Genomic DNA, 181,378 nt, shown 5'->3' with positions numbered 1-181,378 from the left:
CCGTCCGCCACTTCACGCGCGCTTGTTCACATCCATCAACATCTCCTGCGCCGGTCTGGCCGGTCGGAATAAGTGACCCGGTCTCAGGGGCTTGCGCCGGCCTGTCGGCAGCTTATCAAGAGGCTTGTCCGCGCAATCCCGTTTCCGCGCCGGCCGGCCGGCAAACTTGTTCTGGCGGGCAGCGGTGTGAAGAAAATTGGCCGTTGTCCCGTCCCTGGTGTCGCGCATCTCTTTCCGAGAGGTTAAGCTCCACAGAAATCCACAAACTGCCCCGCCAAAATCCAAAGAGTTTTTGTGCCGACCTCGAACAACTATTTCCATCTGCACCTGGTCTCCGACTCCACCGGTGAAACACTCATCACCGTGGCGCGCGCGGTCGCGGCTCAATACGCCAACGTGACGCCGGTCGAGCACGTCTATCCACTGGTGCGCAGCCAGAAGCAGCTCGATCGCGTGCTCGACGAGATCGAGGAGGCGCCGGGAATCGTGCTGTTCACGCTGCTGGAGAAGGATCTGGTCTTCAGGCTCGAGAACAAGTGCAAGGAGATCAACGTTCCGAGCCTGTCGATCATCGGCCCGGTGATGCAGCTGTTTGAAGCGTATCTCGGCGCTGCGACCACCGGCCGCGTCGGCGCCCAGCACGTGCTCAATGCGGAATATTTCAAGCGCATCGATGCGCTGAACTACACCATGATCCACGACGACGGTCAGCATGTCGAAGGCCTCGACGAGGCCGACGTGGTGCTGGTGGGTGTGTCCCGCACCTCGAAGACGCCGACGTCGATCTATCTCGCCAATCGCGGCATCCGCACCGCCAACGTGCCGCTGGTTCCGGGCATTCCGGTGCCCTCGCAATTGGAGACGCTGACGCGTCCGCTGGTCGTCAGCCTGCATGCGACGCCGGAACGGCTGATCCAGATCCGTCAGAATCGCCTGCTCTCTATGGGAGCCGAGTCTGGCAGCGACACCTACACCGACAAGCAATCGGTCACCGAGGAGGTCGCGTTCGCGCGCAAGCTCAGCGCCAAGCATGATTGGCCACTGCTCGATGTCACCAGACGCTCGATCGAGGAAACCGCCGCGGCGATCATGAAGCTCTACACCGATCGCCAGCGCAACCGGCCCTCAGAATAGTTTCGCAATGGGTCTGTGGCGCGGCACATCTCCGTTGATCCTGGCTTCGCAGAGCAGCGCGCGGAAAATGCTGCTGGCCAATGCTGGCTTCGAATTCGAGAGCGTGACGGCTGACATCGACGAGCGCGGCCTTCAGGCTGCGTCGAAACTTTCGAACCCGCGCGCGATCGCTCTGTTGCTGGCCTGCGAAAAGGCGAAGGCCGTCTCGGCTCTTCATCCCGGAAGTTATGTGATCGGCGCCGACCAGACCCTGGCTCTCGGCGAGCGCCTCTTCAACAAGCCCGCCGGTCGTCCCCAGGCGATGGCGCAATTGCGCGACCTCGCCGGCAACAGCCACGAGCTGAATTCAGCGGTGGCGGTGGCGCATGGCGGAAAGATTGTTTTCGAGGATGTTTCGGTCGCCCGCATGACCATGCGGCATATGACCGAAGCCCAGCTTTCAGCCTATCTCGATGCCGCCGGTGACGCCGTCACGACCAGTGTCGGCGCTTATCAGCTCGAAGGGCTGGGTATCCATCTGTTCGAGCGCATCGAGGGCGACCATTTCACCATTCTCGGCCTGCCGCTGCTGCCGCTGCTTGCGTTCCTGCGCCGCGAGCGGCTAGTTGCGGTGTGAACGACAGACATGGCTGGGCCTTGATGCGGATCCTCGGACTGACCGGCTCGATCGGTATGGGCAAATCCACCACCGCGAAATTGTTCGCGGAGGCTGGTGTTCCCGTCTACGACGCCGATGCCGCAGTTCATCACTTGTATGAAGGCGAAGCGGCTCCCGCGATCGAGGCTGCCTTCCCCGGCACCACCATCAACGGCAAGGTCGACCGGTCCAAACTGTCCGCGCGGGTCGTGCACGATCCCGCCGCGATCAAGCAGCTCGAGCAGATCGTCCATCCAATGCTGGGCGAGTCCCGCAAAAAATTCTTCGCCGAGGCCGAAGCGGCCAAGGTCCCCGTCGTGGTGCTGGACATTCCCCTCCTGTTCGAGACCGGCGGCGAGAAACGGGTCGACGCCGTGGTCGTGGTCTCGACCTCGCCGGAACTTCAGCGCGAGCGGGTGCTGGCGCGCGGCACGATGGACGAGGCAAAGCTCGACGCCATCATCGCCAAGCAGATGCCCGACGCCGAAAAGCGCAAGCGCGCCGATTTCGTGGTGGATACCTCAAACGGGCTGGACCCGGTGCGTGCTCAAATCAAGCACATCCTGGCCGAGGTCGTTAAGATGCCGCAGCGGCGAGCCTGATTCGCCGATTTTTGCACGGCCATCCCAATCATGCGCGAAATCGTTCTCGATACCGAAACCACCGGCCTCGATCCGCTCCGCGGCGATCGCCTGGTCGAAATCGGCTGTGTCGAGATCTTCAACCGCATGCCGACCGGACAGACCTTCCACCGCTACATGAACCCCGAAAGGGACATGCCGGCGGAGGCCTTCGCAGTGCACGGGCTGTCGGCCGAATTCCTGTCGACCAAGCCGCTGTTCCACGAGGTCGTCGACGAGTTTCTGGAATTCATCGGCGATGCGCCGCTGGTGATCCACAACGCCTCGTTCGACATCAGCTTCATCAATGCCGAGCTCGATAGGATCAAGCGCGCGGCGATCCCGCGCGAGCGGCTGGTCGATACGCTGCTGCTGGCGCGGCGCAAGCATCCCGGCGTGTCGAACCGGCTCGACGATCTCTGCTCGCGCTACGCGATCGACAATTCACACCGCACCAAGCACGGTGCGCTGCTCGACGCCGAGCTCCTGGCTGAGGTCTATGTCGATCTGGTTGGGGCGCGGCAGTCGCAGCTGCTGCTAGCCTCGGACACCGAGGAGATTCGCGTCAGTGCGACCGGCGAAGCGCCGCGGCGACAGCGCCTGGTGCCGCTTGCGCCGCGGGTTTCCGATGCCGAACGAGAGGCCCACCGGGCCTTCATCGCAACGTTTGGCGACAAGGCGATCTGGAACGAGTACCTGCCCGCTCCAGCTGCCGTGGCGGCCGGTTAGGCCTGACCGGCTTGGCCCTGAGCGGCCATTTGCCGCTCCATGTTCTGACGATAGAGACCGACGAAGTCGACCGGATCCAGCATCAGCGGCGGGAACCCGCCGTCGCGGACGGCGGTCGCGATGATCTCGCGCGCGAACGGGAACAGCAGGCGCGGGCACTCGATCATGACCAGCGGATGCAAATTCTCCTTCGGCACATTGGCGATCCGGAACACGCCGGCATAGGCGAGCTCGAACGAGAACATCACCTTGCTCGCCGCCTCGGCCTTGCCCTCGACCGACAATGTCACCTCGAACTCCTGTTCGCTGAGGTTGTTGGCGCTGACGTTGATCTGGATGTTGATCTGGGGCGGCTGGCTCTGCTGCTGGAGCGAGCTCGGCGCGTTCGGATTTTCGAACGAGAGGTCCTTGGTATATTGCGCCAGCACGTTGAGCTGGGGAGCCTGGGCCGCCTCGGGAGGGGTGCCGTTACCGTTGGTCATGAAAGTCTCTCCTTACCCGATTTGGGCTGAATTTCGCGGCGGTTGGCTAACATAGGCCCGCCTCATTCTACAAGGACGAACGACCCCGGGTGAGATATCGGAGCCGCGCCCGCAACTGTGCGGTTCACCCGGTCTTTTGCGCGAAATTGCGCCCTAAACGATTGAAGAAGCGCGATTTCCGGGCAGGATCGGGTTTCCCCTTAAGCATAAAACGCGCTACACTCAGCGCTGTGCCAAAAGGCGCCATTGGCCGGGCAAGATTTCGTGCCTACATCCCAGGGACCAGACGCGCGGACCTAAATGGTGATGTAGACTTGCCGTTTCCGTATGGAACGGTCTACTGGCCGGATTGATTTTCCCGGCGACGACCTCAAATCGAAGACCAAAAGCAAAGACCAGAAAGCGAATACGACGTGGACATCTACACTATCATTTTCCTGGCGCTGGCGGTCTTTATCTTTCTGCGGCTGCGCAGCGTGCTGGGACAGCGCACCGGCAACGAACGGCCGCCGTTCGACCGCAATGCGCTCCAGGGTGCCCAGGACAAGAACGTCGTGACCATGCCGGGCAAGGTGATCGACCAAGCCCCGCTGGCGCCGACGGCCGAGCCGACCCCGCCCGCCGATCGCTGGAAGGGCCTGGCCGAGCCGGGCACCCCACTCGCGCAGGGTCTCGACGCCATCGTCGACAAGGATTCCACTTTCGACCCGCGCCATTTCATCTCGGGTGCTCGTGGCGCCTATGAGATGATCGTGCTCGCCTTTGCCAATGGCGACCGCCGCGCGCTGCGCGACCTGCTGTCGTCGGAGGTCTATGAGAGCTTCGATGCCGCGATCAAGGAGCGCGAGAAGAACGAGCAGAAGACCGAGACGCGTTTTGTCTCGATCGACAAGGCTGAGCTCGTCGGCGCCGAGCTGCGCGACCGCACCGCTCAGCTCACCGTACGCTTCGTCTCGCAGATGATCTCGGCCACCCGCGACAAGGCCGGCAACATCGTCGACGGCAGCGCCGACACGGTCGCCGACATCACCGACATCTGGACTTTCGCCCGCGACACCTCCTCTCGCGATCCGAACTGGAAGCTGGTTGGCACCGGAAGCGCGAATTAAGATATTTCTGAAGAACAGCGCGACGGCGCTTTGCGCAGGTGTCGTCGTGCTGTCGTCGTTTTCGCTCGGCGCAGAGGCGGCGCGGCGCCACTACCGCAGCCACCACCATCATCCTCCGACATTGCCTGCCGCCCCGCCGCGGGCCTTGCCCTATCCGCAGCTTCCCCTGCCGTTCGAGATTTCCGGCGCGCAATATCTGCCGCTGGCCTGGGCGGACGTGAAGGGCTGGAGCGAGGACAATCATCTCGCCGCCTACAAGACCTTCCGTGCGAGCTGCCGGTCGATCAACGCGCAGACCGGCGCATCTGAGCCGAAAGCCGAATCCAAAGCACTTGGCGCCTCGCTGAGCAAGCCCTGCCGGGCCGCCAGATCGCTCGAGCTCACCGACGACGCCAAAGCGAAGACCTTCTTCGAGGAGAATTTTTCGCCGTTGCGCATCTCGCGCCTCGGCGAGCCCGACGGCTTCGTCACCGGCTATTACGAGCCCGTGCTGGAGGGATCGCGGACGCAGACCGACGTCTACAACGTTCCGGTCTATCGCCGCCCCTCCAACCTGTTCGTGCGCGGCTACAAGCAGGACTCGGTCAGCCTGCCCAACAAGGGTCCGGTCTATCGCAAGATCGGCCGCCGCAAGCTGGTGCCCTACTATGACCGCGGCGAGATCGAGGACGGCAAGATCGCCGGCCGCGGGCTGGAGATCGCCTGGCTCAAGGACCCCACTGATCTCTTGTTCGCGCAGATCCAGGGCTCGGCACGGATCAAGTTCGACGACGGCGGCACGGTCCGGCTCAATTACGACGCCTATAACGGCTATCCCTACACGGCGGTCGGCCGCATCCTGATCGAGCGCGGCATCATTCCGAAGGAAGAGATGTCGATGCAGAAGATCAGGGAATGGATGACGCAGAATCCTGAGGGCGCCAAGGAGCTGCGCCGCCAGAACCGCGCCTACATCTTCTTCCGCGAGGTCAATCTCTCCGACAAGGAGGAGGCGGTCGGCGCGCAGGGCATTCCGCTGACGGCCGGCCGCTCGATCGCAGTCGACAAGTCGCTGCACGTCTACGGCACGCCATTCTTCATCGAGGGCGAGCTGCCGATCGATTCCGAACGCGCCAAGACGTCGTTCCACCGGCTGATGATCGCGCAGGACACCGGCTCGGCCATCATTGGACCTGCGCGCGCCGATCTTTATTTCGGCGCGGGCCCGGATGCCGGCCGCGTCTCCGGGCGGCTGCGCCATCCCATGCATTTCGTGATGCTGGTGCCCAAGAGCCTCGATCCCAGCATACGCGGCGCGCGATTGCCGGTGCCGGACCCGCGTCCCTCGGAGAAGATCGCAAAGCTGTTCCCGCAGACTGACCCGGCCAAGGATCCGAAGAACGCGGCGGCTGCGGCGAAAGCTGCTGAGTCAGGCAAAGCTGGCGCGCCCTCGCCTGCCGTGCCACAAGCCAAGGACGCCACCGTTGCGGTAGCGAGCCCGGTGCCGCTGCCGGAGCCGCGTCCCAACATCAAGCCCGACCGCGAACAGCGCAAGCGCGTGTATCGTCGTTCCCACCCGCAGCAATGAAGCGATCGTCCCGTCCGCCCGTGCTGGAGCCGCGTCCCTCACCGCGCCGCCGTGCGCTGAGCGAGGAGGAACGCGCGCTGTGGGACAATGTTGCGAAACAGGTCAAGCCGCTGAGGAAGTCTCGCGTGGCGAAGGCGCCGGCCGCGCCGCGCGGTGAGCCATCACCGACGCTCCCGTCCGCAAGACCCGCGCCGCCCGCAAGGCCGGTCGCCGCTGCGCCGGTGCCGCGCGTCGCAAAACCGTCCGTCCCGCCATTGGCGCCGATCGGCAAGCGCGAGCGCGCAAAGCTATCGCGTGGGCGCAGCGAGATCGAAGCGCGGCTCGACCTGCATGGCATGACCCAGACGCGCGCCCATCGTGCGTTGACCGGCTTTCTGCACCGCGCCCAGCACGACGGCCTGACCTTCGTCCTGGTCATCACCGGCAAGGGCCGCAGCGGCGGCGAAAGCGGCGTGCTGCGCCGCCAGGTGCCGGAATGGCTCAGCCTGCCGGAATTCCGCGCTTTCGTCGTCGGCTTCGAGGAGGCCCATATCGGGCACGGCGGCGAAGGTGCGCTGTACGTGCGAATTCGCCGGGCGAGGGTCTAGAGCGGCCGGACAATTGCGAGCGCGGACTTCTCTTGCCTCTCCCGCTTGCGGGAGAGGCCGACGCGCCCCGGGCGATGCGAAGCATCGTCCCGATGCGCGGCGGGTGAGGGCTCTCTCATCTTGGGCAATCTCTTTGTGGAGACACCCTCACCCCAGCCCTCTCCCGCAAGCGGGAGAGGGAGCGCACCGTCTCCGGAGTTGGACTGAGTCGTCTCAGAACGGCCGGATGATTCCGACGCGCGGGATCAGCGTGAGGATCAGGCCGAAGGCGTTCGTCTTCCGATCCTCGGCCGGAATCGGCGGCGTCTCGCGCGCGGCGGGAAGCATCTTCACCGCGTGCAGAATCAGGAACATGCAGGCCGCCCAGTTCGAGATCCAGCGCGAATAGTCGAACACCATCGCGAACATCACGAGATAGGCGAGGCTGACGCCGATCACCGCCGCGAGGACGAGCCGCCGGTGCATATCCTTCGCGAGCGCGTCGATCAGGCTCGCAAGATAACGCCACAACGGCGAGTGCAGCCAGATCAGTAGCGCAAACACGGGCACGCCGAGAATGTTGTGTGGCAGCCGGCCCCAGGTGTCGGCAACCTCCTTCGCCAGCGGCTGATACCAGATGTAGCTGAACTGCAGCAGATCGGTGCGGGATGGATCGGCCATCCGGCTCCTGAGATACGCGACGAAATCCGCTTCCGGGATCGGCATCGTTCCCAGAAACTGCGCCGCGAAGAACAGCGCGGAGACGATGGCAAAAGCCGCGACACCGAACGTAATGTTGGTGCGATTGCAGCCACAAGCCAGGTAATGCCTGATCACGACGATGGTGATGATCGTCGGCACATACATCAAGAGATGGATGTGATGGATCAACACGAGCACGATCGAGAACGACGCAGCCGTCGCCACGAAGAGCAGCGAGCCCGCCGGCATCAGCAAGAGGACGATCGCCAGCGCGCAGCCATAGATGTCGAAATGGCCGAGCGTATGCATGAAGTTCTTGAGGAAGAACGGCGAGCCCGCGGTGAAGACGAACAGCGGCAGCGTCTTCGCGGTGAAGCCGAACGTCTTCTGGAACAGCCTTGCGTACAGCCCCAGCGTCGCCAGCCACGTCACCCCGCCGAGCGCGAACACCAGCCACACCGGCACCTTCGCCGTGAACAGCGCGACGATCGCCCCGATCAGCGCGCGCTTGATGAAGCCGAAATGGTAGTCGACGAGGAGGTGGATATAGGGGACGTAAGGCGGCAGCTGGATCTTGTGAAGGAAGACGCCGACCAGGACGGCGGCGTTGATCGCGAGCAGCAGCCGCCACGGGTTTTGCCAGAGGCTAGCGGGCACGCCGCACCTGCGCATTGGCGGCCAACTCAGCCGTCGTCCCGGACAAGCGAGCATAGCGAGCGCTGATCCGGGACCCATAACCACAGAAGGTCGTTTGAGCCGAGATCGGAGTCGCCATCTGTTTCAACAAGGACCGCCGCGGGTAATGGGTCCTGGCTTTCGCCAGGACGACGGCGGAATAGATACAGCGCCGGGGCAAAATTACAAAATAAACCGGCTCAGATCGGCATTCTTGGCCAAATCTCCGACGTGCTTCTGCACGTAGTCAGCATCGACCCGGACCGTCTCACCATTGCGGTCGGGGGCGGTGAAGGAGATCTCGTCCAGCACCCGCTCCATCACGGTCTGGAGCCGCCGCGCGCCGATGTTCTCGACGGCGGAATTGACGGCCACGGCGACGTCGGCCAGCGCATCGACCGCGCCATCGGTGATGTCGAGCGTCACGCCCTCAGTCTGCATCAAGGCGACATATTGCTTGATCAGCGAGGCTTCGGGCTCGGTGAGGATGCGGCGCATGTCGTCGCGGGTCAGCGCCTGCAATTCGACGCGGATCGGCAGGCGGCCCTGCAATTCCGGCAGCAGGTCCGAGGGCTTTGCGACATGGAAGGCGCCGGAGGCGATGAACAGGATGTGGTCGGTCTTGACCGCGCCGTGCTTGGTCGAGACCGAGGTGCCCTCGATCAGCGGCAACAGATCGCGCTGCACGCCCTCGCGCGAGACGTCGCCGCCGACGCGGCCGTCGCGGGCACAGATCTTGTCGATCTCGTCCAGGAACACGATGCCGTTGTTCTCGACCGCGCTGATCGCTTCCAGCGTCAGCTGCTCGGTGTCCAAGAGCTTGTCGGATTCCTCGTTGACGAGAATCTCGTGCGAGCCCTCAACGGTCAGCCGCCGCGTCTTGCTGCGGCCGCCCAGCTTGCCGAAGATGTCGCCGATCGAGATTGCGCCCATCTGCGCGCCCGGCATGCCCGGGATCTCGAACATCGGCATGCCGCCGCCGGACGACTGCGTCTCGATCTCGATTTCCTTGTCGTTGAGCTCGCCGGCGCGCAGCTTCTTGCGGAAGGATTCGCGGGTCGCGGAAGAGGCATTGGCGCCGACCAGCGCATCGAGCACACGCTCCTCGGCCGCGAGCTGCGCCCGAGCCTGCACGTCCTTGCGCTTGCGTTCACGCACCTGGACGATCGCGACCTCGACGAGATCGCGCACGATCTGCTCGACATCGCGGCCGACATAGCCGACCTCGGTGAACTTGGTCGCTTCCACCTTCAGGAACGGCGCATTTGCGAGCTTGGCGAGCCGCCGCGCGATCTCGGTCTTGCCGACGCCGGTGGGGCCAATCATCAGGATGTTTTTCGGCAGCACCTCCTCGCGCAAGGAGCCTTCGAGCTGCTGCCGCCGCCAGCGGTTGCGCAGGGCGATCGAGACGGCGCGCTTGGCATCGGCCTGGCCGACGATGAAACGGTCGAGTTCGGAAACGATTTCGCGGGGGGAGAAGTCTGTCATGGCACCTTAGCTAGGGTCAGATGCGGGCTGGGACAAGCCGCTTTTTTCGGCCATCAGATGATCGGCGGACCGGATTGCCATTGCTTCACGGCGTCCACCGGATGGATCAGCATCAGGATATTGAGTGTCAGATTGTCGCGAATGTGGAGCGCCAGCATGATTTCGAAGGCGAGCCCGATCAGAATGGTCACTGACACCGGCAGCACACGGGCAACGAGGAACCCCAGTACCATGAAGACCGCGTCCGAGACCGAGTTGACGATGCTGTCGCCGTAATAGTCCAGCGAGATCGTACCGGCGCGGTAGCGTTCGATGATGAACGGCGAGTTCTCGACGATTTCCCAGGTGCCTTCGATCAGCATGGCGATGATCAATCGTGCCGGCCATGACAAAGGCAGCGAGGGCAGTCGCGCGAACAGCAGCCAAGTCAAACCGTAGAACAGGAAGCCGTGCAGGACGTGGGAGAAACTGTACCAGTCGGCGATGTGTTGCGAATTCTCCGAGCTGTTCACCACGCCATGCCACAGCTTCACATAGCCGCAGGTGCAGATCGGCACGCGTCCCACCGCGAACAGGATCGAGGCTTGCAGCATGAGCAGCAATAACGCGATGCCCACCCAGGCTTGCGGGGGTACCGACACCTTGCTCTGCTGCGTGCTCGTCAGCGTCACGATTCACGCACCATCAACAGCGCCGGTCCGTCCGGCGTCTCGACCATGCGGTCGCGGACAAAGCCAGCCTTCTCATAGGCGCGTATGGCACGCGCGTTGAGCGGATCAGGATCGGTGACGATCCGCGGCAGGCCGTTCCGCAGCTGCGCGTTGACGAATTGGCGAATGAACGCCGCGCCATGGCCGCACGCGATCATGTCGCTTTCGCCGATGAACTGGTCGATCCCACGCGTGCCCTCCGGTTGCGGCCCGAAGCCCGTATTCCAGGCGGTCAGGCGGTAGCATTGAAGATAGCCGAAGGGCCTGTTGCCGGCCAACACGATGAACTGGTTCATGGCCGGCTCGTCGAGATCGCCGCTGACGAGCGAAAACTGCTCGTCCGGATCGCCCCACCATTCCCGCACATGGGGCTCGCCCAGCCACCGCCGGATCAGCGGCAGATCGGCCGCGGTCATCGGGCGGAAGATGTAGGTTATGGCCATCAGCTAGCCGCGGCGATGCTGCGCCCCCTCTCCCGCTTGCGGGAGAGGGTCGGGAGAGGGTGTCTCCGCAATGGGACAATCCCCCAGAGGAGAAAGCCCTCACCCGCGCGTTCGGCGCGACCTCTCCCGCAAGCGGGAGAGGTTACAGCCAGTCCGGTGCCCCGCCGTTGAGTCACAGGTGGGCCCTACCCTGTCGCCAGGCTCTCGATGGTCACATTCCGGTTGGTGTAGACGCAGATGTCGGCGGCGATGTCGAGGGAGCGGCGGACGATGGTCTCCGCGTCCTTATCGGTATCGAGCAGGGCGCGTGCCGCGGCGAGCGCATAATTGCCGCCGGAGCCGATCGCCATCACGCCGGCCTCGGGCTCGAGCACGTCCCCGGTGCCGGTCAGCACCAGCGAGACGTCCTTGTCGGCCACGATCATCATGGCCTCCAGCCGCCGCAGATAGCGGTCGGTGCGCCAGTCCTTGGCCAGTTCGACCGCAGCGCGGGTCAGCTGCCCCGGATATTGCTCGAGCTTGCTCTCCAGCCGCTCAAAGAGCGTGAAGGCGTCGGCGGTCGCGCCGGCAAAGCCGCCGATGACGTCGCCCTTGCCGAGCTTGCGGACCTTCTTGGCGTTGGACTTGATCACGGTCTGGCCGATCGAGACCTGGCCGTCGCCGCCGACCACCACCTTGCCGCCCTTGCGGACCGTCAAAATCGTGGTGCCGTGCCAGCCCGGCGAGCTGTTCTGGGAAACCTGCATGAATGATCCTCGTTGTCGGGCCTGATTTAGGCGGTCGGGGCCAATGGGACAACAGGCGGACAACCGGCAGACAACGGGCCGCTCCGGGCCTAATTCGCTCACCATAGGCAGAAGTAGAGGCCCGGCTACCCCGTTCCCGCAGTAGCGAAGGCGTCATTTGGCTGTTAAAAGACCGGCGTTTTCGGCCCCGAACGAGGATGAAAGCTAGTTTTGATGCGCACCGCGACGATCAAGCGCAAGACCAAGGAGACCGACATCGAGGTCACTGTGAACCTCGATGGCACCGGCGTGGCCAATATCGCGACCGGCATCGGCTTTTTCGACCATATGCTCGATCTCCTCGCCCGCCATTCCCGCATCGACCTCACGGTCAAGGCGGTGGGCGACCTGCACATTGATCATCACCATACCACCGAAGACACCGGCATCGCGCTCGGCCAGGCGGTCAAGCAGGCGCTCGGCAACATGGCGGGCATCACCCGCTATGCCGGCGTGCACATGCCCATGGACGAGACGCTGTCGCGCGTCGTCATCGACATCTCGGGCCGCCCGTTCCTGGTGTTCAAGGCCGACTTTCCCCGCGACAAGATCGGCGAGTTCGACACCGAGCTGGTGCGCGAGTGGTTCCAGGCCTTCGCCATCAACGCCGGCGTGACTCTTCACGTTGAGACCCTATATGGCGATAACAGCCACCATATCGCCGAGTCCTGCTTCAAGGGTCTGGCGCGGGCGCTGCGCACTGCGGTCGCGATCGATCCGAAGGCTGTGGGCGAAATCCCGTCCACCAAGGGCTCGCTCGGCGGCTGACGTCTCGGTCCGGCGGCGGGCGCCGCCTCCGGTATCACTGAATTCAGAGAACGGGGCATCACCATGCCTGTCTATACGGTTCATGCTCCCTCTCCTGCCGGAGCCGATCTGCGTGCCACCGACAAGTTCGTCTTCGTGCGCGACGGCTTCCACTTCTGGGCGATGATCTTCGGCCCGGTCTGGCTGCTGTGGAATCGGCTGTGGCTGGCGCTGATCGGCTGGCTGATCTTTGTGGCCGCGTTCAATGCGGGGCTGTCCAGCCTCGGTCTCGGGCGCTCGTCGATCTTCTATGCGGATCTCATTATCGCCCTGCTGATGGGCTTTGAGGCCTCGAGCCTTCGCCGTTGGACCTTGTCGCGCGGCAAGTGGCGGCAGCTCGACGTCGTGATTGCCGACAACGAGGATACCGCCGAGCACCGCTTCTTCGAGCGCTGGAGCCAGAAGCAGCACGGCATCGTCAACGATCAATGGGCCGTTGATCGCGGCGGCCCGCCGCCGACCCGCGGCGTGCCGGGTCAGCAATTCTCGAACCCGCCGCCATTGCCGGCGGGCGGCATCATTGGGTTGTTTCCAGAACCGGGAGGGTCAAGATGAGCGTCGCCATCATCGATTACGGTTCCGGCAATCTGCATTCCGCCGCGAAAGCCTTCGAGCGCGCCGCACGCAGCCTGGACAACCCGCAAAAGGTGTTCGTTACCAGCGATCCGGACCAGGCCTACAGCGCCGACCGTCTGGTGCTGCCGGGCGTCGGCGCTTTCGCCGATTGCCGGCGCGGACTTGATGCCGTCAACGGCATGGTCGAGGCGATCACGGAAGCGGTGCGCGTCAAGGCGCGGCCCTTCTTCGGCATCTGCGTCGGCATGCAGTTGATGGCAAGCCGCGGCAAGGAGCATGTCACGACGGACGGCCTGAATTGGATCGGCGGCGATGTCGAGAAGATCACGCCGCGCGACGAGAACCTGAAGATCCCGCACATGGGCTGGAATACGCTGGAGGTTTTGCGCGAGCATCCGGTGCTGAACAAGCTGTCGCTTGGCCCTAAGGGCCAGCACGCCTATTTCGTGCACTCCTATCACCTCAACCCCGCCAACGAGGCGGATGTGCTGGCGCGCGCCGATTACGGCGGGCCTGTCACCGCGATCGTCGCGAAGGACACCGCGATCGGCACGCAATTTCACCCCGAGAAAAGCCAGCGTTTCGGCCTGGCCCTGATCTCGAACTTTTTGCGATGGAAACCGTGATCCTCTTCCCCGCGATCGACCTCAAGAACGGCCAATGCGTGCGCCTCGAGCAAGGCGACATGGCGCGGGCGACCGTGTTCAACCTCGATCCCGCGGCGCAAGCGCAGAGCTTTGCCGCGCAGGGTTTTGAGTATCTCCACGTCGTCGACCTCGACGGTGCCTTTGCCGGCAAGCCGGTGAATGCCGAGGCCGTCGAGGCGATGCTGAAGACGATCAAAATTCCGGTGCAGCTCGGCGGCGGCATTCGCGATCTCGCCACCGTCGAAGCCTGGCTCGACAAGGGCATCACCCGCGTCATCATCGGCACCGCCGCGGTGCGCGATCCCCAGTTGGTGAAGGCTGCGGCGACGAAATTCCCCGGCCGCGTCGCGGTCGGTCTCGATGCCCGCGACGGCAAGGTCGCGGTCGAAGGCTGGGCCGAGACCTCGCAGGTCACGGTGCTGGAGATCGCAAAGCGTTTCGAGGATGCCGGCGTTGCCGCCATCATCTTCACCGACATCGCGCGCGACGGCCTGCTCAAGGGCCTGAACCTAGACGCGACCATTGCGCTGGCGGACGCGATCTCCATTCCCGTGATCGCCTCAGGCGGCCTCGCCTCGATCGAGGACGTCAAGGCGATGCTGACGCCGCGCGCCAAGAAGCTCGCTGGCGCGATCGCCGGCCGCGCGCTCTACGACGGCCGGCTCGATCCCGCCGCCGCCCTCACCCTGATCCGCAACGCGTACTAGGAGACATCCAATGTTCAAGGTGCGCGTGATCCCCTGCCTCGACGTCAAGGACGGAAGGGTCGTCAAGGGCGTCAACTTCGTCGATCTGCGCGATGCCGGCGACCCTGTCGAAGCCGCGATCGCCTATGATGCCGCCGGGGCCGACGAGCTCACCTTCCTCGACATCACCGCGACCCATGAGAACCGCGGCATCATGCTGGACGTGGTCCGGCGCACGGCGGAAGCCTGCTTCATGCCCGTCACCGTCGGCGGCGGCGTGCGTGAGGTCAACGACATCAAGACGCTGCTGCGCGCCGGCGCAGACAAGGTCTCGATCAACAGCGCGGCGGTGTCGCGACGCGAGTTCGTCAAGGAAGCCGCCGAGAAGTTCGGCGAGCAGTGCGTGGTGGTGGCGATCGACGCCAAGCGCGTCAAGCGTCCGGGCGGCGACCGCTGGGAGATCTTCACCCATGGCGGGCGCAATTCGACCGGCATCGACGCCATCGAATATGCCCAGGAAGTGGTCTCGCTCGGCGCCGGTGAAATCCTGCTCACTTCGATGGACCGCGACGGCACCCGGCAGGGTTTTGACATTCCGCTGACCCGGGCGATCGCCGACAGCGTCTCCGTCCCGGTGATCGCCTCCGGCGGCGTCGGCAATCTCGACCACCTCGTCGACGGTATCCGCAACGGGCACGCCACCGCCGTGCTGGCCGCCTCGATCTTCCACTTCGGGGAATTCACCATCCGCGAAGCCAAGGAGCACATGGCCCGCTGCGGACTGCCCATGCGCCTCGATGCCTGACGACTCCCGTTCACAAAAGTGCTACACGAGCCGGTAGACCGGCTCGTTCGGCCGGATCGCGCTTTCCGAGTAGTCTGTATGCCGCGTTTCACGATCCACGATCTGGCCGAGACCATCGATGCCCGCGCGGCATCCGGTGGCGAAGCCTCCTATACCCGCAAGCTTCTGGACAAGGGCGCCGAGCATTGCGCCAAGAAGTTCGGTGAGGAAGCAGTCGAAACCGTAATCGCAGCAGTCGAAAACGATCGCGCGCATCTGATCGCCGAAAGCGCCGACCTGCTCTACCATTTCCTTGTGCTGCTCAAGGCACGCGGCGTAAAGCTGGAGGAGGTCGAGGCCGCGCTGGACAAGCGGACGTCGATGTCAGGGTTGGAAGAAAAGGCGTCGCGCAAGAGCGGCAACTAGCCGAGGTGGAAAGATCGCGTCATGGATATCCGCGCACCCGAGCAGCAGTATAATCCGTACCGCGTCTATACGCGCGAGCAGTGGTCCAGGCTGCGCGACGACACGCCGATGACGCTGGAGCCGGGCGAGTTCGACCGGCTGCGCTCGCTGCACGATCGCCTGGACTTGCAGGAGGTCGAGGACATCTACCTGCCGCTGTCGCGCCTGTTGTCGATCTATGTCGACGCTATGCAGCGCCTGTATTACGCCGAACGCCAGTTCCTCAATATCCGCGACCGAAAAGTGCCCTACATCATCGGCGTCGCCGGCTCGGTCGCCGTCGGAAAATCCACCACGGCCCGCGTGCTTCAGGCGCTGTTGGCGCGCTGGTCGCCGCGGCCGAAGGTCGAACTGATCACGACCGACGGATTTCTGTATCCCAACGCGGTGCTCGAGCGGCAGGGCATCATGCAGAAGAAGGGTTTTCCGGACAGCTATGACCTGCCGCTGCTGCTCAGCTTCCTCTCCGATATCAAGTCCGGCCGCCGGCACGTCCGCGCGCCGGTCTATTCGCATCTGACCTACGACATCGTGCCAAACGAGTGGGCGGAGATCGATCGGCCCGACATTCTGATCGTCGAAGGCGTCAACGTGCTGCAGACCGGAAAGCTGCCGCGTGACGGCAAGGCGGTGCCTGTGGTCTCCGACTTCTTCGACTTCTCGGTCTATATCGACGCCGACGAGGCGGCGCTGCGGCAATGGTACATCAAGCGCTTCCTGGCGCTGCGCGACACCGCCTTCACCAATCCAAAATCCTACTTCAACCGCTACGCCCTGTTGTCGGATGAGGAAGCGACCGCCACCGCGATCGCAATCTGGGAACGCACCAACCTTGCCAATCTCGAGGACAACATTCTGCCGACCCGGCCCCGCGCGACGCTGATCCTGAAAAAGGGCGCCGACCACACGGTGGAGAGCGTGGCGCTCAGGCGGCTGTAATCGCGCCGGTGAACATGGGTCCCTGGCTGGTCCGGGCTGAGTGTCTTTTGTTGCTGACCGACAATCGGTATTCCGCTATGCCTTCAAAAACGGCTGGGAGGCAGCATGGTTGATCGTCTCAGAAGCGCCGCGGAGCAGCTTGAAGCGCCGATCTGCCCGGACTGCCATATCGAGATGAAGTGGTTCCGCTCCGAACTGCTCGCGGACGAGCCGACCCCGATCATCGCGCATCTCTTCGTGTGCCCACATTGCAAGCGCGCGGCAAAGACGGACACCATATTCAAAGGCCCCCAAACGCCGCCTGATAAGCTCGCTGCGCCACGTTTTACTGCTCATGAAGGAACGATCGTCCCGCCGGACGACACGGGGCCTGCTCGGCTCCCGGCCTGCCCCGCACCATAGCTGGCGCCGGCCGGGCTCAGGTTCCCATGAGATTCGCGCTCAGACTGCCAGGTGCCGGGACGCGGCCAGCCCGGCCAGCGCCTCGTCCAGCTTCTCGCGGTCGAGCGGCTTGATCAGGAATCCGTTCATGCCTGCCTCGAAGCAGGCGTAGCGGTCCTCGACCAGCGTATTGGCGGTGAGCGCCAGGATCGGCGTGTGCTGGCGACCCGCGGCGGCCTCATGGGCGCGGATGCGTTTTGTCGTCTCGATGCCGTCGAGCTGCGGCATCTGGATGTCCATCAGCACGAGGTCATAGGGCGTGCCGGCCGATGAAGCGGCGAGCCAGGATTCCAGCGCCGCCTCGCCATGGACGGCGATGACGACGCGATGGCCGAGTTTGGTGAGCAGCGACCGCATCAACAATGCGTTGATCTCGTTGTCCTCAGCAACGAGAATCGAGAAGCCCCTCGCCCGCGCTGCGCTGGTGGATTCTGCCACCGGCTCCGGCGCGAGATCGGGCGAGGCGACCTCCGGCGTCAGCGCGAGGCGTGTGGCGAGCGAGGCCGCGCGCAGCGGCTTCACCAGGAATCCGGAGAAGGCCGGGGAGAATTTCTCGTGGCGCGAGCTCGACGTCAGCAGCACGAGCCGCTGCATCGCATGCGCTCTCGCCGCTTCGCCGAGATGGTCGGCAGTGGCAGGACCGATCGCGCGATCGACCAGTACGGCGTGCCATGAACGCTCCGGCAGTAGCGCCTCGGCGACCGCCGCATCCGCAACCATGCAGGTCTGGCCGCCCCAGCGTTCCAGGCGCCGCGCGATCAGCGAGGCTTCGATGCCCTCGGCGACGAGGAGTAACGATTTGCCGGCGAGGTCGGGGCTGGGGAATGCCGTCTGTCCGGCGCCTGCTTGGGACGGGGGTAGCGGCACCGCGACCTCGAAGGTCGAGCCCTTGCCCGGCTCGCTCGTGAGCGTGATCCGGCCGCCCATGCGCTTGACGATGCGCTCGCTGATGGAAAGGCCGAGCCCGGTGCCGCCATAGGTGCGCGCGACGCGCTCGTCCGCCTGCTCGAACTCCCGAAAGATGCGCGACTGCGCTTCCGGCGCGATGCCAATGCCGGTGTCGCGGACCAGGAAGCTGATCTCGTGCGGCCAGATGCCGGGCTCGACGATCAGCGCGACGCCTCCGCTCGCGGTGAACTTGATGGCGTTGCCCGCAAGATTGAGCAGCACCTGACGCAGCCGCGCGGCGTCGCCTACCACCTCGAGCGGCAGGCGCTCGTCGATATAGGATGCGATCTCGAGAGTTTTTGTCTGCGCACGCGGTGCCAGAAGCTCGGTGATCTCCTCGATCAGCGCGGACAAGGCGAAGGGACGTTGCTCGAGATCGAGCTTGCCGGCTTCGATCTTGGAATAATCGAGCAGCTCCTCGATCAGCGTCATCAAGGCTTCGCCGGAGGTTTTCACCGCCTTGGCATAGGTCGCCTGCTCCGGCGTCAGCGTGGTATCGAGCAGAAGGCCGCCCATGCCGATGATGCCGTTCAGGGGCGTGCGGATTTCGTGCGAGGCCATCGCGAGAAAACGCGATTTCGCGCGGTTGGCGGCATCGGCCTGATCGCGGGAGTCGGACAAAGCGCGTTCGGTCTCGGTGCGGTCGGTGACGTCACGTCCGACGCTCTGCAGTTCGGCGGGCTGCCCGGCATCGAGGCGGACATAGCCCTCGCGCCAGGCGATCCAGCGCGCGCCGAGCGGGGTTGCGATCTTCTGGTCGTGAACGCGTGTGCCGCTGCTCTCGCGCGCGCTGTCGCCCTGCTCCAGCACGTCGAAATCGAAGCGGGTGCCGACCAGCGCGCTCCGCGCCTGTCCGGCCAGCGCGCAATAGGCGTCATTGGCAAAGGTGATGCGGCCGTTTGTGTCGCGCAGCACGATCAGATCGCCCTGCTGCTCGAACAGGCTGCGGGCACGCTCTTCGGCTTCCTTCAGCTCCCAATTGCGATCGATCAGCGTCTCATTGTGGGCGGCGAGCGTACGCAGCCGCTTGTTGACGAAACGCAGCCGCATGCTCAGCGTCGCAAGGCCGAGACAGGCGAGGGCGAACAGGAAGCTCGCGCCGATCGCAAACGCATTCGGATCGTAGCCGGAGTTCTCGGACCGGCTGCCGGAGACGAAACCATAGGCGGCGCCGAACGTCGCCGAGAAGATCATGAAGGAGCGGAGCGCGAAAGCGATACGGGGATGCTGTCGCCTGAAGCGGCGCATATGCACCTTGATCCGGAACGTCCGACCCATCGCCACCGACCCCGACTCTTGTCCGAAACCCCGCGCTCGCCGTGTGCGACGATGTCGCCTCGACCTTGCGAACAGTTTGAGGCTTCGGCGCCGCCTCCAAACAGGGTTGACGAGGTGTTAATGCTTCAGAGCGAGGCGGCCTGAAGCTGGCGGTGGCCGCCGCGGGCGCCGACGATCAGTGCCGCCGCCTCGCGCTGCGAGAACGTTTTCGAGCGCACATAGATGCGGTAATCAGCCGGCCCTTCGGTGGAGAGATAGATCACCTGAGCGCCATCGACGGGCTGCGCCGCGATCGAGACCAGGCGCGTCGCCGGAGCGGCCTGGCAGGATTCCGATTCCGAACCGAGGCCGTCGTCCACCACCGCGAAATCCGCAGCGTCCGCATCGTCGGTGACCTGAACCCGCACCGTGGCCTGCGCGGGATCCTCGGTGAAGGCGACGTGCACGCCGGCGGTCCAGAACAGAGTTGTGAGCTCGACCGAGGTCTCGCCGAGGGCGATGCAGGGATGCGAGACCGATCCGATCTCGGCGCGGGCGAACACCGCCGCTGCCAACAGGGGGACAACCGAGGCCAGGATCTTGAAACGCAACATGACACTCTACTCGCCCGGGCCCCTCGGGAACTCGTGTTGGAAACACATGGGGCTTATGGTTTGCAGAGCGTAAAGGAAACTCGTTACCGCCGGGTTGATGCGCGGAATGATCAGGCCAACTGCCGCACATCCTCCGCGAGTGCGCGGTAGGACAGGGCCTCGGCGAGGTGCAAGCGGCCGATCTTGTCGGCGTTGTCGAGATCAGCCAGCGTGCGCGCGACCCGCAGCACGCGATGATAGCCGCGCGCCGACAGCCGCATGGTCTCGGCGGCGTCGCGCAGCAGTTTGGCGCCCTGCGCATCCGGCTTGGCAATCTCTTCCAGGACCGAGGCCGGCGCCTCGGCATTGGTGCGGACGTTGGGCAGGCCGGCATCGGCATAACGCGCAAGCTGGATGTCGCGTGCGGCCGCGACGCGCGCGGCGACCTCGGCGGAGCCTTCCGCCGGCGGCGGCAGGATCAAATCGGCCGCGGTCACTGCCGGCACCTCGATGCGCAGATCAATGCGATCCATCAGGGGACCGGAGATGCGCGCCTGGTAGTCGCCGGTGCAGCGGTCGATGCGGCCGCGCTTGCAGGCATAGCCGGGCTCGAACGCATTGCCGCAGCGGCAGGGATTCATTGCGGCCACCAGCATGAAGCGGGCAGGGTAGGTGACGCGGTGATTGGCGCGCGACACCGCGACCTCGCCGTTCTCCAAGGGCTGGCGCAGCGAATCCAGGACGCGCGGATCGAACTCGGGCAGCTCGTCGAGGAACAGCACGCCCTGATGCGCCAGCGAGATCTCGCCGGGCTTGGCGCGCATGCCGCCGCCGGTGAGCGCGGCCATGCTGGCGGAGTGATGCGGCGAGCGGAACGGCCGCCGCGCGGTCAGCGCGCCGCCCTCGATCTCGCCGGCGACGGACGCGATCATGGAGACTTCGAGCAATTCGCTCGGCGACAGCGGCGGCAGGATCGAGGGCAGGCGCGCCGCCAGCATCGACTTGCCCGCGCCGGGCGCACCGATCATCAGCAGGTGATGCCCGCCGGCAGCTGCGATCTCCAGCGCCCGCTTGGCGCTTTCCTGGCCCTTGATATCGCGCAGGTCGAGGGACGAGGCGGCGGCTTCATGCACCTTCGGTGAGGGCCGCGACAGCACCTGCGTGCCCTTGAAATGGTTGGCGATCTGAATGAGCGATTGTGCGGCGATGATCTGGATGTCCGGGCTCGCCCAGGCCGCCTCCGAGCCGCAGGCGGCGGGGCAGATCAGGCCCTCCTCGCGTCCATTGGCGCCGATCGCGGCGGGCAGGACACCTGCGACCGGCGCGATCGACCCGTCGAGGCCGAGCTCGCCCAGAACCGTGAAACCCGTCAGCGCATCCGGCGGGATCGCGCCGATCGCCGCCATCAGCCCGAGCGCGATCGGCAGGTCGTAATGGCTGCCCTCCTTGGGCAGGTCGGCCGGCGCCAGATTGACGATGATCCGCCGCGCCGGCAGCGCCAGCCCCGAGGCGATCAGGGCCGAACGGACCCGCTCGCGCGCCTCCGACACCGCCTTGTCCGGCAGGCCGACGATGGCGAAGGCCGGCAGGCCCGGGGCGACCTGCACCTGCACGTCGACCGCACGGGCCTCGATCCCCTCAAAGGCGACGGTAGAAACCCGCTGAACCATTGCTCGAACCAGCCTGCCCTCTCGCGCAATTAGGGGTAGCAGAGCCTGGGGCCCTTCGCAAGAACAATACAGGAACATTTCCAAAGGCCAAGCCAGCCCTAACCAGTCGTAAACGTGAAGCGGACACTACGCCTCGAATGCGAGCGGCTCTCCTCAGCACATTCCAACGAATGTCCGCTACTCCTCAGGCTGCGGGATGGGCCGTGATCTAACGGGTGAAGAATTCAAATGCTTGCAAATCGCCGGAGAAGCGAACGCCGGGTGTGCAGCCGGCTGGCCAAGATCCATTTTGGCGCGGGCTCGCTGCCGCGCGACTGCACGATCACGGATATTTCGGATGGCGGCGTGAAAGTGGTGGCGGAATTCCTGGAAGTGCCGCCGCAATTCACCATCATCTTCGCGCCCGATTATTCCCGCCAATGCCGCCTGCGCTGGCGCATCGGCTGCGAGTTCGGCGCGGAGTTCGTCGATTAGGCCTTAATGGTTGCGCCTCCTTAACCGGGCTTTAGCGTTAATGGGTAAGCATCTCTGATCAGTCGCCGAGTGATCAGAGTATGCCCAAGCGTCCGTCCGCCGCCTTTCCTTCGGCGAAATTCCTGCTTCCCGTGTTCATGGTGCTCGTGCTCGGCGGCTGCCAGACCAATGGCATCGAGGATGTGACCGGCGCGCTCGGCGTCAGATCTGAAACGACCGTCACGGCCGACGCCAAGCCGGACATGGACGCCCTGCGTGAGCGCTACCGCGCCAAGCCCGGCGATCCCAGCGTTGCGCTCGCCTACGGCAAGGCGCTGCGCGAGAGCGGCCAGCGGGCGCAGGCCGTCGCGGTGATGGAGCAGGCCGTGCTCGCCCATCCCAGCAACAAGGCATTGCTCGCCGGCTATGGCCGCGCGCTCGCCGACAACGGCAATTTTCAGCAGGCCTTCGATGTTCTCGGCCGTGCGCATACGCCCGAGGATCCGGATTGGCGCATCCTGTCGGCGCAGGGCGCGGCGCTCGATCAGCTCGGCCGCAACGAGGAGGCGCAGCAATATTACGCGACCGCCCTAAAGATCGTGCCCGACGAGCCGCAGGTGTTGTCCAATCTCGGCCTGTCCTACATGCTCCAGAACAATCTGTCGCGGGCAGAGGAAACGATGCGCCGCGCGCATGAGCGCAATCCCGGAGATCCCCGCGTGCGCGCCAATCTCGCGCTCGTGCTGGGGCTGGAAGGAAAGCAGGCGGAGGCCGAGACCATCGTGAAGGCCGATCTGCCGCCGGATCAAGCGGCGGCAAAGGTCACGGCGCTGCGGCAATTGCTGGCGAAGAAGCAGCAGCGAGCGGACAGATAGCCCACGCTGTTCGTAGATTCTCGTTTTGACGCGTTGTCTTCACGCGAGCCGGTAGCCAGTTCGCTCGAAGACGCTTCCAGCCTTACGACGCCTTGCGATGCGGGGCGGATCCGCGGCCCGACCTGCCCTTCAGCTTTTTCAGCAGCGGCCCGAGCAGCGAACGCTTCGGCTTCTTCACCTCGCCGCGGCCGGCGAGGCGGTTCGCCATGCTCTGGAACAGAAGGGTGGTGCGGTGACTCTTGGAGACCTCCGCGATCATCTGGCCATTGTTGGCAGCGGTCGAGAACAGCTTCGAATCGAACGGGATCACCGCGAGCGGCTGGCTCTCCATGGTCTTGGCGAAGGCTTTGACCTCGATCTCCGCCCGCTTGTGCATGCCGACCTGGTTGAGGCAGTACAGCGGCGGCCGGTCGTTCGGCCGCGCCGCCTTGAGCACGCTCAGCATGTTCTTGGTGTTGCGCAAATTGGCGAGATCGGGCTCGGCGACGATCACGATGTCGTCGGCGTTGACCAACGCGCGCCGGGTCCAGCCCGACCATTGGTGGGGAACATCGAGCACGATGCAAGGCGTGGTCATGCGCAGCGTGTCGAACACCGCGTCGAAGGCTTCGGCGCCGAAATCATAGACGCGGTCGAGCGTCGCGGGCGCGGCCAGCAGGCTGAGCCGCTCGGTGCATTTGGCGAGCAGGCGCTCCATCAGCGCCGTGTCCGGCCGGTCCTGCGACAGCACCGCGTTGGCGATGCCCTGCACCGGATCCTGATTGTAGTCGAGGCTCGCGGTGCCGAAGGCGAGGTCGAGATCGATCACGACGGAATCGAGCGCGAGATCGCGGGCGATGGTCCAGGCCACGTTGTGCGCGACGGTGGACGCGCCGACGCCGCCCTTGGCGCCGACCACCGCGATGACACGGCCGGTGATGATGGCTTCCGACGCCGAGAACAGGCTGCAGATCGAGCGGACCACGTCGAGGGTTTCGACCGGTCCGACCACGTAATCGTTGACGCCGCGGCGGACCAGCTCGCGATAGGGCGCGGTGTCGTTGGGATTGCCGATCACCACGACGCGGGTACCGGGATCGCAGACGCCGGCGAGGTCGTCGAGCCCCTCCAGGATGTCGCGCGTGCCGTCGGACTCGATCACGATCACGTTCGGCGTCGGCATCGATTCATAGACTTCGATCGCCGCAGCGAGGCCACCGTCCCTGGCAGTGAGATGCGCCTTGGCGAGCCGGCGATCCTCCCCCGCCGCGGTCACCGCGGCGAGCGTCTGCTCGGTCTCGCAAAAGGCCTGCACCGAGATGCGGGGAACCGGCGCAATGTGTTCGTCGGGGTGCCGCGGATCGTCCGCGTCTTCGTCGTGGATGCCTGTCATTTGCCGGTGTCGCTGAGTTTGGCCTTGTCGGCCTCGGGATAGGCAGTCGCAGTGGGCGAGCCCTTGCGATAGCGGTCGAAGGCGATGTCGCGCCGAGCGGTGTAGGCGGGCGTCTCGGCGCGCGGCTGCTCGAGGTCGGCGGGGTTGTCGATCATGGCCGCGAGGTTGCGCTGGCTGGCGCAGCCCAGATTGAAATACGGCCGGTTCTCGTTGTAGCCGGGGTCGAGGATGTTCGGACCAACGTCTTCCGGCCACAGTCCGCAGGGTCCGGCCACCGCGCTGATCTTGGAATAGCTCAGCCGGATCGTCGGCAGGAGGCCGGGATCCTCGGGACGATAGGGATGCTGGACGATGGCGCGCGAGGGCACGCCGCCGGATGCGAGCACGGAGCGGATTTCCTGATAGGTTGCCGCCGCCGCGCGCGAATTCGCGGTGTCGGTGGGCACGTCGACGACGACGGAGCCGGTGCCTTCGCGCACCCAGTCCCGGGCAATGCCGACGACATCCGCGTGTTGCGCAGCCGAGAGGCCGCCGCGCGCCTTGCCGACGAAGATCACGATCGAGCGCTTGCCCTCCTGCACCGCGATCGGGTGGCGCTGGCGATAGTCGGTCGGCACCGTCTGAGTGACGATTTCACCGGTGGTGTTGCACGCACCCAGCATGACGGACAGTCCCGTCAGCGCCATCGCTACGCTGAAGTGGCGGCGTCGGTCGGCTATCGTCCTCGTCATCGCTTGATCCCCTCTTGCCCGTTTCCTGTCCCGTTCCCCCGGGCCGTCCGCTTGTCGTCAGTCGATGATGAAACCGAAATCGCCAGGCGTGCCGTTGATCGGATCGACGCGGCGCGCGATGCCATAAAGGCGGTTCATGCGGCCGAGCAGCGCCGTCTGCGCGTCGGAGGCCGGCGCGAAACCGTCGTCGGGCCGCGACAATTCCTTCTGGGCGACGGCGCGCACCACATAGGGCGTCACGATCACCATCAGCTCGGTCTCGTTGTTGACGAAGTCCTGGCTGCGAAACAGCGCGCCGATGATCGGCACCTGGTCGACGCCGGGCAGGCCGTTGATCGCCTGCTTGGTGTGCTGCTGAATCAGGCCGGCCATCGCCATCGAGCCGCCGGAGGGAATTTCCAGCGTCGTTTCGGCGCGGCGGGTCTGAACCGAGGGGATCGTGATGGAGTTGCTCGAGGTCGAGGACACCGCCTGCGTCAGCGTGATCGCGTTCGTATTCGACAGCTCCGAGACCTCGGTCATGACGCGCAGGCTGATGCGGCCTTCGCTGAGCACGACCGGGGTGAAATTCAGGGAGATGCCGAACTTCTTGTAGGTGACCTGGGTGGTACAGACGTGGGTGACCGGATCGCAGGAATAGCCGGCCGGAATCGGGAATTCGCCGCCGGCGATGAAGGTTGCGGATTCGCCCGAGATCGCGGTCAGGCTCGGCTCGGCCAGGGTGCGCATGACGCCGGCGCTTTCCATTGCGCGCATCGTGGCGCTGACGGTGGCGACGCCCTTGGCGAGGCCGGCGACGCCGAGCCCGTTGTTGGCGACGATCGGCCCACCAGAGACCGAGAACGGGTTGGAGTTGTTGAAGTTCACCACCGCGGTGCCGGCGTTCAGGCTGGCGCTGAGATCGACACCCAGCTGCTTGACGATATCGCGGCGGACTTCGCCGACGACGACCTTGAGCATCACCTGGTCGCGGCCGCGCACGACGATGTTGTTGACGACCTTGTCGCTGCCGCCGACGAGCTTTGCGGCGACGTCGCCGGCCTGCTGGGCCTCGACCGGGCTCGATACCGAGCCCGTCAGCATCACGCTGTCGCCGACGCCTTCGATTTGCACGCCCGGCAGCGACTGGCGCAGCGCGGCGCGCATGCCGTTGAGGTCGCGCTTCACCGCGATGTCGTAGGAGGCGACCTGCTGGCCGTCGGCGGTGAAGAACACCACGTTGGTCTGGCCGACCTGGCCGCCGATGATATAGGCGCGCTGCGCCGAGCGAATCACCGCGTTGGCGATCTTGGGATCGGCCACCAGCACGTCCTTGACCTCGCGCGGCAGGTCGATGACGACGGACTTGCCGACGCCGAGCGACAGGAAGCGCGTCCGTGCCGGCGCGATCGTCGCGACCGGCGACACACCGAGATCAGGCGCTTGCATCGGTGTCTGGTCGCCGACCGGTGCGTCCGCGGCACTGAGCCGGTCGGGGGCTGCGAGCAGCCCCAGCATCAGCATCGCCCCCGCCAAGAACGAGCGCGCGCGCTTCCCCCGAATGCGCACGCCCGTCCGATCATCCCCGTAGTTCATGCTATCCCCATCATCACTTCTGTGACGTCAGTTGCCGCGCCTGCACGCCGTAACGAATTACATTCACGCCGGCGGGACGCTTGACCGCCTGGTCCTCGGGCGTGCCATCGACTGCGTTGGCATCGACGATGCTCCGCAGCGCGAGCTGGAGCGTGCCGCCCTGGCGCGCAGCCGACAGCGTGGCGACCTGGTCAGGCTTGAGCTCGAGCGTGACGGTCTTGCCGATCACGGCGGTCTGGCCGTCCTTCTCCTTCGGCGCCTGGTCGATCGCGAGCACGCGGATGTTGGTCAGGATGACCTCGGACACGATCAGGTCATTGCCGCCGGTCGGTCCGTTGGTGTCGGGATTTTTCAGGCGGCGGGTCAGCACGATGTCGACGCGGTCGTTCGGCAGGATGAAGCCGCCGGCGCCGGTCTCGGCTGAAATTTCGGTGGAGACGGCCCGCATGCCGGAAGGCAGGATCGCAGCCATGAAGCCGGAGCCTTCGGCCCTGACCAGCTTCTGCTCGCGGATCGGCTCGCCCTGCATCAACGGCACGCGCGCGATCGAGCCGGCGATCTGGGTCTGCGCCTCGGGCCTGCTGTCGCGGCGGATGAAGGCGTTGCTCGCGGTCGCCGCCGGCCAGGCCTGCCATAGCAGATCCTCGGGCTTCACGGCCTGGCCGAGCCCTATGTCGTTTTTCGCAACGAGGACCTCGACTGTCGGAAGCTTCTCGGCGACGGGCAGAACGGGCGCGGGCGCACTCTGATAGCTGCTCGCCAGATACGCAGCGACGCCGCCGGCGCCCAGTGCGATGACGAGAACGACAATGCGTGCGGTATTCATACTCTTCTACTCTTACGCGGGGCACTCGAACCGCACGTGGCGGGTTCCCCCCGTCGATGAGTAGGGAGTAAAAGTATAAGGGGTGTTGCGAGGTCGAATGTGATGGCCGATCACGCTGCGGGTTTTCGGCAGATGGTGAACGCGGCGTTATTCGGTCGGCCAGCGGCCCCGTAGATTCACGTAGCGCGTGAGACGCGTGCGGATGCAGCGCGGGGGCGTCATGGTGAATGGGTGGTTAGTGATGGGAGAGGCTCGAAGTCGCGCGTCATCGCAGTGTGTGCTGCGACGCGTCGGCGATCCGTCATCCTGAGGTGCGAGGCTGTCGATGCAACGCATCGCAAGGCGAGCCTCGAAGGATGAGCGGCCGGGATGCAGCCGGGCCGTCGTCCTTCGAGGCTCGTCCTGCTATGCAGGACAAGCGCCTCAGGATGACGGTGATAAATTGACGCCTGCGTAGCCCGACGCTACTTCGCCCGCTTCTGCTCGATCGCGTCCCAGATCTTCGCCGCCACATCTGGGCCGCCGAGCCGCGCAATGGCGCGGATGCCGGTCGGCGAGGTGACGTTGATCTCGGTGAGGTTGCCGTTGATGACGTCGAGGCCGACGAACAGGAGGCCGCGCTCGCGCAGCGCCGGTCCGACGGTGGCGCAGATCTCGCGCTCGCGCACCGTGAGCTCGGTCTCCTGCGCCGCGCCGCCGCGCACCATGTTGGAGCGGAGGTCGTCCGCGGCCGGGACGCGGTTCACCGCGCCGGCGAACTCGCCGTTGACGAGGATGATGCGCTTGTCGCCGTGCTTCACCTCGGGGATGAATTGCTGGATCACCCAGGGCTCTTTGAACGTCACCGAGAACATGTCGAACAGCGAGCCGAAATTCATGTCCTGCGGCATCACGCGGAAAACCGCGGCGCCGCCATGGCCGTGCAGCGGCTTCATGACAACGGCTCCATGCTTGTCGCGAAAGGCGTTGATCTCGTCGAGGTCGCGCGAGATCAGGGTCGGCGGCATCAGCTGCGGAAAGTTCATGACGAACAGCTTTTCCGGCGCGTTCCGCACCGAGGCGGGATCGTTGACGACCAGCGTCTTCGGATGGATGCGCTCCAGGAAATGCGTCGAGGTGATGTAGGCGAGGTCGAACGGCGGGTCCTGGCGGAGCAGCACCACGTCAAAGCCGTTGAGCGCCTCGCGCCTGGGCTCCCCGAGGGTGAAATGGTCGCCGGGCTCGTCGCGCACCGTGAGGAGCTGAACCGGAGCGACCAGCTCGTCGCCGACCATCGAGAGCTTGTCCGGCGTGTAATAGGACAGGCCGTGGCCGCGCTTCTGCGCCTCCAGGAGCAGTGCAAAGGTGGAATCGCCCTTGATGTTGATGCGGGCGATGGGGTCCATCTGGACGGCGACGTTCAGTTTCATGGTCTGCCTTTCAGGTCGAGGCGTCGAATGCCGCCAACACATGGCGCGGAAGTGATCGCGGCGCAATCAGCATGGCGTCGAATCGCAATTCGAATTCGGCATGCTCGGGATGCGCCACGAGCCAGCCTTGTGCGGCATCGATGATGCGCTGCTGCTGGCGCGGCGTCACCGCGAAGGCGGCGTCATCCAGCGTCGCCCGCGCCTTGACCTCGACGAAGGCGATCAGATTGCGGCGGCGCGCCACGATGTCGATCTCGCCATGCGGGGTGCGATAACGCTTGGCGAGGATGCGGTAGCCCTTGGCCATGAGAAAGGCGGCGGCGCGGCTCTCGGCGGAGATGCCGGTGCGGAACGCGGCGACGCGCTCGGGCGAGGCGACTTTCGGTTCCGCCGGGACCTCAGTCTTCGCCATCGCCGCCCCGCAAGTCCTTGTGCACGTCTTTTGCGAGCTCGAGCGCGCGGGCGTAGACCTCGCGTCGTGGCCGGCCCGAAAGTGCGACCGCATGCGCCACGGCATCCTTGACGCTGTGCGCGGCCAGCTGCTCGCGCAAGAGACCGTCGAGCGCATCCGATGCCAGCACGTCGGCGTTTGCTGCAGGCGGACCGATCACCAGAACGAATTCACCGCGCGTCTCCGGCGCGTCGGCTTGCCGCGCGAACTCGGCGAGGGGCGCACGCCTGACCTCCTCGTGCAACTTCGTCAGCTCGCGGCAAACCGCGGCCTCTCGTTCACCCATGATCTCGGCGAGATCGGTCAATGTGGCCTGCATGCGATTGCCCGATTCGAACATCACCAGCGTCGCGTCGATGCGCGCAAGCTCGGCCAGGCGTGCGCGGCGCGCGGCCGATTTCGCCGGCAAAAAGCCTTCGAAGAAGAAGCGGTCGGTCGGCAGCGCTGCGACGGACAGCGCCGCCAGCACCGACGACGGGCCGGGCAGCGCATAGACCGCATGGCCGGCAGCGCAGACCTCGCGCACCAGCTTGAAGCCGGGATCGGAGATCAGCGGCGTGCCGGCGTCAGAGACCAGCGCGACCGAGCCGCCTGCCGCAAGCGCCTCCAGGATCTTTGGGCGCGCGGCTTCCGCGTTGTGCTCGTGATAGGGCTTGAGTTGTGCAGCGATGGCGTAGCGCTCGGTCAGGCGCCGGGTGATGCGGGTGTCCTCGCAGGCGATGACGTCGACGCCGGCGAGCGTCTGAAGCGCCCGCAGGGTGATGTCGCCGAGATTGCCGATGGGCGTCGCCACCAGATGAAGGCCGGGCGCCGCCTTCGGCGCCGTAAGCCGATGGGCGTCGATGGAGAAGCCGCGCGAGGCGGCATCTTGAGCTTCAGGCGTATTTATCGGGGCCGGCTTTGCGCGCATAATGAAGTCAACTTAGGCACGATCCGTAGGGCTGGGAACCGGCTCTTCGAAAAAGATCGTGCCGAGGTGAGGGCGGACGGGAATGTGATCGATCCGGGATCGCGTTGCGAGGGAGTAAGGGTCCTCGCGCCATATTCGCGACCGAAACGCCGCCTTGATGCTGCGTGAGTAACGGCGAACAGCTGGCCAGGAGGGGACGGCAGCCGCGTTAAGTGGCTATTATCCTTTTGTTTTGGTTAACTATTCGTCGACAATATGCCTGAATCCCCGGCTTGTGTCGTGGACAGAGTGACCGGCTGCCGACGGCCGGTCGGAAGAGAAGTTGCCATGGTGGGCCCGCGTCATCCCAGATCTTCCTCTTCGGAGGAGTCTTCCGCTCCCGGGCCCCGATCGTCGTCGGCGACCCGGCGGAGTGCGCTCGGCCTCCTGCTCGGCGCGCCCTTGCTGTCGGCCTGCGCCGGCGTGCAGCAGAGTCTCAGTCAGTTCTCCAGCTCGGCGCCCCCGGCTCAGCCGGCTGGCCCGCCGCAACAGGCCGCGACCGCGGGCACCGGCGGGGTGAAGGTCGCCGTTATCCTGCCGCTCTCGGCCGCCGGCAATGCGGGCCTCGCGGCGCAATCCATGCGCAACGCCGCCGAGATGGCGCTGGCCGAGTTCCAGAACCCGAACATCCAGCTCCTGATCAAGGACGACAATGGCAGCCCGCAAGGCGCGCAAGCAGGTGCGCAGCAGGCGGTCGATGAGGGCGCCGAGATCATCCTGGGACCGCTGTTCGCGCAGTCGGTGCCCGCGGTGGCGCAGGTCGCGCGCACGCGTGGCATTTCGGTGATCGCGTTCTCGACCGATTCCAGTATCGCCGGACGCGGCGTCTATCTGCTGAGCTTCCTGCCGGAGTCCGACGTCAACCGCATCGTCGAATATTCCGCCAGCATCGGAAAACGCTCCGTCGCGGTGCTCGTGCCCGACAATGCCTATGGCAATGTCGTCGAAGCCGCCGTGAAGGCGGCGGTGCCGCGGCGTGGCGGGCGCATCGTCGCCTTCGAGAAATACGGCGCCGATCGCGCCACGCCGGCGCGGACCGTGGCGCAGCAGCTCGGCGGCGCGGACGCGCTGTTCATTGCTGATGACGGCGATGCCGTCGTCTCGGTGGCGGATGCGATGACTGCGGCGGGCGCCAATTTGCGCAACATCCAGCTGCTCGGCACCGGCCTGTGGGACAATCCGCGCGTCTATGCCAGCGCTGCGCTGCAAGGCGGTCTCTATGCCGCGCCGGACCCGGCCGGTTTTCGCGCGTTCTCCGGCCGTTATCGCACCAAATACGGCGCCGACCCGATACGCACCGCGACGCTCGCCTATGATGCGGTCGCCCTCGTAGCCGCGCTCGCGCGCACGCAAGGCACGACGCGCTTCTCGCCTGATGTGCTTACCAACCCCTCGGGCTTTGCCGGCATCGACGGCCTGTTCCGCTTCCGCGCGGATGGCACCAACGAGCGCGGCCTTGCGGTCATGAAGGTGACGCAGGGGGGCGGCGTTGCGGTCGCGGGCTCGCCGAAGAGCTTTGGGGCTTGATGGTTCACCTCTCCCGCTTGCGGGAGAGGTCGGCGCGTAGCGCCGGGTGAGGGTTCTTTCCTCTTGGGGATTCTCCCGTTGCGGAAACACCCTCTCCCCAACCCTCTCCCGCAAGCGGGCGAGGGAGCGCACCAATGACTTGGCTGAGGCTTACGCAGCCAAATCCGCGACCACCGCATCCAGCACCGGAAAACCGCTGCTCGTCACGCGCAGCCGGCCCGTCGCGTCGACCGTGATCGCGCCTTCCTCACGGAGCAGCGCAATGCGGCCGGGGTCGAGCGGGCGGCCGGAGAGGGCTCTGTAACGCTCGGGGTCGATGCCTTCGGCGAGACGCAATCCCATCAGCAAGAACTCGTCGGCGCGTTCCTCGCTGTTGAGGAGCTCATCGGTGACGACGCCGTCGCCGTTGGTCTCGACCCGCATCAGCCAGGCTTCGGGGCGCTTCTCGGTGGCGGTGGCATGGCGCACGCCGTCGATGTCGAGGCGGCCGTGGGCGCCGGGGCCGATGCCGGCATATTCCTCGCCGCGCCAATAGACCAGATTGTGCCGGCACTCGGCGCCGCGCCGCGCGTGGTTGGAGATCTCGTAGGCGGGCAGGCCGAGCTTGTCGCAGGTTTCCTGCGTGACGTCGTAAAGCGCACGCGCGACGGCTTCGTCCGGTGTCTTAAGCTTGCCCGCCTGGTGCAGGCCGAAGAACGGCGTGCCTTCCTCGATCGTCAATTGGTAGAGCGACAGATGCTCGGCCGCTTCATCGATCGCGAGACGCAGCTCCTCGGCCCACATCGCTGGCGTCTGGTCAGGACGGGCGTAGATCAGGTCGAACGAATAACGGTCGAACGAGCGGCGCGCGATGGCGACGGCATCGAGGGCCTCGCGCGCACTGTGCATGCGGCCGAGCGCCTTCAACGAGGCATCGTCGAGCGCCTGCACGCCGAGCGAGACGCGGTTGACGCCGGCGGCGCGATAGCCGGCGAAGCGTGTGGCCTCGACGCTGGTCGGGTTTGCCTCCAGCGTCACCTCGACATCGTCAGCAACATGCCAGTGCTTGCCGATCGCATCGAGCACTGCGCCGACGGTTGCGGGCTGCATCAATGACGGCGTGCCGCCGCCGAGGAAGATCGAGGTGACCTCCCGGCCGGGCGCGCGCTCGGCGGTCGCTGCGATCTCGCGGGCGAAGGCCGAGGCGAAGCGCGCTTCGTCGATTGGTGCGTGGCGGACATGGCTGTTGAAGTCGCAATAGGGGCATTTCGACAGGCAGAACGGCCAGTGCACGTAGACGCCGAAGGCTGCAGATTCTCGTTTTGACGCGTTTTCCTGGCGCGAACCGGTATCCACTTCGCTCGAAAACGCTCTAGCGCGGCTCAAGGCAGATCTCCGCCAGTTTCACGAAGGCGCGGGCGCGGTGCGACAGGCCGAGGCCGAGCGGCGGCAGGCCGTGCTTCTCGATACTATCCATCTCACCGAAGGTGCGGCTGTGGCCGTCGGGCAAAAACATCGGGTCGTAGCCGAAGCCGGCGGTACCGCGCGGCGGCCAGACCAGCGTGCCGTCGACGCGCGCCTCGACCTGTTCGAGATGATCGTCGGGCCAGGCGACGCAGAGCGCGGAGACGAAATGCGCGGTGCGCTTCGCCGGAATCGTCGCGCCGCGCTCCTGGAGCAGGCGCTCGATCTGCGCCATCGCCACTGCGAAGTCTTTGTTTGGCCCGGCCCAGCGCGCGGAGAAAATGCCGGGCGCGCCGTCGAGCGCGTCGACCACGATGCCGGAATCATCGGCGAAGGACGGGAGCTTGCTTGCCCGCGCCGCCGCGATCGCCTTGATCGCGGCATTGCTGCGGAAATCATTGCCGGTCTCTTCGGGCTCGCTCAGGCCGAGATCTCCGGCCGACACCGCCTCGATGCCGTACGGGGCAAGCAGCTCCCGCATCTCGGCGAGCTTGCCGGGATTGTGGGTAGCGATGACGAGCTTGTCCGTGATTCGGCGGTGCATGGCCTATTGACTACGCTACCGCCAGTTTCTGCAAGTCTACCAGACGCGCGACGCCCTTGCGCGCCAGCGCCATCAACGCCAGGAACTCGGTTTCGGTGAACGGCTCGCGTTCCGCGGTGCCCTGCACCTCGATGAGGCGGCTGTCGCCGGTCATGACGAAATTGGCGTCGGTCTCGGCTTCCGAATCCTCGGCGTAGTCGAGATCGAGCACCGGCGTGCCGTTGTAGATGCCGCAGGAGATCGCGGCGACGTTGTCGCGCAGCACGTTGGTCTTGATCATGTTGCGCGCCTTCATCCAGTTGATGCAATCGGCAAGCGCGACCCAGGCGCCGGTGATCGAGGCCGTGCGGGTGCCGCCGTCGGCCTGGAGCACGTCGCAATCGACCGTGATCTGGCGCTCGCCGAGCGCTTCCAGATCGACGATGGTGCGAAGCGAGCGGCCGATCAGACGCTGGATCTCGACGGTGCGGCCGCTCTGCTTGCCGGCGGAGGCCTCGCGGCGGGTGCGTTCGGAGGTTGCGCGCGGCAGCATGCCGTATTCGGCGGTGACCCAGCCGCGGCCCTGGCCCTTCAGCCACGGCGGCAGGCGGTCTTCCAGCGTGGCGGTGACCAGCACATGGGTGTCGCCGAATTTCACCAGGCACGAGCCTTCCGCATATTTGACCACGCCGCGCTCCAGCGTCACGGGGCGCAATTCGTCGGGCGCACGGCGGCTTGGCCGCATGGGAAATCCTCCAAAACTCACGGGAAAGGCTGTTCGCGGTGCTTGTAGGAGGGGCGAGGGTAGGCGGCAAGGTTTTTTCACCCCCTGATGTCGAGCCTGTAAACGCCACGCTTGTCAGAAGCGCCCGGGATGGACAAATTATGAGTATCTGAGAGGAGTTACCGTCTGTGGCCCATCACGATCCGATCCATCTGATCGCGCCGCGCGCAGGCCTCGCCCAGCTCAACGAGCGTTCCCGCGACATCTTTCGTCAAATTGTCGAAAGCTATCTCGCGACCGGCGAGCCGATGGGCTCGCGCAATATCTCGCGCCTGATCGCGATGCCGCTGTCGCCGGCCTCCGTGCGGAATGTCATGGCCGATCTGGAACAGCTCGGCCTGATCTATGCGCCCCATACCTCCGCCGGCCGGCTGCCGACGGAACTCGGTCTGCGCTTCTTCGTCGATGCCTTAATGCAGGTCGGCGACCTCAACGAGGCCGAACGGCAATCCATTCAGAGCCAGCTCTCTTCCGTCGGCGAGGCGCAATCGGTCGAGGCGGCGCTGGACCAGGCCCTGATGCGGCTGTCGGGCCTGACCCGTGCCGCCGCGGTCGTGCTGACGCCGAAATCCAATGCGCGGCTCAAGCACATCGAATTCGTCCGCCTGGAACCGGAGAAGGCGCTGGTGATCCTGGTTGGCGAGGATGGCCAGGTCGAAAACCGCGTCCTGACGTTGCCGCCCGGAGTTCCCTCCTCGGCGCTGACCGAGGCCGGCAATTTCCTCAATGCGCGGATTCGCGGCCGCACGCTGGCCGAGGCGCGGCTCGAGCTCGAGACCGCGCTCGGGGAGGCCCGCGCCGAGCTCGATCAGCTGACGCAAAAGGTGATCTCGGCTGGCATCGCAAGCTGGTCCGGCGGGGAGAACGAGGACCGCCAGCTCATCGTCCGCGGTCACGCCAATCTGCTGGAGGATCTGCACGCGCTGGAGGATCTGGAGCGGGTGCGCCTGTTGTTCGACGATCTCGAGACCAAGCGCGGCGTCATCGACTTGCTCGGCCGGGCCGAGACCGCCGAAGGCGTGCGAATTTTCATCGGGAGCGAGAACAAGCTGTTCTCGCTGTCGGGTTCCTCCACCATCATCTCGCCCTATCGGGATGCCGCCGGCCATATCGTCGGCGTTCTCGGCGTGATCGGCCCGACGCGGCTGAATTATGCCCGCGTGATCCCGACGGTGGACTACGCCGCCCGTATCGTCAGTCGCCTTTTGGGGGGCTGACCGGCGTTTCCTCCGATCACAGGCGCTTGATTTTCGTAAGCTTAGGCACGATATCCGGGCCAACAATCCCCTGAGACGAGTTCGAGAATAGAGCCGATGACCGATCAAGACCGGCAACCCGAAGACACGACCGCGCCGACCGGCGAGCCCGTGGTGTCGAAGCCCTACATCATGCCCGACGATCCCGAGCCCGGTTCGGTCGAGACGCTGCAGAAGGAAGCCGCCGAGGCGCGCGACCGCATGCTGCGGACGCTGGCCGAGATGGAGAACTTGCGCAAGCGCACCACCAAGGAAGTCGCCGACGCCCGCCTCTACGGCATCACCGGCTTTGCCCGCGACGTGCTCGACATCGCCGACAACCTCCAGCGCGCGCTCGATGCCGTTCCGGCCGAGGCGCGTGCCGCGGCCGATCCCGGCCTGATCTCGCTGATCGAGGGCGTCGAGCTCACCGAGCGCTCGCTGCTCAACGCGCTGGAAAAGCACGGTGTGAAGAAGTTCGATCCGCAGGGCCAGAAGTTCGACCCGAATTTCCAGCAGGCGATGTTCGAGGTGCCCGATGCGTCGGTGCCGTCGGGCACCGTGGTGCAGGTCGTGCAGGCCGGCTACACCATCGGCGAACGCGTGCTGCGTCCCGCCCTGGTCGGTGTCGCCAAGGGCGGCGCGAAGGCTGCGGCCGCGGCCAACAACAATGAGTCGAGCGGCGCGACGAATTGAGTCTCACGGCTTCGCCGTCATTCCGGGTTCGACGCTTCGCATCGCCCCGGAATGACGGTGCGAAACTCTTACGCGCTCACCGCGATATCGGCAGACTGAATCCGCTTCACGCCGGCCTTGGCCATATCGGCCCAGGCCTTTGCCAGCGAGCCCTGCGTGTCGATGCCGCGGCAGGCGTCCTCCACCACATGGACGTCGAAGCCCGCCTTGCGCGCATCGAGCGCGGTCCAGGCGACGCAGAAATCTGTCGCGAGGCCAGCGACGAAGACGCGCTTGATCTTGCGGCCCTTCAGGTATCCGGCAAGGCCCGTCGAGGTCTTGCCGTCGGCTTCGAGGAAGGCCGAGTAGCTGTCGACGTCCCTGTGAAAACCCTTGCGGATGATGAGTTCGGCGTGCGGGATCGCAAGGTCCTTCGACAGCGCGGCACCGTCGGTGCCCTGCACGCAATGGTCCGGCCACAGCACCTGCTTGCCGTAGGGAAGATCGACGGTCTCGAACGGCTTCTTGCCGGAATGCACCGACGCGAACGAGATGTGGCCGGGCGTGTGCCAGTCCTGCGTCATCACCACGTTCGCAAACGCTTTCGCGATCTTGTTGATGACCGGCACCACCTGCTCGCCTTCCTTCACCGCAAGGCTGCCGCCGGGTAGGAAGCAGTTCTGCACGTCGATCACGAGCAGGGCGGAGGCCTCGTCCGGCTTGATTGACGCGGCCGCAAACGGCGCGGTTGGAGCGAGGCCCGCGAGCGCGGTAGTCGCAAGCGCCGCCAACATGTGTCGCCGATCCAGCATCGTTCGTCTCCCCTCCAGGATGATCCACGGGAAGAAAGCCTAGTTCCGTTCGCATACGAACAGAAGCCCGAAAATGCAGCCGATATTGGTGAGTGGTTGGGCTTGGTCGGCGGGTTCGCTTAACCTCTCCCGCTTGCGGGAGAGGTCGCTGCGCTCGCAGAGCGCGGCGGGTGAGGGCTCTGTCCACGTCGGGAGTGTCCCCTTGCGGAGACACCCTCTCCCCAACCCTCCCCCGCGAGCGGGGGAGGGAGCGCATCCAGTTTGTGGATGCGACTACCCTTTCGGCTGGATGCCGTCGCGCACGGCGCGGAAGCGGGTGAAGGCGGCTTGCCACTGGTCGCGCGGGGCGCTGGCGATGATGCGCAGCGAGGCGCCGCCGGTCGAGAAGCGGATCCACTGCACCACGGTCACCGGCGTCTTGTCCTTGCCGCTGACGCCGTCGATCCGGGTCTCGAAACCCTGCTGGCCGTTGATGCGGATCGGCTCGGACATGGTGACGCGCGACTCGCGCACGCCGGGAATCTGCAGCGCCGCCTCCTGCGCAAAGCGGGCGCGGTCGTCGGCCTGCTGCGGGGTGGCACCGATCAGGCCGAGGATCATGAACGGCTTCGACTCATAGCCTGCGCTCTCGTTGCCGTCGGCCAGGATGATGCTCGCGCCCGGCGCCAGCGTGCGGATGTCCTTGAAGTCGGCGAGATCGGTGATCTTGAACGGCATCAGCGCGATCTGCTCTTCGGCCGAGACCCGCTTGCGGGTCACAGTGCTCGCAAACATCTGCCGCACCGCTTCATCGGTGTAGATCTTGGTCGCATTCTCCGGGATCTGCACCGCGACATAGCCGGAGAAGCCGGCGCCCGGCACGATCATCGAATAGCGCCTCACCGGAGTGTCGCCGGACTTGCCGCTTTCGGTGGTGAAATAGGCAAGGCCCGCGGGGGTCTCGATCTTGTCCTGCTTGACGCCGTTCGCACCGGCCGAATTGGAATTGAAGGCGCTCACGACCTCGCCATAGGCCGCAGGCGGCAGCTCGGTGATCAGCACCTTGACGCTGCCGTCCTCGCTCTCGAAGCCCGGAAAGGTTTTTGCCGTGTTGAGGCCGACCAGCGGCACCATTCCGAGGCGCAGGCCGGGCGGGTAAACGGCGTCGGCAGCAAGGGCCGGAAGCGCCGAGGCGACGAGGAGGGCGAACGCGGCGAGGAGGCGGATCAGCTTCATGGGCACTCTGATTGGTTCACATTGAGGCCGTTCGATGGTCGGCCATTGGGCCGCTTTGTCGCGCGGAGCAGCTCTGCTGCGGCTGCCGGCCGGACCGCCTTTTAGCGGGTTTGGCCTTGCCGCAACAGGGTGGGGCGGACTGCCATAGCGGGGGCTCGCCGAGGCCTGAACCTGTTAATATTTCCTCACCCGCAAGGGTGGTTGAGCCCGGATATGATCTTCCAAAACCCGATGTTTTCGCGGCCGAAACTTGCGTTCGGTCCTTGCGGGCCCCTCCCCCCCTCCTATATGAGCCTCAATCATCGCAATATCGCGGATGTTTGATCTTAGGGGGTTTCGGTTCGGGTGCCTTCTGGGCCCAGCCAACCTGCCGCAAAAAGAAGGATATCAGGACCATGGGAAAGGTCATTGGGATCGACCTCGGCACCACGAACTCGTGCGTCGCCGTAATGGATGGCAAGAACGCCAAAGTCATCGAGAATTCCGAAGGCATGCGCACGACGCCTTCGATCGTTGCCGTCACGGATGACGGCGAGCGCCTCGTCGGCCAGCCGGCCAAGCGCCAGGCCGTCACCAATCCCGAGCGCACCTTCTTCGCAGTGAAGCGCCTCATTGGCCGCCGCTACGACGACCCGATGGTCGAGAAGGACAAGAAGCTCGTTCCGTACAAGATCGTGAAGGCTTCCAACGGCGACGCCTGGGTCGAGGCCGACGGCCAGACCTACTCGCCCTCGCAGGTCTCGGCGTTCATCTTGCAGAAGATGAAGGAGACCGCGGAAGCTCATCTGGGCCAGAAGGTCGACCAGGCCGTCATCACCGTTCCCGCCTACTTCAACGACGCCCAGCGCCAGGCGACCAAGGACGCCGGCAAGATCGCGGGCCTCGAAGTGCTGCGCATCATCAACGAGCCGACCGCGGCCGCGCTCGCCTATGGCCTCGACAAGACCAAGGCCGGCACCATCGCAGTGTACGACCTCGGCGGCGGCACCTTCGATATCTCCATTCTCGAGATCGGTGACGGCGTGTTCGAGGTGAAGTCGACCAACGGCGACACCTTCCTCGGCGGCGAAGACTTCGACATGCGCCTGGTCGGCTATCTCGCCGACGAGTTCCAGAAGGAGCAGGGCATCAACCTGCGCAACGACAAGCTCGCTTTGCAGCGCCTGAAGGAAGCCGCTGAAAAGGCCAAGATCGAGCTGTCCTCGACGACGCAGACCGAGATCAACCTGCCCTTCATCACCGCGGATCAGACCGGTCCGAAGCATCTGACGATGAAGCTCACCCGCGCCAAGTTCGAGGCGCTGGTCGACGACCTCGTGCAGAAAACCATCGAGCCCTGCCGCAAGGCGCTGAAGGACGCCGGCGTCACCGCCGGTGAAATCGGCGAGGTGGTGCTGGTCGGCGGCATGACCCGCATGCCGAAGGTCCAGGAAGTTGTGAAGCAGCTGTTCGGCAAGGAGCCGCACAAGGGCGTCAATCCGGACGAAGTCGTGGCGATTGGTGCCGCGATCCAGGCCGGCGTGCTCCAGGGCGACGTCAAGGACGTGCTGCTGCTCGACGTGACCCCGCTGTCGCTGGGCATCGAGACGCTGGGCGGCGTGTTCACCCGCATCATCGACCGCAACACCACGATCCCGACCAAGAAGAGCCAGGTGTTCTCGACGGCTGAAGACAATCAGAATGCCGTCACCATCCGCGTCTTCCAGGGCGAGCGTGAAATGGCGGCCGACAACAAGATGCTCGGCCAGTTCGATCTGATGGGCATTCCGCCGGCTCCGCGCGGCATGCCGCAGATCGAGGTGACCTTCGACATCGACGCCAACGGCATTGTCAACGTCTCGGCCAAGGACAAGGCGACCGGCAAGGAGCAGCAGATCCGGATCCAGGCCTCGGGCGGCCTGTCGGAAGCCGACATCGAGAAGATGGTCAAGGACGCCGAGGCCAATGCGGCGGCCGACAAGAAGCGCCGCGAGGCGGTCGATGCCAAGAACCATGCGGACGCGCTGGTGCATTCCACCGAGAAGGCCCTCGCCGAGCACGGTTCGAAGGTCTCCGAGACCGAGCGCCGCGCCATCGAGGATGCCGTCAGCGACCTCAAGGAGGCGCTGAAGGGCGACGATGCCGAGGCGATCAAGGCCAAGACCAACACCCTGGCCCAGGCTTCGATGAAGCTCGGCGAAGCCATGTACAAGCAGCAGGCCGAGGCCGACGCCAAGAAGGACGCGGCCAAGGACGACGTCGTCGACGCGGAATTCACCGAGGTCGACGACGACAAGAACAACAAGAAGTCCGCTTAAACCCCAAGAGGGTGACGATGCGGACGGCTTGGACCCCAGACGCGCTAAAGGCCTCCTCCCTCGCGGGGGAGGCCAACGTGTCGGGACGGGCGGGCAAGACGCCTGTTACGATCAATCAATTCCCAGCCGTTATGCTCAATGTTGCTACGCTGCCCTCTGCCGCGACGCGTAAGGCCGCCTATATCAAGGCTGCCTATGTCGTCGCGCAGCGGCATCGTTTCGCCCCGACTTGATTCGCGATTGGATAGACCGAGTCCGACATGTCCACGTCCACCAAGCGCTGCTACTACGAGACCCTCGAAGTCGAACGCGACGCCGACGAATCCAAGCTGAAATCGTCGTTCCGCAAGCTGGCAATGAAATTCCATCCCGACCGCAATCCCGGGGATGAAACCAGCGAGGTCAAGTTCAAGGAAATCAACGAGGCCTATGAGATTCTCAAGGACAAGGACAAGCGCGCCGCCTACGACCGTTACGGCCACGCCGCGTTCGAGCAGGGCGGCGGCTTCGGCGGCGGCGGTGCCGGTTTCGGCGCGGGCTTCGCCTCCTCCTTCTCCGACATTTTCGAAGACCTGTTCGGCATGGCCGGACAGCGCAGCCGCGGCGGCCGCGAGCGTGGCGCCGACCTACGCTACAACATGGAGATCACGCTCGAGGAAGCCTTTGGCGGCAAGACCGCGCAGATCGAGATTCCGGTCTCGGTCACCTGCGAGGCCTGCTCGGGTATCGGCGCCAAGGCCGGCACCAAGCCGAAGACCTGCTCGACCTGCGGCGGCGCGGGCCGCATGCGGCAGTCGCAGGGCTTCTTCACGCTCGAGCGCACCTGTCCCGGCTGCCAGGGCCGCGGCCAGACGATCGAGGATGCCTGCCCATCCTGCTCGGGACAGGGCCGGGTCACCCGCGAGCGCACGTTGTCAGTCAATATTCCGCAAGGGGTCGAGGACGGCACGAGGATCAGGCTCGCCGGCGAGGGCGAGGCCGGGGTCCGCGGCGGCCCGCCCGGCGACCTCTACATTTTCCTGTCGCTGGCCCAGCACCAGTTCTTCCAGCGCGACGGCGCCGATCTGCATTGCCGCGTGCCGATCTCGATGGTGACGGCCGCCCTTGGCGGCGAATTCGAGGTGCCGACGATCGAGAAGAGCAAGGCCAAGGTGAAGGTACCCGCCGGAACCCAGTCGGGCCGCCGTTTCCGCATTGCATCAAAGGGCATGCCGGTGCTGCGCTCGCGTCAGATGGGCGACATGTACGTCCAGGTCGTGGTCGAGACCCCGCAGAACCTCACCAAGAAGCAGCAGGAATTGCTGGCCGAGTTCGAAAAGCTCTCCTCCGGCAACACCCAGCCGGAATCCGAGGGATTCTTCGCCAAGGTCAAGGATTTCTTCGGCAACCGGGCGAGTTGACGCGTCTTGACCGTGTCGTCTTCGGCCTATACGTCTTTATGACCATTTTCTGACACGCCGCGTCCCGCGGTCCCGTCCGGTCCTGACATGCCATTGCCATCGTCCGCGCGTGCGTTGAAGAAGCCTCGTCTTGATGACGAGGTGCGCTTTCTCAGATCTTGGATCGAAAAGCCGCTGCACATGGGCGCGGTGATGCCGTCGGGCAAGCTGCTGGCCCGGACCATGGCCCATTACGTCGATATCGATTCCGACGCGCCGGTGGTTGAGCTCGGGCCCGGCACCGGCGCCATCACCTCGGCGCTGATCGAGCGCGGCATCGACCAGAAGCGCCTCGTCCTTGTCGAATACAATCCCGGCTTCTGCGCCCTGCTGCGCGACCGCTACCCGCAAGCCAAGGTAGTGCAGGGTGATGCCTATCGCCTGCGCGACACGCTCTGGAACGTCTTGAGCGCGCCGGCCTCCGCGGTCGTCTCCGGCCTGCCGCTCGTCACAAAACCGATGCTGACGCGGCTGCGCCTCATCCGCGATGCCTTCACGGCGCTGGCGCCCGGTGCGCCGTTCATCCAGTTCACCTATGCGGTGGTGCCGCCGATCCCGAAATCGCTGCCCGGCGTGTCCACAGAGGCCTCGGAACGGATCTGGATGAACCTTCCTCCGGCCCGCGTCTGGGTGTATCGCAAGGACTAACCTGTCGCCACAAACGCGGTGCGCTCCCTCTCCCGCTTGCGGGGGAGGGCTGGGGTGGGGGTGTCTCCACGGTGGGAGACCCCCAGTCGAGAAAGCCCCCCGCCGCGCTTCGCGCGTCGACCTCCCCCGCAAGCGGGAGAGGTGAACGGAGTTCGCCGCCCGGATGTCAGCTCCCAAGATCCTGGTCATTCCCGGCTCGCTGCGCACCGGCTCGCATAATGCGAAGCTGGCGGCGCTCGCAGCCTATGAATTCGACCAGGCCGGCGTCGACGTCACCCGCATCTCGCTCGCTGATTTTCCGCTGCCGATCTATGACGGCGATCTCCAGGCCAAATCCGGCGTGCCCAAGCACGCCATCAATCTCAAGCGCATGATCGGCGCGCATCACGGCGTGCTGATCGTCACGCCCGAATACAATGCTTCGGTGCCGCCGCTGCTGAAGAACGCGATCGACTGGGTCAGCCGCGTGCACGATCTGCACGAGGCGCGCGGCGACGTGTTCCGCAACCGCGTCTTCGCGCTCGCCGGCGCGTCGCAGAGCCGGCTGGGCGCGGCCCGTGCGCTGCAGGCGTTGCGGCTGATCCTGACCTCCTGCCACGCCCATGTGATTGCCAGCCAGCTCACGCTTGCCTTTGCCGATCAGGCCTATGACGATATGGACAGGCTGAAGAACGAGGGCGATATCGCCGCGTTGAAGGAGCTGGTGCGGCAGTTGATCGACATTTCCCAACGCATGATGTGAGGTGACATGACGCCAGCCGAGATCGCCCCCAAGGACCGCCTGATCGTTCCGCTCGACCTGTCGAGCCCGGAGGCTGCCGAGGCGATGGTCGCAAAGCTTGGCGACAGCGTCACCTTCTACAAGATCGGCTACCAACTCGCCTATGCCGGCGGCCTGCCGCTGATCGGCAAGCTTGCCGACACGGGCAAGAAGGTGTTTGCCGATCTCAAGATGCACGACATCGGCAACACCGTGATGCGCGGTGTCGAGAGTGTCGCCAAGCTGGGGGCGACTTTCCTCACCGTCCACGCTTATCCGCAGACCATGAAGGCGGCCGTCGAGGGACGTGGCGGCTCGGGCTTGAAGATTCTCGCGGTCACCGTGCTGACCTCCTACGACGACGACGATCTGCACGCGGCCGGATATCGGCTCGGCGTCTCCGAGCTGGTCGAGGCCCGCGCCCAACAGGCGCAGGTGCTCGGTGTCGATGGCCTCGTGTCCTCGCCCGAGGAAGTGGGCGCCCTGCGAAAGATCGTCGGTCACCAGATGAGCCTCGTCACGCCAGGCATCCGCCCCGCGGGCGCGCCGAGTGGCGACCAGAAGCGGATCATGACGCCGGGTCGTGCGATCGCCGCAGGTGCCGATTATCTCGTCGTCGGACGTCCGATCCTCGAAGCCGCCGACCCCAGGGCGGCGGCCGACGCCATCCAGGCGGAGATCGCGCAAGCGCTCGGCTGAGCAACAACCAGGGAGAGAAGAACAATGGCAAAAGGCTACTGGATCGGGCGCGTCGATGTGAGCAATGACGAGGGCTACAAGCCCTATGCACTCGCCAACGGTCCGATCTTCAAGAAATGGGGTGGTCGCTTCGTCGTTCGCGCCGGCAAGTTCACCACCGTCGAAGGCGCCAGCCGCAACCGCAACGTCGTGATCGAATTCCCGGACTACGAGACCGCGCTCGCCTGCTACAACTCGCCGGAATACCAAGCCAATATCAAGGTGCGCCAGCCGCACTCCATCGCCGAGCTCATCATCATCGAGGGCTATGACGGCCCGCAGCCGTCGGACGGCTGAGGCACGATCTTTCTTACCCTCCCCTGGAGGGGGAGGGTCGATCGCACGCAGCGCGAGCGGGGTGGGGTGATCTCTCCGCTCGGGCACGGTTGGTTGCTGAGAGACCGTCACCCCACCCCGTCACGCAATCTCGCTTTGCTCGATCGCGTGCCCGACCCTGCCCCTCCAGGGGAGGGTGGAAGCACGCCTCTGACCCCCCTCGGTTGCCGGAACTGCCTCCCCCCGCTACAACGGCCCCAGAGAGGATCACATCATGTCCGACATGCGCTTGATTGTTGCTGGGGCTGGCGGCCGGATGGGCCGCGCGCTGACGCGGGCGATTGCCGAGAGCAAAGGCGCGGTGCTGGCCGGCGCGTTGGAGGCGCCGGGCTCGGACTTGCTCGGCAAGGATGCCGGCGTGCTCGCAGGCCTGCCGGCCAACGGCATCACGCTCTCCGCCGACCTCTGGGCGATGTCCAAGGATGCCGATGGCATCCTCGATTTCACCGTGCCGGCGGCGACCATCGCCAATGTCGCGATCGCCGCCCAGCGCGGCCTTGTCCATGTCATCGGCACCACCGGGCTGTCGGCCTCCGATAACGCCGTGATCAAGAGCGTGACCAACCGCGCCGTCGTGGTGCAATCCGGCAATATGAGTCTGGGCGTCAACCTGCTTGCCGCCGTGGTCAAGCGCGTCGCCAAGGCGCTGGACCAGAGTTTTGATATCGAGATCGTCGAGACCCATCATCGCATGAAGGTCGACGCGCCCTCGGGCACCGCGCTGATGCTGGGCCAGGCGGCAGCTAGCGGGCGCGGCATCCCGCTCGACGAACACTCCGCGCGCGGCCGCGACGGCATCACCGGCGCACGCCGGCGCGGCGACATCGGCTTTGCCTCCTTGCGCGGCGGCACCGTGGCCGGCGATCACAGTGTCAGCTTCCTCGGCCAGTTCGAACGCCTGACCCTGTCGCATCACGCCGAGGACCGCATGCTGTTCGCCCATGGCGCGCTCAAGGCGGCGCTGTGGGCGCACGGCAAAGCGCCGGGGCATTACTCCATGGCCGACGTGCTCGGCCTGTCCGACATCTGAACCAGAGCATGATCCGGAAAAGTGCGAAGCGGTTTTCCGACAAGGTCATGCTCAGAACAATAAACTAGATGGAAAGCAGTTGATGAGCGAACGTCTTCTCGTGCTCGTGCGGCATGGCCAGAGCGAATGGAATCTGAAGAACCTGTTCACGGGGTGGAAGGATCCTGACCTCACCGAGCTCGGTGTCAGCGAAGCCAAGGAAGCCGGCCGCAAGCTAAAGGCACAGGGTCTCGTGTTCGACGTCGCCTACACCTCGGTCTTGACGCGCGCGCAGCACACGCTGGACCTCATCCTCGGCGAGCTCGGGCAAGAAGGCCTGCCGACCGCGAAGAACCTCGCGCTGAACGAGCGCGACTATGGCGATCTCTCCGGCCTCAACAAGGACGACGCCCGCAAGAAGTGGGGCGAGGACCAGGTGCTGATCTGGCGCCGCTCCTACGACGTGCCACCGCCCGGCGGCGAGAGCCTGAAGGACACGCTGGCGCGGGCGCTGCCCTACTACGTGCAGGAGATCCTGCCCGCCGTCCTCAACGGCAAGCGCACGCTGGTCGCCGCCCACGGCAACTCCTTGCGCGCCTTGATCATGGTGCTGGAGAAGCTCTCGCCGGAGGGCATCTTGAAGCGCGAGCTGGCGACGGGTGTGCCGATCATCTATCGCCTCAATGCGGATTCGACGGTGGCGTCGAAGCTGGATCTGGCGGGTTGAGCCAGATTTTGCGTGAGGTGCGGTGAGGCCGCGCCTCATACTCGGTGTCGTCCTGGCGAAAGCCAGGACCCATAACCACCGGCCGTCGTTGTTGCAAAGATTGGTGGTGAGCACTTCACGCCACCACGCCTTCCTGGGGTAATGGGTCCTGGCTTTCGCCAGGACGACCATGTGAAGGCAGTTCGCGTATTGCCTACTGCATCCCCACCCGCCCGGCCTCCCAGCCCAGCATCGCCTGCTTGCGGGTGATGCCCCAGTGATAGCCGGTGAGCGTGCCGCTCTTGCCGAGGGCGCGATGGCAGGGGACGACGAACGAGACCGGATTCTTGCCGACCGCAGCGCCGACGGCGCGTGAGGCCTTCGGGCTGTTGATGTTGCAGGCGATGTCGGAGTAGGACACCGCGCGGCCCATCGGAATCTTCAGCAGCGTCTCCCACACCCGCACCTCGAAATCGGTGCCGATCAGGACCACGCGCAGCGGCTGATCCGGCCGCCACAGCTTGGGGTCGAAGATGCGCGCTGCGAGCGGCGCGGTGCCGTCGTGATCTTCCACATAAGTGGCGTTCGGCCAGCGCCGCGTCATGTCGGCGAGCGCGACCTTCTCCTCACCGTGATCGGCGAAGGCGAGGCCCGACAGGCCGCGGTCGGTCGCGATCACGATCGCGGTGCCGAACGGCGAGGGATGGAAGCCGTAGCGCAGCGTCAATCCGGCGCCGCCGTTCTTCCATTCGCCGGGCGACATCGCTTCGTGGGTGACGAAGAGATCGTGCAGCCGGCCGGGGCCCGACAGACCGGAGTCGAGCGCCGCATCGAGGATGCTCGCGGAGTCTCTGAGCAGCCCCTTGGCATGGTCGAGGGTGAGCGCCTGCATGAAAGCCTTCGGCGTGATCGAGGCCCAGCGGCGGAACAGATGGTGCAGCTCATCGGGCGTGACGCCGGCCGCATCCGCCATCGCCTCAATGGTCGGCTGCGCGCGCCAGTTTTCCGAGATGAACGCGATCGCCCGGCGCACGGAATCATAGTCGCGCAGCGCGGCGTTCTGGGGGCCCGGCTTGGCCAGGCGCTGATCATGTATGGCGAGTGTCATCATGACCGGAATGTAGGAGCGGGAAGGGTATGAAACCACCCGATTTCTGATCTGGAATCAGGTGATCGGATTGTAGGTCGGGCCCCGCTTGGCGGCGTTCAGCGCCTCAACCAAGCTTTTGTAAAAGCTCGCTTTTTCGTTCGGTCCCAGGAAGCGGGCGATCTGGATCTGGTGACCGCGCGAGATCAGGTAGAGATGCTCGATGCCAAAATCCTCGTCGATCTCCATGTCGAGCCGGACCCAGAGCGGATTGAACGTCCAGTCGACGACCTGGCCGCGATCACTGATGCGGCGCACGCGCAATTCGGAAGGGGTGACCACGATCTCCTCGCTGGCCCGTGCGGCGCGGAAATTGGCTTTGAAGGCCCACCAGATCACGAGAACGTCGAGCCCGAAGAAGCCCAATACCGGCCAGGCCCCCATCATCAGGAAGGCAAGGCCCGTGACGAAGCTGACAACGCTCAGGAACAGCATCACGGCGAGGAAGCCGGTGCGGTTCAGCGAGCGGTGTGGCGTTAGCAGCGCGGAGAAGATCTGCACTTCGCGCTGATCTTCGGAGCCCTTGCGCTCAATTTCGTTGCCTGTGCTCATCGTCCCTCAGTATATCCCGATCATGGCGAAAATCACCCGCAAGCCGGCTCCGCGTAAAGCGGCCGTGCCGAAGAAGAAGGCAAAACCGGCCGCGGCCAAGCCGAAACCGCCCGCGAAAATGTCGCGCAAAGCCGCAAAACCCTGGACGCCCGCCGAAATTCACGAGGCCTTCAGCCGTTTCCGCAAGGCCAATCCGGAGCCGAAGGGCGAGCTTGAGCACATCAATCCGTTCACGCTGCTGGTCGCCGTGGTGCTGTCGGCGCAGGCGACCGACGCCGGCGTCAACAAGGCGACGCGCGCGTTGTTCGAGGTGGCCGACACCCCGCAGAAGATGCTCGATCTCGGCGAGGAGCGCCTGCGCGAGTACATCAAGAGCATCGGCCTCTATCGCACCAAGGCCAAGAACGTCATTGCGCTATCGGCAAAAGTGCTCAGCGAGTTCGGCGGCGAGGTGCCGCGCACGCGCGCCGGGATCGAATCGCTGCCCGGCGCCGGACGCAAGACTGCGAACGTCGTGCTCAACATGGCCTTTGGCGAGCACACCATGGCGGTCGACACGCATGTCTTCCGCGTCGGCAACCGCACCGGGCTTGCGCCGGGCAAGACACCGCTCGAGGTCGAGCTCGGTCTCGAAAAGGTGATCCCGGCCGAGTTCATGCGGCACGCCCATCACTGGCTGATCCTGCACGGCCGCTACACCTGCCTCGCGCGCAAGCCGCGCTGCGAGGTCTGCCTGATCAACGATCTCTGCCGGTGGCCGGAGAAGACGGTGTGAGACAGTGCCGCGTCGGGCGCGTCACCGCATCTGTCGCGCCGGCTCGATCAGCTCGGGTCGCGAGCCGGACAGCCGCTTGTGCATATGGACCATGAAGGCCATGCCGAAGATCGGCGTCGCCAGATTCACGATCGGAATCGAGACGAAGGCGGCGATGAACAGGCCGGCGGTGAAGATGGTCGCGGCATTGTCGCGCCGCATCGCCTTGGCTTCCGCAGGCGGGCGGAAGCGCATGGCCGCGAGCTCGAAATATTCCCGGCCGAGCAGCCAGGCGGCGGCGATGAAGAAGATCAGGAAGCCGGCGCCGGCGAATAGCACCAGCGGCAGCGTGGCGAGATAGACCAGGATCGTCAGCAATGCGGTCTTGACGCCCTCGAGGATTGCCTGGCTGAACGGCAGCGCGACACCGGGCCGCTCGGCGGGATAATGCTCACGCTCGACGATGTCGGCGACGTCGTCGACGAACAGGCTCGCCACCAGCGAGGTGATCGCGGGCATCAGGAAGATGCCGCCGAACACGACGCCGAGGCCGGCGGCAATCGAGACGATCCACGAGAGGACCTCGAGCGATGAGTGCCAGCCCGGCCCAAGCAGACCCTCGAGCCAGACCTCACCAGAGGTCGCAAACCAGCCGAGGAGCCGCTGCAGGCCGATCGCCAGCACGGTGATCAGCACCAGCGCCAGCCCGATCGATCGCCACAGGATCGAGCGCATCGGCGGCGAGATCATTTGCGACAACGCCTTCACGGCGGCATCCAGCATGGGGCACCCTCTCCCGAAACCACCCGCGAGAGGTAGACATGCAAGGCAGCTTCGGCAAGGGCGGGCGGCTCCGCCTCCGTCGGCTGCGAACGCGGCGCGAATTCTTGCTTACCCTCCCCTGGAGGGGGAGGGTCTGAACCTCCTCCGAATGAGTGGACACCTGTAGTAGGCTCATTGAGCCCGGAGGTGTCGAATGGAACGTCAACGTCGGTCATTTACCGAAGAGTACAAGCGCCAGGCCGTTGAGCTGGTGGTGTCGAGCGGTCGCTCGATCACGTCGGTAGGCAAGGAACTCGGGCTGCGCGACTCGGTGCTGCGGCGTTGGGTGGATAAGGCCGGGCAGCAGCCGGCATCGGCGGCGTGGCGCCCCACCACGCAGGCGACGCCGATGTCGGCGGACCAGGCTTCGGAGATCGCCCGGTTGCGCCAGGAGAACGAACGGCTGCGCATGGAGCGCGACATTTTAAAAAAGTCGATCGCGATCTTTGCCGGAACCCGGACATGAGCTTCCGCTTCATCGAGGACCATCGCGACGCCTATCCGGTACGATTGATGTGCGCCGTGCTCGAGGTCTCGCCGGCCGGCTATTACGCCTGGCGCGATCGCCCGGCGAGTCAGCGGACCAAATCCAATGCCACGCTGCTGGCTGCGATCCGGCAGGCCCATCACGACAGCAGCGGACGCTACGGCAGTCCCCGCGTCCATGCCGTGCTGCGGACGCAGGGCCGTGGCGCCAGCCGCGGCCGGATCGAGCGGATGATGCGCCGGCACGGTATCCGCGCCATCACGGCGCCGCCGCGCCGGGTGCGCACCACCGACAGCCGTCACGACCTGCCGATCGCCCCGAACCTGATCGCGCGCGACTTCACAGCGGAAGCCCCGAACCGCGTTTGGCTCGCCGATATCACCTACATCCCGACCGCGGAGGGCTGGCTGTATCTGGCGGCCGTCATGGATCTCTTCAGTCGAAAGATCGTCGGCTGGGCCATGCGGGATCACATGCAAGTCGAACTCGCATCCGCGGCGTTGACGATGGCCATCCAGCAGCAACGGCCGCAGGCCGGATTGATCCACCACTCCGATCGCGGCGTGCAGTATGCCTCACACGCCTATCGCGACGCTCTCACGGGCGCCGGCATCGTTGCATCGATGAGCCGCAAGGCCGATTGCTACGACAATGCCCCGATGGAGAGCTTCTTCCATACCCTGAAGACCGAGCTCGTTCACCATCGCGACTACCAGACCCGCGCCGAGGCCCAGCGCGATATCTTCGCCTTCATCGAGGGCTTCTACAACCGCACCCGGCTCCATTCCGCGATCGGATATATCGCCCCGATCGAGATGGAGCTAAAAGCCGCTTAAACCCGTCCACTTTTTCGGGGGAAGATCAGGTCGGCACGTGATCGAGCGAAGCGAGATTGCGTGACGGGGTGGGGTGATCTCTCCACTCGGGCATTGTTCGTTGCGGAGAGACCGTCACCCCACCCCGCTCGCGCTGCGCGCGATCGACCCTCCCCCTCCAGGGGAGGGTAAGAGCCGCTAAGCTCTCCTAGAGTAGCCTACTCATGCCGATGACCGTGACCGTGCTTTCGCGCCTTCACGTGCTTGCCCTCGCCGGTCGGAATCATCACCACGCGGCCGTAGCGCACGCCGCGTTCGGCGATGATGTGATCGGCGAAATGCTTGACCTCGGAAGCCGCGCCGCGCAGCGCCGTCATCTCCATGCAATTGTTGTCGTCGAGATGGACGTGCAGGGTCGCCAGCGCGAGGTCGTGATGGCCGTGGAATTCCTGCACCAGGCGCTTTGAGAGATCGCGGGCGCTATGGTCGTAGACATAGACGAGGCCGGCGACGCAGGGGCCGGTCTGCGCGGTGTCCTCGGTGCTCTGTTGCAGGCCGGCGCGGGCGAGATCGCGGATGATCTCGCTGCGGTTCTGGTAGCCGCGTGCTTCCGCCGCCGCGTCGATCTCCGCCAGCAGATCATCCTCGATCGTGATCGTAATTCGCTGCATCAGATGCTCCCTCGCGCGGCGCCTTCTTACCTCGCCCCGCCTGCGGGGAGAGGTCGTAATTCAAGCGTAGCTTGAATTACGGGTGAGGGGGAGCTTCCGCGAATGCAGCTGTTACCGCCTGTGTGGAGATGCCCCTCACCCCAACCCTCTCCCCGTAAGAACGGGGAGAGAGAGTACACCATCACAGTCGCGTCGCACGCAGCCGCAGCGCGTTGCCGACCACGCTCACCGAGGACAGCGCCATCGCCGCCGCGGCGATGATCGGCGACAGCAGCACGCCGAAGGCCGGATAGAGGATGCCGGCCGCGATCGGGATGCCGGCGGCGTTGTAGATGAAGGCGAAGAACAGGTTTTGGCGGATGTTGCTCATGGTCGCCTGCGAGAGCTTTCGCGCCCGCACGATGCCGACGAGATCGCCCTTGAGCAGGGTCACGCCGGCGCTCTCCATCGCCACATCGGTGCCAGTGCCCATGGCGATGCCGACTTCGGCCGCCGCCAGCGCCGGCGCGTCGTTGACACCGTCGCCGGCCATCGCGACGCTGCGGCCGGCCTTTTGCAGCTTGGTCACCACCGCGCTCTTCTGGTCCGGCAACACCTCGGCTTCGACGTCGGCGATGCCGAGCCGGCGCGCCACCGCTTGCGCCGTCGTGCGGTTGTCGCCGGTCAGCATGATGACCTTGATGCCTTCGGCCGCGAGGGCCTTCAGCGCCTCCGGGGTCGAGGCCTTGACCGGATCGGCGATCGCGAAAAGGCCGGCAAGCCGGCCGTCGACGGCCATGTTGATCACGGTCGCGCCGTCGCCGCGCAGCCGTTCGGCTTCGGCGTCAAGCAGCTTGGTGTCGATGCCGATCGACGTCAGATATCTGGCATTGCCGAGCGCGATGGTCTTGCCGTCGACCTTGCCGGTCGCGCCCTTGCCGGTCGGCGAGTCAAAATGCTCGACTTGGCCAAGAGTGAGCTGCTTCTCTTTTGCCGCGCGCACGATCGCGTCGGCCAGAGGATGCTCGCTGGCACGCTCGACGCTGGCGGCGAGGCGAAGGACGTCATCCTCGGCAAAGCCGGCAGCCGGCACGATCGCCACCACCTTGGGCTTGCCCTCGGTCAGCGTGCCGGTCTTGTCGACCACCAGCGTGTTGATCTTCTCCATCCGCTCCAGCGCTTCGGCGTTCTTGATCAGCACGCCGGCTTGCGCGCCGCGACCGACGCCGACCATGATCGACATCGGGGTCGCAAGTCCGAGCGCACAGGGGCAGGCGATGATCAGCACGCTGACCGCGGCGACCAAGCCGAAAGCGAGCCGCGGCTCCGGTCCAAACCACGACCAGGCCGCAAAGGCGGCGATGGCGACGACAATCACCATCGGCACGAACCAGCCGGCGACCTGATCGGCCAGCCGCTGGATCGGCGCGCGCGAGCGCTGCGCGTCGGCGACCATCTGCACGATCTGCGACAGCAGCGTCTCGCGTCCCACCTTGTCGGCGCGCATGATGAAGCTGCCGGACTGGTTGAGCGTGCCGGCGATCACCTTGGCTCCGCTCTCCTTGGTGACCGGCATCGATTCGCCCGTGACCAGCGATTCATCGAGCGAGGAGCGGCCCTCGAGGATCACGCCGTCGACCGGCACCTTCTCGCCGGGACGAACGCGCAAGCGGTCGCCGGCATGCAGCGTATCGATCTCGACTTCATGCTCGCTGCCATCGGCATCGATGCGGCGCGCGGTCTTCGGCGCGAGCTGGAGCAGCGCCTTGATCGCGCCCGAGGTCGCATCGCGGGCGCGCAGCTCCAGCACCTGACCGAGCAGAACCAGCACGGTGATCACGGCAGCCGCCTCGAAATAGACGGCGACTGCCCCCTCATGGCCACGGAAGGTGTCAGGGAATATCTGCGGCGCGACGGTGCCGATGATGCTGTAGACATAGGCGACGCCGGTGCCCATCGCGATCAGCGTGAACATGTTGAGGTTGCGCGTTGCCAGCGACTGCCAACCGCGGACGAAGAACGGCCAGCCGGCCCACAGCACCACGGGCGTGGCGAAGACGAGCTGGATCCAGTTCGACAATGTCTGGTCGATCCAGTTGTGCGGGCCCGCGAGGTGGCCGCCCATCTCCAGCACCACGGCCGGCAGCGCCAGCGCGCCGCCGATCCAGAACCGCCGCGTCATGTCGGCAAGCTCCGGATTGGGCCCGGTCTCGAGGCTCGCGACTTCCGGCTCCAGCGCCATGCCGCAGATCGGGCAGGTGCCGGGGCCGACCTGGCGGATCTCGGGGTGCATTGGGCAGGTGTAGATCGTGCCCGCGGGCATCTCGGGCTCGGGCGCCCCGTCCTTCGCGAGGTACTTGGCGGGGTCGGCGGCGAATTTGGTGCGGCAGCCGGCCGAGCAGAAATGGAAGGTCTCGCCGTGATGTGTGAGGTGGTGCTTCGACGTCGCGGGATCGACCGTCATGCCGCAGACGGGATCGAGAACCTTGGTCGCATCGCCATGGTCATGGGCGTGATGATGGACGTGGCCGGAATGATCGCCGTGTCCGCCGCAGCAGGAGGACGCCGGCTCGGGCGCTGCGGGCTCGGCCTTGGCGGAACAACCGCATCCCGAATGTCCGTCTGCGGCGTCGTGATGAGGCTTGTGTTCGCTGCTGTTCATTTCCATGCTCCGGCCTTGCAACCTATACCCGGTAGGGGTATATAGGCCGCATGCGCAAGGACATCAAGGCATCTGTCGGAAAACGTCTCGGCCGGATCGAGGGCCAGGTTCGTGGCCTCTCGAAAATGGTGGAGGAAGACCGCTACTGCATCGACATCGTCACGCAGATCTCGGCGGTGCGCGCCGCGCTGCGCCGGGTCGAGGAGGAGATCCTGAAGGATCACGTCGCCCATTGCGTCGAGCACGCCATCGCCAGCGGCGACAAGGCTGACCAGCGCGAGAAGATCGCGGAACTGATGGCAGTGATCGGACGGGCGGAGCGGTAATTCTCGTCATTGCGAGCGCAGCGAAGCAATCCAGACTGTCTCTGCTTAGGGATTCTGGATTGCTTCGCTGCGCTCGCAATGACTGTGGAGAGGGACGCGAGATAACTCCTCTTGCGTCGTCCTGGCGAAAGCCAGGACCCATACCGCGGAATCTATCGATTGCGTTCGGTAGGCGTACCGAACGAGGAGTCTTCGCCAAACTGCTCCCTGGGGTAATGGAGCCTTCGCCGGGACGACAGTGGAGCTACGCCGCCCTCTCTCTTGCCCGGCCTCGCCGCCTTGGGCGATACATCGCCAGCCTCTTCAGCAGCGGGACATGGCCGGCCATCTCGGCAGGTTGCTTGCTCACTTCCTCAGCCGAAATCTCAGCCGGCGTCTCTTCGTCAATCGCTTCAGGAACGAGCGGCGGCGCACGGAGCGTTTCTGGAAACACACTGAATGTGCCCGCCACCTCCTCGAGCGGCTTCTGCTTGTCGGCCCAGTGCAAGGCCGTGTAGTCGAAGCCGTGCACGATGGTGGGTTTGACGACTTCGAAATAGGGCGAGATGTCGAAGTCGCGGGGCATGTAGAGCGAGGAATCGCGGATGTGCAGGATCTCGCGGCGAGCGGCGCGGCTGCCGGCCTTGGTGATCTTCGGCAGGATCGGGTAGCGCACCGCGTCGAACGCTTGCGCGATCAGCGCCGAGCAGATGATCTTGGTCGGATCGCCCGATCCCAGCGCGATCATGCGCCGCCGCCAGCGCTGTGGCACCGGCAGCGGGAACAGGAAGCGCATGAGGTCGACGATGTTCTTGGTGTCGTAGCCGAATCCGATGCGATTGATCGCATAGCGGCAGACGGTGGTGCGGTCCTCATAGGACAGCCCGACCGGGCGGCAGACTCGGGTGTGATAGGGGAAATATTTCGACAAAGGCGCCGAGGTGACGCCCTCGCCGATATTGGCCTCGATCAGCACATGCGGCTCGCCGTCCGCCTCTTCCGCGCCCTCGATCGGACCGACATAGAGCGCAGCATGCGACCAGGTCGACTGCGTCAGGTATTTGATGATGCCGGAGATGCGGTTGTTGCCCTCGACCAGCAGCACGTCGCCGGGCTCGATGACGCCGCGCAGGTGCTCCGGGTCGCTCGGCGTGAACGGCTCGTAGCCCGGCACCTCCTTCGAGAGGTACGCGGCAATCAGCTTGCCGACTGAGTCCAGGACCGTCCCCATTTCGAACTCCCCCCACGGCCTTTTCCGGCCGTCTTTTTCCCTTCTCTATCATGGTCGAAACGTGTTGCAATTCGGTTCATCACTCTGTGAGATCAAGCACGGTTGATTCACCATGGTGGTTGCTGCGCAACATCAGATACGGCAAGGTTCGCGGGCTGTTCCCGTTCGCCGCAAGTCCCCGGAAACCATGACATGACAATCACGCGCCGCGGTTTCCTTTCGGCGTCGGCGGCTCTTGCTGCGATGCCGGTCCTGCGTGCAACCGCCGCGACCCCGCCGCGGGAGGCTGACATCGTCGTGATCGGCGCGGGGGCTGCGGGAATTGCCGCAGCGCGGCGCATCATGGCTGCCAACCGCAAGGTTGTGGTGGTGGAAGCAGCGGCCCAGATCGGCGGCCGTTGCATCACGGACAGCACGACTTTCGGCACGCCATTCGACCGCGGCGCGCGCTGGATGCACAATCCCGAGACCAATCCGATGATCCGGCTGGCGCGCAGCGCCGGGCTCGACGTGCTGCCGGCGCCATCAGGTCAGAAGATGCGCATCGGCCGCCGCAACGCACGCGCCGGCGAAACCGAGGAGTTCCTGGCCGCGCTGGTGCGCGCCAACCGCGCCATCGACGACGCCGCGCGCGGCAAGCTGGATACTTCCTGCGCCTCCGTGCTGCCGAAGGATCTCGGCGACTGGGCCGGCGCGGCCGAATTCATGCTGGGCGCGGGCTTTGCGGGCAAGGATCTGAAGGAGCTTTCGGCGATCGACAAGACCCGCGCGCAGGACCGCAATGGCGCGATCGCCTGCCGCCAGGGTCTGGGGACGCTGATCGCGAAACTCGGCGAGCAGGCGCCGGTGGCGCTGTCGACGCCGGCGAGCCGGATTGTCTGGAGCAATCGCGACGTCGGCGTGGAGACCCCGAGCGGCAAGATCGCCGCCCGCGCCGCCATCATCACGGTCTCGACCAACGTGCTGACCTCAGGCGCGATCAAGTTCGCGCCCGACATTCCGAAACGCACGTTAGACGCGGCATCGAAGCTCACCCTCGGCAGCTACGATCACATCGTGCTGCAAATGCCGGGCAATCCGCTCGGCCTGTCGCGCGACGACATCCTCATCGAGCAGAGCAACTCGACGCGCACGGCCCGCATGTTCGCCAATATCGGCGGCTCCTCGCTGTGCTGGGTCGACGTCGGCGGCTCGTTTGGTCGCGATCTCGCCGAGCAGGGCGAGAAGGCGATGACGGCTTTCGCGAAGGAGTGGATCACCAAGCTGTTCGGCAGTGAGGCTGCGGCCGCCGTGCAGAAGACCAGCGCGACGCGCTGGAATGCCTCGCCCTATGTCATGGGCGCGATGTCGGCGGCCTCGCCCGGCGGCCAACTCTCGCGAAAGGTTTTGGCAGAGCCGATCGGCAACATGTTCCTCGCCGGCGAAGCCACGCATGAGACGCTGTGGGGCACGGTCGACGGCGCCTGGGAAAGCGGCGAACGCGCCGCGGAGGCCGCCTTGCGCAAGATCGGCGCGCTCAAGGACGAGCCGGCGGACGTGCCGACGCAGTCGACGAAGAAGCGTAGGGCCAAGCCGCCGCGGAATTGATTCAGTCGTCGTCCTGGACAAGCGCAGCTCTTGGCAACGCGTAGCGTTGTCCAGGGCGGAGCGCAGATCCAGGACCCATTACCCCAGGGAGGGATTTGGCGACGGCCAGTGGTCACCAACCTGGGCTAAAAATGCTGACCGGGGTAATGGGTCCTGGCTTTCGCCAGGACGACGCGAGGATGGTTCAACGCAACATCCCATCCAGCACCGGCAATCCCGCAATCACCGCCATCGCGATCAGCGCGTAGCAGATGCCGCGAAACACTTTTTCGCTGGCGCGGCCGAACAGCGAGGCGCCGAACGCGACGCCGAGCGCGTAGACCGGGCCGACGATCAGCGAAAGCACGAGCGACTCGCGCGAGATCAGGCCCGTGGTCGCGTAACTGACCATCGAGAAGAAATCCGACGCGCCGAAGAACAGCACGATGTTGGCGCGCGCGACGAACGGCGCGATCGGGCGCCCGAGCCAGTAGCCGACGATCGGCGGGCCGCCGGTCTGAGCCAGCCCGCTACAGAATCCCGAGAGGCTGCCGATGCCGACCGAGAGCCAGGCGTGGTCCTTGCCGCGATAGCGCCAGCCCGACAGCAGCAGGAGCAGCAGCGCAGCGACGAAGCAGGAGATGATCCAGCGTGTGGTGACGGGCTCGAGCACGCTGAGGAAATAGGTGCCAAGGGGCACGCCGGTCAGCGCGCCCAGCACGATCACGGCAGTGGCCTTGCGGTCCGCCTTGCGCCATGCGTCGGGCAGGAGCGGCGCGGCCGCGACGAAATCGATCACGAGCAGCAGTGCAGCCACGAGCCGCGGCGCCGCGATGCTGCTCGCCAGCGGCATGAAGATCAGCGCCGAGCCGAAGCCGGAGAAGCCGCGGGCGGTGCCCGAAACGAAAGCGACGGCGCAGAGCGCCATCGCAATGGTGAGGCTGACGTCCATGGGAAGAAAGTCAGTGAGACTCATCCCCGCAAGGTGCCACCGGTCTTCTTCGTCACCTCGGCAACGACCTTCGCGGCCACAGCCTCAATCTCCTGGTCGGTCAGCGTCTTCTCGCGCGGCTGGATCGTCACCGCGATCGCGATCGACTTCTTGCCGTCGTCGATGCCCTTGCCCTCGTAGACGTCGAAGACATTGACGCCGGTGATCAGCTTCTTGTCGACGCCTTGCGCGGCGCGCACGATGTCGCCGGCCTTGATGGTACGATCGACGATGAAGGCGAAGTCGCGCGAGACCGGCTGGAACGCCGACAGCTCGATCACAGGCTTGGCACGGGTCGGCTTCTTCTTCGCCTCGGGGATGCGGTCGAGAATCACCTCGAACACTATCAACGGGCCGTCGGCGCCGAGCGCCTCGAGCGCGCGCGGGTGCATCTCGCCGAAATAGCCGAGCACGTTCTGCGGACCGATCTGGATCGTGCCCGAGCGTCCCGGATGCAGCCAGCCGGGACCACCGGCGACGATCTGAAGCGCCTGCATCGGCGCGCCGGCAGCGGCGAGCACCGCCAGCGCGTCCGCCTTGGCATCGAACACGTCGGCCTGCGCCGAACCGGACCAGTGTCGTCCCAGACCTTCCGAAGAAGCAACACCGCGGCGCACGCCGCTCGCCGCCATGAACTGATCCTGCGGGCGGTCACCCCTGAACAGCTGCCCGACCTCGAACAGTGCGACATCGCCAAAGCCACGATCGGCATTGGCCTGCGCCGCGGCGATCAGGCCCGCCAAAAGGGTCGGGCGCATGTCGGACAGGTCCGACGCGATCGGGTTGGCGACTTCGAGCTCGCGCTGACCGCCGCCGAACAATTTTGCCGCAGGTTTTGCGATGAACGACCAGGTCACCGACTCGACCATGCCGCGGCTTGCCAGCGCGCGCCGCGCGCGGCGGGTGCGGAGCTGAAGCGGAGTCAGTACCGGCTTGCGCGCGTCCTCGCCGCGCTCGAACGGTGTTTCCGGCACCTTGTCGACGCCGAGGATGCGCACGACCTCTTCGACGATGTCGGCCTTCCCGTGCACGTCGGTGCGCCAGGAGGGGATTGCGACCTTCACCACCGGGCCCGGGCCCGCCATCATGAAACCGAGATGGGTCAGAATGCGCTTCATCTCTGCTTGCGGCACTTCGATGCCGGAGAGACGCTTGACCTCGGTGACCGGGAAATCGATCACGCGATCGTCGCCGAAGGCCTTGCCGACCACGGCGGTCTCCGACGGCGTGCCGCCGCACATCTCCATCACCAGCTTGGTCGCGAGCTCGAGCCCCGGCACCATGAAGGCGGGATCGACGCCGCGCTCGAAGCGGTAGCGCGCATCGGAATTGATGCCGAGCTTGCGGCCGGTCTGGGCGATGTTGATCTCGTTCCACAGCGCCGATTCGATCAGCACGTCGGTGGTGTTCTCGTCGCAGCCGGAAGCTTCGCCACCCATGATGCCGGCGAGCGATTCGACGCCGTGCTCATCCGTGATCACGCAGATCGCGGGATCGAGATTGTAGGTGCGGCCGTCGAGCGCGAGCAGCGTCTCGCCCTCGCGGGCGCGGCGCACGACGAGGTTGCCCTTCACCTTCTTGGCGTCGAACACATGCAGTGGCCGCGCGCGATCGAAGGTCATGAAATTGGTGATGTCGACCAGCGCGTTGATCGGGCGCAGCCCGATCGCGGTCAGTCGTTTCTGCAGCCATTCCGGCGACGGCCCGTTCTTGACGCCGCGCACGAGGCGCAGCGCGAAGCCCGGGCACAGCGTGGCGTCTTCGACCGTCACTTTCACGGGGCAGGGGAATTCACCCTTGATCGGCTTGATCGTGGGGTCCTTGAACTTGCCCATGTCGGCGGCGGCAAGATCGCGCGCAATGCCGTGCACGCCTGTGCAGTCCTGCCGGTTCGGCGTCAGATTGATCTCGACCACGGGATCGCCGAGCCCGGCCCATTCGGCGTAACCGGCGCCGATCGGGGCGTCCGCGGGCAATTCCATGATGCCGTCATGGTCGTTGGAGATCTGCAGCTCGGCCGCCGAGCACAGCATGCCGCGGCTCTCGACGCCGCGGATGGTGCCGACACCGAGCGTGATGTCCTTGCCGGGAATGTAGGTGCCGGGCGGCGAGAATACGCTGACGAGTCCGGCCCGCGCATTCGGCGCGCCGCACACGACCTGCACCGGCGCACCGCCGTCGCCGGTGTCGACCATGCAGACCCGCAGGCGATCCGCATTCGGATGCTGCTCGGCCGAGATCACCTTCGCAATGGTGAAGGGCTTGAGCGCCTTCGCCTTGTCCTCGATGTTCTCGACCTCGAGCCCGATCATGGTGAGCTTGTCGGCGAGCTTGTCGAGTGACTCGTCGGTCTCGAGATGATCCTTCAGCCAGGAGAGAGTGAATTTCACGAGCTCAGCCCTCCGGCAAGCGTTGGCACTTCGAGCGGCTTGAAGCCGTAATGGGATAGCCAGCGGACGTCGCTCTCGAACAGCTGGCGCAGATCGGCGATGCCGTATTTCAGCATGGCGATGCGGTCGATGCCCATGCCCCAGGCAAAGCCCTGGTACTCGTCGGGATCGATGCCGCAGGCGCGCAGCACGTTGGGATGCACCATGCCGCAGCCGAGAATCTCGAGCCAGTCCTCGCCCTCGCCGAAGCGGATCTCGCCCTTGTCGCGGCGGCACTGGATGTCGACTTCCAGCGACGGCTCGGTGAACGGGAAGAACGACGGGCGGAAGCGCATGTTGATATGGTCGACCTCGAAGAACGCCTTGCAGAACTCATGCAGGATCCATTTGAGGTGGCCGAGATGCGAGGTCTTGTCGATGACGAGGCCTTCGACCTGGTGGAATTGCGGCGTGTGGGTCGCGTCCGAATCGATGCGGTAGGTCCGGCCCGGGCAGATCACGCGGATCGGCGGCTTCTGGCTCAGCATGGTGCGCACCTGCACCGGCGAGGTGTGGGTCCGCAGCAGCATGCGCGAGCCGTCTTCTTTCGGATGAAAGAAGAAGGTGTCGTGCATCTCGCGCGCGGGATGGCCTTCCGGGAAGTTCAGCTTGGTGAAGTTGTAGTCGTCGGTCTCGATGTCGGGACCTTCGGCGACCGAGAAGCCCATGTCGGCGAAGATCGTGGTCAGCTCGTCCCAGACCTGGCTCAGTGGATGGATCCGGCCGGCTTCAGCCGCCGCATCGCGCAGGGGCAGGGTGACGTCGATGGTCTCGGCGGCAAGCCGCGCATCGAGCGCTGCCGACTTCAAGACGTCGCGCTTTGCTGCGAGCGCTTGGCTAACCTCGTCCTTGGCCTGGTTGATCGCGGCGCCCTGCGTCTTGCGCTCGTCTGGCGACATCTTGCCGAGCGTTGCGAGCAGCGCTGAGATCGAGCCCTTCTTGCCGAGGGCCGCGACGCGCACGGCCTCTAACGCTGCCTCATCGGTGGCGGCGGCGATGTCGGCGGTGATCTGGGCTTGGAGCTGAGCAAGATCGGTCATGGCAATCCCTTTTGGCCAGGATGCTGAGCCGATGATCCTAGCCCGTCACACCCGGCACTCTGCCGGGCATCCACGTCGGAGAAGTGTGTTTGCGCAAGAGATGACGGCTGGGGCAGTCGAAGCGCCAAGACAAACGCCAAGACGCGCCGCTGCCCGGGCCATCACAAGCTGAACGCTGCGCAGAGCACAGTGGAAGACGGCTTACGCCGCCAGCGCGGCTTTGGCCTTCTCGGCGATCGCCTGGAACGCGGCGGGTTCGCGGATCGCGAGATCCGACAGCACCTTGCGGTCCACGGTGATGCCCGACTTGGCAAGGCCGTCGATAAATCGGCTATAGGTCAGGCCGAACGGACGCACCGCGGCGTTGAGACGCTGGATCCAGAGCGCGCGGAAGGTGCGCTTGCGACGCTTGCGGTCGCGGAAGGCGTACTGCGCGGCCTTCTCGACGGCCGGCTTGGCGGCGCGGATGGTGTTCTTGCGGCGGCCGTAGAAACCCTTGGCGGCCTTGTAGACTTTCTTGTGCTTGGCGTGGGCGGTCACACCGCGTTTGACGCGAGACATGACGGAAATCCTTCAGAGATGACTTGGTTTTCGGATCGCCGCGCGTAAGCGCGGCGAGGTGGCAGTGATCGTGGACGCGATCAGGCGTTCGGCAAGAAGTACTTCTTGACGTTGTCGCCGTCGGTCTTGAACAGCACGCGGGTGCCGCGGAGCTGACGGATCTGCTTTTTCGTCCGCTTGATCATGCCGTGACGCTTGCCGCGCTGGGCGTGCATCACTTTGCCGGTGGCAGTCACCTTGAAGCGCTTTTTAGCGCCCGATTTGGTCTTCAGCTTGGGCATTTGGCTCTCCTATGGCCGCAACAGAAATCCGCCCGTGAAGGCGGCTGGCCGTCTAAAATGCTCGTTAGAGCGTTGATTGTGCTCAGGTTTTACGAACAAACGAGAAACCCGCACGGTACATCGCCACGGCAGCCCTTAATCAGCCGGGCGATGAAGGCTGGGCTTATGACAGAGCGGGAGCCAAATGGCAACGATGAACCGCCGGAACCTGCACGCCGACTATTTGGAGTTGCCACCCCCAATATCCACGCCTTCATGTCCGGAGCAGGACCAAAATGGCCGATTTCCCGCAATCGATTTCCACCTTTGCCCGCCCGCGCCGCCTGGCGCTGCTCGCCGTACTTGCCGCCGCCATGATGCCTTCGACTGCCGATGCCCGCGCCGGCGGCTATGACGGCATCTGGAACGTCACCTTCGCCACCACGAGGGGCAATTGCAGCTCCGGCTACAGCGTTCCCTTCACCGTCACCGGCAGCCGGGTGTCGTCTGCCGGCGGCGGGCGGGTGTCGGGCAAGGTCAATCGCGGGGGCACTGTGGCGGTCCAGGTCTCGGTCGGCGCCTCCTACGCCAGCGGCGGCGGCCGGCTCGCCGGCATCAACGGCGCCGGCTCGTGGAGAGGCATCATCTCCGGCGACCAGTGCAGCGGCACCTGGCAGGCGACAAGGACGTAGGCGCCAAGCGTTCGATGTGCTCCCTCCCCCGCTTGCGGGAGAGGTTGCAGCAGCGCTCGCGGCTTGCACCTCGACCAAAACAAAACGGCCCGCCGGAGATCCGGACGGGCCGTTGAACTCTCGATCCTAACAAGCCAGCGTTAGCGCGGCGCCAGCACCATGACGACCTGGCGGCCCTCGAACCTTGCGTCCTGCTCGACCTTGGCGAGCTCGGCGACGTCGGTCTTGATCTTGTCCAGAAGCTTGGTGCCGATCTCCTGGTGCGCCATTTCGCGACCACGATAGCGCAGCGTGATCTTGACCTTGTCGCCCTCTTCGAAGAACCGCTGCATCGCGCGCATCTTCACGTCGTAATCGTGATCGTCGATCATCGGGCGGAGCTTGATCTCCTTGATCTCGACGGTCTTCTGTCGCTTGCGGGCTTCGGCGGCTTTCTTCTGAGCGGAATACTTGTACTTCCCGTAGTCCATGATCTTGCAGACGGGAGGGCTGGTATTCGGCGAAATCTCGACCAGATCCATGCCCACGTCCTGGGCCATCCGGATGGCGACGACGGTCTCGACCGTGCCTTTGTTCTCACCGGTCTGATCGATCAGCTGGATCTGCGCATTGCGGATATCATCATTGATGCGGGGCCCGTCTTTGCTGGCAGCGGGCGGAGCTTTATTAGGACGGCGAATGGGTGGTTCTCCAAAGTTGTGAAGGAAGCGGCCATTTTGAAGGAAGATGCGTTTGCCGGCAAGCAAGTCGCTCGTGCGAGACGCGAAAAACCCTCAAATGCGAGGCATTTTGGTCACGCCCGCTGGCACGCAGACGACATAGACACCTTGCTTCTGTTCCGCAAGCGTCCCAAAGGGCCAATGCCGACACCGAATTGAGCTGCGGGGCGCGACCAAACAGCTCAAACCGCACAGCCAGAGTAAACGTTCCATGACCAATGCAATTCCCGATACCGTGCTCGACTTCATTGATGTCGGCGAGGGCCCGTCCGCGCGCAGGATCGCGGTGCGCCGCCGTGGCGGAACGGGCCCCGGGCTGGTCTGGCTCGGTGGATTCAAATCGGACATGCAGGGCGGCAAAGCACTGGCGCTGGACGCCTGGGCCAGAGAGCACGGCCGCGCCGTGGTCCGGTTCGACTATTCCGGTCACGGCGAATCCGGCGGCGAATTCGCCGATGGAACCATCGGGCGCTGGCTGGAGGAGAGTGTCGCGGTGTTCGAGCGCTTCTGCGACGGTCCGCAAATCCTGATCGGCTCCTCCATGGGCGGCTGGATGGCGCTGCTGCTCGCGCGCGAGATCAAGAAGCGCCAAGAGCAACAGCAAGCCAAGGCCTCGCTGGCCGGTCTCGTCCTGATCGCGCCGGCGCCCGACTTCACCGAGGCGCTGATGTGGAAGAATTTCTCGCCCGCGGTGAAGAAGGAGATCGAGACCAAAGGCGTCTGGATGCGGCCGTCGGACTATGGCGACGGCTCGCCCTATCCGATCACGCGAAACCTGATCGAGGAGGGGCGCAATCACCTCGTGCTCGGCAGCGCCATCGATCTCGGCTGCCCCGTCCGCATCCTGCAAGGGGCGAAAGATCCCGATGTGCCGTGGCAGCACGCCTTCGCGCTGACGCATCGCCTGCCGGCCGACGACGTCGTGCTGACCATGATCCAGGACGGCGATCACCGCCTCTCCCGCCCGCAGGACATCGCGCGCATTCTTGCCGCGGTGGCGGAGATCGAGTGAAGTGTCTCTCTTCCTTCTCCCCTTGCGGGAGAAGGTGGCGCGAAGCGCCGGATGAGGGGTGGTTTCCGCGAACTCGAATAGACGTGTTCGCCGAGACAGACCCCTCACCCAAGCGAATGCGTATCAACGAGCGGAGCTGCCCTCTCCCGCAAGGGGAGAGGGCACAATAAGAAGCACCGGGAGGCAACACAATGACCACCACCACCGCCATGCTGCGCACCTTCTGCGATGCGGTCGAGCAGCGCAACGGCCGTGCCTTTGCTGAGCTGTTCACCGAGGACGGCGTCTATCACGACGTGTTCTACGGCGCCTTCGCCGGCCGCGCGAAGATCGCCGCGATGATCGACGATTGGTTCTATCGCACGGCAACCGATTTCCGTTGGGACATGCACAATCCCGTATCGGACGGCACCACGCTCTATGCGCGCTACACGTTCAGCTACAAATCGACCCTGCCGGAGGCGAACGGCGCGCGGGCGATGTTCGAGGGCGTGGCGATCATGACGCTGACGGGCGGCAAGATCGCCAGCTATCACGAAGTTGCCAACACTGCGCCGGCGTTCGTCGACCTGAAATTTGCGCCGGAACGGATTGCGAAGATCGTCGCCAAGCGGGGCGCCGAGCTGAAGGCGCGGCCGGAGATGCAGCGGCATCTTAGTTGAGCGCCGCGCTCTCCATTTCGTCATTCCGGGGCGCGCCCATTGGCGCGAGCCCGGAATCCATTTCACCTCTTGGCCCGCGGCCCGATGGATTCCGGGTCTGCGCCTGACGGCGCATCCCGGAATGACGACAAACTACCGCTTCGACGGATTCACCATCGGCTTGCGCTGCGCCAGCGCGGCGACCGTGGCGGTGCCGATCGGGCCCTCTTCGTCATAGAGCCAGCATTCGCCGATCGCCACGCCGTCGGTGGCGTGGTGATTCACCACCTCGAAGCCGATCCACTTCGTGACCGGCAGGCGATGCAGATAGATCGTGACGTCGCTGTTGATGTAGCCGAGCCCCTTGTCGCCGGCGTTGGCAAACGGGCTGGCGAAATCGGCACCAACAGCGACATGGACGAACGGCGTCATCGGCACGCCCGCAACGAGCTCGCGCACCTCGCTCATCCAGAGCCGGCGCGGTCCGAGCGAGCCCATATGGCCGATGATCGGCCGCGTCGTCCATTTGCCGTTCATGCCGAGCCTGGGATCGGTCGGCTTTGGAATGTCGGCCGGCTTCGGCACGTCCCAATTCGGCGGCGACCAGACGTTACCTTCCGGATTCTGCGTCCGCCGCAACAGCTGGCACGAGGCGCGCGCCATGCTGACGCCGCCGGAGACAAACTCCGCCTCCACCACGCGGATGCGCAAGCCGTCGCGCACCAGCCGCGTCGTCACTTCGACCGGCTTGTCGATGGTCGGCAGCCGAAACATGTCGACGGTGAGTCGGGCCGGCACGAATTCGGGGCCGGAATGGCGCTCCTCGATGGCGAAGCCGAGCAGGCCGATGATGACGCGCCCGTGCAGCGATTTCGGGTCCCATGGACCGTTGGCGACTTCCGTCGGATGGAATGTGTCGACGTCGCGGGTGAAGAAAGGCATGTTTGTCATGACGCGCGAGATTGAAGAAACGCGCTTGGAAATCAAGATCGTACAGGGTGCCGAACGGCGCTCGCGCTCGCGTCATTGCGAGGAGCTCTTGCGACGAAGCAATCCAGACTGCCTCTGCGGAAAGATTCTGGATTGCTTCGCTGCGCTCGCAATGACGGAGGATGTGGCACTGACGCTGGTTCAGATGTGAGTCGCGGATGAGGAAAATTTCAGGAGGCGGCGCGCCACTCCTCACGCACGCTCTCGTCAGACTCTCCATCCATCGCAGCGCTCTTCATCGCCGCAAGCTCCTCCTCCGACATTAACTGCCCCAACGCCCACACCGCGGCCCCGCGCACCAGCGGGCTCGCATCATCCAGCAATCGCCACGCCTCCGCAGCCAGGGCCTCCTCCCCTGAATTGCCGATCGCGATCAGCACGTTCCGCACAAAACGATCGCGGCCGATGCGCTTGATTGGCGACTTCGTGAACAGCGCGCGAAACGCCGCGTCGTCGAGCCGTGCCAGCTCAGCGAGATCAGGCGCGCGCAATTCATCGCGCGCGGCGAGCTTGGTCTCGCGCCCCTCCTGCGCGAACTTGTTCCAGGGGCAGGCGGCAAGGCAATCATCGCAGCCATAGATGCGATTGCCGATGGCTTTGCGAAATTCGTGCGGGATCGGCCCCTTGTTCTCGATGGTGAGATACGAGATGCAGCGCCGCGCATCGAGCTTGTAGGGCGCGGGAAACGCGGCAGTCGGGCAGATGTCGAGACAGGCGCGGCACGAGCCGCAATGGTCGATCTCCGCATCGTCGCGCGGCAGCTCCAGCGTGGTGTAGATCGCGCCGAGGAACAGCCAGGAGCCGAACGCGCGCGAGACGAGATTGGTATGCTTGCCCTGCCAGCCCAGATGCGCGGCTTGCGCCAAGGGTTTCTCCATCACCGCCGCGGTGTCGACGAACACCTTCACGTCGGACGGCGCGGTCGCGACCAGCCAGCGCGCCAGCGCCTTCAGCCGCTTCTTGATGAGGTCGTGATAGTCATCGCCCTGCGCATAGACCGAGATCGCCGCACGCGTGCGCCGCTTCAGGATCGCCAGTGGATCCTGATCGGGGCCGTAATTGACGCCGAGCATGATCACCGAGCGTACGTCCTGCCACAGCCCGCGCGGATCGACGCGACGCTCAGGGCTTGCGGCCAGCCAGTCCATGTCGCCATGGCCGCCGGATGCGATGAATTCGAGAAAATATTTTCCGGCGCTCTCGATCGTGCCCGGTGCGGTGATGCCGATGCAGTCGAAGCCGAGCGCGCGGGCTTCGCGCGCAAGCGCCGTCTTCAGTTCAGCCGGATCGGAGCTCAGAAATCCAGGTCCACGTAAGTCCGCGACGCCGGCACGCCGGCCAGCCATTCGCTGAGCAGCGGACGGAACGACGGGCGGGACTTCACCCGCGCGTACCACGCCTTTGCTGCGTCGTCCTCGCTCCATGGCACGTCGCCTAGATAGTCGATCGCCGAGAGATGCGCCGCGGCGGCGAGATCCGCGTAGGTGAGCCGGTCACCCGCGAGGAAGTTACGCGTCTGCGCCAGCCAGCCGATATAGGCCAGATGATAGCGCACGTTGGCCTTGGCGGCGCGCATCACGTCGGCCGAAGGCGGGCCGCCGCCGTCCTCCTCGCTCATGAACCGCTTGTAGATGCGCTCGGTGACGAGAGGGTGCGAGACCTCCTCGAAGAATTTTTCGTTGAACCAGGCCATCAGCCGGCGCACCTCGACCCGCTCGCCGATCGTTTGCGGCATCAGGCGCTTGGGTCCCATCTCGGCGCCATGGGCCTCGTCGACATATTCGGCGATGATCGCCGCGCCCGGTATGGGCGGCTGCTCGTCGTCCACCAGAACCGGCGTCGTTCCCGCCGCATTGAGCAGCAGAAACGCCTCGCGCCGCTCCCAGCTGCGCTCTTCGACCAGCTTCAGGTCGAGCCCGTATTCGCCCGCGATCAGGCGGATGAAGCGTGAATGCGGGCAGAACGGATGATGAAACAGCGTAAACATGAAGCCTTTGACTATTTGATGGTGCTTAAGAATCCATCAATGTTTGTGCGGCGCCACACTAGTTCCTCAAAACCGCGAAGCAAGGGCGTGATGTCGCATTTTGCGATTGCGGCATGGGAGCGAATAGGCGAGAAGAGCCCCGCTTTTCCAGCCGAAATGGACCGTAAATATGTCAGATGCAATACGGGCAGTGATCCTCGGCATCATCGAGGGTGTGACCGAGTTCCTTCCCGTGTCCTCGACCGGCCACCTCTTGCTTGCCGAGCGCTTCTTCCACCTCGGCGAAGGAGCCTTCTGGGATTCGTTTACGGTTCTGATCCAGCTGGGTGCGATCCTCGCGATCGTCGGGCTCTACTTCAGGAAGCTCTGGGACGTCGCGATTGGCCTGTTCACGGGCGATGCCTATGCGCGCCGCTTCGTGATCGGCGTGCTGGTGGCGTTCCTGCCGGCCGTGATCGTCGGCCTCGTCGCCGGCAAGTACATCAAGCTCATGCTGTTCAATCCGTGGGTCGTGTGCTTCACGCTGATCGTCGGCGGCGCCATCCTGCTCTGGGTCGACAGGCTCGAGCTCAAGCCGCGCGAGTTTGATGCCACCAAGTTTCCGCTGTTGATGTATCTCTATATCGGCATCGCGCAGTGCGTGGCGATGATCCCGGGCGTGTCGCGCTCTGGCGCCAGCATCGTGGCCGCCATGCTGCTCGGCGCGGACAAGCGCGCGGCGGCGGAGTTCTCGTTCTTCCTCGCCATCCCCACCATGATCGGCGCGTTCGCCTACGATTTCTACAAGAACCGCTCTGAGATGACGATGGATCACATGAACATCGTCACGATCGGCTTCGTGGTGTCGTTCATCACCGCGATCATCGTGGTCAAGACGTTTTTGACCTACGTCACTCGGCACGGTTTCATGCTGTTCGCCTGGTGGCGCGTCATCGTCGGCACGCTCGGCCTGGTCGCGCTGGCGCTGGGGCACTAAAGCGCCTGGCTGTAGCCCGGATGGAGCGCTAGCGTAATCCGGAGCCGGCGTCGCTTGTTGCACGATCCCGGATTGCGTCATCGGTCGGCGCTTTGCGCCGATCCGCTAGCTCCATCCGGGCTACGCCGCCAGGCTGGAAGAGCGTTTTCAACGCAAAATAAGCTTTTGATCGGTAGTCAGTTTCCGACGCCGGGCGGAGCCCGGCACAGGAGCTGAACCATGACCCTCGTCAGCGGCTGGGGGCGTTTCCCGGTCGTCGATAGCGATGTGCTGCGGCCGCGCTCGTTCGCGGCGGTTGGCGAGGCTATCTCGGCCGGCACTGTCGCGCGCGGCAATGGCCGCGCCTATGGCGATGCCGCGATCGGCGCCGCCAGGACCGTCGCGATGACGGGGTTCGACCGGATCAGGTGGTTCGATCCGGCGACCGGACGCATCCGCCTCGAGGCCGGCGTGCAGCTGTCGGACCTGATCGAGACCTTCGGCCCGCGCGGCTTCCTGCCCTTCGTCGTTCCCGGCACGCGCTTCGTGTCGATTGGCGGCGCCATTGCTGCCGACGTGCACGGCAAGAACCATCATTGCGAGGGCGGCTTCGGCCGCTATGTCGAGAGTATTTTGCTGCGAACCGGACAGGGCGAGGTGATCGAAGCCTCGCGCGAACAGAACTCCGATGCGTTCTTTGCGACTATCGGCGGCATGGGCCTGACCGGAATCATCCTGGAAGCGACGATGCGGTTGCGTCCGGCCGAAACGGGATGGATCCGCGAGCGGGTGATCTCCGCATCCGACCTCGACGCAGCGATGCGCGCGCTCGATGCGAGCGATTCCGCGACCTATTCGGTGGCCTGGATCGATTGTGTTGCGCGCGGCAAGGATCTCGGCCGCGCGCTGATTTATCTCGGCGAGCACGCCGGCAAAGACGAGCTCGCCGCTGGCGCCGCTGTATTTCCCGTCGGCAAAGATCCCGGCCTCCGCATGCCCGTCGACCTGCCCTCGATGACGCTGAACCGCATCAGCATCCGCGCCTTCAACGAGCTGTATTACCGCATGGGCGCGCGGCGCGCCGGCGGCAGCCAGGTGGTCTCGCTCTATCCGTATTTCTTTCCGCTCGACAGCCTCAAAGACTGGAATCGTATCTATGGCAAGCGCGGCTTCCTCCAGCATCAATGCGTGATCCCGGAGCAGGGGGCGCGCGCGGTGCTCGGCGACATCCTCGAGCGCGTCGCGCGTCGCGGCGATGCCTCCTTCCTCGCCGTGCTCAAGAAGCTCGGCCAGGGCGACGGCATCCTGTCGTTTCCGCTGCCCGGCTACACGCTGGCGCTGGATTTCCCGCTGAGGGGCGACATCCTGAATTTCCTCGACGAGATCGATCGCCTGGTCGTCGCTGCCGGCGGCCGGCTGTATCTCGCCAAGGATGCGCGTCAGTCGCGCGCGACGTTCGCCGCCGGCTATCCGGCCTTGCAGCGCTTCAATGCGATCCGCAAATCGCTCGATCCCGCCGGGACCATCCGCTCGAAACTATCACAACGCCTGTTTGATGAGGTCTAGGCCGTGACGTCACGCAAGTCAGTATTGGTGCTGGGTGGCTCCTCCGATATCGGCCGCGCCGCCGCGCGCGCCTTTGCCAAAGCGGGATACGATGTCGGCCTCGCCGGCCGCGACGTCGCCGTGCTAGAGCCTGATGCCGCCGATCTGCGCGCGCGCTACACCATCGAGGTCGGACTCCATAAATTCGATGTGCTCGACACTGCGTCGTTCGAGAGCTTTGTCGGCGGCCTGCCGGCGTTGCCTGACGTCGTTGTCTCGATCGTCGGCCTGCTCGGTGTGCAGGAGACCGCCGAGAGCGATCTTGCCCACGCCACCACGATCATGCGTTCCAACTACGAAGGCCCGTCGCTGATCCTCGGCCTGTTCGCCGAAAAGTTTTTAGGCCGCGGCAATGGCACGATCGTCGGCGTGTCGTCCGTTGCCGGCGATCGCGGCCGCGCCTCGAACTATGTCTATGGTTCGGCCAAGGCCGGCTTCTCCGCGTTCCTGTCGGGCCTGCGTGCCCGCGCCAGCCGCGGTGGCGTGCACGTCGTCACCGTCAAGCCCGGCTTCGTCCGTACCAAGATGACGGAAGGCATGAAGCTGATCGGCCCGCTCACGGTCGAAGCGCCGGTGGTCGGCGATGCGATCCTTCAGGCCGTCGAGAGCAAAACCGACGTCGTCTATGTCAGCGGCAAGTGGCGCCTGGTGATGCTGATCATCAAGACGCTGCCCGAAGCGGTGTTCAAGAAGCTGAAGTTTTGAGGTGTATCCGCACCGGCGGTGCGCTCCCTCCCCCGCTTGCGGGGGAGGGTCGGGGAAAGGGTGTCTCCACAGAGAGAGACCCGATGACGAGAAAGCCCTCACCCGCCGCTTCGCGGCGACCTCTCCCGCAAGCGGGAGAGGTATCAACCTCACGCGCTCTTGCGCTGGAACTGGCCCGCCGCGCGGAAGCGCCAGAGATATTGCGGGGCAATGGTGTCGAGCGAATCGGGGGTGATGCCGAGCCCTTCCAGCGTCAGGCCCGCCGCCTTCGCCGCATCCGACACGACATTGTCGAGCTCGAGCATCGTGACCTGGTCCGGCGTCAGCTTCAGCGCGCCCGGCGCGAATTGCAGGAAGTTAGCCTTGAAGCGGGCGAGCCCGAACGGCAGCGGGATCAGCATCCGCTCGCGATTGGTGATTGCGAGGATGGCCTCGATGATCGCGCGCATGGTCAGCACGTCCGGCCCGCCGAGCTCGTAGGTCGCGCCCGCCTTGGCCTTGCCGTCGACGGCGTCGGCGATCGCAGTGGCGACGTCGGCGACATAGACCGGCTGTACCTTGGTCTCGCCGCCGATCAGCGGCAGCACCGGCGAAATCCGGGCCAGCGCGGCAAAGCGGTTGGTGAACTGGTCCTCGGGCCCGAACATCAGTGAGGGACGGAAGATCGTCGCCGACGGCACGGCTGCCCTTACCGCCTCCTCCCCGGCCGCCTTGGCCTTGGCGTAGCGCGAGGGCGATTTGGCGTCGGCGCCGATGGCGGAGACATGCACCAAGCTGGCGCCGGCGGCCGCCGCCGCCTTGGCGACGGTTTCGGCACCCTTGGCCTGGACGGCGTCAAAGGTCTGCTGGCCGCCCTCGGTGAGGACGCCCACGAGGTTGATCACGACATGCGAATCACGCAGCGCCGCCTCGACCGAGGCCGGATAGCGCAGGTTTGCCTGCACGGTGTGGACCTGCCCAACCTTGCCGGAGGGCTGGAGGTATCCGGCCAGTTCCGGCCGCCGCACCGCGACCCGGATCCGGTAATCGCGCTTGCACAGGGCGCGGACGACATTCCGGCCCAAAAACCCCGATCCGCCGAAAATCGTGACGAGCGTGTCCAGATTCGATGCCATGGGGGTCGGTTCCTGCAGGTGGGTAACGTGTTGTCAGGCTTGTATCGGGCCGGTTTGCGATGCGCAATCGGCATCCCGAAACAGGCTTCACGCATGAATTGACAACGGCGTCACCGAACCGTAGTAACCGCCTCCGTGCCCCAAACGGCATGCCCAGGTGGTGGAATTGGTAGACGCGCTGGCTTCAGGTGCCAGTGGCTTAACGGCCGTGAAGGTTCGAGTCCTTTCCTGGGCACCATCCCCAACCCAAGTGGTTGAAATCGCTCATTTGCAGGGAAATTGAGCCGCTGACCGGTACACAAAACCGGGACACAGCGCGTATGAACTATCGAATGGCCTACCTCTCGAAAGATACTGACTCGTCGTTCTACAGCTTCAGGACGCGGACGCCTCTCGACGTCCTCAAAACCCTCGACAACGAGAGGGCACTTCTGACGTTCGAGGAGTGCATGGGAAGCCCCGCATTCGCCGTAACGGCGAAAATTGGAAACGAGATCAAGTTCTCCCTACGGACTCGCGACCATTCGATCGCCGACATTCGCAAGAACTAAGCCCGGGACATACTTGCCAGACTTTGGGCGGCGCGACGATCAGAGCCGCGGCAGCTGGGTCCTCATCCCACGAGAGTCCACGCCGGGCGCACGACGCGGACCGCCCGTCCCGCTTTTCCCCAAGCGGATAGCTGAAAGTTCAGGCGCGCGTTAGCGTCTAACGACTGCTTTTTCCTGCGCCCAATTTCCGGGACAGTTGATTCGGAAATGCCCATCCACTCTGTACGTGAAGATTTTCCGCTTCGCGTCGGGGGCCGCTCGCCAACTCAGGATGGTGCCGCCATGCCAAGCGCGATCTCTCTGGTGTTCATGAAGGTAGAGCCGGCCGCCCATCGCTTCCGTGGCGAGATCATCGGTCGCGACCCATTCGCCGGACTCGTGCACTTGATCACCAATGTGGCGATGATTGAGGCCGTGCTTGCAAACGTAGTGCAGATCAATCGGCATAGCGCTCGTCCTTTCTAAGGATTACCAACGGATTGAGATCTCGATAGCCGCAGGGCTAACGCCGTACGTCTTTGCCAAGCCCTGCTTTGCCTCATCGATCGTCAGCGCCCGAACGTCCTTCGACTTGGCGGCCTCCGATCCGACTTCTACGGAGCTTCCAGGCTTACTGGTGGACGCTGGAGGAGAAGGAGCGAGAGGTTCGGCCCAAAGTGCTCGATCTGCGAACCCATCGCCTACACCGCGTGGACCCCGTCCGTTTTCGTGGAACGGTGCGACCCAGTTCGGAAGGTCGCCCATTCCTGCCTTGTCCTGCGCAGATTGGTTCTCGTCGAAAATCTCCCGCATCGTCTGCTGGTCGAACATACTGACCATGTGATCGGCTCGATCGGGGGCGGTCGGTGCTACCACGACGACGAAATCGCTCTCATCGAGACCACTCCATTTCCCGTCGCGCTTCCCGAAAGATATGCGCCCGCCAGTGCTCGTTTTGATAACGCAACGAGCCTCCGTGCCATCGATCAGAAATTGGACGCGCTCTCCTCTGATGACACCCTGGCCAGATAGGAGCTTCAGCTGACCATACCTGCGCTCGAGGATCTTCCAGACGTCGGGCAAAACTTCCTGCTTAAGAACCTTTTTCATGTTTCCTTCCTGTGATTGGTCGCAATAACCTTTGGGTCGATGTGAGAAGTGATAGCAAAAAAATAAACAATAAACAAGGATACAAAAATAAACTTTGCAGAACCGTCCCTTCTCGGGGACGACCTCGCTGCCACGGAAGATCCGTTCAAGGTCGCAATGCGGCAGATCGCTGGTGTGTTCGCTCAACTCGAAAAGGCACGGCTGGTCGCCAAGTTGAAGGCCGCTCGTGACCGCAAGCGCGCCTCAGGCGTGAAGGTCGAAGGCCGCAAGAGCTACGCAGAGCTGGATCAGCGCGAGCACGGCGGTCAGATGATTGCCTTGGCGCGGAAGCTGCGGCGGCGATCCCCTAAAGCAGGACGACGGTCGTTGCGAGATATTTCCGCTGCACTTGCCGATGCCGGGTTCGTCAGCGAATCCGGGAAGCCCTACGCAGCCACCGCGGTCGCCAGGATGCTGGGTGAGCTGTGATCTTAGGGTCCGCAACATCCCCCGGTGTGGCGACAGGGCGCGAGCCTCTACATTTAGGTGTAGATTTCTCGGTAGACGCTATATGCTGGGACTCTCAGGCGCGATTCCCTGCCGGAGTCATTCTCAATGGCAGGGACAGGCGAAAGGACAGACCTAAGGGTTCTCGACGATGAATGTAGCGGCAAAGATCTCGGACCTCGAAGAAGACTCGGTCTTCCGGCGCGATATTCCGGACCACCGAGACGTCATCAAGGGCGAGCTGGCTCAGCGCGGAGAGTGGATCGTCGCCAACATCGCGACCACAAGTCCTTGGCCGATCGTCGCCCAGAAGGTGCAGTGGCGCGGGGTCGACATCTGGATCATGCCGGTGATGAAGGACTTCTTCCCGGCGGTCGCCATGATGGTCCCGCCCGGCAAAGCCCGGCACGAATGCGAGGAGCTGGTGATGCGCTTCATCTCCATGCTCAGCTGGGTCGAGGAGCGGGGTTACGCGGTCGAGGGCGGTGGTCTTGGCGGCGGAAGTCTCCCGAGTCCCATGGGACGCGACAAGCAGCGCGGCTTCATGATTTGCGACGAGTTCGACCTGTCCTACTTCCTCGAGGTCACCGCAGAGAAGGCGATGCTCGCCTTGGCGCTGATGCGGGAGGGGCGCAGCCTCAACCACGTCGGCTACGCATTCTTGTCGTTCTACAAGGTGCTCGAAACCGCCTTCCCGCGCGACGAGAAGCGCATTGCCTGGATCGCGGGCGCGATAGCCGACCTTGACGGCTTCGGGGTCAAGGAGGCAATCGACGGTATCAAGGCGCAGGGCTTCTCGACCGCCGAGGAGGTCAGTACGCACCTGTTCAAATCTGGCCGATGTGCCATGGCGCATGGCGCACGGAAGCCGATCGTTGACCCTGACATCCCGGGCGATCTCCGTCGGCTCGGGTCTGAGCTTCCGATCGTGCGGGCTCTCGCGATCAGGGCAATTGAGCAGGTTTTTGGCGTCGAAACTCGGGGTACGAACTTCAGGAAGCACCTCTACGAGCTGGCGGGCTTCAAGAAAATCTTGGGGCCTGAGATCGTGAAGTTCATGCAGGAAGGTAAGCCGCCCTCCGGTGATCCCGTCGTGGACGTGCCGGACATCAGCGTGCGCATTCGCCGAAAGGGGGCCTACGGCCCGCTCGAAGGTCTGCGGTGCAAACGCCTGGGCCATTCGGGCAGCGTCGTTCAGATGCACTTCGAGTCGCTTCAAGGGGACGTCACGTTCAGGTTTTTGCTCGACTTCGAGCAGGAGCGTATCGTCTTCGACGTGTTCAAGGATATCGGGGTGCGGGACACCGGCAGCGCTGACTCAGCGGAGCGGGTTCATGAAGTCAGGCGGTTCGAGCAGGATTATTTTGGCAATGGCCAGCTCCATATCGTCGAGGCCGACACTGGTGAGCTGATCGGACGCAAGGACGCCTTCATTCCGATGAACATGTATCTCGACGGCGCTGGTGCCAAAGCGGAGCTGGCGCGCTGGAAGGCCCTGGCGGGCCAGCGGCGGCGTCGTGATGAGGAATTTGCACGGCAGATGGAGCGCGACGCCATGGGTTACCAGGTGGAGGTGACCGTCGGCAGTTCGAACTGAGCTGCTTGTTTCCGGTACACAACACCGGTACACAGCACCTAGCCGGTAGGCTCCAATCCCCTAGAAAATAGGGCTATTTCAGTGGTGGCGACCCAGTCCTTTCCTGGGCACCACCCCCAACCCAAGTGGTTGAAATCGCTCATTTGCAGGGAAATTGAGCCGCTGACCGGTACACAAGGCCGGGACACAGCGTTCATGGACTCTAGGAGTCCCGGATCTCCAATTTCATCATCATTGCCTTTCGGAAATCGGGAGTCCGGCAATTCCGGACATGAGCGGGGCGGATCGATCGAGAGCGAGGTTGCGGGCGGTCCTCAGACCTTTGCCTTGGCGTCGAAGCGCCCGCCTGGGCCGGCGCGGAAGCGGCCCTTCATCTTGAAGCCATCCCGCATATTGAGACCGAGAAGAACGATGTTGGTGGCGCCGGCAAGCAGCTCGAGCGCCTGCACCGCGTAGAATGTCGAGTCGAACTCGGCGGCCTTCGCCTTGGAAGCTAGAAACAGGGCGGCAGGAATCAGAACCAGGACGCCGTTGCCGGCGATGAACGGCATCCGTTTGATCTTCGCACCGATCAGGCCAGCACGCCGCTCCTTGGCGAGGAAGAGCCCCGAGCCGCCCGTTACTGCCAGCGCCGGTACCAACAGCAGGAAGCCCCATGGGATGGCCGTTTTGACCATGGTCACGCTCGCGTGTGACGCGAGCATCTCCGCGAAAGCCGTGGAAAGCCAGAAGGTCGCAACAGTCGTCAGTGCGACCGCGCCCGCTATCGGGTGGATGATCTTGGTCATCGGATCCTGCCGTTTTCGAAGCGAGCTACGCGACGCAGATGCCGGGCACGGCGACCTTCTGGAACAGGTGCGGAGAGGCGACGGCGGACGAGGGATAGGCCGAGATCTTCGATCTGAACTCAGGGTGCGTGAACGCAGCCCGGAAGTGGGCGGTCGATTCCCAGACGGCATAGTTCAGATAGGTCGGGCTTTCGCCGATCGCGCGGTGAAGCTGGGTGGAGATGAAGCCCGGCTGCCGCTTCATGAAGGCAGCATCGTCCTGCCAGACCTGGAGGAAGCTCTGCTCGTCGGCCCTGTCGAGCGTGAAGACATTCACCAGCACGACGGGGCTGGTATCGATGCCGAGCTGACGATCGATCGGAAAGGCGGGGTCCAGTGGGCGTAGGTGCGACATGAAGCCTCCGTGAGGTTGGTTGCATGATGTCATTATGGTACGATGCTATATACCAACTTGACATTATAATGTCAATATAGATTTATGGTGACATATGCTGAAATCCGAACGCACGCCAACCGGCGATGCCCTGACCAACCTCATGCTTGACCTGTTCCGGCTGAACAGCCTGCTCTTGACCGCAGGCGACCGCTTGGTGGCCCGCCTCGGGCTCACCAGCGCCCGCTGGCAAATCCTCGGCGCCATCGTGCACGCAGAGCGCCCCCAGCCAGTCGCATGGATTGCCCGCGATCTGGGTGCCAATCGGCAGAACGTGCAGCGGATCGTCAACGACCTTCTCGCGGAAGGGCTTGTGGCGCTCGAGGCCAACCCGCATCACCGGCGAGCGCAACTTGTCGTCCTGACCGATAAGGGACGGCGCACTTTCGACGCTGCCATGGCTTTGCAGGCGCCGTGGGCCAACGGCCTTTCGGAAGGGCTCGCAGTCAAGGACCTGCAAGCCGTTCACCGTGTCGTCACGACGCTACGGAAGAAACTGGAGAGCAACGATGAGCCTGAAGAGCGAGGCTAGTCCAGCGGTTCGGACGATGACTTATTGGGATCGCCGAAGTATCGCCGCCACAACGGTGCCTCTGTAGTACAAATCAGCCCGCCGCCCTCACACCACCCGCTTCCCCGCCCGCTCCGCCACCGCCTTCTGCACAAAATACATCGCGACCAGCGAGACGATCGAGGTCGCGACGACGATGTAGCCTAGGCGGTCGAAATGGATCAGCGAGCCGTCCGCCTGCTGCGCGATGATGCCTGCGGCGAGCACCGAGCCGAGCCCGCCGGAGAGCTGCTGCAGCGAGGCGCTGACCGCGCTGAACGAGCCGCGCTGGCTCGGATCGGGGATCGCCGACATCAAGGCCTGCGACGGGATCATGCGCGAGAAGATGCCGACGAACATCAAGACGTTGACGAGGATCGCGGTCGCCAGCGAGACGTGGCCGAGATGGGTGTAGATCAGCACCATGATCACCGACACCACGCTGCCGAACACGAAGGTCGGGTATTTGCCGAACGCGTCGCTCGCCCTGCCAACCAGCGGCCCGGTGACGATGCTGAACAGGCCGGAGACGAGATAGATCGTCGGCAGATGCGTAATGTCGATGCCGAGATTGTGCACGGTGAAGGCGCTGGAGAACGGCATCAGCATGTAGCCGCCGGTCGCCAGCAGCGTCGTGACGGCGAAGGCCAGCGTATAGCGCGTCTGTCCGATCGTCGCGATCAGATGGCGGAACGGGCTTCTGTCCTGCTTCAATTTCAGGTGCGCATCGACCGGCTCCATGACCAGGGCGATGATCGCGATCGCGGCGATCGACACCACGACGATCGCGGCGAAGCAGACATGCCAGTTCCAGTGATTGGCGAGAAACAGCCCGGCGGGAATGCCGAGCACCTGGCTCGCGGCAAACGCGGTCTGGATGAAGCCCATCACGCGGCCGCGCAGTTGCAGCGGAAACAGGTCGGTGACGATGGCGAGCACGACCGAGCCGATCACGCCGCCGAACAATCCGGTCACGATCCTGCCGAGCAGCAGCACATGGTAGGTCTGCGCGGCGGCGCAGAGCATCGTTCCGAGCGTGAAGCCGACATAGAAGAACAAGAGCAAGCGCTTGCGATCGAAGCGATCGGCAAAGCCGGCGGCCAGGATGCCCGAGATCCCCGCGCTGAACGCGTAGGCTGACACCGCGACGCCGAACTGCCCGGCCGTGATGTTGAGCGAGGGCATCAGGATGGCGCCGAGCGGCGACATGATGATGAAATCGAGGATGATCGTGAACTGCGTGAACGCGAGCAGCGCGATGAGGAGCGCCTGATAGCGCGAAAAGCCGCGTTGGCGTTCCCTTGGGTCGTCGACGGGCGCGGCGAGCGTCTGTTCGGTCATAGTACCTGATTCAGGGTGAGGGCGACGGGGACGCGAGAAACTGGCAGATAGGGTGGGCTGGGACGATGTCCACAGGGCGCAAGGCAAAAGCTCTGCCGGAACAGGACGCGCGCGCGGGTTGTGGGATTTGGGCAACAGGGCCTTCGGCGGGAGACCGTCCGCCCCTCTTACGGCGAGTTAAGCCGCCCTTAGCGAATGCCGCTTAGGCTCGCGGCCATCCATTTCCCCTGCTCCCCGGCCTTTGGGCCGGTCATTTGGCGGCAAGTAAGAGCATTTTCGGATGGAGCAGCCTGCCCGGCAGTACGATTCTAGCGACCCGGCACCGTCGGCGATTGCGGCGGCTGGGCGGACGCTTGTCGTCGATCTGGAAGGCGCGCTGCTGCGTTCCGAACTGCTGATGGAAGCGCTGTTCAGCGCGCCTGGACGCATGCTGGCCCGCTTCGGCGCAGGCGGACGGGCGGGCATGGCGGCGCTCACGGAAATCCTGGCGCGGGCCGAGATCGACTATGCCCATCTGCCCTATGATTCCGATGTGCTGAACCGAGCGCTGGCGGCGCGGGCGCGGGGCGCGAAGATCTATCTCGTCGCCGGACGTTTCGTCGATCATGCGACGGGCATTGCCGCGCATCTTGGTTTTGACGGCGTCGTGACGCCGGCCGATCTTGCTGCGGGCAACACGTTGACGTTCGATCGCGGCGCGGTCGAGCGCATCGACAACCGAGGCGGAAGTCGCGTCAGCCTAAAAACCTGGGCCAAGGCGCTGCGCATCTATCAATATGCCAAGAACACGCTGGTGTTCGTGCCGGCGCTCACCGCGCATCAGCTGAACCTTTCGACGCTCGGCTATGCGCTGCTGGCGTTCATGGCGTTCTCGGCCTGCGCGTCGGGCGCCTATCTGATGAACGATCTCCTGGATCTCGCGGCCGATCGGCAGCATCCGACCAAGCGCCATCGCGCGCTCGCGGCCGGCGATTTGCCGATCTCCTCGGCGCTATCAGCGATTCCTGCGCTGTGGCTGTTCGCGCTCGTCGCCGGCCTCTGCATCTCGCCCCTCTTCCTCGGCGTGCTCGGCGCCTACCTCGTCACCACGATCGGCTATTCGCTCGCGCTCAAGCGCAAGATGCTGGTCGACGTGGTGACGCTGGCGGGCCTCTACAGCTTGCGCATCATCGCCGGCGCCGTCGGCGTCGGCGTGGTGCTGTCGGAATGGCTGTTGATCTTCTCGCTGTTCGTGTTCACCTCGCTGGCGCTGATCAAGCGCTTCAGCGAGCTCAGCATGCGCGAGAGCGCCGGCCTCGCCGATCCCTCCAACCGCGACTACAGGATCACCGATCTGCATGTCATCGCCGCGATGGCGGCGGCGAGCGCGATGAACGCGGTGACCGTGTTCTCGCTCTACGTCTCCTCCTCCGCAGTGACGCCGCTCTACAGCCGCCCCTGGATGCTATGGCTGCTCAACCCGCTGCTGCTCTACTGGTTCGGCCGCGCCCTGATGATGGCGCATCGCCGCGAGATGCCTGACGATCCGATTCTCTACGCTTTCCGCGACGGCCCCAGCCGCATCACGGTGGCGGCGATGATCTGCATCATGCTGGCGGCGATCTGACCGGCCCGTAAGGTCACGGCCGGCGCTTGCGCGGCGTGCTGCGAGTGGATACATCGCGGGTAATCCCGATTAGCCTATTCTGCCGACCGACCGATTCGAGGTTTTGAAACGCCATGACCGTACGCCTGCATCGCGGCGACCTGCCCGACTTGTCCCGCTACACCGGAGCGGTGGCGATCGACACCGAGACCATGGGGCTGAACCCGCACCGCGACCGGCTCTGCGTGGTGCAGCTCTCGCCCGGCGACGGCAGTGCCGACGTGGTGCAGATCCCCAAGGGCCACACCGACGCGCCGAATCTGAAGGCGCTGCTGGCCAATCCCGCTATCACCAAGATCTTCCACTTCGGGCGGTTCGACATCGCGGTGCTGTACCAGACCTTCGGGGTCATGACCGGGCCGATCTACTGCACCAAGATCGCCTCCCGCCTGACCCGCACCTATACCGACCGCCATGGCCTGAAAGACCTCGTGCGCGAGGTGCTCAACATCGACCTCTCCAAGCAGCAGCAGTCCAGCGACTGGGGCTCCGACAGCCTGACCGAGCCGCAGCTCGCCTATGCCGCCTCCGACGTGCTGCATCTGCACGGCTTGCGCGAGCGGCTCGATGCCATGCTGGTGCGGGAAGGCCGCACCCAGCTGGCTCAGGCCTGTTTCGACTTCCTGCCGACCCGCGCCCTGCTCGACCTGCAGGGTTGGGCGGAAGAGGACATTTTCGCGCATTCCTGACGCCTCCTGTGGTCGCCAGGTTCAGGGCTGCCGCCCCGTTTCGGACACTTTCGTAACGGCCTGTCGCCGGCTGCATATTTCGGCGGCGTCGGGTACAATGGGGCGCCTTCGACTGGACAAGGTTAGCGACACGCTGGAGCAGCGGTGAACTCGGCCCAGAATCCCACCTACGACGCCGCGCTTGCGGCGAAGTTTGCCAGCGCGGCGCGCCACAGCCGCCTGGTGCGGATTCTGCGTGTCGCGGTGCCGGGCGCGGTGCTGCTGTCCATGGCCGCCATCGTCGGCGTGTCGGTCTTCAATCCGTTCCGCATGCTGATGCCGAAGCTGCCGCTCGATTCCGGAAACATGGTGGTGTCGGGCACCAAGATCACGATGGAATCGCCGCATCTCGCCGGCTTCACCCCGGACCAGCGGCCCTACGAGCTCTGGGCCAAGACCGCGACGCAGGACATCACCGATCCCGATCACGTCGATCTCGCCGACCTGCGCGCGAAGGTCCTGATGGAGGATCAATCCACCCTGTTCCTCGACGCTCGCACCGGCCGTTTCGACAACAAGCAGCAGCAGCTCGATCTGCACAAGGACATCTTGCTGCGTACCTCCACCGGCTACGAGGCGCGGCTGAACTCCGCCTTCGTCGACATGAACAAGGGCACGGTCACTTCCGACGAGCGCGTCGACGTCAAGCTGACCAACGGCACGCTGACTGCGGACCGGCTGCGGATCACTGAGGGCGGCGATCTCATCCGCTTCGAGGGCAACGTGGTGATGCACCTCGACAAGCTGGACGACACCGCCGCCGCGCAGCCTGCGCCACCCGATCCAGCGCCACCTGCGAAGACGCGCACGCCTCAGAACAAGTCTGCCAATTCAAAGTGATTTTCATGATCAGTTTTTTTTCGCGCAACGACAACAAGCGGAGCGCCATCATCAACGCGGCCGCGCTTGCCGCCACCGTCGTGCTGATGGCAACAGGTGGCGCGGTCGCACAGAGCACGATGCAAGGCGTGCCCAACGCGATGCAGGGCTTTTCGCAAAACCGCGATCAGCCGATCCAGATCGAGGCCGCCTCGCTCGAGATGCGCGACAAGAAGAAGGAGGCGACCTTCGCCGGCAATGTGAAGGTCGTGCAGGGCGACACCACCATGACCTCGAAAACGCTTGTGGTGTTTTACGAGTCGAGCGGCGGCGACAAGCCGGCCACGCCGCAGCCCGCGGCGAAGGGCGCGAAGGCGGCGCCGATGCAGTCGGCAACGCCCGGTCCGGGCGGCAGCTCCGCGATCAAGCGGCTGGAGGCGCGCGGCAATGTCGTGGTCACCCAGAAGGACCAGGTGGTAACGGGCGAGACCGCCGTGTTCGATACCAAGACCAACCTCATCACCATGATCGGCGGCGTGGTCTTGACGCAGTGCAAGAACGTGCTGCGCGGCGACCGTCTGATGGTCGACATGACGACCGGCGTCTCACGTGTGGAATCCGACAGCGGCCGCGTTCAGGCCCTGCTGCCGCAGGGCGGCAGCAGTGATTGCGGCCAGGGCGCCAAACCCGGCACGGCGCCGCCTTTGCAGTTACCGGGCGCAAGTAAACAAAAGTAAATTCAAGCACTTGTGTCGGATGCTCCCGATCCGAGGTTGAAGCTTGCCCGGCAAGACTGTATCTAGCGCGAAGGGCTTTCGAAGCGGGGTTCGCCGCTTTTCGGGCGTGTTTCACTGGGCATGAGACATCCCTTCACCCACGCTGCACCGGCGGATCACAAGGCCGGGGTGGCAGATCGCGGGATCACGCGCGGATCATCGTGCAGGATTGTCGTGCAGGATCGTCGTGAAAGGCTAGAAGGCGGGGATGGTCGATCTCTTCAGCATGTTCCGTCGGCGCCCCGCCAAACGCGGCCGGCCAGGGTTTGCGCGTCAGGACATCACCGCGCTCGGTGACAACGTTGGCGGTCTCGTGACCAGCCCGGTGCGGGACGCGCCGCCGCTCGCCCGTGACCAGGCGATGCGGGCGCCCGACCAATTCCAGGGCGACTATCAAGCCGAGCCGCCGCGTCCGCAGGCGGTTCACCCCGTCAGGGCCGCCGGCAGGTCCAATGGAACGGGCGGACCGCAGCTGCTGCGGCGGCCCGGCTTCCTGGCTGTGCATAGCGTGGAAAAGGCCTTCGGCAGCCGCCAGGTGGTGCGCGGCGTCAGCATCTATGTGCGCCGTGGCGAAGCCGTCGGCCTGCTCGGCCCGAACGGCGCCGGCAAGACCACCGTGTTCTACATGATCACCGGCCTGATCAAGGCCGATCGCGGCGCCATCGAGCTCGACGGCCACGACGTCACGAAACTCCCGATGTATCAGCGCGCGCGGCTCGGCATCGGCTATCTGCCGCAGGAGGCCTCGATCTTCCGCGGCCTCACCGTCGAGCAGAACATCCGCGCCGTGCTCGAAGTGGTCGAGCCCTCGCGCAAGAAGCGGGAGCAGCAGCTCGATTCGCTGCTCGACGAGTTCAACATCACGCGCCTGCGGAAATCGCCGTCGATCGCGCTATCAGGCGGTGAGCGCCGCCGCGTCGAGATCGCGCGCGCGCTGGCGACGCGGCCGAACTACATGCTGCTCGACGAGCCCTTCGCCGGCATCGATCCGATCGCGGTCGGCGACATCCAGGACCTCGTCCGCCATCTCACCAATCGCGGCATCGGAGTCTTGATCACCGACCACAATGTGCGCGAGACGCTCGGCCTCACCGATCGTGCCTACATCGTCTATGCCGGTGAAATCCTGACCGAGGGTACCCCGGATGAGATCGTCGCCGATCCAGACGTGCGCCGGCTTTACCTTGGCGAGGAATTCCGCCTCTAGCCCGTTTTTGCGTTTCGTCAAGACGTGTACATCGGGCCCGGACTAGGGTAAGCAAAAATCGGACCAATTTTTGGGAACGGTTCTTGCTTCATGGCGCTCACGCAGAGATTAGAGTTCCGGCAATCGCAGTCGCTGGTCATGACGCCGCAGCTGATGCAGGCGATCAAGCTGCTGCAATTGTCCAATCTCGATCTCACGACCTTCGTGGAGGAGGAACTCGAGCGTAACCCGCTGCTGGAGCGGGCCAATGACGAAGCCGGCGGCGAAGCTTCCGCCGACGCCGGCCAGTACGGCGAGGAGGCCCGCGGCCAAGACGATGGTAACGGCGACAGTTTTGGCGACGACGGCTTTGGTGGCAGCGCGGAGGCCTTCGAGCCCGGCCAGGAAGAATGGATGAGCAAGGATCTCGGCACCCGCGCCGAGATCGAGCAGACCCTGGACACCGGCCTCGACAACGTCTTCTCCGAGGAGCCGGCCGAGGCGGCTGCGCGCAACGCCCAGGACGCCGCGCCGACCACCTATACCGAATGGGGTGGCGGCGCCTCGGGTGACGAAGACTACAATCTCGAAGCTTTTGTCGCGGCCGAGACGACGTTGTCGGATCATCTCGCCGAGCAACTCTCGGTCGCCTTCACCGCGCCGGCGCAGCGCATGATCGGCCAGTACCTGATCGACCTCGTCGATGAGGCCGGCTACCTGCCGCCGGATCTCGGCCAGGCCGCCGAGCGTCTCGGCGCATCGCAACAGGATGTCGAGGACGTCCTTGCCGTGCTGCAAAAATTCGATCCGCCCGGCGTCTGTGCGCGCAATTTGAGCGAATGCCTGGCGATCCAGCTGCGCGAGCTCGACCGCTACGATCCGGCCATGCAGGCGCTGGTCGAGCATCTCGATCTCCTCGCCAAGCGCGACATCGCGTCCTTGCGCAAGCTTTGCGGCGTCGACGACGAGGACATCGCCGACATGATCGGCGAGATCCGCCGCCTCAATCCCAAGCCCGGTATGAAGTTCGGCTCGGCGCGGCTCCAGACCATGGTGCCCGACGTCTATGTCCGCCCGGGTCCCGACGGCGGCTGGCACGTCGAGCTCAACAGCGACACCCTGCCGCGCGTGCTGGTCAACCAGACCTACTATTCCGAGCTGTCGAAGAAGATCGGCAAGGACGGCGACAAGTCCTACTTCACCGATGCGCTTCAGAACGCGACCTGGCTGGTGCGCGCGCTCGACCAGCGCGCCCGCACCATCCTGAAAGTTGCAACCGAGATCGTGCGCCAGCAGGACGGCTTCTTCACCCATGGCGTGGCACACTTGCGGCCGCTCAATCTCAAGGCCGTCGCCGATGCCATCCAGATGCATGAATCCACAGTGTCGCGCGTCACCGCCAACAAATACATGGCGACCAATCGCGGCACGTTCGAGCTGAAATATTTCTTCACGGCCTCGATCGCCTCGGCCGACGGCGGCGAGGCGCATTCCGCCGAAGCCGTTCGCCACCACATCAAGCAGCTGATCGATGCGGAAGAGCCCACGGCGATCCTGTCGGATGACACCATCGTGGAACGCTTGCGCGCCTCGGGCATTGATATTGCCCGCCGCACGGTCGCGAAGTACCGCGAAGCCATGCGTATACCCTCCTCGGTGCAACGCCGCCGCGACAAGCAGAGTGCCCTTGGTAACGTCCTCTCCACCGCAATGTCCGATCGTTCCCGCAACACCGAGCCGGCCTGATTGCGCCGGGGCGAAATCGCGCTACTCTCACCTCCCCATTGAGACCGATCCAAGCATGCGCATGATCCGGAAAAGGTTTTCCCTCCCGACAAATGCGGAACGCGTTTGCGGGGAGATCATGCGCAGGGAACAACTTCAGCTGCGGTGATCCGTCATCGCAGCTGAGGCGCAAACCAAGCGAGGCATCACATGACTCTCCGGATTTCGGGCAAGAGCATCAACGTCGGCGAGGCCCTGCGCGGCCGCGTTGCCGACCGCACCGACGAGGTGCTGCGCAAATATTTCGACGGCAACTATTCCGGCCACATCACGCTGAGCAAGGACGGCTTCGGCTTCCGCACCGATTGCGCGCTGCACCTCGATTCGGGAATCACCCTGGAAGCCGATTCGAACGCGCCGGATGCCTATGCCAGCGCCGACCAGGCGCTGCTGATGATCGAGAAGCGGCTGCGCCGCTACAAGAACCGCCTCAAGGACCGTTCCGCCCGCAAGGCCCATGCCGCCACCGAGGCGATGGCTGCGCTCAATGCCACGAGCTATGTGCTCGAGGCGCCCGAGGGCGAGGACGAGGTCTCCGGCTACAGCCCCGTGATCATCGCGGAGCAAACCACCTCGCTCAAGTCGCTGTCGGTCAGCGAGGCCGTCATGGAACTCGACCTCAGCGGGGCGCCTTGCCTGGTGTTCCAGCACGGCTCCTCGGGCCGGGTGAACATCATTTACCGCCGCGCCGACGGCAATGTGGGCTGGATCGACCCTCCGGGCGGCAAAACAGACCGCAAGGTGGACGGTTAATGGTTCCGTATCCTCCGCAAGCCTTAACAATGACCGTGGGCAAAGCCGCACGCGGGAGTTGGCACCGGGATTGCGTTGGAGTAGAAGCGCCCCACATCAGGACCGGGGCTAAGTCCCCCTCCTGCTTCATGTTATTGACACCGGCTCAGCTTGGTCTTCCAAGATGGCCAAATCGGAACCTGACGGTTTAATTCACCTCGGAAAGCTTCCATGCCGATTACCGATCTGGTCGCACCCGAGGCGATTCTCCCGGCATTGAAAGTCAACAGCAAGAAGCAAGCCTTGCAGGAACTCGCGGCCAAGGCCGCCGAGCTGACCGGGCAGAACGAGCGCTCCGTCTTCGAGGTGCTGCTTCAGCGCGAGAAGCTCGGCACCACCGCAGTCGGCTATGGCGTTGCCATTCCCCACGGCAAGCTGCCCAAGCTCGACAAGATCTTCGGCCTGTTCGCGCGCCTCGATCGCCCGATCGATTTCGAATCGATGGACGGCCAGCCGGTCGATCTCGTCTTCCTGCTGCTCGCTCCCGAAGGCGCCGGCGCCGACCATCTCAAAGCCCTCGCCCGCATCGCCCGCCTGCTGCGCGACCAGGACATCGCCAAAAAACTCCGCGCCTCGCGTGACGCCCAGGCGATCTATTCGGTGCTGGCGCTGCCGCCGGCGACGGCGGCCTGAGCGTCACTGCGAGCGCAGCTCTCTCAACACCGTCATTGCCGACTGTAAGGGAGCGTGCCCCGGACGCAGCGCAGCGCTTCCCTCGCGATGCGAAGCATCGTCGAGTGCGGTGCGCCGCAGAGCTGGGGCCCACGTCTCCACATTGTGCGTGTTGCTTTCTGGGTCCCGGCTCTGCGCCGCAACGTTTCCTGCTGCACCGCGTCCGGGACACGAGAGTTGAGCACCCTGTAGCTTCACACTCCGTCATTGCGAGCGAAGCGAAGCAATCCAGAATCTTTCCGCGGAGGGATTCTGGATTGCTTCGTCGCTTCGCTCCTCGCAATGACGATGCCGAGACGATATCGCTCGAAATGAAAACGGGCACGCCTTCGCGTGAAGGCATGCCCGCTTGAAACTCTACTCGTGCGAACGCGCGTGCGCTCAGTGCACGCTCACCGCTTGCAGCTCGTTGCTCCAGGCGTTGGCGATCGCGGCTTCCCGGCTGTCGGTCAGCATGATCGGCGTGCCGTCGGCGGCGTGGAGCGCGAAGAGCTTGAGGCCCGGCGCAATCTTGGGCGCCTCGGGGAACAGGTCCGGCACGTCCTCGGAGCGGATCTGCTTCACATAGGCGATATGACCTTCGCCGAGTGTTGCCAGCGTCTCCGGAGAGACATTCTTGGCTTCATATTCGAACGCAACGTGACCTTCACTCATGGTCTCGACTCCTCTGGAACACTAAGCGGTCGAGTCCGCTACTCGTTCCATTATTCGTGCTCATTGATAGCGATTGTCTTAACGATCCTCTCCGGTTCAGGCCGGGCCAGATCGATCGACAACAGCCCGTTCTTCAGATCCGCGCCCAGCACCTGCATCCCCTCCGCCAGCACGAAGGTGCGCTGGAAGTGGCGCGCGGCGATGCCGCGATGGATGTATTGCCGGGTCTTGTCGTCCTGCTGCCGCCCGCGGATCACGAGCTGGTTTTCCTCAATGGTTACATCGAGTTGGTCGCGGGTGAATCCGGCGACCGCCAGCGTGATGCGCAAACGCTCGGGCTGGCCATCCGCGCGGTCGCACCTCTCGATATTGTAGGGAGGATAACCGTCGGCGCCTTTGACGACCCGATCGAGCACGCGCTCGATCTCGTCGAAGCCCAGCAGAAAGGGACTGGAGAGCGTTGGAACACGAGACATAGTTTACAAAGTCCTCGCAGAAGCGACTTTGGTGTTTCAGGGCCCGGAAGCGGCACCCCTTGGTCAGCAATATGGGCATATCCCCGAGGCGGTTCAAGCAGGTAGCCGGGGAGGCTGTGGATGGGCCTTTCCGGGCGTCATGGCCGGGCTTGTCCCGGCCATCCACGATCTTACCCGCGGCGCCAAGAACGTGGATGCCCGGGACAAGCCCGGGCATGACGAGTCTCGATTTATCGTAACGAAAACAAGCCCCTTCTACTGTGCATGGGGTTGTTTTCGCACTTTTTGGTTGGCCGGCTCCTGGAACCGGTCAGGCCTCGATCCGCTTGCGCCCGTCGCCGCTGAACAGGTGCAGCTTCGACCGCACCGCCGCGACGCGGATGTTCTGGCCGATCGCCGGCGCTTCGGTTCCGGGAATGCGGACGATGACCTCGCCCGGCGGCAGCTCGCCGGGGGTCGCGGCGACGCGCTGCTCCTCCTGCTGGCGCGAGCCGTAGACGAAGGTTTCGGCACCGACTCGCTCGATCGCTTCAACTGTCAGCGGCAACGCGACGCCGCCGGCGGGCGTCTGGTCGGTGATGACGAAGTCCTCCGGGCGGATGCCTAGGATGCCGGCCTCGCCTACACCATTGAGCTGCGATCTGATCTCGTCAGGGCGCGTCGACATCAGATTCATCGGCGGTGCTCCGATGAAAGAGGCGACGAAGGTGGTCGCCGGCTTCTCGTAGATCGCGAGGGGGTTGCCGACCTGCTCGACCTGGCCGCCGTTCATCACCACCAGGATGTCGGCGAGCGTCATCGCCTCGAGCTGGTCATGGGTGACATAGATCGACGTGGTGTTGAGGCGGCGCTGCAATTTGCGGATCTCGACCCGCATCGCGATGCGCAGCTTGGCGTCGAGATTGGAGAGCGGCTCGTCGAACAGAAACACTTTTGGCTGACGCACGATGGCGCGGCCCATGGCGACGCGCTGGCGCTGGCCGCCGGAGAGCTGGCGCGGCTTGCGCTCCAGCATGGCGGAGAGCTCGAGCACGCGCGCGGCTTCCTCGACGCGGGTCTTGATCTCGGCTTCCGCCATGCCGCGGTTGCGCAGGCCGTAGGCCATGTTGTTGTAGACGCTCATATGCGGATAGAGCGCGTAGTTCTGGAACACCATCGCGATGTCGCGATCGGCCGGCTCGATCTGGTTGACGACGCGGCCGCCGATGTCGATCTCGCCGCCGGTGACGGTCTCCAGCCCCGCGACCATGCGCAGCAATGTGGACTTGCCGCAGCCCGAGGGGCCGACCAGTACGCAGAACTGGCCGTCGCCGACATCGACGTCGACGCCCTTGATGGCTTCGAAGCCGCCGGGATAGGTCTTGCGGACGCTGCGCAGGGTGACGTTAGCCATGAAAACTCATTTCCAAGAACCTACTTTTCCGTCTCGACCAGTCCGCGCACGAACAGCTTCTGCATGGCGACGACGACGAACACCGGCGGCAGCATGGCCAGCACGGCGGTTGCCATCACGATCGGCCATTCGGTGAGTGCGTCGCTGGTGGTGATCATCTTGCGGATGCCGATCTGGATCGTCTGCATGTCGTCGCGGGTGGTGATCAGCAGTGGCCAGAGATATTGATTCCAGCCGAGGATGAACAGGATCACGAACAGCGCGGCCATGTTGGTGCGCGACAGCGGCAGCAGCGTATCCCAGAAGAAGCGCAAGGGGCCGGCGCCGTCGATGCGCGAGGCTTCCAAAAGTTCGTCCGGCACCGTCATGAAGAACTGGCGGAACAGCAGCGTTGCGGTGGCCGACGCGATCAGCGGCAGTGACAGGCCGGCATAGCTGTCGAGCATGTGCAGATCGGCGACGATCTTGTAGGTCGGATAGATGCGCACCTCGACCGGCAGCATCAGGGTGATGAAGATGAGCCAGAAGATCGGCATCCGGAACGGAAAGCGGAAATAGACGATCGCATAGGCTGAGATGATCGAGATCGCGATCTTGCCGACCGCGATCAAGAGCGCCATCACCAGCGAGTTCAGCATCATGTTGCCGACCGGCTCGCGGGTCGAGCCGCTCGTGCCGACGAAGATGGTCTGGTAGTAAGTCTGGAAGAAATGGCCGCCGGGCAGCAGCGACATCTGTCCGTTCGCGATCAGGGCGTTGTCCTGGGTCGAGGCGACGATCGCGATGTAGACGGGGAACGCGACGATCGCGATCCCGATCCAGAGGATGATATGAGCGACGTAGCGCCTGATGCCCTCTTGCTCGACCATCAGTAGGTCACCTTGCGTTCGACGAAGCGGAACTGGATTCCCGTCAGCACGATCACCATGATCATCAGGATCACCGATTGCGCCGCGGAGCTGCCGAGATTGCCGCCGAGCAGGCCGTCGGAATAGACCTTGTAGACCAGCGTCTCCGTCGACTTGCCGGGACCGCCGCGGGTCATGGTGTCGATGATGCCGAAGGTGTCGAAGAAGGCGTAGACGATGTTGACGACCAGCAGGAAGAAGATGGTCGGCGACAGCAGCGGGAACGTCACGGTCCAGAATCGGCGCATCGGGCGCGCGCCGTCGATCGCGGCCGCCTCAAGCACGCTTCTCGGGATGCTCTGAAGGCCGGCGAGGAAGAACAGGAAGTTGTAGGAGATCTGCTTCCAGGCGGCGGCGAGGATGATCAGCGTTGCGGCCTGGTCGCCGTCGAGCAGCGGATTCCAGTCGACGCCCAAGGCGCGCACATAGCGCGAGAGCACACCCAGCGAGGGGTGCAGCATGAAGATCCAGAGCACGCCGACGACCGGCGGCGCCACCGCATAGGGCCAGATCAAGAGCGTGCGGTAGAGCATCGAGCCGCGCAGCGGCTTGTCCGCCATCACCGCGAGCAGCAGCGCAAACGACAGCGACGAGACTGCGATGGCGAACGAGAAGAAGAAGGTCCGCACGATCGCCTCGAAATAGGCGCGGTCCTTCAGAAGTTCGAGATAATTGTCGAACCAGACGAAGCTGGTCGAAAGACCGAAGGCGTCCTGGAGCAGGTAGGACTGGATCACCGCCTGCAAGGCCGGCCAATAGAAGAAAATCAGCACGATCGCGAGCTGCGGCGCAACCAGCGCGTAGGGCAATAGCTTCGATTGGAAAATGGCTTGCTTTTGCATGATGCCCGCAGGAGCGGCAGGCCGGGTTACCGGCCTGCCGCTGATCGCCTCACTTGACGGCGGTCTTTTCGAACTGGCGCAGCATCGTGTTGCCGCGCTCGACGGCGGCATCCAGCGCCTGCTTGGCGGTCTTCTTGCCGGCGAGCGCCTGCTCGATCTCTTCCGACCAGACGTCACGGAGCTGGACCATGTTGCCGAGGCGCAGGCCGCGGGAGTTCTCGGTCGGCTCCTTGTTGGTCAGCTCGAGCAGCGGGGTCTCGAGATAGGGCTGATCCTTGTAGAAGCCTTCCGCCTTGGCCTTCTCATAGGCCGCCTTGGTGATCGGCAGATAGCCCGAGGCCTTGTGGATGTAGACTTGGCGATCGGTATCGGAGAGGAAGCTCAGGAATTTCGCGACACCCTTATAATCGTCGGCCGACTTGCCACCCATGACCCAGAGCGAGGCACCGCCGATGATCGAGTTCTGCGGCGCGCCCTTCACGTCGGGATAATAGGGCATCGGGACGGCGGTGAAGTTGAACTTGGCCTGCGCCTTGACGTTGCCGAAGAATGCCGAAGAGGTCAGATAGAGCGGGCATTCACCTGACGTGAAGCGGCCTTCACCGGTGTTGGTGCGGCCGGCATAGTCGTAGGTCTTGTCCTTCTGGAGTTCGACCAGCTTCTCGAGGTGCTTGACCTGGACCGGGCTGTTGAACTCGAGCACGGTGTCGAAACCGTCGAGGCCGTTGGCCTTGGTCGACAGCGGCACGTTGTGCCAGGCGGAGAGCTGCTCGAGATTGACCCAGGTGACCCAGGAGTTGGAGAAGCCGCAGGTCGGATGGCCGTTGTCGTGCAGCTTCTTGGCGGCGTCGAACACCTGCGGCCAGGTCTTCGGGATCTCGACATTGGCCTTCTTCAGCTCGTCGAGATTGACCCACATCACCGTCGACGACGAGTTGAAGGGGAAGGACAGCATCTCGCCCTTCGAGGTCGAGTAGTAACCGGTGATCGCGGGCAGATAGGCCTTCGGATCGAATTTCTCGCCGGTCTCGGCCATCAGCTTGTACACCGGCTTCACCGCGCCGGTCGCGGCCATCATGGTCGCGGTGCCGACCTCGAACACTTGCATGATGTGCGGGGCGTTGCCGGCGCGGAAGGCGGCGATGCCGGCGTTCATCGTGTCGGCGTAATTGCCTTTGTAGGTCGGGATCACCTTGTAATCGCTCTGCGATGCGTTGAAGTCGTTCGCGAGCTTGACGATGACGTCGTTGTTGGCGCCGGTCATCGCGTGCCACCACTGGATTTCAGTCACGGCCAGGGCCGGCGAGGCCGACAAGCCAACCGTGATTGCAACAGCCGCAGCCGCACCAAAATGTCGAAGAGCCATCAAGAAAACCTCCCTTGCCCGTCAATAAAGAAGCGCTTGCGCTAGCAGCGCCATATGACGTTCACATGACTGTGTAAGCGGCCGAAACGAAAGCGGCAAGCGCTGGAAAAGGGAAGCCGGAAAATAGGCGAAGACGAAGGGGCAGCCTGCTACGCTCGCGGTGCAGCATCACGACAAGTGCGGTGTTGCCGCGAAAGGAGAGTGGCATGGGGGCTCGATGCGGCCGCAGATTAACCTCTCCCGCTTGCGGGAGAGGTCGCGCCGAAGGCGCGGGTGAGGGCTCTCTCCGCTTGGGGATTGTCCCGTTTTGGAGACACCCTCTCCCCAGCCTCCCCCGCAAGCGGGGGAGGGAGCGGACCGGCGCCGCCGCTCAATCTCTCTTATCTCAGCGCTTGCGCTCGGGGCCGCAGACCACGCCCTTTTCGACCATCGCCTCGATCTCCGCCCTGGAGTAGCGGAACTCGCCCAGCACCTCCGCCGAGTGCTGGCTGAATTTCGGCGGCAGGCGGCGCAGGCTGGGCTTGCTGCGATCGAGCCGGATCGGCGAGGCCACGCCCTTGTACCAGTCCTTCTCGATGATATCGCCGCGCGCGATCGTGTGCGGGTTGGTCAGCGCCTGGTCGATTTTCTGCACCGGGCCTGCCGGCAGGCCGGCCGCGAGCAGGCGATTGCACAGCGGCTCGGCCTCATGCTGGCTGAACACGACGGCAAGCTCGGCGCGTAGCGCCTCGCGATTGGCGATGCGGTCCTTGTTGCGGGCAAAGCGCGGATCGGTGCCGAGCTCGGGCTTGCCGATCTCCTTACAGAGCTTGCGGAAGGTGCCGTCATTGCCGACCCCGATGAAGATGTTGTCGGTTTTCGTCGGGAAGATCGCGTAGGGCACGAGGTTGGGATGCTCGTTGCCGGTGAGCGAGGGCGGCTTGCCATGCATGAAATAATTCGCGGTGTGCGGATGCATGATGGCAAGGCCGGTCTCGTACAGCGTCGTTTCCAGGAACTGGCCAAGCCCCGAGCGCTGCCGCTCCGACAGCGCCATCAGGATGCCGATCGCCGCATAAAGGCCGGTGGTGATGTCGACCAGCGGCACGCCGATCCGCATTGGGCCGCTCTCCGGCGAGCCGGTCGCGGCGATCATGCCGGTCATGGCCTGGATGATGGCGTCATAGCCGGGATTGCCGCCACGCGGGCCGTCGGCGCCGAAGCCGCAGATCCGGCAATGCACGAGGCGCGGGAATTTTGCGCGCAGCACTTCGTTGCCGATGCCCCATTTCTCAAGGGTGCCCGGCTTGAAATTCTCGATCAGGACGTCGGCCGTCTCCAGCATCTTCAGCAGCACGGCACGGCCGCCCTCGGAGGCGAGGTCGAGGCCGATCGAGCGCTTGTTGCGGTTGATGCCGACGAAGTAGGCCGCGTCCTCCTCGTGGAAGGGAGGGCCCCATTCGCGCACCTCGTCGCCCGCGGGCGGCTCGACCTTGATGACGTCGGCGCCGTGGTCGGCGAGGATCTGGGTGCAATAGGGACCGCCGAGCACGCGCGTGAGATCGATGACGCGCAATCCGCTCATGGCACCTGTGGCGGCTTCAGAACTCATGCCTTCGCTTCCCGTGTGTCGACGTTTGATCACAGGCCTAGCGAGGTTCGTGCACGCCAGCAATGGCCCCGCGCGTAGGGCCGTATGCGCCCCAGCGTCTCAATCCCGCGAAGTGGGAAATCCACGGAAGCGGCCGGCCCGAGGGGGATCTCGGGCCAGCCAATCCGCACTTCCGGTCAGACGACCGTCAGGCGAACGTCGACATTGCCGCGCGTGGCGTTGGAGTATGGGCACACCTGGTGCGCCTTCTCGACCAGCGCCTCGGCCTCGGCGCGGGCCAGGCCGGGCAGCGAGACGGCCAGATCGATGTCGAGACCGAAGCCGCCCTCGGAGCGCGGGCCGATGCCGACGGTCGAGGTGACGGAGGCGTCGGCGGGAACCTTGGGGCCGCCCTGCGAAGCCACGAACTTCATTGCGCCGATGAAGCAGGCGGCATAGCCGGCCGCGAACAGCTGCTCGGGATTGTTGCCGGCGCCGCCGCCGCCGCCGAGCTCCTTCGGCGTGGTCAGCTTGACGTCGAGCGCGCCGTCGAGGGTTGCGGCATGGCCGTCGCGGCCGCCGGTCGCCTTGGCACTGGTCTTGTAGAGGACGTTCACGGACATTTTCATCTCCCTGGGGGTTCGGGTGGTGCGATCTGTATTGCAGACAATTCGATTGTGCACAATCTAAATTGTGGTGCCTCACATTTAATTGTTCGCAATTGAATATGCGGCCGCCCGGCCCCACAATGCGGGGCAAATCCCGTGAGATTCGCCATGGCCCGGAAACCATCGGCAGCGGACGCGCCGCTGCGGCTCGACAACCAGATCTGCTTCGCGGTCTATTCGGCCGCGCATGCCTTCAACCGCGTCTACAAGCCGCTGCTCGAGCGGCTCGGCCTGACCTATCCGCAATATCTGGTGATGCTGGTGCTGTGGGAGCGCGACGACGTGCCGGTGAAGGACATCGGCGAGAAGCTGTTCCTGGATTCGGGCACGTTGACACCGCTGCTCAAGCGGCTCGAGGCCGCCCATCTCGTCAAACGCACCCGCTCGAGCGAGGACGAGCGTCAGGTGCTGATCGCCCTGACGCCGCAGGGCTACGCGCTGAAAGACAAGGCGCGCAGCGTGCCGGAATCGATTCTGGCGGCGTCGGACTGCTCGGTGCCGGAACTGGTCGCGATGAAGGACGAGATCGTCGCGCTGCGGGATAGGCTTAATGCGGTGATCGGGGAGTAGGGGCAGTTAGAGCGACTAGAAGTGCTTCTTCGCGAACGCGCGCCCCGAGCCAGATTTCAAGTATCGTTCGAATGCGACAGCGCGTGCGGCGTCATCGAACGCGAAATAAGTTCGTATTCGCCAGGCCCGTATTTCGACGTGTGAGGCACCTCGTCGGCGTTATGCTTTGCCAGACGCGCCCGTAGATCGTCGGTGATGCCGACGTAGAAGTGCTCGGAATCGAGACTTTCGAGAATATAGACGTACTTCATCGCGCTTCCTCCCTGGAGGGTAGGATAGCAGCTTCAAGACATGCCTAGGATGTTGCCGTGGTGGTGATCGCGGATAGAGTCCGCCGCCGCCCTTCGGGCTATGGCGGGGCAGCCTTCGCTCACTTCGCTACGAGGGACTTCCCTAGGCTTGCCCAGCCGAAGCTCGCGAAGCGAGCGAAGGCTGGTGGAGCCAGGCGGGATCGAACCGCCGACCTCTTGCATGCCATGCAAGCGCTCTCCCAGCTGAGCTATGGCCCCTTAACCTCAGACAGGGTGAATCTGGTGGATCACCCCAACCGGCGAGCCCTAGGCGACTCGCGCGGTGCACCCTTTTTCACAGATCAGGACTGATCTCAAGTCTCTTCATCACCTCCGACATCACCAATGATGTCGGTCACGTCCTCATCGCCCTCTTCCTCGTCGGCAATGAAGGTCGAATCATCGTCATCGTCGTCGTCGAGGGTCTCGTCGACCTCGATATCGTCCTCCGATTCGGGCACGACGGCCTTGACCTTGCCGGTGTTCTCCTCGGCATCGGCCTCCTCGAGCGACACCAACTCCTCGGCCTCTGCCGGCTCCGGCGCGGTGTCCTGGGCCATGCTGCGGGCTTCAGTGCCGCGGGACGCACGTGCGGGAGCGATGGGGGCGATCGGCACCACCTCGCCGGTATAAGGCGAGATCACCGGATTCTTGTTGAGGTCATAGAATTTCTTGCCCGTGGTCGGGCAAATACGTTTGGTTCCGAGTTCGGACTTGGCCACGGCAGGAATCCTGGGAATGTCTGAAAAGCGGTGCTTCACTTGGCTAGTTGGCGGCCCGCTGTCAATAGCGCATTACGGAAGAACGACATGCCCGTGACGGGGCGCGGACCATGTGGTACCTGCGGCCCAGCCTTCAAGGCATCCAAGGACACAATCTTGACCCATTCCGACCAACCGAGGCCGCTCCAGTCTCGCGCCAGCGGCCCCCTGACCGGGAAAGTACGGGTGCCCGGCGATAAGTCGATCTCCCACCGTGCCCTGATCCTGGGTGCGCTCGCGGTCGGCGAGACCAAGATTTCGGGCCTGCTCGAGGGCGAAGACGTCCTCAACACCGCCAAATCGATGCAGGCGCTGGGCGCCAGGGTCGCGCGCACCGGCGATTTCGCGTGGACGGTGAACGGCGTCGGTGTCGGCGGCTTCGCCCAGCCCAAGGGGGCGCTGGATTTCGGCAACTCCGGCACCGGCTGCCGCCTGGTCATGGGCGCCGTTGCGGGGTGCCCGATCTCGGCGGTGTTCGACGGCGACGCCTCGCTGCGCAGCCGCCCGATGCGCCGGATCCTCGACCCGCTCGAACAGATGGGCGCCAGGGTCGTATCAGGCGGCGAGGGCGGCCGTCTGCCGCTGACCCTCCAGGGCGCGCGCGATCCGCTCCCGATCACCTACAAGACCCCGGTCGCCTCGGCCCAGATCAAATCGGCCGTGCTGCTGGCGGGCCTGGCTGCGCCGGGCACCACCACGGTGATTGAGAGCGAGGCGAGTCGCGACCACACCGAGCTGATGCTGAAGCATTTCGGTGCCGACATCACATCGGTGCAGGAAGGCCAGCACGGCCGCCGCATCACGCTGGTCGGCCAGCCTGAGCTGCACGGTGCCACCGTCGTCGTGCCCGCCGACCCCTCCTCGGCGGCTTTCCCGGTCGTTGCGGCGCTGATCGCCGAGGGCTCCGATGTCGTGCTGTCGGATGTCATGACCAATCCGCTGCGCACCGGCCTGTTCACCACGCTCCGCGAAATGGGCGCTTCGATCGAGGAAAACGACGTCCGTCGCGATGCCGGCGAGCCGATGGCGCAATTGCGCGTGCGCGCCTCGAAACTGCGCGGTGTCGAGGTGCCGCCGGAGCGCGCGCCGTCGATGATCGACGAATATCTGGTGCTGGCGGTCGCAGCCGCCTTCGCCGAAGGCACGACGATCATGCGCGGCCTGCAAGAGCTGCGCGTCAAGGAATCCGATCGGCTGGAAGCCACGGCTGCCATGCTCCGCGTCAACGGCGTGAAGGTCGAGGTCTCCGGTAACGATCTGATCGTCGAAGGCCGCGGTCACCTGCCCGGCGGCGGCGTTGTTGCCACCCATATGGACCATCGCATCGCGATGTCCGCGCTGGTGATGGGTTGCGCGTCCGACCAGCCGGTGAGCGTCGACGACACCGCCTTCATCGCCACCAGTTTCCCGGATTTCATTCCGATGATGCGTTCGCTAGGGGCCGAGTTTTCATGATCATCGCCATCGACGGGCCCGCGGCCTCCGGCAAGGGGACGCTCGGCAAGCGCCTCGCCCACCATTACGGTTATCGTCATCTCGATACCGGCGTAATCTATCGTGCGGTGGCTTACGAGCTGATGCAGTCCGGTCACGATCTCCGCGATGAAGCCGCGGCGGTCGCGGCGGCGCTGGAGCTCGACCCCGAAAAGTTCGGCAATCCCGCCCTGAAGACCCAGAAGGTCGGCGAGGGGGCCTCCATCGTCTCGGCGATCCCTGGGGTCCGCGAGGCCCTGGTCAATTTCCAGCGGCAATTCGCCGCTGATCCGCCCGGGGCCGTGCTCGATGGCCGGGACATTGGAACCGTGATCTGCCCCCATGCCGACGTGAAGATTTTCGTCGTCGCCGATCCCAAGGTCCGCGCCCATCGCCGGACCATGGAGGCGAGGGCGCGGGGGGAGGAGGCGGACGAGGCGGCCGTGCTCGCCGACATCGTCCAGCGCGACGAGCGCGACAAGAACCGGCTGATTGCGCCTTTAAAACCGGCCCCGGATGCTCACTTGCTTGATAACTCCCAACTGGATATAGAAGGCGGCGTCCGGGCCGCCATCGACATTATCGAGGCCGTCCGAGCGGGCCGGTCGCGGGGTTAAGCCGCAGCCGTCATTGGAGGAAGCGCCCGCTCCCGCTCTTTGAGGTCGATAACCTTCGGTCCCTGATGGGACCGGCGCGATCCAGGCCCCGGACAACGATTCCACGTATCGAACGCGCGGGCCTCAGCCGGCCCGCTTCCGCAGTTCCGGCGCCGAGCCGGAGCAGCGAGCGGTCGCTCGAAGGTCTTGCGGACCTTCCGACACTGCGTGTGCGATGCGCCCATGAACCCAACGGCCGGCAAGACATCCGCAACTGGAGAACAAATGGCTTCGACTTCTGCTGATACCTATAGCCCCTCGCGCGACGATTTCGCCGCGATGCTCGATGAGTCCTTCGCAGGTGGCAACCTGCAGGAAAGCTCCGTCGTCAAGGGCAAGGTGGTTGCAATTGAAAAGGACATGGCCGTCATCGACGTCGGCCTGAAGACCGAGGGCCGCGTGGCCCTGCGCGAATTTTCCGGCCCCGGCCGTGACAGCGACCTCAAGGTCGGCGACGAGGTGGAAGTGTTCCTCGATCGCATCGAGAACGCCCTCGGCGAAGCCGTGTTGTCGCGCGACAAGGCGCGCCGCGAAGAGAGCTGGGGCAAGCTCGAGAAGGCGTTCCAGAACAACGAGAAGGTCAACGGCGTCATCTTCAACCAGGTCAAGGGCGGCTTCACCGTCGACCTCGACGGTGCCGTGGCCTTCCTGCCGCGCTCGCAGGTCGACATCCGTCCGATCCGCGACGTCGCGCCGCTGATGAACAACTCGCAGCCGTTCCAGATCCTCAAGATGGACCGCCGCCGCGGCAACATCGTCGTGTCGCGCCGCACGGTGCTGGAAGAGACCCGCGCCGAGCAGCGCCAGGAGTTGGTGCAGAACCTCGAAGAGGGTCAGGTCATCGACGGCGTGGTCAAGAACATCACCGATTACGGTGCGTTCGTTGATCTCGGCGGTATCGACGGCCTCCTGCACGTCACCGACATCGCCTGGCGCCGCGTCAACCACCCGACCGAGGTGCTCTCGATCGGCCAGACCGTGAAGGTCAAGATCATCAAGATCAACCACGAGACGCATCGCATCTCGCTGGGCATGAAGCAGCTCTTGGACGATCCGTGGCAGGGCATCGAAGCCAAGTACCCGCTGGGTGCCCGCTTCACCGGCCGCGTCACCAACATCACCGACTACGGCGCGTTCGTCGAGCTCGAGCCGGGCATCGAAGGTCTGATCCACGTCTCCGAGATGTCGTGGACCAAGAAGAACATGCACCCCGGCAAGATCGTCTCGACCTCGCAGGAAGTCGATGTGCAGGTGCTGGAAGTCGATTCCGTCAAGCGCCGCATCTCGCTCGGCCTCAAGCAGACCATGCGCAACCCCTGGGAGGTCTTCGTCGAAGGTCACCCGACCGGTTCGGTGGTCGAGGGCGAGGTCAAGAACAAGACCGAGTTCGGTCTGTTCCTGGGCCTCGAAGGCGACGTCGACGGCATGGTCCACCTCTCCGATCTCGACTGGAAGCTTCCGGGCGAGCAGGTGATCGACAACTACAAGAAGGGCGACATGGTGAAGGCCGTGGTGCTCGATGTGGACGTCGAGAAGGAGCGCATCTCGCTCGGCATCAAGCAGCTCGAAGGCGACCCCTTCGCCGAGCCGGGCGATGTCAAGAAGGGCGCGGTCGTGACCTGCGAAGTGCTCGAAGTGAAGGAGAGCGGCATCGAGGTGAAGATCGCCGGTACCGACTTCTCGACCTTCATCAAGCGCTCCGAACTCGCCCGTGACCGCAACGACCAGCGTGCCGAACGCTTTGCCGTCGGCGAGAAGGTCGACGCCCGCGTGATCCAGTTCGACAAGAAGGCCCGCAAGGTCCAGGTGTCGATCAAGGCGCTCGAAGTCGCCGAAGAGAAGGAGGCCATCGCGCAGTACGGCTCCTCCGATTCGGGTGCGACGCTCGGCGACATCTTGGGCACCGCGCTCAAGAACCGCGACAACAAGTAAGCGAAACGCAGGTTTCGCTGACATCAAAGCCCCGGCGCGAGCCGGGGCTTTTTTGTTACGCTTGTAGCCCGGATGGAGCGCAAGCGTAATCCGGGGTCGTTGCCTCACGGACGGACTGTCCCGGATTTCGCTGCGCTCCATCCGGGCTACGCACCTGCCGCGGTCACAGCCTTGTTTTCTTCAAATTGCGCCGCAATTGATGTATCCAGATAAGCCGATAGTCACGCTGTGACGGCACAACGCGTCTAGCCATTCATTTGGAGATATTCCGATGTCGCTCGATTCGGACATCATCGTCGATCGCCGAAGGATCCGCCGCAAGCTGACATTCTGGCGCGTGATGGCCGCGTTGATCGCGATCGCGGCGATCGCGAGCTTCGCGCTGATCGCGACGCCAGGTGCGCGCGGCACGTTCGCATCTGCCGGGTCGATCGCGCGCGTCCACATCGATGGCCTGATCCGCAGCGATTCCGATCGCACCCAGGCGCTGGAGCGGCTGGAGAATTCGCAGGCCGCGGCCGTCATCGTTCACATCAACTCGCCGGGCGGCACCACCGCCGGCTCCGAGCAGCTCTACGATTCGCTCACCCGGCTGAAGGCGAAGAAGCCGCTCGTCGTCGTGGTCGAGGGCCTTGCCGCCTCCGGCGGTTACATCACCGCGATTGCGAGCGACCACATCATCGCCCAGCAGAGCTCGCTGGTCGGCTCGATCGGCGTGCTGTTCCAGTATCCGAACGTCACCGAGCTTTTGAAGACCATCGGCGTCAAGGTCGAGGAGGTGAAGTCGTCGCCGCTGAAGGCCGCGCCCAACGGTTTCGAGCCCACCAGCCCCGAGGCCCGCGCCGCGCTCGATGCGCTGGTGAAGGACTCCTACGCCTGGTTCAGGGGATTGGTGAAGGAGCGGCGTGGCATGGATGACACGCAGCTCGAGAAAGTTGCCGATGGCCGCGTCTTCACCGGCCGCCAGGCGATCGATCTCAAGCTGATCGATCAGATCGGCGACGAGAAGACGGCCGTGACCTGGCTGGTCGAGCAGAAGGGCGTCAAGAAGGGGCTCAGCGTGCGCGATTACAAGCTCCAGCCGCGCTTCGGCGATCTGCCGTTCCTCAAGACGGCCGCCGCCGTAACGCTGGAAGCGCTGGGTTTAGGCTCGATTGCGCATCAAATCGGGCAAGCCGGCGTCGCACAGGCGGTCGATCGGTTCGGAATGGATGGAATGCTGGCCTTGTGGCAGCCGGCCGCGTCAAACTGACGGGAACTGGGCGAGTCCCAGATGTTTTTCCCGCGGGGCGAGTGCCGGGTCAGCCTGCTTTTTCGGCATTTGTCACGCATTTTCACGACGCTCAACCTTGATTTAGCGTCTTGACAGATCACGGTATTTTCACGGAAATGGTCATCCGCACGCTTCCGGGTCCTATCTCTCGATGATCAAATCCGAACTTGTTCAGCGTATCGCCGAGCACAACCCGCATCTGTACCAGCGGGATGTCGAGAACATTGTGAATGCGATTCTCGAAGAGATCGTAGCGGCCCTCGCACGCGGTGACCGCGTCGAGCTGCGCGGCTTCGGTGCCTTCTCGGTCAAGCACCGCCCGGCACGCGCCGGGCGCAATCCGCGCACCGGCGCCCATGTGCCGGTCGACCAGAAGAGCGTTCCGTTCTTCAAGACCGGCAAGGAAATGCGCGAGCGGTTGAACCGCGACCATCCGGATCCCGGCGCGGCAGACTGAGGCCGGCGTCAGGATTTCCTGCGGTCGCGCACGATGCGGCCGCAAGCTTGATTCAAGGCGAGCGAAGCGAGATGCGAAAGTTCCTGACCGCGCTGATCGTGATTCCGCTGGGCCTGCTCCTGGTGGTCTTCGCCGTAACCAACCGACATTTCGTCACCGTCTCCTTCGATCCCTTCCTGTCGTCCGACCCGTCGCTGTCGGTCACCTTGCCGCTGTTCCTGCTTTTGATCCTGGTCGCCGCCTTGGGCGTGCTGGCAGGTGGCTGCGCCGTCTGGCTCGGCCAGCGGCACTGGCGGCGCGCGGCGCGCCGGAATGATGCGGATGCGCGGGCTGCCAGGGGCGAATTGGCCGATCTACGGGCCCAAATGGCCGCAGCAAAGCCCGAGTCCCAGCGCCTCCCCGTCGCCTCGGGGGTCGGCCTTTACGGGCCCATCGGGCGAGACAAGCAGCGCGCGACGTTGTAGAAGCGGCCGCAACCGAAAGCCCTGTTTTCCGGCCGCAGGCCCGCGGCCTCCATTCGCTTTGAGACCATGTCCCTGCTCGTCAAGATCTGCGGCCTGTCTACGCCCGAGACGCTCGAGGTGGCGCTCGAGGCGGGTGCCGACATGGTGGGGTTCGTGTTCTTTCCGCCGTCGCCGCGGCACCTGTCGTTGGACGCGGGCCGCGAGCTCGGCCGCCAGGTGAAGCGGCGTGCGCTCAAGGTCGCGCTGACCGTCGATGCCGACGACGCCACGCTCGACAATATCATGGACGCGCTGTCACCGGACATTCTCCAGCTCCATGGCAAGGAGAGCGTGGCGCGGCTGCGCGACATCAAGCAGCGGTTCGGCCGCCCCGTGATGAAGGCGGTGCCGGTCGCCACATCTGCCGATCTCGCCGTGCTGCCCGGCTACGCCGCAGTCGCCGACCGTATCCTGTTCGATGCGCGCGCACCGAAAGATGCAACCCGCCCCGGCGGTCTCGGCGCGCCGTTCGACTGGCACCTGCTCGAAAATCTCGATCTGATCCTGCCCTACATGGTCTCGGGCGGGCTTCACGCCGACAACGTCGCCGAAGCCCTCCGCGTCACCGGCGCCAGCGGCGTCGACGTCTCCTCCGGCATCGAGAGCGCCCCCGGCGTCAAGGACCCCGAGATGATCAAGGCCTTCATTCGCGCAGCGCGCGCCAGCCAAGATACAAGCCAAGAGTTGAGTGTCCGATGAACGTCGCCAAACCCAATTCCTATCGCAGCGGCCCCGACGAGCGCGGCCATTTCGGCATTTTCGGCGGCCGCTTCGTCGCCGAAACCTTGATGCCGCTGATCCTCGATCTGGAGAAGGCCTATACCGAAGCCAAGGCCGATCCGGCGTTCCAGGCCGAGATGAACGGCTATCTCAAGAACTATGTCGGCCGGCCCTCGCCGCTCTATTTCGCCGAGCGCCTCACCGAGCATCTTGGCGGTGCGAAAATCTACCTGAAGCGCGAGGAGCTCAACCACACCGGCTCGCACAAGGTGAACAACGTGCTCGGCCAGATCATGCTGGCGCGGCGCATGGGCAAGAAGCGCATCATCGCCGAGACCGGCGCCGGCCAGCACGGTGTCGCCACCGCAACGCTGTGCGCGCGCTTCGGCCTGGAATGCGTGGTCTATATGGGCGCCGTCGACGTCGAGCGGCAGCAGCCCAACGTCATCCGCATGGAGATGCTGGGCGCCAAGGTATTCCCGGTGCAGTCGGGCACGCGCACGCTGAAGGACGCCATGAACGAGGCGCTGCGCGACTGGGTCACCAACGTGCACAACACGTTCTACTGCATCGGCACGGTGGCGGGCCCGCATCCCTATCCGACACTGGTGCGCGACTTCCAGTCGATCATCGGCAACGAGACCAAGACGCAGATGCAGGAGGTCGAGGGCCGGCTGCCGGATTCGCTGGTGGCCTGCATTGGCGGCGGCTCCAACGCGATGGGCCTGTTCCATCCGTTCCTTGACGACCCCTCGGTCGAGATCTTCGGCGTCGAGGCCGCGGGCCATGGCCTCACGCAGCTGCACGCCGCCTCTATCGCGGGCGGCCGCCCCGGCGTGCTCCACGGCAACCGCACCTATCTCTTGATGGATGAAGACGGCCAGATCCAGGACGCGCATTCGATCTCGGCCGGTCTCGACTATCCCGGCATCGGCCCCGAACATTCCTGGCTGCACGAGATCGGCCGCGTGAACTATCTCTCCGCGACTGATCACGAAGCACTGGCCGCGTTCCAGCTGCTGTCGCGGCTCGAAGGCATCATTCCCGCGCTCGAGCCCGCCCATGCCATCGCCAAGGTGATGGAGCTCGCGCCGAAGCGGCCTCGGGATCACCTGATGGTCGTCAACCTCTCCGGCCGCGGCGACAAGGACGTCCCGCAGGTCGGCGACATCCTCAGGGGCAAGAGCAAGTGACCTCCCGCATCGATACCCGTTTTGCCGAGCTTGCGAAGCAGGGCCGCTCGGCCTTCGTGACCTTCCTGATGGCCGGCGACCCCGATCCGGCGACATCGCTCGAGATCATCAAGGCGCTGCCGAAGTCCGGCGCCGACGTGATCGAGATCGGCATGCCTTTCACCGATCCGATGGCCGATGGTCCGTCGATCCAGGCCGCCGGGCTCCGCGCGCTCAAGGCCGGCATGACGCTGAAGAAGACGCTCGACCTCGTGCGTGGCTTCCGCAAGGACGACAACGCGACGCCGATCGTGCTGATGGGCTATTACAACCCGATCTACATCTATGGCGTCGATAAATTCCTGGCCGATGCCAAGAGTGCCGGCGTCGATGGTCTCATCATCGTCGACCTGCCGCCGGAGGAGGACGACGAGCTCTGCCTGCCCGCGATGAAGGCCGGGCTCAACTTCATCCGTCTGGCGACGCCGACCACCGATGACAAGCGTCTGCCGGCCGTGCTCGCCAACACCTCGGGCTTCGTCTATTACGTCTCGATCACCGGCATCACCGGTGCGGCCGCCGCGGACTCCTCGGCGGTGAGCGAAGCAGTTGCCCGCATCAAGCGGCACACAAAACTGCCGGTCTGCGTCGGCTTTGGCATCCGCACGCCGGAGGCTGCGCGCGCCATTGCCTCGCATGCCAATGGTGCGGTGGTCGGCACCGCGCTGGTCGATGTGCTCAAGAACAGCCTCGATGCGGATGGGCGGGCGACTGGCAAAACCGTCAACGCCGTCGCCGAATTGACGGCGGCCCTGGCCCAGGGCGTCAAGGGCGCGCAACAGGCGGCGGAATAGGCCATAATTCCGCTTTTCGGGCGGGCGACACGGCGGCTTGCCGGGCAGCGGCCCGGCCGCCATATATCCCTTCAGGCGATCCGCGAGGCGGGTTCGCACATCGGAGCAAACCATGAACTGGCTTACCAATGTGGTTCGGCCGAAGATCCGCAACATGCTGCGGCGGGAGACGCCGGAGAACCTGTGGATCAAGTGCCCGGATTCCGGACAGCTCGTCTTCTACAAGGACGTCGAGGCCAACCAGTTCGTCATCCCCGGCTCGAACTACCACATGCGCATGGGCGCGGTGGCCCGGTTGAAGTCGATCTTCGACAACGAGACCTGGTTCGATGTGGCGCTGCCCGAGGTCACGCCCGATCCGCTCAAGTTTCGCGATGAGAAGAAGTACGTCGATCGCATCAAGGATGCGCGCGCCCGCACCAACCTCAACGACGCGATCAAGGTCGGCTACGGCAAGCTCGAAGGCTCCGCCGTCGTCGTCGCCGTGCAGGATTTCGATTTCATGGGCGGCTCGCTCGGCATGGCCGCAGGCGAGGCCATCGTGCGCGGGCTCGAGCTTGCGGTCGAGAAGAATGCGCCGTTCATCGTGTTCGCCGCATCCGGCGGCGCGCGGATGCAGGAAGGCATTTTGTCGCTGATGCAGATGCCGCGCACAACCGTTGCGGTGCAGATGCTGCGCGAGGCCAAATTGCCCTATATCGTCGTGCTGACCAATCCGACCACCGGCGGCGTCACTGCGTCCTATGCCATGCTCGGTGACGTGCAGATCGCCGAGCCCGGCGCCCTGATCGGCTTTGCCGGCGCACGCGTGATCGAGCAGACCATCCGCGAAAAACTCCCCGAGGGGTTCCAGCGCGCCGAGTATCTGAAGGAGCACGGCATGGTCGACATGGTCGTGCATCGCCACGAATTGCGTCCGACACTGGCGCGACTCTGCCGCCTGCTGACCAAGGCGCCGGCGCTGGAAAGCGCATCGAAGCCGGTGCAGCCGGTTGCAAGCCCGGCGCAGATCGTATCGGCCGCCGAGACGGCGCCGGCCGCGCCCCACGCGTGAACGCGTCCTCTGACAGCGCAAAGCCGCCGCTCGGCGAATTGATCGGGCGGCTGTCGGCCCTGCATCAGAAACGCATCGATCTCGGGCTCGAGCGGATGCACCGCCTGCTCGCGCGGCTCGGCCACCCTGAAAGCAAGCTGCCGCCGGTGATCCACATCGCCGGCACCAATGGCAAGGGTTCGACGCTCGCTTATCTGCGCGCGACGCTGGAGGCCGCAGGCTTGCGCGTGCACGCCTACACCTCGCCCTATCTCGTCCGCATCAACGAATGCTTCCGGCTGGGTCGCGTCGGTGGCGGCGTGCTCGTCAGTGACGATGAATTGCGCGCCGCTCTCGAAGAGGTCGAGCGCGTCAATGCCGGCGAGGCTGCGACCCTGTTCGAGCTGAAGACCGCCGCGGCCTTGCATCTGTTCGCACAGCATCCGGCCGACGTGGTGCTGCTCGAAGTCGGCCTCGGCGGCCGGCTCGATTCGACCAACGTGATCGATGTGCCGGCGGCCTGCGTGATCACGCCTGTCAGCATGGATCACATGGACTTCCTTGGGGCGACCCTGGCATCGATCGCCGGCGAGAAGGCCGCGATCATCAAGCGCGGCGTACCCGTGATTTGCGCTGAGCAGGCGGGCGAGGTGATGGCCGTGATCGAAGCACAGGCGAGGCGCATGCGCGCGCCGTTGTTTGCGGCGAACGAAAGCTGGCACGTCAATGTCGAGCGCGGACGTCTGGTCTATTCCGACGAGCGCGGCCTGATGGATCTTGCAGCGCCGCGCCTGTTTGGCCGTCATCAGTTCGACAACGCCGGCCTTGCAATCGCGACGCTGCGTGCGGTCCCGGCGTTCAAGGTCAACCAGGCGGCGTTCGAGGCTGGCATCGTCGGCGCGGAATGGCCGGCACGAATGCAGCGCATCACCTCGGGCGAGCTGCTCTCCTGGGGGCCGCAGGGCTCGGACATCTGGCTCGATGGCGGGCACAATGCCGAGGGCGGCCGTGTCGCGGCGGCTGCGCTCGGCGATCTCGAAGAGCGGGTGTCGCGGCCGCTGGTCGTCATCGCCGGCATGATGGCCAACAAGGATGCTCAGGGCTTTCTCGCCAATTTCGCCGGTCTCACCCGTCACATCATCGCAGTGCCGATCCCTGATACCGAGAACGCGATGCCGGTCGACCGCCTCGCGGACGCCGCGCGCAGCCTCGGCATGCGCGTCGAGCCCGCGCCCGGCATCGAAGCTGCGCTGCGCGCCTTGGCGAAGCTCGCCTACGAGGTGCCGCCGCGCATCCTGATCACCGGCTCGCTCTATCTGGCCGGCCACGTGCTGGCGATCAACGGCACGCCGCCTGCATGAGTTTGCGTAGCCCGGATGGAGCGCAGCGCAATCCGGGATCGTGCCACAAGCGATGAAGGCCCCGGATTTCGCTTCGCTCCATCCGGGCTACGGTGATGAACGATGCGTTTTGCCGCGATTGCCGACGTCCACGGAAACTATCTCGCGCTCGAAGCCGTGCTCGCCGACATCCGCGCGCAAGGCATTGCCGACATCGTCAATCTCGGCGACATGCTGAGCGGACCGCTCGATGCGCGCAGGACGATCGAGATCCTGATGACGCTCGACGCCGTGCACGTGCTCGGCAATCACGACCGCTATCTGCTCGACCGCGCTCCGGAACAGATGGGCTCGTGGGATCGTCCCGCCCATGCGCAGCTCAATGCCGCGCAGCTCGACTGGCTGCGCGCGCAGCCGATGACGCGTGTGTTTCGCGACCAGGTCTTCCTGTGCCATGCGACGCCCAATAGCGATGAAGTCTATTGGCTCGACACCGTGCATCCCGACGGCACGGTGGCGCTGTCGCCGCTGGACCGCATCGAGCAATTCGCACAAGGCATCACGCAGTCGCTGATCCTCTGCGCCCACACCCATCTCGCCCGCGCTGTGCGCCTGCGCGACGGCCGGCTGATCGTCAATCCCGGCAGCGTCGGCAGTCCTGGTTATCGCGACAAGCATCCGTATCCGCACATCGTCGAAGCCGGCACGCCGCACGCGCGTTATGCCATTCTCGAACTTGTTGATGGCGTTTGGCAGGTGACGTTCCGACACGTCGTTTATGATTATGAAGCGATGGCGGCGTTGGCGCGGCGAAACGGGCAGCCTGAACTGGCGAACGCGCTGGCGACGGGATGGATTGGGTAGTTGTGATCTTGTAGCCCGGATGGAGCGCAGCGTAATCCGGGGCCGTCGTCGCTTGTGGCACAATTCCCGGATTACGCTGCGCTCCATCCGGGCTACGGCTAGCTCACTTCAACAACTTCATCGGATCGGCCGCTTTCTGCTTCAGCTGCTCGAATGTGCATTGCCGCGGCGCCTTGTCGGGGCGCCAGCGCAGGATCGAGGTGCCGTGGCGAAAGCGCTCGCCGCTGAAATGGTCATAGCAGACCTCGATCACCAGCTTCGGCTTGAGCGGACACCACTTTGCTGACCGCTCGGTGGACCAGCGGCTCGGCCCGCCCGGCGCGTTGCCGGTGAAGCCGGGCTCGCCAATCAATGCTTCGAGCCGATCGGTCAGATCAGGCTTCTGCTCTGCCTTGATCGCCGAGGTGAAGCCGACATGGTGCAGCAGACCTTTGTCGTCATAGAGCCCGAGCAGCAGCGAGCCGACCACGTTCCTGCCGGCGATCTTGTTGGTGGCGTAGCGGAAGCCGCCGACGACGCAATCGGCGCTGCGGAATTTCTTGATCTTCTGCATGCCGTCGCGCGTGCCGGCTTGGTAGGGCAGGTCGATGCGCTTGGCGATGACACCGTCCGAACCGCCGCCGGATTGCGCCAGCCATTTTTTGGCGGTGGCGTAGCTCGTTGTCGACGGTGAAAGACGGAAGACGCTGCCCTTGAGGTTGGCTTTCGCGAACGCTTCGAGCGCCGGCCGTCGTTCGATCAACGACTTTCCGGCGAGGTGCTTGTCTTTCGTCGCCGCGAGCAGATCGAAGACGAGGTAGAGCGCCGGCGTGTCCTGCGAGAGCTTCTTCACGCGGCTTGCCGCGGGATGGATTCGTTGCAGCAATGTGTCGAACGAAAAACCCTTGCCGTGCGGCACGACGATCTCGCCGTCGAGCGTGAAACGATCCGCCCTCAGCTTCAACGCGGCGGCAACGATCTCGGGGAAATAGCGCGTGAGGTCCTCGCCGGATTTCGAGCGGAGATCGACGTCGCTGCCGTTGCGCGACAGCAAGCAGCGAAAGCCGTCCCATTTCGGCTCGTACTGCCACTCCTTGCCGCGCGGGATCGCATCGACCGACCGCGCCTCCATCGCAACGAGGGAGGTCGATTTTCGCGCGCGCTTTGCGGGAGGGGCGGGCAAGGGCTGGGACTCGTCCTACGCTGAACACCCCCACCAACGCAAAACGGCCGGCTTTCGCCGGCCGTTCTCGAAAATAATCCCGCGCGAGAAGGATCAGACCGCGGAGGTGATCCACTGCTGGAGCTTTGCCTTCGGTGCCGCGCCAACCTGGCGGGAGGCCATCTCGCCGCCCTTGAAGATCATCAGAGTCGGGATCGACATCACGCCATACTTGGACGCGGTCTTCGGGCTCTCGTCGACGTTGAGCTTCACGATCTTGACCTTGTCGCCCATCGCACCGGCGATCTCGTCGAGGGCGGGCGCGATCATGCGGCAGGGGCCGCACCATTCGGCCCAGAAATCGACGACCACGGGGCCGTTCGCCTTGAGCACTTCGGCTTCGAAATCGGCGTCGGAAACCTTGCTAACGGCCATTGGAGTACCTCACTCGGTTGAAAGAATCGGCGCGACCTGGAATCGCGCCCGGGATCATGGGGTCAACCTATGAACGGCTCCTTGCCGGGTCAAGGACGCTCACACCGAGATGAAGGGATGCCAGCGCCGCGTCCAGCGCGGGGGCCGAAATCTCCATATATTCAAGGGCCTCGGTCCAGAGCAGGACAGCCCTGACAGGCCTTTGGGGATAAAGCCTCGATAGCACCGCCCGGTACAGCGCGAGCTGCCGGACATAGGCGGCGGGGGCCTCGGCCGCGTTTCTGGGTGCCGCCTGGTTGGTCTTGAAATCCACGATCAGGACCTCCTCGGGTCGAACGACCAGCCGGTCGATCTGCCCCGACACCAGCGCCGGGGTGCGCCCCGGCCGCTCCAATTTGCCGACGATGGCGACCTCGGCCCGGCTGCCGGCGGCAAAGACCGGGGCGAAGCGCGGCTCAGCGATCAAGGCGAGCACCTTGTCGGCCAGCGCGGTGCAGTCGGCGTCGGGCCAGTCCGAGGCATTGCGTGCCATGAAGTCGCGTGCGGCCTCGCGCCGGCGCTCGGCGGCGATGTCGGGCAGGGATTGCAGCAGCCGGTGCACCAGCGTGCCGCGTTGCAGCGCCAGCGCGCGGGACTGCACCGATTCGCCGCTGCGCACGCGGCGGCCCTCTTCGGCCGACTGGCCCGAGGGGCGCACGGGATCCTCGTCGACGATCTCGCGCGCGGCCGGCGCTCGCAGCCAGTCCGGCAAAGCGATTGTCTGGTCCACCGACGTCGCCGGCGTGCCTAGCGCCGCGACATCCTCCGGCCGCGCGAATCGTGTCACTTTGCCGAGCGGCGTCTCGATGATCTGCTTGTCCAGGCCCGAGCCGGCGAGGCCGGTGTCGACCAGATCGTACCAGCTCAGCTTGCGGACGGTCCTCATATTGCCGGGCATGCAGCCGCCGACGATCAGGCGGTCGGCGGCGCGCGTCATCGCGACATAGAGCAGGCGGCGATATTCGTCCTCGGTCTCCTCGAGCATGGCCTTGCGCGCCTCGGCGACCGGCTTGGGATCGTCGGCCTTACGGCCGGCCCAGACCACCACCTCGCCGCCATTGCCGCGCGGCACGTGAATTAGCCGCAGCCGCTGCGAATCCGCGGGCGAGGATGTCGTGTCCACCATGAATACGACGGAAGCCTCCAGACCCTTGGCACCGTGCACGGTCATCACCCGCACCTCGTCGCGCGAGATCTCCATGTCGCGCTTCACTTCGGTGTCGGCCGAACGCAGCCAGGCCATGAAGCCCTGCAGCGAGGCCGGCGCCTTGCGCTCATAGTTCAGCGCCAGCTCCAGGAACTCGTCGAGCGCGTCGTTGGCTTCGTGCCCGAGACGGCGCAGGATGCGTGCGCGGCCGCCATCGCCCCCTAGCAGCCAGGCGTAGAACGCGAACGGCGTCTCCTCGCGCGTACGCATCTCGCAGGCTTCCAGGCGCCGCAATGCCGTGGCGAACTTCTCGCTTGTGTCCGCATGTTCGCCCAGCGCGCGGCGCAGCGATCCCTTGCGGTCCCAGGCAAGCTGGAACAGGTCGTCGTCATCGAGCCCGAACAGCGGGCTCTTCAGCGCCACGGCGAGCGCGAGATCGTCCTGCGGCAGCAGCAGCGCGTCCGCAAGATTCATCAGGTCGATGATGGCGATGTGCTCGGTCAGCTTGAGCCGGTCGGCGCCGGCGACCGGGACGCCAGCGTGCTTCAGCGCCTGGATCACGGCGTCAAAGGCATTACCGCGCCGCCGCACCAGGATCAGCATGTCGCCATAGCGCAGCGGCCGCCGCTCGCCTTCGTGTCCCGTCAGCGTGCCGCTCTCGATCAGCCGCTTGATCTCGGCCTGGATGCGGCGCGCGAGCTTCACCTCGGGGCTGGTGACGGCAACGCCGTCGAAGGGTGCGCGCCAGCCCTCGATGTCCTGTCGCTCGTCGGCCTCCGCGAGGTCCCACAGCTCGATCACGCTCGGGCCTGCATCGGCTAGCGCATTGTGCAGGGGATGGCCGATCTCGACCGAATGGATGCTCTTGTAGATCTGGGGATCGCGGAAAACGTGGTCGACCGAGTGCAGGATCGCGGCGCCCGAGCGGAACGAATAGGTGAAGGCGACCGGATCGAACTTCAGCCCGGCCGCGGTGAACTTGCGGTGCAGCTCGCGCCGGCGTGCGTCGAATTCGTGCGGAGCTGCGCCCTGGAACGAGAAGATCGACTGCTTCTCGTCGCCGACCGCGAAGACGGTGCGGTTCAGCCCCTCACGCGCGCCTTCGCCTGCGGTGAATTCGGAGATGATGTGCGCGACGATGTCCCATTGCCGCGGGCTGGTGTCCTGGGCCTCGTCGATCAGGACGTGATCGACGCCGCGGTCGAGCTTGTAATGCACCCAGCCCGAGGAGACGCGGTCCAGCATCGCCAGCGTCTTGTCGATGAGGTCGTCATAGTCGAGCAGACCGCGCTCCTGCTTCTCGCGGCGGTAGTTTTGGGCGGCAGCGGTCGCGATGTGTAGCAGGGCCGCGGTGCGGTCGCGAACCGTCACAGCGCGACGCTTCTCGATCAGCCCACCAAGCCGCTGCGCCTCGTGTTCGAATAGGTGAGCGACTGACGGATGATCTTTGCAAAACTGTTTGGTTAGCAACGTCTTGCGTGGTTGCTTCTTTTCATCGGTGAGAAAGACCCCGAGATAAGCATCGACCTGCGCGCCGCCTGAGAACGCTTTTGCCGAACGTAAGCAATCGGCCTGATCCCGCTCAGTCTTGTTGCCGCCATCGAGTGCGAGAACAACTTCGTCCCAGCGTGACCGCGGCAGGAACGGACCGTCGAGAATCTCCGTCTCAACGTCCTCGATGCGGTCGCCGGCGTCGACACCCAGCACCGCCGCCATCTGAGCAGCAGCTGCCTCGGCGTTGCCGGCCTCGTCGGTCCATGCCATGAAATGATCGCGACTCAGGCACGCCTCGCGCACGACCTCCTTGAAGGTGACGTCGGCGGCGCTCGCCATCGCCGTCAGCAGCGCGCGGCCTGTGACGCTCTCCGGATCACGTGCGGCGTCGAGCAGCACCTTCAGATTGGCGCGCTCCATCATGTCGGTCTGGTCGCGCTCATCGATCACGGCAAAGCGCGCGGGCACGTTGGCCTCGAACGGGAATTGCTGGAGCAGGCGGGTGCAGAGCGCGTGGATGGTCTGCACCTTCAAGCCACCCGGCGTTTCCAGCGCACAAGCAAACAGCTTTCGCGCCTCGCGCCGCAGTTTTGGGCTGGGGTAGGGAATGCCGACGGCGCGAATGGCGGCGTCGAGCCCGGCATCGCCCAGCGTCACCCAGTGACCGAGCGTGGTGAACACGCGCTCGGCCATGTTGGCGGCGGCGGCCTTGGTGAAGGTGATGCAGAGGATCTTTTCCGGCGGCACGCCGGACAGCAAGAGGCGGATCACGCGCTGGACCAGCACATGCGTCTTGCCCGAGCCGGCATTGGCCGACACGAAAGCGGAGGCGGTCGGATCGGATGCGCGCGCCTGCCGCGCGCGCACCTCGTCGGGGATGGGGCGCGGCGCCTTCACCATTCCTCGATCCCCAATCCACCGGCCGCAGACCATTCCTTGATCCGGGCAAGATCGTCATAGATGCCGTAGCGGTTCGCCCACATCGGCAGGTTCAGCGAGGTGTACGGCTGGTTCTCGTCCTCGAAGGCGCGGATCAGCGCCTCCAATTTGGCTCTTGCGTCGGCGGCGGCAGTGTCCGGCGGAATTGGCTCGTCACCTTTGTTTACCTTGAGCTGGAGGATGCGCTCTTCCCCGGCCGGATTGTTGCCGCTCAGGCGGACATAGACGAGCTGGCTGACCGACGCACCGGCGTCGATGTCGGGAAAGCCGCCTTCGCGCAGGATCGCGGCTTCCAGCGTCAGTTGCGGTGACAGGCCCATGCGGACCTGCTTGTCGCTTGGCGGCTGCCCGGTTTTGTAGTCGAGGATGGCATAGAAGCCTCCCTTGCGGCGCTCGATGCGGTCCGCGCGCGCAGAGAGGCGGAAGCTACGCGTGGTGTCGAGCGTGATCGAGATCTCGCCGTGGGTCTCCGCCGTGATGGCCTCGATCGCATCGCGCCGCGCCGTCTCCCATTCACCGAACCAGCGCGCGATGCGCTGGAAGCGCGGCCACCACAGTGCCCGCGCCTCGGGGCGCTCCATCAGCGGCGCAAAATGCTTCTCGCCGATCGCGCGCAGCACGCGCGCGGGATCGTCGGGCAGGCGTGCCGCATAGGTTTCCGTGAACTCTCCGAGCGCATCATGGATGGCCGAGCCGCGATCGGCGGCCGAGAGCGGCATGTCGACCGGATCAAGCGCATCCAGCCGCAAAATGTGCTTTGCGTAGATCGTGTAGGGATCGCGCAGCCAGTCCTCGATCGCGGTGACAGACATCTTGAGCGGCCGCGTCGCGCGCGGCGGTCGCGGCTCCGGCTGCTTGATCGGCCTGACCTCGTCGGGCTGGTCCAGCGCGCCCGCAAACTGCACATATTTTTCGCCGGCGCGAACTGCCGCCTTCCAGAGCTCATCGCCCGCCACCGCCTCTAACCGATGCAGGAAGCGCGAGGCCACCGCCGGCGCGCCGCCGGCCTTCGCCGAATGGGTGAGGATCACCTCGTCGCCGCCGAGCAGCTGCGCGAAGTCGTGTGCGGAAAGGCCGATGCGGCGCTCCGGCAGATCGAGCCCAAGCTCGTGCCGCATCGGCCGGCTGAGCCAGGGGTCGATGCGCGGCGCCGGCGGCCAGACGCCCTCGATCAGGCCGCCAATGATGATACGGTCGGCCTGCATCAGGCGCGATTCCAGCGGGCCGTAGATTTGCAGCCGGGCGCCGGGTCTATCCCGCCGCCGCACCGCGCGATCGCCGAACGCGGTCTGGAAGACGTCGGGATAGTCAGGCAACGGCACCATCAGCCCGCTGGTCGTTCCGCCGCGCAGCAGGTCGTCGAAGGCGCCGGCGAGGGCGAGGCCTTCGCGCTCCTCGAAGGCGAGCGGAATGCCCTGCTCGTCGCGCGACAGCTCGATCATGATCTCGCGATGCCGGTGCGCGAGCTCGGCGAAGTCATACGGTTTTGACGAGGCCAGGCTCTCGATCGGCGCCAATGCTTTTTGCAAGGCATCGATCAGCGCCTGGATTCGATCGAGATCCTCGGCCTTGAGCCGCGCGCGCGGCTCGGCCTTATGGAGCGCGGAGACTTCGCTGCGCCACAGCTTTGCCAGCTCGTCGCGAAAGCGGTTGAATTCGCGCAGGAGGCCGGCCGTGCCCGCGGGTGGACGCGTGCCGCGCAAGACCGCGAGTTCGAGGCCCTCGATCGCTGCCTTCCACGCACTGGGCGCGCGGCCGAGCCGGCACAGCGGATGCTTCAGCATCGCCAAAAGCGTCGGCGGCTCCAGGCCCTTGGTCGCCGCCTCTGCCGCCAGGCGGGCAAAGACGCCGGCGGATGTTTCCATCAACACATCGCCGCCGGAATCGTCGAAGGCGAGGTCCCATCGCGCCAGCGCAGCCATCACCCGCCGCGCCAGCGCGCGATCGGGCGTCACCAGCGCCGCCGATTTGTCGAGATGCCGCGCCTCGCGCATCGCGATCGCGATAGCGAGCGCCTCCATTTCAGGGTTGGGGGCTTCGACAACCGTCAGGTTCTTCATGCCGCCGGCGATCTTTGCCGCGACATCCGGCTGCTTCAGCCGGTCATGCCAAATTTCCGTCTTGGCCGACGGCCGCATCGATTCGGATGCGAGCAGATCGCGGCCGCCTTCTGCCGGCGGCTGGAGAATCTCGACGTCGCTGCGCTTGATGCCAAAACGCTGCAACAGCGCGTGCATGGCATATTGCGGATGGTTCGAGGCCGGATGCTCCGCGAATTTGCCGAGCGCATCGCGCACGCCGCCGATGGTGCGCCAGGCGTCATCGTCGAGATCGGTGTCGAGGCCCGGCAGCACCACGGCGCCATGTGGCAGCGATGCGACCGCATGGAGGAATTTTGCGGTGGCCGGCATCGAGCCGGTTGAGCCGGCCGCGATCACCGGCCCGCTCGGATGCGCGGTCAGCCGCCTGGCTTCCGCCGCGATCAGGAGATCGCGCCGCGCCGCCGGCTCGATCCGTTTGATCTCGGCGAGATGGCTGGGCCAGGCAATGCGCGCGATGCGCAAGAATTCGAGCGAGTGCTGCCAGTAGCGGTCGAGCTGATCCGGTACCAGACCGTCGAGCGCGCTCCAGTCGACGCCGCGCGTCACCATGTCGTCGATCAGGCGCGCGAGGTCGCCGGCCAGCGCCAGTGTCGAAGCTGGACCGCCAACCACCAGCGGCGCCAGCACCGGGCCCTTGGCCCAAGCGGCGACGAGCTGCGCCAGCGTCAGCCGCCGTTCGAGCTCACCCAGCCGTGGCGGAATGTCGAGAGGTGTTGCACCTGAAAACTGCTCGCCCTCGTCGGCGAAAGCGAGCTCGTCCTCGTCGATGTCACCGAGCGCGACGATGCGCGGCAGCACCACCGCGTCTGCCTTCATCTCGTCGAGGAAGATCTCGCGCACCACGCGCATCGCGCGCCGGGTCGGCAGATACAGCGTGGCATCGGCAAGCCGCGCCGGCTCCTTACGCGCCTCGAAGCCATCGACCAGCCGGCCGTCGAGCAGGGCCGCGACGACCGTGCGTAGGAACGGAACTGAGATGGGAACGCTGAAAACGCGCATGGGCTGCCTGATTCGGGAATCAGGCGCCAATATAGGGAGGCGAGCTCAAATGGTCATGGGTGTGGGCGAGGTCTTCCCCGCTGTTCGCGATGCTGGAACAGCTTTGCTTTGCCCACCCTACGGCACCGTCTTCGAGGCGCCTTTACGCCACGCTCTCCAGAAACGCCTCTTCCGCCGCATGCACGGCATCAGGCGTGCCGACATGCATCCAGACGCCGTCGAGGCGGAGGCCGAACAGCCGCTCCTGCTCATTGGCGCGATCGAACATTTTTGTCAGTGAGAATTCGCCCTTGGGCGCATCGGCAAAGATCGCGGGCGACATGATCGCCGCGCCGGCATAGACGAACGGAACGACCTCCTTCTCCTTGCGCTTGCGCAGGGCGCCGTCGGGCAGCATGCCGTAATCGCCACGGCCGCTATAGCCGATGCTGGTCGCGGTCGGCGCCATCAAGAGCAGAATGTCCATGCGCGCGGGGTCGAAGTTTTCCGCAAGCCGCGTCAGGTTGGAGCGCACCCCGTCGATCCACAACGTGTCGGAATTGACGTGGAAGAACGGCGCATCGCCGAGCAGCGGCAGCGCCTTGACCACGCCGCCGCCGGTGCCGAGCACCTGGTCGCGTTCGTCGGAGATGATAACGCGCGGAGATTGGCGCGATGCGGTGTGATCGATGATTTGATCGGGCAGGTAATGCACGTTGACCACCGCCTCGGTCACGCCGGCTTGGCCGAGCTTGTCGAGCACGTGGTCGAGCAGTGGCTGGCCAGCCACCGGCACCATCGGCTTCGGCATCTTGTCCGTCAGCGGACGCATGCGCAGGCCGAACCCTGCGGCAAGCACCATGGCTTTGGTCGGTTTGACGGACATTCTTCGCTTTCTCAAATCCCTTTATTTCGCTTTCGCGGCAATCCTAGCATGAGCCTCGGCCTGCCGCACCGCATCCCAACCGCCTTAATCGCCCGCCGTGACGGTTATACGACGAGTGTTGCCGTTACGCCCCGATGGCTGTGGAGCGCGCCTTTTTCTTCTTGTCGCCGAGCTTGAGGAAATTGACGCCGATCTGGTCGCCATTGACCCAGGCCAGCTCGCAGCGCCGGTACGCAAGTCCGGTGGACGACAGCAGCAGAAAAAATTCCTTCAGGTGCAGGCCCTCAACCGAGCCGTCGATGGTCAGCTTGGCGCCGGTCTCGGAGACGTCCTCCATGGTGCAGTCGCGCCGCCAGGTGCCGTCGATGCCCATCATCTGGGCCGGAACCCCGCGCTCGAAAACGACCCGGTTATTTCCGCGCTGATCCGCTTTCGCCGCCATCTGCCCTTGCTCCAGCCCCGTGACGATCCGGCTGCCTCGCCGCCAGAATAGCGACATCTTGGCTAACGGCCGGTAAATCGGGCCCCGGACTAGGGCTGCGGCGGCGGGACGTTGGCGAGATACCACTCGCGCAGATCGGTGAGCGCGGGATGCGCGAGCGAGCGCTGGAGATAGGTCCAGATCCGCGGCTGGTGACGCAGATAATGCGGCTTGCCGTCGCGGCGGTTGAGCCGGGCGAAGGTGCCGAGCAGGCGGGTGTTTCGCTGCGCGGACATGATGGCGTAGAGCTCGGCGAATCCGGCCGCATCGAAGCTGGCATCAGCCGCGCGGCGCGCTTTGATGTAACGCGACAGCAGCGTCAGCTCGAGGCTTTCCGGCACATCGATGCGGGCGTCCTGGAGCAGCGACACCACGTCGTAGGATTGCGGACCGAGCACGGCGTCCTGGAAGTCGATCACGCCGACGCGCGCGATGCCGGTGCGATTGCCGAGCCAGATCAAATTGGGCGAGTGATAGTCGCGGATGACCCAGGTTCTTGGCGCCGCCAGCGGTTTCTTCAGCAGCTCGCGCCACATCGCGAAGAATTCCGCGCGCGCCTCCTCGCTCAGCGGCGCGTTGCGATCGGGCAGATACCATTCCGGCATTAATCCGATCTCGATCAGCATCGCCTCGATGTCGAAGACAGGAATGGTGTAGGTCTGGTCCGCCAGCCGCAGCGTCCCCGGCAACGTCCTGCTGTGCAGCATGGCCAGCACGTCGGTCGCAGCTTCATAACGTTCGGCGATCGGGCGCGGCGGATCGCCTTCGATCACGCCTTCGCTGCCGAAATCCTCCGAGATCAGAAAACCGTGGTCGAGATCGAAATGGTGGATCGCGGGCGCTGAGATTCCCGCCACACGTAAACCTTCGTCCATGAAAACGAACGGCTTTATGTTTTCCGCAAGATGCACCGCGGCGCTGTAGGACTTGCCGTCATAGAGCGCCGCGCCATCCGGGCGCTGCGGCGAGTTCATGAGGATGACGACGCCGTCGTCACGGATCAGCCGCGCATAGGAGCGCGTCGAGGCGTCGCCATTCATGCGCCGTCGCGTCGCGTCGATATAGCCGGATGCATCGAGGAATTCGCGCAGCGCCTTCAGCCGCGCGACTTGCGCTGCACCCTTGCCGTAACCGGTGATGTCGGCCGCGCGTGCATTCGAGCCCAGCGCCGGCCGGTGCGTCAGCGCGATGTCGATGCGATCTTCCGGCATCGCCGACGGCGCACGCTCTGGCCATTCGATCAGAACCAGGGTTGCGTCCGGTAGCGGCGACAGTCCGATCTCCTCGAGCTCGCTCTCGTCCTCGACACGGTAGAGGTCGGCATGCATCACCGGAAACGGCGGCAGCTCGTAGCCCTGCACCAGCGTGAAGGTCGGGCTCGGCACTTCCAGCGCATCGTCTCCGGCGAGATAGCGGATCAGGCTGCGCGCCGCCGCGGTCTTGCCGGCGCCGAGATCACCGGTGAGCGTGATGACATCGCCCGGGCCGACCAGCAGCGCGAGGTCGGCCATCAATTGCGCAGTGGCCGTCTCGTTGTGGAGCGCGACGGAGAATGTGGTTGGTTCAGTCATTCGGCGGCGTCGCGATGCGCCGCCTGGTCGGTCGGGAAATCGCAGATCACGACCGTGCCCCGGCCGACGATCGAATCCACCCGCACCTTGCCGCCATGCAGCTCGACGAAGGAGCGCACCAGCGACAGGCCGAGCCCGGCGCCGCGGTGACGCGAGCCCTGCGAGCGGCTTTCGAACCAGTTGAACACCTTGTCCTTCATGTCGGCAGGTATTCCAGGCCCGGAATCTGTCACGGTGAAGACCACGCTGCGTTCGGTGCGGCGTGCGCTGATGCCGACGGTGGAATCCTGTGGAGAAAACCCGACGGCGTTGGCGAGGAGGTTATAGAGCACCTGCACCACGCGCTTCTCGTCGCCGATGAAGCTGCCGACGTCGGGCGCGATCTCGACCTTGAGGCGGATGCGGTCGGTGGCGAGGCGGTCCTGGATGCCCTCGGCGGCGAGCTCGATGGTCTTGCTGACGTCCACCGGGCCGAGTTCCAGCTTCATCGCGCCGGCGTCGATGGTGGCGAGATCAAGGATGTTGTTGGTCAGCGCCAGCAGCGCGTTGGTCGATTTGGTGACGTAGTCGAGATATTCGGCCTGCTTCGGCGTCAGCGGCCCGGTTGAGGGATCGCTGAGGAAATGCGCGAAGCCGATGATGGTGGTGAGCGGCGAGCGCAGCTCGTAGGAGACGTGGTGGACGAAATCCACCTTCATCTGGTCGGCGGCCTCCAGCGCCTCGTTGCGCTCGCGCAGCGCGCGCTCGACATTCTCGGTGTCGGTAATGTCTTGGAACGTCAACATGGTCGCGCCGTCAGGCAGCGGGCGGATCATGCCATGAAGCACGCTGCCGTCCTTGCGTTCCAGCTTGAGCGGGATGTCGGCGCGGTTCTCGATCGAGGTGATGGCTTCGCGGATCTGGCGCCAGACGCCGGGGTCGTCGAACAGCTGATGGCACCAGCCTTCGACCGTCTGGATATGCGGCTCGCCGCGCATGGCATCGCTCGACAGCTTCCACATCCGCACGAAGGCCGGGTTGAACAGCTGCGCCTTGCCGTTGCTGCCGAACACCGCGACGCCTTCGGCGAGGCTGTCGAGCGTCTCGCGCTGCACCCGGATCAGGCCGTCAAAGCGGCGGGCGAGGTCGAGGCTCTCGGTGACGTCGTCGAACAGATAGGTGACGCCGCCTTCCGGGTTCGGCGTGGTAACGACCGAGAGGGCGCGGCCGTCGGGCAGGAACCAGGTGTCCTTGGCGGTCTCGACCGCGCGGTAGGCCTCGTGCAGCTTGACCTTCCAGGCGCGGAAGTCCGGCTGCTCCGGCAATTTGCGCGCGGCGCGGAGCTGGTCGAGCACGCTGGAATCATCAGGGTTGGCGTCGAGGAAGGTGCGGTCGAGGTCCCACAGGCGCCGGTAGGAATCGTTGTAGAAGGCAAGGCGCCGCTGACCGTCGAACACGGCCACGCCCGAGGAGAGCTGGTCCAGCGTGCGGCGATGTGCCTCCGCCATGCGTACGAGCGCCGAGCTCAGCGCATCTGCCTCGCTGGCATCGATGGCGACGCCGACGCTGCCGCTGCCGACATTGACCGCGCGCACGTCATACATGCGCCGCTCGCCGCCGATCACGATCGGCAGCCGCGAGTTGAAGTTGGCGGCGTCCTTCAGTCCCCGATCCATCGCGGTGCGGTCGGCGCTGTCGAGCAGCTCGAGCTTGCGCTCCTGGGCATCGGTGACGCTGTTCGCCTCGGTCGCGCGGACATAGGCGGGGTTGGCGTAGGTCAGTGCGCCGTTCTCGCCCTTGGCCCAGATCGGCCATGGAGAAGCGGCGGCGAAGCCGCGCAGCATCTCGGTCTCGTCGGAGAGCGCTTTGTAACGCAGATTGGTCTCGGCCAGATCGCGCCGCAGCCCGGAGAGTTCGCGAATCCTGACAATGGCCTGGCCGCCGATGGCGCGGCCGATGGCTTCCAGCGTATGGCCATGCGCGGTGGTCAGCGTCAGTTGGAACCCGTCGCCGTGCTGGCGCAGCGCATCGACGGCGTGATCCATCTGCAGCGCCGGTTCCGGCGGCAGCCAGGTTCCGAACGCGAGCACGCGCTGCGGCGAGGAATCGCGCGGCAGCACCATCGAGATGTCGCCGGAGATCTGCGCGCGGTTGTCGCCGGCCGGCCAGGAGATCAGGACCTGCGGCTCGGCGAACAGCAGCGCGCCGAAGCGATCGGCCTGGAGTTGCAGTTCCCCGATCCGGGCGCGCAGCCGCGCCTCGTTGTCCGCCGTGCGCACGCGCGTGCGCATCAACAGGATCGCGGCCACCACCGAGAAGCCGAGCAAGGCCAGCGCGGTGGCGAGCACCGCGAGTTCCTGCCGGTTGAAATCCAGCATGATGGAGAGAGTGTCGACGAGGTCGGCGGCCTCAGCCGGCGCAGCCGGCAGCAGCGCCGCGAAAGCGCTCCCCAACAAGCCGTTGCGCGCCAACGATGTGCACGACAACAGCGTCCGACGCATCGACACGATCACGCCTGACATAGTTGCCCCAAGATCGCACGGATTTGCGCGCGGCGACCCCCGTCGCGCGCGAATCAAAAGACAATACCCTCACCGCGACTCCGGCGGTAAGAGTCCAGATCGTGAACGCAATGGCGGCCCCCCAAAAATGCCGGGCACGATGTTCCAACGCACGTAGTTCTTCGGGTGATTCGGCTGGAGCTGTCGCGCGTTAGCGGGGCAATGCGGAGTGCTTGCCTCGATGAAGGTGCGCTCCCTCCCTCGCTTGCGGGGGAGGGTTGGGGAGAGGGTGTCTCGACAATGGGACATTCCCCCAGAGGATAGAGCCCTCACCCGGCACTCCGTGCCGACCTCTCCCGCAAGCGGGAGAGGTGAAGAACTAGCGGCCGGTGGAACCAAAACCGCCGGCGCCTCGATCGGTTGTCGACAAGGTGGCCACGGGAACCAGCGCGGCCTGCACCACGGGCGCGATCACCATCTGCGCGATGCGCTCGCCGCGCTTGATCACGAAGGGGGCTTGGCCGTGGTTGATCAGGATCACCTTGATCTCGCCGCGGTAGTCCGCGTCGATCGTGCCCGGCGAGTTCAGCACGGTGACGCCGTGCTTGGCGGCAAGCCCCGAGCGCGGCCGCACCTGGGCCTCGTGGCCCGGCGGCAAGGCGATTGCGAGGCCCGTCGGCACCAGCGCGTAGTGGCCGGGCGCGAGCGTCAACGGCTCGCTGTCCGGAACCGCAGCCATCAGATCGAGGCCGGCGGCCTCGGCGGTCTGATAGGTAGGCAGCGGCAGGCCTTCGGCATGGGCGAGGCGTTGCAGTTCGACCGTGACTTTGGTGCTCAAGATGCCGGCTCCCGGGATTTGTCGGCCACGCTCCTTGCGACATGCGCGACCAGTTCGATGGCGACCTGTTCCTTGGTCATCACCGGCCAGGAATCAACTGCGATCTCGCCATTCTTCTCACCATTCTTGCGACTGATCAGGTGCACAGTGTTGCGGTCGCCGCCCATCACGCCGGTGGCCGGCGAGACGTCGTTGGCGACGATCCAGTCGCAGCCCTTGCGCGCGAGTTTTGACTTGGCGTTGTCGATGAGGTGTTCGGTCTCGGCGGCGAAGCCGATCACCAGCGGCGGCCGCTTGTCGGTCAGCTTGGAGATGGTGGCGAGGATGTCGGGGTTTTCGACCAGCTGAAGCGGTGGCATGCCGGCCGAGGTCTTCTTCAGCTTCTGCTCGCCCTCGTTGGCGACGCGCCAGTCGGCGACTGCGGCGGCGAAGATCGCAATGTCGGCGGGGAGCGCGGCCTGTACCTGCTCCAGCATCTGCCGTGCCGATTCGACATGCTTCACCGTCACGCCCTGGGGATCGCTGAGATCGACCGGGCCGCTCACCAAAATCACCTCGGCGCCGGCGGCCTGGGCGGCGGCGGCAATGGCAAAGCCCTGCTTGCCGGAAGAGCGGTTGGCGATGTAGCGCACCGGATCGATCGGCTCGTGCGTGGGTCCTGCGGTGATCAGCACGCGCTTGCCGGCGAGCGGGCGCGGCACCGGCGGCCGCAGCAGCCGCTCGGCGGCATTGGCGATCTCGATCGCCTCCGACATGCGGCCGGTTCCGGCCTCCCCCGCCTCGGCCATCTCGCCGGAATTCGGGCCGATCAGCACCGCGCCGTCGCGCTGGAGCTGCGCGACGTTGCGGCGCGTCGCCGCGTTGTTCCACATCAGCGGGTTCATCGCAGGCGCCAGCAGCACCTTGCGATTGGTCGCGAGCAGGATGGCGCTGGCGAGATCGTCGGCATGGCCGTTCGCCATCTTGGCCAGGAGATCGGCGGTTGCCGGCGCCACCACGATCAGGTCGCAGTCGCGCGCGAGGCGAATGTGGCCGGCGTCGAACTCGCTCTGGGGGTCGAACAGGTCGGTGTAGACGCGCTCATGCGACAGCGCGCTCACCGCCAGCGGCGTGACGAATTGCTGCGCTGCCTTGGTCAACACGCAGCGGACCTCGACGCGCCGTTCCTTGAGCCTTCGGATCAGGTCGAGCGATTTGTAGGCCGCAATGCCGCCGCCGATGATCAGGGTGACGCTGGCCTCGGGAGCGGCGCTGATACGTTGGGGTATCGGGGCTGAGGCTGCCGCAGGCGGCACCGCAAACGGCGTCAGGGGCTCCTCGCGGCCCTCGATGAGCTCCCGCAGGATGACCCGGACCTCTTCCTCGACCGACCTGCGGTTCTTGGCCGAGCGCAGCCGCAGATAGGTTTTGACGGCGTCGTCGAGCTTGCGGATGGTCAGGCTTGCCATGACGCCCTCCAGCACGGAATGATCGCGATGCTATCATCCGTGTGATTGCAGTGCAATCACAGATTCCGGATGGCGATCAGGATGCCGATGAAGGTCGCGGCGATGATCCAGAGCGCCACGGTGCGCCCGCGGTTCTTGCGGCTCTCGCTGCGGCCCATCGCGGCGATGCTCTCCGGCGACAGCCCTATGCCCTCCCGCGTCATGGTCTCGAGCTGCTCCAGCACCTTCACCGACCGCTCGGCGATCTCCGGCAGGCGCATCAGCACGCGCGCGATGTCTCCGGTCCCCGCCAGCGCGCCCTGGACCCGGCCGATCGGCCCGAGATTGCGCTCGATCCATTCTCGCACCACGGGGTCCGCGACCTTCCAGATGTCGAGCTTGGGATCGAAGCCGCGCGCCACGCCCTCGACCACGACCATGGTCTTTTGCAGCAGGATCAGCTCGGGCCGCGTCCTCATGTCGAACAGGCCGGTGACCTCGAGCAGCAGCGTCAACAGCCGCGCCATCGAGATCTCCTCGGCGGTGCGGTTGTGGATCGGCTCGCCGATGGCGCGGATCGCTTGCGCGAAATTCTCGACCGAATGATGCGCGGGCACATAGCCCGCCTCGAAATGCACCTCGGCGACGCGGCGGTAGTCGCGGGTGATGAAGCCGAGCAGGATCTCGGCGAGGAAGCGCCGCTCCTTCATCCCGAGCCGGCCCATGATGCCGAAATCGACCGCGACGAGACGGCCGGTATCATCCAGGAACAGGTTGCCCGGATGCATGTCGGCGTGGAAGAAGCCGTCGCGCAGCGCGTGCCGCAAGAAGCTCTGGATCACCTTGCGGCCGAGATCGGGCAGGTCGACCTGCGCCTCTGCAAGGCGCTTGTGATCGTTCAGCGCTATGCCGTCGATCCACTCCATCGTCAGCACGTTGTGCGTGGTGCGATCCCAGTCGACGATCGGCACGCGGAAATCAGGGTCGTCGCGCGTGTTCTCCGCCATCTCCGACAGCGCCGCGGCCTCCAGCCGCAGATCCATCTCCATCGCGACCGAGCGCGACATGGTGTTGATGACTTCGACGAGGCGCAGGCGCCGTGCCTCGGAAGAATAGGCTTCGGCCTTGTGCGCGACGAAGAAGAAGTCGGAGAGGTCGCGGCGGAAACGTGCGGCGACGTTGGGCCGGAGCACCTTGATCGCGACCGGTTTGCGGATGCCGTCGCGCAGGACTTCGCCGCGATGCACCTGCGCGATCGAGGCGGCGGCGACCGGTGGGCCGAAGCTCGCAAACACATCCGTTAGCGGCCGTTCCAGCGACGTCGTGATCGCCGCCTCCGCTTCGGCTTGCGAAAATGGCGGCAGGCGGTCCTGGAGGCTTTCGAGGTCGCGCGCCATGATGACGCCGACGACGTCGGGGCGTGTTGCCAGGAACTGCCCGAGCTTGAGATAGGCCGGGCCCATTCGGGTGAGGGCGCGCGATATCCGCGGACCGTGCTTGACGCCGCGCCGCTCGACGAGCCGCGCCAGCTTCAGCGCGAGCTGTCCCGGCGGCGGCACCAGGCTCCGATCGACCGAGCCGAACACGCCTTCGCGCGCGAACACGAACGCGGCGCGGATCAGGCGCGCAATGTGGCTAATGGCAGAGATCACAAACGCCAGCCTGAATGCAGTGCGACGATGCCGCCGCTGAGCGTCTGCCAGCTGACGCGGGAAAAGCCGGCGTCGCGAATCATGTCGGCGAAGACGCCTGGCTTTGGAAACTTGCGGATCGACTCGACCAGGTACTGGTAGGACTCGGCGTCGCCCGTGACCATGCGGCCAAGCGGCGGGATCACCTTGAACGAGAACAAGTCATAGAGGCGATCGAGGCCCGGCATCTCGACGGTCGAGAATTCCAGGCATAGGAAACGGCTGCCGGGCTTGAGCACACGGTAGGCCTCGCGGAGCGCAAGGTCGATCTGCGGCACGTTGCGAATGCCGAAAGCGATCGTATAGGCATCGAAGCTGCGATCGGCGAAGGCGAGTGTTTCGGCATTGCCCTCGACGAAATCGACCCGGGTCTCGAGATGCCGCTTCATGGCGCGCTCGCGGCCCACGGCGAGCATGTCCGTGTTGATGTCGCAGACGGTGGCATGGAAGCCGGAGCCTGCGGCCTTGGCGGCGCGGAACGAGATGTCTCCGGTGCCGCCGGCGACGTCGAGCAGCGCGAACGGCCGGTCGCTCCTCGGCGGGTCGAGCGCGTTGATCATGATGTCTTTCCAGACCCGGTGCAGGCCACCGGACATCAGGTCGTTCATCAAATCATAGCGCGAGGCCACGCTGTGAAACACATCGTTCACCAGCGTCTGCTTGTCCCCTAAGGGGACGTCCCTGAAGCCAAAATGCGTGGTTTCGCCCGGCCGATCCATTACTCTACTCCACGAGGCGGACCATAGCGCGCCCGCCGCAATGGCGCTATCACACCGCCCTCATAAGGTGAATGCCCGACCATGCCTGAATTGCCCGAAGTCGAGACCGTCCGCCGCGGCCTTCAGCCCGTCATGGAGGGCGCGAAAATCCTCAACGCCGAGGCCCGGCGGCCGGATTTGCGCTTTCCGTTCCAGCCGGACTTCGTGGCGCGGCTCAAGGGGCAGGTCGTCACCGGGCTCGGCCGCCGCGCAAAATATCTCATGGCCGATCTCGCCTCCGGCGACGTGCTCCTGATGCATCTGGGCATGTCGGGTTCGTTCCGCGTCATCAAGCCGGACAACGATGCCGCGCCCGGCGCGTTTCACTATCCCCGCGGCAAGGACTCAGCGCATGACCACGTGCTGTTTCGGATGTCCTCGGGCGCCGACATCGTCTTCAACGACCCGCGCCGCTTCGGATACATGAAAGTGATTGCGCGCGCTGCGCTTGATGAAGAGCCGCTGCTGCGCGGGCTCGGTCCCGAGCCGCTCGGCAACGAGTTCGACGCCGCGATGCTGGCGCGGTCCTGTGCCGGCAAGACCACCAGCCTGAAGGCGGCGCTGCTCGACCAGCGCGTGGTGGCGGGGCTCGGCAACATCTATGTCTGCGAGGCGCTGCACCGCTCGCATCTGTCGCCGCGCCGGATCGCCGCGACGTTGTCGACCAAGGCCGGACAACGCAAGGGCGTTGCCGGCGGCGAGCCGACGGACCACGCCAAGCGATTGGTCGGCGCGATCCACACCGTGCTGAACGATGCCATCAAGGCCGGCGGCTCCAGCTTGCGCGATCACCGCCAGACCTCGGGCGAGCTCGGCTATTTCCAGCATTCGTTTAGGGTTTATGACCGCGAGGGTGAGAAATGCACGACGCCGCGCTGCGGCGGCACCATCAAGCGGTTTACGCAGAGTGGTCGGTCGACCTTCTGGTGTCCGAAATGTCAGAAGTGAGGATCAGGCGAGCGGCCGACAGAAGGTGAGTTTCTGCTAGCCGATATGCCTACCGCAACCGTCATTGCGAGGAGCTCTTGCGACGAAGCAATCCAGACTGTCACCGCGGAGGTACTCTGGATTGCTTCGCTTCGCTCGCAATGACGGGTAGGTCGAGCCTCTCCCCCAAAAAAGAAGCGAAGCAACCCGGCCGGGCTGGTGGCCGGATTGCTTCGTCGCTTGGGCTCTTCAACCGGATAGTGAAGAGCCCGCTGCCGTCCGAGCGATCGCCCCACTCAGGACGCCAGTATCTTGGTCTCGTCCGCCGAAAGCTCGGCGCTGACATGCAGCATGCCGTCCGCAGCCGACATCATCTGGCTGGCCAGCAGATGGGTCGTGGTGGAGAGTTCGAGCCGGGTCTCGATCCACTGCCAGAGGCCGCGGATCTCGTCTGCCGATTTGCCGTTCGGCGCGAATTCGCTGACCGCGAGACCGTTCGCGAGTGAGTCCTGGTGATCGTTGCGCATCACGATCAGCGGACGTGCGAGCATCTCGGCAAGATCGAGCGCGGCTTCCTCGGCGAGGGTGTTGGCGGCATTGTCGATGCGCTGGCCGCGGATCGGCGTCTGGTTCAGCACGAAGGCAAAGTGCCGCTTCCAGGCGCGCGCGACGCTGAGCGTCGAAGCGGTCGCCTCGATGTCGGCGACGCTCGGGCGGGCCGGGATCAGGCAGAGATCGGAATGGCGGATCGCGGCGGTGGTGGCGGCGCTAAGGCCGGCTGCGGTGTCGACGATCGCGAGCTGGAGGCCGCTGTCGGCCAGCATTTTCAGGCGCGGCGCGATGTCGGCGGCGTGATAGATCGGCTCGACGACGAGATCATCCGTGGTGCGCCGGCGCTGCCAGTTGGACAGGGTGCCCTGCGGGTCGGTCTCGATCAGGCGGACGGTGAAGCCGGCCTGCTGAGCTGCGAGCGCGAGGCCGATGGCAAGCGTGCTCTTGCCGCTGCCACCCTTTTGGGTGGCCAGTACGATCGTGTGCATTGAAGATCAATCCTTTGGAATGCTTGGGTCAGGAATACGCCACGCGAACGTGCATCGATCTCGATGCTGAGCCCTTCTCGCTCAGGACGTGCCGGCCCGATCCAAAGGGGATCGCGGAGGTCCGAATCAACGGCAACGATGATGGCGGAATAGCGAATACCAGCGAATCCGTACCATTACCGGACCCGTAGTCGTACGTAAGATAGTGCTCACGGCGGTGCCCCGGACAAAGCGCAGCGGAAAGCGGTGCGCTGCTGAGCCGGGGCCCAGAAAAATCACCTCCACGGAATTTGAGATAGCATGGGTCCGGGCTCAGCGGCGCAGCACTACGTGCCGCACCGCGTCCGGGACACGAGCGGATCATTCTCTCGGCTGGTTTACTTCCGCACGCAGATCACGCGTATGACGGCCGCTCTTGCGTCCGTCGACGTGCCATTCGCCGTGACGCCATTCGCCTTCAGGAATCCGCGCACCGTCTCCGCGGCGACCATCACCGCCTGCGACGCCGGCACCGACGTCGCAGGTCCCGCGACCATTGCCGGCTTCAGCAGCGCGACGCCCGCGAACTTGCCGTCGGCGTCGATGGTCGGGCTGCCGGAGAAGCCGACCGCCGGCGGAGGCGACAGTGCGGAACTGCTTGATGCGACCGGCGCCAGCGCGGACTTGAGGCTCGACACGCCGGCCGCGCCGCCCTGGCTCTGCGGATCGGCGATACCGATGACATCGACACTCGTCTTTGCCGCACCGCCGATGAGGCTGAGCGGCTTCAGGCCGCGTGCGCCGTAGATGTGCAGGAGCGCGAGATCGTGCTCCTTGTCCTCGGCGAGACGGTCGGCACTGCCATAGCCGGCGATCGTGATCGCGAGACAGCCATCGGTGACGAGGCGGTCGGTGACGATCGCACCATCGTCGCTGACGACGATGCCGGTGCCGTATTCGACGGTCTTGCGCGGCGGCGGCCCGGCTTGCGGTCCCGACGGAAACGCATTGAACGCGCTCGACATCGCGATCACGACCGGCTCGACCGTGTTCTCAGTCGCCTGGTCGTAGAGGATCGTCATGGTGCGGACCTCGTCGCCTTTGAAGGTGCCGCGGACATAAAACTTCTTAAGGCCCTGCAATCCCGACAGCACGAAGAAGTCGGGCTTCACCACGGTGTAATCGACCTTGCGCCCGGACGGCTCCTTCTCCAGGTCGGCGAGTTTTGCCGAGGTCGGGTTCGCCTCTTTGCGGCGGCTGAGCAGCACCTGAACCGTGCCGGTCGGCGAAGCCCATTTCGAGCCATTGGCGTCGCTCGCTTGCTGCGGTACCAGCTTGCCGGGGATGCCGAGCCGGGCGCCGGTGGTCGGCTCCGTCACGATCTTCCAGCCGACGCTCTCCTGTTTCTTTCGTGCCGTCTCGGCAAGCGCGGCGCGCTCCTGCGGATTGAGCACGCCGGTCGGCTTGCCGCCCTTGGCCTTCTGGTACTCCTTGATGGCGTTGACCATGCGCTCGCTGACGTCGCCGGTGATGGCGCCGTTATACTGGCCGACCCAGGCGAGGTCGGACTGGAGCGCCAGCCGCTCAGCTCTTGCCATGGCATCCGCTGTGGCCGACGGCGTCTGCATCGCCGGAGGCTGGATCGGCACGGTCTGCACCGTCTTCGGCTTGGTGCCGGGGACCTGTGGCGCCGTCATCTGGGCGTTCGCGCCTGTGGCAGCCGCAAACATCAGTGTTGCCGCAAGCATCGATCTCATGACAAATCCAGCCAGCCCATTGAACGCCATGTCATTGAAGCACATCTCCTTGGTCGCGACCAATGATGGGGTGGTTCAGGTGGCGATAGAGGCCACGAACCCAAGTCCTCATCCTGAGGAGCGGCCTCAAGGCCGCGTCTCGAAGGATGGCCACGGGCGAGATCGGGGCCTTTCATGGTTCGAGACGGCGCTTTGCGCCTCCTCACCATGAGGGGTGAGAGGAACGAAGGACGATGCTGAGCCCGGACGAACTTGAACGCTATGCCCGCCATATCGTGCTGCGCGATGTCGGCGGTCCCGGCCAGGCTGCGCTGAAGCGGGCCTCCGTGCTGGTGATCGGTGCCGGCGGGCTCGGCGCGCCCGCTTTGATGTATCTGGCCGCCGCCGGCGTCGGCACGCTCGGCGTGGTCGATGACGACGTGGTGTCGCTGTCCAACCTGCAGCGCCAGGTGATCCATACGACGCCCGATATCGGCCGGCACAAGGTCGAAAGCGCCGCCGAGCGGATTGCGGCGCTCAATCCGCATGTCCGTTTCGTCGGCCACGCCACCTGGCTCAACGCCGACAATGCGCTCAGCCTGATCGGCGACTACGACCTCGTGCTCGACGGTTCCGACAATTTCTCGACGCGCTATCTGGTCTCGGACGCCTGCTTCTTCGCGAAGCGGCCGCTGATCACGGCCGCGCTCGGCACTTTCGACGGCTCGCTCACCACCATCCGTGCACATGAGAAGAACGAGCAGGGCGAATTCAATCCGACTTATCGCTGCCTGTTCCCGGAGGCACCGCCGCCCGGCACGGTGCCGGCCTGCGCGGAGGCCGGCGTCATGGGGGCGCTGGCGGGGGTGCTCGGCTCGATGATGGCGCTGGAGGCGATCCGCGAGATCGTCGGCTTTGGCGACGGCCTCATCGGCCGCCTTCTGATGATCGATGCGCGCGCGATGCGCTTCGAGACGCTGCGCTATGGACGAGATCCGGCCAATCCGCTCAACGGCGATGGGCCCGTCGTCACCGACCTCAGCGCCCATCGCACCTGAGCGCCGCACGCGATCAGAGCATGCTCGGCAGCACGCGATCCGGCGGTTTGTGGGCGTCGAGGAAGGTGCGGATGTTGATGATCACCTTCTCGCCCATCTCGACACGGCCTTCGATTGTGGCCGAGCCCATATGCGGCAGCAGCGTCACCTTGCCGGCCTTTGCGAGCCGCACCAGTTTTGGATTGACCGCGGGCTCGTGCTCGTAGACGTCGAGGCCGGCGCCGCCGATCTCGCCGCCTTCGATCAGCTTGATTAGCGTATCCTCGTCGGTCACCTCGCCGCGCGCGGTGTTGACGATGTAGGCGTCTTTCCGGATCAGCTTCAGCCGCCGCGCCGAGAGCAAATGATAGGTCGCCGGCGTGTGCGGACAGTTCACCGAGATGATGTCCATCCGCGCCAGCATCTGGTCGAGGCTTTCCCAATAGGTCGCACCCAGTTCTTCGGCGATCTTCGGCGCGACGGGGCGGCGGTTGTGATAGTGGATCTGCAGGCCGAAGGCGCGGGCGCGGCGCGCCACGGCCTGGCCGATGCGGCCCATACCGATGATGCCGAGCCGTTTGCCGCCGATTCGATGGCCGAGCATCCAGGTCGGCGACCAGCCCGGCCAGGGTTTTCCTTCGGTCAGGATCGAGGCGCCTTCGATCATTCGGCGCGGCACCGCGAGGATCAGCGCCATGGTCATGTCGGCGGTATCTTCGGTCAAGACTTTTGGCGTGTTGGTGACAGTGATGCCGCGGGCGTGCGCGGCCTCGACGTCGATATTGTCGACGCCGTTGCCGAAATTGGCGATCAGGCGAAGCTTGCAGTCGGGCTGATTGACGACATCGGCACTGATCTGGTCGGTCACGGTCGGAACCAGCACGTCGGCGGTGCGCGCGGCTTCCGCGATCTGCTCGGCCGACATCGGCGTGTCGTCGAGATTGATCCGCGCGTCGAACAGCTCGCGCATCCGCGTCTCGATCGAATCCGGCAGCTTGCGCGTCACCACGACGAGGGGCTTTTTCTTCACCGACATGTCCTGCCTCATGAGGTGCCGCAGGCCGCCTCTGTCACCAAAGGCCGGCCGTTGAGGCCTCATTAACCCGGTTGTTCGACACTGCCCTTGCCGTGTCGTCCCCGGCGTTTCCTTCAAGCTCTCCCGATATTTCCGGCCGGAAAATCGGGGCAAACTGGTTGTTCAAGCGTCCGTCCTCTCTAGCAGAAGACCGGGCCAAGACAAGAACCACGGGTTAGGGCTTGCGGACCTGGCTTTGGGGAACACCCGCGTGGGGCGGGACAGGGGCTGACGCGGCAGGATTTTGGATTTTGGAGTGAGGACCCGGCTCGGGCGGGTCTTCGACAGGAGACGGGTTTGATGGCGTTGGGGCGTTTTTGTTCGGTGATGGCGCTCGTTTGTACCTGGTTGAGCGCCTCGGTCAGCCCCTCGCATTCGGCGAAGGACAACACCCCCCAGACCGCCAGCGGGCTGCCGGTGCCGCGCTATGTCAGCCTCAAGTCGGATCACGTCAACGTTCGCGCCGGCCCGACCAAGGACAATGACGTGGCATGGGTCTATACCCGCGCCGGCCTGCCGGTCGAAATCACCGCTGAATTCGAGAACTGGCGCCGGGTACGCGATTCCGAAGGCGCCGAGGGCTGGGTTTATCATTCGCTGCTGTCGGGTCGCCGTACCGCGGTCGTCACCATGAAGAACAAGGACGACCTCGCGCCGATCTACGACCGTCCCGATCCCGACAGCGCGGTTGCAGCCAAGCTCCAGGTCGGCGTCGTCACGCAGGTGAGGAAGTGCACCGCAAACTGGTGCCACGTCACCGGCAACGGTTTTGACGGCTGGATCCAGCAGGAGCGCCTCTGGGGCGTCTACTCGGACGAGCAGGTAAACTGACGTCTTGCCGTCGTCCCGGCCTAGCGCGCAATTGCGCGCGGGGGCCGGGACGACGGCAGAGAGTGAGGCTCAGCGCTTCTTGCGCAGGCGCACGACCATGTCGATGCGCGAGATCTCGTACCCCTCGGGCACCTCAGGCATCTTGGATAGCGCCAGATGCGGATCCTCGATATCGACCAGCTCATGGCTGTTCTCGAGGTAGTAGTGGTGGTGGGTGGTGACGTTGGTGTCGAAATAGGTCTTGGTGCCGTCGACGCTGACCTGGCGCAGCAGGCCGGCATCGGTGAGCTGGTTCAGCGTGTTGTAGACGGTCGCCAGCGACACCGGAACCTTGGCCAGGGTCGCTTCCTCATAGAGCATTTCAGCCGTGAGGTGGCGCGCACCCTTGCCGAACAAGAGCCAGCCGAGCGCCATGCGCTGGCGCGTCGGACGGAGCCCCGCGGACTGGAGCATTTCGTTGACGTCGTGCCACGGGCAGCCGGTCAGGGCCGGCTGGCGGCCGGACAAGAGGGCCGCGGAATGGACGTCGTCGTCGTGATGGGGCGCGGTATTCTCGCTCATTTCCAGATTTCGGGCACGCGTGAACAATATCTCCCTGCAATATAAGGACAGAAAGATGCAGATGCAAGTTTCTCGCAACTAGAGAGGTTCTAATCAGACTTGGAACCGGGCGAGGGGAGCGGTCATTTTACCTTCATGGACGCGCTTTGCGACCCGAAATGCCTGTGTTAGAGAGCGCGCGGTTCCGCTTAGCCGATTTTGGCGCAGCCAGGCATGGCGGCCCGTCCGCAGTCCATCGGGGCTTGCGGGAGGTGCGCCTGACGATGGCAATTGGCGTTGCTCTCCGACCGAGACGGGGCCCATTTTCGCCAAAAAACGTCGCTCAATCGGGATTAGAACAGAGGCTCGTGCATGCTGAACAGGCGCAACGGTTACGAATACGAAGATCTGCTGGCGTGTGCCCGCGGCGAGATGTTCGGCCCGGGCAATGCCCAGTTGCCGCTGCCGCCGATGCTCATGTTCGACCGCATCACGGAAATTAGTGACAATGGCGGGGAGTTCGGCAAGGGCCTGGTGCGCGCCGAGCTCGACGTGAAGCCCGACCTCTGGTTCTTCGGCTGCCACTTCAAGAACGATCCGGTGATGCCCGGCTGCCTCGGCCTCGATGCGCTGTGGCAGATGGTCGGCTTCTATCTCGGCTGGATCGGCGGCGAAGGTCGCGGCCGCGCGCTCGGCCTCAGCGAGCTGAAGTTCGGCGGCCAGGTGCTGCCCGAGGCCCGCAAGGTTGTGTACAACGTCGATATCAAACGGGTGATGCGTTCAAAGCTCGTGCTCGGTATCGCCGACGGGTGGCTTTCGGTCGATGACCAGATTATTTATCGCGCCAAGGACCTGAAGGTCGGCCTGTTCAAGCAGGGCACGAGCCTGGGCTGAGCGCATCACCAAGAAGGCAACGATTTAGGCGAGGCTGTCATGAGGCGGGTTGTGGTCACCGGGATGGGCATTGTCTCGTCGATCGGAAACAACACCCAGGAAGTGCTTGCGAGCCTGCACGAGGCGAAGTCGGGCATTTCGCGGGCTGAGAAATATGCCGAGCTCGGCTTCCGTTCGCAGGTGCAAGGCGAGCCGACGCTCGATCCTGCGACGGTGGTCGACCGTCGCGCCATGCGTTTCCTCGGTCAGGGCGCGGCGTGGAATCACGTCGCGATGGAGCAGGCGATTCAGGATTCCGGTCTGTCGCCCGACGAAGTCTCCAACATCCGCACCGGCATCATCATGGGCTCCGGCGGCCCCTCGGCGCGCACCATCGTCGAATCCGCCGACATCACCCGCAGCAAGGGACCGAAGCGCGTCGGACCGTTTGCCGTGCCGAAGGCGATGTCGTCCACGGCCTCCGCGACGCTTGCGACCTGGTTCAAGATCAAGGGCGTGAACTATTCGATCTCCTCGGCCTGCGCGACCTCGAACCATTGCGTCGGCAACGCCTATGAGACGATCCAGATCGGCAAGCAGGACGTCATCTTCGCCGGCGGCTGCGAAGAGCTGGACTGGTCGCTGTCGGTGCTGTTCGACGCCATGGGCGCGATGTCCTCGAAATACAACGACACGCCCGCCACGGCCTCGCGTCCCTACGACGTCAATCGCGACGGCTTCGTCATCGCCGGCGGCGCCGGCGTGCTGGTGCTGGAAGAGCTCGAGCATGCCAAGGCCCGCGGCGCGCGCATCTATGGCGAGATCGTCGGTTATGGCGCGACCTCGGACGGTTACGACATGGTCGCACCGTCGGGCGAAGGCGCCGAGCGCTGCATGCGCATGGCGATGTCGACGGTGAAGACCAAGGTCGACTACATCAATCCGCACGCGACCTCGACGCCCGCCGGCGATCCGCCGGAGATCGATGCGATCCGCAGAGTTTTCGGCGTCGGCGAGAAGTGCCCGCCGATCTCGGCGACCAAGGCGCTGACCGGCCACTCGCTGGGCGCCACCGGCGTGCAGGAAGCGATCTATTCGCTGCTGATGATGAACAACGGCTTCATCTGCGAGAGCGCGCACATCCAGGAGCTCGATCCCGTGTTCGCGGACATGCCGATCGTGCGCAAGCGCATCGACAACGTCAAGATCGGCACCGTGCTGTCGAACTCCTTCGGCTTCGGCGGCACCAACGCCACGCTGGTGTTCAGCCGGCTGGATGCGTGACGGCGTTGTTGGCGCACCGTTGATTTTCTCGTCATGGCCGGGCTTGTCCCGGCCATCCACGTCTTGGCCTCAGGTTTCGAAGGGCGTGGATGCCCAGGGCATGACGAAAGCGGAAGGTGATCGTGAGATGGAAGGTTTGATGAAAGGCAAGCGCGGTCTGATCATGGGCATCGCCAATGATCATTCGATCGCCTGGGGCATGGCGAGGACGCTGCATGCCCATGGCGCCGAGCTCGCCTTCACCTTCCAGGGCGAGGCCCTGGGCAAGCGCGTCAAGCCGCTGGCGGAGCAGCTCGGCGTCGATCTGGTGCTGCCGTGCGACGTCGAGGACATCGCCAGCGTCGATGCGACTTTCGTTGCGCTCCGCGAGAAATGGGGCAAGCTCGACTTCGTGATCCACGCGATCGGCTTTGCCGACAAGAACGAGCTGAAAGGCCGCTACGCCGACACCAGCCGCGAGAATTTCTCGCGCACCATGGTGATCTCCTGCTTCTCGTTCACGGAGGTCGCAAAACGCGCCGCCGAGCTGATGACCGAGGGCGGCAGCATGATCACGCTGACCTTCGGCGCTTCGGAGCGCGCGATGCCGAATTACAACGTGATGGGCGTGGCCAAGGCGGCGCTGGAAGCCTCAGTCCGCTATCTCGCCGCGGATTTCGGGCCGCGCGGCATCCGCGTCAACGCGATCTCCGCAGGCCCCATCCGCACGCTCGCCGGCTCCGGCATCGGCGAGGCGCGGGCGATGTTCGCATTCCAGCAGAAGCATGCGCCGCTGCGCCGCGGCGTCACGCTCGACGAGCTCGGCGGCTCGGCGCTGTATCTGTTGTCGGATCTCTCCGGCGGCGTGACCGGCGAGATCCACTACGTCGATTCCGGCTACAACATCATCCTGATGCCGAGGCCTGACGATTTGAAGACGGAGTAGCTGAGATTCTGTAGGGTGGGCAAAGGAGCGCAAGCGACGTGCCCACCATCTCTCGACAATTCGGGACAGATGGTGGACACGCTTACGCTTTGCCCACCCGTTTACCCCGCCGCGATCTTCTCGGCGCGCTGGAATGCCGGCCGCGCCATGCAGCGCGCGAGATAGGCGTCGAACGCCGGGCGCGACGGCACCATCTTGAACAGCCGCACCGCGAAATTCAGGCCGGAGCCGATGGTGATGTCGGCGGCAGAAAATTCCTCGCCGAGAATCCACGGCCCCTTCTCGAGCGCGGCTTCCAGCACGTCGAAGACCTGTGTCGCGCTGCCCCAGGCCGCGGTCGAGGTCGGGATCTCGATCTTGGTGTAGATCTGGATGATGGCGGGCTCGATGCAGCCCGGCGAGAAGAACAGCCATTGCAGATAGCGCGCGCGGCGCGGATCGGTCACAGCGGGCGCGAGCTTGGTCTCGGGATAGCGATCGCCAATGTAGGCGCAGATCGCAGCGGCCTCGCCGAGCGCGGCGTCGCCGTCGGTCAGCGCCGGCACCTTGCCCATCGGATTGATCTTCAGATAGTCCGGCGCCTTTTGCGCGCCGGTCGAGATGTCGGTCAGCACGCGTTCATAGGCGAGGCCGCTCTCTTCCATCAGCCAGAGCGTCGTGAACGAGCGCGAGCGGGGCGACCAATAGAGCTTGATCATGGCGAGGAACCTTCCATCGGCGAGAGGCGAACGGCGCGCAATTCATGACGCGTTTGCTACGCATTCGCAACGCACTATGCCTAGGCGGATGCGGCGCCCGGTCGCCACATCTTGGTCAACGCGAAGTCGGCGGACCCCTTCAATCAGCGTGGCGGAGTCTGCGCCGGTTGTTGCAACAAGGATGGCAATGTCTTGTCGAGGCTTTTCGTCAGCATCGTGCGCACGCCCTCGCGGAGCACCGGATTGTTGACCACGTCCGCAGGCTTTTCGGGAAACATCGCGCGATCCAGCTGGGTTGAGGGGCCGCCGAGAAAATTGTGCGTCATGCGTTCGATATAGGTGTCCTCCGTCATCAAGGCAGGCGCCTCCTTCGTCAACTCCAGGGTCTGACCGTCATAGACCCGGATGAACATCATGGCGAAGAGATGCACGGGGCCGCCATACGGGTATTGCGAGATGCCGATACCGTATTCCCGCTGCGTTCCGCCGTGCCGGTGGACGACGACGTAACGATCGCAACGGATCTTGGGCGCGAGAAATTGGACAAAGCCCTTCACGTCAGCGGCTGCACGATAGAAAAATGGATTCTGCTTCTGGTGGCCTCCGGACCTGAGTTCCTCTCGTGTGTAAGGTATCCTCCGCACTGAACTGCCGGGCGCGGCGGCGCGAACGCGCGAGACTACGAGGTCGTCGAGTGCCCACGCCGCGACTGAAGTCCGCGTGTACTTGTCGAGGAACTTCAGGGGCCCGAACTTCTCGACCATGAAGAGGTCGCCGGCGATCGGAATGACGCCGATCTGGCACGGGCCCGCTTCTGCGGGCCGGCGTGGAGTGACGGTTGTCGGCTTTTTCGCCGCGGGCCTGACCGACTCCGGCTTCGGCGCAGGCTGCACCTGTCCGCCGCTTGGCGATAACAGTGCATATGAGACCATCGCGACAGCGGCGAGAACGTTCATCCTTATACCCCACCGCGTCTCACTGCGCGAAATAGGGCGGTAAGATCTTGTCTAGCCGCTCCGTCAGGAAATCGCGCATGTTGTCACGCAGGGTCGTGTTGCCGGCGGAGTCGGCCGCCGTGACCGGAAACAGGGAGTTGTCTACTTTGCGAAGACGTTCGTCCTGCACGAAACTGTCAGCCATATGCTTCATGACGCCTTCCAGCGTCACGCCAGGCCCCTTCTTGATTTCAAAGGTCTGGCCGTCGAACACGGTCACGCCGATATAAGCGTACAGAAACGAATAGCTGATGATACCTGCGCCACGATTGAGAATACCGAGTCCCCGGAGCGGCTGATTGGTCCCCGGCAGCATCCCCTCGCCGCGCGTGACGACGACATATCGTTCGCAGCCGGCATTGCCCGCGATCTGACGGATCAGGTTCGACAGCTCTTCGCGCTCGTTGCGAAACAGACTGGGCTTCGGATGATAGTAGGCGTCGAACGCGCCTTTGGCGTAGGCAATTCGCCTGAGCGGCGTGGCGCGCGCCGCCGCACGCACACGTGCGAAGACAAGGTCGTCAAGGCCCCAGGAAACCGGCACTTCCGCATACTCGTTGCCGAACACCGTTAGGCCGATCTTCTCGACGACGAATGGGTCCTGCGTCGCCGCGATCACGCCGACGCCGCAAGGACCGGCAGTCGTCTGCTCGGTGGGTTTAGCCGGAGCCTTCGGCTTCGCCGTTGCCTTCTTGGCAGCCGGCTTTGCCTGGGGCGCGGTCTGGGCGGAGGGAGTTGCGGTCGCAGGAGGGGTTTGCGCGGCTGCCGGAGCCAGAAAGGACAGCAGGACGAGCACCGAAGCAGCAAATCGAAACATGAATTCCAAGCGGGATCAGAGGCAAGGGGGCGTCGGACACCCCACACTAGGGTGGGAGTGTGACAACCGCAAGCTGCACCCGGCAAACGTCGTCTATCCCGTCGGTCGCTGCCGCTTCCACCGATAATACTTCATCACGAACCCGTTCGACGGCTCGATCTCTTCTTTCTCGAATACGAAGCCCTCGCGCTCATACCAGCGCCAGGCTTTTTCGTTCTCGCGCACGCAGCGCAGGTACATCTCATCAGGCAGTTGCGTGCGCGTGAAGGCGAGCAATTGCCGGCCGAGCGATTGGCTCTGATAGGCGGGCGCGACGAAAAGCATGTCGAGATAGCGCTTCGGCAGATGCAGCGCCAGCATCGCGGCGATCGTGCCGTTGTCGTCGGCGACGAACAGGCTCCAGCCGTTCTCGATCTCGCGCCGGACGCGCGCGCGCAGATTTGCCAGCAGGAAGTCGCTGGCCTCAGCGAGGCCGGTCGAGACCCAGCTCTCCATCCAGACGCGGCCGACCTCGTCATGTTCGTCGGCGCGCGCAGGGCGGATGATCGGATGCGGCATCGGGCGCTCAGGCACTGTGACTGCGCGCGGCCGGACGCGGGCGCGCCTTGCCGGCCGACAGGCACACCACCTCGGAGATCTGTAGCAGCTGTCGCGCCAGCGGATTGGTCTTGCGCCAGATCATGCCGATGGTGCGCGAGGGTTGGGGGTCACGGAAGCGCGCCAGCGAGACCGAGGCCGATCGCGTCTCCACCGGCACCGCCATCTCCGGGATCAAAGTGACGCCGATGCCGGCACTGACCATCTGGACCAGCGTCGAGAGGGAATTCGCATCCAGCATCTCGCGCGGCGGCGCCGATTGCATGTTGCAGAAGGACAGCGCCTGATCGCGGAAGCAGTGCCCCTCCTCGAGCAGCAACAGCCGCATCTCCCGCATCATCTCGCGCGACGGCACCGGGGTGCCCTCGTCCGCGCCCGGCCGCACCAGCAGGAATTTCTCGTCGAACAGCGCGACCTCGGTGAGCGAAGGCTCGGACACCGGCAGCGCGACGATGGCGGTGTCGAGCCGGCCCTCGACTAGCTCCTGGATCAGTCGCGGCGTCATGGTCTCGCGCACGCGGATATCGAGCTCCGGATGCATGCGCGTCAGGTTCTTGGTGATCTTGGGCAAGAGATAGGGCGCGATGGTCGGAATCATGCCAATGCGCAGGCGGCCGGCGAAGCGGTCCCGTGATGCCCGGGCGAAGTCGCCGAGCTCATCGACCGAGCGCAAAATGTCGCGGACGCGTTGCGCGAGCTCCTCGCCGAACCGGGTCAGCGCGACCTGCCGCGCGCTGCGCTCCAGCAGCAGGCCGCCGAGGGTCTCTTCCAACTCCTTGATCTGCATCGACAAGGCCGGCTGCGAGATCGAGCAGGCCTCGGCTGCGCGGCCGAAATGGCCGTGGCGCGCCAGTGCATCGAAATAGCGGAGCTGGCGCAGCGTCAGGTTTATCATCAGAAAATCCTATCGCAGCGATCATTAAAGTCAACTTCACCTGATGGGAGGCGACGCTTAGAGTATTTCTACCTGGTCAAAGGCGCCGTCGGACGCCACCAGAGGAGGTAATCATGGATGACACTTCGAAGTGCCCGTTTACGGGCGGAAAACCCACGCGCGTGAACCGCGACTGGTGGCCAACCCAGCTCAGCATCGAGATGCTGCACAAGAATTCCGACCTGTCCGATCCGATGGGCAAAGAATTCGACTATGCCAAGGAGTTCAAGTCGCTCGACCTGAACGCGGTCGTTAAGGACCTGACAGCCCTGATGACGGATTCGCAGGAATGGTGGCCGGCCGACTTCGGTCATTACGGCGGCCTGATGATCCGCATGGCCTGGCACAGCGCGGGCACTTACCGCATCACCGACGGCCGCGGTGGCGCCGGCGCCGGTCAGCAGCGCTTCGCGCCGCTCAACAGCTGGCCCGACAACGCCAACCTCGACAAGGCACGCCGCCTGCTCTGGCCGATCAAGCAGAAATACGGCCGCAAGATCTCCTGGGCCGATTTGATGGTGCTGGCCGGCAACGTCGCGCTGGAATCGATGGGCTTCAAGACGTTTGGTTTTGCGGGTGGCCGCGCCGACGTCTGGGAGCCGGAAGAGCTCTATTGGGGTCCCGAAGGCACCTGGCTGGGCGATGAGCGCTACAGCGGTGAGCGTCAGCTCGCCGAGCCGCTCGGCGCGGTGCAGATGGGCCTCATCTACGTCAATCCGGAAGGCCCGAACGGCAAGCCGGATCCGATCGCGGCGGCCAAGGACATCCGCGAGACCTTCTTGCGCATGGCGATGAACGACGAGGAAACCGTCGCACTGATCGCCGGCGGTCACACGTTCGGCAAGGCCCACGGCGCGGGCGATCCGTCGCTGGTCGGTCCGGAACCGGAAGCGGGCGCGCTGGAAGATCAGGGCCTCGGCTGGAAAAGCAAGCACGGCACCGGCGTCGGCGCCGATGCGATCACCGGCGGCCCGGAAGTCACCTGGTCGCAGACGCCCACCAAGTGGAGCAACTACTTCTTCGAGAATCTGTTCAAGTACGAATGGGAGCTGACGAAGGCGCCGTCGGGGGCGCAGCAGTGGAAGGCCAAGAACTCCGAGGCCGTCATTCCCGATGCCTTCGACAAGTCCAAGAAGCATGTGCCGACCATGCTGACGACGGACCTCTCGCTCCGCTTCGATCCAGCCTATGAGAAGATCTCGCGGCGCTTCCTCGAGCATCCCGATCAGTTTGCGGACGCCTTCGCCCGCGCCTGGTTCAAGCTCACCCATCGCGATATGGGCCCGATCCAGCGCTATCTCGGACCGCTGGTGCCGAAGGAGACGCTGATCTGGCAGGATCCGATTCCGGCCGTGAATCACGAGCTGGTCGGCGAGCAGGACATTGCCTCGCTGAAGACCAAGATCCTGGCCTCGGGTCTGTCGGTGTCGGAGCTAGTCTCGACCGCGTGGGCGTCGGCTTCGACGTTCCGCGGCTCGGACAAGCGTGGCGGCGCCAACGGCGCTCGCATTCGCCTCGCGCCGCAGAAGGACTGGGAGGTGAATCAGCCGGCTCAGCTCGCCAAGGTCCTCGGCAAGCTCGAAGCGATCCAGAAGGACTTCAACGCGTCCTCAGGCGCGAAGAAGGTCTCGCTTGCGGACCTGATCGTGCTCGGCGGCACCGCCGCGGTCGAGAAGGCCGCCAAGGATGCCGGCGTCGACGTCAAGGTCGCCTTCGCGCCGGGCCGCATGGACGCTTCGCAGGAGCAGACGGATGCTGCCTCCTTCGCGCCGCTGGAGCCGCGGGCCGATGGTTTCCGCAACTACACCGGCAAGAAGCATCAGTTCATGATGCCTGAAGAGGCGCTCGTCGATCGCGCGCAGCTGTTGAAGCTCACCGGGCCCGAGCTAACCGTGCTGGTCGGTGGCCTGCGTGTGCTCGGCGCCAATGCGAACGGTTCGAAGCACGGCGTCTTCACCGCGAAGGTGGGCACGCTGAGCAACGACTTCTTCGTCAACTTGCTCGACATGAGCACGCAATGGGCGCCGGTTGCCGACGGCACCTACGAGGCCCGCGACCGCAAGACCAACGCGGTGAAGTGGACCGGCACGCGTTCCGACCTGATCTTCGGCTCGCACTCGCAGCTCCGCGCCTTCGCCGAGGTCTATGCCACCTCGGACTCCAAGGAGAAGTTCGTGAAGGACTTCGCCAAAGCCTGGACCAAGGTGATGAACCTCGACCGGTTCGACATCGCGGCTTGAGGTCTTGCACCTCTCCCGCTTGCGGGAGAGGTCGCGCCGAAGGTAGCCGATGCCTTGCATCGGCGTTCTTCATCTGAGAACGGCGGCCATAGGCCGCCTACGCCTCTCCCGCAAGCGGGAGAGGGGGCGCACGTTGCCCGGGACAAGCCACAAACAAAAAGGGCGGCCTTTCGGCCGCCCTTCGTGTTTTTGACCGTGTCGCGAGAACTTACTCGCCGGCCGCTTCGCGCGGAGCCTTCTCGCCCTCGGCGGCCTTCTCCTTGGCTTCGAGGTCTTCGCCGGTGGTCTGGTCGACTACCTTCATCGACAGGCGGGTCTTGCCGCGGTCGTCGAAGCCGAGCAGCTTGACCTTGACCTTGTCGCCTTCCTTGACGACGTCGGAGGTCTTCTGCACGCGGTTGGCCGCGAGCTGGCTGATGTGGACGAGGCCGTCCTTGGAGCCGAAGAAGTTCACGAAGGCGCCGAACTCCATCACCTTGACGACGGTGCCGTCATAGATCTGGCCGACTTCCGGCTCGGACGCGATCGACTTGATCCACTTGATCGCGGCCTTCATCGCCTCGCCGTCGCTGGAGGCGACCTTCACGGTGCCGTCGTCCTCGATGTTGACCTTGGCGCCGGTCTTCTCGACGATCTCGCGGATCACCTTGCCGCCGGTGCCGATCACTTCGCGGATCTTGTCGGTCGGGATCTTGAAGCTCTCGATGCGCGGCGCGTATTCGCCGAGCTCGGCGCGGGCCGCGGTCAGGGCCTTGGCCATCTCGCCGAGGATGTGGATGCGGCCTTCCTTGGCCTGGCCAAGGGCGACGCGCATGATCTCTTCGGTGATGCCCTCGATCTTGATGTCCATCTGGAGCGAGGTGATGCCCTGTTCGGTACCGGCGACCTTGAAGTCCATGTCACCGAGATGGTCCTCGTCACCGAGGATGTCCGAAAGAACCGCAAAGCGCTTGTCCTCGAGGATCAGGCCCATCGCGATGCCCGCGGTCGGCCGCTTGAGCGGCACGCCGGCATCCATCAGCGCCAGCGAGGCGCCGCAGACCGAAGCCATCGAGGAGGAGCCGTTGGATTCGGTGATCTCCGACACCACGCGCGTTGTGTAGGGGAACTCGTGATGCGGCGGCAGCACCGGGTGGATCGCGCGCCAGGCGAGCTTGCCGTGGCCGATCTCGCGGCGCTTGGTGCCGCCGAGGCGGCCGGTCTCGCCGACCGAGTAGGGCGGGAAGTTGTAGTGCAGCAGGAATGTTTCCTTGTACGTCCCCGACAGCGCGTCGATGTACTGCTCGTCCTCACCGGTGCCGAGTGTGGTCACGACCATCGCCTGGGTCTCGCCGCGGGTGAACAGCGCCGAGCCGTGGGCGCGCGGCAGCACGCCGACTTCGGCGACGATGTTGCGCACCGTCTTGACGTCGCGGCCGTCGATGCGCTTGCCGGTGTCGAGGACGTTCCAGCGAACGATCTTGGCCTCGAGCTCCTTGAACACGCCGGCGATACGGAGCTTGTCGTATTTCGGCTCCTGGCCCTCCGGGAAGTAGTGGGCCATCACCTTTTCCTTGGCGACGCCGACCGCGGCATAACGCTCCTGCTTCACGGGGATCGCGTAGGCGGCGCGCAGCTCCTGCTCGATCAGGCCGAGCATTTCCTTTTCGATCGCCGAATTGTCGATCGCGGTGACTTCGCGCGGCTCCTTGGCGGCCTTCTCGGCGAGCTCGATGATCGCGTTGATGACCGGCTGGAAGTGGCGGTGACCGAACATCACGGCGCCGAGCATCACGTCTTCGTTGAGCTCCTTGGCTTCCGATTCCACCATCAGCACGGCGTCGGCGGTGCCGGCGACGACGAGATCGAGCTGGGTGTCGACCATCTCGTCGAGCGTCGGGTTGAGGACGAATTCGTCATTGGCAAAGCCGACACGCGCCGCGCCGATCGGGCCCTTGAACGGCACGCCGGACAGCGTCAGCGCGGCGGAGGCCGCGACCATCGCCACGATATCGGGATCGTTTTCCATGTCGTGCGAGAGCACGGTGACGATCACCTGGGTCTCGTTGCGCCAACCGTCGACGAACAGCGGGCGGATCGGACGGTCGATCAGGCGGGAGACCAGCGTCTCCTTCTCGGTCGGACGTCCCTCGCGCTTGAAATAGCCGCCGGGAATGCGCCCCGCAGCGTAGGTCTTTTCCTGGTAGTCAACAGTCAGCGGCAGGAAGTCGACGCCTTCGCGCGGCGCCTTCGCCGCGACGACCGTGGCAAGCACCACGGTCTCACCATAGGTGGCGATGACGGCGCCGTCGGCCTGACGGGCGATCTTGCCGGTTTCGAGCTTGAGAGGGCGTCCGCCCCAGTCGATCTCGACTGAATGCTTATTGAACATAGAGGTCTTCTTTCATGGGTTCTCGAAAGAAGGGACACGCTTCGAAAAACAAAAACCATGCGCAAGATTGCGAGGCGCTGATCGGAGCGGGTGATCAGCGTCCTGCGATCCTGCCATGGTTTTTGGATGTCGGATGGCGTCCATCCTTTCGGGTCATACGGGCGCCTTGCCCGTTGTGCCCAGCCGCCGGATTGCTGCTGGACTGTCAGTCGGCACGAACGCGAACACCGAACCTTGGTCTTCGCTCATCATGCCCCGGATGTTCGCCGTCAACGGCTCGCATCCGACGCGCACGCAGCCTCGATCAAAAACCTTTAAGGAAGCGCTTTCGTTCGAAACCACGCGCGAAAACGCGCGCCAGTGGCGCGCGCAGGAACTCTTAACGACGAATGTTGTGCTTCTCGAGCAGCGCCTTGTACCGCGCCTCGTCCTTCTTTTTGAGGTAGTCGAGGAGCGAGCGGCGGGTCGAGACCAGCTTCAAGAGGCCGCGACGCGAATGGTTGTCCTTCACGTGGGTCTTGAAATGGTTGGTGAGGTTGTTGATGCGTTCCGACAGGATCGCGACCTGAACCTCGGGCGAGCCGGTGTCGCCGGCCTTGGTGGCATTGGTCTTGATGACTTCCGCTTTGCGTTCTGCGGCAATCGACATCGTCAATTTCTCTCGTTGCGACCGGGGCTGGCAGTCAGGCCGGTCAGGTTGAACACACGCTTGGGGATGATTTCGCCATTGCCAACTTCGGCAAGCGCCAAAAGACGGCCTGCCACCGTGACATAGACTGTGCCGCTACAAGTGGGCGCATCCCGTCCGCGCAACAAAACGGCCTGGCCCCGATGGAGCCTTGCCGCATCAGCCCGAGTGACGGCCAGTGCCGGGATGTCGTCCAGCGCGGTCTCAACGGGCAAAAGCGCGTCGGCGAGGCTGCCCTCGCCGGACGCGGCTCTATCGCACAAAGCCTCCAGCTGATCCAGCGGAATCATGTCGTTTTCGCCAAATGGGCCGACCAGGGTCCGCCGCAGCGCGCAGATATGGCCATAAGTGCCGAGAATCCGGCCCATATCGCGGGCCAGCGCCCGGACATAGGTGCCCTTGCCGCACTCGGCCTCGAACACGGCCCGGTCGTTATCCGGTTGATCCACAAGGGTTAAATGGTGAATCTCGACGGGGCGGGGCGCCAGCTCCACGACCTCGCCGTCGCGGGCGAGGTCATAGGCGCGCTCGCCCTGGACCTTGATCGCGGAATAGCGCGGCGGAATCTGCTCGATCACCCCGGTGAAGCGGGGCAACAGGGCCAGGATGGCCTCCCGGGTCGGGCGCTGGTCGGAGGTCGCGGTGACCCGACCCTCGATATCGTCGGTGTCGCGTTCCTCGCCCCAGCATACGGTGAACTGGTAGCGCTTGCGGCCGTCCATCACGAAGGGAACGGTCTTGGTGGCTTCGCCGAGTGCGATCGGCAGGCCGCCCGAGGCGAGCGGATCGAGCGTGCCGGCATGTCCCGCGCGCTTGGCGTTGAACAGGCGCTTGAGCACGGCGACGGCCTGGGTCGAGGTCATGCCGATCGGCTTGTCGAGCACGACCCAGCCGTGGACGTCGCGCCGGTCGCGGCGCGGCTGGTTGCCCTTCTGCTGCTGCTTGGCGCGCGGATCGTTGTTGACGCGGCGCGGCTCCTGGTACGATTGAGAATTGCTGCCCAGATCCGCAAAATTATTTGTCTGCACGTCGCGTTGATCGCCCTGTTCGCCGCTGATCGTGTCGTGAGCCGGGTCCATCGTCATCGTTCTTCTTCCCGATCCGAATCCGGATCCTGTTCCAAGTCCTTCTGCACCGCAGGTGTTCGCAAAAGCTTCTCGATCCGTTCCGCCTCGTCGAATCGTTCGTCGACGCGGAAGCGAATGTCAGGTGCAAATTTCAGGTTAACGCGCCGCGCGACTTCGCCGCGCAGGAATTTCTTGTTGCGCTCGAGCGCAGCGATGACGATCTCGGTGTCGCGGCCACCGAGCGGCATCACGTAGATTGTCGCGAGCTTCAGGTCCGGCGACATCCGCACCTCCGGCACGGTGATGATGTGACCTTCGAGATCCGCATCATGCACGTTGCCTTGCGCCAGAATCTCGGCCATCGCATGGCGAACCTGCTCGCCGACGCGCAACTGACGTTGCGAGCCTCCGGCTGCGGAACTCTTCTTTTGATGATGGCGGGGCATTCTCGAAAATCACCTCGTCATGCCCGTGTTTGGGACACGGGCATTGTCATTTGTCCTGTTGAAACGAAGAGAGGTGGATGGCCGGAAAAATCCGGCCATCGCACTCTCGCAATTTCAGTTCAAAAAGATCCGAACGCTTCGGTAAGATTTGGACTTACAGGGAGCGCTGGATCGTCTCCACGCGATAACACTCGATGACGTCACCGGCACGCATGTCGTGATAGTTCTCGAAGGCCATGCCGCACTCCTGGCCGGACTGGACTTCCTTCACTTCGTCCTTGAAGCGCTTGAGCGTCGACAGCTTGCCTTCGTGCACGACGACGTTGTCGCGGATCAGGCGCACATTGGCGCCGCGTTCCACGGTGCCGTCGGTGACGCGGCAGCCGGCGACCTTGCCGACCTTGGAGATGTTGAAGATCTCCAGGATCTCGGCATTGCCCAGCATGGTTTCGCGCAAGGTCGGCGCGAGCAGGCCGCTCATCGCCTTCTTCACGTCGTCCACGAGGTCGTAGATGATGTTGTAGTAGCGGATCTCGATGCCGTTGCGCTTGGCGGCCGCGGCGGCCTCCTTGTTGGCTCGGACCGAGAAGCCGATGATCGCGGCGTTGAAGCCTTCCGCGAGCGTCACGTCTGATTCCGAGATGCCGCCGACGCCGGCATGCAGGATGCGGGCGGCGACTTCGTCGGTGCCGAGCTTCTCCAGCGAGCCGAGGATCGCTTCCAGCGAGCCCTGCACGTCGGCCTTGACGATCAGCGGGAATTCCTTGCGGCCCGCCGTCTTCAATTGCGACATCATCTGCTCGAGCGAGCCGCGCATGCCGGAGATCGAGGCCGCCGCGTTCTCGCGCTTCTGGTGCGCGCGGTAGCTGGTGACCTGGCGGGCGCGGGCTTCGTTCTCGACCACGGCGAGACGATCGCCGGCCTCCGGCGGACCGTTGAAGCCGAGCACCTCGACCGGCACCGAGGGACCGGCCTCCTGTACCGTCTCGCCCTGATCGGAGATCAGCGCGCGGACGCGGCCCATCTCGGCCCCGGCGACGATGATGTCACCGACACGGAGCGTGCCGCGCTGGACCAGCACGGTCGCGACCGGACCACGGCCGCGATCGAGCTTGGCCTCGATCACGGTGCCTTCGGCCGGACGCTCCGAATTGGTCTTCAGGTCGAGGATTTCGGCCTGCAGCGCGATCATCTCGAGCAGCTTGTCGAGATTGGTCTTGTTCTTGGCGGACACTTCGACGTCGACGACTTCGCCGCCGAAGGATTCGACCTGTACCTCGTGCTGGAGCAGCTCGGTGCGGACGCGCTCGGGCTTGGCATCGGGCTTGTCGATCTTGTTGATGGCAACGATGATCGGCACGCCTGCCGCCTTGGCGTGATTGATAGCTTCGACCGTCTGCGGCATCACGCCGTCATCGGCCGCGACCACCAGCACGACGATGTCGGTGACCTTGGCGCCGCGGGCACGCATCGCGGTGAACGCGGCGTGGCCGGGCGTGTCGATGAAGGTGATCTTCTTGCCGCTCTCGGGCGACAGCACCTGATAGGCGCCGATATGCTGGGTGATGCCGCCGGCTTCGCCGGAGACCACGTTGGCATGGCGTAGCGCGTCGAGCAGCGAGGTCTTGCCGTGGTCGACGTGGCCCATCACGGTCACGACTGGCGAACGCGTCTCGGTATCGGTGGAATCGTCGACCTGGTCGAACAGGCCTTCTTCGACGTCCGAGGCGGCGACGCGCTTGACGGTGTGGCCGAGCTCTTCGGCGATCAGCTGCGCGGTGTCGGCGTCTATCACGTCGGTGATCTTGTGCATCGCGCCCTGCTTCATCAGCATGCGGATGACGTCGACCGCGCGCTCGGACATGCGGTTGGCGAGTTCCTGGATGGTGATCGCTTCCGGGATCGTCACCTCGCGGACGAGCTTTTCCTTGGGCTCGTTCGAGGCATGGCCCTTGAGGCGCTGGGTGCGGCGGCGGAACGAGGCGATCGAGCGCTCGCGCACGTCATCGGCGTTGAGCGCGGTGACGACGGTGAGGCGACCGCGTTCCTTCTGCGGGCCGGGCTTGTGCGTGGTCTTGGGGGCCGCCGCGGGACGCATGGCGCCGCCGGGACCGCGACGGATCTGGCGCGGAGCCTCCTCCTCGTCGGGCTCGGCGGCAACTGCGGGGCCGCGGCCAGCCGGTCCACCCGGACGCTGCGCGGTCGTGGTTGCAGGCCGCGCCGTCGTTGTTCCGGGACGTGCCGTCATGGGGGTGCCGGGCCGCGCCGCGGGGGCGCCGGGTCGCGGCGCAGGAGCGGTCGGAGCTGCCGTTGCGGGACGTGCGGCAGAAGGCTGCTCGCCTTCGCCGAAACGCTTCTTGGCCTCGGTCTCGGCCTTCCGCTTGGCTTCGTCCTCGTGGCGATGACGCTCGTCCTCGGCCTTGCGGCGGGCCTCGGCGGCTTCGCGCTCGGCGCGTTCGGCGGCCTCGCGGACCGCGCGGCGCTGGGCCTCTTCCTCGGCCTGGCGGCGTTCCTCGACCTCGCGCAGCTTGGCATCGGCCAGCGCGCTGGCACGGGCGGAACGTTCGTCCTCGGTCAGGGTACGCAGCACCACGCCGGAACCGGCGTTGCGCGGCGAGGCGGGCGGTGGCGCCGGGCGCGACGGCGCGGGCGCGGCCGGTGCCGGCTTCGCCGTCACCTCGGGCGCGTGCGGCTCGGGGCCGTCGCCAATGCGGCGCTTGCCGCGCTTCTCGACCACGACCTGCTTGCTGCGGCCATGGCTGAAGCTCTGGCGCACGGTGCCCGTTTCGACGCGCGGCTTGAGCGATAGCGTCTTGCTCGGAACGCTCAGCTTCTTGTCGCCAGGGGTCTTGGTATCAACCATTCAGCAGTCCTAATCCTGATCTGTTGTCGTTGTGCGTTGCCGCACCGTCGTATCGGTTCGTCGTTGTCTCTCAGAAATCCTGGCCGTGCTTTTCGGCCGTCTTGTCATCGTCCGCCATCCGGTATCGGACCAGCATCTGGCTACGTGACAGGAATGACCTGCTCGCCGGGCCCGCGAGCAGCGCAGCATGTATCACATTTGACCGGGTCAGTGCCAAATCCAATTCTATCGATTTCAGCGCGGTGATGACGGGAATCGGCGGCCTGGCGCCGCGATTTCCGGCATTTTGACGCGCCAGCATGTCCAATTTGCGGATTCCGTCCGCGGCCCCGTCGCTGGCATGGATCAGGACCTCGACCGTACCTTCCCGAAGGGCGCTCTCGACCTTGCCGAAGCCAGCCACGACCTGGCCCGCCTTGGCGGCGATCCCAAGGGCTTCCGTCACGCTCCGAACCAGGAGCGTCTCGATGTCGGCGGGAAGCGTCTGGGGGGTGCGCAGGTCGCGCTTGAAGGCCTTGCTAAATTGGTGACGCCGCACGGCTTCCGCAACCACCTGCCGTGAGGCGGTGATCCACATGCCACGTCCGGGCAGCTTGCGCTTGAGATCGGGAACTATGTCGCCTTGGGGCGATACGACGAAGCGGATCAGCTCGTCGATCGGCCGGACCTCGCGGCTGACCGCGCACATCCGCATGGTCGCGGACTTTTCGGTCCGCGGCCCATGGTCGAGTTCGCTGTCAGTGCTGGCGAGCATCCGGTCGACATCCTCCTTCGCCTTCTAAGTCGCGTGTTCTTTACGCAAAACCGGTCTCCACTTTCGCTGAACACGCCTTAAGCCGGCTGATCTTCGGTCGCCTCGGCCTCTTCGGGCTTGGCAAGATCGGCCTCGGTGATCCAGCCGGCCTTGACGCGGGCCTGCATGATCATCGCTTCGGCATCGTCACGGGAGATGTCGATGCCGTCGAGCGCACCAGCATGCTTGGTCGGCTCGCCGCCTTCCTTGCGCTCGGTCCAGCCGACCAGATCGTCGGTGGCGCAGCCGGCGAGGTCGTCGACGGTCTTGATGTCATTCTCGCCGAACTTCACCAGCATTTTCGAGGTCACGCCGGGCACGTCCTTGAGCGCGTCCTCGACGCCGAGTTCCTTGCGCTTGGCCTCGAGCTCGGCTTCCAGCTGCTCGAGATATTCGCGGGCGCGGTTCTGGAGCTCCTGCGCGGTCTCCTCGTCAAAACCCTCGATGCTGGCGAGTTCCTTGACGTCCACCATCGCGAGTTCCTCGACCGAGGTGAAGCCTTCGGACGCCAGCAACTGGCCGACCACTTCGTCGACGTTGAGCGATTCCATGAAGACGCGGGTGGAGTTCTCGAAGTCCGCCTGGCGGCGCTCCGATTCCTCCTGCTCGGTCAGGATGTCGATGTCCCAGCCGGTGAGCTGCGAGGCCAGACGCACGTTCTGGCCGCGGCGGCCGATCGCGAGCGAAAGCTGGTTGTTGGTATCGGGGACGACGACCTCGATGCGCTCGCGATCTTCGTCGATGACGACCTTGGAGACTTCCGCCGGCGCCAGCGCGTTGACCACGAAGGTCGCGATGTCGGGCGACCAGGGAATGATGTCGATCTTCTCGCCCTGCAATTCGTTCACCACCGCCTGCACGCGCGAGCCGCGCATGCCGACGCAGGCGCCGACCGGATCGACCGAGGAATCGCGGGAAATCACGCCGATTTTCGCGCGCGAGCCAGGATCGCGGGCGACCGCCTTGATCTCGACGATGCCGTCATAGATCTCCGGCACTTCCTGCGCGAACAGCTTTGCCATGAACTGCGGATGGGTGCGGGAGAGGAAGATCTGCGGGCCTCTCGTCTCGCGGCGGACGTCGAAGATGTAGGCGCGGACGCGGTCGCCGTTGCGGAACACTTCGCGCGGCAGCATCTCGTCGCGGCGGATGATGGCTTCACCACGACCGAGATCGACGATCACGCTGCCATATTCGACGCGCTTGACGACGCCGTTGACGATGTCGCCGATGCGGTCCTTGAATTCCTGATATTGCCGGTCGCGCTCGGCCTCGCGCACTTTCTGCACGATCACCTGCTTGGCCGACTGCGCGGCGATGCGGCCATATTCCAGCGGCGGCAGCGTGTCGGCGATGGTGTCGCCGACCTGGGCACCGGGATTGGCGCGCTGCGCATCCACCAGCGAGATCTGGTTGGAATGGTTTTCCACCTTATCGACCACCAGCATGTGGCGCGACAGCCGCAGCTCGCCCTTCTTCGGGTCGATCTCGGCGTGAACGTCAGTCTCGCTGCCATAACGGGCCCGTGCCGCTTTGGCGATGGCGTCCTCCATCGCGGCGATGACGATGCCGCGGTCGATCGATTTCTCGCGCGCAACGGCGTCCGCGATCTGGAGCAATTCAAGTCGATTGGCGCTGACTGCCATGGCTAGTCTCCTTCGTCAGGCTCGATCTCGCCGCGCCGCGCGCGTTCGGCGGCAAGGCGGTGTTTCTTCGTATTGGTCGGGGCCGGCTTCTTGTTCGGCTTGGTGTTCTTGGTGGTCTTCTCGCTGATCTTGGCGTGCGGCGCCGGCGGCGGCTCGAGGCCGAGATTGCGGCGCATCTCGCGCGCCTCGGCCTTGCCGCGACGCATCGATTCCGCGATCAGCTCGTCGGTCAGCACCAGCCGTGCCTCGCCGATATCCTCCATGGTCAGGAGAACGTCGGGATCATCACCCGCCTTGACGTCGTCGCGATGCAGATGCACGCGATCGCCCTCGACAGCACCGAGCGTGCCGCGGAACCGCTTCCGTCCCTCATGGGCGACCGCCATCTCGATCTTCACCAGATGTCCAGCATAGCGCTCGAAATCGGAGCGTCGCACCAGGGGGCGGTCGATCCCCGGCGAGGAGATTTCCAGCCGGTAGGCGCGATCGATGGGGTCGGCGACGTCGAGCACGGGCGACAGCGCCCGCGAGATCGCCTCGCAATCCTCGATCTGCATCGAGCCGTCCGGCCGCTCGGCCATGATCTGCACGGTGCAGCCGGCCTCTCCGGAAATGCGGATCCGCACCAGGCGATAGCCCATGCCCTGGAGCACCGGAGCTGCAACCGCGGACACCCGGGCCGCGACGCCCGGCTCGACCACGAGCCGCGGCTCGGCCAGCAATTCGGCATCCGTGGAACCAGAGTTCGGTTCGGTCATAGCAGGGGTCAGGCGCTCGATGGTTAAGGCTCGGTTAATTTCAAAGCCCGCTTCGGAACTCTCCCGACAACGCGTCGGGCCGCATCTTCCGCCAAGCCGCGTTCAGGTAATAAAAAAGAGCGGGTCCTTTCGGGCCCACTCTCACTACGCGGATCGTATGAGAAGATGAATTGGCGCTGATATAGCCTTTTCCACCCTCCCGGACAAGGCCCATTGCAGGGAGGACGAGGCTTTTTGCGACCTTCGGACGGTCCGCCGCGCAACGCTTCCTTCATCAAGCAGGCCTAGATTCCCCGATTGTGGGGCGGCTTGAGCTACGGCGCGCCCACGGCGTGCCAGATCCCGAGTTGCGTTTCATGACCGTTGCCACGTCGCTGATCCCTGGACTGGACGATATCGTCAAACGCGGCGATCCGCGGCGTCGCGGCGAGATCGCGCGGGCCATCTCTGCATTGTTTTTCCGGGATGCCGAAAAACTCGGCCCCGAACTGATCGATCTGTTCGACAATCTCCTGATTGATCTCGTCCCGCATGCCGAGCTCGCCTCGCGCATCGATCTTGCCGAGCGCTTCTCGCGCCTCGGCAACGCGCCGCCGCATCTGGTGAACCAGCTCGCGCGCGAAAACGAGATTATGGTGGCGGGCCCTGTGCTGCGCCGCTCGCCCGTGCTCGACGAGGCCGCCCTGGTCGAGATCGCGCGGTTGAAGGGTCAGAGTCATTTGCTGGCGATGACGGATCGCCCCACCTTGCCGGCTGTCGTTACCGACGTGCTGGTCGAGCGCGGTGATCGCGACGTGGTGCGTCGCGCCGCTGGCAATGCCGGTGCGGTGTTCTCGCCCGGCAGCTATTCCGAGCTGATCAAGCGCGCCGCGCAGGACGGCGTGCTGACGCTCAAGATCGGTCAGCGCAACGATCTCTCGGGCGAGCACCTGAAGGAGCTTCTCGACGGTACGCTCGACGTCATCCGCCGTCGCCTCTCCAGCGTGGTCAATCCCGCGCGCCAGATCGAGATCAAGCGCGCGATGGCGGCCATCGAGGAGGCGGCGCTGCCGCCGGGGCCGCGCCGCGACTTCTCGGCGGCACAGCGCACGGTGCTGGCCCTGCATCGTGATGGCCATCTCGGCGAGAGCGCGCTGCTCGGTTTCGCCAAGGCGCACAAATACGAGGAATCGATTGCCTCGCTCTCGGCGATGTCCGGTGTCCGCCTTTCGATGCTCGACCGCCTGATCGCCGGTGATCGCTACGATCCGATTTTGATCCTGGGGCGCGTGCTCAATCTCGGCTGGCCCACGGTGCGCGCGCTTATCCTGCTCTGGTACGGCCCGCACCGCACCCCGGCCGATGCCGACGTCGAGACCGCGCGCATGAATTTCACGCGCCTGATGCCGACGACCGCCGAACGCGTCGTGAATTTCTGGCGCAACCGGCAGACGATCTGAAATCAAGGCATCCAGCTTTGCCGTCATGGCCGGGCTTGTCCCGGCCATCCACGTTCTTCGCGACCGAAGAAAGGAAGTCCGTGGATGCCCGGGACACGCCCGGGCATGACGACTGCGGACGAGCCGCGCGAAGTATCTACACTCGCTGAAACCGCAGATAGGCCGCCTTGCGCCCTTCGCGCGCGGCTTTCCGGCCGTAGCGCGTCATGGTGTAGCCCGCCCAGGGCTGCCGGAAATCGTCGGCGCGTTCCGCAAGCCAGACGAAATCCGAAGAGCGCGCAAGATGCGACAACGTCCAGGCACAGTAATCGTCGATGTCGCAGACGAAGCGGAATTCGCCGCCAGGCTTCAGCACGCGCGCCATTGCGGCAATGGTCCTGTCCTGCACGAAGCGCCGCTTCCAGTGCCGCCGTTTCGGCCAGGGATCGGGATGGATCAGGTCGATCCGCGACAATGAGGCTTGCGGAAGCCAAGCCAAGAGCTCCGCTGCATCGCCCGCGAACAGGCGGATGTTGCCGATATTGGCCGCCTCGATCTGCGCGAGGATTTTTGCCATGCCGTTGACATAGGGCTCGCAGCCGATGAAGCCGGTGGCGGGAAAGTTTTGCGCCTCGGCCGCGAGATGCTCGCCGCCGCCGAAGCCGATCTCGAGCCGCAGCTCGCTCGCCGCGGGGTCGAATATCTCGCCGGCATTCGCCGACGCTTCGCTCGCGATGTCGAGCGCAAGATGCGGCAGCAGATGATTGATCAGCCCGGCCTGGTGCTGCCTGAGCTTGTGGCCCTTGCGGCGCCCGAAGAAGGCGCGCTCGCTGTCATCGCGCTCGGAAACTGATTTGCGTTCGCTCATCGCAGCGTCTGATACAGGCGATGGAGCAGCCGCGCGCGCGGCGCGAGCGACGAGACGTAGAGCTGCTCGTAATGGGTGTGCGCGCCCTTGCCGTCGACGCCGAGCCCGTCGAGCGTCGCGGTGTGCGCGGCGGTGAAATTGCCGTCCGAGCCGCCGCCGGTGTGGGTGTCGATCAGCTCGAAGCCGATCTCGGCTGCGAGTGTCTTCGCATGCTCGTAGAGTGCGGCGCCTGCATTGCTCTTCTCGTAAGGCGGACGATTGAGTTCGCCGGTGATCTCAACGGTGACGCCGTCGGTCTTCGACGTGAGCGCGAGGATCTTGCCGACGAACTCGTCCGCGTCGTTGAGGCTCAGCACGCGCAGATCGACTTCGGCATAGGCCTCTTCCGGCGTCACATTGGGGCGCGTGCCGCCGCGCACCACGCCGACATTGACGGTGACGCCGCGCTTCAGGTCGTTCATTCCCTCCAGCGCCAGGATCACGTTGGCGAGCTCGCGGACGGCACTTCGGCCGTCCCCGGGTCGCGTGCCGGCATGAGCGGGGACGCCCTTGATGAAGACTCGGAAGCGTCCGACGCCCTTGCGCCCCGTGACGATCCTGCCGCCGTCGCGCGCCGGCTCCGTCACCAGCACGTATTTGGCCTTGCGCCCTTCCTGCTCGATCAGCGCACGCGAGGTCGGGCTGCCGATCTCCTCGTCGGAGGTGAACATGTGGGTGATGCCGAGCGGCGAACGATCGCCGGCGGCGCAGAGCGCACCAAAGGCGTGATGGGCGATGTAGGCGCCGCCTTTCATGTCGTAGATGCCCGGACCGAACGCACTGTCGCCTTCGACCTTGAACGGCAGGCGGTTGATGAAGCCCATGGGATGAACGGTATCGAGGTGGCTCAGCACCAGGATGCCCGGCTCGTGCTGGCCCCAGGTCGAACGCGCCACGAGATGGTCGCCGCAGCCGCCGACGCCGGCGACGCGCTCGAGCGTCACGGGCAGATCGCGGTATTGCTCCGCGACCACGGAGATCAGCTTGTTGACCTGTTCAGGTGCTTCCGTCGGCGTCTCGATCTCAACCCAGCGCCGGATGCCATCGAGAATGGTTTGGGAATCGAACCAATTGGAGCTGGCCATGAACGCATCTATGCCTTTGAATCGCATCATCGGAAAGGACGCGCATCGAGGGCGCGGTCGCAAATGACGACATAGGCCAGATTTGGCGCAGTCTCAAATCGCCATTGCGAGGACGCGTCAGCGCTTGTCGGGGCCTTCGCGGGCGGCGATCTGCTCGACGAGGTCGACGATGGAGCGGCGCATCTTGGAATCGGTGATTCGGGTGAACGCCTTGGTCAAGGCGAGTCCCTCCGATGTCGCGAGGAAATCCGAGACGTAAGAGGGCGAGGCGCCTTCGCTGAAGCCTTCCGGGCCCGGCACACCGCTCGGCCCGCCCTCGAACAGAAACGACACCGGCACCTGGAGAATCTCGGCGATCTGCTGGATGCGGCTCGCGCCGACCCGGTTGGTGCCCTTCTCGTATTTCTGGATCTGCTGGAAAGTCAGGCCCAAAGCTTCACCGAGCTTTTCCTGGCTCATGCCCAACATGATGCGGCGCATACGCACGCGACTGCCGACATATTTGTCAACAGGGTTGGGCGCTTTCGACATTTCCTCAGCCCTCCAAACATCACCCTCGGCGCAATCATCAAGCGTGCCTCGGGTGTCAGCACCGTCAAATCAGACCCTCTTATTGGGAAACATTGCGGAGAAATTTAGCAACGCACCGCTGTCTTTTGCAGCTGGTGCAGAATGGGGAGCCCGCGTGCAGTCTGTCAACCGTGGGACTACGGTTGTCAAAGGATTCCGGCTAAGTCCGCGGCGAGGCGATCAGAGGTGCCGTTTGGCGACATGTCGGCGGACCGCCACAATCACGGCGAGCGCGACGAGCATGGCTGCGGGCACGTCGCCCACCCGCGCATAGATCGTCGGCGGGATCGCGGCGGGCAGACCTGCATCCAAAATGCCTTCGATTCCGAGGCCGAGACTGGCGATGGTGCGCCCCACCGGATCGATCACTGCGGAGATGCCTGTATTGGCGGAGCGGACCAGCGGCAAGCCGAGCTCGATCGCGCGCATCCGCGCCTGCTCCAGATGCTGATAGGGACCGGTCGAGATACCGAACCAGCCGTCATTGGTGAGGTTCACGATCCAGCCCGGACGTTCGCTGCGTCCGCCCACCTCGCCGGGAAAGATGGCTTCGTAACAGATCAGCGGCAGCGCGGGCGGCGCGCTGGCGACCGGCAGCGCATGGCGCACGGTGCCGGGAATGAAGCCGCCGCGCACGCGCGTCAGCTGCTCGAAACCGAGCTTCTCCATCAGCCCCTGGTAGGGAAGAAATTCGCCGAACGGCACCAAATGCAGCTTGTCGTACACAGCGAGCACGCTGCCGTCGTGATCGATCACGTAGATCGAGTTATAGGCACGCGTGATCGGCGTGCCCCGCGGCAGGTCGGGCGCGCGGACCGAACCCGTGATCAGCACCGTGCCCTTCGGCAGAAGGTCGGCGATCTCAGCCATCGCGTCGGCTTCGCGAGTCAGGAAGAACGGGAAGGCGGATTCCGGCCAGATCAGGATGGTGGCATCGCGCACGCCGGTCGATTGCGGGCCGGAGGCGCGGTCGGACAGGGCCAAATATTTCTTCATCACCTCCGCCTTGGCGGCGTAGTTGAATTTCGCGTCCTGCTGGAGGTTCGGCTGCATCAGGCGCAGCTTGGCGCCCGCGACCATCGTGGTCGGATGCAGCGACAGGCGGATCGCGCCGAAGATGCCCATGACGATCAGAAGCACAATTGCGGCGGCCGGCGCGCGCCATTGCAGGCGGCGATCGGGCGCGCGATCGAATAGTGTCGCGGGGCTCGCGAAGATCGCGACCGTCAGGAACGTCATGCCCCACAGGCCGATCAGCGATGCCGTCTGCGCCAGCGGCAGCGGCTCGGACAGCGCGTAGCCGAACGCATTCCAGGGAAAGCCGGTCAGCGCGTGGCCGCGCAGCCATTCGCTGATGGTGAGGCTTGCTGCGAGCGCCACCACGCGCGTGGCATTCTTGGTCCAGAGCAGGCGCGCCAGCGCAAAGCCGATTGCCGTGAAGATCGAGAGATAGGCCGGCAAGCCCAGCACGGCGAACGGTGTCAGCCAGGCGAACACGTCGGCCTCGACGAAGAAGGCGTAGCCGATCCAGTAGAGGCCGGGCACGAAATAGCCGAGCCCGAACCAGTAGCCGGTCAGCGCCGCGGCAGGAACGCCGCCATATCGTCCGCCGCCAGCGCCGTCGATCAGCCAGACCAGCACCGGGAAGGTGACGAACAGCACCGGGAAGAGATTGAACGGCGCCAGCGCCAGCACCGACAGCGCCCCGGCCGCCATGGCGATGACGGCGCGCTTCCATCCCCAGCTGAGGATAATGGCAAGCGCAATCTGCCGAAGTCGCTGGAGCGGGCTCACTGCGGACCGGCCCCGTCGCTCGGCGGTGGGGTCGGCGTGTCACTGGCCGGCGGTTGACCGCTCTCCGGCGCAGCTTCGCGGCGGCGGCTCTCGCGCTGGGTGCGAGGCGCGGGACGCTCCTTCCGCGTGGAGATGCGCAGCCGCTTGACGCGACGCGGATCAGCGTCGAGCACCTCGACCTCGTAAGTGCCGGGGCCCGAGATCACCTCGCCGCGCACCGGCAGGCGCCCGACGAAGCTGACGAGATAGCCGCCCAGCGTCTCCACCTCCTCGCCGGCCTCGCCGGTGACGAAATCCTCGCCGATCACCGAGCGGACGTCGTCGAGGCTGGCGCGGGCGTCGGCGATGAAGGCGTTGTCGGGCAGGCGCACGATCGAGGGCGGCTCGTCGCTGTCGTGCTCGTCGTCGATCTCGCCGACGATCTGCTCGACGATGTCCTCGAGCGAGACCAGCCCGTCGCTGCCGCCATATTCGTCGACAACCAGCGCGAGGTGGATGCGCGTCGCCTGCATCTGCGCGAGCAGGTCGATCGCCCGCATCGACGGCGGCACGTAGAGCAGCTTGCGGATGATGCGCGCCTCGTGAAGCGGCAGCGCGAGATCGACGGCGCGCAAATCGAGCCCGGCCGGCAGCGGCTTCTTGCGCTTGGTCTTGGTGGCCTCCGACACGCGCGCACGCGCGGTCATGAAGGCGAGCAGGTCGCGGATGTGGACGATGCCGACGGGGTCGTCGAGCGTCTCGTTGTAGACGACGAGCCGCGAATGGCCGGCGCTCTCGAAGCGGTCCATCAATTCGCCGAGTGGGATGTCGCGCTTCACCGCGACGATGTCGGCGCGATGGACCATGACGTCGGCGATGCGGCGCTCGTGCAGGCCGAGGATGTTGCGCAGCATGGTGCGCTCGACCGCAGAGAAACCGGTGTCGTCAGGCGTCGACGCGTCGAGCACGACCTGGAGGTCGTCGCGCACCGATCCCGCCTTCCAGCCGAACAGCGTCCGGATGGCGCGCAAGAGCCAGCCTTCCGCGGTCGGGCGCATCACCTCGCCTTGGGTCACGACAGCGGGCAGATTGCGCGTGTTGCGCGGGTTGTCCTGGATTGGATCGGAATCCGGCATCTCAATTCGTCCCCGGGCGGTCTGCATAGGGATCGGGAATGCCGAGATGCGCCAGGATCTGCGTCTCCAGCGCTTCCATCTCCTCGGCGTCGTCGTCGTTCTCGTGGTCGTAGCCGATCAGATGCAGGAAACCGTGCACGGCGAGATGACTCAAATGATGATCGAACGGCTTGTGTTCCTCGTCCGCCTCGCGCCGCATGGTCTCGTAGGCGATCGCGATGTCGCCGAGCATGCGCGGCGCATCGCCCGGCTTCCACTCGCCCTCGGGCTGAAGCGCAGGGAACGACAGCACATTGGTCGGCTTGTCGATGCCGCGCCAGTTGCCGTTGAGGGTGCGGATGCCGGCGTCATCGGTCAGCATCACAGCCACTTCGGCGTCGGCGACGTCTTCGTCGACATTCTCGGCGGCGGCCGCAACCGCGCGCTGGATCACGGTTTCGGAATCGGGCTCGCGCTGCCAGCAATCGGCGACGACGAGGACCTCGGTGATGGGTAGGTTGGAATGGGACATTGTGCTGTCTGGGACGAAAAGGCGCGCTGTCCGCGCCCGCTTGGTCCGGCTGTTGCCTCGTCAGGATTGACCGGTGGCCGGCCGCTGCGGCGACCCTTCGTAAGCGGCGACGATCCGCGCCACGAGCTCGTGGCGGATCACGTCCTCGGCTTTGAAATGCACTTGCGCAATCCCCTCGACGCCGTTCAGGAGCCGGGTTGCTTCCGCCAGACCCGAGGTCTGGCCGTTCGGCAGGTCGATCTGCGAGGGATCGCCTGTGACGATCATGCGACTGTTCTCGCCGAGGCGGGTCAGGAACATCTTCATCTGCATCGACGTGGTGTTCTGCGCCTCGTCCAGGATGATGGCGGCGTTGGTGAGCGTGCGGCCGCGCATGAAGGCGAGCGGCGCGATCTCGATCTCGCCGGTCTGGAGCGCCCGCTCGACGATGCGCGCGTCCATGAGATCGTAGAGCGCGTCGTAGATCGGGCGGAGATACGGATCGACCTTCTCGCGGAGATCACCGGGCAAAAAGCCGAGCCGCTCGCCGGCTTCCACCGCCGGACGGGATAGGATGATCTTGTCGACCTCCTTGCGCTCGAACAGCTGCGCGGCATATGCGACCGCGAGCCAGGTTTTGCCGGTGCCGGCGGGACCGATGCCGAACACCAGCTCGTGGCGCTTCAGCGCGCGGATGTAGGAATCTTGCGCGGCCGTGCGCGCGCGCACCGGGCGCTTGCGCAAATTGATGCTGTCGAAGGTCGATTTGGCCGATTTGGCGTCGAACTCGAACAGCGAGCCCTGGGCGATCACGGCGCGGATCGCGCCCTCGACCTCACCCTGGTCGAGATCCTGTCCCTTCACGGCTTGCGCGTAGAGCATCTCCAGCACGCGGCGTGCGGCGTCGCAGCCGTCGCGCGTGCCGCCGATGGTGATGTGGTTACCCTTGGAGTCGACGATCACGCCGAGCCGCCGCTCGATCTGCGCGAGATGCTGGCCGTACGGGCCGACCAGCGCGGAAGCGGCACGGTTGTCGTCGAAATCGATGACGACTTGGGTCTCGGGCGGTACTTGCATGTCGCGGTCAAATTTGCGGCTGGGAGCGAACGAAGACGAATCCGATGCGCTTTTTGGCAAGGGTTCAGGCTCCAGTGGCTTGCGATAAAGCGGGCTCGCGCGCGTTGCGCGGCGTCACGAGCTCGCCGAGAAAGCTGTAGCGCTCGAGGCTGTCGATCCGGACCGGCAGGATTTGTCCGATGATGTCGGGCGAGGCCATCACATGCGCGGGCTGGAGGTAAGCGGTGCGGCCGACGATCTGGCCTTCCTTGCGAGCCGGACGCTCGAACAGCACGTCGATCGTTGAGCCAATCGCAGCCTTGTTGAAGGCCGATTGCTGGCTGTCGATCAGTTCCTGGAGCCGCTCCAATCGCTGGTCCATCTCGGCGGGGGACACCGTCTCCTGCATGTCCGCGGCCGGCGTTCCCGGCCGGGCGGAATATTTGAACGAATAAGCCGCAGCGTAGCCGATTTGCGTGACAAGCGCGAGGGTGGCGAGAAAATCTTGCTCGCTCTCGCCGGGGAAGCCGACGATAAAATCCGATGAAAAAGCAATGCCTTGGCGTGCGGTGCGGAAACGCTCGATGACCCGCCGGTAATCATCGGCGGTATGTTTGCGGTTCATGGCGGCCAGAATCCGGTCCGAGCCCGACTGCACCGGCAGGTGCACGAACGGCATCAGGGCATCGAGGTCGCGATGGGCCGCAATCAAACTGTCATCGACGTCGCGGGGATGGCTGGTGGAATAGCGCAGCCGGGCGATGCCCGGGATTTGCGCCAGATGCTCGAGCAACCGGCCGAGCGGCCAGCTTTTTCCGTCCGGCCCCTCGCCGTGATAGGCGTTGACGTTCTGGCCGATCAGCGTGAGCTCGCGCACGCCGTTCTCAGTGAGCCGCTTCACGTCGTCCACGATCTTTGCCACGGGACGCGACACCTCGGCGCCGCGGGTATACGGCACGACGCAGAAGGTGCAGAACTTGTCGCAGCCTTCCTGCACCGTGACGAAAGCGGAAATGCCGCGCGCGCGGATCGCATCGGGTTTGGGCTGGGCCAGGAAGCCGAACTTGTCTTGCGCAGGGAATTCGGTCTCGATCGCGCGGCCCTCGTCGCCAGCGCGCTTCAACAGCCCGGGCAGATGATGGTAGCTCTGCGGTCCCACCACGACGTCGACGACCGGCGCGCGGCGCACGATTTCCTCGCCCTCGGCCTGCGCCACGCAGCCCGCGACCGCGATCTGCATTGCGCGGCCCGCGCGCGCGGCCTCGTCCTTGGCAACGCGCAGGCGGCCGAGCTCGGAATAGACCTTTTCCGAGGCCTTCTCGCGGATATGGCAGGTGTTGAGGATGACGAGGTCGGCGTCCTCAGCGCTGGCCGTCTCCACGAATCCTTCCGGAGCCAGCGTGTCCACCATGCGCTGGGCATCGTAGACGTTCATCTGGCAGCCATATGATTTGATGTGCAGCTTGCGCGGCGGCGTCATGGAACCCGAAAATGGAGCTGGAGGACGGCCCTCAGATATAGGCTGGAGGCGCGAAAATCCAGCGAAGGGGGCCATTTGGGTCGTCATTCCGGGGCGTGACGCAGTCGCGAACCCGGAATCCAGAGGTTCTGGTGCGAGATTCCCGGTTCACGCGCGTCGCGCGCGCCCCGGAATGACGGTGAGAGGGCGAAATCAGCCCGCCAGGGCGTCCGCCTCGACCCGCCGGACCAGCTCCGGCAGCTGATGCATGTCGGCAAAGAGCAGGTCGGCGCCGGCCAGGCGCAGGGTTTCGGCATAGCCATCGCGGCAATGGCTGCCCCCGTAAAAGCCGAACACGGGCATCCCGGCCGCTCGCGCGCCGGCAATGCCGGCCAGGCTGTCCTCGATCACGACGCAGCGCTCGGGCGGCACGCCCATTTCGTTGGCCGCGAACAGGAACAGGTCCGGCGCCGGCTTGCCGTTTTTCACCTGCGAGGCCGAGAAGATATTTGGCGCGAGGCGCTCGTAGAGGCCCGTGCTCCCCAAGCTCACGCGCATGCGCTGATGCGAGCCGCTCGAGGCGACGCAGACGCGTTGGGTGACGACATCGAGCACATCATGGATGCCGCGGATCGCTTCGAGGTCGGCCTCGAACGAGCGGAACAGCTCGTCCTGCAGATCGCCGTGATAGGCCTCGGGCAGCTTGCGGCCGAGCTCGGTCTCGATCTCGAGATTCGCCTGCCGCGTCGAGCGGCCGAGGAAACGCGCGAACACCTGATCCGACGTGATCGGATAGCCGTGCCTCGTCAGCACATCGGCATGCGCGCGACAGGAGATCACCTCGCTGTCCACGAGCACGCCGTCGCAGTCGAAGATGATGAGGTCGATGGGCATTCAGCGCCTGACTTGGTGGAGGCACTCTGGTGCCGCGCGGGTGGTGCTACCTCTCCCATAGGGAGAGGTCGGCGCGAAGCGCCGGGTGAGGGGTTGTGGACTCTCGTGGGACCTGAGCCCCCTCACCCGATTTGCGCTGGACGATGCTACGCATCGCCAGGAGCAAATCGACCTCTCCCCGTCGGGGAGAGGTGAAGTGAGCTCGCGGAGAGATCTGCTCAAATTCGCAACTAACTCGTCGGCTTGTCGTCGTCGAGCGGGACGCAATAGAGCTCGAGGCGGTGATCGACCAGCTTGTAGCCGAGCTTACGGGCGATCTCGGCCTGGAGCTTCTCGATCTCTTCGGAGGTGAACTCGATCACCTTGCCGTCGCGTAGATTGATGAGGTGGTCGTGATGGCTGTCGCGCATCTGCTCGTAGCGCGCGCGGCCCTCGCGGAAATCGTGGCGTTCGATGATGCCGGCATCCTCGAACAGCTTCACCGTTCGGTAGACCGTCGAGATCGAGATCTTGTCGTCGACGGCGACGCAGCGCCGGTACAGTTCCTCGACATCGGGATGATCGACCGCCTCCGCGAGCACGCGGGCGATGACGCGGCGCTGCTCGGTCATGCGCATGCCGGTGGCGGCACAGCGCGCCTCGATGCCGGATGCCTTGGATGCGGAAGAAGGTTTCAGTGCGGTCATATGATTGTCTGCCTGGCGGAGGCGCTTTCTGCCACCAATGTTACGACAAGTCACGTCGCATCAGAAGGGCGTTCAATTGTTCCCCGTTCGGCTGCTTATAGTAGCGTTCGCGGCGCCCGACCACCATGAATCCGGCCCGATCGTAGAGTCGGCGCGCCGGCTGGTTATTTTCCTCGACTTCGAGAAATATTGTGCGCACCCCGCGCCCGGCGAGGTGGCCGAGATGGGTCATCAGCAGCGTGCGGGAGAGGCCGCGGCCGCGATGGGCCTGATCGACTGCGATCGAGAGGATTTCCGCTTCGTCCGCGCCGATCCGCGACACCGCAAACCCGATCGTCTTGCGGCCGAGGCGTAAGCGATGCACCAGCGTGTTGCGCTCACCGAGCATGCTCTCGAACTCGCCTTCGCCCCAGCCGCGTGCGAAGGAGGCGCCGTGAAGCTGCGCCAGCCGCACGGCGTCGCGCGCGGACGCGGGCTCGACGGCGACAGTGCCGACGCGCCACCATTGCGAGAACCATCCCATCATGAGCTTGCAGCTTGTGCTGCGAGCTGTAGCTGCGCGGCCGGCTTGGCGTCGGGCGCGCGCAGATAGAACGGCCGCGCCGGGGTCGTGTCGGGATTGGCCGCGGCGCCGAGCCAGGCGACCCAGCCGATGTCGGGCGCGGGCTGCGCGTCGACCGCAATGGGTTGCGGCGCATCCTTCGGCCAGCGCTCGGCAAGGATGTTCGCGGCATTGCCGACCAGGTGCGGCGCGCCGAATTGCGAAGCCGCGATCGCCTCGTCGATGCTGGCGACCTGCGGTCGCACCAGCTGGCTGCCGTCGCCGGCGACGATCTGGAAATAGACGTGGTCGTGCCGCGCGTCGATCGCGGACATCACCGGCGCCGATCGGCTCTGGCCGACGATGGCGGCGGCATAGGCCGACAAGGTGGTCAGGCCGACGGCCGGGCGTTTCGCCGCGAGCGCAAGGCCGCGCGCCGCCGAAATGCCGACTCGCAGACCGGTGAAGCTTCCAGGACCGACGGTGACCGCGATGCGGTCGAGCGCGGTGAAGCCGAGATTGGCCGATTGCATCACCCGCGCGATCAGCGGCATCAAGGCTTCGGCATGCCCACGCTTCATCGGCAGCGATTCCTGCGCGCGCAGCTCGGCCGTTTCGGTGTCGAGCACGGCCGCGGAGCAAGCGTCGAGCGCAGTATCGATGGCGAGGATCAGCATGGAACGATCGTAGCATCATCCGTCAGGGAATGCTCGTCGTTCCCATCGTCATGGCCGGGCTTGTCCCGGCCATCCACGCCTTTGCAGCTCCATATCTCGTAGGATGGGCAAAGGCGCACTTGCGCCGTGCCCACCATCGTTCCGCAAATGACGGGATCTTGGTGGGCACGCTTCGCTTTGCCCACCCTACGGCAGCTTGCTTACATCGGCCGGACTTCGACCACGTCGGGCACGAAGTGCTTCAAGAGGTTCTGGATGCCGTGCTGGAGCGTCGCAGTCGATGACGGGCAGCCCGAGCAGGCGCCCTTCATGTTGAGATAGACGACGCCGTCCTTGAAGCCGCGGAAGGTGATGTCGCCGCCGTCATTGGCGACCGCCGGCCGCACCCGGGTCTCGATCAGGTCCTTGATCATGTCGACCGTCTCGGCATCGGCCTCGTCGAAGAATTCACCGTGGTCGTCGAGTTCGGTATCGCTTTGCACTGTGCCGTCGGCGAGCAGCGGCACGCCGGACATATAGTGCTCCATGATCGCGCCGAGAATCGCGGGCTTGAGCTGCTGCCACTCACCGCTCGCCTTGGTCACGGTGATGAAGTCCGATCCGTAGAACACGCCGGTGACGCCGGGCACGTCGAACAGCTTTTCGGCAAGCGGCGAGCGGCCTGCGGCTTCGCGGCTCGAAAACTCCACCGGGCTGCCGTCGACCACGACGCGGCCGGGAATGAACTTCAACGTAGCGGGATTGGGGGTGGCTTCGGTTTGAATGAACATGGTTTTCTCCAGACGTCGCCGGTTCAAGGCCGGCGCGTGCTCTATCCAGTAGCAGATGGCGACGGGGAACGCACGATCAAGGGGGTGAGAAGGGCGTTTCGCTGTTATATCAGCAAGTTAGGGTGCTTGCGTCTCCCTCTCCCCGCCTGCGGAGAGAGGGGAAGAGCTAAGACAGCGAATCCACGCTTCGGTCGCTCAGCGCGCCGGAGATAATCGTCACCGGAACCGGAAACGTGCCGAGCGAATGGGCGAGCAGCGAGACCAAAGGCCCCGGTCCCTCCGCACCGGGGCTCGCGGCCAGCACCAGCATGGCGATATCAGGATCCTCGTCGATCACCGCGAGCAGTTGTTCCATCGCGGCGCCTTCCCGGATCACGCGCTCCGGCGTGATCGCGGCGATGCCGTTGGCGCGACCGGCGGCGCGGTCGAGCGCGGCTTCCGCCGCTTCCTGCGCCTCTGCGCGCATGATGTCGGCGACACCAAGCCATTCCTGGCTCTGCTGCTCGGGTTCGATGATGCGCAGCATCACCACGCCGCCGCCGGCGCGGATCGCCCAGCGGCTGGCGTAATACACCGCGCGATCCCATTCGGCGGTGTCGTCGACGATGACGAGGCATTTGGGCTTGTGACCCGGCTCGAAGCAAAGTCGCTTGCTGGTCATGCATGTCCCGGCGTGTGCACGGCCAGCATGCTGCCACACTCCCGGAACGTTTGGGAGAGGGGACATCGGCCAGCGCCGTGGCGCAGGCCGGTTTCTCAGATGCGATCTTCAGCGCCGGTGGATGAAGCCGACGATGTCCTTCGAGAGCTTCATGGTCTCGTCGGCGATAGTGCGGGCCCGGTCGGAGCCCTCGTTCAGGATCGCGTCGATATGGCCGGGGTCGGCGACGAGGCGCTTCATCTCGCCGGCGATCGGCGCGAGCTTGGTGACGCACAGCTCGGCTAGCGCATTCTTGAAGCTGGAGAACTGGCCGCCGCCGAAATCCCTGAGCACGTCGGCCTTGGAGCGACCGGAGAGCGCGGCGAAGATGCCGACGAGATTGTCGGCTTCGGGACGCGTTTCCAGGCCCTTCTCCTCGCTCGGCAGCGGCTCCGGATCGGTCTTCGCCTTGCGGATCTTCTGCGCGATGGTGTCGGCATCGTCGGTGAGGTTGATGCGCGAATTGTCGGACGCATCCGACTTCGACATCTTCTTGGTGCCGTCACGCAAGCTCATCACGCGCGTCGCCGGACCGGTGATTAGCGGCTCCGGCAGCGGGAAGAACAAGCCGTCATTGTGTCCCTGGGCGCGAATGGAATCGCCGAAATCGTTGTTGAACTTCTGCGCGATATCGCGCGAGAGCTCGAGATGCTGCTTCTGATCCTCGCCGACCGGCACGTGGGTGGCGCGGTACAGCAGGATGTCCGCCGCCATCAGCACGGGATAGTCGAACAGCCCGACCGAGGCGTTCTCGCGGTCCTTGCCGGCCTTCTCCTTGAACTGGGTCATGCGGCCGAGCCAGCCCATGCGCGCAACGCAGTTGAAGATCCAGGCGAGTTCGGCATGGCCGGAGACCTGGCTCTGGTTGAACACGATGTGCTTCTTCGGATCGATGCCGGCAGCGATGAACGCCGCGGTGACCTCGCGGGTGTTGCGCGTGAGCTCGGCCGGTCCGCCCCAGACATCGACGCCTTGCGTAATCGCGTGCATGTCGACGACGCAATAGATGCAGTTGTGGGTTTCCTGCATCTTCACGAAGTTGACGATCGCGCCGAGGTAATTGCCGAGATGCAGATTGCCCGTCGGCTGGACGCCCGAAAAGACTCGTTCAACGAATGGCATGGTCAGCTTTCCTGGAAGATACGGCCGTCGTTTCCAACAGCGGCGCAGCCCCGTCAAGGGCAATTCGATGGGCTCGCGGTTTAGGCCGGTCGTTTCAACGCGTTAACCGCCTCGCGCCAGGAGGCTGCACCGAGGACTTGCAGGAGCAGGCCGTAGACGGCGATTCCTGCCGCGATCTGCACACCCAGTGCGACGAATTTGATCAAGCCATGGGTCTCGGCAGGCACGAGACCGGCGGTCAGCCAGAGCAGGGCGCCCATGGCGATCGCGGCCAGCACGATCCGCGGCAGCCGCTTGCGGGCCGAGGCGTCGACCGAGAAGCCGAATTCGGTTGTGCCTTTCCGAAGCAGCGAGAGCGCGCTGCTCCAGGCGCCGGCCGCGATGCTCGCCGCGATGCCGCTGGCGCCAAAGACATGACCGAGCACAACCGCGAGCCCGACCGTCACCACAAAGCCTTTGGCCGTCGCGAGCAGCGGCGTCATCGTGTCGCTGCGGGCGTAGAAGGCCGGCGACAGCGCCTTGATCAGCACGTGCGCCGGCAGGCCCAGCGCCAGCCACATCAATGCGCGCGCCGTGGCCGTGCTGTCCTCGACGCTGAACGCACCATGCTCAAATAGCAGCCGTACGATCGGCTCGGCCAGCACGATCAGGCCGAGCGTGGCCGGCAGCGCCAGCCCGGTCACCAGCTCCAGCGCGCGCGATTCGGCATGCGCCACCGCGACGCGGTCGCCGCTACCGACCGCACGCGTCAGCTCCGGCACCAGCACCGTGCCCATGGCGACGCCGACGATGCCGAGCGGCAGCTCGATCAAGCGGTTGGCAAAATAGAGCCAGGACACCGCGGAGGGTGTCGCCGAGGCAATGATCGCGCCGGCGACCATCAACCATTGCGGGCCCGAGCTTGCGATCATGCCGGGAATGGCCTTGGCAAAAAAGGCCCGCATCTCCTTGTCAGAACTCACGCGCAACGGCGTCGCAAGGCGCGCGCTTCGCTGCGACAGCAGCATCAGCAATTGCAGCAGACCGGCGACGCCGACGGCGGCGGCCAGCATCCACGCAGCGAGGACCGCATCGGCATGCCCCAGCAACAGCACCGCGATCGCGGCGATCAGCGCGATGTTGAACAGCAGCGGCGAGAACGCCGTCAGCGCAAAGCGCCCTTGTGCGTTGAGCAGTCCCATCAGCACGGTGACGGGGCCGGCGAAGGCGAGATAAGGCAGCATCAGCCGGGCGTTCTGCACGGCGAGATCGAGCGTGCGGCTACCGAGAAAGCCCGGGGCGATCACAGTGATGATCAGCGGCATCAGAAGCGCAATGCCGATCGAGATCGCGACCAGAGCTGCGCTGACCGTGCCGAGCACCCGTCCGGCGAACGCCGCCGCAGCGGCCTCGCCATCACGGTCGCGGATAGGCAGCCAGACCGGGATCAGTGCCGCATTCAGCGCCCCCTCGCTGAGCAGCCGACGCACGACGTTGACGAGCTGAAATGCCGCCAGGAACGCATCCGCCACGGCGCCGGTGCCGAGCAGCGCCGCGATCAGGGAATCGCGGGCAAAGCCCAGCAGCCGCGAGGCCAGCGTTCCCGTCGAGACGGTCAGGAAGGAGCGGATCATCGGGCGCAATAATACCGTTGCTTGCCCGCGAAGGGCTGGTCGTGATAGGCCGCGAGCCAGATTTCAGGCCTACAGGAAGCGGATTTCCGCAGGGATCGCAATCCGGCAACAGGATCAAGGTGAATGGCTGACGTGAAATATGACGTTCTCGGCATCGGCAACGCGCTGTTCGACGTGTTGGTCAGGACCGACGAGGCCTTTTTGGCCAAGCATGGCATGACCAAGGGCAGCATGTCCCTGATCGACGAGGCACGGGCGGCCGCCATCTACAAGGACATGGGCCCGGCGACGGAAGTCTCGGGCGGCTCGGCCGCCAACACCATCGTCGGCATCGGCAGCTTAGGGGCACGCGCCGCCTATGTCGGCAAGGTCAAGGATGACCAGATCGGCAAGCTCTATGTCCACGACATCCGCGCCGCCGGCGTCGCCTTCAACACGCCGGCTGCAAAGGACGGCCCCGCCACCGGCTGCTCCTATATCCTGGTCACAGGCGATGGCGAGCGCACAATGAACACCTATCTCGGCGCGGCGCAGGATCTGTCGCCGGCCGACATCGATCCGGCCGAGGTCGCCGGCGCCGGCATTGTCTACCTCGAAGGTTATCTCTGGGACCCCAAGAACGCCAAGGACGCCTTCGTCAAGGCGGCCAAGATCGCCCATGATGCCAAGCGCAAGGTGGCGCTGACGTTGTCGGATTCCTTTTGCGTCGACCGCTATCGCGACGAGTTCCTGTCCTTGATGCGCAACGGCACTGTCGACATCGTGTTCGCCAACGAGGCCGAGCTGCATTCGCTCTACATGACCTCGGACTTCGACACCGCGCTGAAGCAGCTGCGCAACGACGTCAATCTCGGCGTCGTCACCCGCAGCGAGAAGGGCTGCATGGTGGTCTCAGTGGAAGACGCCGTCGCCGCGCCGGCATTCCCGGTCGACAAGGTCATCGACACCACCGGTGCCGGCGACCTCTTCGCCGCCGGCTTCCTGTATGGCCTCGCGCGCGACTTCGCGTACAAGCAGTGCGGCGAGCTCGGCGCGCTTGCGGCGGCCGAAGTGATCCAGCACATCGGGGCGCGGCCCCAGGTGTCGCTGAAGGAACTCGCCGAGCAGCGCGGGCTGACGGGGTAGGCTTCGCTCACTCCCCGTCATTGCGAGCGAAGCGAAGCAATCCAGTATCTTTCCGCGGCGGCAGACTTGATTGCTTCGCGGAGCCTGTCATCGGGCCGCGCTTCGCGCGGACCCGGTGGCTCGCAATGACGATGTGGATTCAGGTGCGCGCCAAACTCTCAGCTGTCATCGCCCGCGAAGGCGGGCGATCCAGTACTCCGAGACGGCAGTGATTGAACCGAGAGGCCGCGGCGTACTGGATCCCCCGCCTTCGCGGAGGATGACAGTCGTCGTGTGGTGAGAGCTGCGCGGCCGTGCGCGCCCCTCACGCTGCCTTCTGCCCGCTCCCGGCAGCATCGAGCCCGGCATAAACCCCGCGCTCGAAGCCCGCGAACGTCTCCAGACACTTTGCGTCGGCGAACGGCAACAGCTGCATCAGGATCACGCCGGTGACGTCGCGCGACGGGTCGATCCAGTAATAGGTGTTGGCGAGGCCCGCCCAGGCGAGACTGTTCGGGCTGCGCCCTTCCGCGGTCTTGGCGGTGTTGATGAGGAAGCTCAGCCCCCACTTCTTCACCTGCTCCGGATAGAGATCGACGTCGTTGGTGTACATCGGCGCCGCCGTCGTCATCTTGCCCATGGCGAGATCGCCGATGTGGTTCTGTCCCATCGTCGCAACCGTCTCCGCCTTCAGCACTTGGTTGCCGTTGCCGCGGCCCTTGTTGAGAATCATCTGGGTGAACTTGATGTAGTCGCCCGCGGTCGAGTAAAGGCCACCGCCGCCCATGTGGAATTCCGGCTCCTGCTCGAGCTCGAACGGGATCGATGCGAGCTGGCCGTCCTCGCCGCGCGCATGCATGCCGACCAGACGCTTGCGCATGCTATCGGTGATCTTGAAAGCGGTGTCGCTCATGCCGAGCGGCGCGAACATATTGTCGCGCAAATACGCATCGAGCCGCTTGCCGCTGACGGCCTCCACCGCCTTGCCGACGAAATCGATGTTGGTGCCGTATTCCCAGCGCGTGCCGGGATCGGTCATGATTGGCGTCTTCAGCGCCGCATTCTGGCAGGTGGTGATGGCGGGGATCCCCGTCTTCTCCAGATACAACGCGAGATCGCCGTTCCACATGTTGTAGCAGAAGCCCGCGGTGTGGGTCATGAGGTGGCGCAGCGTGATCGGCCCCTTCGCAGGCCGCAGCTTCGGCTCGCCCTTGGCATCGAAGCCTTCGAGCACCTGCGGGGTGGCGAGATCGGGCAGCACTTCACCGATCGGCGCATCCAGCGACAGCTTGCCCTGTTCGACCAGCTGCATCGCGCCGGCTGATGTCACCGCCTTCGTCATCGATGCGATCCAGAACACGCTGTCCGCGGTCATCGCATCGGGCTTGGACAGGTCGCGCTTGCCGAACGCACCCTGATACAGCACTTCTTTACCGCTGGCGGCGATGGCGACGACTCCGGGAATTTCTTGTGCGTCGCTCTTCTGGCGCAGAAGTTCGTCGATCTGGGCTCGGCTTTGCATGCGTGTTTCCTCCGGTTTGATTATTGTTGGAAGTGATTGATTGTCCTCCCGCATGCTCGGCGCGGCAAGCGCATCCATGTACCTGTGCCGGTCGCGATGTCGTGACTTGACGGTCGGCGTTCCACGCAGGACGACAACGGAGCTGAACTGCAAGACTCTTTCACAACCTGCGGTGGATGGCTGCATCTCGCCGTGGCCATGAATGGGCGCTGGGGGTATGTTTCGCGTGTTTGACTCACTTGAAACATTTTGTGCGTTGCGGCGCTTCAGCACGCGGCCAATTGGCCGGTGACGTTAAGACTTGATGCAAATTGGCGGCTGCTGATCGGCCGCGAGGGGACCTTAAATGATTTCGACCTGGAGTGAATGGAAGCGCTATCCCCGTCCCGGACGGGGCGACAATTTGGAGGCGCCGATCTCGCCCGGCATTTACGAGGTTCGCATCGCCGGCACCGGCGCGCTGTACTCCTTCGGGGCGGTCGACAACCTGGCGCAGGCGCTGGCATTGCTGCCGGTCGGTTCGAAGTCATGGTTCGGCCGCCGCGACACCTCGGACGTGCCCGATCTCGAATACCGCACCTGCGCGACCTCCTCGAAGGCCGACGCCAAGGCCGCCGCCGAGCGCATGATCGGCCGCCGCGAGACCTATCTGAGCGGCGCGGCCTGAGGTCGCGCTCCCGTTTAGCTGAAGGCAGATTTGCGTTGCGGGGCGGTGCATTGCGCGCCGTCTGTCCCTATATTCCGGGCCGATCCGATCGCGCCCTGAGGAGTAACGCCATGACCCCGACTGCCGCCCGCGCCCCGCAAGCCTCGTCCAATCTGCGCGACCGGTTGAAGGACCCGTCGCTGCTGAGGGAAGCCTGTTACATCGACGGCGCCTGGGTCGGCTCGCCGGTCTTCGCCGTGAATAATCCCGCGACCGGCGTCGAGCTCGCCAAGGTTCCGCAGCTCGGCGCGGACGATACCACCAAAGCGGTCGAAGCCGCCGAGCGCGCGTTCCCGGCCTGGGCCAAGCTCACCGCCAAGCAGCGCTCCAACATCTTGCGCAAATGGTTCGAGCTGATCGTCGCCAATCGCGAGGATCTCGCGCTGATCCTCACCTCCGAGCAGGGCAAGCCGCTCACCGAGGCGCTCGGCGAGGTCGACATCGGCGGCGCCTACGTCGAGTTCTTCGCCGAGGAGGCGAGGCGCGTTTATGGCGAGACCATCCCGACGCAGCGGAGCGATGCGCGCCTGCTCGCGATCAAGCAGCCGATCGGCGTCTGCGGCGCGATCACGCCGTGGAATTTCCCGAACTCGATGATCACGCGAAAAGTCTCGCCGGCGCTGGCGGCCGGCTGCACCGTGGTGCTGAAGCCCGCCAATGAGACGCCGCTGTCGGCGCTCGCGCTCGCGGCTCTTGCCGAGAAGGCCGGTGTGCCCAAGGGCGTATTCAACATCATCACCGGTGACGCGCCGCCGATCGGCAAGGTCCTGTGCGAGCATCCGGCGGTTCGCTTCGTCGGCTTCACCGGCTCGACCGCCGTCGGCAAGATCCTCTACCAGCAGGCCTCGGTCGGCGTGAAGCGGCTCGGCCTCGAGCTTGGCGGCAACGCGCCGTTCGTGGTGTTCGACGACGCCGACATCGACGCCGCGGTCGAAGGCGCTATCGTCTCGAAATACCGCAACATGGGCCAGACCTGCGTTTGCGCCAACCGCCTCTACGCCCAGGATGGCATCTACGACGAGTTCGTGCAGAAGCTGTCGAAGAAGGTCGCGGCGATGAAGATCGGTGACGGCACCGAGAGCGGCGTCACGCAGGGCCCGCTGATCAACATGAAGGCGATCGACAAGGTCGAGCGCCACATCGCCGACGCCATCAAGCGCGGCGCCAAAATCGTCACCGGCGGCAAGCGCAGCGAGCTCGGGCGCTCGTTCTTCGAGCCGACCGTGCTGGCCGACGTCAAGCCGGACTCGCTGGTGTCGCAGGAGGAGACCTTTGGTCCGCTCGCGCCCGTCATCCGCTTCAAGGACGAAGCCGACGTCATCGCGATGTGCAACGCCTCGCCGTTCGGCCTTGCCTCCTACTTCTACTCCCGCGATCTCGGCCGCGTCTGGCGCGTCGCCGAGGCGCTGGAATCAGGCATGGTCGGCGTCAACACCGGCCTCATCACCACGGAAGTCGCCCCCTTCGGCGGCGTCAAGGAGAGCGGCCTCGGGCGTGAAGGCTCGCATCACGGCATGGAAGAGTATGTCGAGATCAAATACGTGATGATGGCGGGGGTGTGAGGGCGCATCAGTCTCCCCGCGTCATTGCGAGCCACCGGGTCCGCGCAAAGCGCGGCCCGATGACAGGCTCCGCGAAGCAGTCCAGAATCTTTCCGCGGAGGCAGTCTGGATTGCTTCGTCGCAATGACGAAGTGAGGTGCAACAGCTGGGCTAAATCTTCAGCTCTTTCCCCGTCACGCGCCTGTAAGCTTCGAGATACCGCTTACTGGTTGCATCCACAACGCTGGCGGGCAGTGGCGGCGGTGGGGCGTCGCCGTTCCAGCGGCCGGCGCGGCGCTCGACGTCGAGATAATCGCGTAAGGGTTGCTTGTCGAAGCTCGCCTGCGGCTGGCCGGGCTTGTAGGCATCGACCGCCCAGAAGCGCGAGGAATCCGGGGTCATGACTTCGTCTATCAGGATGATGCGGCCGTCCTTGTCGCGGCCGAACTCGAACTTGGTGTCGGCGATGATGATGCCCTGCTCGCGCGCCAGCTCCTCGCCAAGCGTATAGATCGCGCGCGTCATGCTCTCCAATGTGTAGGCGACCTCGTCGCCGACCACCGCGCGCATCTTCGCGATGGTGATGTTCTCGTCATGGCCACTCTCGGCCTTGGTTGCCGGGCTGAAGATGGCAGGCTCCAGCTTCTCGCTCTCGACGAGGCCGGCCTTGAGCTTCTCGCCGGCCAGCGTGCCGCTCGCGGCATATTCCTTCCAGGCTGAGCCGGAGAGGTAGCCGCGGATCACGCATTCGATCGGAAATACGGTGGTGCGCTTGCACAGCATGGCGCGGCCGAGGATCTCGGCGCGGTGGGGCGTCAAGGCCGGCACGGCCGCAATGATCGCGTCGGTGTCGGCGCTGATCATGTGATGCGGCACCACGCCTTCGAGCTCGTTGAACCAGAACGCACTCACTTGCGTCAGCACCGCGCCCTTCATCGGGATGGTCTCGCCCATCACGACGTCGAAGGCGCTGATGCGGTCGGTGGTGACGAGCAGCAGGCGGTCGTCGTCGACGGCGTAGATATCGCGCACCTTGCCGCGTCCGATCTTGGAGAGGGGCAGGTCGCTGGAGAGCATGGTGGTCATCGGCAAAGCCTTCACGCAAGAAATCCGGCCGCGGCTGACAGTGCGGCCGGAAACCCGATTAGCCTATTCCGGCAGCGGAATGAACTCATGTTCCTGCGGAACTGCCGCGAAGCGGCCGGTTTTCCAGTCCTGCTTGGCCTGCTCGATCCGCTCCTTGCTGGAGGAGACGAAATTCCACCAGATGTGGCGCGGGCCCTCCAGTGCATCGCCGCCGAGAAACATCATCCGGGTGGCCTTCAGTGCCTTCACGGTGATGCGGTCGCCCGGACGGAAGATCAGCAGCCGCGGCCCTTCGTAGCGCTCGTTCGCGATCTCGACCTCGCCGTCGATCAGGTAGATCGCACGCTCCTCGTGATCGGGATCAAGCGGCACGCTCGCGCCTTCCGCCGCCGTAACCTCGGTGTAGAACCAGGGCGAGACCATCGCGACAGGCGAGGCGATGCCGAACGAAGAGCCCGCGATCACCCGCGCGGTAAAATCGCGCTCGGAGATCATCGGCAAATCGCCCGCCGCATAGTGCTGGAACGACGGCGCAATCTCCTCGGATCCCGACGGCAACGCGATCCAGCTTTGCAAGCCCAGCATCTTCTGGCCGGAGGCGCGCTGCGCGTCGGGCGTGCGCTCGGAATGGGCGATGCCGCGCCCGGCGGTCATGAGGTTCATCGCGCCGGGCGCGATCTCCTGGACGTTGCCTTCGCTGTCGCGATGCATGATCGCGCCGTCGAACAGGTAGGTCACGGTGGCAAGCCCGATATGTGGATGCGGCCGCACGTCCATGCCCTTGCCGGAGACGAACTGCACCGGTCCGAAATGATCGAAGAAGATGAACGGCCCGACCATCTGCCGCTTGCCGTGCGGCAATGCGCGCCGCACCTCAAATCCGTCGCCGAGATCGCGCGTGCGAGGCACGATGACGAGATCGAGCGCATCGCAGGACATGGGATCGCCGAGCACGGGATCGTTGGAGGGTTGCCAGCTCATGGGTAGGCTCCTTTTGGCTTTGTTGGATGCGAGACTAGCAGGAATTTGCAGCGCCGTCGCGACAAAGCCGGGGCTCAACGTCGCGGACCGCAATAGCGCCATGTGCAAAACTATCATCGCCTCACCCACCGCTGTCATTCCCCGCGAAAGCGGGGAATCCAGTACGCTGCGGCCAATCGGTTTAATCACTGTCGTCTCGGAGTACTGGATCGCCCGGTCAAGCCGGGCGATGACGTTTGTGGTGCGGATGGTCCTTGAAAAAATACGCCTGACGAAGGATGTTCGGCTGATTTCAATCGCGACCGTCGCATCGCCCGATGACATTTGCTGCAACAGAACTGGCATTTCGCGCCGCGTCCGTGGCGCTGCTGCTTGTGCTAGGCGCGTCGCTCGTCTCTGATTTCGGACACGTGCTGGCAGCCCGGCTCGGTGCTGGCTTCGCGATCGGCTCGGCCGCGCATGCGGCGAGCTATTCGGTCGGCGTGTCGTCGCTGGTGCCGGCCTGGCATGCGCCGCTGATCGCGTTGTCGACGGGCAACATCGTGGTGTTCTGGCTGTTCACGCGCGCGCTGTTCGACGACGAGTTTCGCCTGCGCTGGTGGCACGGATTGATCTGGGGACTGGTGACCGCGTTCAGCTTCGTCAACTGTCTCTGGATCGCGCCGGGCGGAAACGTTCGGCTTGCCGTCACCATCGTCAATCTGATCGTGCTCGGTTTCATTGCGCTCGCGGTGGCGCAGACCATCAATTCGTGGTCGGCCGATCTGGTCGAGCGCCGCCGCCGCGTTCGCGTCTTCATTGTCTGCGCGGCCGCGCTCTATGGCGGGGTGAACGCGCTGCTCCAGATTGTCGTGGCCGGAGTTGAGGTTGGCGATATCGCCGACACGATCAATGCGGGCGTGCTCGCCTGCATCGTTGCGGCCATCGCCTATGCGATGATGCGCGTCGATGGTGCCGAGCTGTTTCCGGTTGCTGTGGAGGCCGCGCCGCCGCTGGTTTTGAGCCAAGCTCCGGCGGCAGAAGACGCCGCCGACCAGAAGCTCATCGATGCCCTGATGCGGCTGATGGCGGACGAGCGGATCTATCGCCAGGAGAACATCACCATCGGCGTGCTGGCGAACCGGCTGAAAATTCCCGAATACCGGCTGCGTCGGCTGATCAACCAGCGGCTCGGCTATCGCAACTTCAATGTGTTCCTGAACAATTACCGGATCGAGGAAGCCAAGGCCGCACTCGCCGATCCCGCCCAGGCCGAAGTCCCCGTCATCACCATCGCCATGGATGCCGGCTTCCAGTCCCTCGGCCCCTTCAACCGCGCCTTCAAGGCGGTGACCGGCGTGACCCCGACGGAATATCGGCGGCTTAAAGCGAGCACGGCGTGATGGGCTCTTCGCCTCTCCCCGCCTGCGGGGAGAGGCCGGAATTTGCGGAGCAAATTTCGGGTGAGGGGGAGCCTCCGCGAGTCGGTCTGTCACCATCCCCGCGTAGGCTCCCTCTCACCCCAACCCTCTTCCCGCAAGCGGGGCGAGGGGGTCCACCGTCCCCGGCGCGACAGACCAGCCCAATTTTCAAGCTGTTGGATCTGTTGCGTTATTTCAGAATCGATCAGTCCCGGCCAAATCCAGCCACGCCATTTTCCAGATCCGGCGAGCACATATCCCACGCCTCCTGCTTCGTCTTGGGCTTACGCCCCCAAGCCGGAGACAACCCGTGACCCGCCGCCGCAAGATCGTCCTCCTCACCACCATCGCCGGTGCCGGCCTCGCGCTCGGTGTCGCGCGCGCCGGCGACGTGCCGAAGGTCGCCACCGGCTTTGTCGCTGGCATCCTATGCTCCGAGACCTTCGTCTCCGGCCTCGATCCGCGGCGCACCTTCACCGAGACCAACGATGCGATGCCCGGCACCGGCCTGATCAGCTGGGCGATGGACTATCGCGTCGACCGCGTGCGCAAGGACGTTACGGTGACACTGTTTGGCCTCGGCCGCAGCCATGCCGTCTATCGCGAGGGGCTCGGCTGCA

Annotated in this window: 178 protein-coding genes, 2 tRNA genes and 1 pseudogene (1 of these 181 only partly in view); 80 read left to right on the top strand and 101 right to left on the bottom strand. The window is 64.9% G+C overall.

Features of this window, described 5'->3' with window-relative positions:
* Nucleotides 1-294: 294 nt before the first annotated feature.
* Genes LRP30_RS44890 through dnaQ form a run of 4 tightly spaced genes read left to right on the top strand, consistent with a single transcriptional unit; the run spans nucleotide 295 to nucleotide 3,120 of the window.
* A complete protein-coding gene (locus tag LRP30_RS44890; RefSeq protein WP_091882598.1) occupies nucleotides 295-1,134 on the top strand; it encodes a pyruvate, water dikinase regulatory protein in 840 nt (279 codons plus the stop codon).
* A 7-nt stretch (nucleotides 1,135-1,141) separates the two neighbouring features.
* On the top strand, nucleotides 1,142-1,750 hold the full coding sequence (locus LRP30_RS44885) for a Maf family nucleotide pyrophosphatase (protein WP_249758952.1): 609 nt from the start codon (nucleotides 1,142-1,144) through the stop codon (nucleotides 1,748-1,750).
* Nucleotides 1,751-1,773: 23 nt separating this feature from the next.
* Entirely contained in the window at nucleotides 1,774-2,373 is a 600-nt protein-coding gene (coaE, locus tag LRP30_RS44880) for a dephospho-CoA kinase (protein ID WP_249761973.1), read from the top strand.
* A 30-nt stretch (nucleotides 2,374-2,403) separates the two neighbouring features.
* Nucleotides 2,404-3,120, top strand: a complete 717-nt coding sequence (dnaQ, locus tag LRP30_RS44875; RefSeq protein ID WP_091882592.1) for a DNA polymerase III subunit epsilon — start codon at nucleotides 2,404-2,406, stop codon at nucleotides 3,118-3,120.
* On the opposite strand, the gene secB is transcribed toward dnaQ, so the two are convergent.
* Entirely contained in the window at nucleotides 3,117-3,602 is a 486-nt protein-coding gene (gene secB / locus LRP30_RS44870) for a protein-export chaperone SecB (RefSeq protein ID WP_091882589.1), read from the bottom strand. The genes dnaQ and secB overlap by 4 nt on opposite strands.
* 413 nt (nucleotides 3,603-4,015) lie before the next feature.
* Between secB and LRP30_RS44865 the strand changes: the two genes are divergently transcribed.
* The 3 genes from LRP30_RS44865 to LRP30_RS44855 are packed head-to-tail and all read left to right on the top strand — an operon-like array spanning nucleotide 4,016 to nucleotide 6,865.
* Nucleotides 4,016-4,711 carry a Tim44/TimA family putative adaptor protein gene (locus LRP30_RS44865; protein WP_128930500.1) on the top strand — a complete coding sequence of 232 codons (696 nt, stop codon included), beginning with the start codon at nucleotides 4,016-4,018 and terminating at the stop codon, nucleotides 4,709-4,711.
* Nucleotides 4,689-6,278: an MltA domain-containing protein gene (locus tag LRP30_RS44860; RefSeq protein ID WP_249758951.1), complete on the top strand. Its 1,590-nt coding sequence runs from the start codon at nucleotides 4,689-4,691 to the stop codon at nucleotides 6,276-6,278. Before LRP30_RS44865 ends, LRP30_RS44860 begins: the two co-directional genes overlap by 23 nt.
* Nucleotides 6,275-6,865 carry a Smr/MutS family protein gene (locus tag LRP30_RS44855; RefSeq protein ID WP_128930498.1) on the top strand — a complete coding sequence of 197 codons (591 nt, stop codon included), beginning with the start codon at nucleotides 6,275-6,277 and terminating at the stop codon, nucleotides 6,863-6,865. The genes LRP30_RS44860 and LRP30_RS44855 overlap by 4 nt, the downstream gene beginning before the upstream one ends.
* Nucleotides 6,866-7,078: 213 nt before the next feature.
* Here the strand turns inward: LRP30_RS44855 and LRP30_RS44850 are convergent, their stop codons facing one another.
* The 5 genes from LRP30_RS44850 to hslV form a co-directional block, all read right to left on the bottom strand.
* Nucleotides 7,079-8,203 carry a hypothetical protein gene (locus tag LRP30_RS44850; protein WP_164939317.1) on the bottom strand — a complete coding sequence of 375 codons (1,125 nt, stop codon included), beginning with the start codon at nucleotides 8,201-8,203 and terminating at the stop codon, nucleotides 7,079-7,081.
* 201 nt (nucleotides 8,204-8,404) lie between these two features.
* The gene (hslU, locus tag LRP30_RS44845) at nucleotides 8,405-9,709 is read right to left on the bottom strand and encodes an ATP-dependent protease ATPase subunit HslU (protein ID WP_091882581.1); all 1,305 of its coding nucleotides are present in this window, start codon (nucleotides 9,707-9,709) and stop codon (nucleotides 8,405-8,407) included.
* A 53-nt stretch (nucleotides 9,710-9,762) separates the two neighbouring features.
* Entirely contained in the window at nucleotides 9,763-10,380 is a 618-nt protein-coding gene (locus LRP30_RS44840; protein WP_128944551.1) for a DUF2585 domain-containing protein, read from the bottom strand.
* On the bottom strand, nucleotides 10,377-10,862 hold the full coding sequence (locus LRP30_RS44835) for a GNAT family N-acetyltransferase (RefSeq protein WP_249758950.1): 486 nt from the start codon (nucleotides 10,860-10,862) through the stop codon (nucleotides 10,377-10,379). The genes LRP30_RS44840 and LRP30_RS44835 overlap by 4 nt, the downstream gene beginning before the upstream one ends.
* Before the next feature lie 185 nt (nucleotides 10,863-11,047).
* Nucleotides 11,048-11,608: an ATP-dependent protease subunit HslV gene (gene hslV / locus LRP30_RS44830; RefSeq protein WP_091882572.1), complete on the bottom strand. Its 561-nt coding sequence runs from the start codon at nucleotides 11,606-11,608 to the stop codon at nucleotides 11,048-11,050.
* 213 nt (nucleotides 11,609-11,821) lie between these two features.
* Here hslV and hisB point away from each other — a divergent pair, with 213 nt between their 5' ends.
* The 8 genes from hisB to LRP30_RS44790 all read left to right on the top strand — a co-directional run bounded on the left by hisB (nucleotide 11,822) and on the right by LRP30_RS44790 (nucleotide 16,953).
* Nucleotides 11,822-12,415, top strand: coding sequence for an imidazoleglycerol-phosphate dehydratase HisB (hisB, locus tag LRP30_RS44825; protein WP_091882569.1), 594 nt, complete (start codon nucleotides 11,822-11,824; stop codon nucleotides 12,413-12,415).
* 63 nt (nucleotides 12,416-12,478) lie between these two features.
* Nucleotides 12,479-13,009 (top strand): DUF2628 domain-containing protein, encoded by a 531-nt coding sequence (locus tag LRP30_RS44820; protein ID WP_128944549.1) that lies wholly within the window; start codon nucleotides 12,479-12,481, stop codon nucleotides 13,007-13,009.
* Nucleotides 13,006-13,656 (top strand): imidazole glycerol phosphate synthase subunit HisH, encoded by a 651-nt coding sequence (gene hisH, locus LRP30_RS44815; protein ID WP_128944548.1) that lies wholly within the window; start codon nucleotides 13,006-13,008, stop codon nucleotides 13,654-13,656. The genes LRP30_RS44820 and hisH overlap by 4 nt, the downstream gene beginning before the upstream one ends.
* Nucleotides 13,644-14,384 carry a 1-(5-phosphoribosyl)-5-[(5-phosphoribosylamino)methylideneamino]imidazole-4-carboxamide isomerase gene (gene hisA, locus LRP30_RS44810; protein WP_245508552.1) on the top strand — a complete coding sequence of 247 codons (741 nt, stop codon included), beginning with the start codon at nucleotides 13,644-13,646 and terminating at the stop codon, nucleotides 14,382-14,384. The genes hisH and hisA overlap by 13 nt, the downstream gene beginning before the upstream one ends.
* A 10-nt stretch (nucleotides 14,385-14,394) precedes the next feature.
* Entirely contained in the window at nucleotides 14,395-15,168 is a 774-nt protein-coding gene (gene hisF, locus LRP30_RS44805; RefSeq protein ID WP_128944547.1) for an imidazole glycerol phosphate synthase subunit HisF, read from the top strand.
* 78 nt (nucleotides 15,169-15,246) lie between these two features.
* Entirely contained in the window at nucleotides 15,247-15,573 is a 327-nt protein-coding gene (locus LRP30_RS44800) for a phosphoribosyl-ATP diphosphatase (RefSeq protein ID WP_008539706.1), read from the top strand.
* A 21-nt stretch (nucleotides 15,574-15,594) separates the two neighbouring features.
* Nucleotides 15,595-16,551: a type I pantothenate kinase gene (gene coaA / locus LRP30_RS44795; RefSeq protein ID WP_091882557.1), complete on the top strand. Its 957-nt coding sequence runs from the start codon at nucleotides 15,595-15,597 to the stop codon at nucleotides 16,549-16,551.
* Between the two features lie 105 nt (nucleotides 16,552-16,656).
* The gene (locus LRP30_RS44790) at nucleotides 16,657-16,953 is read left to right on the top strand and encodes a hypothetical protein (RefSeq protein ID WP_245508551.1); all 297 of its coding nucleotides are present in this window, start codon (nucleotides 16,657-16,659) and stop codon (nucleotides 16,951-16,953) included.
* A gap of 39 nt (nucleotides 16,954-16,992) precedes the next feature.
* On the opposite strand, the gene LRP30_RS44785 is transcribed toward LRP30_RS44790, so the two are convergent.
* The 3 genes from LRP30_RS44785 to LRP30_RS44775 form a co-directional block, all read right to left on the bottom strand.
* Nucleotides 16,993-19,218 (bottom strand): ATP-binding protein, encoded by a 2,226-nt coding sequence (locus LRP30_RS44785; protein WP_249758949.1) that lies wholly within the window; start codon nucleotides 19,216-19,218, stop codon nucleotides 16,993-16,995.
* Nucleotides 19,219-19,343: 125 nt separating this feature from the next.
* Entirely contained in the window at nucleotides 19,344-19,811 is a 468-nt protein-coding gene (locus tag LRP30_RS44780; RefSeq protein ID WP_249758948.1) for a hypothetical protein, read from the bottom strand.
* A gap of 110 nt (nucleotides 19,812-19,921) precedes the next feature.
* Complete coding sequence (locus tag LRP30_RS44775; protein WP_128930491.1) at nucleotides 19,922-21,460, bottom strand: YifB family Mg chelatase-like AAA ATPase; 1,539 nt, start codon at nucleotides 21,458-21,460, stop codon at nucleotides 19,922-19,924.
* A gap of 228 nt (nucleotides 21,461-21,688) precedes the next feature.
* On the opposite strand from LRP30_RS44775, the gene LRP30_RS44770 reads away from it, so the two are divergent.
* Nucleotides 21,689-21,934, top strand: a complete 246-nt coding sequence (locus LRP30_RS44770) for a PilZ domain-containing protein (RefSeq protein ID WP_018644993.1) — start codon at nucleotides 21,689-21,691, stop codon at nucleotides 21,932-21,934.
* A gap of 80 nt (nucleotides 21,935-22,014) precedes the next feature.
* Nucleotides 22,015-22,788, top strand: coding sequence for a tetratricopeptide repeat protein (locus LRP30_RS44765; RefSeq protein ID WP_249758947.1), 774 nt, complete (start codon nucleotides 22,015-22,017; stop codon nucleotides 22,786-22,788).
* An 82-nt stretch (nucleotides 22,789-22,870) separates the two neighbouring features.
* On the opposite strand, the gene LRP30_RS44760 is transcribed toward LRP30_RS44765, so the two are convergent.
* The 7 genes from LRP30_RS44760 to rsmI all read right to left on the bottom strand — a co-directional run bounded on the left by LRP30_RS44760 (nucleotide 22,871) and on the right by rsmI (nucleotide 30,062).
* Complete coding sequence (locus tag LRP30_RS44760) at nucleotides 22,871-24,160, bottom strand: AAA family ATPase (protein WP_249758946.1); 1,290 nt, start codon at nucleotides 24,158-24,160, stop codon at nucleotides 22,871-22,873.
* Nucleotides 24,157-24,891: a CpaD family pilus assembly protein gene (locus LRP30_RS44755; RefSeq protein ID WP_128930488.1), complete on the bottom strand. Its 735-nt coding sequence runs from the start codon at nucleotides 24,889-24,891 to the stop codon at nucleotides 24,157-24,159. The genes LRP30_RS44760 and LRP30_RS44755 overlap by 4 nt, the downstream gene beginning before the upstream one ends.
* A gap of 57 nt (nucleotides 24,892-24,948) precedes the next feature.
* Nucleotides 24,949-26,466: a type II and III secretion system protein family protein gene (locus LRP30_RS44750; protein WP_249758945.1), complete on the bottom strand. Its 1,518-nt coding sequence runs from the start codon at nucleotides 26,464-26,466 to the stop codon at nucleotides 24,949-24,951.
* A 13-nt stretch (nucleotides 26,467-26,479) separates the two neighbouring features.
* Nucleotides 26,480-27,292: a Flp pilus assembly protein CpaB gene (gene cpaB, locus LRP30_RS44745; protein ID WP_249758944.1), complete on the bottom strand. Its 813-nt coding sequence runs from the start codon at nucleotides 27,290-27,292 to the stop codon at nucleotides 26,480-26,482.
* A gap of 464 nt (nucleotides 27,293-27,756) precedes the next feature.
* Nucleotides 27,757-28,701 (bottom strand): glutathione synthase, encoded by a 945-nt coding sequence (gene gshB, locus LRP30_RS44740; protein WP_249758943.1) that lies wholly within the window; start codon nucleotides 28,699-28,701, stop codon nucleotides 27,757-27,759.
* Nucleotides 28,702-28,711: 10 nt separating this feature from the next.
* On the bottom strand, nucleotides 28,712-29,113 hold the full coding sequence (locus tag LRP30_RS44735; protein ID WP_128930485.1) for a YraN family protein: 402 nt from the start codon (nucleotides 29,111-29,113) through the stop codon (nucleotides 28,712-28,714).
* On the bottom strand, nucleotides 29,100-30,062 hold the full coding sequence (gene rsmI, locus LRP30_RS44730; protein ID WP_249758942.1) for a 16S rRNA (cytidine(1402)-2'-O)-methyltransferase: 963 nt from the start codon (nucleotides 30,060-30,062) through the stop codon (nucleotides 29,100-29,102). Before rsmI ends, LRP30_RS44735 begins: the two co-directional genes overlap by 14 nt.
* 327 nt (nucleotides 30,063-30,389) lie before the next feature.
* Between rsmI and LRP30_RS44725 the strand changes: the two genes are divergently transcribed.
* A complete protein-coding gene (locus LRP30_RS44725; RefSeq protein WP_249758941.1) occupies nucleotides 30,390-31,628 on the top strand; it encodes a penicillin-binding protein activator in 1,239 nt (412 codons plus the stop codon).
* A gap of 150 nt (nucleotides 31,629-31,778) precedes the next feature.
* Here LRP30_RS44725 and hemW read toward each other — a convergent pair whose 3' ends face one another.
* The 3 genes from hemW to rph are packed head-to-tail and all read right to left on the bottom strand — an operon-like array spanning nucleotide 31,779 to nucleotide 34,339.
* Complete coding sequence (gene hemW, locus LRP30_RS44720) at nucleotides 31,779-32,963, bottom strand: radical SAM family heme chaperone HemW (RefSeq protein WP_249761972.1); 1,185 nt, start codon at nucleotides 32,961-32,963, stop codon at nucleotides 31,779-31,781.
* A 16-nt stretch (nucleotides 32,964-32,979) separates the two neighbouring features.
* The gene (rdgB, locus tag LRP30_RS44715) at nucleotides 32,980-33,615 is read right to left on the bottom strand and encodes an RdgB/HAM1 family non-canonical purine NTP pyrophosphatase (RefSeq protein ID WP_128930482.1); all 636 of its coding nucleotides are present in this window, start codon (nucleotides 33,613-33,615) and stop codon (nucleotides 32,980-32,982) included.
* A 10-nt stretch (nucleotides 33,616-33,625) separates the two neighbouring features.
* Nucleotides 33,626-34,339, bottom strand: a complete 714-nt coding sequence (rph, locus tag LRP30_RS44710; protein WP_249758940.1) for a ribonuclease PH — start codon at nucleotides 34,337-34,339, stop codon at nucleotides 33,626-33,628.
* A 167-nt stretch (nucleotides 34,340-34,506) separates the two neighbouring features.
* Here rph and hrcA point away from each other — a divergent pair, with 167 nt between their 5' ends.
* A complete protein-coding gene (gene hrcA, locus LRP30_RS44705; protein ID WP_128940757.1) occupies nucleotides 34,507-35,595 on the top strand; it encodes a heat-inducible transcriptional repressor HrcA in 1,089 nt (362 codons plus the stop codon).
* Nucleotides 35,596-35,691: 96 nt separating this feature from the next.
* Complete coding sequence (gene grpE / locus LRP30_RS44700) at nucleotides 35,692-36,309, top strand: nucleotide exchange factor GrpE (RefSeq protein ID WP_128930480.1); 618 nt, start codon at nucleotides 35,692-35,694, stop codon at nucleotides 36,307-36,309.
* Nucleotides 36,310-36,377: 68 nt separating this feature from the next.
* Here the strand turns inward: grpE and pncA are convergent, their stop codons facing one another.
* Entirely contained in the window at nucleotides 36,378-37,100 is a 723-nt protein-coding gene (pncA, locus tag LRP30_RS44695) for a bifunctional nicotinamidase/pyrazinamidase (RefSeq protein WP_249758939.1), read from the bottom strand.
* Nucleotides 37,101-37,373: 273 nt separating this feature from the next.
* Nucleotides 37,374-38,315, bottom strand: a complete 942-nt coding sequence (locus LRP30_RS44690) for a hypothetical protein (protein WP_249758938.1) — start codon at nucleotides 38,313-38,315, stop codon at nucleotides 37,374-37,376.
* A 395-nt stretch (nucleotides 38,316-38,710) separates the two neighbouring features.
* Between LRP30_RS44690 and dnaK the strand changes: the two genes are divergently transcribed.
* The 9 genes from dnaK to LRP30_RS44645 all read left to right on the top strand — a co-directional run bounded on the left by dnaK (nucleotide 38,711) and on the right by LRP30_RS44645 (nucleotide 46,269).
* Nucleotides 38,711-40,612: a molecular chaperone DnaK gene (gene dnaK / locus LRP30_RS44685; RefSeq protein ID WP_249758937.1), complete on the top strand. Its 1,902-nt coding sequence runs from the start codon at nucleotides 38,711-38,713 to the stop codon at nucleotides 40,610-40,612.
* A gap of 77 nt (nucleotides 40,613-40,689) precedes the next feature.
* Complete coding sequence (locus tag LRP30_RS44680; protein WP_245473353.1) at nucleotides 40,690-40,845, top strand: hypothetical protein; 156 nt, start codon at nucleotides 40,690-40,692, stop codon at nucleotides 40,843-40,845.
* Between the two features lie 27 nt (nucleotides 40,846-40,872).
* Entirely contained in the window at nucleotides 40,873-42,012 is a 1,140-nt protein-coding gene (dnaJ, locus tag LRP30_RS44675; RefSeq protein WP_128940753.1) for a molecular chaperone DnaJ, read from the top strand.
* An 87-nt stretch (nucleotides 42,013-42,099) separates the two neighbouring features.
* A complete protein-coding gene (locus LRP30_RS44670) occupies nucleotides 42,100-42,699 on the top strand; it encodes an rRNA adenine N-6-methyltransferase family protein (protein WP_091882486.1) in 600 nt (199 codons plus the stop codon).
* Nucleotides 42,700-42,862: 163 nt separating this feature from the next.
* Nucleotides 42,863-43,441 carry an NAD(P)H-dependent oxidoreductase gene (locus tag LRP30_RS44665; protein WP_249758936.1) on the top strand — a complete coding sequence of 193 codons (579 nt, stop codon included), beginning with the start codon at nucleotides 42,863-42,865 and terminating at the stop codon, nucleotides 43,439-43,441.
* A 6-nt stretch (nucleotides 43,442-43,447) separates the two neighbouring features.
* Nucleotides 43,448-44,158 carry an orotidine-5'-phosphate decarboxylase gene (gene pyrF, locus LRP30_RS44660; RefSeq protein ID WP_128930474.1) on the top strand — a complete coding sequence of 237 codons (711 nt, stop codon included), beginning with the start codon at nucleotides 43,448-43,450 and terminating at the stop codon, nucleotides 44,156-44,158.
* 24 nt (nucleotides 44,159-44,182) lie between these two features.
* Nucleotides 44,183-44,494 carry a DUF1330 domain-containing protein gene (locus LRP30_RS44655; RefSeq protein ID WP_128930473.1) on the top strand — a complete coding sequence of 104 codons (312 nt, stop codon included), beginning with the start codon at nucleotides 44,183-44,185 and terminating at the stop codon, nucleotides 44,492-44,494.
* 253 nt (nucleotides 44,495-44,747) lie between these two features.
* Complete coding sequence (gene dapB, locus LRP30_RS44650; RefSeq protein ID WP_249758935.1) at nucleotides 44,748-45,563, top strand: 4-hydroxy-tetrahydrodipicolinate reductase; 816 nt, start codon at nucleotides 44,748-44,750, stop codon at nucleotides 45,561-45,563.
* An 82-nt stretch (nucleotides 45,564-45,645) separates the two neighbouring features.
* Nucleotides 45,646-46,269 carry a 2,3-bisphosphoglycerate-dependent phosphoglycerate mutase gene (locus tag LRP30_RS44645; RefSeq protein ID WP_128930471.1) on the top strand — a complete coding sequence of 208 codons (624 nt, stop codon included), beginning with the start codon at nucleotides 45,646-45,648 and terminating at the stop codon, nucleotides 46,267-46,269.
* Between the two features lie 193 nt (nucleotides 46,270-46,462).
* Here the strand turns inward: LRP30_RS44645 and LRP30_RS44640 are convergent, their stop codons facing one another.
* Together LRP30_RS44640 and LRP30_RS44635 are read right to left on the bottom strand one after the other, a co-directional pair.
* Nucleotides 46,463-47,359, bottom strand: a complete 897-nt coding sequence (locus tag LRP30_RS44640) for a bifunctional helix-turn-helix domain-containing protein/methylated-DNA--[protein]-cysteine S-methyltransferase (protein ID WP_128944534.1) — start codon at nucleotides 47,357-47,359, stop codon at nucleotides 46,463-46,465.
* Between the two features lie 54 nt (nucleotides 47,360-47,413).
* On the bottom strand, nucleotides 47,414-47,947 hold the full coding sequence (locus LRP30_RS44635; protein WP_249758934.1) for a DUF2244 domain-containing protein: 534 nt from the start codon (nucleotides 47,945-47,947) through the stop codon (nucleotides 47,414-47,416).
* A 22-nt stretch (nucleotides 47,948-47,969) separates the two neighbouring features.
* On the opposite strand from LRP30_RS44635, the gene nth reads away from it, so the two are divergent.
* A complete protein-coding gene (gene nth, locus LRP30_RS44630) occupies nucleotides 47,970-48,722 on the top strand; it encodes an endonuclease III (protein ID WP_249758933.1) in 753 nt (250 codons plus the stop codon).
* Nucleotides 48,723-48,743: 21 nt separating this feature from the next.
* Here nth and LRP30_RS44625 read toward each other — a convergent pair whose 3' ends face one another.
* On the bottom strand, nucleotides 48,744-49,484 hold the full coding sequence (locus LRP30_RS44625; protein WP_249758932.1) for a sulfate transporter family protein: 741 nt from the start codon (nucleotides 49,482-49,484) through the stop codon (nucleotides 48,744-48,746).
* A gap of 193 nt (nucleotides 49,485-49,677) precedes the next feature.
* Here LRP30_RS44625 and LRP30_RS44620 point away from each other — a divergent pair.
* A protein-coding gene (locus LRP30_RS44620; protein WP_249757655.1) for an IS3 family transposase occupies nucleotides 49,678-50,846 on the top strand; the annotation gives its coding sequence in 2 pieces (ribosomal slippage) (nucleotides 49,678-49,966 and nucleotides 49,966-50,846; 1,170 coding nt in all).
* Nucleotides 50,847-51,043: 197 nt separating this feature from the next.
* Here the strand turns inward: LRP30_RS44620 and nikR are convergent.
* The gene (gene nikR, locus LRP30_RS44615; protein WP_128930466.1) at nucleotides 51,044-51,496 is read right to left on the bottom strand and encodes a nickel-responsive transcriptional regulator NikR; all 453 of its coding nucleotides are present in this window, start codon (nucleotides 51,494-51,496) and stop codon (nucleotides 51,044-51,046) included.
* Between the two features lie 181 nt (nucleotides 51,497-51,677).
* A complete protein-coding gene (locus tag LRP30_RS44610) occupies nucleotides 51,678-54,137 on the bottom strand; it encodes a heavy metal translocating P-type ATPase (protein ID WP_249758931.1) in 2,460 nt (819 codons plus the stop codon).
* Nucleotides 54,138-54,187: 50 nt separating this feature from the next.
* Between LRP30_RS44610 and LRP30_RS44605 the strand changes: the two genes are divergently transcribed.
* Nucleotides 54,188-54,463: a metal-sensitive transcriptional regulator gene (locus tag LRP30_RS44605; RefSeq protein ID WP_024338640.1), complete on the top strand. Its 276-nt coding sequence runs from the start codon at nucleotides 54,188-54,190 to the stop codon at nucleotides 54,461-54,463.
* 244 nt (nucleotides 54,464-54,707) lie between these two features.
* Here the strand turns inward: LRP30_RS44605 and LRP30_RS44600 are convergent, their stop codons facing one another.
* A complete protein-coding gene (locus LRP30_RS44600) occupies nucleotides 54,708-55,673 on the bottom strand; it encodes a YiiX/YebB-like N1pC/P60 family cysteine hydrolase (protein WP_128930462.1) in 966 nt (321 codons plus the stop codon).
* Nucleotides 55,674-55,865: 192 nt separating this feature from the next.
* On the opposite strand from LRP30_RS44600, the gene LRP30_RS44595 reads away from it, so the two are divergent.
* Nucleotides 55,866-57,260 carry an NAD(P)/FAD-dependent oxidoreductase gene (locus LRP30_RS44595; protein WP_249758930.1) on the top strand — a complete coding sequence of 465 codons (1,395 nt, stop codon included), beginning with the start codon at nucleotides 55,866-55,868 and terminating at the stop codon, nucleotides 57,258-57,260.
* A 184-nt stretch (nucleotides 57,261-57,444) separates the two neighbouring features.
* On the opposite strand, the gene LRP30_RS44590 is transcribed toward LRP30_RS44595, so the two are convergent.
* The 5 genes from LRP30_RS44590 to rpmI all read right to left on the bottom strand — a co-directional run bounded on the left by LRP30_RS44590 (nucleotide 57,445) and on the right by rpmI (nucleotide 62,541).
* On the bottom strand, nucleotides 57,445-58,215 hold the full coding sequence (locus LRP30_RS44590; RefSeq protein ID WP_249758929.1) for a sulfite exporter TauE/SafE family protein: 771 nt from the start codon (nucleotides 58,213-58,215) through the stop codon (nucleotides 57,445-57,447).
* Nucleotides 58,212-60,620: a phenylalanine--tRNA ligase subunit beta gene (gene pheT, locus LRP30_RS44585; RefSeq protein WP_249758928.1), complete on the bottom strand. Its 2,409-nt coding sequence runs from the start codon at nucleotides 60,618-60,620 to the stop codon at nucleotides 58,212-58,214. Before pheT ends, LRP30_RS44590 begins: the two co-directional genes overlap by 4 nt.
* Nucleotides 60,617-61,699 carry a phenylalanine--tRNA ligase subunit alpha gene (gene pheS, locus LRP30_RS44580; protein WP_249758927.1) on the bottom strand — a complete coding sequence of 361 codons (1,083 nt, stop codon included), beginning with the start codon at nucleotides 61,697-61,699 and terminating at the stop codon, nucleotides 60,617-60,619. Before pheS ends, pheT begins: the two co-directional genes overlap by 4 nt.
* 201 nt (nucleotides 61,700-61,900) lie before the next feature.
* Nucleotides 61,901-62,260 (bottom strand): 50S ribosomal protein L20, encoded by a 360-nt coding sequence (gene rplT, locus LRP30_RS44575; RefSeq protein ID WP_027528250.1) that lies wholly within the window; start codon nucleotides 62,258-62,260, stop codon nucleotides 61,901-61,903.
* A gap of 80 nt (nucleotides 62,261-62,340) precedes the next feature.
* Nucleotides 62,341-62,541, bottom strand: a complete 201-nt coding sequence (rpmI, locus tag LRP30_RS44570) for a 50S ribosomal protein L35 (RefSeq protein ID WP_008539890.1) — start codon at nucleotides 62,539-62,541, stop codon at nucleotides 62,341-62,343.
* Between the two features lie 275 nt (nucleotides 62,542-62,816).
* Here rpmI and LRP30_RS44565 point away from each other — a divergent pair, with 275 nt between their 5' ends.
* Nucleotides 62,817-63,212 (top strand): hypothetical protein, encoded by a 396-nt coding sequence (locus LRP30_RS44565; RefSeq protein WP_249758926.1) that lies wholly within the window; start codon nucleotides 62,817-62,819, stop codon nucleotides 63,210-63,212.
* 140 nt (nucleotides 63,213-63,352) lie between these two features.
* Here LRP30_RS44565 and infC read toward each other — a convergent pair whose 3' ends face one another.
* Nucleotides 63,353-63,892, bottom strand: a complete 540-nt coding sequence (infC, locus tag LRP30_RS44560; RefSeq protein ID WP_128937058.1) for a translation initiation factor IF-3 — start codon at nucleotides 63,890-63,892, stop codon at nucleotides 63,353-63,355.
* 250 nt (nucleotides 63,893-64,142) lie between these two features.
* Between infC and LRP30_RS44555 the strand changes: the two genes are divergently transcribed.
* The gene (locus LRP30_RS44555) at nucleotides 64,143-64,943 is read left to right on the top strand and encodes an alpha/beta hydrolase (protein ID WP_249758925.1); all 801 of its coding nucleotides are present in this window, start codon (nucleotides 64,143-64,145) and stop codon (nucleotides 64,941-64,943) included.
* A 191-nt stretch (nucleotides 64,944-65,134) separates the two neighbouring features.
* Nucleotides 65,135-65,605 (top strand): nuclear transport factor 2 family protein, encoded by a 471-nt coding sequence (locus tag LRP30_RS44550; RefSeq protein ID WP_249758924.1) that lies wholly within the window; start codon nucleotides 65,135-65,137, stop codon nucleotides 65,603-65,605.
* Between the two features lie 132 nt (nucleotides 65,606-65,737).
* On the opposite strand, the gene LRP30_RS44545 is transcribed toward LRP30_RS44550, so the two are convergent.
* Nucleotides 65,738-66,535 carry an acyl-CoA thioesterase domain-containing protein gene (locus LRP30_RS44545; protein ID WP_249758923.1) on the bottom strand — a complete coding sequence of 266 codons (798 nt, stop codon included), beginning with the start codon at nucleotides 66,533-66,535 and terminating at the stop codon, nucleotides 65,738-65,740.
* Between LRP30_RS44545 and LRP30_RS44540 the strand changes: the two genes are divergently transcribed.
* Entirely contained in the window at nucleotides 66,525-66,725 is a 201-nt protein-coding gene (locus LRP30_RS44540) for a hypothetical protein (protein WP_128930453.1), read from the top strand. The genes LRP30_RS44545 and LRP30_RS44540 overlap by 11 nt on opposite strands.
* 19 nt (nucleotides 66,726-66,744) lie before the next feature.
* On the opposite strand, the gene queG is transcribed toward LRP30_RS44540, so the two are convergent.
* Complete coding sequence (gene queG, locus LRP30_RS44535) at nucleotides 66,745-67,920, bottom strand: tRNA epoxyqueuosine(34) reductase QueG (RefSeq protein WP_249758922.1); 1,176 nt, start codon at nucleotides 67,918-67,920, stop codon at nucleotides 66,745-66,747.
* Nucleotides 67,869-68,561, bottom strand: a complete 693-nt coding sequence (locus LRP30_RS44530) for a glutathione S-transferase family protein (protein ID WP_128930451.1) — start codon at nucleotides 68,559-68,561, stop codon at nucleotides 67,869-67,871. The genes queG and LRP30_RS44530 overlap by 52 nt, the downstream gene beginning before the upstream one ends.
* Nucleotides 68,562-68,730: 169 nt before the next feature.
* Here LRP30_RS44530 and LRP30_RS44525 point away from each other — a divergent pair, with 169 nt between their 5' ends.
* The 3 genes from LRP30_RS44525 to LRP30_RS44515 all read left to right on the top strand — a co-directional run bounded on the left by LRP30_RS44525 (nucleotide 68,731) and on the right by LRP30_RS44515 (nucleotide 71,826).
* Nucleotides 68,731-69,537: an undecaprenyl-diphosphate phosphatase gene (locus LRP30_RS44525; protein ID WP_249758921.1), complete on the top strand. Its 807-nt coding sequence runs from the start codon at nucleotides 68,731-68,733 to the stop codon at nucleotides 69,535-69,537.
* A gap of 219 nt (nucleotides 69,538-69,756) precedes the next feature.
* Complete coding sequence (locus LRP30_RS44520) at nucleotides 69,757-71,082, top strand: FAD-binding oxidoreductase (RefSeq protein WP_249758920.1); 1,326 nt, start codon at nucleotides 69,757-69,759, stop codon at nucleotides 71,080-71,082.
* 3 nt (nucleotides 71,083-71,085) lie between these two features.
* A complete protein-coding gene (locus LRP30_RS44515; RefSeq protein WP_249758919.1) occupies nucleotides 71,086-71,826 on the top strand; it encodes an SDR family oxidoreductase in 741 nt (246 codons plus the stop codon).
* Between the two features lie 149 nt (nucleotides 71,827-71,975).
* On the opposite strand, the gene LRP30_RS44510 is transcribed toward LRP30_RS44515, so the two are convergent.
* On the bottom strand, nucleotides 71,976-72,941 hold the full coding sequence (locus LRP30_RS44510) for a complex I NDUFA9 subunit family protein (protein WP_128930447.1): 966 nt from the start codon (nucleotides 72,939-72,941) through the stop codon (nucleotides 71,976-71,978).
* A 151-nt stretch (nucleotides 72,942-73,092) separates the two neighbouring features.
* On the opposite strand from LRP30_RS44510, the gene LRP30_RS44505 reads away from it, so the two are divergent.
* The 3 genes from LRP30_RS44505 to LRP30_RS44495 all read left to right on the top strand — a co-directional run bounded on the left by LRP30_RS44505 (nucleotide 73,093) and on the right by LRP30_RS44495 (nucleotide 73,957).
* Nucleotides 73,093-73,179: transfer RNA gene (locus tag LRP30_RS44505), tRNA-Leu, on the top strand.
* A gap of 94 nt (nucleotides 73,180-73,273) precedes the next feature.
* A complete protein-coding gene (locus tag LRP30_RS44500) occupies nucleotides 73,274-73,492 on the top strand; it encodes a hypothetical protein (RefSeq protein WP_249758918.1) in 219 nt (72 codons plus the stop codon).
* Nucleotides 73,493-73,774: 282 nt separating this feature from the next.
* Nucleotides 73,775-73,957 carry a hypothetical protein gene (locus tag LRP30_RS44495; protein WP_249758917.1) on the top strand — a complete coding sequence of 61 codons (183 nt, stop codon included), beginning with the start codon at nucleotides 73,775-73,777 and terminating at the stop codon, nucleotides 73,955-73,957.
* A gap of 3 nt (nucleotides 73,958-73,960) precedes the next feature.
* On the opposite strand, the gene LRP30_RS44490 is transcribed toward LRP30_RS44495, so the two are convergent.
* On the bottom strand, nucleotides 73,961-74,581 hold the full coding sequence (locus LRP30_RS44490) for a hypothetical protein (protein ID WP_249758916.1): 621 nt from the start codon (nucleotides 74,579-74,581) through the stop codon (nucleotides 73,961-73,963).
* Between the two features lie 156 nt (nucleotides 74,582-74,737).
* Here LRP30_RS44490 and LRP30_RS44485 point away from each other — a divergent pair, with 156 nt between their 5' ends.
* The gene (locus LRP30_RS44485; protein WP_249758915.1) at nucleotides 74,738-75,049 is read left to right on the top strand and encodes a hypothetical protein; all 312 of its coding nucleotides are present in this window, start codon (nucleotides 74,738-74,740) and stop codon (nucleotides 75,047-75,049) included.
* Between the two features lie 264 nt (nucleotides 75,050-75,313).
* Here the strand turns inward: LRP30_RS44485 and LRP30_RS45170 are convergent, their stop codons facing one another.
* Nucleotides 75,314-75,448, bottom strand: coding sequence for a hypothetical protein (locus tag LRP30_RS45170; protein ID WP_256477650.1), 135 nt, complete (start codon nucleotides 75,446-75,448; stop codon nucleotides 75,314-75,316).
* On the opposite strand from LRP30_RS45170, the gene mauJ reads away from it, so the two are divergent.
* Nucleotides 75,420-76,664 (top strand): methylamine utilization protein MauJ, encoded by a 1,245-nt coding sequence (gene mauJ / locus LRP30_RS44480; RefSeq protein ID WP_249758914.1) that lies wholly within the window; start codon nucleotides 75,420-75,422, stop codon nucleotides 76,662-76,664. The two genes, LRP30_RS45170 and mauJ, sit on opposite strands and share 29 nt — an antisense overlap.
* A gap of 314 nt (nucleotides 76,665-76,978) precedes the next feature.
* Here mauJ and LRP30_RS44475 read toward each other — a convergent pair whose 3' ends face one another.
* Together LRP30_RS44475 and LRP30_RS44470 are read right to left on the bottom strand one after the other, a co-directional pair.
* The gene (locus LRP30_RS44475; RefSeq protein WP_249758913.1) at nucleotides 76,979-77,452 is read right to left on the bottom strand and encodes a hypothetical protein; all 474 of its coding nucleotides are present in this window, start codon (nucleotides 77,450-77,452) and stop codon (nucleotides 76,979-76,981) included.
* 25 nt (nucleotides 77,453-77,477) lie between these two features.
* On the bottom strand, nucleotides 77,478-77,846 hold the full coding sequence (locus LRP30_RS44470; protein ID WP_249758912.1) for an antibiotic biosynthesis monooxygenase family protein: 369 nt from the start codon (nucleotides 77,844-77,846) through the stop codon (nucleotides 77,478-77,480).
* 94 nt (nucleotides 77,847-77,940) lie between these two features.
* On the opposite strand from LRP30_RS44470, the gene LRP30_RS44465 reads away from it, so the two are divergent.
* Nucleotides 77,941-78,417 carry a MarR family winged helix-turn-helix transcriptional regulator gene (locus LRP30_RS44465; protein WP_249758911.1) on the top strand — a complete coding sequence of 159 codons (477 nt, stop codon included), beginning with the start codon at nucleotides 77,941-77,943 and terminating at the stop codon, nucleotides 78,415-78,417.
* An 87-nt stretch (nucleotides 78,418-78,504) separates the two neighbouring features.
* Here LRP30_RS44465 and LRP30_RS44460 read toward each other — a convergent pair whose 3' ends face one another.
* Entirely contained in the window at nucleotides 78,505-79,776 is a 1,272-nt protein-coding gene (locus LRP30_RS44460; protein WP_249758910.1) for an MFS transporter, read from the bottom strand.
* A 280-nt stretch (nucleotides 79,777-80,056) separates the two neighbouring features.
* Here LRP30_RS44460 and LRP30_RS44455 point away from each other — a divergent pair, with 280 nt between their 5' ends.
* The 8 genes from LRP30_RS44455 (at nucleotide 80,057) to ptsN (ending at nucleotide 88,140) form a co-directional block, all read left to right on the top strand.
* Nucleotides 80,057-81,382 (top strand): UbiA family prenyltransferase, encoded by a 1,326-nt coding sequence (locus tag LRP30_RS44455; protein ID WP_249758909.1) that lies wholly within the window; start codon nucleotides 80,057-80,059, stop codon nucleotides 81,380-81,382.
* A 113-nt stretch (nucleotides 81,383-81,495) separates the two neighbouring features.
* The gene (locus LRP30_RS44450; RefSeq protein WP_128940726.1) at nucleotides 81,496-82,110 is read left to right on the top strand and encodes a ribonuclease D; all 615 of its coding nucleotides are present in this window, start codon (nucleotides 81,496-81,498) and stop codon (nucleotides 82,108-82,110) included.
* 144 nt (nucleotides 82,111-82,254) lie between these two features.
* Nucleotides 82,255-82,989 (top strand): LPS export ABC transporter periplasmic protein LptC, encoded by a 735-nt coding sequence (lptC, locus tag LRP30_RS44445; protein ID WP_128930441.1) that lies wholly within the window; start codon nucleotides 82,255-82,257, stop codon nucleotides 82,987-82,989.
* A gap of 5 nt (nucleotides 82,990-82,994) precedes the next feature.
* Nucleotides 82,995-83,705 (top strand): LptA/OstA family protein, encoded by a 711-nt coding sequence (locus LRP30_RS44440; RefSeq protein ID WP_249758908.1) that lies wholly within the window; start codon nucleotides 82,995-82,997, stop codon nucleotides 83,703-83,705.
* A 247-nt stretch (nucleotides 83,706-83,952) separates the two neighbouring features.
* Nucleotides 83,953-84,951 (top strand): LPS export ABC transporter ATP-binding protein, encoded by a 999-nt coding sequence (lptB, locus tag LRP30_RS44435; protein WP_249758907.1) that lies wholly within the window; start codon nucleotides 83,953-83,955, stop codon nucleotides 84,949-84,951.
* A 90-nt stretch (nucleotides 84,952-85,041) separates the two neighbouring features.
* Nucleotides 85,042-86,676 (top strand): RNA polymerase factor sigma-54, encoded by a 1,635-nt coding sequence (gene rpoN / locus LRP30_RS44430; protein WP_249758906.1) that lies wholly within the window; start codon nucleotides 85,042-85,044, stop codon nucleotides 86,674-86,676.
* Nucleotides 86,677-86,865: 189 nt separating this feature from the next.
* Nucleotides 86,866-87,468, top strand: a complete 603-nt coding sequence (raiA, locus tag LRP30_RS44425; RefSeq protein ID WP_128930437.1) for a ribosome-associated translation inhibitor RaiA — start codon at nucleotides 86,866-86,868, stop codon at nucleotides 87,466-87,468.
* 210 nt (nucleotides 87,469-87,678) lie between these two features.
* The gene (gene ptsN, locus LRP30_RS44420; RefSeq protein WP_091882367.1) at nucleotides 87,679-88,140 is read left to right on the top strand and encodes a PTS IIA-like nitrogen regulatory protein PtsN; all 462 of its coding nucleotides are present in this window, start codon (nucleotides 87,679-87,681) and stop codon (nucleotides 88,138-88,140) included.
* A 420-nt stretch (nucleotides 88,141-88,560) separates the two neighbouring features.
* Here the strand turns inward: ptsN and LRP30_RS44415 are convergent, their stop codons facing one another.
* The 8 genes from LRP30_RS44415 to LRP30_RS44380 form a co-directional block, all read right to left on the bottom strand.
* Complete coding sequence (locus LRP30_RS44415) at nucleotides 88,561-88,833, bottom strand: DUF1150 domain-containing protein (RefSeq protein WP_035704148.1); 273 nt, start codon at nucleotides 88,831-88,833, stop codon at nucleotides 88,561-88,563.
* Nucleotides 88,834-88,883: 50 nt separating this feature from the next.
* Nucleotides 88,884-89,309: an Hsp20 family protein gene (locus LRP30_RS44410; RefSeq protein WP_091882361.1), complete on the bottom strand. Its 426-nt coding sequence runs from the start codon at nucleotides 89,307-89,309 to the stop codon at nucleotides 88,884-88,886.
* Between the two features lie 310 nt (nucleotides 89,310-89,619).
* The gene (locus tag LRP30_RS44405; protein WP_249758905.1) at nucleotides 89,620-90,702 is read right to left on the bottom strand and encodes a sn-glycerol-3-phosphate import ATP-binding protein UgpC; all 1,083 of its coding nucleotides are present in this window, start codon (nucleotides 90,700-90,702) and stop codon (nucleotides 89,620-89,622) included.
* 20 nt (nucleotides 90,703-90,722) lie between these two features.
* Nucleotides 90,723-91,571, bottom strand: coding sequence for a sn-glycerol-3-phosphate ABC transporter permease UgpE (gene ugpE / locus LRP30_RS44400; protein WP_128930435.1), 849 nt, complete (start codon nucleotides 91,569-91,571; stop codon nucleotides 90,723-90,725).
* Nucleotides 91,571-92,452 carry a sn-glycerol-3-phosphate ABC transporter permease UgpA gene (gene ugpA, locus LRP30_RS44395; RefSeq protein ID WP_128930434.1) on the bottom strand — a complete coding sequence of 294 codons (882 nt, stop codon included), beginning with the start codon at nucleotides 92,450-92,452 and terminating at the stop codon, nucleotides 91,571-91,573. Before ugpA ends, ugpE begins: the two co-directional genes overlap by 1 nt.
* A 49-nt stretch (nucleotides 92,453-92,501) precedes the next feature.
* Nucleotides 92,502-93,818 (bottom strand): sn-glycerol-3-phosphate ABC transporter substrate-binding protein UgpB, encoded by a 1,317-nt coding sequence (gene ugpB / locus LRP30_RS44390; protein ID WP_128930433.1) that lies wholly within the window; start codon nucleotides 93,816-93,818, stop codon nucleotides 92,502-92,504.
* A gap of 385 nt (nucleotides 93,819-94,203) precedes the next feature.
* Entirely contained in the window at nucleotides 94,204-95,409 is a 1,206-nt protein-coding gene (locus LRP30_RS44385) for a CaiB/BaiF CoA-transferase family protein (protein ID WP_249758904.1), read from the bottom strand.
* 176 nt (nucleotides 95,410-95,585) lie between these two features.
* Entirely contained in the window at nucleotides 95,586-96,011 is a 426-nt protein-coding gene (locus tag LRP30_RS44380) for an organic hydroperoxide resistance protein (RefSeq protein ID WP_061023501.1), read from the bottom strand.
* 153 nt (nucleotides 96,012-96,164) lie between these two features.
* On the opposite strand from LRP30_RS44380, the gene LRP30_RS44375 reads away from it, so the two are divergent.
* A complete protein-coding gene (locus LRP30_RS44375) occupies nucleotides 96,165-96,626 on the top strand; it encodes a MarR family transcriptional regulator (RefSeq protein ID WP_249758903.1) in 462 nt (153 codons plus the stop codon).
* 15 nt (nucleotides 96,627-96,641) lie between these two features.
* Here the strand turns inward: LRP30_RS44375 and LRP30_RS44370 are convergent.
* From LRP30_RS44370 to LRP30_RS44360, 3 genes and pseudogenes are all read right to left on the bottom strand, one after another.
* A pseudogene (locus tag LRP30_RS44370) lies at nucleotides 96,642-96,877 on the bottom strand (GIY-YIG nuclease family protein).
* Nucleotides 96,878-97,059: 182 nt separating this feature from the next.
* Nucleotides 97,060-97,135: transfer RNA gene (locus LRP30_RS44365), tRNA-Ala, on the bottom strand.
* A 95-nt stretch (nucleotides 97,136-97,230) separates the two neighbouring features.
* Nucleotides 97,231-97,638 (bottom strand): TIGR02300 family protein, encoded by a 408-nt coding sequence (locus tag LRP30_RS44360; RefSeq protein WP_128930428.1) that lies wholly within the window; start codon nucleotides 97,636-97,638, stop codon nucleotides 97,231-97,233.
* Between the two features lie 156 nt (nucleotides 97,639-97,794).
* Here LRP30_RS44360 and aroA point away from each other — a divergent pair, with 156 nt between their 5' ends.
* The 12 genes from aroA to LRP30_RS44300 all read left to right on the top strand — a co-directional run bounded on the left by aroA (nucleotide 97,795) and on the right by LRP30_RS44300 (nucleotide 109,954).
* The gene (aroA, locus tag LRP30_RS44355) at nucleotides 97,795-99,132 is read left to right on the top strand and encodes a 3-phosphoshikimate 1-carboxyvinyltransferase (RefSeq protein WP_249758902.1); all 1,338 of its coding nucleotides are present in this window, start codon (nucleotides 97,795-97,797) and stop codon (nucleotides 99,130-99,132) included.
* A complete protein-coding gene (cmk, locus tag LRP30_RS44350; RefSeq protein WP_128930426.1) occupies nucleotides 99,129-99,767 on the top strand; it encodes a (d)CMP kinase in 639 nt (212 codons plus the stop codon). Before aroA ends, cmk begins: the two co-directional genes overlap by 4 nt.
* A gap of 264 nt (nucleotides 99,768-100,031) precedes the next feature.
* On the top strand, nucleotides 100,032-101,738 hold the full coding sequence (gene rpsA, locus LRP30_RS44345; protein WP_164934835.1) for a 30S ribosomal protein S1: 1,707 nt from the start codon (nucleotides 100,032-100,034) through the stop codon (nucleotides 101,736-101,738).
* A gap of 271 nt (nucleotides 101,739-102,009) precedes the next feature.
* Nucleotides 102,010-102,990 (top strand): signal peptide peptidase SppA, encoded by a 981-nt coding sequence (gene sppA / locus LRP30_RS44340; protein ID WP_249758901.1) that lies wholly within the window; start codon nucleotides 102,010-102,012, stop codon nucleotides 102,988-102,990.
* A 172-nt stretch (nucleotides 102,991-103,162) separates the two neighbouring features.
* On the top strand, nucleotides 103,163-103,468 hold the full coding sequence (locus LRP30_RS44335) for an integration host factor subunit beta (RefSeq protein WP_008539997.1): 306 nt from the start codon (nucleotides 103,163-103,165) through the stop codon (nucleotides 103,466-103,468).
* Between the two features lie 71 nt (nucleotides 103,469-103,539).
* Nucleotides 103,540-103,932 carry a lipopolysaccharide assembly protein LapA domain-containing protein gene (locus LRP30_RS44330; RefSeq protein ID WP_128930424.1) on the top strand — a complete coding sequence of 131 codons (393 nt, stop codon included), beginning with the start codon at nucleotides 103,540-103,542 and terminating at the stop codon, nucleotides 103,930-103,932.
* Nucleotides 103,933-103,998: 66 nt separating this feature from the next.
* A complete protein-coding gene (locus LRP30_RS44325) occupies nucleotides 103,999-104,670 on the top strand; it encodes a phosphoribosylanthranilate isomerase (RefSeq protein WP_128955778.1) in 672 nt (223 codons plus the stop codon).
* Nucleotides 104,667-105,884 (top strand): tryptophan synthase subunit beta, encoded by a 1,218-nt coding sequence (gene trpB / locus LRP30_RS44320; RefSeq protein WP_249758900.1) that lies wholly within the window; start codon nucleotides 104,667-104,669, stop codon nucleotides 105,882-105,884. Before LRP30_RS44325 ends, trpB begins: the two co-directional genes overlap by 4 nt.
* Nucleotides 105,881-106,717 (top strand): tryptophan synthase subunit alpha, encoded by an 837-nt coding sequence (gene trpA, locus LRP30_RS44315; protein WP_249758899.1) that lies wholly within the window; start codon nucleotides 105,881-105,883, stop codon nucleotides 106,715-106,717. Before trpB ends, trpA begins: the two co-directional genes overlap by 4 nt.
* Nucleotides 106,718-106,829: 112 nt before the next feature.
* A complete protein-coding gene (accD, locus tag LRP30_RS44310; protein WP_091882310.1) occupies nucleotides 106,830-107,771 on the top strand; it encodes an acetyl-CoA carboxylase, carboxyltransferase subunit beta in 942 nt (313 codons plus the stop codon).
* On the top strand, nucleotides 107,768-109,111 hold the full coding sequence (locus LRP30_RS44305; protein ID WP_249758898.1) for a folylpolyglutamate synthase/dihydrofolate synthase family protein: 1,344 nt from the start codon (nucleotides 107,768-107,770) through the stop codon (nucleotides 109,109-109,111). The genes accD and LRP30_RS44305 overlap by 4 nt, the downstream gene beginning before the upstream one ends.
* Nucleotides 109,112-109,213: 102 nt before the next feature.
* Nucleotides 109,214-109,954 carry a metallophosphoesterase family protein gene (locus tag LRP30_RS44300; RefSeq protein ID WP_249758897.1) on the top strand — a complete coding sequence of 247 codons (741 nt, stop codon included), beginning with the start codon at nucleotides 109,214-109,216 and terminating at the stop codon, nucleotides 109,952-109,954.
* A 103-nt stretch (nucleotides 109,955-110,057) separates the two neighbouring features.
* Here LRP30_RS44300 and LRP30_RS44295 read toward each other — a convergent pair whose 3' ends face one another.
* The 12 genes from LRP30_RS44295 to ubiE form a co-directional block, all read right to left on the bottom strand.
* Nucleotides 110,058-111,065 (bottom strand): ATP-dependent DNA ligase, encoded by a 1,008-nt coding sequence (locus LRP30_RS44295; protein WP_249761971.1) that lies wholly within the window; start codon nucleotides 111,063-111,065, stop codon nucleotides 110,058-110,060.
* A 144-nt stretch (nucleotides 111,066-111,209) separates the two neighbouring features.
* Complete coding sequence (gene trxA / locus LRP30_RS44290; protein WP_008540017.1) at nucleotides 111,210-111,530, bottom strand: thioredoxin; 321 nt, start codon at nucleotides 111,528-111,530, stop codon at nucleotides 111,210-111,212.
* Nucleotides 111,531-111,597: 67 nt separating this feature from the next.
* Nucleotides 111,598-115,110 carry a double-strand break repair helicase AddA gene (gene addA, locus LRP30_RS44285; RefSeq protein ID WP_249758896.1) on the bottom strand — a complete coding sequence of 1,171 codons (3,513 nt, stop codon included), beginning with the start codon at nucleotides 115,108-115,110 and terminating at the stop codon, nucleotides 111,598-111,600.
* A complete protein-coding gene (gene addB, locus LRP30_RS44280; RefSeq protein WP_249758895.1) occupies nucleotides 115,104-118,250 on the bottom strand; it encodes a double-strand break repair protein AddB in 3,147 nt (1,048 codons plus the stop codon). The genes addA and addB overlap by 7 nt, the downstream gene beginning before the upstream one ends.
* A 142-nt stretch (nucleotides 118,251-118,392) precedes the next feature.
* The gene (locus LRP30_RS44275) at nucleotides 118,393-119,115 is read right to left on the bottom strand and encodes a nucleotidyltransferase family protein (RefSeq protein ID WP_249758894.1); all 723 of its coding nucleotides are present in this window, start codon (nucleotides 119,113-119,115) and stop codon (nucleotides 118,393-118,395) included.
* Between the two features lie 124 nt (nucleotides 119,116-119,239).
* Complete coding sequence (locus LRP30_RS44270) at nucleotides 119,240-119,557, bottom strand: PilZ domain-containing protein (RefSeq protein ID WP_091883010.1); 318 nt, start codon at nucleotides 119,555-119,557, stop codon at nucleotides 119,240-119,242.
* A gap of 89 nt (nucleotides 119,558-119,646) precedes the next feature.
* Nucleotides 119,647-121,167 (bottom strand): tRNA (adenosine(37)-N6)-threonylcarbamoyltransferase complex ATPase subunit type 1 TsaE, encoded by a 1,521-nt coding sequence (gene tsaE, locus LRP30_RS44265; protein WP_249758893.1) that lies wholly within the window; start codon nucleotides 121,165-121,167, stop codon nucleotides 119,647-119,649.
* The gene (locus LRP30_RS44260; RefSeq protein ID WP_249758892.1) at nucleotides 121,164-123,668 is read right to left on the bottom strand and encodes a PAS domain-containing sensor histidine kinase; all 2,505 of its coding nucleotides are present in this window, start codon (nucleotides 123,666-123,668) and stop codon (nucleotides 121,164-121,166) included. Before LRP30_RS44260 ends, tsaE begins: the two co-directional genes overlap by 4 nt.
* A 358-nt stretch (nucleotides 123,669-124,026) precedes the next feature.
* Entirely contained in the window at nucleotides 124,027-124,485 is a 459-nt protein-coding gene (gene dut / locus LRP30_RS44255; protein WP_128930412.1) for a dUTP diphosphatase, read from the bottom strand.
* Entirely contained in the window at nucleotides 124,482-125,933 is a 1,452-nt protein-coding gene (gene coaBC / locus LRP30_RS44250) for a bifunctional phosphopantothenoylcysteine decarboxylase/phosphopantothenate--cysteine ligase CoaBC (RefSeq protein WP_128930411.1), read from the bottom strand. Before coaBC ends, dut begins: the two co-directional genes overlap by 4 nt.
* Before the next feature lie 56 nt (nucleotides 125,934-125,989).
* Nucleotides 125,990-127,564 (bottom strand): 2-polyprenylphenol 6-hydroxylase, encoded by a 1,575-nt coding sequence (gene ubiB, locus LRP30_RS44245; protein WP_249758891.1) that lies wholly within the window; start codon nucleotides 127,562-127,564, stop codon nucleotides 125,990-125,992.
* Entirely contained in the window at nucleotides 127,561-128,322 is a 762-nt protein-coding gene (ubiE, locus tag LRP30_RS44240; RefSeq protein WP_128940699.1) for a bifunctional demethylmenaquinone methyltransferase/2-methoxy-6-polyprenyl-1,4-benzoquinol methylase UbiE, read from the bottom strand. Before ubiE ends, ubiB begins: the two co-directional genes overlap by 4 nt.
* Before the next feature lie 81 nt (nucleotides 128,323-128,403).
* Between ubiE and mutM the strand changes: the two genes are divergently transcribed.
* Nucleotides 128,404-129,309: a bifunctional DNA-formamidopyrimidine glycosylase/DNA-(apurinic or apyrimidinic site) lyase gene (mutM, locus tag LRP30_RS44235; RefSeq protein ID WP_128930408.1), complete on the top strand. Its 906-nt coding sequence runs from the start codon at nucleotides 128,404-128,406 to the stop codon at nucleotides 129,307-129,309.
* 275 nt (nucleotides 129,310-129,584) lie between these two features.
* Here mutM and LRP30_RS44230 read toward each other — a convergent pair whose 3' ends face one another.
* Entirely contained in the window at nucleotides 129,585-130,328 is a 744-nt protein-coding gene (locus LRP30_RS44230) for a ParA family protein (protein WP_128930406.1), read from the bottom strand.
* A 377-nt stretch (nucleotides 130,329-130,705) separates the two neighbouring features.
* Nucleotides 130,706-132,064 carry a peptidoglycan-binding protein gene (locus tag LRP30_RS44225; RefSeq protein ID WP_249758890.1) on the bottom strand — a complete coding sequence of 453 codons (1,359 nt, stop codon included), beginning with the start codon at nucleotides 132,062-132,064 and terminating at the stop codon, nucleotides 130,706-130,708.
* Nucleotides 132,065-132,297: 233 nt separating this feature from the next.
* On the opposite strand from LRP30_RS44225, the gene moeB reads away from it, so the two are divergent.
* Complete coding sequence (moeB, locus tag LRP30_RS44220) at nucleotides 132,298-133,101, top strand: molybdopterin-synthase adenylyltransferase MoeB (RefSeq protein ID WP_091882261.1); 804 nt, start codon at nucleotides 132,298-132,300, stop codon at nucleotides 133,099-133,101.
* 13 nt (nucleotides 133,102-133,114) lie between these two features.
* On the opposite strand, the gene LRP30_RS44215 is transcribed toward moeB, so the two are convergent.
* Nucleotides 133,115-134,116, bottom strand: coding sequence for a D-glycerate dehydrogenase (locus LRP30_RS44215; protein ID WP_128930403.1), 1,002 nt, complete (start codon nucleotides 134,114-134,116; stop codon nucleotides 133,115-133,117).
* A gap of 339 nt (nucleotides 134,117-134,455) precedes the next feature.
* On the opposite strand from LRP30_RS44215, the gene LRP30_RS44210 reads away from it, so the two are divergent.
* Complete coding sequence (locus LRP30_RS44210) at nucleotides 134,456-134,986, top strand: SH3 domain-containing protein (protein WP_128940694.1); 531 nt, start codon at nucleotides 134,456-134,458, stop codon at nucleotides 134,984-134,986.
* A gap of 69 nt (nucleotides 134,987-135,055) precedes the next feature.
* On the opposite strand, the gene irrA is transcribed toward LRP30_RS44210, so the two are convergent.
* Nucleotides 135,056-135,547, bottom strand: a complete 492-nt coding sequence (gene irrA / locus LRP30_RS44205; protein WP_091882249.1) for an iron response transcriptional regulator IrrA — start codon at nucleotides 135,545-135,547, stop codon at nucleotides 135,056-135,058.
* Between the two features lie 351 nt (nucleotides 135,548-135,898).
* Here irrA and fabA point away from each other — a divergent pair, with 351 nt between their 5' ends.
* The 3 genes from fabA to fabI all read left to right on the top strand — a co-directional run bounded on the left by fabA (nucleotide 135,899) and on the right by fabI (nucleotide 138,608).
* Nucleotides 135,899-136,420 carry a 3-hydroxyacyl-[acyl-carrier-protein] dehydratase FabA gene (gene fabA / locus LRP30_RS44200; RefSeq protein WP_091882246.1) on the top strand — a complete coding sequence of 174 codons (522 nt, stop codon included), beginning with the start codon at nucleotides 135,899-135,901 and terminating at the stop codon, nucleotides 136,418-136,420.
* 39 nt (nucleotides 136,421-136,459) lie between these two features.
* Nucleotides 136,460-137,683, top strand: a complete 1,224-nt coding sequence (gene fabB, locus LRP30_RS44195; protein ID WP_128940693.1) for a beta-ketoacyl-ACP synthase I — start codon at nucleotides 136,460-136,462, stop codon at nucleotides 137,681-137,683.
* Between the two features lie 127 nt (nucleotides 137,684-137,810).
* On the top strand, nucleotides 137,811-138,608 hold the full coding sequence (gene fabI, locus LRP30_RS44190) for an enoyl-ACP reductase FabI (RefSeq protein ID WP_249761970.1): 798 nt from the start codon (nucleotides 137,811-137,813) through the stop codon (nucleotides 138,606-138,608).
* 101 nt (nucleotides 138,609-138,709) lie between these two features.
* Here the strand turns inward: fabI and LRP30_RS44185 are convergent, their stop codons facing one another.
* From LRP30_RS44185 to LRP30_RS44165, 5 genes are all read right to left on the bottom strand, one after another.
* Nucleotides 138,710-139,306: a glutathione S-transferase family protein gene (locus LRP30_RS44185; RefSeq protein WP_128940692.1), complete on the bottom strand. Its 597-nt coding sequence runs from the start codon at nucleotides 139,304-139,306 to the stop codon at nucleotides 138,710-138,712.
* Between the two features lie 143 nt (nucleotides 139,307-139,449).
* Nucleotides 139,450-140,070: a hypothetical protein gene (locus LRP30_RS44180; RefSeq protein WP_249758889.1), complete on the bottom strand. Its 621-nt coding sequence runs from the start codon at nucleotides 140,068-140,070 to the stop codon at nucleotides 139,450-139,452.
* Between the two features lie 211 nt (nucleotides 140,071-140,281).
* The gene (locus LRP30_RS44175) at nucleotides 140,282-140,920 is read right to left on the bottom strand and encodes a hypothetical protein (protein ID WP_249758888.1); all 639 of its coding nucleotides are present in this window, start codon (nucleotides 140,918-140,920) and stop codon (nucleotides 140,282-140,284) included.
* A gap of 291 nt (nucleotides 140,921-141,211) precedes the next feature.
* Complete coding sequence (locus LRP30_RS44170) at nucleotides 141,212-141,676, bottom strand: GNAT family N-acetyltransferase (RefSeq protein ID WP_249758887.1); 465 nt, start codon at nucleotides 141,674-141,676, stop codon at nucleotides 141,212-141,214.
* Between the two features lie 7 nt (nucleotides 141,677-141,683).
* Nucleotides 141,684-142,610, bottom strand: coding sequence for a hydrogen peroxide-inducible genes activator (locus tag LRP30_RS44165; protein WP_249758886.1), 927 nt, complete (start codon nucleotides 142,608-142,610; stop codon nucleotides 141,684-141,686).
* A gap of 113 nt (nucleotides 142,611-142,723) precedes the next feature.
* On the opposite strand from LRP30_RS44165, the gene katG reads away from it, so the two are divergent.
* The gene (katG, locus tag LRP30_RS44160) at nucleotides 142,724-144,889 is read left to right on the top strand and encodes a catalase/peroxidase HPI (RefSeq protein ID WP_249758885.1); all 2,166 of its coding nucleotides are present in this window, start codon (nucleotides 142,724-142,726) and stop codon (nucleotides 144,887-144,889) included.
* 208 nt (nucleotides 144,890-145,097) lie between these two features.
* Here katG and pnp read toward each other — a convergent pair whose 3' ends face one another.
* From pnp to rimP, 8 genes are all read right to left on the bottom strand, one after another.
* A complete protein-coding gene (gene pnp, locus LRP30_RS44155) occupies nucleotides 145,098-147,260 on the bottom strand; it encodes a polyribonucleotide nucleotidyltransferase (RefSeq protein ID WP_249758884.1) in 2,163 nt (720 codons plus the stop codon).
* Nucleotides 147,261-147,639: 379 nt separating this feature from the next.
* On the bottom strand, nucleotides 147,640-147,909 hold the full coding sequence (gene rpsO, locus LRP30_RS44150; RefSeq protein WP_008540131.1) for a 30S ribosomal protein S15: 270 nt from the start codon (nucleotides 147,907-147,909) through the stop codon (nucleotides 147,640-147,642).
* 2 nt (nucleotides 147,910-147,911) lie between these two features.
* A complete protein-coding gene (gene truB / locus LRP30_RS44145; RefSeq protein WP_164934832.1) occupies nucleotides 147,912-149,033 on the bottom strand; it encodes a tRNA pseudouridine(55) synthase TruB in 1,122 nt (373 codons plus the stop codon).
* The gene (gene rbfA, locus LRP30_RS44140) at nucleotides 149,030-149,461 is read right to left on the bottom strand and encodes a 30S ribosome-binding factor RbfA (RefSeq protein WP_128930393.1); all 432 of its coding nucleotides are present in this window, start codon (nucleotides 149,459-149,461) and stop codon (nucleotides 149,030-149,032) included. The genes truB and rbfA overlap by 4 nt, the downstream gene beginning before the upstream one ends.
* A 154-nt stretch (nucleotides 149,462-149,615) precedes the next feature.
* Nucleotides 149,616-152,324: a translation initiation factor IF-2 gene (gene infB / locus LRP30_RS44135; protein ID WP_128940686.1), complete on the bottom strand. Its 2,709-nt coding sequence runs from the start codon at nucleotides 152,322-152,324 to the stop codon at nucleotides 149,616-149,618.
* Nucleotides 152,325-152,394: 70 nt separating this feature from the next.
* Nucleotides 152,395-153,078, bottom strand: coding sequence for an RNA-binding protein (locus LRP30_RS44130; RefSeq protein WP_249758883.1), 684 nt, complete (start codon nucleotides 153,076-153,078; stop codon nucleotides 152,395-152,397).
* A 77-nt stretch (nucleotides 153,079-153,155) separates the two neighbouring features.
* Entirely contained in the window at nucleotides 153,156-154,763 is a 1,608-nt protein-coding gene (nusA, locus tag LRP30_RS44125) for a transcription termination factor NusA (protein ID WP_128930390.1), read from the bottom strand.
* Nucleotides 154,764-154,765: 2 nt separating this feature from the next.
* Entirely contained in the window at nucleotides 154,766-155,521 is a 756-nt protein-coding gene (gene rimP / locus LRP30_RS44120) for a ribosome maturation factor RimP (RefSeq protein ID WP_249758882.1), read from the bottom strand.
* Between the two features lie 356 nt (nucleotides 155,522-155,877).
* On the opposite strand from rimP, the gene LRP30_RS44115 reads away from it, so the two are divergent.
* Entirely contained in the window at nucleotides 155,878-156,960 is a 1,083-nt protein-coding gene (locus tag LRP30_RS44115; RefSeq protein ID WP_128946870.1) for a DUF2336 domain-containing protein, read from the top strand.
* Between the two features lie 136 nt (nucleotides 156,961-157,096).
* Here the strand turns inward: LRP30_RS44115 and trmB are convergent, their stop codons facing one another.
* From trmB to murJ, 16 genes are all read right to left on the bottom strand, one after another.
* Nucleotides 157,097-157,807, bottom strand: a complete 711-nt coding sequence (gene trmB / locus LRP30_RS44110; RefSeq protein WP_249758881.1) for a tRNA (guanosine(46)-N7)-methyltransferase TrmB — start codon at nucleotides 157,805-157,807, stop codon at nucleotides 157,097-157,099.
* Entirely contained in the window at nucleotides 157,804-158,961 is a 1,158-nt protein-coding gene (locus LRP30_RS44105; protein ID WP_249758880.1) for a M20 family metallopeptidase, read from the bottom strand. Before LRP30_RS44105 ends, trmB begins: the two co-directional genes overlap by 4 nt.
* 87 nt (nucleotides 158,962-159,048) lie before the next feature.
* Entirely contained in the window at nucleotides 159,049-159,462 is a 414-nt protein-coding gene (locus tag LRP30_RS44100) for a helix-turn-helix transcriptional regulator (protein WP_024338547.1), read from the bottom strand.
* 219 nt (nucleotides 159,463-159,681) lie between these two features.
* Nucleotides 159,682-161,295, bottom strand: coding sequence for an apolipoprotein N-acyltransferase (gene lnt, locus LRP30_RS44095; RefSeq protein WP_249758879.1), 1,614 nt, complete (start codon nucleotides 161,293-161,295; stop codon nucleotides 159,682-159,684).
* A complete protein-coding gene (locus LRP30_RS44090) occupies nucleotides 161,292-162,410 on the bottom strand; it encodes a hemolysin family protein (protein WP_164934831.1) in 1,119 nt (372 codons plus the stop codon). The genes lnt and LRP30_RS44090 overlap by 4 nt, the downstream gene beginning before the upstream one ends.
* 1 nt (nucleotide 162,411) lies before the next feature.
* Complete coding sequence (gene ybeY, locus LRP30_RS44085) at nucleotides 162,412-162,921, bottom strand: rRNA maturation RNase YbeY (protein ID WP_128930383.1); 510 nt, start codon at nucleotides 162,919-162,921, stop codon at nucleotides 162,412-162,414.
* Nucleotides 162,922-162,981: 60 nt separating this feature from the next.
* On the bottom strand, nucleotides 162,982-163,977 hold the full coding sequence (locus LRP30_RS44080; RefSeq protein WP_091882190.1) for a PhoH family protein: 996 nt from the start codon (nucleotides 163,975-163,977) through the stop codon (nucleotides 162,982-162,984).
* 64 nt (nucleotides 163,978-164,041) lie between these two features.
* Entirely contained in the window at nucleotides 164,042-165,436 is a 1,395-nt protein-coding gene (gene miaB, locus LRP30_RS44075; protein ID WP_249758878.1) for a tRNA (N6-isopentenyl adenosine(37)-C2)-methylthiotransferase MiaB, read from the bottom strand.
* A gap of 192 nt (nucleotides 165,437-165,628) precedes the next feature.
* On the bottom strand, nucleotides 165,629-166,309 hold the full coding sequence (locus LRP30_RS44070; protein ID WP_249758877.1) for an HAD family hydrolase: 681 nt from the start codon (nucleotides 166,307-166,309) through the stop codon (nucleotides 165,629-165,631).
* 230 nt (nucleotides 166,310-166,539) lie between these two features.
* On the bottom strand, nucleotides 166,540-166,995 hold the full coding sequence (locus tag LRP30_RS44065) for a Fur family transcriptional regulator (RefSeq protein WP_094894339.1): 456 nt from the start codon (nucleotides 166,993-166,995) through the stop codon (nucleotides 166,540-166,542).
* A 40-nt stretch (nucleotides 166,996-167,035) separates the two neighbouring features.
* Nucleotides 167,036-167,521, bottom strand: a complete 486-nt coding sequence (rimI, locus tag LRP30_RS44060) for a ribosomal protein S18-alanine N-acetyltransferase (RefSeq protein ID WP_249758876.1) — start codon at nucleotides 167,519-167,521, stop codon at nucleotides 167,036-167,038.
* On the bottom strand, nucleotides 167,518-168,213 hold the full coding sequence (gene tsaB / locus LRP30_RS44055) for a tRNA (adenosine(37)-N6)-threonylcarbamoyltransferase complex dimerization subunit type 1 TsaB (protein ID WP_249758875.1): 696 nt from the start codon (nucleotides 168,211-168,213) through the stop codon (nucleotides 167,518-167,520). The genes rimI and tsaB overlap by 4 nt, the downstream gene beginning before the upstream one ends.
* Nucleotides 168,214-168,413: 200 nt before the next feature.
* Nucleotides 168,414-168,983, bottom strand: coding sequence for a NifU family protein (locus LRP30_RS44050; protein ID WP_128930378.1), 570 nt, complete (start codon nucleotides 168,981-168,983; stop codon nucleotides 168,414-168,416).
* 166 nt (nucleotides 168,984-169,149) lie between these two features.
* Nucleotides 169,150-169,644, bottom strand: coding sequence for a universal stress protein (locus LRP30_RS44045; protein ID WP_164934829.1), 495 nt, complete (start codon nucleotides 169,642-169,644; stop codon nucleotides 169,150-169,152).
* Nucleotides 169,645-169,752: 108 nt separating this feature from the next.
* On the bottom strand, nucleotides 169,753-170,805 hold the full coding sequence (trpS, locus tag LRP30_RS44040; RefSeq protein WP_128930377.1) for a tryptophan--tRNA ligase: 1,053 nt from the start codon (nucleotides 170,803-170,805) through the stop codon (nucleotides 169,753-169,755).
* Between the two features lie 80 nt (nucleotides 170,806-170,885).
* Entirely contained in the window at nucleotides 170,886-172,418 is a 1,533-nt protein-coding gene (gene murJ / locus LRP30_RS44035; protein WP_249761969.1) for a murein biosynthesis integral membrane protein MurJ, read from the bottom strand.
* Between the two features lie 123 nt (nucleotides 172,419-172,541).
* Between murJ and LRP30_RS44030 the strand changes: the two genes are divergently transcribed.
* Nucleotides 172,542-173,543: an adenosine kinase gene (locus LRP30_RS44030; protein ID WP_249758874.1), complete on the top strand. Its 1,002-nt coding sequence runs from the start codon at nucleotides 172,542-172,544 to the stop codon at nucleotides 173,541-173,543.
* A gap of 304 nt (nucleotides 173,544-173,847) precedes the next feature.
* On the opposite strand, the gene LRP30_RS44025 is transcribed toward LRP30_RS44030, so the two are convergent.
* Nucleotides 173,848-175,044, bottom strand: coding sequence for a serine hydrolase domain-containing protein (locus LRP30_RS44025; RefSeq protein ID WP_249758873.1), 1,197 nt, complete (start codon nucleotides 175,042-175,044; stop codon nucleotides 173,848-173,850).
* Between the two features lie 346 nt (nucleotides 175,045-175,390).
* On the opposite strand from LRP30_RS44025, the gene LRP30_RS44020 reads away from it, so the two are divergent.
* Entirely contained in the window at nucleotides 175,391-175,711 is a 321-nt protein-coding gene (locus LRP30_RS44020) for a hypothetical protein (protein WP_091898185.1), read from the top strand.
* 110 nt (nucleotides 175,712-175,821) lie between these two features.
* The gene (locus LRP30_RS44015; RefSeq protein ID WP_128930374.1) at nucleotides 175,822-177,312 is read left to right on the top strand and encodes an NAD-dependent succinate-semialdehyde dehydrogenase; all 1,491 of its coding nucleotides are present in this window, start codon (nucleotides 175,822-175,824) and stop codon (nucleotides 177,310-177,312) included.
* 150 nt (nucleotides 177,313-177,462) lie between these two features.
* Here LRP30_RS44015 and LRP30_RS44010 read toward each other — a convergent pair whose 3' ends face one another.
* Complete coding sequence (locus LRP30_RS44010; protein ID WP_128940790.1) at nucleotides 177,463-178,377, bottom strand: phosphoribosylaminoimidazolesuccinocarboxamide synthase; 915 nt, start codon at nucleotides 178,375-178,377, stop codon at nucleotides 177,463-177,465.
* Nucleotides 178,378-178,440: 63 nt separating this feature from the next.
* Nucleotides 178,441-179,358, bottom strand: a complete 918-nt coding sequence (locus LRP30_RS44005) for a pirin family protein (RefSeq protein WP_249758872.1) — start codon at nucleotides 179,356-179,358, stop codon at nucleotides 178,441-178,443.
* A 317-nt stretch (nucleotides 179,359-179,675) separates the two neighbouring features.
* Between LRP30_RS44005 and LRP30_RS44000 the strand changes: the two genes are divergently transcribed.
* Together LRP30_RS44000 and LRP30_RS43995 are read left to right on the top strand one after the other, a co-directional pair.
* Nucleotides 179,676-180,740 (top strand): helix-turn-helix domain-containing protein, encoded by a 1,065-nt coding sequence (locus LRP30_RS44000; RefSeq protein WP_249758871.1) that lies wholly within the window; start codon nucleotides 179,676-179,678, stop codon nucleotides 180,738-180,740.
* A gap of 328 nt (nucleotides 180,741-181,068) precedes the next feature.
* On the top strand, nucleotides 181,069-181,378 hold the 5' end (the start) of the coding sequence (locus tag LRP30_RS43995; protein ID WP_249758870.1) for a serine hydrolase. Its footprint extends 1,115 nt past the window's final position; 310 of the gene's 1,425 nt are visible here — the first part of the coding sequence; the start codon lies at nucleotides 181,069-181,071; the stop codon falls past the right edge of the window.

Origin of the sequence: Bradyrhizobium sp. C-145 (assembly GCF_023375135.1) — a bacterium.
In the GTDB taxonomy this organism is placed as follows: Bacteria; Pseudomonadota; Alphaproteobacteria; order Rhizobiales; family Xanthobacteraceae; genus Bradyrhizobium; species Bradyrhizobium zhanjiangense.
This window is presented reverse-complemented; position numbering and strand designations above follow the sequence as displayed.

Excerpts from the sequence above, each read along its gene's own strand:
- LRP30_RS44885 (WP_249758952.1), top strand. The coding sequence starts at position 1,142 with ATGGGTCTGTGGCGCGGCACATCTCCGTTGATCCTGGCTTCGCAGAGC.
- coaE (WP_249761973.1), top strand. The coding sequence starts at position 1,774 with ATGCGGATCCTCGGACTGACCGGCTCGATCGGTATGGGCAAATCCACC.
- dnaQ (WP_091882592.1), top strand. The coding sequence starts at position 2,404 with ATGCGCGAAATCGTTCTCGATACCGAAACCACCGGCCTCGATCCGCTC.
- secB (WP_091882589.1), bottom strand. The coding sequence starts at position 3,602 with ATGACCAACGGTAACGGCACCCCTCCCGAGGCGGCCCAGGCTCCCCAG.
- LRP30_RS44855 (WP_128930498.1), top strand. The coding sequence starts at position 6,275 with ATGAAGCGATCGTCCCGTCCGCCCGTGCTGGAGCCGCGTCCCTCACCG.
- hslU (WP_091882581.1), bottom strand. The coding sequence starts at position 9,709 with ATGACAGACTTCTCCCCCCGCGAAATCGTTTCCGAACTCGACCGTTTC.
- LRP30_RS44835 (WP_249758950.1), bottom strand. The coding sequence starts at position 10,862 with ATGGCCATAACCTACATCTTCCGCCCGATGACCGCGGCCGATCTGCCG.
- hslV (WP_091882572.1), bottom strand. The coding sequence starts at position 11,608 with ATGCAGGTTTCCCAGAACAGCTCGCCGGGCTGGCACGGCACCACGATT.
- hisB (WP_091882569.1), top strand. The coding sequence starts at position 11,822 with ATGCGCACCGCGACGATCAAGCGCAAGACCAAGGAGACCGACATCGAG.
- LRP30_RS44820 (WP_128944549.1), top strand. The coding sequence starts at position 12,479 with ATGCCTGTCTATACGGTTCATGCTCCCTCTCCTGCCGGAGCCGATCTG.
- hisH (WP_128944548.1), top strand. The coding sequence starts at position 13,006 with ATGAGCGTCGCCATCATCGATTACGGTTCCGGCAATCTGCATTCCGCC.
- hisA (WP_245508552.1), top strand. The coding sequence starts at position 13,644 with ATGGAAACCGTGATCCTCTTCCCCGCGATCGACCTCAAGAACGGCCAA.
- hisF (WP_128944547.1), top strand. The coding sequence starts at position 14,395 with ATGTTCAAGGTGCGCGTGATCCCCTGCCTCGACGTCAAGGACGGAAGG.
- LRP30_RS44800 (WP_008539706.1), top strand. The coding sequence starts at position 15,247 with ATGCCGCGTTTCACGATCCACGATCTGGCCGAGACCATCGATGCCCGC.
- coaA (WP_091882557.1), top strand. The coding sequence starts at position 15,595 with ATGGATATCCGCGCACCCGAGCAGCAGTATAATCCGTACCGCGTCTAT.
- LRP30_RS44790 (WP_245508551.1), top strand. The coding sequence starts at position 16,657 with ATGGTTGATCGTCTCAGAAGCGCCGCGGAGCAGCTTGAAGCGCCGATC.
- LRP30_RS44785 (WP_249758949.1), bottom strand. The coding sequence starts at position 19,218 with ATGGGTCGGACGTTCCGGATCAAGGTGCATATGCGCCGCTTCAGGCGA.
- LRP30_RS44780 (WP_249758948.1), bottom strand. The coding sequence starts at position 19,811 with ATGTTGCGTTTCAAGATCCTGGCCTCGGTTGTCCCCCTGTTGGCAGCG.
- LRP30_RS44775 (WP_128930491.1), bottom strand. The coding sequence starts at position 21,460 with ATGGTTCAGCGGGTTTCTACCGTCGCCTTTGAGGGGATCGAGGCCCGT.
- LRP30_RS44770 (WP_018644993.1), top strand. The coding sequence starts at position 21,689 with ATGCTTGCAAATCGCCGGAGAAGCGAACGCCGGGTGTGCAGCCGGCTG.
- LRP30_RS44765 (WP_249758947.1), top strand. The coding sequence starts at position 22,015 with ATGCCCAAGCGTCCGTCCGCCGCCTTTCCTTCGGCGAAATTCCTGCTT.
- LRP30_RS44760 (WP_249758946.1), bottom strand. The coding sequence starts at position 24,160 with ATGACAGGCATCCACGACGAAGACGCGGACGATCCGCGGCACCCCGAC.
- LRP30_RS44755 (WP_128930488.1), bottom strand. The coding sequence starts at position 24,891 with ATGACGAGGACGATAGCCGACCGACGCCGCCACTTCAGCGTAGCGATG.
- LRP30_RS44750 (WP_249758945.1), bottom strand. The coding sequence starts at position 26,466 with ATGAACTACGGGGATGATCGGACGGGCGTGCGCATTCGGGGGAAGCGC.
- cpaB (WP_249758944.1), bottom strand. The coding sequence starts at position 27,292 with ATGAATACCGCACGCATTGTCGTTCTCGTCATCGCACTGGGCGCCGGC.
- gshB (WP_249758943.1), bottom strand. The coding sequence starts at position 28,701 with ATGAAACTGAACGTCGCCGTCCAGATGGACCCCATCGCCCGCATCAAC.
- LRP30_RS44735 (WP_128930485.1), bottom strand. The coding sequence starts at position 29,113 with ATGGCGAAGACTGAGGTCCCGGCGGAACCGAAAGTCGCCTCGCCCGAG.
- rsmI (WP_249758942.1), bottom strand. The coding sequence starts at position 30,062 with ATGCGCGCAAAGCCGGCCCCGATAAATACGCCTGAAGCTCAAGATGCC.
- LRP30_RS44725 (WP_249758941.1), top strand. The coding sequence starts at position 30,390 with ATGGTGGGCCCGCGTCATCCCAGATCTTCCTCTTCGGAGGAGTCTTCC.
- rdgB (WP_128930482.1), bottom strand. The coding sequence starts at position 33,615 with ATGCACCGCCGAATCACGGACAAGCTCGTCATCGCTACCCACAATCCC.
- rph (WP_249758940.1), bottom strand. The coding sequence starts at position 34,339 with ATGCGGCCAAGCCGCCGTGCGCCCGACGAATTGCGCCCCGTGACGCTG.
- grpE (WP_128930480.1), top strand. The coding sequence starts at position 35,692 with ATGACCGATCAAGACCGGCAACCCGAAGACACGACCGCGCCGACCGGC.
- pncA (WP_249758939.1), bottom strand. The coding sequence starts at position 37,100 with ATGCTGGATCGGCGACACATGTTGGCGGCGCTTGCGACTACCGCGCTC.
- LRP30_RS44690 (WP_249758938.1), bottom strand. The coding sequence starts at position 38,315 with ATGAAGCTGATCCGCCTCCTCGCCGCGTTCGCCCTCCTCGTCGCCTCG.
- dnaK (WP_249758937.1), top strand. The coding sequence starts at position 38,711 with ATGGGAAAGGTCATTGGGATCGACCTCGGCACCACGAACTCGTGCGTC.
- dnaJ (WP_128940753.1), top strand. The coding sequence starts at position 40,873 with ATGTCCACGTCCACCAAGCGCTGCTACTACGAGACCCTCGAAGTCGAA.
- LRP30_RS44670 (WP_091882486.1), top strand. The coding sequence starts at position 42,100 with ATGCCATTGCCATCGTCCGCGCGTGCGTTGAAGAAGCCTCGTCTTGAT.
- LRP30_RS44665 (WP_249758936.1), top strand. The coding sequence starts at position 42,863 with ATGTCAGCTCCCAAGATCCTGGTCATTCCCGGCTCGCTGCGCACCGGC.
- pyrF (WP_128930474.1), top strand. The coding sequence starts at position 43,448 with ATGACGCCAGCCGAGATCGCCCCCAAGGACCGCCTGATCGTTCCGCTC.
- LRP30_RS44655 (WP_128930473.1), top strand. The coding sequence starts at position 44,183 with ATGGCAAAAGGCTACTGGATCGGGCGCGTCGATGTGAGCAATGACGAG.
- dapB (WP_249758935.1), top strand. The coding sequence starts at position 44,748 with ATGTCCGACATGCGCTTGATTGTTGCTGGGGCTGGCGGCCGGATGGGC.
- LRP30_RS44645 (WP_128930471.1), top strand. The coding sequence starts at position 45,646 with ATGAGCGAACGTCTTCTCGTGCTCGTGCGGCATGGCCAGAGCGAATGG.
- LRP30_RS44640 (WP_128944534.1), bottom strand. The coding sequence starts at position 47,359 with ATGATGACACTCGCCATACATGATCAGCGCCTGGCCAAGCCGGGCCCC.
- LRP30_RS44635 (WP_249758934.1), bottom strand. The coding sequence starts at position 47,947 with ATGAGCACAGGCAACGAAATTGAGCGCAAGGGCTCCGAAGATCAGCGC.
- nth (WP_249758933.1), top strand. The coding sequence starts at position 47,970 with ATGGCGAAAATCACCCGCAAGCCGGCTCCGCGTAAAGCGGCCGTGCCG.
- LRP30_RS44625 (WP_249758932.1), bottom strand. The coding sequence starts at position 49,484 with ATGCTGGATGCCGCCGTGAAGGCGTTGTCGCAAATGATCTCGCCGCCG.
- nikR (WP_128930466.1), bottom strand. The coding sequence starts at position 51,496 with ATGCAGCGAATTACGATCACGATCGAGGATGATCTGCTGGCGGAGATC.
- LRP30_RS44610 (WP_249758931.1), bottom strand. The coding sequence starts at position 54,137 with ATGAACAGCAGCGAACACAAGCCTCATCACGACGCCGCAGACGGACAT.
- LRP30_RS44605 (WP_024338640.1), top strand. The coding sequence starts at position 54,188 with ATGCGCAAGGACATCAAGGCATCTGTCGGAAAACGTCTCGGCCGGATC.
- LRP30_RS44600 (WP_128930462.1), bottom strand. The coding sequence starts at position 55,673 with ATGGGGACGGTCCTGGACTCAGTCGGCAAGCTGATTGCCGCGTACCTC.
- LRP30_RS44595 (WP_249758930.1), top strand. The coding sequence starts at position 55,866 with ATGACAATCACGCGCCGCGGTTTCCTTTCGGCGTCGGCGGCTCTTGCT.
- LRP30_RS44590 (WP_249758929.1), bottom strand. The coding sequence starts at position 58,215 with ATGAGTCTCACTGACTTTCTTCCCATGGACGTCAGCCTCACCATTGCG.
- pheS (WP_249758927.1), bottom strand. The coding sequence starts at position 61,699 with ATGACCGATCTTGCTCAGCTCCAAGCCCAGATCACCGCCGACATCGCC.
- rplT (WP_027528250.1), bottom strand. The coding sequence starts at position 62,260 with ATGTCTCGCGTCAAACGCGGTGTGACCGCCCACGCCAAGCACAAGAAA.
- rpmI (WP_008539890.1), bottom strand. The coding sequence starts at position 62,541 with ATGCCCAAGCTGAAGACCAAATCGGGCGCTAAAAAGCGCTTCAAGGTG.
- LRP30_RS44565 (WP_249758926.1), top strand. The coding sequence starts at position 62,817 with ATGGCCGATTTCCCGCAATCGATTTCCACCTTTGCCCGCCCGCGCCGC.
- LRP30_RS44555 (WP_249758925.1), top strand. The coding sequence starts at position 64,143 with ATGACCAATGCAATTCCCGATACCGTGCTCGACTTCATTGATGTCGGC.
- LRP30_RS44550 (WP_249758924.1), top strand. The coding sequence starts at position 65,135 with ATGACCACCACCACCGCCATGCTGCGCACCTTCTGCGATGCGGTCGAG.
- LRP30_RS44540 (WP_128930453.1), top strand. The coding sequence starts at position 66,525 with ATGTTTGTCATGACGCGCGAGATTGAAGAAACGCGCTTGGAAATCAAG.
- LRP30_RS44545 (WP_249758923.1), bottom strand. The coding sequence starts at position 66,535 with ATGACAAACATGCCTTTCTTCACCCGCGACGTCGACACATTCCATCCG.
- queG (WP_249758922.1), bottom strand. The coding sequence starts at position 67,920 with ATGGCTGGCCGGCGTGCCGGCGTCGCGGACTTACGTGGACCTGGATTT.
- LRP30_RS44530 (WP_128930451.1), bottom strand. The coding sequence starts at position 68,561 with ATGTTTACGCTGTTTCATCATCCGTTCTGCCCGCATTCACGCTTCATC.
- LRP30_RS44525 (WP_249758921.1), top strand. The coding sequence starts at position 68,731 with ATGTCAGATGCAATACGGGCAGTGATCCTCGGCATCATCGAGGGTGTG.
- LRP30_RS44520 (WP_249758920.1), top strand. The coding sequence starts at position 69,757 with ATGACCCTCGTCAGCGGCTGGGGGCGTTTCCCGGTCGTCGATAGCGAT.
- LRP30_RS44510 (WP_128930447.1), bottom strand. The coding sequence starts at position 72,941 with ATGGCATCGAATCTGGACACGCTCGTCACGATTTTCGGCGGATCGGGG.
- LRP30_RS44500 (WP_249758918.1), top strand. The coding sequence starts at position 73,274 with ATGGCCTACCTCTCGAAAGATACTGACTCGTCGTTCTACAGCTTCAGG.
- LRP30_RS44495 (WP_249758917.1), top strand. The coding sequence starts at position 73,775 with ATGCCAAGCGCGATCTCTCTGGTGTTCATGAAGGTAGAGCCGGCCGCC.
- LRP30_RS44490 (WP_249758916.1), bottom strand. The coding sequence starts at position 74,581 with ATGAAAAAGGTTCTTAAGCAGGAAGTTTTGCCCGACGTCTGGAAGATC.
- LRP30_RS44485 (WP_249758915.1), top strand. The coding sequence starts at position 74,738 with ATGCGGCAGATCGCTGGTGTGTTCGCTCAACTCGAAAAGGCACGGCTG.
- mauJ (WP_249758914.1), top strand. The coding sequence starts at position 75,420 with ATGAAGGACTTCTTCCCGGCGGTCGCCATGATGGTCCCGCCCGGCAAA.
- LRP30_RS45170 (WP_256477650.1), bottom strand. The coding sequence starts at position 75,448 with ATGGCGACCGCCGGGAAGAAGTCCTTCATCACCGGCATGATCCAGATG.
- LRP30_RS44475 (WP_249758913.1), bottom strand. The coding sequence starts at position 77,452 with ATGACCAAGATCATCCACCCGATAGCGGGCGCGGTCGCACTGACGACT.
- LRP30_RS44470 (WP_249758912.1), bottom strand. The coding sequence starts at position 77,846 with ATGTCGCACCTACGCCCACTGGACCCCGCCTTTCCGATCGATCGTCAG.
- LRP30_RS44465 (WP_249758911.1), top strand. The coding sequence starts at position 77,941 with ATGCTGAAATCCGAACGCACGCCAACCGGCGATGCCCTGACCAACCTC.
- LRP30_RS44460 (WP_249758910.1), bottom strand. The coding sequence starts at position 79,776 with ATGACCGAACAGACGCTCGCCGCGCCCGTCGACGACCCAAGGGAACGC.
- LRP30_RS44455 (WP_249758909.1), top strand. The coding sequence starts at position 80,057 with ATGGAGCAGCCTGCCCGGCAGTACGATTCTAGCGACCCGGCACCGTCG.
- LRP30_RS44450 (WP_128940726.1), top strand. The coding sequence starts at position 81,496 with ATGACCGTACGCCTGCATCGCGGCGACCTGCCCGACTTGTCCCGCTAC.
- LRP30_RS44440 (WP_249758908.1), top strand. The coding sequence starts at position 82,995 with ATGATCAGTTTTTTTTCGCGCAACGACAACAAGCGGAGCGCCATCATC.
- lptB (WP_249758907.1), top strand. The coding sequence starts at position 83,953 with ATGGTCGATCTCTTCAGCATGTTCCGTCGGCGCCCCGCCAAACGCGGC.
- rpoN (WP_249758906.1), top strand. The coding sequence starts at position 85,042 with ATGGCGCTCACGCAGAGATTAGAGTTCCGGCAATCGCAGTCGCTGGTC.
- raiA (WP_128930437.1), top strand. The coding sequence starts at position 86,866 with ATGACTCTCCGGATTTCGGGCAAGAGCATCAACGTCGGCGAGGCCCTG.
- ptsN (WP_091882367.1), top strand. The coding sequence starts at position 87,679 with ATGCCGATTACCGATCTGGTCGCACCCGAGGCGATTCTCCCGGCATTG.
- LRP30_RS44415 (WP_035704148.1), bottom strand. The coding sequence starts at position 88,833 with ATGAGTGAAGGTCACGTTGCGTTCGAATATGAAGCCAAGAATGTCTCT.
- LRP30_RS44410 (WP_091882361.1), bottom strand. The coding sequence starts at position 89,309 with ATGTCTCGTGTTCCAACGCTCTCCAGTCCCTTTCTGCTGGGCTTCGAC.
- LRP30_RS44405 (WP_249758905.1), bottom strand. The coding sequence starts at position 90,702 with ATGGCTAACGTCACCCTGCGCAGCGTCCGCAAGACCTATCCCGGCGGC.
- ugpE (WP_128930435.1), bottom strand. The coding sequence starts at position 91,571 with ATGGTCGAGCAAGAGGGCATCAGGCGCTACGTCGCTCATATCATCCTC.
- ugpA (WP_128930434.1), bottom strand. The coding sequence starts at position 92,452 with ATGCAAAAGCAAGCCATTTTCCAATCGAAGCTATTGCCCTACGCGCTG.
- ugpB (WP_128930433.1), bottom strand. The coding sequence starts at position 93,818 with ATGGCTCTTCGACATTTTGGTGCGGCTGCGGCTGTTGCAATCACGGTT.
- LRP30_RS44385 (WP_249758904.1), bottom strand. The coding sequence starts at position 95,409 with ATGAGTTCTGAAGCCGCCACAGGTGCCATGAGCGGATTGCGCGTCATC.
- LRP30_RS44380 (WP_061023501.1), bottom strand. The coding sequence starts at position 96,011 with ATGTCCGTGAACGTCCTCTACAAGACCAGTGCCAAGGCGACCGGCGGC.
- LRP30_RS44375 (WP_249758903.1), top strand. The coding sequence starts at position 96,165 with ATGGCCCGGAAACCATCGGCAGCGGACGCGCCGCTGCGGCTCGACAAC.
- cmk (WP_128930426.1), top strand. The coding sequence starts at position 99,129 with ATGATCATCGCCATCGACGGGCCCGCGGCCTCCGGCAAGGGGACGCTC.
- rpsA (WP_164934835.1), top strand. The coding sequence starts at position 100,032 with ATGGCTTCGACTTCTGCTGATACCTATAGCCCCTCGCGCGACGATTTC.
- sppA (WP_249758901.1), top strand. The coding sequence starts at position 102,010 with ATGTCGCTCGATTCGGACATCATCGTCGATCGCCGAAGGATCCGCCGC.
- LRP30_RS44335 (WP_008539997.1), top strand. The coding sequence starts at position 103,163 with ATGATCAAATCCGAACTTGTTCAGCGTATCGCCGAGCACAACCCGCAT.
- LRP30_RS44330 (WP_128930424.1), top strand. The coding sequence starts at position 103,540 with ATGCGAAAGTTCCTGACCGCGCTGATCGTGATTCCGCTGGGCCTGCTC.
- LRP30_RS44325 (WP_128955778.1), top strand. The coding sequence starts at position 103,999 with ATGTCCCTGCTCGTCAAGATCTGCGGCCTGTCTACGCCCGAGACGCTC.
- trpB (WP_249758900.1), top strand. The coding sequence starts at position 104,667 with ATGAACGTCGCCAAACCCAATTCCTATCGCAGCGGCCCCGACGAGCGC.
- accD (WP_091882310.1), top strand. The coding sequence starts at position 106,830 with ATGAACTGGCTTACCAATGTGGTTCGGCCGAAGATCCGCAACATGCTG.
- LRP30_RS44300 (WP_249758897.1), top strand. The coding sequence starts at position 109,214 with ATGCGTTTTGCCGCGATTGCCGACGTCCACGGAAACTATCTCGCGCTC.
- LRP30_RS44295 (WP_249761971.1), bottom strand. The coding sequence starts at position 111,065 with ATGGAGGCGCGGTCGGTCGATGCGATCCCGCGCGGCAAGGAGTGGCAG.
- trxA (WP_008540017.1), bottom strand. The coding sequence starts at position 111,530 with ATGGCCGTTAGCAAGGTTTCCGACGCCGATTTCGAAGCCGAAGTGCTC.
- addA (WP_249758896.1), bottom strand. The coding sequence starts at position 115,110 with ATGGTGAAGGCGCCGCGCCCCATCCCCGACGAGGTGCGCGCGCGGCAG.
- addB (WP_249758895.1), bottom strand. The coding sequence starts at position 118,250 with ATGCGCGTTTTCAGCGTTCCCATCTCAGTTCCGTTCCTACGCACGGTC.
- LRP30_RS44275 (WP_249758894.1), bottom strand. The coding sequence starts at position 119,115 with ATGTCCGTCAAACCGACCAAAGCCATGGTGCTTGCCGCAGGGTTCGGC.
- LRP30_RS44270 (WP_091883010.1), bottom strand. The coding sequence starts at position 119,557 with ATGGCGGCGAAAGCGGATCAGCGCGGAAATAACCGGGTCGTTTTCGAG.
- tsaE (WP_249758893.1), bottom strand. The coding sequence starts at position 121,167 with ATGACTGAACCAACCACATTCTCCGTCGCGCTCCACAACGAGACGGCC.
- LRP30_RS44260 (WP_249758892.1), bottom strand. The coding sequence starts at position 123,668 with ATGTCAGGCGTGATCGTGTCGATGCGTCGGACGCTGTTGTCGTGCACA.
- coaBC (WP_128930411.1), bottom strand. The coding sequence starts at position 125,933 with ATGGCAAGCCTGACCATCCGCAAGCTCGACGACGCCGTCAAAACCTAT.
- ubiE (WP_128940699.1), bottom strand. The coding sequence starts at position 128,322 with ATGGATCGGCCGGGCGAAACCACGCATTTTGGCTTCAGGGACGTCCCC.
- mutM (WP_128930408.1), top strand. The coding sequence starts at position 128,404 with ATGCCTGAATTGCCCGAAGTCGAGACCGTCCGCCGCGGCCTTCAGCCC.
- LRP30_RS44230 (WP_128930406.1), bottom strand. The coding sequence starts at position 130,328 with ATGCACACGATCGTACTGGCCACCCAAAAGGGTGGCAGCGGCAAGAGC.
- LRP30_RS44225 (WP_249758890.1), bottom strand. The coding sequence starts at position 132,064 with ATGAGATCGATGCTTGCGGCAACACTGATGTTTGCGGCTGCCACAGGC.
- moeB (WP_091882261.1), top strand. The coding sequence starts at position 132,298 with ATGCTGAGCCCGGACGAACTTGAACGCTATGCCCGCCATATCGTGCTG.
- LRP30_RS44215 (WP_128930403.1), bottom strand. The coding sequence starts at position 134,116 with ATGTCGGTGAAGAAAAAGCCCCTCGTCGTGGTGACGCGCAAGCTGCCG.
- LRP30_RS44210 (WP_128940694.1), top strand. The coding sequence starts at position 134,456 with ATGGCGTTGGGGCGTTTTTGTTCGGTGATGGCGCTCGTTTGTACCTGG.
- irrA (WP_091882249.1), bottom strand. The coding sequence starts at position 135,547 with ATGAGCGAGAATACCGCGCCCCATCACGACGACGACGTCCATTCCGCG.
- fabA (WP_091882246.1), top strand. The coding sequence starts at position 135,899 with ATGCTGAACAGGCGCAACGGTTACGAATACGAAGATCTGCTGGCGTGT.
- fabB (WP_128940693.1), top strand. The coding sequence starts at position 136,460 with ATGAGGCGGGTTGTGGTCACCGGGATGGGCATTGTCTCGTCGATCGGA.
- fabI (WP_249761970.1), top strand. The coding sequence starts at position 137,811 with ATGGAAGGTTTGATGAAAGGCAAGCGCGGTCTGATCATGGGCATCGCC.
- LRP30_RS44185 (WP_128940692.1), bottom strand. The coding sequence starts at position 139,306 with ATGATCAAGCTCTATTGGTCGCCCCGCTCGCGCTCGTTCACGACGCTC.
- LRP30_RS44180 (WP_249758889.1), bottom strand. The coding sequence starts at position 140,070 with ATGGTCGAGAAGTTCGGGCCCCTGAAGTTCCTCGACAAGTACACGCGG.
- LRP30_RS44170 (WP_249758887.1), bottom strand. The coding sequence starts at position 141,676 with ATGCCGCATCCGATCATCCGCCCTGCGCGCGCCGACGAACATGACGAG.
- LRP30_RS44165 (WP_249758886.1), bottom strand. The coding sequence starts at position 142,610 with ATGATAAACCTGACGCTGCGCCAGCTCCGCTATTTCGATGCACTGGCG.
- katG (WP_249758885.1), top strand. The coding sequence starts at position 142,724 with ATGGATGACACTTCGAAGTGCCCGTTTACGGGCGGAAAACCCACGCGC.
- pnp (WP_249758884.1), bottom strand. The coding sequence starts at position 147,260 with ATGTTCAATAAGCATTCAGTCGAGATCGACTGGGGCGGACGCCCTCTC.
- rpsO (WP_008540131.1), bottom strand. The coding sequence starts at position 147,909 with ATGTCGATTGCCGCAGAACGCAAAGCGGAAGTCATCAAGACCAATGCC.
- truB (WP_164934832.1), bottom strand. The coding sequence starts at position 149,033 with ATGACGATGGACCCGGCTCACGACACGATCAGCGGCGAACAGGGCGAT.
- rbfA (WP_128930393.1), bottom strand. The coding sequence starts at position 149,461 with ATGCCCCGCCATCATCAAAAGAAGAGTTCCGCAGCCGGAGGCTCGCAA.
- infB (WP_128940686.1), bottom strand. The coding sequence starts at position 152,324 with ATGGTTGATACCAAGACCCCTGGCGACAAGAAGCTGAGCGTTCCGAGC.
- LRP30_RS44130 (WP_249758883.1), bottom strand. The coding sequence starts at position 153,078 with ATGCTCGCCAGCACTGACAGCGAACTCGACCATGGGCCGCGGACCGAA.
- nusA (WP_128930390.1), bottom strand. The coding sequence starts at position 154,763 with ATGGCAGTCAGCGCCAATCGACTTGAATTGCTCCAGATCGCGGACGCC.
- rimP (WP_249758882.1), bottom strand. The coding sequence starts at position 155,521 with ATGACCGAACCGAACTCTGGTTCCACGGATGCCGAATTGCTGGCCGAG.
- LRP30_RS44115 (WP_128946870.1), top strand. The coding sequence starts at position 155,878 with ATGACCGTTGCCACGTCGCTGATCCCTGGACTGGACGATATCGTCAAA.
- trmB (WP_249758881.1), bottom strand. The coding sequence starts at position 157,807 with ATGAGCGAACGCAAATCAGTTTCCGAGCGCGATGACAGCGAGCGCGCC.
- LRP30_RS44105 (WP_249758880.1), bottom strand. The coding sequence starts at position 158,961 with ATGATGCGATTCAAAGGCATAGATGCGTTCATGGCCAGCTCCAATTGG.
- LRP30_RS44100 (WP_024338547.1), bottom strand. The coding sequence starts at position 159,462 with ATGTCGAAAGCGCCCAACCCTGTTGACAAATATGTCGGCAGTCGCGTG.
- LRP30_RS44090 (WP_164934831.1), bottom strand. The coding sequence starts at position 162,410 with ATGCCGGATTCCGATCCAATCCAGGACAACCCGCGCAACACGCGCAAT.
- ybeY (WP_128930383.1), bottom strand. The coding sequence starts at position 162,921 with ATGTCCCATTCCAACCTACCCATCACCGAGGTCCTCGTCGTCGCCGAT.
- LRP30_RS44080 (WP_091882190.1), bottom strand. The coding sequence starts at position 163,977 with ATGCAAGTACCGCCCGAGACCCAAGTCGTCATCGATTTCGACGACAAC.
- miaB (WP_249758878.1), bottom strand. The coding sequence starts at position 165,436 with ATGACGCCGCCGCGCAAGCTGCACATCAAATCATATGGCTGCCAGATG.
- LRP30_RS44070 (WP_249758877.1), bottom strand. The coding sequence starts at position 166,309 with ATGCCCATCGACCTCATCATCTTCGACTGCGACGGCGTGCTCGTGGAC.
- LRP30_RS44065 (WP_094894339.1), bottom strand. The coding sequence starts at position 166,995 with ATGACCGCACTGAAACCTTCTTCCGCATCCAAGGCATCCGGCATCGAG.
- rimI (WP_249758876.1), bottom strand. The coding sequence starts at position 167,521 with ATGATGGGATGGTTCTCGCAATGGTGGCGCGTCGGCACTGTCGCCGTC.
- tsaB (WP_249758875.1), bottom strand. The coding sequence starts at position 168,213 with ATGCTGATCCTCGCCATCGATACTGCGCTCGACGCTTGCTCCGCGGCC.
- LRP30_RS44050 (WP_128930378.1), bottom strand. The coding sequence starts at position 168,983 with ATGTTCATTCAAACCGAAGCCACCCCCAATCCCGCTACGTTGAAGTTC.
- LRP30_RS44045 (WP_164934829.1), bottom strand. The coding sequence starts at position 169,644 with ATGACCAGCAAGCGACTTTGCTTCGAGCCGGGTCACAAGCCCAAATGC.
- trpS (WP_128930377.1), bottom strand. The coding sequence starts at position 170,805 with ATGCCATTCGTTGAACGAGTCTTTTCGGGCGTCCAGCCGACGGGCAAT.
- murJ (WP_249761969.1), bottom strand. The coding sequence starts at position 172,418 with ATGATCCGCTCCTTCCTGACCGTCTCGACGGGAACGCTGGCCTCGCGG.
- LRP30_RS44030 (WP_249758874.1), top strand. The coding sequence starts at position 172,542 with ATGGCTGACGTGAAATATGACGTTCTCGGCATCGGCAACGCGCTGTTC.
- LRP30_RS44025 (WP_249758873.1), bottom strand. The coding sequence starts at position 175,044 with ATGCAAAGCCGAGCCCAGATCGACGAACTTCTGCGCCAGAAGAGCGAC.
- LRP30_RS44020 (WP_091898185.1), top strand. The coding sequence starts at position 175,391 with ATGATTTCGACCTGGAGTGAATGGAAGCGCTATCCCCGTCCCGGACGG.
- LRP30_RS44015 (WP_128930374.1), top strand. The coding sequence starts at position 175,822 with ATGACCCCGACTGCCGCCCGCGCCCCGCAAGCCTCGTCCAATCTGCGC.
- LRP30_RS44010 (WP_128940790.1), bottom strand. The coding sequence starts at position 178,377 with ATGACCACCATGCTCTCCAGCGACCTGCCCCTCTCCAAGATCGGACGC.
- LRP30_RS44005 (WP_249758872.1), bottom strand. The coding sequence starts at position 179,358 with ATGAGCTGGCAACCCTCCAACGATCCCGTGCTCGGCGATCCCATGTCC.
- LRP30_RS44000 (WP_249758871.1), top strand. The coding sequence starts at position 179,676 with ATGACATTTGCTGCAACAGAACTGGCATTTCGCGCCGCGTCCGTGGCG.